General features: G+C 71.8%; 120 protein-coding genes, 2 pseudogenes and 1 riboswitch (1 of these 123 cut by a window edge). Of the genes and pseudogenes, 81 read left to right on the top strand and 41 right to left on the bottom strand.

Annotated elements, in window-relative coordinates:
• Positions 1 to 128: 128 nt before the first annotated feature.
• On the bottom strand, positions 129 to 2,675 hold the full coding sequence (locus ACV530_RS04020; protein WP_494330811.1) for a sensor histidine kinase: 2,547 nt from the start codon (positions 2,673 to 2,675) through the stop codon (positions 129 to 131).
• A gap of 206 nt (positions 2,676 to 2,881) precedes the next feature.
• Between ACV530_RS04020 and ACV530_RS04015 the strand changes: the two genes are divergently transcribed.
• Positions 2,882 to 4,456 (top strand): Na+/H+ antiporter, encoded by a 1,575-nt coding sequence (locus ACV530_RS04015; RefSeq protein WP_494330810.1) that lies wholly within the window; start codon positions 2,882 to 2,884, stop codon positions 4,454 to 4,456.
• A 212-nt stretch (positions 4,457 to 4,668) separates the two neighbouring features.
• Here the strand turns inward: ACV530_RS04015 and ACV530_RS04010 are convergent, their stop codons facing one another.
• On the bottom strand, positions 4,669 to 5,730 hold the full coding sequence (locus ACV530_RS04010; protein WP_494330809.1) for a DUF4034 domain-containing protein: 1,062 nt from the start codon (positions 5,728 to 5,730) through the stop codon (positions 4,669 to 4,671).
• Positions 5,731 to 6,013: 283 nt separating this feature from the next.
• Between ACV530_RS04010 and ACV530_RS04005 the strand changes: the two genes are divergently transcribed.
• From ACV530_RS04005 to ACV530_RS03980, 6 genes are all read left to right on the top strand, one after another.
• Positions 6,014 to 6,817 (top strand): universal stress protein, encoded by an 804-nt coding sequence (locus tag ACV530_RS04005; RefSeq protein WP_494330808.1) that lies wholly within the window; start codon positions 6,014 to 6,016, stop codon positions 6,815 to 6,817.
• Positions 6,818 to 6,885: 68 nt separating this feature from the next.
• Positions 6,886 to 7,611 (top strand): polysaccharide deacetylase family protein, encoded by a 726-nt coding sequence (locus tag ACV530_RS04000; protein ID WP_494330807.1) that lies wholly within the window; start codon positions 6,886 to 6,888, stop codon positions 7,609 to 7,611.
• 64 nt (positions 7,612 to 7,675) lie between these two features.
• Positions 7,676 to 8,449 (top strand): polysaccharide deacetylase family protein, encoded by a 774-nt coding sequence (locus ACV530_RS03995; RefSeq protein WP_494330806.1) that lies wholly within the window; start codon positions 7,676 to 7,678, stop codon positions 8,447 to 8,449.
• 54 nt (positions 8,450 to 8,503) lie between these two features.
• Positions 8,504 to 9,496: a helix-turn-helix domain-containing protein gene (locus ACV530_RS03990; protein WP_494330805.1), complete on the top strand. Its 993-nt coding sequence runs from the start codon at positions 8,504 to 8,506 to the stop codon at positions 9,494 to 9,496.
• Between the two features lie 161 nt (positions 9,497 to 9,657).
• A complete protein-coding gene (locus ACV530_RS03985) occupies positions 9,658 to 10,374 on the top strand; it encodes a hypothetical protein (protein WP_494330804.1) in 717 nt (238 codons plus the stop codon).
• A gap of 143 nt (positions 10,375 to 10,517) precedes the next feature.
• The gene (locus tag ACV530_RS03980; protein ID WP_494330803.1) at positions 10,518 to 11,309 is read left to right on the top strand and encodes a hypothetical protein; all 792 of its coding nucleotides are present in this window, start codon (positions 10,518 to 10,520) and stop codon (positions 11,307 to 11,309) included.
• 15 nt (positions 11,310 to 11,324) lie between these two features.
• Here ACV530_RS03980 and ACV530_RS03975 read toward each other — a convergent pair whose 3' ends face one another.
• Positions 11,325 to 11,696, bottom strand: a complete 372-nt coding sequence (locus ACV530_RS03975; protein ID WP_494330802.1) for a helix-turn-helix domain-containing protein — start codon at positions 11,694 to 11,696, stop codon at positions 11,325 to 11,327.
• Between the two features lie 453 nt (positions 11,697 to 12,149).
• Here ACV530_RS03975 and ACV530_RS03970 point away from each other — a divergent pair, with 453 nt between their 5' ends.
• The 3 genes from ACV530_RS03970 (at position 12,150) to ACV530_RS03960 (ending at position 15,824) form a co-directional block, all read left to right on the top strand.
• A complete protein-coding gene (locus ACV530_RS03970) occupies positions 12,150 to 12,794 on the top strand; it encodes a DUF4360 domain-containing protein (protein WP_494330801.1) in 645 nt (214 codons plus the stop codon).
• 217 nt (positions 12,795 to 13,011) lie between these two features.
• The gene (locus ACV530_RS03965; protein WP_494330800.1) at positions 13,012 to 13,596 is read left to right on the top strand and encodes an ATP-binding protein; all 585 of its coding nucleotides are present in this window, start codon (positions 13,012 to 13,014) and stop codon (positions 13,594 to 13,596) included.
• A gap of 125 nt (positions 13,597 to 13,721) precedes the next feature.
• Positions 13,722 to 15,824, top strand: a complete 2,103-nt coding sequence (locus ACV530_RS03960) for a SpoIIE family protein phosphatase (RefSeq protein WP_494330799.1) — start codon at positions 13,722 to 13,724, stop codon at positions 15,822 to 15,824.
• Here the strand turns inward: ACV530_RS03960 and ACV530_RS03955 are convergent.
• Both ACV530_RS03955 and ACV530_RS03950 read right to left on the bottom strand, forming a co-directional pair.
• Positions 15,810 to 16,232: a helix-turn-helix domain-containing protein gene (locus tag ACV530_RS03955; protein WP_494330798.1), complete on the bottom strand. Its 423-nt coding sequence runs from the start codon at positions 16,230 to 16,232 to the stop codon at positions 15,810 to 15,812. The two genes, ACV530_RS03960 and ACV530_RS03955, sit on opposite strands and share 15 nt — an antisense overlap.
• A 239-nt stretch (positions 16,233 to 16,471) precedes the next feature.
• Entirely contained in the window at positions 16,472 to 19,351 is a 2,880-nt protein-coding gene (locus tag ACV530_RS03950; RefSeq protein WP_494330797.1) for an MFS transporter, read from the bottom strand.
• A 252-nt stretch (positions 19,352 to 19,603) separates the two neighbouring features.
• Between ACV530_RS03950 and panD the strand changes: the two genes are divergently transcribed.
• Positions 19,604 to 20,020 carry an aspartate 1-decarboxylase gene (gene panD / locus ACV530_RS03945; RefSeq protein ID WP_494330796.1) on the top strand — a complete coding sequence of 139 codons (417 nt, stop codon included), beginning with the start codon at positions 19,604 to 19,606 and terminating at the stop codon, positions 20,018 to 20,020.
• Between the two features lie 116 nt (positions 20,021 to 20,136).
• Here panD and ACV530_RS03940 read toward each other — a convergent pair whose 3' ends face one another.
• The 3 genes from ACV530_RS03940 to ACV530_RS03930 form a co-directional block, all read right to left on the bottom strand.
• Positions 20,137 to 20,847 carry an alpha/beta hydrolase gene (locus ACV530_RS03940; protein WP_494330795.1) on the bottom strand — a complete coding sequence of 237 codons (711 nt, stop codon included), beginning with the start codon at positions 20,845 to 20,847 and terminating at the stop codon, positions 20,137 to 20,139.
• Positions 20,848 to 20,889: 42 nt separating this feature from the next.
• Positions 20,890 to 22,359: an MFS transporter gene (locus ACV530_RS03935; protein ID WP_494330794.1), complete on the bottom strand. Its 1,470-nt coding sequence runs from the start codon at positions 22,357 to 22,359 to the stop codon at positions 20,890 to 20,892.
• Positions 22,360 to 22,461: 102 nt separating this feature from the next.
• A complete protein-coding gene (locus ACV530_RS03930; RefSeq protein ID WP_494330793.1) occupies positions 22,462 to 23,436 on the bottom strand; it encodes an Lrp/AsnC family transcriptional regulator in 975 nt (324 codons plus the stop codon).
• A gap of 133 nt (positions 23,437 to 23,569) precedes the next feature.
• Here ACV530_RS03930 and ACV530_RS03925 point away from each other — a divergent pair, with 133 nt between their 5' ends.
• The gene (locus ACV530_RS03925; protein WP_494330792.1) at positions 23,570 to 24,520 is read left to right on the top strand and encodes a carbohydrate kinase family protein; all 951 of its coding nucleotides are present in this window, start codon (positions 23,570 to 23,572) and stop codon (positions 24,518 to 24,520) included.
• Positions 24,521 to 24,618: 98 nt separating this feature from the next.
• Positions 24,619 to 26,226, top strand: a complete 1,608-nt coding sequence (gene proP, locus ACV530_RS03920) for a glycine betaine/L-proline transporter ProP (protein WP_494330791.1) — start codon at positions 24,619 to 24,621, stop codon at positions 26,224 to 26,226.
• Positions 26,227 to 26,534: 308 nt separating this feature from the next.
• On the opposite strand, the gene ACV530_RS03915 is transcribed toward proP, so the two are convergent.
• On the bottom strand, positions 26,535 to 27,020 hold the full coding sequence (locus ACV530_RS03915; protein WP_494330790.1) for a MarR family winged helix-turn-helix transcriptional regulator: 486 nt from the start codon (positions 27,018 to 27,020) through the stop codon (positions 26,535 to 26,537).
• 9 nt (positions 27,021 to 27,029) lie between these two features.
• The gene (locus ACV530_RS03910; RefSeq protein WP_494330789.1) at positions 27,030 to 28,496 is read right to left on the bottom strand and encodes an MFS transporter; all 1,467 of its coding nucleotides are present in this window, start codon (positions 28,494 to 28,496) and stop codon (positions 27,030 to 27,032) included.
• 168 nt (positions 28,497 to 28,664) lie between these two features.
• Here ACV530_RS03910 and ACV530_RS03905 point away from each other — a divergent pair, with 168 nt between their 5' ends.
• Positions 28,665 to 29,021, top strand: a complete 357-nt coding sequence (locus ACV530_RS03905; protein WP_494330788.1) for a thioredoxin family protein — start codon at positions 28,665 to 28,667, stop codon at positions 29,019 to 29,021.
• Between the two features lie 6 nt (positions 29,022 to 29,027).
• Here the strand turns inward: ACV530_RS03905 and ACV530_RS03900 are convergent, their stop codons facing one another.
• Together ACV530_RS03900 and ACV530_RS03895 are read right to left on the bottom strand one after the other, a co-directional pair.
• Positions 29,028 to 29,435, bottom strand: coding sequence for a DUF2267 domain-containing protein (locus ACV530_RS03900; RefSeq protein WP_494330787.1), 408 nt, complete (start codon positions 29,433 to 29,435; stop codon positions 29,028 to 29,030).
• 22 nt (positions 29,436 to 29,457) lie between these two features.
• Positions 29,458 to 30,351: an acyl-CoA thioesterase gene (locus ACV530_RS03895; RefSeq protein ID WP_494330786.1), complete on the bottom strand. Its 894-nt coding sequence runs from the start codon at positions 30,349 to 30,351 to the stop codon at positions 29,458 to 29,460.
• Between the two features lie 142 nt (positions 30,352 to 30,493).
• On the opposite strand from ACV530_RS03895, the gene ACV530_RS03890 reads away from it, so the two are divergent.
• The gene (locus ACV530_RS03890; RefSeq protein WP_494330785.1) at positions 30,494 to 32,713 is read left to right on the top strand and encodes an MMPL family transporter; all 2,220 of its coding nucleotides are present in this window, start codon (positions 30,494 to 30,496) and stop codon (positions 32,711 to 32,713) included.
• Here ACV530_RS03890 and ACV530_RS03885 read toward each other — a convergent pair.
• A complete protein-coding gene (locus ACV530_RS03885; protein ID WP_494330784.1) occupies positions 32,683 to 34,074 on the bottom strand; it encodes a SpoIIE family protein phosphatase in 1,392 nt (463 codons plus the stop codon). The genes ACV530_RS03890 and ACV530_RS03885 overlap by 31 nt on opposite strands.
• 66 nt (positions 34,075 to 34,140) lie before the next feature.
• Positions 34,141 to 36,510: a phosphoketolase family protein gene (locus ACV530_RS03880; RefSeq protein WP_494330783.1), complete on the bottom strand. Its 2,370-nt coding sequence runs from the start codon at positions 36,508 to 36,510 to the stop codon at positions 34,141 to 34,143.
• A 165-nt stretch (positions 36,511 to 36,675) separates the two neighbouring features.
• Between ACV530_RS03880 and ACV530_RS03875 the strand changes: the two genes are divergently transcribed.
• Together ACV530_RS03875 and ACV530_RS03870 are read left to right on the top strand one after the other, a co-directional pair.
• Positions 36,676 to 37,269 (top strand): PadR family transcriptional regulator, encoded by a 594-nt coding sequence (locus ACV530_RS03875; protein WP_494330782.1) that lies wholly within the window; start codon positions 36,676 to 36,678, stop codon positions 37,267 to 37,269.
• Positions 37,262 to 38,983, top strand: a complete 1,722-nt coding sequence (locus tag ACV530_RS03870) for an acyl-CoA dehydrogenase family protein (RefSeq protein WP_494330781.1) — start codon at positions 37,262 to 37,264, stop codon at positions 38,981 to 38,983. Before ACV530_RS03875 ends, ACV530_RS03870 begins: the two co-directional genes overlap by 8 nt.
• A gap of 25 nt (positions 38,984 to 39,008) precedes the next feature.
• On the opposite strand, the gene ACV530_RS03865 is transcribed toward ACV530_RS03870, so the two are convergent.
• Together ACV530_RS03865 and ACV530_RS03860 are read right to left on the bottom strand one after the other, a co-directional pair.
• Entirely contained in the window at positions 39,009 to 39,224 is a 216-nt protein-coding gene (locus tag ACV530_RS03865; RefSeq protein WP_494330780.1) for a ferredoxin, read from the bottom strand.
• Between the two features lie 2 nt (positions 39,225 to 39,226).
• Positions 39,227 to 40,417: a cytochrome P450 gene (locus ACV530_RS03860; protein ID WP_494330779.1), complete on the bottom strand. Its 1,191-nt coding sequence runs from the start codon at positions 40,415 to 40,417 to the stop codon at positions 39,227 to 39,229.
• 145 nt (positions 40,418 to 40,562) lie between these two features.
• Between ACV530_RS03860 and ACV530_RS03855 the strand changes: the two genes are divergently transcribed.
• Positions 40,563 to 41,135 carry a TetR/AcrR family transcriptional regulator gene (locus ACV530_RS03855; protein ID WP_494330778.1) on the top strand — a complete coding sequence of 191 codons (573 nt, stop codon included), beginning with the start codon at positions 40,563 to 40,565 and terminating at the stop codon, positions 41,133 to 41,135.
• Positions 41,136 to 41,226: 91 nt separating this feature from the next.
• Positions 41,227 to 42,348 carry a serine hydrolase domain-containing protein gene (locus tag ACV530_RS03850; RefSeq protein WP_494330777.1) on the top strand — a complete coding sequence of 374 codons (1,122 nt, stop codon included), beginning with the start codon at positions 41,227 to 41,229 and terminating at the stop codon, positions 42,346 to 42,348.
• 4 nt (positions 42,349 to 42,352) lie between these two features.
• On the opposite strand, the gene ACV530_RS03845 is transcribed toward ACV530_RS03850, so the two are convergent.
• A complete protein-coding gene (locus tag ACV530_RS03845; RefSeq protein ID WP_494330776.1) occupies positions 42,353 to 43,156 on the bottom strand; it encodes a GlxA family transcriptional regulator in 804 nt (267 codons plus the stop codon).
• 182 nt (positions 43,157 to 43,338) lie between these two features.
• Between ACV530_RS03845 and ACV530_RS03840 the strand changes: the two genes are divergently transcribed.
• Positions 43,339 to 43,617, top strand: coding sequence for a cupin domain-containing protein (locus tag ACV530_RS03840; protein ID WP_494330829.1), 279 nt, complete (start codon positions 43,339 to 43,341; stop codon positions 43,615 to 43,617).
• 5 nt (positions 43,618 to 43,622) lie between these two features.
• Here ACV530_RS03840 and ACV530_RS03835 read toward each other — a convergent pair whose 3' ends face one another.
• Positions 43,623 to 44,657: a helix-turn-helix domain-containing protein gene (locus tag ACV530_RS03835; protein ID WP_494330775.1), complete on the bottom strand. Its 1,035-nt coding sequence runs from the start codon at positions 44,655 to 44,657 to the stop codon at positions 43,623 to 43,625.
• Between the two features lie 96 nt (positions 44,658 to 44,753).
• Here ACV530_RS03835 and ACV530_RS03830 point away from each other — a divergent pair, with 96 nt between their 5' ends.
• Both ACV530_RS03830 and ACV530_RS03825 read left to right on the top strand, forming a co-directional pair.
• Positions 44,754 to 45,650 (top strand): alpha/beta hydrolase, encoded by an 897-nt coding sequence (locus ACV530_RS03830; RefSeq protein WP_494330774.1) that lies wholly within the window; start codon positions 44,754 to 44,756, stop codon positions 45,648 to 45,650.
• 160 nt (positions 45,651 to 45,810) lie between these two features.
• Positions 45,811 to 46,158: a hypothetical protein gene (locus ACV530_RS03825; RefSeq protein ID WP_494330773.1), complete on the top strand. Its 348-nt coding sequence runs from the start codon at positions 45,811 to 45,813 to the stop codon at positions 46,156 to 46,158.
• A gap of 43 nt (positions 46,159 to 46,201) precedes the next feature.
• Here ACV530_RS03825 and ACV530_RS03820 read toward each other — a convergent pair whose 3' ends face one another.
• Entirely contained in the window at positions 46,202 to 46,603 is a 402-nt protein-coding gene (locus ACV530_RS03820; RefSeq protein WP_494330772.1) for a hypothetical protein, read from the bottom strand.
• 179 nt (positions 46,604 to 46,782) lie between these two features.
• Here ACV530_RS03820 and ACV530_RS03815 point away from each other — a divergent pair, with 179 nt between their 5' ends.
• From ACV530_RS03815 to ACV530_RS03660, 32 genes are all read left to right on the top strand, one after another.
• Positions 46,783 to 47,865, top strand: a complete 1,083-nt coding sequence (locus tag ACV530_RS03815) for an iron-siderophore ABC transporter substrate-binding protein (protein ID WP_494330771.1) — start codon at positions 46,783 to 46,785, stop codon at positions 47,863 to 47,865.
• A complete protein-coding gene (locus tag ACV530_RS03810) occupies positions 47,862 to 48,872 on the top strand; it encodes a FecCD family ABC transporter permease (protein ID WP_494330770.1) in 1,011 nt (336 codons plus the stop codon). Before ACV530_RS03815 ends, ACV530_RS03810 begins: the two co-directional genes overlap by 4 nt.
• On the top strand, positions 48,869 to 49,903 hold the full coding sequence (locus ACV530_RS03805; RefSeq protein ID WP_494330769.1) for a FecCD family ABC transporter permease: 1,035 nt from the start codon (positions 48,869 to 48,871) through the stop codon (positions 49,901 to 49,903). Before ACV530_RS03810 ends, ACV530_RS03805 begins: the two co-directional genes overlap by 4 nt.
• Positions 49,904 to 49,918: 15 nt before the next feature.
• Positions 49,919 to 50,842 (top strand): aminoglycoside phosphotransferase family protein, encoded by a 924-nt coding sequence (locus ACV530_RS03800; RefSeq protein ID WP_494330768.1) that lies wholly within the window; start codon positions 49,919 to 49,921, stop codon positions 50,840 to 50,842.
• Between the two features lie 118 nt (positions 50,843 to 50,960).
• Entirely contained in the window at positions 50,961 to 51,683 is a 723-nt protein-coding gene (locus ACV530_RS03795) for a phosphatidylserine decarboxylase (RefSeq protein ID WP_494330767.1), read from the top strand.
• Positions 51,680 to 53,668 carry a condensation domain-containing protein gene (locus ACV530_RS03790; RefSeq protein WP_494330766.1) on the top strand — a complete coding sequence of 663 codons (1,989 nt, stop codon included), beginning with the start codon at positions 51,680 to 51,682 and terminating at the stop codon, positions 53,666 to 53,668. Before ACV530_RS03795 ends, ACV530_RS03790 begins: the two co-directional genes overlap by 4 nt.
• A 312-nt stretch (positions 53,669 to 53,980) precedes the next feature.
• Positions 53,981 to 60,424 carry an amino acid adenylation domain-containing protein gene (locus tag ACV530_RS03785; RefSeq protein ID WP_494330765.1) on the top strand — a complete coding sequence of 2,148 codons (6,444 nt, stop codon included), beginning with the start codon at positions 53,981 to 53,983 and terminating at the stop codon, positions 60,422 to 60,424.
• A complete protein-coding gene (locus tag ACV530_RS03780) occupies positions 60,421 to 63,597 on the top strand; it encodes a non-ribosomal peptide synthetase (protein WP_494330764.1) in 3,177 nt (1,058 codons plus the stop codon). The genes ACV530_RS03785 and ACV530_RS03780 overlap by 4 nt, the downstream gene beginning before the upstream one ends.
• Positions 63,594 to 68,954 (top strand): type I polyketide synthase, encoded by a 5,361-nt coding sequence (locus tag ACV530_RS03775; protein WP_494330763.1) that lies wholly within the window; start codon positions 63,594 to 63,596, stop codon positions 68,952 to 68,954. Before ACV530_RS03780 ends, ACV530_RS03775 begins: the two co-directional genes overlap by 4 nt.
• Positions 68,951 to 72,316 (top strand): amino acid adenylation domain-containing protein, encoded by a 3,366-nt coding sequence (locus ACV530_RS03770; protein ID WP_494330762.1) that lies wholly within the window; start codon positions 68,951 to 68,953, stop codon positions 72,314 to 72,316. The genes ACV530_RS03775 and ACV530_RS03770 overlap by 4 nt, the downstream gene beginning before the upstream one ends.
• Entirely contained in the window at positions 72,298 to 80,274 is a 7,977-nt protein-coding gene (locus ACV530_RS03765) for an amino acid adenylation domain-containing protein (RefSeq protein WP_494330761.1), read from the top strand. The genes ACV530_RS03770 and ACV530_RS03765 overlap by 19 nt, the downstream gene beginning before the upstream one ends.
• Positions 80,261 to 82,084 (top strand): condensation domain-containing protein, encoded by a 1,824-nt coding sequence (locus ACV530_RS03760; RefSeq protein WP_494330760.1) that lies wholly within the window; start codon positions 80,261 to 80,263, stop codon positions 82,082 to 82,084. Before ACV530_RS03765 ends, ACV530_RS03760 begins: the two co-directional genes overlap by 14 nt.
• Complete coding sequence (locus ACV530_RS03755; protein ID WP_494330759.1) at positions 82,081 to 83,058, top strand: NAD-dependent epimerase/dehydratase family protein; 978 nt, start codon at positions 82,081 to 82,083, stop codon at positions 83,056 to 83,058. The genes ACV530_RS03760 and ACV530_RS03755 overlap by 4 nt, the downstream gene beginning before the upstream one ends.
• Entirely contained in the window at positions 83,051 to 84,505 is a 1,455-nt protein-coding gene (locus ACV530_RS03750; protein ID WP_494330758.1) for a glycosyltransferase family 2 protein, read from the top strand. The genes ACV530_RS03755 and ACV530_RS03750 overlap by 8 nt, the downstream gene beginning before the upstream one ends.
• Positions 84,506 to 84,510: 5 nt before the next feature.
• A complete protein-coding gene (gene asnB, locus ACV530_RS03745; RefSeq protein ID WP_494330757.1) occupies positions 84,511 to 86,406 on the top strand; it encodes an asparagine synthase (glutamine-hydrolyzing) in 1,896 nt (631 codons plus the stop codon).
• Positions 86,403 to 94,130 (top strand): amino acid adenylation domain-containing protein, encoded by a 7,728-nt coding sequence (locus ACV530_RS03740; RefSeq protein ID WP_494330756.1) that lies wholly within the window; start codon positions 86,403 to 86,405, stop codon positions 94,128 to 94,130. The genes asnB and ACV530_RS03740 overlap by 4 nt, the downstream gene beginning before the upstream one ends.
• Entirely contained in the window at positions 94,127 to 96,613 is a 2,487-nt protein-coding gene (locus tag ACV530_RS03735; RefSeq protein ID WP_494330755.1) for an AMP-binding protein, read from the top strand. The genes ACV530_RS03740 and ACV530_RS03735 overlap by 4 nt, the downstream gene beginning before the upstream one ends.
• Positions 96,610 to 97,638, top strand: coding sequence for a TauD/TfdA family dioxygenase (locus tag ACV530_RS03730; RefSeq protein ID WP_494330754.1), 1,029 nt, complete (start codon positions 96,610 to 96,612; stop codon positions 97,636 to 97,638). The genes ACV530_RS03735 and ACV530_RS03730 overlap by 4 nt, the downstream gene beginning before the upstream one ends.
• Positions 97,635 to 99,053, top strand: coding sequence for a hypothetical protein (locus ACV530_RS03725; RefSeq protein WP_494330753.1), 1,419 nt, complete (start codon positions 97,635 to 97,637; stop codon positions 99,051 to 99,053). The genes ACV530_RS03730 and ACV530_RS03725 overlap by 4 nt, the downstream gene beginning before the upstream one ends.
• A 50-nt stretch (positions 99,054 to 99,103) precedes the next feature.
• A complete protein-coding gene (locus tag ACV530_RS03720; RefSeq protein WP_494330752.1) occupies positions 99,104 to 99,658 on the top strand; it encodes an MbtH family protein in 555 nt (184 codons plus the stop codon).
• Between the two features lie 19 nt (positions 99,659 to 99,677).
• Positions 99,678 to 100,814, top strand: coding sequence for a glycosyltransferase family 9 protein (locus ACV530_RS03715; RefSeq protein WP_494330751.1), 1,137 nt, complete (start codon positions 99,678 to 99,680; stop codon positions 100,812 to 100,814).
• Positions 100,811 to 102,439, top strand: coding sequence for a carbamoyltransferase C-terminal domain-containing protein (locus ACV530_RS03710; protein WP_494330750.1), 1,629 nt, complete (start codon positions 100,811 to 100,813; stop codon positions 102,437 to 102,439). Before ACV530_RS03715 ends, ACV530_RS03710 begins: the two co-directional genes overlap by 4 nt.
• Entirely contained in the window at positions 102,436 to 102,687 is a 252-nt protein-coding gene (locus ACV530_RS03705) for a phosphopantetheine-binding protein (protein WP_494330749.1), read from the top strand. The genes ACV530_RS03710 and ACV530_RS03705 overlap by 4 nt, the downstream gene beginning before the upstream one ends.
• A gap of 5 nt (positions 102,688 to 102,692) precedes the next feature.
• Entirely contained in the window at positions 102,693 to 104,168 is a 1,476-nt protein-coding gene (rfaE2, locus tag ACV530_RS03700) for a D-glycero-beta-D-manno-heptose 1-phosphate adenylyltransferase (protein WP_494330748.1), read from the top strand.
• 8 nt (positions 104,169 to 104,176) lie between these two features.
• A complete protein-coding gene (locus tag ACV530_RS03695) occupies positions 104,177 to 105,439 on the top strand; it encodes a coproporphyrinogen-III oxidase family protein (RefSeq protein ID WP_494330747.1) in 1,263 nt (420 codons plus the stop codon).
• A gap of 26 nt (positions 105,440 to 105,465) precedes the next feature.
• The gene (locus ACV530_RS03690) at positions 105,466 to 106,386 is read left to right on the top strand and encodes an aspartyl/asparaginyl beta-hydroxylase domain-containing protein (RefSeq protein ID WP_494330746.1); all 921 of its coding nucleotides are present in this window, start codon (positions 105,466 to 105,468) and stop codon (positions 106,384 to 106,386) included.
• Between the two features lie 20 nt (positions 106,387 to 106,406).
• Positions 106,407 to 106,775 carry a bleomycin resistance protein gene (locus tag ACV530_RS03685; RefSeq protein ID WP_494330745.1) on the top strand — a complete coding sequence of 123 codons (369 nt, stop codon included), beginning with the start codon at positions 106,407 to 106,409 and terminating at the stop codon, positions 106,773 to 106,775.
• A 24-nt stretch (positions 106,776 to 106,799) separates the two neighbouring features.
• Positions 106,800 to 107,360, top strand: coding sequence for an ankyrin repeat domain-containing protein (locus ACV530_RS03680; RefSeq protein ID WP_494330744.1), 561 nt, complete (start codon positions 106,800 to 106,802; stop codon positions 107,358 to 107,360).
• A complete protein-coding gene (locus tag ACV530_RS03675; protein WP_494330743.1) occupies positions 107,357 to 107,746 on the top strand; it encodes a DUF5990 family protein in 390 nt (129 codons plus the stop codon). The genes ACV530_RS03680 and ACV530_RS03675 overlap by 4 nt, the downstream gene beginning before the upstream one ends.
• Complete coding sequence (locus tag ACV530_RS03670; protein WP_494330742.1) at positions 107,739 to 108,638, top strand: GNAT family N-acetyltransferase; 900 nt, start codon at positions 107,739 to 107,741, stop codon at positions 108,636 to 108,638. The genes ACV530_RS03675 and ACV530_RS03670 overlap by 8 nt, the downstream gene beginning before the upstream one ends.
• 38 nt (positions 108,639 to 108,676) lie before the next feature.
• Positions 108,677 to 109,660, top strand: a complete 984-nt coding sequence (locus ACV530_RS03665; RefSeq protein ID WP_494330741.1) for a dimethylarginine dimethylaminohydrolase family protein — start codon at positions 108,677 to 108,679, stop codon at positions 109,658 to 109,660.
• Positions 109,657 to 111,414, top strand: coding sequence for an ABC transporter ATP-binding protein (locus tag ACV530_RS03660; RefSeq protein ID WP_494330740.1), 1,758 nt, complete (start codon positions 109,657 to 109,659; stop codon positions 111,412 to 111,414). Before ACV530_RS03665 ends, ACV530_RS03660 begins: the two co-directional genes overlap by 4 nt.
• 720 nt (positions 111,415 to 112,134) lie before the next feature.
• Here ACV530_RS03660 and ACV530_RS03655 read toward each other — a convergent pair.
• Positions 112,135 to 112,614, bottom strand: coding sequence for a hypothetical protein (locus ACV530_RS03655; protein ID WP_494330739.1), 480 nt, complete (start codon positions 112,612 to 112,614; stop codon positions 112,135 to 112,137).
• Positions 112,615 to 113,186: 572 nt separating this feature from the next.
• Here ACV530_RS03655 and ACV530_RS03650 point away from each other — a divergent pair.
• Together ACV530_RS03650 and ACV530_RS03645 are read left to right on the top strand one after the other, a co-directional pair.
• Positions 113,187 to 114,536: an NsdA family TPR-like regulatory protein gene (locus ACV530_RS03650; RefSeq protein WP_494330738.1), complete on the top strand. Its 1,350-nt coding sequence runs from the start codon at positions 113,187 to 113,189 to the stop codon at positions 114,534 to 114,536.
• 24 nt (positions 114,537 to 114,560) lie between these two features.
• Positions 114,561 to 115,130, top strand: coding sequence for a GNAT family N-acetyltransferase (locus ACV530_RS03645; protein ID WP_494330737.1), 570 nt, complete (start codon positions 114,561 to 114,563; stop codon positions 115,128 to 115,130).
• A 47-nt stretch (positions 115,131 to 115,177) separates the two neighbouring features.
• On the opposite strand, the gene ACV530_RS03640 is transcribed toward ACV530_RS03645, so the two are convergent.
• The gene (locus ACV530_RS03640; RefSeq protein ID WP_494330736.1) at positions 115,178 to 115,903 is read right to left on the bottom strand and encodes a hypothetical protein; all 726 of its coding nucleotides are present in this window, start codon (positions 115,901 to 115,903) and stop codon (positions 115,178 to 115,180) included.
• A gap of 588 nt (positions 115,904 to 116,491) precedes the next feature.
• Between ACV530_RS03640 and ACV530_RS03635 the strand changes: the two genes are divergently transcribed.
• Positions 116,492 to 116,620: a hypothetical protein gene (locus tag ACV530_RS03635; RefSeq protein WP_494330735.1), complete on the top strand. Its 129-nt coding sequence runs from the start codon at positions 116,492 to 116,494 to the stop codon at positions 116,618 to 116,620.
• Positions 116,617 to 117,798, top strand: a complete 1,182-nt coding sequence (locus ACV530_RS03630; RefSeq protein ID WP_494330734.1) for a methyltransferase domain-containing protein — start codon at positions 116,617 to 116,619, stop codon at positions 117,796 to 117,798. The genes ACV530_RS03635 and ACV530_RS03630 overlap by 4 nt, the downstream gene beginning before the upstream one ends.
• A 142-nt stretch (positions 117,799 to 117,940) precedes the next feature.
• Here ACV530_RS03630 and ACV530_RS03625 read toward each other — a convergent pair whose 3' ends face one another.
• Positions 117,941 to 118,423, bottom strand: a complete 483-nt coding sequence (locus ACV530_RS03625; RefSeq protein WP_494330828.1) for a phosphatase domain-containing protein — start codon at positions 118,421 to 118,423, stop codon at positions 117,941 to 117,943.
• Between the two features lie 114 nt (positions 118,424 to 118,537).
• Positions 118,538 to 118,921: pseudogene (locus ACV530_RS03620) on the bottom strand (AAA family ATPase); the annotation flags it as partial.
• A 17-nt stretch (positions 118,922 to 118,938) separates the two neighbouring features.
• Between ACV530_RS03620 and ACV530_RS03615 the strand changes: the two are divergent.
• The 3 genes and pseudogenes from ACV530_RS03615 to ACV530_RS03605 form a co-directional block, all read left to right on the top strand.
• A pseudogene (locus ACV530_RS03615) lies at positions 118,939 to 119,152 on the top strand (hypothetical protein); the annotation flags it as partial.
• A 175-nt stretch (positions 119,153 to 119,327) separates the two neighbouring features.
• Positions 119,328 to 119,759 carry a VOC family protein gene (locus ACV530_RS03610; RefSeq protein WP_382038653.1) on the top strand — a complete coding sequence of 144 codons (432 nt, stop codon included), beginning with the start codon at positions 119,328 to 119,330 and terminating at the stop codon, positions 119,757 to 119,759.
• A 661-nt stretch (positions 119,760 to 120,420) separates the two neighbouring features.
• Positions 120,421 to 121,899 carry a salicylate synthase gene (locus tag ACV530_RS03605; protein WP_494330733.1) on the top strand — a complete coding sequence of 493 codons (1,479 nt, stop codon included), beginning with the start codon at positions 120,421 to 120,423 and terminating at the stop codon, positions 121,897 to 121,899.
• A gap of 239 nt (positions 121,900 to 122,138) precedes the next feature.
• Here ACV530_RS03605 and ACV530_RS03600 read toward each other — a convergent pair whose 3' ends face one another.
• From ACV530_RS03600 to ACV530_RS03580, 5 genes are read right to left on the bottom strand one after another with little or no spacing between them, the layout of a single operon-like run.
• On the bottom strand, positions 122,139 to 122,921 hold the full coding sequence (locus tag ACV530_RS03600) for an enoyl-CoA hydratase (protein ID WP_494330732.1): 783 nt from the start codon (positions 122,919 to 122,921) through the stop codon (positions 122,139 to 122,141).
• A complete protein-coding gene (gene mmsB, locus ACV530_RS03595; RefSeq protein ID WP_494330731.1) occupies positions 122,918 to 123,841 on the bottom strand; it encodes a 3-hydroxyisobutyrate dehydrogenase in 924 nt (307 codons plus the stop codon). Before mmsB ends, ACV530_RS03600 begins: the two co-directional genes overlap by 4 nt.
• The gene (locus ACV530_RS03590; RefSeq protein ID WP_494330730.1) at positions 123,838 to 124,917 is read right to left on the bottom strand and encodes an enoyl-CoA hydratase/isomerase family protein; all 1,080 of its coding nucleotides are present in this window, start codon (positions 124,915 to 124,917) and stop codon (positions 123,838 to 123,840) included. The genes mmsB and ACV530_RS03590 overlap by 4 nt, the downstream gene beginning before the upstream one ends.
• The gene (locus ACV530_RS03585; RefSeq protein ID WP_494330729.1) at positions 124,914 to 126,074 is read right to left on the bottom strand and encodes an acyl-CoA dehydrogenase family protein; all 1,161 of its coding nucleotides are present in this window, start codon (positions 126,072 to 126,074) and stop codon (positions 124,914 to 124,916) included. Before ACV530_RS03585 ends, ACV530_RS03590 begins: the two co-directional genes overlap by 4 nt.
• Positions 126,071 to 127,570 (bottom strand): CoA-acylating methylmalonate-semialdehyde dehydrogenase, encoded by a 1,500-nt coding sequence (locus ACV530_RS03580; RefSeq protein WP_494330728.1) that lies wholly within the window; start codon positions 127,568 to 127,570, stop codon positions 126,071 to 126,073. Before ACV530_RS03580 ends, ACV530_RS03585 begins: the two co-directional genes overlap by 4 nt.
• A 225-nt stretch (positions 127,571 to 127,795) precedes the next feature.
• A riboswitch (cobalamin riboswitch) is annotated at positions 127,796 to 127,966 on the bottom strand.
• Between the two features lie 193 nt (positions 127,967 to 128,159).
• Here ACV530_RS03580 and ACV530_RS03575 point away from each other — a divergent pair.
• Positions 128,160 to 129,440: a phophatidylserine decarboxylase associated domain-containing protein gene (locus ACV530_RS03575; protein WP_494330727.1), complete on the top strand. Its 1,281-nt coding sequence runs from the start codon at positions 128,160 to 128,162 to the stop codon at positions 129,438 to 129,440.
• Positions 129,441 to 129,493: 53 nt separating this feature from the next.
• On the opposite strand, the gene ACV530_RS03570 is transcribed toward ACV530_RS03575, so the two are convergent.
• Positions 129,494 to 130,609, bottom strand: coding sequence for a ferritin-like domain-containing protein (locus tag ACV530_RS03570; RefSeq protein ID WP_494330726.1), 1,116 nt, complete (start codon positions 130,607 to 130,609; stop codon positions 129,494 to 129,496).
• 204 nt (positions 130,610 to 130,813) lie between these two features.
• On the opposite strand from ACV530_RS03570, the gene ACV530_RS03565 reads away from it, so the two are divergent.
• From ACV530_RS03565 to ACV530_RS03540, 6 genes are read left to right on the top strand one after another with little or no spacing between them, the layout of a single operon-like run.
• On the top strand, positions 130,814 to 131,695 hold the full coding sequence (locus ACV530_RS03565; RefSeq protein ID WP_494330725.1) for an SCO3242 family prenyltransferase: 882 nt from the start codon (positions 130,814 to 130,816) through the stop codon (positions 131,693 to 131,695).
• On the top strand, positions 131,692 to 132,555 hold the full coding sequence (locus ACV530_RS03560) for a sugar phosphate isomerase/epimerase family protein (RefSeq protein WP_494330724.1): 864 nt from the start codon (positions 131,692 to 131,694) through the stop codon (positions 132,553 to 132,555). Before ACV530_RS03565 ends, ACV530_RS03560 begins: the two co-directional genes overlap by 4 nt.
• Complete coding sequence (locus tag ACV530_RS03555; protein ID WP_494330723.1) at positions 132,552 to 133,226, top strand: EboA domain-containing protein; 675 nt, start codon at positions 132,552 to 132,554, stop codon at positions 133,224 to 133,226. The genes ACV530_RS03560 and ACV530_RS03555 overlap by 4 nt, the downstream gene beginning before the upstream one ends.
• Positions 133,196 to 134,053 carry a TatD family hydrolase gene (locus tag ACV530_RS03550; RefSeq protein ID WP_494330722.1) on the top strand — a complete coding sequence of 286 codons (858 nt, stop codon included), beginning with the start codon at positions 133,196 to 133,198 and terminating at the stop codon, positions 134,051 to 134,053. Before ACV530_RS03555 ends, ACV530_RS03550 begins: the two co-directional genes overlap by 31 nt.
• A gap of 7 nt (positions 134,054 to 134,060) precedes the next feature.
• Positions 134,061 to 135,236: a metabolite traffic protein EboE gene (eboE, locus tag ACV530_RS03545; protein WP_494330721.1), complete on the top strand. Its 1,176-nt coding sequence runs from the start codon at positions 134,061 to 134,063 to the stop codon at positions 135,234 to 135,236.
• Positions 135,236 to 136,672 carry an alkaline phosphatase family protein gene (locus ACV530_RS03540; RefSeq protein ID WP_494330720.1) on the top strand — a complete coding sequence of 479 codons (1,437 nt, stop codon included), beginning with the start codon at positions 135,236 to 135,238 and terminating at the stop codon, positions 136,670 to 136,672. The genes eboE and ACV530_RS03540 overlap by 1 nt, the downstream gene beginning before the upstream one ends.
• Here the strand turns inward: ACV530_RS03540 and ACV530_RS03535 are convergent.
• The 3 genes from ACV530_RS03535 to ACV530_RS03525 are packed head-to-tail and all read right to left on the bottom strand — an operon-like array spanning position 136,627 to position 140,692.
• A complete protein-coding gene (locus ACV530_RS03535; protein ID WP_494330719.1) occupies positions 136,627 to 137,388 on the bottom strand; it encodes a dienelactone hydrolase family protein in 762 nt (253 codons plus the stop codon). The genes ACV530_RS03540 and ACV530_RS03535 overlap by 46 nt on opposite strands.
• 57 nt (positions 137,389 to 137,445) lie before the next feature.
• Positions 137,446 to 138,483 (bottom strand): ferritin-like domain-containing protein, encoded by a 1,038-nt coding sequence (locus ACV530_RS03530; protein ID WP_494330718.1) that lies wholly within the window; start codon positions 138,481 to 138,483, stop codon positions 137,446 to 137,448.
• Positions 138,484 to 138,511: 28 nt separating this feature from the next.
• On the bottom strand, positions 138,512 to 140,692 hold the full coding sequence (locus tag ACV530_RS03525; protein ID WP_494330717.1) for a hypothetical protein: 2,181 nt from the start codon (positions 140,690 to 140,692) through the stop codon (positions 138,512 to 138,514).
• Positions 140,693 to 141,008: 316 nt separating this feature from the next.
• Between ACV530_RS03525 and ACV530_RS03520 the strand changes: the two genes are divergently transcribed.
• Together ACV530_RS03520 and ACV530_RS03515 are read left to right on the top strand one after the other, a co-directional pair.
• Positions 141,009 to 143,024 carry a RiPP maturation radical SAM C-methyltransferase gene (locus ACV530_RS03520; RefSeq protein ID WP_494330716.1) on the top strand — a complete coding sequence of 672 codons (2,016 nt, stop codon included), beginning with the start codon at positions 141,009 to 141,011 and terminating at the stop codon, positions 143,022 to 143,024.
• Positions 143,014 to 144,189 carry a cytochrome P450 gene (locus tag ACV530_RS03515; protein WP_494330715.1) on the top strand — a complete coding sequence of 392 codons (1,176 nt, stop codon included), beginning with the start codon at positions 143,014 to 143,016 and terminating at the stop codon, positions 144,187 to 144,189. Before ACV530_RS03520 ends, ACV530_RS03515 begins: the two co-directional genes overlap by 11 nt.
• A 99-nt stretch (positions 144,190 to 144,288) precedes the next feature.
• Here ACV530_RS03515 and ACV530_RS03510 read toward each other — a convergent pair whose 3' ends face one another.
• Entirely contained in the window at positions 144,289 to 145,530 is a 1,242-nt protein-coding gene (locus ACV530_RS03510) for an RNA-guided endonuclease InsQ/TnpB family protein (protein WP_494330714.1), read from the bottom strand.
• Positions 145,531 to 145,701: 171 nt separating this feature from the next.
• Here ACV530_RS03510 and ACV530_RS03505 point away from each other — a divergent pair, with 171 nt between their 5' ends.
• Together ACV530_RS03505 and ACV530_RS03500 are read left to right on the top strand one after the other, a co-directional pair.
• The gene (locus ACV530_RS03505) at positions 145,702 to 146,979 is read left to right on the top strand and encodes an MFS transporter (protein ID WP_494330713.1); all 1,278 of its coding nucleotides are present in this window, start codon (positions 145,702 to 145,704) and stop codon (positions 146,977 to 146,979) included.
• Position 146,980: 1 nt separating this feature from the next.
• A complete protein-coding gene (locus ACV530_RS03500; RefSeq protein WP_494330712.1) occupies positions 146,981 to 148,231 on the top strand; it encodes a glycosyltransferase 87 family protein in 1,251 nt (416 codons plus the stop codon).
• Here the strand turns inward: ACV530_RS03500 and ACV530_RS03495 are convergent.
• On the bottom strand, positions 148,158 to 148,592 hold the full coding sequence (locus ACV530_RS03495; protein ID WP_494330711.1) for an Hsp20/alpha crystallin family protein: 435 nt from the start codon (positions 148,590 to 148,592) through the stop codon (positions 148,158 to 148,160). The two genes, ACV530_RS03500 and ACV530_RS03495, sit on opposite strands and share 74 nt — an antisense overlap.
• A gap of 88 nt (positions 148,593 to 148,680) precedes the next feature.
• On the opposite strand from ACV530_RS03495, the gene ACV530_RS03490 reads away from it, so the two are divergent.
• Positions 148,681 to 148,896 (top strand): MbtH family protein, encoded by a 216-nt coding sequence (locus tag ACV530_RS03490; RefSeq protein WP_494330710.1) that lies wholly within the window; start codon positions 148,681 to 148,683, stop codon positions 148,894 to 148,896.
• Between the two features lie 84 nt (positions 148,897 to 148,980).
• Here the strand turns inward: ACV530_RS03490 and ACV530_RS03485 are convergent, their stop codons facing one another.
• The gene (locus ACV530_RS03485; RefSeq protein ID WP_494330709.1) at positions 148,981 to 150,285 is read right to left on the bottom strand and encodes a lysine N(6)-hydroxylase/L-ornithine N(5)-oxygenase family protein; all 1,305 of its coding nucleotides are present in this window, start codon (positions 150,283 to 150,285) and stop codon (positions 148,981 to 148,983) included.
• A gap of 214 nt (positions 150,286 to 150,499) precedes the next feature.
• On the opposite strand from ACV530_RS03485, the gene ACV530_RS03480 reads away from it, so the two are divergent.
• Positions 150,500 to 151,144, top strand: coding sequence for an FMN-binding negative transcriptional regulator (locus ACV530_RS03480; RefSeq protein WP_494330708.1), 645 nt, complete (start codon positions 150,500 to 150,502; stop codon positions 151,142 to 151,144).
• A gap of 72 nt (positions 151,145 to 151,216) precedes the next feature.
• Here the strand turns inward: ACV530_RS03480 and ACV530_RS03475 are convergent, their stop codons facing one another.
• On the bottom strand, positions 151,217 to 151,789 hold the full coding sequence (locus ACV530_RS03475) for an LmbU family transcriptional regulator (RefSeq protein WP_494330707.1): 573 nt from the start codon (positions 151,787 to 151,789) through the stop codon (positions 151,217 to 151,219).
• Between the two features lie 679 nt (positions 151,790 to 152,468).
• Between ACV530_RS03475 and ddaH the strand changes: the two genes are divergently transcribed.
• The 5 genes from ddaH (at position 152,469) to ACV530_RS03450 (ending at position 156,655) form a co-directional block, all read left to right on the top strand.
• Positions 152,469 to 153,278, top strand: coding sequence for a dimethylargininase (gene ddaH / locus ACV530_RS03470; protein ID WP_494330706.1), 810 nt, complete (start codon positions 152,469 to 152,471; stop codon positions 153,276 to 153,278).
• A gap of 149 nt (positions 153,279 to 153,427) precedes the next feature.
• Positions 153,428 to 153,937, top strand: a complete 510-nt coding sequence (locus ACV530_RS03465; RefSeq protein ID WP_494330705.1) for a hypothetical protein — start codon at positions 153,428 to 153,430, stop codon at positions 153,935 to 153,937.
• A gap of 35 nt (positions 153,938 to 153,972) precedes the next feature.
• A complete protein-coding gene (locus ACV530_RS03460; RefSeq protein ID WP_494330704.1) occupies positions 153,973 to 154,827 on the top strand; it encodes a DUF4097 family beta strand repeat-containing protein in 855 nt (284 codons plus the stop codon).
• A gap of 95 nt (positions 154,828 to 154,922) precedes the next feature.
• Positions 154,923 to 155,810, top strand: a complete 888-nt coding sequence (locus tag ACV530_RS03455; RefSeq protein WP_494330827.1) for an ABC transporter ATP-binding protein — start codon at positions 154,923 to 154,925, stop codon at positions 155,808 to 155,810.
• The gene (locus ACV530_RS03450) at positions 155,807 to 156,655 is read left to right on the top strand and encodes an ABC transporter permease (protein WP_494330703.1); all 849 of its coding nucleotides are present in this window, start codon (positions 155,807 to 155,809) and stop codon (positions 156,653 to 156,655) included. The genes ACV530_RS03455 and ACV530_RS03450 overlap by 4 nt, the downstream gene beginning before the upstream one ends.
• A 66-nt stretch (positions 156,656 to 156,721) precedes the next feature.
• On the opposite strand, the gene ACV530_RS03445 is transcribed toward ACV530_RS03450, so the two are convergent.
• A complete protein-coding gene (locus ACV530_RS03445; protein WP_494330702.1) occupies positions 156,722 to 158,002 on the bottom strand; it encodes a cation:proton antiporter in 1,281 nt (426 codons plus the stop codon).
• Between the two features lie 248 nt (positions 158,003 to 158,250).
• On the opposite strand from ACV530_RS03445, the gene ACV530_RS03440 reads away from it, so the two are divergent.
• Positions 158,251 to 159,768 (top strand): tryptophan halogenase family protein, encoded by a 1,518-nt coding sequence (locus ACV530_RS03440; RefSeq protein ID WP_494330826.1) that lies wholly within the window; start codon positions 158,251 to 158,253, stop codon positions 159,766 to 159,768.
• Positions 159,761 to 160,285 (top strand): flavin reductase family protein, encoded by a 525-nt coding sequence (locus tag ACV530_RS03435; protein ID WP_494330701.1) that lies wholly within the window; start codon positions 159,761 to 159,763, stop codon positions 160,283 to 160,285. Before ACV530_RS03440 ends, ACV530_RS03435 begins: the two co-directional genes overlap by 8 nt.
• Here the strand turns inward: ACV530_RS03435 and ACV530_RS03430 are convergent.
• The 4 genes in view from ACV530_RS03430 to ACV530_RS03415 are tightly spaced (at most 36 nt apart) and all read right to left on the bottom strand, a layout consistent with a single transcriptional unit that may run on beyond the window.
• Positions 160,246 to 161,022, bottom strand: coding sequence for an AfsR/SARP family transcriptional regulator (locus tag ACV530_RS03430; protein WP_494330700.1), 777 nt, complete (start codon positions 161,020 to 161,022; stop codon positions 160,246 to 160,248). The genes ACV530_RS03435 and ACV530_RS03430 overlap by 40 nt on opposite strands.
• Position 161,023: 1 nt before the next feature.
• Positions 161,024 to 162,055, bottom strand: coding sequence for a methyltransferase (locus ACV530_RS03425; protein ID WP_494330699.1), 1,032 nt, complete (start codon positions 162,053 to 162,055; stop codon positions 161,024 to 161,026).
• 17 nt (positions 162,056 to 162,072) lie between these two features.
• Positions 162,073 to 163,266: a cytochrome P450 gene (locus ACV530_RS03420; RefSeq protein ID WP_494330825.1), complete on the bottom strand. Its 1,194-nt coding sequence runs from the start codon at positions 163,264 to 163,266 to the stop codon at positions 162,073 to 162,075.
• A gap of 36 nt (positions 163,267 to 163,302) precedes the next feature.
• Positions 163,303 to 163,434, bottom strand: the 3' end of a protein-coding gene (locus tag ACV530_RS03415; RefSeq protein ID WP_494330698.1) for a cytochrome P450. It continues 1,062 nt past the right edge of the window; the window shows 132 of its 1,194 coding nt (coding positions 1,063-1,194); its start codon lies off the right edge, out of view — the gene reads right to left on this strand; it ends in the stop codon at positions 163,303 to 163,305.

Below are 163,434 nucleotides of genomic sequence, written 5' to 3'. Positions count from 1 at the left end.
CGGGGGTCCAGGGGGCGGAGCCCCAGGACACCGCGCGACAGCGCGGTTCGGGGCCCGGGGCGGAGCCCCGGAGGAGACGGTGAGAGGGCGGGACCGGGGCACAACTCCCCACCCCCCGCCCCCCACCCTCACACCACCACAGCCGCAGCCGCCGGCAGGGAGACGACCATCGTCAGGCCGCCGCCCGGAGTGTCCTCGGGGGTGAGCGTGCCGCCCATCGCCTCGGTCAGGCCGCGCGAGAGCGCGAGTCCCAGCCCGAGGCCGGTGGTGTTGTCGGTGTCGCCCAGGCGCTGGAAGGGCGCGAAGGCGCGCTCGCGGTGGGCGGGGCTTATGCCGGGCCCGCGGTCGATGACGCGGAGTTCGACGCGCGCGGCGAGCGCGCTGGCGGTGACGGTGACCGGGCGGCCGGGCGGCGAGTGCCGCACCGCGTTGGCCACCAGGTTGGCGATCACGCGCTCCAGCAGCGGCGGATCGGCGAGCACGTCCGGCACGGCCTCCAGGTCCTGGGCGGTGACGGGCACGGGCGGGGCCTCCGCCAATGTGCCCATGGCGAGCGGCACGATCTCGGTGAAGGCGGTCGGCTGCAGATGCAGGTCGAGGGCACCCGCCTGGATGCGGCTCATGTCGAGGAGGTTGTCGACGAGCCGGTTGAGCCGGGCCATCGACTCCTCGGCCGTGGCGAGAAGTTCCTCGCGGTCCTCGGCGGAGAACTCGACGTCGCGGCTGCGCAGGGAGCTGACGGCGGCCCAGCCGCTGGCGAGCGGGGTGCGCAGGTCGTGGCTGACGGCGGTGAGCAGGGCCGTACGCATGCGGTCCGCGGCCTTGACCGGCTCGACCTCGGCCACGGCCTCCGCGAGCCGCGCGTGTTCGACGGCCGCCGTCAGATGCGCGGCGAACGCGACGAGGACCCGGTGCTCGGTCGCGGGCAACGCCCGCCCGCGCAGCACCAGTTCGCCGTCCGCGCCCACGGCCACCACGAGTTCGGCCTCCGCGGGCCCGTCGCCGGACGGCTCGCCTGCCCGTACGGGCTCCGTCTCGCGCGAGCGCGACCGCAGTTCCGCCGTCTCCATGCCGAACGTCTCGCGCGTGCGCTCGAGGAGCAGGGGGACCGCCTGTTCGCCGCGCAGGATGCCGCCCGCCAGCGAGGAGAGGGTCTCGGCCTCGGCGGTGGCGCTCGCCGCCCGGCGGCCCAGCCGCAGCGAACGGTCCACGATGGCCGCGACGGTGACGGCGACCACGGTGAAGACGACCTGGGCGAGGACATTGTTCGCGCCGGCGAAGGCGAAGTGGTGCGCCGGGGCGATGAAGTAATAGTTCAGCAGCAGCGAGGCCGTGACCGAGGCGAGCAGCGCCGAGACCACGCCGCCGATGCAGGCCACGCCGACGACGGCGAGCAGGAACACCAGCGTCTCGCTGGTCAGGTTGAGGCTGAAGGCGTCGGAGACGGGCCGCAGCAGCACGGTCAGCAGCAGCGGCAGCAGACAGCCGGCCACGGGCCCGCCGATCCGGCGGGCGAAGGGCAGTCCGCTGCCGGTCTCCGGCAACAGGCGGCCCTGTCCGGCCCGTTCGTGGGTGACCATGTGGACATCGATGTCGCCCGACGACTCGATGATCTCCTCGCCCACGCCGCGCGAGGTCAGCAGCCGCCGCAGCCGCCCGCGCCGGCTGACACCGACGACGAGCTGCGTGGCGTTCTCGGCGCGGGCGAAGTCCAGCAGGGCGGTGGGCACATGGTCGCCCACGACCGTGTGGTGGGTGCCGCCGAGGGTCTCGACGAGCTGCCGCTGTTTGGCGAGCGCGGCGGCCGAGGCCCCCGCGAGCCCGTCGCTGCGGGCGATGTGGACGGCGAGCAGGTCGCCGCCGGAGGACCGGGCGGCGATCCGGGCCGCGCGGCGGATGAGGGTCTCGCCCTCGGGGCCGCCGGTGATGGCGACCACGACGCGTTCGCGGGTCTCCCAGACCCGCCCGATGCCGTGCTCGGCACGGTACCGCTGGAGGGCCTCGTCGACGCGCTCCGCGACCCACAGCAGGGCCAGCTCGCGCAGCGCGGAGAGGTTGCCGACCCGGAAGTAGTGGGAGAGCGCGGCGTCGATCTTCTCGGGCGTGTAGACATTGCCGTGCGCCATGCGGCGGCGCAGGCCCTCGGGGGACATGTCGACGAGCTCGATCTGCTCGGCCCGGCGCACGAACTCGTCGGGCACGGTCTGCCGTTGCGGCACCCCCGTTATCTTCACGACGACATCGTTGAGCGACTCCAGGTGCTCGATGTTGACGGTGGTGATGACGTCGATGCCGGCCGCGAGCAGCTCCTCGACGTCCTGCCAGCGCTTGGTGTGCCGGGTGCCGGGCACATTGGTGTGCGACAGCTCGTCGATCAGCACCACATCGGGACGGCGCTCCAGCACCGCGTCGAGGTCGAGTTCGTCATGGCTCGTACCCCGGTAGGTGCGCCGCGCCCGGGGCACGGTCTCCAGCCCCTCGAGCTTGGCCTCCGTGTGCGGGCGCCGGTGGCACTCGACGAAGGCCGCCACCACGTCGGTTCCGCGCCGCGCTCTGCGGTGCCCCTCGTCCAGCATCCGGTAGGTCTTCCCGACGCCCGGGGCCGCTCCGAGGAAGACCTTGAGCCTGCCGGGACGCGGACCCGGCGCGTCGGTCGGAAGGCCGTCCTGCACCATCGAATCGCTCCTTCTTCTGTTCTTGTTCTCCTGCCATGGTCGGGTCGAAAAGCGTCGAATCGTGCTTCGCAACAGCGACGTTGACGCGTTCCTAGCCCGAAGGGCCCGGTCGGGACGTCGGGTAAGGTCTCTGCGGGGCGCCGGGAAGTCTGGTCGGCAGGCAGACGCATGTCAGCCGTGCCGCAGCTCGACGGGGGAATGAGTACGTGACCGCCCTGACCGCCATCCTTCTGCTCGTCGTGTTCGCGACCCTGGTCGCCACGGGCGCCCGCCACTGGCGGGTCCCCGCGCCTTCCCTGCTGGTCATCGGCGGTGTCGTCATCGGCATGCAGCCCTGGATACCGGACGTCCGGGTGGCGCCCGAGGTGATCAGCGTGGTCGTTCTCCCCCCGCTGCTGTACGCCTCCGCCGAGGAGATCCCCTGGCGCGAACTGCGCCTGATGTGGCGGCAGGTGACGGCCCTGTCGTTCGGCCTGGTGCTGGTCACCGCCGCGGCCGTCGCCGCGGTCGCCTCCGTCGTCACCCCGCTCGGCGGGGCCATGGCGTTCGTACTGGGCGCGGTGCTGGCCAGTACGGACCCGGTGGCGGTGACCGCGCTCGGACGCCGGCTGTCGCTTCCGCCGCGGGTGCAGGTGATGGTGCAGTCCGAGAGCCTGTTCAACGACGCCACCAGCCTGGTCCTCTTCAAGGTCGCCGTCGGCACGGCCGTGGCCGGGGGCGCGGTGTCGCTGCCCGGGGCTGGCGGCCGGTTCCTGCTCATGGGCGGCGGCGGGGCGCTGGCCGGCGGCCTGGTCGCGGGCGCGGTGGCCCTGATCCGCCGCCGCACCGAGGACCCGGTGCTGGAGACGGTGACGGCCCTGGTCACGCCGTACGCGGCCTATGTCCTCGCCGAGGACCTGCACACCTCCGGGGTCACCGCGGTCGTGGTGGCCGGGGTGGCGCTCGGCGGCACCGGCCACAAGCTCACGAGCGCGGCCAACAGGCTCCAGGTGCACGCCGTCTACGGCACGCTGGTCTTCCTGCTGGAGAGCGTCGTCTTCGCCCTCATAGGGCTCGAACTGCCGGTGCTGGTCCGTCAGCTCGCCGCCGGCGAACACGGCTGGCCGCTCGGCGTCCTGGCCGTCGCGGCCACCGTGATCGTGGCGCGGCTGATGGGCATCCTCCCGCTCTACGCCCTCATCCAGCGCCGCCGTTCGGGCGGGCCCGGCGGCGGCTCCGGCACCTGGCGCATCCCCGCGGTGGTGTCGTGGGCCGGTACGCGCGGAGTGATGCCGCTCGCAGCGGCCCTGTCCATCCCGCTGACCGCGCACGACGGCAGCCCGCTGCCGTACCGTTCGCTGATCCTCGTCCTGACGACCGGCGTCGTCGTCTTCACCCTCGTGCTCCAGGGGCTCACCCTCGCCCCTGTGGTGCGCTGGTCCGGCATCGCCCTGGAGCCCGAGCACACCGCCCGCGAGGAGGCGCGCGCCCGGGTCGGCCTGGCCCGGGCCGGGCTGGAGTGCCTCGACGAACTCGAGTCCCTGGACGCGGCGCCCGCGGTCGTCATCGACCAGCTCCGCCGCGGGCTCCTGGCCCGCCTCGACCAGGCCGACGCCGACCAGGGCGACGGCCCCGACGAGGGGGTCTCGGCGGCCGACTACCGAGAACTGCGGCGCACGGTCATATCCGCCGAGGCCGCCGAGCTGCGGCGCCTGTACGCGGACAACCGCATCGGCGACACGACCCGGCGGCGCCTCCAGCGCGGACTCGACCTCGAGGAGGCCGGCCTCGGTGAGGAGTGACGCCGCGTGCCTCGAGGGGGAGTTGTGCCCCGGTCCCGCCCTTTCGCCGTTTCCTCCGGGGCTCCGCCCCGGTCCCCGAACCGCGCTCCGCGCGGTGTCCGGGGGCTACGCCCCCTGGTCCCCCGCAACGCGGCGAAGCCGCGACAAGCGGGGTCTGGGGCGCAGCCCCAGGAAACGGTGCTCCAGCGGGCCGAGGCGGCCGTACCGGGGCGTCAGCGGACGTTGCGGAGCGCCCCGGAGCCGAGGATCGCCGCGTCGCGGTAGAGGCAGAAGGCCTCCGCCTCCTTGGTCGGGTAGTGGGTCCACGGTACGGCCGACACATAGCCGTCCACCCGCCGGAACTGCTCCACGGCCTCCGCCCAGCGCTCCTGCTTGGCCAGGACGTACGCCAGCATGTGCCGTGCGTTCGCCAGCCGGGGGTGGTCCGGACGGCAGGCCGCCACGTCCATCAGCGCGGCGTCGACCATGGCGGTGAGGTCCACCGAGCGGAAGGCGATGTCCGGGGCGTCCGCGTCGAGGTGGTCGTACCAGTGCTGGAGCGGGAGCATGGTCATCAGGTTGCCGGGCGGTGCCGTGCGCGCGGTCCCCCACGCGAACTCGCGCACCAGTTCCTCGGAGCCGCGCCACCTCGGGTACCAGTACGAGAGGGCGGAAGCGTGGGCGTCGAAGAGATACGGCGCGCGCGAGGTGATCTCGGCCCACAGCTCCCGCATCATGTCGTGCGACGCGCCCGTGGCCTTGTACAGCGGGATCTGAGCGACATAGGGAGTGGGGTCCTGCGGCGCGGCCAGGGCCACGGCGCGATCGAGGTCGTCCCGGGCTTCCTCCAGCACCCGGTGGAAGCCCATGAACTGCTCGGCCGTGGTGTCCTTGGCCCAGGCCGTGCCACGGATGTCCCACGCCGCGGTGATCTTCGCCTCCGCCTTGACGACGGCCGCGCCCGGGTCATCGGGGCGCGCGGCTTCCCAGTCCCTTAGCCAGGCGTCGTTCTTCGCCGCCGCGTGGGCGATGATCCCGACGAGTGCGGAACGCCGCTCCCAGTCGGTGCCCGTGGCGTCGAGCGCCCGCGCGGCGGGCTCCCAGTCACCCCGGGCGAGGGCCGCCTCGATGGCGTCGGCCTCGGGGTCCGCGAAGGACCGCGCCGTGTTCTGACGCTCCGGCGGTAGCCAGCCCGCGGCGGCGAGTTCGGCGGCGGACGGCGCCGCGGCCGCTCGCCGCTTTCTCCTGATCCAGAGGAAGACGGACACCGCGATGATGATGAGGGACAGCAGCATGCCTGAAGAGAATCCGATCGAGGGACAGGGGCAGGGGAAAGTTCAGACGGCGGACGAGCGCAGCAGTTCGCGCAGAGTGGTGCCCACAGGGCGAGGTCCCCCCCAGATGAAGAGTCGGCAAAGCAACGGTCAAGGGATCATATGTGCGATTGGGGTGCGAGTGGGCGGAATTTCGCCGGGCGCCGAATAGCGTCGGATCGCGCCCGGTATCGCCCCCCCCGGGGCCCTCGGGTATGCACGGGTGCGCACCCTCACAACACCGTCCGCACGTACCGTGGACACCGTGAACGTGCCGGCCGTCACTGCCGGGGTCGACGGAACCCCCGAGAGCCTGGCCGCCGCGCGCTGGGCCGCCGCGGAAGCGGACCGGCGCGGATTCCGGCTGCGCCTGCTGCACGTCGCCGAGGGGGAGCGGGACCCGTGGGCGGAACGCGTCGTGCGCGTCGCCCTGGAGGAGGCGCGCGCCCGGCATCCCGGTGTGCGGGCCACGGGCGAACGGGCCGCCGGGGAACCGGTGGCCGTGCTGCTGGCCGCCGCCGCGGAATCGGCGGTGATCGTGCTCGGTTCGTACGAGCCGGCGCCGGTCGCGCGCTTGGGCCTGCACGTCGCGGGCCGGGCGGACTGCCCGGTGGTCCTGGTGCGCGCCGGTACGCACGAGGCGCCGGGGGAGGTGGCCGTGGGGGTCGACCCCCACGGCTCCGGCGACGCCCCGCTGGCGTATGCGTTCGGCGCGGCGGCCGCACGCGGCGCACCCCTGCACGCGCTGTACGCACGGCCGCTGCCGGAGCAGGCGCCCGTGCCGTGGGACGCCGGCCACGACCTCGCCGGCGAACTGGTGCGGGCCGCCGAGCAGGAGCTCCGGCAGGCGCTGCGCCCCTGGCGCGAGCGCCACCCGGCCGTGCCGGTGACCAGCACCGTACGGCTGGAGAGCCCCGCACCGGCGGTCGTGCGCCTCGCGGGGACGGCGGACCTGCTGGTCGTCGGCCGACAGAGGCACCGGCCCGCCCTGGTGCCGCGGCTCGGCCCCGTGGCCCACGCCTGTGTGCACCACGCCCGGTGCCCGGTGGCCGTCGTGCCTCATGACTGAGCGCGCACACCCTCCCCTTCGGACGCGAGGCCATGGATACTGCGTTCGCCGCGTCGAAGGGAGATTCCATGAGGATGAGGATGCGGATGCGGACAGCAACGTTCAGGCGCCTCGCGTGCGCCGCCGCCGCGGCCGTCGTCGTGCCGGCCGCTGTCCTGCCCGGCACCGCGTCGGCGACGACGGCCGACGTGGTGAGCCGGACGGCCGCCGGAGCAGGGACCCCGACGTTCGCCCTGACGATCGACGACGGCCCCAGCCGGACCTGGACGCCCCAGGTGCTCCGCCTGCTGAGCGAGCACGGGATCACGGCCACGTTCTGCCTCATAGGCGAGAACGCGCGCCGGTATCCGGACCTCGTCCGGCGGATCGTCAGCGAGGGACACCACCTCTGCAATCACACGATGCATCACGCCGACCCCGCCCGTCAGACACCCGACGAGCAGCGCCGCGCCATCCAGGAGACCTCGGACGCCCTCCACGCCGCGGTACCGGACGCGCCGATCGACTACTACCGTGCGCCGGGCGGCAGTTGGACGCGCGTCGTGCGGGAGTACGCCGCGTCCCGCGGGATGCAGCCGCTCGGCTGGTCCGTCGACACCGAGGACTGGAAGAGGTCCGGCGTCGACGCGATCGTCCGGAACTACCGCAAGGAGTTCCGCGGCGGCGGAGTGATCCTCATGCACGACGGCTCGGAGGGCAACGACCGCAGCCAGAGCGTGACGGCCATGCGCCGGATCCTGGCCGACCTGGCCGGCAAGGGCTACACCGACGACATACCGGCAATACGCGACTGAATGGTTCATACTTCCCTCGGTCGACACCCTGGTCGGCACCTCGGTCGGCACCTTGGGGAGAACCATGAGGCTCGTTCACGCCCTGTCGGCCGTCGTGGCGTTCGGTGTGCTCGCGACGCCCGTGACGGCAAGTCCAGTGCAGCGCACGGCCGTTGTCGCGCTCCCGGAGCGGAGCGCGACGGCGGACCAGGGGCCGTACGGCAGGGCGATCCGCAAGTTCCCGACTCGATGCCGCCAGGTCGCGCTCACCTTCAACGCCGCCTGGGACGAGGCGGGCATCGAGGACGTCCTGCGGGTGCTGCGCCGCCGCCGTGTGCCCGCGACCTTCTTCTTCACCGGGCAGTTCGCCGAGCGCCACCCGCGCGCCGTGCGCACGATCGCGCGGCGCCACGGCATCGCCAACCACTCCTACAGCCATCCGTCCTTCGTGGGACTGCCGCGGGCCGAGGCCGTCCGGGAGGTGCGGGCGACGGACGCGGTCCTGCGCCGGGCGTCGGGCACCGTACCCCTGCCCTTCTTCCGCTTCCCCTACGGCGACACGACCCCCGAGGGCATCGCCGAGGTCAACCGCCTCGGCTTCACTGACGTCGAATGGACGACGGACACCAAGGGTTACCTCGGCACGGCGGGCGGCATGACCGTACGGGAGGCGGTGCGACGGGTGGACGATGTGCTCGCGCCGGGGGCGATCGTGCAGATGCACGTCGGTTCGGCCGACGGTTCCGGCGAGGTCCTCGACGCCCGGGCACTGCCGCGGATCATCGACCTGATCCGGTCCCGGGGGTACGAAGTGGTCGATCTGCGTACGCTTCCGGCCTTGCGGATCCCGGGTAGTTGAACCCCGAGAACCCCTGGCGGACCGTACGGAGCATGGACGGGGAGGCCTGAGCCCATGGCATTGCGCATCCATTTCGGCGCGGACGACTACGCGCAGACGAGGCTGGCCCAGACACCCGACCCCCTGTGGGAGGTGCTGCTCAGCATGCACATGCTGCAGACCGACGACGGACCCCTGGTGTTCGACCGCTGGCGCCGCACGGTCGCGCCCCGGCTGGATCCGGCCATGCGCCGCCTCCTCGCGCTGGCCCCGCCGCGCGGCTATTCGCCGGACTTCCTGACCCCGGCAGCGGCGACCGGGGGACTCGAACTCGGCATCGGCGCCGTGCTGTCCACGCCACGCCTCAGGCTGCGGGAGGACATGACGCTGCTGGCCATCTCCGGGCGGCGGCTGCCGCCCGGGGCGCGGGCGCTCGCCGACGGCGACGTGGACGCGCTCCAGGAGCTGGGGCGGGCGATCCGGTCGTACCACCGGCTGGCCCTCGCCCCGTACTGGCCGCGGGTACGGGCCGAGGTGGACGCCGACCTGGCCCTGCGGGCCCGGGCCGTGCCGATCGGGTCCGGGAGCCCCTTCGACCACCTGATGCGCACGCTGCACCCCTGCCTGGAGTGGCAGCCGCCCGTCCTGATCATGCACGGGCCACATGTCCAGGGCGATCTGTACCTGGAGGGGCGGGGGTTGCAGCTGTTGCCGTCGTTCTTCTGCTGGCGTACGCCCACGATCCTGCGCAGTCACGACCTGATGCCGGTCGTGGTCTACCCGGTCGAGCACAGCCCCGTCCAGCTCGTGCCCGGCCGCGGTCCGGCCGGGCACGGCCTCGACGCGCTGCTGGGACGCACCCGGGCGGCCCTGCTGGCGGCGGTGGCCGGGGGGAGCACCACCACCGAACTCGCGCGGTCCGCCGACATCACGGCCGCGACCGCCAGCCACCACGTCTCCGTTCTGCGGGAGGCCGGCCTCCTCGTCACCCGGCGCGCGGGCGGCAGCGCGCACCACACCCTCACGCCGCTCGGCGCCGACCTGCTCACCAGCCGCCCGCCCGGATGAGCCCCCCGGCCGACCTCGCGCATTAGACCAGGGTCACATCGGCTGGCCGGGCGGCCCCGGTTCGGCCACGCTGGTACGTGAAGACGGAAGCCGTGGGGTACGGGGGACCGACGGTGCGGCAGGATCCGCATTGTCCGACCAGAGCTGAGGTGCCAACGGGGGTGACTGCCGGAACAGCCGTCTTCGACCGGCAGTCGGGCACCTTTGTGCAAGAGCTCAACTCGGACATGCGGTTCCGGTCCGCCTCGGTCGTGAAGCTGCTGCTGGCACTGGACCGGTTGTGGGACCGTGCCCCGGAGGCAGACCTGGACCGGCTGGCCGTCATGCTCCGCAGCAGTGACGACGAAGCGGCGAACCACTTCTGGGACCACCGCGGAGGCGCGGACATCGTCCGGCGTACCGCCGAGCGCCTCGGCCTGCGGGACACCGCCGGACCGCCGCCCGAACACCCGGGTTTCTGGGGCTACTCGGCCCTCACCGCGGCCGACATCGTACGGGTGTACCGGTATCTGCTCGACGACGCACCGGAGTTCGTCCGCGACTTCGTCATGGGGAACCTGCGCCGGGCCACCCGCCACGGCAGCGACGGCTGCTTCCAGCACTTCGGCATCGCCGCCGCCTTCGCGCGGCCCTGGGCGGTGAAGCAGGGCTGGTCCGGGTTCGACAGGGCCCCCCGGCGCACCGCGCCCGCCGCCGGGGGAGCGGTGGACCTGGTCCGTCCCGCCCTGCACACCACCGGGACGGCCGGCGCGGACGACCGCGTGATCATGGCCGTCCTCACCCTGCACCCGCCCGGCACCTCGTACGCCACGGCGTGCTCCCGGATCACCGGACTCACCCGCTCCCTCCACGTGCCGGGCGCCATCCGGGCGGAGTGAGCGAGGGGATCGAGGGTGGAGTGGAGGCTTCCGACCGGTAGCTTGGCCGGATCATTGCACGCGGTGACGTCTCCGGTGGCAACATCAACGGGTGATCGGCGCGCTGGTGTTGCGTGACCTTCCGCAGGGAGCTGGGGGCGTGAGTGGCAGGGGACCAGGCGTCCGTCATCGCGGAGTGGGTGCTGCCCGCCGCGGTCTGCGCACCCGTGAGCTGGGTGTGTCTGATTTTCCGCTTCCGTGAGGAGGGGCGCCTGCTGGGTTCGCTCCGCTCGGCCGGGCTGTCGATAGGGGTGATGCTGTGGACGTCGGCCGTGGCCGCCGTGGCCAGCGGGCTGCTGCTGCCGCACGCGTCGAGCGTTCCTCCGGTGGCCGTGGGGGCCATAGCGGGTTCCGGGGTGATGCCGCGCAGCCGGGGCGAACAGACCGGCGCACGGGCGGTGATGGCCGTGCTGACGCTGGGCGATTCGCTGATGCTCCATCAACTTGCGCTGCGGCTGCGGACGGACCGGGCCGACTGGTGCGACCGCATGGCGGCCGGCTTCCGGGACTGCTGGGACCTCGACGCTTTCGCCACCGCCCTGCGCAGCCATCTGCTGCTGCGTGTCGACGTGCCGGGGCGTACGGCCCGGGCGCGTACGCACCTGAGGCGGGAGGTCGTCGAGCGTCATGCCGAGGTCCGCGCGGCGGCACAGAAGTGGATCACCATCGAGACACGTGTCGACAAGGCGTGCCAGCAGCAGGGGCGGGGTCCCACGCGGGAGGAAGCGCGGCTGGTGCGGCGGGCGTTCGGGGAGGCCGAGCAGTACCTCAAGCATCTGCTCGAGCTCGAGCACGCCCATGGCAAGCGCAGCGACGACCGCAAGATCGCCGAACTCAGGCGGCGGCATACATACCGTCAGGATGCCGACGGTACCGAGCAGTTGGCGCCGTCCTAGGGGTTGAGGGATCTGTCAGGGGGCCGGTGTCAGAGCGGCGGAGTATCCGGCTGTGGCGGCGGCGATCTCGTCGTCGGCCGGGGCGGGGTCGAAGAACGTGATCTCCACGCGCGCGCCCAGGGAAGCGGCCACGGCGGCGAGCGAACGAAGCGTCAGATTCTCGTCACCGGAGAGGATCTGACTCACCCTGCCCGGTGAGACGCCCATGCGGTCGGCCAGATCCTTGCGCGTCATCCCGCGTTCCGCCAGTAGTCCCGCGAGCGATGCCGTGGCCTGCCGCGCCAGCCGGGCCCCGGCTTCATCGGCGGTGCGTCCGCTCGTTCCGTTCTCCCGCCAGGCCATGGCCGTTCTCCTCTGCTGCTGTGACGAAGCCGCTTCCAGCAGCATGCCACCTTTAGGCTTAGCTAAAAGCCGGCTTCGGGGCAAAGTCCTGGCCGGCGGGCCCGAGTTGACGCATGGCCGTTCCTTGACCAGCGGATACGCGGCAGGCGACAGCTTTCGGCCAGATTTCCCGGCGCGCCCGGAGGATGGCGCAGAAGGGCCTGCGCGAAGGGTCTGGCGCACCTCCCCGCCGCTCCCTATCATTCCGAACGCTCCTCGTCCCACGGGCCGAGCGGGTGTCATGTGCATGCTTACGCATGGCCGTTGAAGACACCCATCGCCGGTCCGGCACCACGCATCCTGACGCTCGTGCCGACAAGCCGACATGCCGTCGGCCGACCCCTTCCGCTCAAGGGGAGCCATGAACAAGACCGTTTCGGCAATCCGTCGCTTCAGGGTCGTCCCAACGTCCCCTCTTCGGGCTGCCTCGGCCGCCCGAAGACCTTCGAATGGAGAACCATGCCTGGTGGCCTGGTCACAGCGGGCGCGATTACGGCGATGTTCGCCTCTGCGCTCTCCCCGCACAGCTCCTTCGACAACCCGCCGCCCGACAAGATCGTGATCGAGGTCGCGACCGTCAACGGCTCCGGCTGCCCCAGGGGCACCGCGGCCGTCGCGGTCTCGCCCGACAACACGGCGTTCACCGTCACCTACAGCAACTACCTCGCCGCCGTCGGCCTGGGAGCCAAGCCGACCGACGCGCGCAAGAACTGCCAGCTCAACCTGAACGTCCATGTGCCGCAGGGCTACACCTACGCGATCGCCAGTGCCGACTACCGCGGCTACGCCTCGCTGCAGAACGGCGCGATGGGCACGGAGAAGGCCTCGTACTACTTCCAGGGCTCGCCCCAGACGCTGCCGAGCGCACACGGCTTCGCGGGCCCGTACGGCGACAACTGGCAGGTGACCGACACCGTCCCGGTGGCCGCGCTGGTCTGGTCGCCCTGCGGCGAGCTGCGGAACTTCAACATCAACACCGAGATACGGGTCGACCCCGGCACCTCCGACCCCACGAGAACCACGAGTTACATGACCATGGACTCGACGGACGGCAGCCTCAACACGATCTACCACCTCGCCTGGAAGCAGTGCCCGGCCAAGTAGGCCCGGTACCTGCCGAATGAAGGCGGAGTGAGGCGGAGCACGGCGGAGTGAAGCCCGGGGTTTACGCGGACTTCACTCCGCATTCCCGCTCCCGCACCCGCTCCCACCTGCGGTCATCGCACTCCGCAGGGGAGCGGTGACCGATAGGGTATAGACCTTTGTCGGGAACCGAGCGAATGTTGAGTAATTCACTTTCTCCCCGATCGCACAGAGCCCGATGCCAGCATTCAGCCGTGACACCCTGATCCCCCCACATACGGCCGACGCGCTCACCGGCACCCAGGACCCGTTCGCCGGATGGCCCGCCCGTCCCCCGCGGCTCCTCGGCCAGTGGGACCGGGGCGCCCCCAGGTGCATGCACAGCCCGCCCGCACGCTGGGCGGCCCGCTCCCTGCCCGTGGTCCCGCCGCCGTCCCGCGCCATCGCGCTCCCGGCCGCTCCTCCGTCCGTCGCCGCCGCCCGGCGGTTCGCCCGGCACCTGCTGGCCGAGTGGGGACTCGAGGAACTGACGGCGGACGCGGCGCTGCTGCTCTCCGAACTCGTCACCAACGCCATCGTGCACGTCCCCGGCGAGGCACAGGGCATCGAGCTCGCCCTCTCCCGTACCTCCGCCCGCCTGGTCGTCCAGGTCACCGACGCCGGCAACAGCCTGCCGCTGTGCGCGGAGGCCGGACTCGACAGCGAGGGCGGACGCGGCATATGGCTCGTCGAGCAGCTCGCCGACCAGTGGGGACACCACGTGTCGGCCGCCGGGAAGACCGTCTGGTTCACCCTGCCCCTGCCCGGCCGGACGGCCCGCTGAGTCCCGCGGGCTGCGCGGTCAGCGGGTTCGGAGAGACCATGGAAGACGTCGCCGCGGCCTGACCACGCGGAACAGGGCCTCACGACGCCGCCGCGGCACTTCGAGCGGGCGCAAGGAGGACCTGCATGGGCGCCACCGACGCATTCCGACCCGGCCCGGGTGCGTCCGACCACCCTCCGTACGCGCCCGGCGGACTGCTGGACGTGCTCAGTGTGGCCGCCGTGGTGCTCGACCAGGACGGCCGCATCGTGCTGTGGAGCCCGCAGGCCGAGGAGCTCTTCGGCTGGACCACCGAGGACGCGCTCGGCCAGTACGCCGCCCGGCTGCTCGTCGCCGAGAAGGACCTCGGCGTCGTCCTGGACCTCTTCGCCACCGTGATGGGCGAGGGCGAGAGCTGGGCCGGAGTCTTCCCCGTCCGGCACAAGGACGGCCGCGCCCGCCCCGTCGAACTGCGCAACATGCGCCTCGAGGACCAGCACGGCAACCGTTACGCCCTCGGCATCGCCACCGACCTCGCGGTGCTGCGCGACGTCGAACGCGACCTCGCGCTCTCGCTCCAGCTCGTGGACAAGTCGCCGATCGGGATCGCCGTGCTCGACTCCGACCTGCGGTACGTCATGGTCAACCACGCCCTCGAGCGCATCAACGGACTGCCGGCCGAGAAGCACATCGGCCGCCGCCTGCGCGACGTCCTGCCGCTCAAGGACATGGCCGGCATCGAGGCCGCCATGCACGAGGTGCTGGCGACCGGCGTTCCGCAGCTCAACCGGGTCGTCGTCGGCCGCACCGGCCACCACATCGAGGAGAACGCCCGCCTGGTCTCCTACTACCGGCTGGAGGACCCCGGCGGCCATGTGCTGGGCCTCGCCGCCTCCGTCGTGGACGTCACCGACCGCTACCGCGCCGACCGCTCCGCCGCCGAGGCCCGCCGCAGACTGAAAGTGATCGCCGACGCCTCCGTGCTCATCGGCACCACGCTCGACCTCGACCGGACCGCCCGGGAGCTCGCGGACGTCGTGGTGCCCGTCCTGGCCGACGTCGCCGCCGTCGACATCCTCGACAGCGTCCTCGACAACCACCACCCCTCGTCCTCCCCGCCCGTCGGCCGCGCCGCCGTGTTCCGGGCGCTCGCCGTGGCCTCGGCGAACACCGCCGGCGCCCGCGAGGCGGCGCAGGCCGCCGACCCGACGGGGCAGATCGCCAAATACGACGCCGACCGCCTGGTCACCCGGTGCGTGAGCACCGGCCGCCCCGTCCACCTGCCGGAGGTCGGCCCCGGGGACCTGCGCCGCATCGCCCGCGACGAGGCCTCCGCCGCCGCGCTCGGCCACGCCGGGCTGCACTCCTACGTCGCCGTGCCCCTCATCGCCCGCGGCGAGGTGCTCGGCGCCCTCGACCTCAAGCGCACCGACAACCGGCGGCCCTTCGGCGAGGACGACGTCGTCCTCGCCGGCGAACTCGCCGCCCGCGCCGCCGTCTGCATCGAGAACGCCCGCTCGTACCAGCGCGAACGCGCCACCGCCCTGACCCTCCAGCGCAGCCTGCTGCCCCAGCGGCCCAGCAGCCCGGCCGGCCTCGAGGTCGCCTACCGCTACCAGCCCGCGGGCAGCGCGAACCAGGTCGGCGGCGACTGGTTCGACGTCATCCCGCAGTCCGGGGGCAAAAGCGCGCTGGTCGTCGGCGACGTCATGGGCAGCGGCATCTCGGCCGCCGCCGCCATGGGCCAGCTGCGCACCGCCGCCCGTACCCTCTCCGGCCTCGCCCTCGACCCCTCGCAGGTGCTGCACCACCTCGACCTCGCCGCCATAGGTATAGGCCAGATGATCGCCACCTGCTTCTACGCCGTCTACGACCCCCACGACGGCAGCTGCCTCGCCGCCAACGCCGGCCATCTGCCGCCGGTCCGGCTGCGCCCCGACGGGCGCCCCCTCCTGCTGGAACTGCCCACCGGCGCACCCCTCGGCGTGGGCGGCGTCTCCTTCGAGAGCGTCGCCGTGGAGCTGGCACCCGGCGACCGGCTGGTCCTGTACACCGACGGTCTGGTGGAGACCCGGGACGAGGCCATCGACGTGCGGCTGCAGGAGCTCGTCGGCATCCTCGACCGCCCGTCGCTCGGCCTGGAGGAGACCTGTGACCTGCTGCTGTCCACCCTGCGCGCGGGCAACGACCAGGACGACGCCGCCCTGCTCATCGCCCAGGTGAGCCGGTCGGGCTCACAGGCCCCGTAACGCGTCCTGCGCCTGGGCGACCGAGACGTGGATCTCCCGCAGGAGGCAGGAGAGCCGGTCCACGGCGGGCTGGTCCGCACCGGCCGGTTGCGCCTCCCGTGCCGCGAGTTCGGCGTTCACCTGCCGGAAGACCTGCTCGTCCAGGAAGTACGCGTCGCGGCGGATGCCGAGGCTCTGGCAGACCTTCAGGAGCGTCTCGAGGGTGAGGTTCGAGCCGTCGGCGGACTCGGCCTGGGACAGCGTCCGTTTGGACACCCCGGCCCGCGCCGCGAGGCCCTCGAGCGTGAACGGACCGTCGGGATGGTGCTGGCGTATGTACCGCAGCCGCCTGGCGACATCGGACTTCGCCGTGTGGATCCGCTCGTCCAGGGCTCGTGCACGCGGCTCCGGCCCCGCCCCCTGACTCATGACCAACCTCTCACCCGGGTCACCGCGGCCCCGGCGCGGTCGTGTTCCGACCGGAGGACTCTAACTTCTTGATCATGAGTGAGCCAGGGCTTGTACCGAAGCGCGGAATTTAGTGCATTACATTGCGCTTTGATTGCAGCAAGTTGCAATGAGCTCACACGCATGGCTAACGTCCGCGGTGCACGGACGGCGGCCGTTCACATCCACGGGGGTGCTGTGAGCGCCGCCGTTTCCGTGCGTTAGCCCGCGCCGGTCCCGAGCACCTCGCGATAGTGGTCGAGCAACTGGGCGCAGACGGACGACCAGGGGCGCGACAGCACCGAGTGGCGTGCCGCGATGGCGTATTCGAGCCGGAGCAGCGGATCGCGCAGCTCGTCGACCGCGTCCCGCAGCGCGGAGGCGAAGGCCTGACGGGAATCGGCGGGCAGCAGACGGCCGTTCTCGCCGGGCCTCACGAGATCGCGCGGGCCCCCCGCGTCGGGGGTCAGTACCGGAACACCGCTGGCGAGGGCCTCCTGGACGCCCTGGCAGAACGTCTCGTGCCCGCCCGTGTGGATGAACACGTCCAAGCTCGCGTAGGCGGCGGCCAGTTCGGGTCCCGAGCGGAATCCGAGGAAAGCGGCGTCCGGCAACAGCCGCCACAGGGCGGGAGCACTCGGCCCGTCGCCCACGACCACGAGCCGGATCCCGGGCAGACCGTGCAGAGCCGCGAGCCGGTCGACCTGCTTCTCCGGCGTCAGACGGCCGACGTAGCCGACGAGCAGCTGCCCCGGCGCCGCCAGCCGGGCCCGCAACGCGGGGTCCCTGCGGCCCGGGTGGAACAGGTCGAGGTCCACGCCGCGCGGCCACAAGTGGACCCGTGGCACACCGCACGAGGACAAGGCCTGCGCGGCCGAGTGCGAGGGCGCCAGCGTCCGGTCGGCCATCGCGTGCAGGTGGCGTACGCGGCGCCAGGCCGCCTGCGCCGCACGCGGCCCCAGACCGTAACAGGCGGCGAAACCGGCCACGTCGGTCTGGTAGACGGAGACCGTCGGCACACGCAGCCGCCGGGCCACCAACAGCCCCTGGGCCCCGACCATGAACGGCGACGCCAGGTGGATCACGTCCGGCCGGAAGTCGCGCAGCGCCCGGATCAGCCGTCGGCTCGGCAGGCCCACCGGCAGCGAACTCACAGCGGGGACACGGACACAGGGCACGCGCACCACGGGCGTCCCGCCGTGCTCGGCGGGGCCCGGGCCGGGGGCGATGACCAGAGCCTCGTGCCCCTGCTGGTGAAGGTGGTCGAGGATCCGGACAACGGAGTTGGTCACTCCGTTGACGTGCGGGAGGAAGCTTTCGGTGACGAGCGCCACGCGAAGCCGTTCCCGGCCATCGCCTTGGCCGGCCGGGGCGATGGCCCTCGGCTCGGGGGAGAGGGGTACGGAACCGGGCCGGCGGACGTTCCGCGGCAGGGCGAACATCAGCAGGAAGGCGACCGCGAGGAACGCGGCCACCCACCAGAGCGTGTGCCGGAAGGCATCGGAGAGCGTCATGCCGCGGACCCGCCCGCCGAGCTCCTCCACCGCCGCATCCGGTGGGTTGTGCGGATCCGGCGTGCAACTCGCCGGTGTCCGGCCGGGGTCGTTCGCGGTGGCACGGTCCACGGAGCAGGTACGGAACCCGGCGACGGCGCGGTCGACCTGAGCCGCTGACAGCCCGTGGCGGGCGAGCCGGACCCGGAGTTCGGGTACGGTCCGGTCGACGCTGTGCGCGGCCGCTCCGCCGAACAGCCCGAAGAAGAAGACCGACATCAGGGCAACGCCAATGGCGTTGCCGACCTGGACGATGCTGGAGGTCAGCCCCGACGCGGAGCCGGCTTCCCCGCGCGGGACGCCCGTGAGCACCACATCGCCGAGCGGAGCGACCACCAGCCCCAGCCCAATGCCGCAGACGAGCAGGGGCGTTGCCATCTGGGCCGACCGGAGCCCGGTGCCGTTCCGGTCGATTCCGGTGGCGAAGAGTGCGATGCCGGCAATCATGACGAGGACGCCGGCCTGGGGCACGAAACGGCCGAACCGTGGCACCAGATATCTGACCGACGTACCCGCGGCGACGGCCGTCCCGACGGAAAAAGGGATGCCGGTGAGGCCCGCATGAAGCGGCGACCACCCCAGGCCCAGCTGCATGTAGAGCATCCAGGACAGGAAGAGAATGCCGACCGCCGCACTGAAGAGCAATTGGACACTGATTCCGGAGACAAAGCTCCGCATGGTGAACAGGCTCAGCGCGACCAGCGGGGATCTTCCTTTGCGCGCCACCCGGTTTTCGTATGCGGCGAAAAAGACCAGTACTGGGACGGACGCGGCCATGGACCCGAAGCCCCAGAGCGGCCAGTGCAGTTCGCGCCCTTCCAGCAGCGGATGGATCAGCATCAGCAGCCCGACGGTGGCCAGCGCGGCGCCGATGAGGTCGAGCCGTGCGGCATGCGGATCCCGGGAGCGGGGGAGGAAGCGCATGCCGATCACGATGCCGACGAGGCCGATCGGTACGTTCACCAGGAACACCGCTCGCCATCCCAGACCGAGCGGATTCGCGTCCATGAGGCATCCGCCGATGAGAGGGCCCGATACCGTGGCCACTCCGACGTTCACTCCGTAGAAGCCGTAGACCTTTCCCCGCTCGCTCGCGGGAAACGTCACTTGGATCAGCGCCAGGACCTGGGGCAGCATCAGCGCCGCCATTGCTCCCTGGACAATTCGCGCACAGATCAGTGCCGAGGCATCGGGCGCGAATCCGCACAGTGCCGAGGCGGCCGTGAAACCGCCCATGCCGGTCAGGAACATCCGCTTGCGGCAGAAGAAATCACCGAGCCGCCCGCCGGTGATGAGAAGCGTGCCGAATGCGAGCGCGTATCCCGCCGTGACCCATTGCACGGACGTATAGGCGATGTCCAGGTCCTTCTGGAGCCCCGGGACGGCGACATTGACGATGGTGACGTCCAGGAGATCCATGAACGAGGCCACCAGCACCACCGCGAGAGCGGTCCAGCGACGGTACCGGCCCTCCGCGGCGGTCACGGTGCGCGAGGTCACAGCGCTCAGCCAGTCGAGCCAGGCGATCACGGCCAAGACGGCCGGCACGAGCAGGCGGCTCCTGGGTTTGTACAGCATCTGCCCCTCTGCGCAGGCGTACATGACCGAAAGACCGAAAGGCGGCTTTCCGAGCGTATTTAGCCGACATGATGCCGCGGGAGAGGAAGTCGGTTACTGGCCACAGGTGATCGCTGTTGATCGATCGTGCGCATCGATGTGACAGGCTGTGCCATGTAAAGTGAGGAGGTCGCCCTTGACCTGCGAGAAAGCAGGCAGGGAGCCTATCTCCGGGAGTTCTCCGTGTTCCGCACCATGATGAAGTCCAAGATTCATCGCGCCACCGTGACGCAGGCCGACCTGCACTACGTGGGTTCGCTCACCGTCGACGCCGACCTCATGGAGGCGGCCGATCTCCTGCCCGGCGAGAAGGTCGACATCGTCGACATCAACAACGGCGCCCGGCTGTCGACCTATGTCATCGAGGGCCCGCGCGGCTCCGGCGTGATCGGCATCAACGGCGCCGCCGCCCGTCTGATCAGCCCCGGCGACCTGGTCATCGTCATCGCCTACGGTTCCATGGACGACGCGGAGGCCAGGACCTTCGAGCCGCGGGTCGTCTTCGTCGACGAGAACAACGCGGTGGTGGATCTCGGCAGCGACCCGGCCGCAGTGCCGGAGGGCTCCGGCCTGCGGCGCGGGGACCGCGTCGAAAGCTGAGCGCGTCTACGCTCCGCGGAAGTGAGGTTATGCCGCTGCGGGCCGTCCGTGGCTGGTCGCGCAGTTCCCCGCGCCCCTTCGGGACGCGGTACCGCACCGGACTTCGACAAGCCCGCCTAACGCGTTGCTTCCGCAACGATCCGGGCCGCCAACTCTCCCGCCGCCAGGACCTGTTCGTCCTCGCTCGGCACACAGCGGTCCGACCGCGGGTCGTACTCCGTCATGATCGCGCCGGCGTGGTCGGCCGGTATCTCGTCGAGCCGGGCGGACCAGCCGCGGTCCGTGAGCGCGACCAGCAGTGTCCGCGAGTGCTCGGGCCCCATGACCATGTCCCCGGTGCCGTGCACGAGCCGGACCGGTACCGGGGACAGTGCCGCGGCGAGGTCGTCCAGCGGCGGGATCCCCGTGGTCCGTGCGGGCCGGTCGTAGCGCGAGGCGATCCCGACCACGGCCGAGGGCCGCCATCCGTCGGCGACTTCGGGGTGGAGCGCGACGCCGAGAGCGGCGGGAGCGCCTGCCGACCAGCCGGCGAGGACGATCCGTTCCGGGTCTCCGCCGTACGCGGCGGCGTGGGCACGGCAGAAGGCGAGCGAGTCCAGGAGGTGGGCGCGCCCACCGTCCGGGGCGTCGGAGCGCCAGTCGGGGACCATGACCAGGACGCCCCGGTCGGCGACCGCCCGGGCGAACGGCCGCAGGGCGGCGCGGTCGTCCGGGCTGATCCCGTGCCAGAGCAGGACCGTGGGCAGTGCCGTGGCGGCCGTACCGGGCCGGTGGACGTCGACGGACTTGCCGTTGGGGAGCTGCGGCATCTCGAGTCGGGTCGGCATGCAAGGGCCCTTCCGGTCGTACGACTTGTCCCGGCGAAGCTATCAGCGGGCGTCGGCCGTCTCCCGTACGGGAGCGGCGGCGGGCACGGGGCCGCGTACCCAGGCGAGGGCGAGGCCCGCCGTCGCGAGGGCGAACGCCGCCGAGACGAGATACACGACCCCCAGCCCGTGGGCGCCCGCGTCGCGCAGGGCCTCGACGGTGGTCCTCCGGCCGCCGCTCAGGGTGCGTACGGCCCCGTCCACGTCGGTCACCCGGCCGGCGAGGGAGGAGCGGAGCGTGTGCGTGAAGAGCAGGCCGAGGACGGCGACGCCGAGGGCCTGGCCGAGCTGGCGGAAGGTCGCCATGGCCCCCGACGCCATGCCCACGCGCTCGACGGGCACGGAGGCGAACACGGCGGAGCTGGTGGCGGGCATGCCCACCCCCACACCGGCACCGATCAGGACGAGGCCGGGCAGGAGGGTCGCCCACCCTGAACCACCGCCCAGCAGCAGGCCGTTGAGGCCGCATCCGACGCCGGTGAGCGCGAAGGCGACGGAGATCGTCAGCCTCGGCGAGACCCCGTGCAGCCGCTTGCCCGTGAGCGTGGAGGCGGCGAACGTCGTGGCCGCGAGCGGGAGCATCGCCAGACCCGCCTCGACGGGGCCGAGCCCGAGCGCGGACTGCAGCCACAGGGAGGTGAAGACGAGGCAGGCGAAGCCCCAGGCGGCGGCGAACGTGCCGGTCATGATCGCCAGGAAGGACCTGTTCCGGAAGACCGACAGATCGAGCATGGGGTGCGGCGAGCGCAGTTCCACGGTGACGAAGACGGCCAGCGCGAGCGCGGCCAGGGCGAACAGGCCCAGGGTGGACGAGGCCGTCCAGCCGCTGTCCCCCGCCTTGATCAGCGCGAAGGTCAGGGCGCCGGAGCAGACGCCGAAGGACAGGATGCCCGGGACGTCGACCGGGGCCCGGTCGGCGGGCCTGGACTCCTCGACGAACAGCAGGGTCAGGACGACCGTCAGCACCGTCACGGGAAGGTTGACGGCGAAGATGGCCTGCCAGCCCAGGGCCTGGGTCAGCAGACCGCCGAGTACGGGCCCGACGGCCGCGGCCGCACCGACGACCGCCGACCACACGCCGATCGCACCGGCGCGGGCCTTGCCGTCGTACATGCTGCCGAGGATGGCCATGCCGGTGACGAACAGGGCCGAGCCGCCGATGCCCTGCACGCCCCGGGCGGCGATGAGCACGTCGGGGTTCGGCGCCAGCGCGCAGACCAGGGACGAGCCGCCGAACAGGACGAGCGAGGTCAGATAGACCGTACGGCGTCCGAGGAGATCGCCGACCGACCCCGCGCTGAGGGTCAGCGCCGCCAGGACGAGGGTGTAGATGTTCATCACCCACTGCAGCCCGGACAGCGAGGCGCCCAGGTCGTCGGCCATGTCCGGCAGGGCCACGGTCACCACGGTGGTGTCCGTGATCAGCATGAACGACCCCAGGCACACGGCCACGAGGGGCCACCACTTCCGCATGAGAAGTCCTTTCGTTCGAAGACTTCCCACAGCATCGGAACGGTGCGACGGACACGGCCAGCCAAACAGCGTCAGCCGCTGGTTTCCTGCATGGGATCAGGATCAGTGGAGGAAATCCGTCACCGTGCCCGCACGCTTGACCGTGCGGTCCACCGTTGCCGTCTCCAGGGTGTGCACGGCGTCCAGCGCTCCGATGCTCTCGGTCAGGTAGCGGTACAGGCCGGCGCCGTCCCGGCAGACGACGGAGGCCATCAGATTGGTGGGCCCGGTGGTGGCGGCCGCGAAGGAGACCTCCGGGTGGCCGGCGAGGGCCGTACCCACCGCGACCAGCTCGGAGGGCTTCACCGACATCCACATCCGGGCCTCCGCGTGGTGGCCGAGCGCGGACATCGGCAGGTCGACGTGGTAGGAGAGGATGCCGACGCGGCGCAGCTGCCGGAGGCGCCGCTTGACGGTCGACTCCGACAGGCCTGTACCTGCCGCCAGTTCGGCGTAGCCCGTGCGTGCGTCCCGCGCGAGGATCTCCAGCAGCTCGTGGTCGGTCTCGTCGACGACGGCCCGGCCGTCCGCCGGGGCCACGGGCTCCGGGCGCAGCCGCCCGGCCTGCTCGTCGTCGAGGTGGACGAGTCCCGTCCAGTCGGAAGGCGCCTTGAAAGACTGCAGGATCGCGTGCGCCGTCACGGAGTTGACCCGGCTGGTGCGGGAGAGCTTCTGCAGCAGCAGGCTGCCGCCCTCCTCCTGCCTGCGCGTCTGGGTGCTGCAGGAGATCTCGGTGCCGCCCGACAGCAGGTGCACCCAGAAGGTGTCGGCCCGGCGGGCGAGCGCGGCGGAGACCGGGCCCGAGACGTCGGGCGTGCACCGCAGCCGGATGCTCCAGGGGACGTAGCCGAGCGGACCGAGGTTGACGTTGGCGACCACCCGCAGCACTCCCGCCGTGCGCAGCCGCCGGTAGCGGCGGGCCACGGTGCTCTCGGAGACGCCGAGCACCTCGGCGATCCTGTTGAACGGGGCCCTGCCGTCGAGCTGGAGGGCATGGACCAGCCCCCGGTCGAGATCGTCGAGCGTGACGGTTTCCATCGTCCGATCGTAGAACGCGACGGAAACCGCCACCGCCCTCCGCCAACGCTAGTAGCCGAACTCGGCCTTGTGCACCGGCATCGGTCCGGGGAAGGATGATCAGCGCGCTCAACCAGAAAGGCCCCACTCCGCCATGATCATCGTCGCCGGGGAAGCCCTCATCGACCTCGTTCCCGCGGGGCCCCGGGAACAGGACGGGCCCGCCGGTGACCTTCCCGCCCTGCTGCCCAAACGCGGCGGCGGCCCCTACAACACCGCCGTCGCCCTGGCCCGCCTCGGCACCCCCACCGCGTTCTGCTCCCGGCTGTCCACCGACCACTTCGGCCAGGCCCTGCTGAGCGGCCTGGCGGCGGACGGCGTGGACACCTCCTTGGTCCGGCGCGGCCCCGAACCCACGACCCTGGCTGTGGCGCACATCGGCGAGGGCGGCTCTGCCGAGTACTCCTTCCATGTCGAGGGCACGGCGGACCGCCTGTTCACCGGCCCGGACGCCTTGCCCGAAGCGGCACGTGCCGTCTCCTTCGGCACCTGCTCGCTGGTCCTCGAGCCCGGGGCGAGCGCGTACGAGGAACTGATGCGCCGCGCATCCGCCCGAGGCCTGTTCACGGCCCTCGACCCGAACATCCGCCCCGGCCTCATCCCCGACGCGGACGCCTACCGGGCCCGCTTCCGCTCATGGCTCCCGTACGTCACTCTCCTCAAGCTCTCGGAGGAGGACGCGGCCTGGCTCGCGGGCCCGGAGCGCGACCCGATGAGCGCCGCCCGGGAGTGGCTGGCCGAGGGCCCGTACGCCGTCGTACTCACCCGTGGCGGCGCGGGGTTGACGGTCCTCACCCGCGACGGCCGTGAACTGGCCGTCCCCAGTGAGCAGGTGGCGGTCGTGGACACCATCGGCGCGGGCGACACCGTCAACGCCGCGCTGCTGCACCGGCTCGACGGCCACGGCGCCCTCAGCGCGTCCCCCGCCCTCGACGACGGCCAGTGGCGCGACATCCTGGCCTTCGCGGCCCGCGCCGCCGCGGTCACCTGCTCCCGCGCCGGCGCCCAGCCCCCGTACGCCGCCGAACTTTTTACTTGTACATGAAGGAGGTTGCGGCCCACCTGCCCGGGTAAGCGCGCGGCTGGCCGGTTTCACTCAGGCCCCAAGAAGCACCAAACCGCGCACAGGGATTGAATAGATATATGGACGCCGACCGCAGGAAACCCCCGAGGCCGGGCCAGGTCAGGTCGCCGCGGGAGAGCACTCCCGCGACCGACCGGCTGATGCGTATCGCACTGCGCCGCCGCAAGAACGCGCTGAGCCTCGAAGAGGTGACGGTCACCGACCGTCCCGAGGTGCGAAGGGCCGTCTCGGCGGCGGCGCTCGGCAACATGATGGAGTGGTTCGACTTCGGGGTGTACGCCTATCTGGCGGCCGTGCTCGGCAAGGTGTTCTTCCCCGGCAGTTCTCCCGGTATCCAGGTCATCGCGTCCTTCGCGACCTTCGCCGTGGCCTTCCTGGTGCGTCCGCTGGGCGGACTGGCCTTCGGGCCGCTGGGCGACCGCATCGGGCGGCAGCGGGTGCTGGCCGCCACCATGATCATGATGGCGGTGAGCACCTTCGCCGTGGGCCTGCTGCCCGGCTACGGGACGGTCGGTCTGCTGGCGCCCGTCCTGCTGCTGCTGTGCCGCCTGGTGCAGGGCTTCTCCACCGGTGGCGAGTACGCGGGAGCCACCACCTACATCGCCGAGTACTCGCCCGATGAACGCCGGGGTTTCCTGGGCAGCTGGCTGGACTTCGGCACCTTCGTGGGCTACGTGCTGGGATCCGCGCTCGTGACCACGCTCACCGCGACCCTGGGCGAGAGCACCATGGTCGACTGGGGCTGGCGGCTGCCCTTCCTGCTGTCCGGGCCGCTCGGCCTGATCGGGCTCTACATGCGGATGCGGCTGGAGGAGACGCCCGCCTTCAAGGCCGCGGCCGCGGCCGGCACGGCCGGCATGGCCAAGGATTCCGACGAATCTCCCGGGGCCCTGGAGGAGCACGCCGAAGAGGGCCGGCAGTCCGGGCACGGGCGGCTGAAGGAGACCTTCACCAAGCACTGGCACGCCGTGCTGATCTGCATGGGCCTGGTGGTGGTCTACAACGTGACCAGTTACCTGGTCACTTCCTACCTGCCGACCTATATGTCCGAGACGCTCGGCCGCGACTCCACCACCGCGCAACTGCTGGTCCTGTGCTCCATGATCGTCGTCGCGCTCACCATCACCACGGTGGGCCGCTACTCCGACATCTGGGGACGCCGGCCGGTCTTCATGGCCGGCAGCGCCGCCCTGGTGGTCCTGGCCGTCCCCGCCCTCCTGCTCATCCGCGCCCAGGGGGTGGTGCTGCCGGCCATCGGGTGCCTCATCCTCGCCCTGCTGCTGGTCTCCTTCGCGGGCACCGCCGCGTCCACCCTGCCCGCGCTCTTCCCCACCCGGCTGCGCTACGGAGCGCTCTCCGTCTCCTACAACATCTCTGTCTCGCTCTTCGGCGGCACCACCCCGCTGTTCGTCTCCGCCCTGATCGAGAACACCCACAACGAGATGATTCCGGCCTACTACTTGATGGCGGCCGGCACCATCGGCTTCGTCTCCGCCTTCTTCCTGCACGAAACGGCCGGCCGCCCGCTGCGCGGCTCCGGGCCGATGGTGGACAGCGAGGAGAAAGCCCGGGAACTCGTCGCCCGGAGCCGCGTCGAGGCCGGGCGCGGGGCCCGGGACGTCTGGGTGCGCCTGCGTCACCCGTGGCACCGGCACCACACGGAGTAATGAGGGCTTGCCGTGATATGCCGCTCCAAGGCCGGAACGGTGCTTTCCGCCTTTGGTGTTGACCTGGTGTCCGCTGGACGATTCCCGGCTGTCGCCTTGCCGTCCTGTTTGTTTGCCTGAGCTCTGCCCGGCGTGACGATGGCAGGGCGTTTCAGGGGACGGCGAGTTGAAGGGGGACAGCGGGTGGATGCCTGCCGATCATGCCTCCTTACGCCCCCGAAGGAGGTTTACCGTGTGGAGAGTGCGGTAACCAGGCCACCGGAAATCTGTTCCAGCGACGCGTATGGCAAGGGTGCGGGGAATGAGGGTCAGCCGGCCGTCTCGTCGAGGTGCTCGGCGAGACGGAACAGGGCGGGCAACGCCGCGCGTATGACGGCCTGTTCGCCCTCGTCGAGCGATGCCAGCGCGGCCTCCAGGCGGCGTTCGTGGGCCCGGGTCCATGCCTCGAGCTGGGCGCGGCCGGCGTCGGTGAGGGTGACGACGGCGGCACGGCGGTCGGCCGGGTCGACGGCACGGGCGACGAGGCCGCTGTTCATCATCTGGCCGATGAGCCCGCTGACAGTGCTGGGTGCCAGCCGCTGGCCGGCGGCGAGTTCGCTGACCCGGGCCGGGGAGTGCTCGGCGAGGACCTGCAGCAGCTCGACCTGGGCCATGGGCAGTTGCTCCCACGGGTAGTCCGTGCGTATCGAGGCGCGCAGCGCCCGGCGCAGACGCGTGACAGCCGCGGTGAGCAGGTGCGCGTCGGTGGACCGTTCGGCGGCGGTGTCCGAATCCCCAGGGCGGTTCGGCGGCATGCGGAGAGTTTACCTGGGGGACATCCGGTCGTCCGGCGCCCGCTTCGCATGGCTGCCGCGCACAGGCGGGGAACCGGGACGAGCGGGTTCACCGGCCCCCGCCGGTGTCCCGAGCCACGCGGCCACCGCGGCGAGGACCGATACGAGCAGCAGCGTGAAGATGGCCCAGCGGTGGCCGAAGGGACCGCCGAGGTAGAGCGCGAGGGCGACCAGCGCGACCCCCAGGGCCGTGCCCAGGCCGCGGGCCATGTTCACCAGGCCGCCGCCCGTGCCGGAGGAGCCCGCCGGGATCACGCCCATGATCAGGGCGTTGTTGGCCGGGGTGAACAGCCCGAGACCCATCCCGATCAGCGCCAGCGTCGATGTCAGCCAGGCGATGGACAACGACGAGGCCAGCATGGCGGCCAGCGCCCCGCCGCACAGGACGGCCCCGGCCACGCACCGGGCCCGGTCGGGGACCCCGCTGGGCACGATGCGGTCGGCAGTGGTGGCCGCCAGCGCGAAGCCCGCCGGCAGAGCGGTGAGCACGCAGCCCGCCGTCAGCGTGGTGTGCCCGTGCAGCGTCACGATGATGGGCACCAGCACCAGCGGGCCGAACAGCACCAGGTATCCGCACAGTGCCGCGAACAGCCCGGCCGAGACGGCGCGCACCCGCAGCATGCGCAGGTCCAGCAGCGGATGCGGGATCCGGCGCTGCCGGTCGGCAAAGGCCCAGGTGGCCCCGGCGGCCACGGTGAAGAGCACGGCGACGGCCCAGCCCTCCACGGGCAGGCCGGAGGCGGCGGAGACGGCCAGCAGCAGACTGGTGGTCGCCGCCGCCAGCAGGACGAGGCCCGCCCAGTCGAACCGCCGGGCCGGGGACCGGTGACGGGTGCGCGGCAGCAGATAGTGGCCGGCGATCAGGGCGACGATTCCGATGGGCACGTTGATGCCGAACACCCAGCGCCAGCCGAGTGTGGACACCAGGGCACCTCCCACCGTGGGGCCGAGTGCGAGCCCGAGCGCCTGCGCGGCGGCCTGCACCCCCAGCGCGGCACGCATCCGCTCGCGCGGGGCGCTGGTGGTCACCAGGGCAACGCTGTTGGCCTGCATCATCGCGGCCCCGCAGGCCTGCACGACCCGGAAGACCACCAGTACAGCCAGCGACGGCGCCAGTCCACAAGCCGCCGATGCGCCGCTGAACACCAAGAACCCGTACAGATAGAACAGTTTGCGTCCGTAGGCGTCCGACAGCCGCCCGGCCGGGAGCAACAGGGCCACCAGAGCCAGGAGATACGCCAGGGACACCCACTCGACGGCCGCCAGCGAAGCGCCGAAGCGGGATTGCAGGCTGCCGTACGTCAACGTCACGATGCTCGCGTCCAGTTGCCCCATGAACGCCCCGAAGCACACCGTCGCCACCGCCAGCCACCAGGCACCGGGGCGTGTGCGTATGCACTCGGGGCGCTTCCGCTCGGTCGTGAGGAACCGGGTCATGTCAACGAGATTACATCGGATACCGAACCATTCGGGTCACGATGCGAAATCATGGGGGAAGGATTACGTCGGCGTGCGGGGCCGCAGGGGGTGTGGAACGGTGAGTTCCGTACGCCGCGGCTCGCCACGGGCACCGGTTGCCGCTGAGGATCCGAGGAGTCGAAGAACATGGCGGTCACGCCGTTGACGTGCATGAACGAGTTCGAGAACGCCATCGCGCAGGACAAGGGCGCGGTGGTGGGCTTCTGCGCGACATGGGCCGGCCTCTGCCGGGCGATCGGGCCGGTCTTCGAGAGGTTCTCCGAACTGCCCGAATTCGCCGGCAGCGTCGGTTTCTACTCGGTGGATCTGGACGAGGCGTTCGAGATCGCGCAGAAGGCCGGTGTCGGCCCCGTGCCCGTCTTCATGGCCTTCTGCGACGGGGTGAGGATCGGCGAAGTCGTCGCGCCCGCCCCCGACGCGTTGCGCGAGCTGATCGGCAAGGCCGCGGCGGCAGGGGCCGGTCCGGACGACATGCGGCGGTGAGCCCGGTCAGCCCGTACGGAACCCGCGGGGCTTGCCGAAGAGGTCGCGGAAGTCCTCCGGCAGGATGCCGAGCAGGTCCTTCGCCGCCTCGTCGCCGATGACGTCCGCGACGGCGCCGAGCACGGCCGTGGCCTCGGCCACGGCCGCCGGTTCCGGGACGCCGAAGGCCCGGGCGACGTGCAGGACGAATCCCCGCGCGTCCCAGTCGCGCGGCACCTCGTGAACCTCGGCGAGCAGCGCCTCGCCGGCCTCGTCGGGGAGCCGGTCCGCGAGCGCACACGCCGACCGCACGCCCAGCCGCTGGCCGAGCACCGTCAGGACGGTGCCGGCCGCTTCCTGCGCCGCCGCGGGGTCGTCGTAACCCCCGCCCGCGCACACGGCCGCGAGAAATGCCGGGTAGTCCCTGCGGATCATTCGAGTCGGGTCCTTTCGGTATTCAGGCGTCCGTGACGGCGCCGTTCACACGGAGCAGGCCCTCCTGGGCGAGGGTGGCGACCAGGAGCCCGTCGCGGGTGAAGACCCGGCCGAGGACCAGTCCCCGTCCCCCGGAGGCCGCCGGGGACTCGTGCGTGCACAGCAGCCAGTCGTCCGCGCGGAAAGGGCGGTGGATCCACAGCGTGTAGTCGATGCTCTTCCCGGTGGCGCGAAACCACGAGACGCCGTGCCGGACCAGGACCGTCTCGAGCATCGTCACATCGCAGACATACGTCAGCAGACAGGCATGCAGCAGGTGTTCACGGTCGGCGGCCGCCTCCTCGGGCAGCTCGCCCTTGACGCGCACCCATACGTGGGTCCGGGGGGACGCGAGAGACGGGTCCTTCTCGATGTCGAAGCTCAACGGCCCGACGAAACGCAGCTCGTACGGATGCCCGAGGGGGTCGATGGCCTCGCCGAACGCCGTGGCCAGCCTCTCCTCGTAGGTCGGCAGGTCCTCCGGGTCCGGGACCCGCGGCATCGGGTCCTGATGGGCGAGGCCCGGCTCGGGGCGGTGGAAGGACGCGGTCAGGGCGAACACCTCCCGGCCGCGCTGGGTCGCGCGGACCCGCCGGGTGGCGAACGCGGTGCTGTCCCGCACCCGCTCGACCTGGTAGTCGAAGGGGACGGCCGGCACGGCGGGCCGTACGAAGAAACAGTGCACGGAGTGCACGGGCAGTTCGGCGGGCAGCGTACGGCCGGCGGCGGCCAGTGCCTGACCGGCCATGTGCCCTCCGTACACGGGGGAGTTCCGGTCCAGGGAAGCGCGCCCGAGAAAGCGCTCCCCGTCGCCCCCCGGGCCGGGGTCGAGATCGAGCACGCCGAGCAGGTCCAGCAGCGTATGTTCCTGATTCATGGGCCCCACTCTGCGTCGTCGCCGCGGTCGGATCTCGCGAGTTCAATCTAACTTGTGTCGGCCGAGGCCGAGTTGACCCTCATGACAGGACAGGCGCGGATGCGGTATCTCGGTACCACCATTTCGGCCAGGGAGGCTCATCATGCTCGACCGCGTCAGCGGATCGCTGTACCGACGGCGCACCGTCGTGCTGTGGGTGAGCACGGTCCTGCTCGTCCTGGCCGGGATAGGCGGCCTGGGCGTCGAACACCGGCTGGTCCACGGCGGGTTCTTCGACCCCGACGCGCAGTCCTCCCGCGCCGCGCGCCTGATGTCCGAGCACTTCCCCTCCGCCGGCAGCGACCTGGTCCTGCTGGTACGGGGCGACAGCCCGGTCGACTCGCCGGCGGCGACGTCCTTGGGGACCGCGCTGACCCAGCGCGCCGCGCACGACAAGGGCGTACGGGCCGCCACCTCGTACTGGACGGCCGGGCGGGCGCCCTCGATGCGCTCCCGCGACGGCGACACCGGGCTCGTGTCGCTCTCCCTGCGCGGCGACGAGGACGCACGGACGAAGACCGCCGAGCGGCTGGTCCCGGAGTTACGCCGGCACGCGCAGGGGCAGACGGTCATGGCGGCCGGGCCCGCGCAGGTGCAGTCGGAGGTGGGCAAGCGCAGCGCGCACGACCTGCTGGTCGGCGAGGCGGTCTCCACTCCGATCACCCTCGTCCTCCTCCTGCTGGTCTTCGGTAGCGCGGTGGCCGCCGCCCTGCCGCTCGTCATCGCCCTGCTGTCCATCCTGGTGAGCCGGGCCGTGCTCAACGCCCTGGCGGGCGTCGTGTCGATCTCCGTGTACTCGATGAACTCCACCACGGCACTCGGCCTCGGCCTCGCCATCGACTACAGCCTGTTCATGCTCGCCCGCTTCCGGGAGGAACTGCGCACCGGCGCCACCGTCCGGGAGGCCCTTCGCCCGACCGTGTGCAAGGCGGGCCGGACGGTCGCCTTCTCCGCGCTCACGGTGGCCCTGTCGCTCGTCGCCCTGCTGGTCTTCCCCCAGTACTTCCTGCGCTCCTTCGCCTACGGCGGCATCGCGGTGGTGCTCTCCGCGGCGGCGGGGGCGGTCTTCGTCCTGCCCGCGCTGCTCGCCGTCCTGGGCCACCGGGTCAACCGCTACGACGTCTTCGCCCGGCTGCGCGGCCGGGCGCGGCGGGACGCGTCCCGTACGACGGACCCGGCCGACGGACGCTGGTACCGGTTCGCCACAGCGGTGATGCGCCGCCCGGTCCTCTACGGAGGCGCCGCGGTGATCCTGCTGGCCGTCCTCGCCTCGCCGTTCACCCGGCTCACCTCCAGCCTCTGGGACGACCGCTCCCTGCCCGCCGAATCCCAGGTGCACCGCGCCACGCAACTGCTGCGCGACCAGTTCGACGCGGGCGTGCTGCGCACCGCCCCGGTGGTGGTGGAGGGCGTGGGGCGCGACCAGGGCCAACGCCTCGACCCCTACGCCCGCTCGCTGTCCGCGGTACACGGCGTCAAGCAGGTGACCGCGGCGACCGGCACCTACGCCGGCGGACGCCGGGTCCAGGACCCGGGCCCGGCGAATGCCGCCCTGGCCGACGCCGGCAACTCGCTGCTCTCCGTCGTCTCCTCGATGGAGCAGGACTCGCCCGCCGGCGCCGATCTGGTCGGCCGGCTGCGGAAGGTGGCGCCGCCGCCCGGGGCGGAGCCCGCCGCCCGGGTGTGGGTGGGCGGGCAGGCCGCCGAGGTCAAGGACAGCACCGCGGCCGTCGCCCGCGCCACTCCTGCGGCGATCGGCATCGTGGTGGGCGCCTCGCTGGTGCTGCTCTTCCTGTTCACCGGGAGCGTGCTGATGCCGGTCAAGGCGCTCGTGCTCAACACCCTCAGCCTCAGCGCCACGTTCGGGGCGATGGTGTTCGTCTTCCAGGAAGGGCACCTGTCGTTCCTGGTGGGCAGCCCGCTGCACACCGGCACGCTCGACACGACCATCCCGATCCTGACCTTCTGCGTGGCCTTCGGACTCTCCATGGACTACGAGGTGTTCCTGCTCTCCCGGATCCGCGAACGGTATCTGCAGATCGGGGACAACACGGAGTCGGTCGCCTTCGGCCTCCAGCACACCGGGCGCATCATCACGGCCGCCGCGGCCATCGTCGCCGTGGTGCTGTTCGTCTTCGCCATCTCCGGAGTGACGCTGCTGAAACTGCTCGGCGTCGGCCTGGCGCTGGCGGTGGTGCTGGACGCGACACTCGTCCGTGCCGTCCTGGTGCCCTCCTTCATGCGGCTGGCCGGACGGGCCAACTGGTGGGCTCCCAAGCCGCTGCGCCGCCTTCACGACCGCATCGGCCTGCGCGACCACTGAGCCTGTCCGGCAGGTGCGCGCACGACCAGCAGCGCCATGTCGTCATGGCCGTCACCGGTGCGGGCGGCCACCACGGCCCGCCCCAGCGTTTCCGGGTCCTGGTCCGCGTGGGCCGCGGCCGCGTCCGCGACCGTGCGCACCGCGTCGTCGAGGTCCAGGCCCGGGCGCTCGATCAGGCCGTCGGTGAACATCAGCACCGTGGCCCCCGGCGGCAGCGGGCACCGGTGGTCGTCGCGGGGCAGCAGCGGGTCGACCCCCAGCGGGACGTCCGCCTCGCCGCCGGGCCGTACGGTGCGGCCGTCCGCGGTCACCACCAGCGGCGGCGGATGGCCGGCGCTGCTCCACCACAGCGACCAGCCGTCCTCGGCGGGCTGGATCCGGGCCAGGCAGACGGTCGTGATGACGGGTTCGTCGAGGGCGGTCAGCGCGCGGTCCAGCCGGGACAGCAGCTCGCCGGGCGGGGCCGCGGAGTCGAAGGCCAGGGCGCGCAGCATGTTGCGGATCTGCGCCATGGTGGCGGCGGCCCGTACGTCGTGGCCCATGACATCGCCCACGATCAGCGCCCGGGTGCCGTCGGGCAACAGCAGGGCGTCGTACCAGTCGCCGCCCAACAGCCGGGGATCGGAGGCTGGTTGGTACATCGTCCAGGCGGAGAACGGTGCGAGGTCGGGCAGGCGGGGCAGCAGCAGCCGCTGGAACTGCTCGGCCCCGGAGCGCAGTTGACCGTAGAGCCGGGCGTTCTCGATGGCCACGCCCGCCGCCCCGGCCAGGGCGGCCACCACGGCCTCGTCGTCCTGGTCGAACGGCTTGCCGTCCCGGCGGTCGGTCAGATAGAGGTTTCCGTAGACCTGTCCGCGCACCGAGATGGCCACCCCGAGCAGAGAGCGCATCGGCGGATGCCCCGGAGGGAAGCCCGCCGATCGCGGATGGCCGGGAATGTCGTCGACCCGCAGCGGCCGGGGATCGCCGATGAGTATGCCCAGCAGGCCCTCACCGTGCGGCAGGGGCGCGTCGGCCAGCCGGTCCCGCTCCTCCTCGGTCAGCCCCACCGGGATGAACTCGGCCAGCTCCGATCCGTCCTCGTTCAGCACCCCCAGCGCCCCGTAGCGGGCGTCGGCCAGGTCCATCGCCGTGGTGACGATCCGTCGCAGGACGACGGACAGCTCCAGCTCGCCGCTGATCGCGAGCATCGACTCCAGGAGCCCGTGCATCCGCTCCTGGGACCGGGTGAAATCGGCCAGTCCATTGCCCAGTTGTCCGAGATCCGCACCGAGATCCGCACCGAGATCCGCACCCAGGGCCCGCCGGAGTCCGGGCAGGCCCGAATGTGATGTCTCGTCACTCCTGTCGCCAGTGGTCACAGGGCCGAAGCCTAACGGCCCGGCCGCCGCGGCCGGACCCGAACCGCCTCGGTGCCGACGATCGGATCAACATCCCGACCAGGTCCAGTCGGCGACCTCCGGCAGGTCCGTCCCGTGCTCCCGGATCCAGGAGTGGTGGCGGGTACGGGCGTCCTCCATGGCCTGCCGCACCGCGGCGGCGCGCACCGCCAGGCCCGGGACACGGTCGATCACGTCCATGACGAGGCGGTAGCGGTCCAGGTCGTTGCGGACGACCATGTCGAAGGGCGTCGTCGTGGTGCCGATCTCCTTGTAGCCGCGTACATGGAGACGGTCGTGACCGGTGCGGCGGTAGGCGAGGCGGTGGATGAGCCAGGGATAGCCGTGGTAGGCGAAGACGACGGGCCTGTCCCGGGTGAACAGGGCGTCGTACTCGGGGTCGGTCATCCCGTGCGGGTGCTCGCTCGCGGGCAGCAGCCTGGCCAGGTCGACGACGTTGACGACGCGCAGCACCAGATCCGGCAGATGGCGGCGGATGAGCTGGGCGGCGGCCAGCACCTCGAGGGTGGGCACGTCACCGGCACAGGCGAGGACGACGTCGGGCTCGCGGCCGTTGTTCCCGGTGCCGGCCCACTCCCAGATGCCGGCGCCCCGGGCGCAGTGGGCGCGGGCCTGTTCCAGGCCGAGCCAGTCGAAGCAGGGCTGCTTCCCCGCGACGACGACGTTGACGTAGTCCCGGCTGCGCAGCACGTGATCGGCCACGGACAGCAGGGTGTTGGTGTCCGGCGGGAGGTAGACCCGCACCGCTTCCGGGCTCTTGTTGAGGATGTGGTCGATGAAGCCGGGGTCCTGGTGGGAGAAGCCGTTGTGGTCCTGGCGCCAGACGTGCGAGGTGAGCAGGTAGTTGAGGGAGGCGATGGGGCGGCGCCAGGGGAGACGGCGGGTGACGCGCAGCCATTTGATGTGCTGGTTGACCATGGAGTCGACGATGTGGACGAACGCCTCGTAGCACGAGAACAGACCGTGCCGGCCGGTGAGCAGATAGCCCTCCAGCCAGCCCTGGCAGGTGTGTTCGGAGAGGATCTCCATGACGCGGCCGTGCCGGTCGAGGTGTTCGTCGACGGGAAGGACGCCGGCCTGCCACGCCTTGCCGCTGGCCCGGTAGACGGCCTGGAGCCGGTTGGAGGCGGTCTCGTCGGGCCCGACCAGACGGAAGTCGCGGCGCCCGGCGGTGGCCTCCATGACCTCCTCCAGCAGCTCGCCCAGCACGCGCGTGGGCTCGTGCAGGCTCGCGCCGGGCTTGTCGACCGGTACCGCGAAGCGCTCCAGCGGGGGGACGGGCAGGTCGCGCAGCAGCAGACCGCCGTTGGCGTGGGGCGTCGCCCCGAGCCTGCGGGTGCCGCCGGGGATGCGGGAGAGGACCTCGGGCCGGGGGCGGCCGTGCTCGTCGAAGAGCTCCTCCGGGCGGTAGGAGCGCATCCACGCCTCCAACTGCCGCAGATGCTCGGGATTCTGGCGGACCTCGGCCAGCGGCACCTGGTGGGCGCGCCAGGTGCCCTCGACGGGCAGGCCGTCAACCTCGGCGGGACCGGTCCAGCCCTTGGGCGTGCGCAGCACGATCACCGGCCAGTGGGGCCGTTCGGCCGTGCCTTCCTCGCGGGCGGCGCGCTGGACGAGGGCGATCCGGTCGAGTGCCGTGTCCATGGCCCGCGCCATGGCCCGGTGGACGGTCGCGGGGTCGTCCCCGGTGACGTGCAGGGGCTCGTGGCCGTAGCCGCGCAGGAGGTCGTCGAGTTCCCGCTCGGGGAGGCGGGCGAGCACGGTCGGGTTGGCGATCTTGTAGCCGTTGAGGTGGAGGACGGGCAGGACCGCGCCGTCGTGGACGGGGTCGAGGAACTTGGTGGAATGCCACGAGGCGGCCAGCGGCCCGGTCTCGGCCTCGCCGTCGCCGATGACGCAGGCCACGAGCAGGTCCGGGTTGTCGAAGGCGGCCCCGTAGGCGTGGGAGAGCGAGTAGCCGAGCTCCCCGCCCTCGTGGATCGAACCGGGCGTCTCGGGGGCGACGTGGCTGGGCACCCCGCCGGGGAAGGAGAACTGCCGGAACAGCCGTTCCATGCCCTCCGCGTCCCGGCTGACGTCCGGGTACGTCTCCGAGTACGTCCCCTCCAGCCAGGAGTTGGCCAGCACCGCGGGGCCGCCGTGCCCGGGACCCCAGACGCACAGCGCGTCCAGGCCACGGGCGCGGATGACGCGGTTGAGGTGGGTGTGGACCAGGTTCAGGCCGGGCGAGGTGCCCCAGTGGCCCAGCAGCCGCGGCTTGATGTGCTCGGGGCGCAGGGGTTCGGTCAGCAACGGGTTGGCCATCAGATAGATCTGCCCGACTGCCAGGTAGTTGGCCGCTCGCCAGTGGGCGTCCAGCGCGCGCAGCTCCTCGTCGGTGATGACGGTGTCCTGCATGACTGCCTCCGAAGGTGGACGGGGCCTGTCCGCGATGCCTTCCCATGCTGATCCGGGTCCGGGGCGGCCACCAGGGCCGATCGGGGCAACCGTTCCGCGTGAGCCGCGTCTCACCGGAGTGGGACCCACTTGCCTATGAAACGAGTTGCATAGAGGATCCGGCGTATGGCGCTCGAGCACGCGATCCTCGTCTCCCTGCTGGAGAAGCCGGGCTCCGGCTATGAGCTGGCCCGGCGCTTCGACCGGTCCATCGGCTACTTCTGGACCGCCACCCATCAGCAGATCTACCGCGTTCTCAAGCGGATGGAGAGCGACGGCTGGGTGGAGGCCCGCGAGGTGGCACAGCAGGGCAAACCGGATAAGAAGCACTATTCGGTCGCCGCCGCCGGGCAGGCCGTCCTCTCCGGGTGGCTGCACGAGCCGATCGAGCCCGAGAGCGTCCGGCACGACCTCGCCGTGAAGATCCGGGGCGCCGCCTTCGACGACCCGTCCGCCCTGATCCGCCAGGTCGAGCGGTACCGCCACGTGCACTCCGAACGGCTCGCGCACTACCTCGCGGGGGAACTGCGCGACTTCACCGGGCCCGACGCCCCCGCGGAGCCGGACGCCATGGGGGAGTTGCAGCACGTCGTGCTGCGCGGCGGCATCGCGTACGAGCGGATGACGCTCGACTGGCTCGACGACGTGCTCGCCACCCTCCACCGGATCCGACCTGACTCATCCCGACTCCGAGCCGAAAAGACGGAGAACCATGGCTGACCCGCTGCTCCTCAACCCGCGCACCTACGACCCGGCGCACTTCGACCCGGAGACCCGCAGGCTGCTGCGCGCCACCGTCGACTGGTTCGAGACCCGCGGCAAGCGCAAGCTGATCGAGGACTACCGCTCCCGCGCCTGGCTGGCGGACTTCCTCGAATTCTCCGCCAAGGAGGGGCTGTTCGCGACGTTCCTCACTCCGGCCGAAGCCGCTTCCGGTAATGAAGACAAGCGCTGGGACACCGCCCGTATCGCCGCCCTCAACGAGATATTCGGCTTCTACGGGCTCGACTACTGGTACGCCTGGCAGGTCACCATCCTCGGCCTCGGCCCGGTCTGGCAGAGCGACAACGCCGCCGCCCGTACCCGGGCGGCCGAACTGCTCGACCAGGGCGAGGTGTTCGCCTTCGGCCTGTCGGAGAAGACCCACGGCGCCGACATCTACTCGACCGACATGCTGCTCGAGCCCGACGGCGACGGCGGCTTCCGGGCCACCGGATCCAAGTACTACATCGGCAACGGCAACGCCGCCGGTCTCGTCTCCGTCTTCGGCCGCCGCACCGACGTCGAGGGCCCCGACGGCTACGTCTTCTTCGCCGCCGACAGCCGCCACGAGGCGTACCACCTCGTGAAGAACGTGGTCGACTCGGCGAAGTACGTCAGTGAGTTCCGGCTCGAGAACTACCCGGTCGCCCCCGGCGACATCCTGCACACCGGGCGCGCCGCGTTCGACGCCGCGCTGAACACCGTCAACGTCGGCAAGTTCAACCTGTGCACCGCCTCCATCGGCATCTGCGAGCACGCGATGTACGAGGCCGTCACCCACGCGCACAACCGCGTCCTCTACGGCCGCCCCGTCACCGCCTTCCCGCACGTGCGCCGCGAGTTGACCGACGCGTACGTACGCCTCGTCGGCATGAAGCTGTTCAGCGGCCGCGCCGTCGACTACTTCCGCACCGCCGGGCCCGACGACCGCCGCTACCTGCTCTTCAATCCCATGACGAAGATGAAGGTGACGACCGAGGGCGAGAAGGTCATCGACCTGATGTGGGACGTCATCGCGGCCAAGGGCTTCGAGAAGGACACCTACTTCGCCCAGGCCGCCTCCGAGATCCGCGGCCTGCCCAAGCTCGAGGGCACGGTCCACGTCAACCTCGCGCTCATCCTGAAGTTCATGGGCAACCACCTGCTGGCGCCCGTCGACTACCCGGCCGTGCCGACACGGCTCGACGCGGCCGACGACACCTTCCTCTTCCGGCAGGGACCGGCGCGCGGCCTGGGCTCCGTACGCTTCCACGACTGGCGCGCCGCGTACGACACGTACGCCCACCTGTCGAACGTCGCCCGCTTCCGCGAACAGGCCGACGCGCTCTGCGAGTTCGTCACCACCGCCGCGCCCGGGGAGGAGCAGAGCCGCGACCTCGACCTGCTCCTCGCCATCGGCCAGCTCTTCGCCCTGGTAGTGCACGGCCAGCTGATCCTGGAGCAGGCCGCCCTGACCGGGACCGAGGAGGACGTGCTCGACGAGCTGTTCGCCGTCCTCGTCCGCGACTTCTCCGCCCACGCCGTCGAGTTGCACGGCAAGGACTCCGCCACCGAGGCGCAGCAGACCTGGGCCCTCGGCGCGGTCCGCCGCCCGGTCGTGGACGCGGACCGCTCGGCCCGTGTCTGGGAGCGCGTCGAGGCGCTGTCGGGCGCGTACGAGATGGCGCCGTAGGCGCCGGGTGGCCGGCCCCCGGCGCTCAGTCCCGGGGGCCGATCACCTGACCGTGCGCGGTCACGGTGATGGCCTGTGCCGGGCAGGAGTCGGCGGCGTCCAGCACCGCCTCGTCGGGGGCGGCCTCCTCGGTCACGGGCCGGGAGCGCTCCTCGTCCAGCACGAAGAGCGAACCCGCCAGGGACGTGCAGATACCCGAGCCCATGCAGCGCGTGCGGTCGACCGTCACGTGCCAGGCCATCGTCACCACCCCACCGGCATCGCCCGCGGGCCGCGCACCAGCATCTGGGTCTTCCAGACGATGTCACCGGCCGCGTGCAGGCCCGGCAGGCGCAGGACCAGGGCCCGCAAAGCCTCCTGGAGCTCGGCCCGGGCCAGCGGTGCCCCCAGGCAGTGGTGGACGCCGTGGCCGAACCCCAGGTGCTGGTTGCCCTCCCGGCCCAGGTCGAGCGTGCCGGGATCGCCGAAGCGCTGCCCGTCGCGGTTGGCGGCCGCCATGGAGACCAGGACCGGCTCGCCCTTGCGCACCAACGTGCCGCCCACCTCGACGTCCTCGGTGGCGTAACGGGCCATGGACGCCGCCATGCCCAGCGGGACGAAACGCATCAACTCCTCGACCGCGTCCGGGACCAGGCCGGGATCGGCGTGCAGACGCGCCAGCTCGCCGGGGTGGCCGAGAAGGGTGCACACGAAGTTGGGGATCTGGGTGGCGGTCGTCTCGTGCCCGGCCACCAGCACCGCCACACACAGGTCGACCAGTTCCTCCTCCGAGAGACGGTCCTCCTTGTCGCGGGCCTCGATCAGATCGGTCATCAGGTCGTCCGCGGGCCGGGTGCGGCGCTCGTCGATCAACCCGGCCATGTAGGCGCGCAGTTCCTCACGGCTGGCCTCCGCCTCCTCGGCCGTGAGCGAGCTGGTGGACAGGGCGTCGTCGCTCCACTTGCGGAACAGCGGGCGGTCCGCCTCCGGCACCCCGAGCAGCCGGCAGATCACCTGGACCGGCAGCGGGAGGGCGAAGGAATCCACGAGATCCGCGGGAGGCCCGGCCGCCACCATCTCGTCCAGCAGCCGCTCGGCCAGGGCACGGATGTCCGGGCGCAGCCGCTCCATCCGCTGGACGGTGAACGCCTTGGTCACCAGCCTTCGCAACCGGGTGTGATCGGGCGGATCCATGGCGAGGATGCCGCTGTTGGACCGGCCCGGCGACTGCCGGGGTTCGTCGTGGTCGGCGCAGGCGGCACGGCTGAACCGCCGGTCGCCCAGCACCAGTCTGGCGTCCGGGTAGCGGGTGACGAGCCAGGCCGGCTCGCCGTACGGCAGCCGGACGCGCCGCAGCCCTTCGGCGCCGCGCACCTCCTCGTACCGCTCGGACAGATCCAGGCCGGCGGCTTCGTTGAACGGATAGCTGAGGGGCTCGCTGCGGGAGGTCGACATCGGGGGGCCTTGATCCCTTCGCGTTGGCAGTAGGGTCTCGCGCCGAACGGAAACGCGATGTAAGCCTTTGCTTACATCGACCGTAGGACGGGCCGCGGCAGGCGTCAACGGGACCTCGCGGCCCGGACTTTGAGGAGGGGACGGCATGACCTCGGACAAACCGGCGCGCCGACGCGATGCCGAAGAAACCCGTCGGCGCCTTGTGCGGGCCGCGGCGGAACTGTTCGCCAAGCACGGTTACGACCGCACCACCGTTCGCGCCATCGCCGACCGCGCGGAGGTCAACCAGGCCCTGCTCTTCCGCTATTTCGGCTCGAAAACAGCGCTCTTCACCGAGGTGGTGGCGATGAACGGCCACCAGCAGCTGCACGAGACCCCTGTCGAGCAGCTGCTGGAGACCGCGTTGCGGAATCTGCTCACCCCTGCCGGAGAGCTGCCCGGGGACCGCTCACTGGAGGTGTTCCTGCGCTCCGTCGGAAGCGACGACGAGGCCAACCGGGCCAACCACCGCCTCACCGAGGAATACACCACGGCGCTGGCCGGCCTCACCGATTCCGGGGACGCCGAGCTGCGCGCCGCGCTGGTGCTCGCCTGGGTGCTCGGCATCGGGCTGACCCGGGTGGTCGTCCGCCAGGAGCCGCTGGCCGGGGCCGATCCGGACCGGATCTGCCGGCTGATGCTGGACGCGGCCCGGACTCTCCTGGAACGGCTGCCGTGACCGAATAGTTGGCCGATCACGTACTCGTGCGCGATGCATCTGGCGCAAAGGATTCGATCGTCTGTACCTATGCATCAGGCGAGGAGAAGCGGTGACGAAGAACATCGGCAGACGGCGGCTCGCGGCCGTACTCGGCACGGTGGTCGCGACGGTGCTGGCGCTGCCGGCCTCGGCGCAGGCCCGGACGGCCGACGGCCATGCCGCCACCCAGGCGGCGCTGAACTCCTATCAGGCGCGATTCGGCCCGGGCGCAGGGGTGTACGCGGGCGACAGCTCCGGCTCCTGGAGCCTCAACTCCGGTACCGGCAACGTCAACACCCGCAAGCCCGTCAGGCCCACCGACCGCTTCCGCGTCGGCAGCCACACCAAGACCGTCACCGCGGCGGTGGTGCTGCAACTGGTCGACGAGGGCAAGGTGTCCCTCGACGCGCCGATCGAGAAGTACCTGCCCGGTGTGGTCGACGGCAACGGCTACGACGGCAACGCCATCACCGTCCGCCAACTCCTCCAGCACACCAGTGGAATCCCGTTCAACAGGCAGCCCGACCCGCAGGCCGAACCGGACGGCACCTACACCCTGGCCGCTGTCGTGCGCGACGGGCTGAGCCACCCGCCGGTGTCCGCACCGGGAGCCTCCTTCAACTACACCAACACGAACTACCAGATCGCCGGCCTGCTCATCGAGAAGATCACCGGCATGCCGGTCGGCCGGGCGATCACGAAGCGGATCATCGAGCCGCTCGGCCTGACCCGGACCACCTTTCCCGCCGCGGGCAACCACTCCCTCCCCGGCCCCTACATCTCCGGATACAAGAGCGGCAAGACCGGCCCGTACTCCGTCTGGACCGACGTCACCTCGGACTTCGAGCCCTCGCTGCACAGTTCCGCGGGGACGCTGATCTCGACGCAGCAGGACCTGACCACCTTCTACCAGGCGCTCATCGGCGGCAAGGTCGTCTCGCGGGCGAGCCTGGCCGAGATGGAGAAGGCCCTGCCCGTCCAGCCGAACCGCGGCTACGGCCTCGGCCTGCAGAGCCTCACCCTGCCGTGCGGCGGCACGGCCTGGGGGCACGACGGCTGGGTGCGGGGCTACACCTCGATGACCGTGGTCACCGCCGACGGGCGCCACGCCTCGGTGATGACCAATACGCAGGTCGACCCCGAATCCACCGCCAAGCAGATCGACGTGCTCAACTCGGCCCTGTGCGGCTGACCTTCTACCGCGCTTCCCCGAATGTGCGCCGGTAGGCGCCCGGGGTCGTGCCGAGCGCGGACTGGAAGCGGCGGCGCAGATTGACGGCGGAGGCGAGACCGACCCGCCCGGCGATGGCCTCCACCGGAAGGTCGGTCTGTTCCAGCAACGCCCGTGCGGCGTCGATGCGTTGGCTCAGCAGCCACTGCCCGGGGCTGGTGCCGAGCTGTTCGGCGAAGCGCCGGGCGAGGGTGCGGCTCGACAGGCCCGCGTGCCGGGCGAGGCCGTCGAGGGTCAGCCGGGAGCCGAGACGGACCGCGGCCCACTCCAGGAGCGGCGCCAGGGACTCGTCCGCCCTGGCGGGGGCGGGCCGCGCGGCGTACTGGAGCTGGCTGCCCTCCCGGTGCGGGGGCAGCACCATGTGCCGGGCAACCTGGGCGGCGTGGGCCGCGCCGTGGTCGCGGCGCACGAGGTGCAGGCACAGGTCGATCCCCGCGCCGCTTCCGGCGCTCGTCGCCACGTCGCCGTGGTCCACGTACAGGACGTCCTGCTCCACCCGCACCGCCGGGTATGCGGCGGCGAGTTGGGCCGTACGGCCCCAGTGAGTGGTGGCGCGGCGTCCGTCCAGCAGCCCGGCTCGGGCGAGGACGAAGGCCCCCGTGCAGATCGAGACGATCCTGGCGCCCCGGGCGTGCGCGGTGCGCAACGCCTCCAGGACGGCCGCCGGCACCGGGCCGCCGGGCGGCAGCCAGCCGGGGACGAGGATGGTGTTCGCTTCCTCGCGCCGGGCAACGTCGCCCCCGGGATCGTGCGCCGCAGGCTTAACCACCGGATTAGCGAAACGTAGCGATCCTGTGGCAGTGTGTTAGTCGCACGCCCGGCGCCCAGGCGACGTCGGGCACCCTCCTCGGCCGGGTCATGCGGCTTGGCCGACCAGCGTCCGGAGGGACGCGTCACGCGGGCTGACGGCTCTTGCCGTTCGGTACCAGGGCGCGAGGGCGATCGGCTCACATCCCTGAGCAACACTGGGGATCACTAGGCCGGTCAGAGACGCTCCAGAAGACCGACTACGCGCGCGGCTGGCTGGTCGACTTCGCCCCGGGCAGCGAGTGGCCGGTCGTCGACGAGCACGCCACCGAGGAGCGGTACTACGTGCTGAGCGGCGAGGTCATCGAAGGCGAGGAGCGCCACGGGCCGGGCAGCTACGTGGTGTTCGCGCCGGGCAGCGGCCACCGGCCCCGCAGCGAGAGCGGTGCGCGGATCCTGGGCATCACCGTGACGGACCGCTGAGACGCTCAGTCGTCGAGCAGCCGCCACGCGGTGAGGGCGAGGCGGGCCCGTACCAGCCCGGTGGGCTCGGTGAGTTCGATGCCCAGGGCCTTCCCGATCTGCTCGAGCCGGCGGGCGACGCTGCTGTGGTGCAGGTGGAGAACGTCGGCGGTCCGGCGCAGGGATCCGGCGGTGCAGTAGGCGTCGAGCGTCTCCAGGTCGTCCGGGTTGCCGGCCACGCGGGCCATCGCGGCGACGTCGGCGTTGTCCCGCGCGGCATCCCGGGGCACCTGCGCGAGCAGCGCCAGCGCCCCCAGGCCGGCGTAGGGGACGACCGGCCGGCGCGCAGTGGTGAACCGGAGGGCGGTGCGGGCCTCCTGCCAGGATCTGTCCGGGAGTTCGGCGGCGCCGATGCCCGCGCGTACGCCTGCCGGGAACCGGTCCGGGGCCACGACGGTGGCCAGGATGACGCCCACGCCGTCGAGCGACGCCGCCTTCACCGGGCGGTCCGGGCAGATCCGGTCGCCGACCTCGCCGAGCGCGAGCCGTGACCGTACGGCGACGACGCGGACCGGCAGGCCGGCGGCGAAACCCAGGAGCCGCAGCGCCCGGGCTCTGGCCGCCTCGTCGCAGCCGGCGCTTATCACCAGTTCGACGAGGGCGGGATCGGCCATGGTGGTGCGGGCCGGTCCGTACCTCTCCACGACCGCCGCGGTGGCGATGGAGAGCCGCTCCAGCAGCATGTCGTCGAGCGAGCCGGGCGGGCCGGGGCGTTCCAGCCACACCGTGCCGACCTCCTCCCCGTCGAGGGTGACCGGCGCCGCGCCGGACGCGGGGGCCGGCCCGGCGGACGCCTCCCTGCCGTCGGGCGCCATGCGGATCACCCGCCCCGTGCCGTGCAGCCGGATCCCGGCCACGCACTCGGCCAGGCCCGCCGAGGCCCGGGCGAGCGCCGGGAGATCCACCCGCCGGCGCATCAGCGTGTCGTAGAACATGATGACGCGGATCGCGCCTTCGGCTTGCGAGTCCAGTTGCGACAGCCGCAGGGCCAGTGCCTCCATGCCAGGAGGATAGGCGCCGAGCGGCGCGCGTCCCGGGCGGGATGCCCGACGGACGGCGGCTGACCCCGGACGGTGCCGGGCGCGACGATGGTCGGCATGGATCCCGAACTCGAAGCATTTGTCCCTCTGTTCCCCCAGGACGACATGACCGACCCGGTCACCGCACGCGAACACTTCGCCGAACTGGCCGCCGGGATACCGGTACCGGACGTCGCGGGCCTGGAGACGGAGGACCGCACGGTGCCCGCCGACCCGGACGTACCGGTGCGCATCTACCGCCCGCACCAGGCGCGGGGCGCAGTCGTCTGGCTGCACGGCGGCGGATTCGTCATGGGCAGCCTGGACACCGAACACCCGTGGGCCACCCGGATCGCCGAGGGCTCCGGCGCGGTGGTGATCTCGGTGGGCTACCGCCTGGCCCCCGAGCACCCGTTCCCGGCTGCGCTGGACGACGTCTACGCCGTACTGGCCTGGACGGCCGGGCACGCGGCCGAACTCGGCATCGACCCGGAGCGGATAGCGGTCGGAGGCCACAGCGCCGGCGCCGGACTCGCGGCCGCGGTGGCGCTGCGGGCACGCGACCGGCAGGGGCCGCCGATCCGCTTCCAACTGCTCAGCCAGCCCGGGCTCGACGACCGGCTGGAGACGTGGTCGGCGCGGAACTTCACCGACACCCCCATGATGTACCGCGACAAGGCCGCCCAACTGTGGCGGCTCTACCTGGGCGCCACGCCCGCCACCCCGTACGCCGCCCCGGCACGGGCCACCGATCTGTCCGGCCTGCCACCCGCCCACATCGCCACCGCGGAGTACTGCCCCAACCGCGACGAGGACATCGACTACGCGCTGCGCCTGCTGCGGTCGGGCGTCTCGGTCGAGCTGCACCAGTGGGCCGGTACGTTCCACGGGTCGCAGGCGATCCTGTCCGCCGAGGTGTCCCAGCGGCAGATCGCCGAACTCGCCGCGGCCCTGCGCCGCGCCCTGGCGGGGTGACACGGCCAAGGGCTGTCACGGTGAATGCGGTGGTCGGACAGAGTGAACGTTGCAGCGCGGGCGCTTCGCGGGCTCGGGACGGCATGGACGCTCCCGGTAGCAAGACCGTGGATTCACCAACCGTGAGGGTCAGGACCGCACAGTGAAGAGAACCAGTCACATGAAGACGGCAGCCGCAGGTCTTTTCGGCCTGCTCCTGGTCGGAGGCGGGGCATCGCCCGCCATGGCCTGGGGCGGCGACGGGACGTTCAGAGCCCATGGCAACACGAACGTCCGAATCAATGCCTCATTCATCTGCGAGGGCGAAGCCCGGACCTGCATCAACGGGCCCGTGAACAGCGGCAACAGCAAGAACGCGCAGAACGTCCACCTGGCGGGAAACCCCAGCAGCAGCGGCAGCCCCGTCAGCAACAACGGGTCCGTCAACTCCGGCTCCAGTGGCACGGGCGCCTCGTGGGGCAGCTCCAACAAGCAGGTTTTCGGCGGAGGTGGTGACCTGCACCAGTGACCGGACGCCTCGGGCCCCGGGTGACCGGGGCCCGAGGCGTTTGTCAGAACCTCAGGGAGGTGTCGTTGTTGCTGCCGGCCCTCGGGCCGTTGGTCTCGTTGAGGCTGTTGATGGAGCCGGGGGCGTTCTTGCTGTTGCCGCTGTCCACCGGATTCCCGTGGTTGAGGAAGTTGTTGCTGTTCTCGCTGTTTCCGCTGTCGACCGGACCGTTGATACAGGGATGCGGCGACTTGGCCACGGGCGAGTAGTAGTGATAGTCGGCCAGACGGTTGTTGCAGACCACTGTGGCCAGGGTTTGAGTGAGGGTGCCGACATCGGCGCCCGCGACAGCGCCCAGCAGGGAGCCGCTCGGAGTGGTCTGCGTCTGAGCCTGCGCGATTCCGGTGTCGAACAGCACCAGGCCGCATGCCCCGGCGAAAGTCGCCGCCCGCACGAGTCTTTTCACGATGCTCCTTGCCTGGTCGGCCTGTTGTCCCAGACGTATCGTGCTGCGCTTGCCCGCCGGGGCCCCGGCAACCCACAGGAGGCCAAACGCTCTCGCGCCATATTCAGCCGGTTGGCCCAACCGCATCCTCGGTCATACGCACCCAAATCCATCAGCTAAGGTAAGCCTTGCCTTAGTGATTGATCGGAGTTGTTGTGGTGCGTGCGTCGGTGGTGAAGGCCGTCCTGGCCGTGTCCGTGGTGGGTGGTCTGCTCGTCGGATGTTCGTCCGGATCGGGGGCGGGCGGTGACGCCCCGAAGGGTGAGCGCTCCGCCGCCGGTTCCCGCAATCACGTGGCGGGCGCGTCCGAAGGACCGACCGCGGCACCGAGCGCCCTGGCCGACGGCATGGGGTCGGACACCGCGAAGGATGGGCAGTTCCCGCGCACCGTCGGCCACTACCGGGGCAAGACCGAGCTCGACGCGGCGCCCAAGCGGATCGCCGTGCTCAGCACCGGACAACTGGACGACCTGCTCTCCCTGGGGATCGTCCCCGCCGTGTCCACCCGCGCGAAGGACGCCGGACTCGTCCCCGGCTATCTGCGCGACGCCTTCCCCCAGGACAAGGACCGGCTCGCGGCAATGGCCGACGCCGGGACGCGGACCGCACCCAACCTGGAGTCCCTGGCCGCCGCCAAGCCCGACCTGATCCTGGCCAACGACTCGCTCGGCGACCTCTATCCGAAACTGTCGAAGATCGCGCCCACCGTCGTGACCAAGGGCCAGGGCGTCAACTGGAAGCGGGACCTGCTCCTGGTCGGCGCCGCCGTCGGCAAGGGCGAGCAGGCGCGGAAGCTCCTCGACGACATCACCCGGGACGCCGCGGCGCGTGGCGGGAAGCTCGGCGGTGCGGGCACGAAGGTGTCCATGGTGCGCTTCACGCCCGACCGCACGCGCATGTTCGGGGTCTCGTCGTTCACCGGCTCCATCGCCGCCGACATGGGGCTCGGACGGCCCAAGTCGCAGCAGTTCAGGGCGATTTCCCAGGATGTCGGGGCGGAGAGCGTCGACGTCGCCGACGGCGACTGGATCTTCTACTCGGTGCAGGGGAAGGAAGCGAAGACCGACGCCGGGAGCGTGCTCGCCGGGCCGCTGTGGCAGTCGATGAAGGCCGTCAAGGCCGGCCACGCGGTGCGCGTCGACGACGACCCGTGGTACCTCAACGCCGGTCCGGCCGCGGCACGCCTGGTCGTCGGCGAACTCGCCGACAAGCTCGGCAAGTGACCGCCCGGACCGCGGCCCGGACCACGGCCTGGACCGTCGCCGCCCTCGGCCTCGTCGCCGCGGCCGCCGCCCTCAGCCTCACCGTCGGCACCCGGCCCGTACCCCTGGCGGCCGTCCTCGACGCCCTGCTGCCCGGCGGGAGTCCGGCGGACCCGGACGCGTTGGTGGTGCGGTCGCTGCGCGTGCCGCGCACGGAGACCGGGCTCGCGGCGGGGGCCGCGCTCGGCATCGCCGGGGCGGCACTGCAGGCCGTCAGCCGCAACCCGCTCGCCGACCCGGGGATCCTCGGGCTGAGCCAGGGCGCCGCGGCCGGGGTGGTGCTCGCCATCGCCCTCGGCCTGGCGAACGGCTTCGGCGGCTACGTCTGGTACGCCTTCGCCGGGGCCTGCGCCGCCGCATGTGTCGTGTACGCCATCGCCTCGCGCGGCCGGGGCGGGGCCACGCCCGTCAAGCTGGCGCTGGCCGGGACGGCGTTCGCGGCGATGACGACCGGGGCCACCACCGTGGTGCTGACGTCGAGTTCGGCGGCCCTCGACCAGTTCCGGTTCTGGCAGGTGGGCTCACTGAGCGGGCGTGACCCGCAGACCCTCGTCCGCATGCTGCCGTTCCTCGTCGCGGGCGCCCTGCTGGTGCTGGTCTGCGCGCGCGGCCTGGACGGGCTGGCCCTCGGCGACGACACCGCCCGCGCGCTCGGCCACCGCGTCCGGCTCGTACGGGCCTGCACGGCGCTCGGCGCGACCGTGCTCACGGCGGCCGCGGTCGCCGCCGCGGGCCCGATCGCCTTCGTCGGCCTCGCCGTTCCGCACCTGGCCCGGCGCCTCGTCGGCGGCGGACACCGCACGCTGCTTCCCCTCTCCGCCCTGTTCGGCGCGGCGCTGCTGCTCGCGGCGGACGTGGCGGGCCGGGTGGTACGGGCTCCGGCGGAGGTTCCCGCCGGGGTGATGACGGCACTGGTCGGAGCGCCCGTACTGATCCTCCTCGTACGCCGCAAGGGGGTGCCGGCGTGACTGCTGCGGGTCTGACGGTCCTGCGCCTGCGCACCATCTCCCTTCTTCTGCACCGGCGTTCGGCGGCCGTCGCGTGCGTGCTGCTCGCCGTGCTCGCGGCCGTCATGCTCGCCTCGGCCTGCCTCGGGCAGACGGTGGTCACGCCGTACGACGTCTGGCACGTCGTACGGGGCGGCGACGGCCCGTACGCGCTCGTGGTCGGCGAACTGCGCGTGCCGCGCATCGTGCTCGGGGCGCTGGTCGGTGCCGCGCTCGGTGCCGCCGGGGCGCTCGTGCAGAGCGTGACGCGCAATCCGCTCGCAAGCCCCGACGTCATCGGCGTCGGGCACGGTGCGGCGGCGGCCACCGTACTGGCCCTGGCCACCGGGACCGTCGCCTCGCCCGGCGCGCTGCCCGCCGTGTCCGTGGCGGGCGGACTGGCCGCCGCCGGGCTGGTGTACGCCCTGGCCTGGCGGCGCGGGATGCAGCCGAGCCGGTTCGTCCTGGCCGGGGTGGGGATGGGCGTGGCGCTCTCCGCCGTCGTGCACCTCTACCTCACCGACTCCGAACTGGACGCCGCCGAGCAGGTCAAGCTGTGGCTGACCGGGAGTCTCAACGGGCGCGGCTGGGCCCAGGCGGGCCCGCTGGGCTGGGTGCTGCTGCTGTGTCTGCCCGGGCTGTTGTGGGCGGGCCGCGCGCTGCGGCCGCTCGGCCTCGACCCCGACACCGCGGCGGCGCTCGGCGTCCGCGTCCGGCGGACCCACCTGGGCCTCACCGTCCTCGGCGTCGTCCTCGCGGCGAGCGCCACCGGCGCGGCGGGCCCACTCGGCTTCGTCGCCCTCACCAGCCCACAACTCGCCAAGCGTGCTGCCGGTACTCCTCAACTGCCGCTGTTCTGCTCGGCACTGACGGGCGCCGTCGTCGTGGTCGCCGCCGACCTCGTGGCCCGTACGCTGATCGGCCCGCTGGAGATCCCGGTGGGGGCGCTGACGGCGCTGGTCGGCGGGCCGTATCTGCTGTGGCTGCTGGGGCGGTCCAAGTCCTCGGCATAGTGAAGGATGTTCGCCATGAGGACATCATCAAGCATCGAGGTTCCCGAGGCCTTTGCCGCGTCCTGGATCAGGAACAGCGGCGAGGAGGGGAGGGAGTGGATCGCCGGTCTGCCGCCCCTGGTCGCCGAGTTGCTCGGGCACTGGCAGCTGAAGCGGGATGGCGACGTCGGGCACGGCGAGGCGTCGCTCGTCCTGCCGGTGCTGCGCCGGGACGGCACGCGGGCCGTCCTGAAGTGCCAGATGCCCAGGGAGGAGACCACCGCCGCGCTCATCGGGCTGCGCACCTGGAACGGCGACGGAGTCGTGCGCCTGCTCGACCACGACCCGGAGAGCAGCGCCATGCTGCTCGAACGGCTGGAGGCGGCCCGCACGTTGGAGTCCGTCGAGGACGACGATGCCGCCATGGGTATTCTCGCCGGGCTGCTGGCACGCCTCACCGCCGTGCCGGCCCCGGCGGAGCTGCGGCGGCTGGGCGACATCGCCGCCGGGATGCTGGCACAAGTGCCCGTGGCGGCGGCCGAGTTGGCCGACCCGGCCGACCGGCGGCTCCTGCGGTCCTGGGCCTCGGCGGTGGCCGAACTGGCCGACGAGCCGGGGGACCGCATCCTGCACTGGGATCTCCACTACGGCAACGTGCTCGCCGCGGAGCGCGAGCCCTGGCTCGCCATCGACCCCGAAGCGCTGGCCGGCGACCCCGGCTTCGACCTGTGGCCCGCCCTGAACAGCCGCTGGGAGGACCTGGTCGCCACGGGCGACGCCCCGAGGGTCGTACGGCGCCGCTTCGACCTGCTCACCGACGTGCTCGGCCTGGACCGCGAGCGCGCGACCGGCTGGACGCTGGGACGGCTGCTGCAGAACTCGCTGTGGGACGTCGAGGACGGCGAGACCGCCCTCGCCCCGTCCCAGGTCGCCGTCTCCGAGGCGCTGTTGGGCCGTTGAGGGAATGTCCGGCCGTCAACGATGGCCGGATCCGGTGCTTCAGCCGGGCTTCCATCTGTGCTCGAGTGCTCCATGCACCGCCGCGGTACGCCACGCCGACGGAACAACGGGGGAGAGCATGGCCCAGGACCTGAAGGACTGGATCGAGGACGAGGTCGTCCCCTACGAGGACAAGCCCCTGGAATGGATATCGCAGTACCACTTCTTCCGTGATCCCGCGCGAGCCGCCTACATCGACCACCACTACTTCTTCTCCCCGGCCGACGGCATCGTCGTCTACCAGAAGACGGTGGACCCCGGCGAACCGATCGTCGACATCAAGGGCAAGCCCTATTCGCTCACCATGGCGCTCCGCGACGCGGCCTTCGGCCGGCGGTGCCTGGTCATCGGCATCTTCATGACCTTCTTCGACGTCCACGTGAACCGCATGCCCTACGGCGGCCGGCTCTCGTACGCGCTCAAGGAGCCCATAGGGACGTTCAACCAGCCCATGCTGGCCATGGAACGGGGCCTGCTCGAAAGCCTCCGCATCGATCCCGACCGGGCCGGCTACCTCCACTACAACGAGCGCGTGGTCAACAGGGTCGACGCCCCCAGACTGGGCGGTCCTTACTGGATGCTGCAGATCGCCGACTACGACGTCGACGCCATCACACCGTTCCGGCTGCGCCAGGGGACGTATCTCCCCCAGGGGTACCGCTTCTCGCAGATCCGCTACGGGTCACAGGTGGATCTGGTGATTCCGCTGACCGACGACAGGGAATACCTTCCTGTCGAAGCAGTCGGCAGACATGTGAAGGCGGGGCTCGACCCACTGGTGAGAATCCGGGAGCACCGATGACACACGACAGTCCACGCTTTCGTCCGCCTGGCCGCCCCGCACCCCGAGACCGCCCACTGGCCCTGTCCGCGAGCCAGATGGACGAATGGGTCTTCGACCGGCTCGTCGAGGGAGCCCCGAGCCACCAGCCCACGATCGTCCGGCTCCGCGGCCCGCTGCGCACCGCGGCGCTGCGCGGCGCGTACACCGGGCTCGTACGCCGCCACGAATGCCTGCGCACCCGCTTCCCCGTGGTCGACGGCGAGCCCGCGCAGGTGATCGGGGAACCGGCGGGGGACTGCCTGCCGCTGGCCGATCTCAGCGCTCTCCCTGCCGAGTTGCGCGAGCGGGAGATCAGCAGGATCGTCGACGAGACGTTCGTGGCGCAGGTCGTCCTCGACGAACGTCCTCCCGGCCGCGTGGCGTTGATCCGGCTGGCTGCCGAGGAGCACCTCCTCCTCATCGACATCCCGCACATCGTCGCCGACCTGTGGTCCGCCACCCTGCTCAACGACGAGCTCATGGCGCGCTACCGGGCCGCGCGCGACGGCCTGCCCCCGCGGACCCCGGCGCCGCTCGCGCAGTACGCCGACTACGCGCAGTGGCAGCGCGCATGGTGGACGCCGGACCGCACCGCCCGGGAGGCGGAGCGCTGGCGGGACCGGCTGGACGGGCTGGCCGCCGTGGACCTGCCCGTGGACCGGCCCCGGCCGCCGGGCAAGCGGCGCGAGTGCTTTCTGCTGGAGGAGGAGATCGACGCCGGACTCGCCGGAAAAGTGCGGGAGTTCGCCCGGAGTGCCGGTGTCACGCCCTATGTCGTGCTGCTGGCGGCCTTCCACTGGCTCGTCGCCCGGTCGTCCGGCGCCGACCGGTTCGCGACCACCTCGCTCGTGGCCGCCCGGCACGGCCGCACCGTGCAGGCGATGACCGGGCCGTTCTCCGACTACCTCGTCGTGATCGGTGACTTCGCCGGCGACCCGGACTTCGCGGAGACCGTGCGCCGTATACGGGAGGAGTGCCTGGTCGCCCACGATCACCAGCGGCTGCCGCTCCCGGAGTTGATCCCGCTCATGGACCCGGTGCGGGAACTGCATCCTCACCCGCTGGAGCAGATCGGCTTCAACCTGCACAACATCCCCGCCGCGGTCATGGACTTCGCCGATGACGTCATCGTCTCGGAACTGGAGGACGGGGAGGGCAGCTGGGACGAGGTGCAGGACGCGCCCGCCGCCACCGACCTGACCTTCGAGGTCTTCGACTACGGCACCGGGCACATCCCCTTCGACGTGATCGCCGACGGGTTGCTGACCGAACCCGACACGGCCCGCGCATGGGCCGAGGGCTACCGCTCGGTGCTCCGCGCGGTCCTCGCCGACCCGGCCGTACGGCTGTCGCACTGCTCGGCCGAGCCCGTGCGGCGTCCGTACGGCGCGCTCTTCGGCGGCCGGGACGCCGAGCTGCGCCGCATCGAGGCCGCGGTGAAGGAGGAACCGGGCGTCGCCGCAGCCCTGTTGACGGTGCGTTCGCGGCGGACCGGTTCCGGGCTCGTGGTCCGCGAGCCGGTCGTCCACCTGGCCCGGGGAGCCGCCGGTCCGGCGCCCGACGCGTACGCCCTGCGCCGGCGCCTGCGGGAGCGGCTGCCCGGCAGTCCGCAGCCCGTGGCGCTGATCGAGTGCCCGCTCGCGGAGCTCCGCAAGGCGCTGGACGCCCGCGCGGCGGGCGCCGATCCGGCGGAGTCGCTGCCGCCGTCCGAGGCATGCGCCCCGCTGCCGGAGGCCGCCCCGCCACCCGGGCCCGGGGCGGAGCGGCAACTCGCCGCGCTCTGGGCCGAGGTGCGGGGAACACCACCGGACAGCATGACCGAGTGCTTCTTCCGCCCCGGCGTCCCGGACAAGGACGCCGCGCTCTTCCTCGACCGTGTGGCCGCCGCCCTGGGAGTCGTCGTCCCCCTCGCCGACTTCCTCGAGGTCCCCAATCTCCTTGGACTGAAGGAGGGTTGGTTGTGAAACAACTCTGCAATCTGTAATGTGCGGATGGTATAGTCGGAAACGAAAGATGCCGACCAACGACCTTTTCGGTCGCGTGCGTTCCGGAATTCCCGGTGCGCGTCGGTGATCCCTTCATGGTGACGTGCGCGTGACTGCGTGCGCTCTTTTTCCAAGTTCTCCAGGGCTGTTTCTCCGTCGCTTTTGCTTTCGCGCTTGCGCGGCGGACACGTTGCGGTGCCGGACGGCCGGACCGGATGTCAGAGAAAACGCCTCGGCATGCCCGGGGTGCGCTCAGTGCTGCTTCCACCAACGCGCCAAGGGAGATGGAACGTGACGGAGACGGTGAATGCCGGCTACCGGGTCTCGCCCCAGCAACGGCACCTGTGGGCCGTGTCCGCAGGAGGGAAGAGGGGCGGGCAAGGCGCGTACACCCAGTCCACCGTGGCGATATCCGGCGGTCCCGTGGACGTCGCGCGGCTGCGTGCCGCACTGGCCGCCGTGATCGCCGCCCATGAGCCGCTGCGGACGGCCTTCACCGGGCTCGCCGGGCGCACCGCTCCCGTACAGGTCGTCCGGGATCCGGGGGAGCCGCCGCTCACTGTCGTTGAACTTCCGCCCGAAGAGCCGGGACTGGATGCGTTACGCCTCGACGAACGCACCGCACTGGACCCGCGCGACGGTTCCGTCTTCCGCGCCGCGCTCGCACGCGCCGGTGACGGCCGCGAGGTCCTGGTGCTCACCGCGCACGCCCTGGTCGCGGACCGGGCCTCCCTGCGCGTCGTGGCGGAGGAGATCCTCGCCGCTTACACGGGGGAGGGCCGCCCCGAAGGCCAACCACCCGTGCAGTACGCCGACTTCGCAGCCTGGCATCACGACCTGCTCACCGCCGAGGACGCGGCACCGGACCGTGCCTACTGGAGCACCCACACCGCCGACGGGGACCCCGGCCCCCTCCCCGGCGTCGCCCTGCCGGGCGCCGCCCCGGGCGCGTGGCGGGTGCGGGAGTCGGAGCTGCCCGCCGAGCTGGTCGCGGGGCTCGACGGCGTCGCCGCGAAGCTCGCCACCGACGCCGCGACCGTGCTGCACGCGGCGCTGCGCATCGTGGTCCGGCGCCTGGCCGGCGACCGGGACCTGCCGGTCGCCCTCACCCGCGACGGCCGCTCCTTCCCCGAACTCCGGCGCGCCGTCGGGGCATTCGAGCGGGAATTCCCCCTCGTGCACGACATCGGCCACGACGCCTCGTTCGCACAGTACGTCCGTGCCCTGGCCGCGCTCGTGGCCGAGAGCGAGGACCGCCTCGACCACTGCGACCCCGAACTCCTCGGCAGCCTCGACGGCAGCGCCCGGGGACCGTTCGTCACCTTCACCCCGCAGCGGGCCGAACCTCCCGTCGAGCGGGCGGGCCTCACCTTCACCACGGTCCGCCAGGACACCGGCACCGGCGTCCCTGTCCGGATGACCGTCCGCCGCGACGGCAACAGCTTTCTCATCGAGCTGGGTTACGACGAGGGCCGAGTCGACGAGGCCTTCCCCGACAATGTCTCCTCCTGTCTCCTGCGCGTGCTGCGCGGCGCCGTCGAGGCCCCCGAACGCCCCGTCGGCGACATCCCCCTGCTGACGGACGAGGCCGCGGCCCGCACCCAGGAAGCGGGCCGCGGCCCGCGCACCGAGTTACCCGCGCGGGCCGTGCACGAGCTCTTCGCCGAGCAGGCCGCACGGACCCCGCGGGCCGTTGCCGTCGGCACGGACGGCACGGACGGCACGGACGGCGCGGATGGCCAGGACGACCTCACCTACGCCGAACTCGACGGCCGGGCCAACCGACTGGCACACCACCTCGCCGGGCTCGGCGTCGGCCCCGGGCAGCACGTCGTCGTCTCGGTCGGCCGCTCCGCCGAACTCCTCGTCGCCGTCCTCGGGGTGCTCAAGGCGGGCGCGGCGTTCGTCCCCGTGGACGTCGGATTCCCGGCCAAGAGGCTGGAGTTCGCGCTCCGGGAGACCGCCGCGCCCGTTCTGCTCTGTACCGCCGACGTACGGGACCGGCTCGGCAGCGCCATCGGCACCGCCGTCCCCGTCGCCCTGGACACCGACCGCGAGCTCATCGCCGCACGGCCCGCCACCGCCATCGGCGTCACGACCGGCCCCGGTGACCCGGCCTACGTCCTCTACACCTCCGGTACCACCGGCCGGCCCAACGGCGTCCGCGTCCCGCACCACGCACTCGTCAACTACCTCACCTGGTGCGCGGAGTCCTATGGACTCGGCCGCGGCAGCGGAGCCCTCGTCCACACCTCCATCGGCTTCGACCTCACCCTCACCGCCCTCCTCGGTCCGCTCCTGGCGGGCGGGCGTGTCGTCATGCTCCCGGAGAGCGCGGGCATCACCGGCCTGATCGCCGCGCTGCGCACGGAGAAGGACCTCACGCTCGTCAAGCTCACCCCGACCCACCTCGACGTGATCAACCAGCTGCTCACCCCCGAGGAGGTGCGCGGCGCGGTGCGCACCCTCGTCGTCGGCGGTGAGGCGCTGCGCGCGGAGAGCCTGGAGCTGTTCCGCTCCTCCGGGGCGCGCATCGTCAACGAGTACGGCCCCACCGAGACCACCGTCGGCAGCGTGGCCCACGTCGTCGACGCCGCGACCCCGCACACCGGGCCGGTGCCCATCGGCCGTCCCCTCGCCAACACCACCGTCCACGTGCTCGATTCACGGCGGCAGCCCGTCCCCGACGGGGTACCCGGCGAGCTGTGGATCGGCGGGGCCGGTGTCGCCGACGGCTACCTCGGGCGGCCGGAGCTCACCCGCGAGCGCTTCGCCGCCGACGGCGCCGTCCCGGGCGAGGGTCGGCTGTACCGCACCGGCGACCTGGCCCGCCGCCGCCCCGACGGCACCCTGGAGTACCTCGGCCGCACCGACGCCCAGGTCAAGATCCGTGGCGTCCGGGTGGAGCCCGCCGAGACCGAGAGCGTCCTCGCCGCGCACCCCGGTGTCGCCCAGGCCGTGGTGACGGCCCGGCTGGACGACGACCCGGGCCGCTCCTCGCCGCTTCAGGGCGAGTTGACGCTCGTCGGCTACGTCGTCCCCGCCCGGGACGTCCCGGCGCCCACACACGCCGAGCTCGTCGCGCACTGCCGCGAGCACCTGCCGGAACCCTGCGTCCCAGCCGCCCTCGTCACCCTGGACGCCCTGCCCGTCACCGGCCACGGCAAGGTCGACCGCGCCGCGCTGCCCGCACCGCACGAACGGGTCCGGGAGACCGCCGAGTACATCGCCCCGCGCACCGCCACCGAGGAGATCCTCGCCGCCTCCGTCGCCAAGGTCCTGGGCGTGGAGCGCGTCGGCGTCGACGACAACTACTTCGTCCTCGGCGGCGACTCCATCCGCAGCGTCATGATCGCCAGCCGCGCCCAGGCCCGCGGCGTCGACGTCACCGTGGCCGACCTGCACCGGCACCCCACCGTACGGCGCTGCGCCGCCCACCTGGACGCCCACGAGGACCTGCCCGGCACCCCGGTCACCGGGCCCTTCGCGCTGATCTCCGCCGAGGACCGGGCGATGATGCCCCCGGAGGTCGAGGACGCCTTCCCGCTCAACCTGCTCCAGGAAGGCATGATCTTCCACCGGGACTTCGCCGCCAAGTCGGCGGTCTACCACGCCATCGCCTCGGTACGGCTGCGCGCCCCCTTCGACCTCGCGGTCATGCGCATGGTCGTCCACCAGCTCGTCGAGCGGCACCCCATGCTGCGCACCTCCTTTGACATGAGCCGCTTCAGCCGCCCCCTGCAGCTGGTGCACAGCGAGTTCGCCGACCCGCTGCACCACGAGGACCTGCGTGGCCTGACCGCCGCCGAGCAGGACGCCCGTGTCGGCCGCTGGATCGAGCGGGAGAAGGAACGCGGCTTCGAACTGCACGAGTACCCGCTCATCCGGTTCATGGTGCAGCGCCTGGAGGACGACGCCTTCCAGTTCACCTACGGCTTCCACCACGAGATCGTGGACGGCTGGAGCGAAGCCCTCATGATCACCGAGCTGTTCAGCCACTACTTCTCGGTGATCTACGACGAGCCGATCGCCGTCAAACCGCCCACCGCCGGCATGCGCGACGCCGTCGCGCTGGAACTCGAGGCGCTCGCCGACCGCCGCAACTACGAGTTCTGGGACTCCTACCTCGCCGACGCCACCCTGATGCGCCTGCCGAGGCCCGGCGCCGGGCCCCGGGCCGACAAGGGCGAGCGCGACATCACCCGCATCGCCGTCCCCGTCCCCGCCGCGCTCTCCGACGGGCTCAAACGGGTCGCCGCCGCACACGCCGTCCCGCTCAAGACGGTCCTGATGGCCGCCCACATGGTGGTGATGTCCCTCTACGGCGGGCATGAGGACACCCTCACCTACACCGTCACCAACGGCCGCCCCGAGACCGCCGACGGCAGCACCGCCATCGGACTGTTCGTCAACAGCCTCGCCCTGCGCCTGCGCATGCGCGGCGGCACCTGGGCCGAACTCTTCACCGCCACACTCGAGTCCGAACGCGCCTCGATGCCCTACCGGCGGCTGCCGATGGCCGAGCTCAAACGCCACCAGGGCAACGAACCCCTCGCCGAGACACTGTTCTTCTTCACCAACTACCACGTCTTCAACGTGCTCGACCGCTGGACCGACCGGGGCGTCGGCCACGTCGCCAACGAGCTCTACGGCGAATCCACCTTCCCCTTCTGCGGCATCTTCCGCCTCAACCGGGAGACCGGCGCGCTCGAGGTCCGTGTCGAGTACGACAGCCTGCAGTTCTCCGACAGCCTCATGGAGAGCGTCCGCGACAGCTACGCCCGTGTGCTGGCCGCCATCGCCGCCGACCCCGACGGCCGTTACGACCGGCCCGAGTTCCGCTCCGACACCGACCTCGAGGCACTGGCCGCCTTCACCCGCGGCCCCGCCGCGACGACCCCGGACCGCTGCCTGCACGACCTGGTCGCGGAACGGGCCGCCGAGCGCCCCGACGCCCCCGCCGTCCAGCTCGGCGCCGAGGTGCTCAGCTACGGCGAGCTCAACCGGCGTGCCAACCGCCTCGCCCACCACCTGCGCACCCTCGGCGGCGGTGCCGAGACCGTGGTCGGCGTCCACGCCGAACGGTCCGTGGTCCAGATCGTCGCCCTGCTCGCCGTGCTCAAGGCGGGCGCCGCCTACCTGCCGCTCGACCCGGCCCAGCCCGCCGAGCGCACCGCCGCCGTCCTCGCCGCGAGCGGCGCCGTCGCCGTCGTCCACCAGCCCGGCCCCGCCCCCCAACTGCCAGCGGGCGTACGGGCAGTGGCCGCCGACGCCGCCGACGGCAGCACCGCCGCACACAACCCGGCGGGCGTCGCCACAGCGGGCAACGCCGCCTACGTGATGTACACCTCCGGCTCCACCGGGCAGCCCAAGGGCGTCGTCGTCGAGCACCGCAACGTCGTCGCCTCGCTCGCCGCCCGGCGCGCCCACTACCCGGCCGCACCCGAACGGTTCCTGCTGCTGTCCTCCTTCGCCTTCGACAGCTCCGTCGCCGGCATCTTCTGGACGCTGACCGAGGGCGGCACCCTCGTCCTGCCCGGCGAGGGCCAACAGCTCGACCCCGCCGCCCTCGTGGAGACCGCCGCCCGCCAGCGCCCCACCCACACCCTCGCCATCCCCTCCCTGCTGGCACCCGTCCTGGACCAGGCCGCCCCCGGCGACCTCGACGCGCTGCGCACCGTCATCGCCGCCGGCGAATCCTGCCCGGCGGCCCTGGCCCGCACCTGCCGCGAACTGCTGCCCGGCAGCGGCTTCCACAACGAGTACGGCCCCACCGAGACCACCGTGTGGAGCACCGTATGGTCCGGGGAGAGCACGGGGGAGAGCACGTACGAAGGGCCGCACCTGCCCATCGGCCGCCCGGTCGCCGACACCTGGGTCCACCCTCGCGACCACCGCGACCGCACCACCCCGCTCGGCGTCGCCGGTGAACTCACCGTCGGCGGAGCCGGAGTGGCCCGCGGCTACCTCGGCCGCCCCGCCGACACCGCGGCCGTCTTCCGCCCCGACCCGGCCTCGCCCGTCCCCGGCGGACGCGCTTACACCACCGGAGACCTCGGCCGCTACCTGGCAGACGGCCAGCTCGAATTCCTCGGCCGCGCCGACCACCAGGTCAAGATCCGCGGCTTCCGTGTCGAACTCGGCGAGATCGAGGCCGTCCTCGACACCCACGACGGCCTCCAGCGCGCCATCGTCGTGGCCCGCGGCGACAACCCCGGCGACCAGGTGCTCGTCGCCTACGTCCTGCCCGCCCCCGGCAAACGGCCCGAACCCGCCGAGATCCAGACGTACATACGTGACCGGCTGCCCCGCTACATGGTGCCCACAGGGGTCATCGTCCTCGACGCCGTCCCGCTCACGGCCGCCGGAAAGGTCGACCGCGCCTCGCTCCCCGTTCCCAGCCACGCCCAGCTCACGCAGGAACAGGAGTACATCGAGCCCGGCACCGACACCGAACGCACCCTCGCCGCCATCTGGGCCGACGTCCTCAAGCTGGACCGGATCGGGGCGGCCGACCGCTTCTTCGACCTCGGCGGCGAGTCCCTGCGCGCCATGCAGGCCACCGCCGCGGCCAACAAGGTGTTCCGGACCCGGGTCTCCGTACGCCGCCTCTTCGACGCGCCCTCGCTGCGCGAGTTCGCCCACGAGATCGACCAGGCCCGGCTCGCGGGCCAGGGCCACGGCGACGGCATCACCGGCGCCGCCGCACCGGCGGCCGGAGGTGCCGCCGAATGACCCCTGCCGCCGCGACACGCCCCCTCGCCCCGGCCCAGCGCCGGATGTGGTTCCTGCACCGGCTCGCACCCGAGGTGCCCGCGTACAACATCTGCACCGCCATCGAGCTCACCGGCGCGCCGCGCCCGGCGGCGCTGCGGGACGTGGTGCGGCGGATCGGGCTGCGCCACGAAGCGCTGCGCACCGTGTTCGTGGAGGCTGACGACGGGCCCCGGCAGCTGGTCACGGACCGGGCGGCGCCGTTGCGGATGATCGATCTCAGCCAACTCGGCGAGGAAAATGGGGAGTTAGAGGCCGGCCGGGTGCTTCGGCGCATCGCGGCCCGTCCGTTCCGGCTCGACACCGGACCCCTGGCGGAGTGGACCCTGCTGCGCCAGGGCCCCGGCCGTGCCCTGCTGGTCCTCTCCGTCCACCACATCGTCTTCGACGGAGGCTCCCTCGCCGTGGTCTGCCGGGACCTGGAGGAGGGATACGCGGCGGCCATCGCAGGCCTCCCCGACAACCTCGGCGCACCCGCGCCGATCCATGAGCACCGACAGGACGAGGACGGGCGGGAGTTCTGGCGCCGCGAGCTTGCCGGCGCCCCGGCCCGCACCACCGTCTTCCGGGGCACCGGCCAACCGGCGGGCGGACCGCCCGCCCGCAGCGTGGTGCACTACGGTACCCAGGAGGCGGCGGCCTTCTGCCAACGGACCGGCGCCACGGCCTTCATGCTGCTCCTCGCCGGACTCGCCTGCCTGGTCGGCCGGTACACCGGCCGGCGGGACGTGGTGATCGGCTCGCCCGTCGGGCTGCGCGAGGACGCCACCGGGCTCGCCACTGTCGGTCCGCTGCTCAACGTGCTGCCGCTGCGTATCCGGCTCGACGGCGACCCCGGCTTCACCACTGTCCTCGCCCGCACCAGGGAGACACTGCTCGGAGCGCTCGAGCACCGCACCACCCCCTTCGAGGACATCGTCGAGGCGACCGGCGCCGACCGCACACCGGACCTGAGCCCCCTCTTCCAGATCCTCCTCGCCCATGAACGCCCCCCGGCACCCCCGGACCTGCCGGGCGTGCGCAGCCGCGTCGTGCCCGTGGCGGCACCCGCCGCCAAGTACGAACTGAGCGTCACCGCGAGCGAGACCCCCGACGGGCTGCGGCTGATCCTCGAGGCGGAGCACGGGCACGGCCACCCCGACGAAGTCGCCGCGTTCGCCCGGCACTTCGGCACCCTGCTGACCGCCGCCCTGCGGGCACCGGACACCCCGCTGAGCCGGCTTCCCCTCCTGACGGAGGAGGAGGCCCGCCGCCTCGCCGGAGCCGCGGTACCGGCCGCCCCGCACCGTCCGCTGCACCGGCTGGTGGAACGCACCGCGCGGCGATGTCCCGACGCCCTCGCCGTGGCCTGCGGCACCGCACACCTCAGCTACCGGGCGCTCAACACCCGCGCCAACCGGCGCTCCGCACTGCTGCGGCGCGCGGGCCTCGGCCCCGAACAGGTCGCCGGGGTACGGCTGGAGCGCGGGCCCGAACTCCTCGTCTCGCTCCTCGCGGTGCTCAAGACGGGCGCCGCCTATCTGCCGGTCGACCCCGGACTGCCGCCGGAACGAGCCCGGTTGATGCTCGCCGACGCCCGGGCCTCGCTCCTGCTCACCGAGACCGCGCTCGGCACCCCGCCGGCACCCGACGGTCTGCCCGTCCACCACGTCGACGGGCCCGCGCCCCCGGCACGTCCCGGGGACGACGCCGACCACCACGGCCCCGACCTGCCCGGCAGCCTCGCCTACCTCCTCCACACCTCCGGCTCGACCGGCCGCCCCAAGGCCGTGGCCATCCAGCACGACAGCGCCGCGGCCTTTCTCCACTGGGCCGGACAGGCCTTCGGATCGGGCGAGTTGACGGCCGTCCTGGCCACCACCTCCACCGGGTTCGACCTGTCCGTCTTCGAGATGTTCGCGCCTCTCGCCCACGGCGGCACCGTCGTCCTCGCCGACAGCGCCCTGCACGTGGCCGGCCTGCCCTGGGCCCCGGCCGCCACCCTCCTCAACACCGTGCCGTCCGCCGCGGCCGCCCTGCTGGACGCCGACGGACTGCCCGACTCCCTCACGGCGGTCAACCTGGCGGGCGAGCCCCTCGCCGCCGAACTCGTACGACGCCTCCACGCCCGCCTGCCACGGGCGGCCGTCCGCAACCTCTACGGGCCCTCGGAAGCCACCACTTACGCCACCGCCGCCCTCATCCCCCCGCCTTGCGCCGAGGCACCGTCCATCGGCACCGCGATCGGCCCCGCCCGCGTCCGGACCGCCGACACGCTGGGCCGCCCGGTTCCCGTCGGCGCCCTCGGCGAACTCCTCATCGGCGGCACCGCCCCCGCCCGCGGCTATCTCGGCCGCCCCGGCCCGACCGCAGACGCCTTCCGGCCCGACCCGTACGGGCCGCCCGGCTCCCGGCTCTACCGGACCGGGGACCTGGCCGTACGCCGCCCCGACGGCGCGTTCCTCTTCGCGGGCCGCGCCGACCACCAGATCAAACTGCGCGGGGTCCGCATCGAATTGGGCGAGGTCGAAGCCGCCCTGCGGCAGTGCGCACCGGTCGCCGAGGCCGCCGTCGTGGTCGCCGGGACCGGACCCGAGAACCACCGCCTGGTCGGCTTCGTCAGCCCCCTGCCCGGCGAGCACGTCGACCCCGGCACCACGCTCGCCGCCCTGCGCTCCCTGCTGCCCGCCGCCTTCGTGCCCTCCGCGCTGATCGTGGCCGACGCCCTGCCGCACACCGCCAACGGAAAGACCGACCGGGCCGCCCTCGCCCGGCAGGCCGACGGCCACCGGCCCGACCCCGGCGCGTACGCCCCGCCCCGCACCTCGGCGGAGAAGGCGATCGCCCGGATCTGGGGCGAGGTGCTCGGCACCGAACAAGCCGAACAAATCGGCATCCACCAGGCCTTCTTCGACCTCGGCGGCACCTCGCTGAGCCTCCTGCGCCTCCACCGCAGACTGGCCGGCGAGATCCACCCCGGGCTCCGGCTCGTCGACGTCTTCCGGCTGCCGACCGTCGCCGCCCTGGCCGCCTTCGTCGAACGGCACCGGGACGGCCAGGACACGGCCGACGACGCCCTCGCCGAGGCGGCCCGGCGCGCCGACCGCCGGCGCACGGCAACGGCCGCACGCCGCAGGGGAGGAGGGCGCCGATGAGCGACACGGAGTTACCTGGCGACGACCGCATCGCCGTGATCTCCCTCGGCGGCCGGTTCCCCGGCGCCGACGGCGTCGACCGCTTCTGGCAGAACCTCCTCGACCGCACCGACTCCCTCACCCGCTTCACCGCCGCCGAACTCCTCGCCCGGGGACGCGACCCCGAGCAGGTGAACCACCCCCGGTTCGTCGGCGCCGAGGGCGTCCTCGGTGACATCGCCCTCTTCGACGCCGAGTTCTTCGGCTACGCGCCGCGCGAGGCCGCCGTCATGGACCCGCAGCACCGGCTGTGCCTGGAAGAGGCCTGGCACGTCTTCGACACCGCCGGCTACGACCCGGCCGCGACCGGGGGCACGACCGGAGTCTTCCTCTCCGCGAGCCTCAGCTCGTACCTCGTCCGCAACGTCCTGCCCGGCGGCACCGCACAGCGCCTGCTCGGCGGCTTCCCGCTGATCGTCCACAACGACAAGGACTTCCTCGCCACCACCGTCTCCTACAAGCTCGGCCTCACCGGCCCCAGTTACGCGGTCGGCTCCGCCTGCTCCTCCTCCCTCGTCGCCGTGCACCTGGCCTGCCAGAGCCTGCTCACCCACGAATGCGACACGGCCCTGGCGGGAGGTGTCTCCCTCCAAGTGCCGCAGGGCCAGGGGTACGTGTACGCCGAGGACGGCATCTACGCGCCCGACGGACGCTGCGCGCCCTTCGACGCCGGCGCGAACGGCACCGTGGGCGGCAGCGGCATCGGACTCGTTCTGCTCAAACGGCTCGCCGACGCCCGGCGCGACGGCGACCGCGTCCATGCCGTGATCCTCGGCTCTGCGGTGAACAACGACGGCGCGGACAAGGTCGGTTACACCGCCCCCGGCGTCACCGGCCAGAGCGCCGCCGTCGCCGAGGCGCTGGCCGTCGCCGGGATCCCCGCCGACACCGTCGGCCTCCTCGAGGCACACGGCACCGGCACCCGGCTGGGCGACCCCGTCGAAGTCGAGGCACTCACCCGGGCCTTTGGCGCCCACACCCGCCGCACCGGCTTCTGCGCCCTGGGGTCGGTGAAGTCCAACGTCGGCCACCTCGACGCCGCCGCGGGCATCACCGGGCTGATCAAGGCCGTGCTCGCGGTCCGCGAGGGCATCATCCCCGGCAGCCCGCACTACCGCTCACCCCACCCCGCCATCGACTTCGCCGCCACGCCCTTCCACGTCAACGCCGAGACCATGCGGTGGCCCGAGGCCGGGCACCCCCGCCGCGCCGGGGTCAGCTCCTTCGGCATCGGCGGCACCAACGCCCATGTGGTCCTCGAGCAACCACCGGCCGTGCAGGACATGGACGTTGACGGGGGCGCCGCCGTGCCGCTGGTCGTGTCCGCCCGTACCCCCGCCGCGCTGACGGCCGCCCTCCGGGACATGGCCGCCTGGACACCGCCGGAACCGGACACCTCCCTCGCAGACCTCGCGGCCACCCTCGCCGGGCGCCGCGCCTTCCCGTACCGCGCCGCCGTCGTCGCCCACAGCCTCCCCGAGGCCGCCGGGCTGCTGGGCGAGGCGACGGGTGAACAGGCTGTAGCGGGACGGCAGGCGGTCTTCCTGCTCCCCGGGCAAGGCGCCGCCACGCCGGGCATGGGGTGCGACCTGTACGACCAAGTGCCGCTGTTCCGCAGCCACGTCGATGCCTGCGGTGTCGACCTGCGGGCGACCGGCGACATCAGGACCGCACAACCCGCCCTGTTCGCCCTCGAGTACGCCCTCGCCCGCACGCTGATGGACTGGGGCCTGCAACCGGCCGCCCTGCTCGGGCACAGCCTGGGCGAGTACGTCGCCGCCACCCTCGCCGGTGTGCTCTCCCTGCCGGACGCGCTGACGCTCGTCCGCGCACGGGCCGAACTGCAGCACCGGATGCCGCCCGGCCGCATGCTGGCCGTCCCGCTCCCCGCGGAGGACCTCGAACCGCTGCTGGGCGGAGGCGTGGAGCTCGCCGCCCTCAACGCCCCCGGCCGCTGCGTGGTCAGCGGCCCGCCCGAGCCCGTACGGGAGTTGGCCACCGCCCTGGCCGGGCGCGGAGTGCCCACCACCGCCCTCGCCACCGCACACGCCTTCCACTCGGCGGCCGTCGAACCCCTACTGGACGACTTCCGGGCAACTCTCGGGTGTATCCGGCTCAACCCGCCCCGGCGGCTGCGCTATCTGTCCTGCCTCACCGGCGACTGGGCCGACAAGGCCGTCACCTCGCCCGCGTACTGGCTCGACCAGATGCGCCGGCCCGTCCGCTTCGCCGACGGACTGCGGCGCTGCACCGACCTCGGCCCCGTCGCGTTCGCCGAGACCGGGCCGTACGCCGGGCTGACCTCCCTCGCCCGCCGCGTCGCCGGACCCGCGGTGCGCTGCCTGCCGCCCGGTGCGGACGAGGCGACCGCGCTGACCCGCGCCGTCGCCCAACTCTGGCAATCCGGCTGCGACATCGACTGGGCCGCCTTCCACCGCCCGCGCCACCCCCGGCGGACCACCGTGCCCGGCCACCCCTTCCAGCGCACCCGGCACTGGATCGACGCACCCGGTGCGAAAGACGACCCGCGGGCCGGACTGCTCGCCGCCTACGACCCGCCGCCCGTCGGCATCGACGACCGGACCGGACTGCGCGACGGCCTGAACCGGCTGTGTGCGGCCCTCGCCCGCGAATACCTCGCCACGCCGGGGGAGCGCGAAGTACTCGCGGAATTCCGCCCGTTCCTGGACTTCCTGCGCACCCTGGCCGCCGACGGGCCAACCGCCGAGGTCATCGCCGCCGAACTGACCGCCGCCCACCCGCCCTTCGCCGGGCTCGTCGAACTCCTCGTGCACTGCGCCCACGGCTACCCGCACGCCCTGTCCACCCCGGGCGCCGCACTGGACGTGCTCTACCCCGGCGGTGACAGCACGCTGCTGCGCCGCACCCTGGGCGAGCGCACCGCCGACCACCGCGCGGCCGGGCGGCTGGCCCGGCTGACCGGCACCCTGCTCGACCGGCTCGCCGCCGGCCGCGACCGGCCGCTGCGTGTCCTGGAGGTCGGCGCGGGGGAGGGCAACCTCACCCAGGCCCTGGTCACCCGCGCCCCCGGCCGGCTCGAGTACCACGCCACCGACATCTCCCGGCACTTCGTGGCCGGGCTCGGCGAGGAGGCCGCCCGGCGCGGCCTGGACTTCGTGCGCACCCGGGTCCTGGACATCTCCCGCGACCCCGGCGAACAGGGCTTCTCCGGCGAGCACTTCGACCTCGTGTGCGGCCTCGACGTCGTCCACGCCACCCCCGATCTGCTGCTCACCCTCGCCCGGCTGCGCTCGCTCCTGGCCCCGGACGGCACCCTCGCCCTGACCGAGACCACCGCCGACGACCCCTGGCTGACCATGATCTGGGGCCTGACCGACGGCTGGTGGCACCACACCGACCACCGCACCCACGGCCCGCTGCTCGACGCCGACGCCTGGCGCACGCTCCTGGCCGCACCGGACCTCGGCCTCGCCGACACCGACGTACTCGTCCCGCCCGCCGGCCCCCGGGACGCCGCGCTGATCCTGGCCCGGGCGGGGGCGGGGGCGGGGCCCCGTGATGTGGGCACATGGTGTTACGCCCCCGGCTGGCGCCATGAACCACCGCCGGTTCGGAGCGCGTTGACGGGCGACTGTCTGCTGCTGGGCGAAGGCGATCTGGCCAAGGCCGTCGCCGCCCGGCTGGAGGCGGCCGGTGTCCCGGTCACCGTGGCCGACGCCCCCGGCCCCGCCACCCGGCTGGCGGTCCACCTCGGCCCCCTCCAGGACGCCCTGCACCGGACCGGGCCCATCGGCCCCGACACCGCCCCGGCCGCCCAGAGCGCGGGCATGCACACTCTCCTCGACCTGGCCCGGTCCTTCGGCGCGCTGGAGGACCGGCACCCCGTCCGCATCGTCGCCGTCACCGCCGGCGCGCAGGACGTGCTCGGCGACGACCTGACGCACCCGGAACACGCCACGGTCGCCGCCGCGGTCAAGGTGATCCCCCGCGAGTACCCGTGGATCGCGTGCACCGCCCTCGACGTCGAACCCGGCACCGATGCCGACCGGTTGGCCGCGCTCGTCCTCACGGAACTCGGCGCGGCACGCGAGAGCACGGTCACCGCCCACCGCGGCCGGCGCCGCTTCGTCCCCTCCTGGACGCGCCAATCGCTGCCCGAACCCGGCCCGTTGACGCCCGGCGGCGTCCACCTCGTCTGCGGCGGACTCGGCGGCATCGGGCTGCACCTCGCGGAGTTCCTGGGCCGCACCCCCGGCACCGTCGTCCTCACCCACCGGCGCCCCTTCCCCGGTCCCGCCGAGTGGGACGACCTCCCCGCCACGCACCCGGAGGCGGCGATAGTCCAGCGGCTGCGCGGCATCACCGACGCGGGCGGCACCGTGCTCCTGCGCCGGGCCGACCTCACCGACCGGCACGCGATGCGCGCCCTCGTGGACGAGGTGGAACGCACCCACGGCCCCATCCGTGGCGTGGTGCACGCGGCCGGGGTGCCCGACACGGCCGGCATGATCCAGCGCCGCGACCGGGCCGCCACCGACGCCGCCGTCGCCGCCAAACTGACCGGCGCGCTCGTCCTGGACGAGGTGTTCGCCGGCCGCGAGCCGGACTTCCTCGTCCTGTGCTCCTCGATCGGCACGGTTCTGCACAAGCTGAAGTTCGGCGAGGTCGGTTACGTCGCGGGCAACGAGTTCCTCAACGCCTTCGCCGCCCACCGCGCCGCCCGCCGCCCCGGCAGGACGCTCGCGATCGCCTGGACCGACTGGCAGGAGTCCGGCATGTGGGCCTCCGCCCAGCGCCGCCTGACCGAGCGGTACGGCACCGGTGCCGACCTGCCCGTACCGCCCGGGGAGGACCTCCTCGGCGCCATCGCCCCACGGGAGGGCGTCGACCTCTTCGCCCGGCTGCTCGCCGCCGAGACCGGCCCCGGCGTCCTCGTGTCCACCCGCGACCTCGGCGAACTCCTCGCCCGGCACGAGGCGTACACCACCGACGACCACCTCACCGTGATCGGCGGCCTCAGCATCACCCCGGCCGCAGCCCGCAACCGCGACGCCCTCACCGCACCGTACGAGGCACCGAAGACGCCCGCCCAGCGTGTCATCGCCGACTGGTTCCGCGACCTGCTCGGCCTCGAACAGGTCGGCACCGAGGACGACTTCTTCGCCCTCGGCGGCGACTCGCTGCTCGCCCTGCGCCTGCTGTCGCACCTGCGGGACTCCTACGGAGTGGAGATCCCCATGGCCCGCATGTTCGCCGGACCCACCGTCGCGGCGCTCGCCGCCACCGTCGAACGGCCCGGCGACGCACCGTCCGACCAGGAAGAGGCGATCCTTTGACCGCGCCCGCCCTCACGGACCTCCTCACCGAACTCCGCGGCCGGCAGGTCACCCTCACCGCAGACGGTGACCAGCTCCGCTGCCGTGCTCCCCAGGGCGTCCTGACCGAGGGCCTGCTCGCGACGATCCGCGCCCACCGGGACGAACTCCTCGCCCACCTGCGCGCCGAGCGGCGCATCCCGCGCCACGACGGACCGGCGCAGCTGTCGTTCGCCCAGGAACAGCTCTGGCTGCTCCACCAGTTCCACCCCGGCGACACCGCGTACAGCATCCCCCTGGAGATCGCCCTCCACGGGCCGCTGCACCCGGCCGCCCTGCGCGACGCCCTCGCCCGAGTGACGCTCCGCCACGAGGTGCTGCGCACCCGCTACGCCATCAGCCGCGGACGCCCCCGGCCCGTCGTCGACCCCTTCCATCCCCCGGAGCTTCCCCTGGCCGATCTCTCCGGGCTCCAGGACCGTCACCGTCCGGCCGTCCTCGCCCGGCTGGCCGCCGAGGAGGCGCGGCGGCCCTTCGACCTCGCCACCGGACCGGTGCTGCGGGCCCGGCTCGTCCGGCTGGCCCCCGGGGAACACCGGCTGCTGCTGACCCGCCACCACATCGCCGCCGACGGCTGGTCCCTCGGCGTCCTGCTCGGCGAACTGGGCACGTACTACCGTGCCCACACGGCGGGCGTGCCGAGCGGAGCTGCCGAACTCCCTCTGCAATACGCCGATTTCGCCGCCTGGCAGCGCGAGCAGGCCGAGCAACCCGCGTGCGCCGAGCGACTCGCCGCATGGGCGCGGCGACTGGCCGGCGCCCCGCCCGGCCTGGACCTGCTCGGCCCGCCAACCGCCGAACCCTGCATGACGGCCGGCGTCCGCCGGTCGGACCTTCCCGCAGGACTCGTCAAGGAGCTGCGCGCACTGGGCGGTTCACAGCACCTGACCCTGTTCCCACTGCTGCTGGCCGCCTACGGGCTCGCTCTCACGGGCCTGTCCGGGCAGCGCGACCTGGTCGTGGGGGTGCCTGTGGCCGGGCGGTCCCGCAGCGAACTGGAGCCGCTGATCGGCTGCTTCGCCGGTATCGTCCCCCTGCGCCTGACCATCGACGCCCTCGAACCGCTCACCCGGCTCGCCGCACGGGCGCAGCAGGACGTGCAGGACGTCCTCGACGGGCCGGACGTCCCCCTCGAGCGCCTGGTCGAGGTGCTGCGGCCCGAACGGTCCCTCACCGAACATCCGCTGTTCTCGGCGTCGTTCGCCTTCCAGAACACCCCGAGGACCGCCGTCGACCTGCCCGGGCTGGAGGCCGAGACGCTGCCCTCGCCGCCTGTGGCGCCCAAGTTCCCGCTGGCGCTCACTGCCACCGAGCGGCCCGACGGCTCCATCGCTCTGGCCCTGGAGTACGATCCCGGCCGGCTCACGGACTCCACGGCCGAGGAGATCCTCGCCCGGCTCCAGGACGCCCTCGCGGACCGCGACGCCCCGGCCACTTCCCGCCGCAGGCCCCCGTCTCCGCACCGGGAGCGCGAAGGACGCGACTGCCTGCACCAGTTGGTCGCCGAGGCCGCCACCCGGCATCCTGACGCCATCGCGGTCGGCGGCGGGGGAGTGCAGCTCAGCTACGGCGCGCTGCTCAGGCATGCCCGTCGGCTCGCGGCCGTCCTGCGCGCGCACGGCGCCGGACCGGAACAACTCGTGGGTGTGTGCCTGCCCCCGGGCCCGGAGTGGGTCATCGGCGCCCTGGCCGTGCTCGTCTCCGGTGCAGCCTTCCTGCCCCTCGACCCCGGCGACCCGGCCGAGCGCCGTGCCGTCGTCGCCGCCGACGCGGGCCTGAAGCTGATCGTCTCCGACACAGAACTCCCGCCGCTCCAGCGCATCGACGTCCATGCCGCCCTCCCGGCCGGTGCCCCCGTACCGGTCGGCCATGAGGCCCGGCCCGGCAGTCTCGCCTACGCCGTCTACACCTCCGGCTCCACCGGCGGCCCCAAGGGCGTGCTCGTCACCCACGCCAACGTCACCGGCCTGCTGGCCGCCTGCCGGGAAGCTCTGCCCGCGGAGGCCGCGGCATCCGGCACGTGGTCGGCAACGCACTCGGCCGCCTTCGACTTCCACGTCTGGGAGGTGTGGGGCGCGCTCACCGGCGGCAGCCGGCTCGTCATGGTGCCACCGGACACCGCCCGTGCCCCCGATGAGTTGTGGGCGCTCCTGCGCGACGAGCAGGTCACCGTCCTCAGCCAGACACCCGGCGCCTTCCGTCACCTCCTGCCCGCCGCCCTGCCCCTGGCCCCGCCGGCCGCGCTCGAACTCGTCGTGCTCGGCGGCGAGTCGTGCGACCCCGCCCGCCTGGCGCCGTGGTGGGAGGCCGTGGGCGACCGGCGCCCGGCCGTCGTCAACATGTACGGCATCACCGAGACCACCGTCCACGTCACCGCCCGGCGCCTCACGGCCGCCGACCGGACCGGCAGCCCCATCGGCGTCCCCCTGCCCGGACAGCACGTCGACGTCCTCGACGGCCACGGCCGGCCCGCCGGGACCGGAGGACAGGGCGAACTGTTCGTCGGCGGCGTCGGGCTCGCCCGCGGCTACCTCGGCCGGCCCGGCCTGACCGCCCTGCGCTTCCTGCCCGACGGCACCGGGGACCGCCCGGGCGCCCGGCGCTACCGCTCCGGCGACCTCGCACGCCTCCTGCCCGGCGGTGAACTCGGCTACCTGGGCCGCTCCGACGCGCAGGTGAAGATCCGCGGATACCGGGTGGAACCCGCCGAGACCGAGGCCGCCGCCCTGACCCACCCGGCCGTCCGCGACTGCGTGGTCGTCCCGCGCACCGACGGCGACCGTACTTACCTGGCCGCCTACGTGGTCACGGGCGATGCGGATACCTCAGGGCTCCGCGTGTATCTCGCCGAGCGGCTGCCCCGCTACCTCGTACCGGCCGCCGTGGTCCCCCTCGCCGCCATCCCCCTGACCCGCAACGGCAAGGTCGACACCGCGGCCCTGCCCGACCCCGCGGCCCACCGCCCGCCCGCCGGACAGCAGTCGCGCACCGCGACCGAGCGAACACTCACCCGGCTCCTCGCCGCCCTGCTCAAGGTGCCACCGGCCACCATCGGGGTGCACGACAACCTCTTCGACCTCGGCGGCGACTCCCTGATGGTCACCCAGTTCCACTCCCGTGTGGTCGAGGAGTTCGCCGTCGACCTCCCCGTGCGCCGGGTCTACCAGGCCCTCGACATCGCGGCGCTCGCCACGGTCGTGGACGACTTCCGCGAACGCGCCGAGCGGGACGCGATCCTCGCCGCCCTCGAGGAGGCCGAGGCGATGGGAGCCGAGGCGATGGGACAGGAAAGGGGAGGGGAAGCATGCCCGCGTCCCGAATGAGCCCGCCGCGCAGCATCGTCGACGTCGCCCGCCGGCATGCCGCGCTGACCCCGGACCGTCCCGCCTACGCCTTCCTGCCCGACGGTGAGACGGAGACCGTCCGCCTCACCTTCGCCGCGATCGACCGGCGCGCCCGCGCCGTGGCCGCCGTCCTCCAGGACCGTGGACTCGCCGGTGAACGCGTGCTCATCGCCTACCCCTCGGGCGCGGAGTACGTCCAGGCCTTCCTCGGCTGCCTGTACGCCGGTGCGGTCGCGGTGCCCTGCGACGAGCCGCGCCCCGGCCCGAGCGCCGAACGGCTGGCGGGCATCCGCGACGACGCCCGCCCGGCCCTCGCCCTGGCCGCGGCCCCAACGGGACCGGATACGCTGGACGTTGCCGGGATCCCCGACTCCGCCGCCGACGGCTGGCGCGACCCCGGGGCGGGCCCGGACGGGCTGGCCTTCCTGCAGTACACCTCCGGGTCGACCCGGCAGCCGCGCGGCGTCATGGTCTCCCACGGCAACCTGCTCGCCAACGAGCGCTCCATCGAGGCGGCCTGCGGCCACGACCGGGACTCCGTCTTCGTCGGCTGGGCGCCCTTCTTCCACGACATGGGCCTCGTCGCGAACCTGCTGCAACCTCTCTATCTGGGTTCCCTGTCGGTCCTGATGCCGCCCCTGGCCTTCCTCCAGCGCCCCGCGCGCTGGCTGCGGGCCGTCTCCCGCTACGGCGCGCACACCAGCGGCGGCCCCAACTTCGCCTACGACCTGTGCGTCGACCGCATCGGCGACGACGAGTTGGCCGGGGTCGATCTGTCCCGCTGGCGGGTCGCCTACAACGGTGCGGAGCCCGTACGCGCCGACACCCTGCGCCGCTTCGACGACCGCTTCGCCGCGCACGGTTTCGCGCCCGGCACGCACTTCCCCACCTACGGGCTGGCCGAGGCCACCCTGCTCGTCGCCTCCGGCACCAAGGGACGCCCGCCCCGCACCCTGACCGCCGACCGCGCCGCCTTGCGCGCCGGGTACGTCCGGCCCGCCGGCCCCGGGGAACCCGGAGCCGAACTCGTCGGCAACGGCGCCCCCGGCCTGGACACCGGCATCCGTGTCGTCGATCCCGCCACCGGCCGCGTCTGCCCGGACGGGCGGGTCGGCGAGGTCTGGGTGCGCGGGCCGGGCATCGCGCGCGGCTACTGGGGCCGCCCCCGGGAGTCCCGGCCCTTGCTCGCCGCCCGCCTCACCGGCAGCGGAGAGGGCCCCTACCTGCGGACCGGCGACCTGGGCGCGGTGCACGACGGCGAGCTGTACCTCACCGGCCGCCTCAAGGACCTCGTCGTCGTCCGCGGCCAGAACCACCACCCGCACGACCTCGAACGGACGGCGGAGGAGGCCCACCCGGCGATCCGTCCCACCTGCGCGGCCGCGTTCACCGTGCCCGAGGAAGGCGAGGAACGCCTCGTCCTCTGCTGCGAGTTGACCTCCTACCGCGCCGCCGACCCGCCCGCAGTGGCCGAGGCCGTCCGCGCCGCCTTCGCGCACCGGCACGGCATCGCCCCGCACACCCTCGTGGTGCTCCGCCGGGGCGGCATCGCCAAGACCACCAGCGGCAAGGTGCGCCGCGGCCACTGCCGCACCGCCTTCCTCGACGGCTCCCTGCCCGTCCACACGGCCGTCCGGCTCGCCGCCGACCACGGCCCGGAGCCCGAACTGCCGGTCACCACCGACCCGCAGACCCTGGCCACCGCGCTGCGGGACAACGCCGCCGCCCGCGCGGGCCTCGCCGGATCCCCGCCCGACCCCGACGAGCCGGTGAGCGCCCTCGGCCTCGACTCGCTGGCCGCCCTCCACCTCCACCACCGCATCCAGGCCGCCTACGGCGTGACCCTGCCCGCCACCGCCCTCCTCGGCGACCTGACCTATCGGCAACTCGCCGAGCACGTCCTCGCCGCACCCCGGGCAGTGAAGCCGTCCGGGCCCCCGGAGCCCGGCGTGTGGCGGCCGCTCACCGACGGGCAGCGCGCCCTGTGGTACGAGCAGGCCCTCGCCCCGGACGCGGCCGCCTACCACCTCGTCCGCGCCCTCACCCTTCACGGATCCGTCGACGAGCGGGAGTTGGCGGAGGCGTTCGACCGCGTCGTACGCCGCCACCCCGCGCTGCGCACCCGCTTCGCGGTCCGCGACGGCGAGCCCGTGTGCCGGACCGGGCCGGGCGGGCCGCGACTGGAGATACGCGACGCCGCCGGCCTGCCGGATGCCGAGTTCCGGGCGCGTCTGGCCGCGCTGGGCGACCGGCCCTTCGACCTGCCGGGCGGCGAACCGCCCGTACGGTTCACGCTCTTCCGCAGGGACGGCGGCCACGTCCTGCTGCTCGCGGCGCATCACCTGGTCGCCGACTTCTGGTCCCTGGTGGTGCTGCTCACCGACCTCGCCCGCTCCTGCGGCAGTTCCGGTTCCGAACTGCCGCTGTGCGAGCCGACGGTGGACAACGACTGGGCGTACTGGCGGCAGGCGCTCGACGGCGTACCCCCCGTCCTGGACCTGCCCACCGACGCCCCGCGTCCCGCCGTACGCGCCTTCGCCGGAGCCACCCGCACCTTCCGGCTCCCCCCGGACCTCACCGCGCGGCTGACTGCGCTCGCCCGGCGCCACCACTGCACCCTCTTCACCGCGCTGCTCGCAGGCTACGACCTGCTGCTGCACCGCCTCACCGGACAGCCCGACCTCCTCGTCGGCACCCTTCTCGCCCGGCGCGACACCGCCGAAGCAGCCGAGTCCGTCGGCTACTTGGTCAACCCCGTGCCACTGCGCTCCACCCGGGAGCCCGGCGAGACGTTCGCAGATCTGCTGCGGCGCACCCGGCGGACCGTGCTGGGGGCGGTCGAGCACGGTGGACACCCCTTCGGGCCGCTGGTCTCCCGGCTGGCACCTGACCGCACACCGGACCGCCCGCCGCTCGTGCAGAGCCTGTTCGTGTTCCAGCGCGAATACGGGGAGTTGGGCGACCAGGCCGACGGATACCGCGCGCTGGCGCTGGGCGTCCCGGGGCGGCTGCGCGTCGGCGCGCTCGACATGGAGTCGCTGCCGCTGCAGCGCCGGTGGTCGCAGCTCGACCTCTCCCTGCACATGGCCCGGATCGGGGACGGGATCACAGGGGTCTGGGAATACCGGACCGATCTGTTCACCGAGGCCACGATCGACGCGCTGGGCGAGGCGCTGGTCCAGCTGCTGCGGGCGGCGGCCGATCAACCCGAAGCGCCCGTGGAATCCCTCGCGTTGACGGGGGACGAGCGGCCCCTCACCGGCCCTCGCGTTCCGCGTCCCACCACCTCCCTGCACGGCCTGGCCGCCGCAGCAGCCCGCCGCCACCCCGGGAGTACGGCCGTCGTCGCGCCCGTCGACGACGGCACCGCACACCACCTCAGCCACGCTGCCCTGCACCGTGCGGCCACCTCCCTCGCCGCCCGGCTCCGCCGCGAAGGGGTCGGCCCCGAGGAGCCCGTGGCTGTCCTCGCCGAGCGCGGACCGTGGCTGCCCGTCGCCTATCTCGGCATCCTGCACGCCGGAGCCGTCGTTCTCCCCCTGGACCCGCAGGACCCGCCACAGCGGCTGGCCGCGACCGTCGCCTCCGCCGGGGCACGCCTCGTCCTCACCGACGCCGCGGCGACGCGGCTCGGTGTGCGTGCGCTGACCATCCGGGAAGCGAGCAGCGGCAGTGAGCGGTTCTCGGCGCCCGTACACCCCGAGCAGGCCGCATACCTGATCTACACCTCCGGGTCCACCGGCACCCCCAAGGGCGTCCTCGTCCCGCACCGGGCCATCGTCAACCGCCTGCTGTGGATGCAGGAGACCTATGAACTGACGCCCGGCGAACGGGTCCTGCACAAGACGCCGGTGACCTTCGACGTCTCGATGTGGGAGCTGCTGTGGCCCCTGACGGCCGGAGGGACGCTCGTCCTCGCCCCGCCCGGCGGCCACCGCGACCCCGACCGGCTCACCCGGCTCCTCGCCCGGGAGGCCGTCACCACCGTCCACTTCGTGCCTTCCGTACTCACCCCCTTCCTCACCGAACTGGACCGCTCCGGCACCCCGTTGCCCGCCCTGCGCCGCGTCGTGTGCAGCGGCGAGGAGCTTTCGGCGGGGGAGGCGGACCGTGCCGCCCGGCTGCTCGACGCCGAGGTCCACAACCTCTACGGGCCCACCGAGGCCGCCGTCGACGTCACCGCCTGGCACTGCCGCCCGGCCGAACCGGGGCCCGTCCCCATCGGGTTGCCCATCGCCAACACCACCGCCGCCGTGCTCGACGAGCGGCTGCGGCCCCTGCCCCGCCCGGTGCCCGGCGAGCTGTACCTCGGCGGCGACTGCCTCGCCCGCGGCTACCTCGGTGACCCCGCCCGCACCGCCGTCCGTTTCCTGCCCGCACCCGGCGGCGGGCGCCGCTACCGCACCGGGGACCTCGTCCGGCGCCGGACCGACGGGGCGCTGATGTTCCGGGGGCGCACCGACGACCAGGTGAAGGTCGGCGGCATCAGGGTCGAGCCCGGGGAGACCGCCGGGGTGCTGCGCACCCTGCCCGGCGTCGCCGCCGCCGCAGTCGTCGCCCACGACGGCGCCTTGGCGGCGTACGTGGTGCCGACCGCCTCCGCTCCGACGGCGGACGTACTGCGGGACGCGCTGCGCGAGCTGCTGCCCGGCCATCTCGTGCCCGCCACCGTCACGTTGCTGGACCGGCTGCCCCTCACCGCCTCCGGCAAGCTCGACCGCCGCTCCCTGCCCCGCCCGGCCGCCCCCGCACCGGACGGAGGCGAGCCGCCGTCCACCGGGACCGAGCGCCTCCTCACCCGGGTTTGGGCCGACCGCCTCGGCCGCGCGGGCGTCGGCGTGGACCAGGACTTCTACTCGCTGGGCGGCGACTCCGTCCGGGCGCTCGGCGTGGTCGCGGCCTGCCGAGATGCCGGGCTGCCGGTGACCGTCACCGACCTGCTGCGCCTGCCGACCGTACGGGCCCTCGCCCGCCACCTCGACGAACAGGGGCCGTGCGGAGGCGACTTGCCCGCCGACCCCGCGCCGTTCGCGCTCTGCCCCGAAGCTGCCGGGCGCCCCGGCCTGGAGGACGCGTACCCGATGTCCATGGCGCAGCGCGCCGTTCTCTTCCACCGCGAGCAGGATCCCAGTTACGAGGTCTACGTCACCAGCGTCGCCGTCTCCGCCCCGCTGGACCACAAGCTCCTCGCCGAGGGAGTGGATCGACTGCTGTGGCGCCACCCCTATCTGCGCTCTTCCTTCGACCTCGTCTCGTACGACGAGCCCGCGCAGCTGGTGTGGAGCGAACTGCCCACTCCACTGGAGGTGTTGGCGCACCCGGGCCCGGCCGTTTTCGACGCGTGGCTGCACGACGAGCGCGCCCGCCCCTTCGACGTCGCCGCCGGGCCCCTGGTGCGCTTCACCGCCCACGACGCGGGTGCCGACGGATTCCGGCTGACCGTCAGCAGCTTCGCCCTGGACGGCTGGTGTGTGGCCATCGTGCTCACCGAACTCCTCCGCGACTACCGGGGGGCACCCCTCGAGGCCCCCGCCACCGGCTACCGGACGTTCGTCGCCCTGGAGCGGGCCGCCCGGCACGACCCCGCGCACCGGGAGTTCTGGCGGCGCGAGCTCGCGGGCGCCCGGCCCCACCCCCTGCCCCGCCGGCCGGTCCCGCCACCGGACGAGGGGCTCCGTCGGCATCGTCGCGTGGTGCCGGTCGAGGACGGTGTCGCCACGGCGCTGTCGGACCTGGCCGCCGAACTCGGCGTCGGGCTCAAGCACGTTCTGCTCGGCGTCCACCTGCGCGTCGTGCGGGCGCTGTCGGGCGATCCCGACGTCATCACCGGCGTCGAGACCCACGGCCGTCCCGAACGGCACGACGGCGACCGGATCGTGGGAGTGTTCAACAACATCCTGCCGCTCCGGCAGCGCGTCGACGGCGGCAGCTGGGCGGACCTGGCCCGCGCGGCACACGCCGCCGAGGCGCGCACGGGGGAGTACCGCCGCTATCCGCTCGTCCAGGCCCAGCGCGACACCGGGGCCGCCGAACTCTTCGACACCCTCTTCGTCTTCACCCACTTCCGCCTCTACCGCGAACTGGCCGGCCTGGACGGCATGACGGTCTCCGGCCTTCAGGCCCCCGACCAGACGTACGTACCGCTCACGGCGCACTTCAACGTCGACACCGTGGACGGCGGCGGACTGCGCCTGCTGCTGGAGTCCGACCCGCGCGAATTCCCCGACGCCCAGGTCGAGGAGTACGCCGCGTACTACGCGCGGGCGCTCACGGCAGCCGCCGGACATCCGCACCGTGCTTATCGCGATGCCCCGTTGACGGAACATCGCCCTGTCCAGGTGAGCGAGCGCGGGGAACCGTCCGTCCACGCCCTGCTGACCGCCCCGGCCGCCGCGCACCCGGACCGGATCGCCCTCGCCGACGAGCACGGGCAGACCAGCCACGGCGCCCTCGCCCGCCGAGCGGCCCGGCTGGCCACGACGCTCCGGGCCGCCGGTGCGGGGCCGGACACCGTCGTCGGGATCTGGGCCCGCCGCCGGACCGACACCGTCGTGGCGCTGCTCGCCGTGCTCCACGCCGGTGCCGCCTACCTCCCGCTCGACCCGGCCCATCCGCCCCGGCGGCAGCGGCAGGTGCTCACCGAGGCCGGGGCACGCCTGCTCGTCCTGCCCGCCGACGCGGACACCCCGCTGCGCACCTGCGGACTGCCCGTCGTGGACCCGGCCGACCTCGGCGCACCCCTGGCCCCCGTGCCCGTCCACCCCGAGAACCTGGTTGCGGTGATGGCCACATCCGGCTCCACCGGAACCCCCAAGACCATCGGCGTCCCCCAACGCGCCCTGGCCCACTACCTCCGCTGGGCGGTCGACCGCTACCGCCTGGGCCCGGACACGGTGTCACCCGTCCACTCGTCGCTCGCCTTCGACCTGACCGTCACCGCACTGCTCGCGCCCCTCGCCGCGGGCGGGCGGGTCGAACTGGCCGACTCCGACGACCCGTCCGCCCTCGGCGACGCCCTGGCCGCCGGCCACCACACCCTGCTCAAGATCACCCCCGCGCACCTGGCCGCTCTCGGCCACCGGCTCACCGCACCGACCGCGCTGCGCACGGTCGTGGCCGGAGGCGAACCGCTGCACGCCGGGCACGTCCGCGCACTGCGGTCGTTCGCCCCCGGCGCGACGCTCGTCAACGAGTACGGCCCCACCGAAACCACGGTCGGCTGCTGCGCCCACGACGTCGCCTACGACGTCGTCACCGGCGAGGAGCCGATCCCCGTCGGCACCCCCGTCCCCGGGCTCACCGCCCGCGTGGTCGACGACGCGCTGCCCGCACCCCCCGGGGTGCTCGGCGAACTGTACGTCGGCGGCGCGGGCGTCACCCGGGGCTACCTCGGCCGGCCCGCGGCCACCGCCGTCGCCTACGTCCCCGACCCCGACGCGCACGGGGCCCGCCGCTACCGCACCGGCGACCTCGCGCGGCACCGGCCGGACGGCGTCCTGCTGCTGGCCGGGCGCGCCGACCGCCAGGTGAAGATCCGGGGCCACCGCGTCGAGCCCGGGGAAGCCGAGCATGTGCTCGCCGCCCACCCCGGGGTGCGCGAGGCGGCCGTCGTGGACCGGCCGGTGGCCGGGGGCGGGCGCCGGCTGGTCGCGTACTGGGTTCCGGCCGGCCCGGCGGCCCCGCCGCCCGAGCGCGAACTGACCGCCCTGCTGGCCGACCGGCTGCCCCCGTACGCGGTTCCCGCCCGGCTCGTCCGGCTGACCGCCCTGCCCACCACGCCCCACGGCAAGGTCGACCACGACCGGCTGGACGGCGCCGCCCGGGAGCGGCGGCTGGCCGAACTGCTCGACAGGGTCGAGGCGTTGACGGACGCCGAGGCGGCCTCGGCCCTCCGCGAGGGCCTCCCCGCACCAGGAGGTGACGATGTCCGGGCATGACGACCGCATCGCCGGTCTGTCGGAGGACCGGCGCGCCCTGCTCGCGCAGTGGCTCGCCGACGACCCCGGGGATGTCCTCGGCGGCGTCCCGGCCGAGGAGCGGCCTGCCCACCGCCCGCCCCGCACCGACGCCGAACGCGTCCTCGCCACCGTATGGGAGGAGGTGCTGGAGGTCCGCGAAGTGGGCGCCGACGACGACTACTTCGCGCTCGGCGGCGACTCCGTCCACGCCATCGTCGTCGTCGCCAAGGCCCGGCACGCCGGGTTCGCCGTCGCCGCCCAGGACCTCTTCGACGCCCGTACCCTCGAGGCGGTCGCCGAGCGCTCCGTTCCGGTGGCCCCGCCTGAACCAGTACCGGAGATGCATGCGGCCGAACTCCCCCTGACGCCCATGCAACAGGGCATGCTCTACCACTCCGTCGGCGGCAGCACCCCCGGCGCCTACGTCGTCCAGGTCTTCTGCCGTCTCACCGGCGACCTGGACGTACCCGCCTTCCGGGCCGCCTGGCAGGCCGTGGTCGGCGCCAACCCGGCGCTCGGCGCCCGCTTCCGCTGGGACGCCGGCTCCCTGCCCGTCCAGGTCACCGACCCCGCCGCACGCGTCGCCGTCGACACGTACGACTGGCGCGGCACGCCGGAGGCCGTACGGGACGAGGAGTTCACCCGCTTCCTCGACGCCGACCGCGAGCGGGGCTTCGACCTCACCCGCGCCCCTCTGATGCGGCTCGCGCTCTTCCGTGAGGACGAGCGCGCGTACCGCTGCGTGTGGACCCACCACCACCTCGTCCTCGACGGCTGGTCCCAGCAGCTCGTCCTCGGTGACGTCCTCGACTGCTACGCGCGGCTGTGCGCTGGGGGCGTCGCCGCGCCGTCCGCCCGGCCGTCCTTCGCGGGCCATGTGCGGCGGCTGGCCGAACAGGAAGGCGTCGACGAGGAGTTCTGGCGACGTCACCTCGCCGGAGCGCCCGCCCCGACCCGCGTCGCCGGGCCCGGCTGCCGTGACGGTCAGGTCGTCGCCGTACGGCGCGGCGAACGCGAACACCGCGTCGCCCCGGCCACGGGGCGGCAACTGACCGCGTTCTGCCGCCGGCACGGGCTGACCCCGGCCACCGTGCTGCACGGAGGCTGGGCCCTTCTGCTCTCGCTCCACTGCGACCAGGACGACGTGGTCTTCGGCACCACCCTCTCCGGCCGCCCCGACGACCTGCCCGGCGTCACCGAATGCGTGGGCCTGTTCATCAACACCCTGCCCCTGCACATCCGTTGCGGTGGCGCCGAGGACGTCGTGGAGTGGCTGCACGGCATCCAGCACGACCTGACCGCCCTGCCGGCGCATGCGCACGTCCCGCTCAGCCGCATCGAGCGCGGACTCGGCCTCGGCTGGGGCGACGGGCTCTTCGACAGCATCGTGGTCGTCGAGAACTTCCCCGCCCGCATCGCCGACGGCCACGAGGCGGGCGGACTGCGGGTGGAGCGGCCCCGGGCCCTCGTCGACGAGGGCTACCCCCTCGTCCTGGAGGCCACCACCGGCGAACACCCCGTGCTGCGCGCCCGCTTCGACCCCCGCCGCATCGACGGCGGTCACGTACGGGACCGGCTCGCCGCCCTCGACGACTGCCTCCGGGCGGTGACCGCCGACCCCGCCCGCCCGCTGCCCGCGCTCCGGGCCGCCCTGGACCGCGGCCGTGCCCGCAGAGACGACGTCGGCCGCGCCGCCCGCCGGGAGGCGGACCGCACCCGGCTGGCCCTGGCACGACGCCGGCCCGCCACCCCGACCGAGGCCACGACGACTGAGGGAGAGACACCGTGACACTGATCGTGGTGACCGGAGCCGGCGGATTCATCGGCTCCCACCTCGTACGACGCCTCGTCCGCGACGGGCACCGGGTCCGCGGCGTCGACCTGGCGCACCCACGCCACGAACCCACCGCCGCCCAGGAGTTCGTCACCGTCGACCTCCGTGACCCGGTGCAGGCCCGGTGCGCTGTCGCCGGAGCCGGCACCGTCTACGCGCTCGCCGCCAACATGGGCGGCATCGGCTGGACCCACCAGGCACCCGCCGAGATCCTCCACGACAACCTGCTGATCTCCACCCGCACCATCGAGGCCTGCCGGGCGGCCGGAGTCCGCACCACCCTCTACACCTCCTCGGCCTGCGTCTATCCCGGCTATCTCCAGCGCGAACCCGACGCACCGCCACTGGCCGAACACAGAGTCTTCCCCGCCGAACCCGACATGGAATACGGCTGGGAGAAACTCACCACCGAACTCCTGTGCAACGCCTACCGCAAGAGCCACGGCATGGACATCAAGATCGCCCGGCTGCACGCCATCTACGGCCCCGTCGGCGAGTTCGACGGCCCCCGCGCCAAATCGCTGGCCATGCTCTGCACCAAGGTCGCCCGGCTGGACGGCGACGAGGGCGAGATCGAGGTCTGGGGCGACGGCACCCAGACCCGCTCCTACTGCTACATCGACGACTGCGTCGAAGGCCTGATACGCCTCGCCCGCTCCGAGGTGACCGAACCCCTCAACATCGGCTCCGAGGAACGCATCGACATCGCCTCCCTCGTCGACCGGATCGCCCACGTCGCCGGCAAGAAGGTGCGCTGCGCCTTCGCCCCCGACCGGCCGGTCGGGCCGCGCGGACGCAGTTCCGACAACACCCGCTGCCGTCAACTGCTCGGCTGGGAGCCCGGCACCACGCTCCAGGCGGGCCTGGAGCGTACGTACCCCTGGATCGCCCAGCAGGTCGCGGCGGGGGAGAGGAGTGCCGATGGCTGACCGCGCACCGCTGAAGGACCTCGGCCGGCTGCTGCTCGGGCACGCCGCCCGCTTCCGGGGACGCGACCTCCAGGACATCGCCACCCGCGCCCTGCGCACGGCGGACGGCGCGGACGCCTGGGTGGTGGGCGTCGTCAACGCCAGCCTGCGCGCCCGCCAGAGCCTGGACCACGCGCTGCGGCTCGCACCCCGCCGCCGGATCTCGCGGCTGCGCTTCCCGTTCTCCGGCGCGTACCACGCGGCCACCCCGCCCCGGGCCCTGTCCCTGCTGTGCCCGACCCGCGAGCGCGTCGGCAACGTCGAGCGCTTCCTCGACAGCGTCGCCCGCACCGCCGCCGCCCCCGGCCGCATCGAGGCGCTGTTCTACGTCGACTCCGATGATCCCCAACGCGCCGTCTACCAGGCACTGTTCGAGCGGGCCCGGTGGCGCTTCGGCCGCATCGGGCGGTGCGTCCTGCGCGTCGGCCCGCCCGTCGGCGTCCCGCGCGCCTGGAACCGGCTGGCCGAGGAGGCGGCCGGTGACGTGCTGATGATGGCCAACGACGACCAGCTCTACATCGACCACGGCTGGGACGCCGCCCTCGACGCCCGCCTCACCGAACTGACCGCCCTCCACCCCGACGGCGTGCTCTGCCTCTACTTCGACGCGGGCCAATACCCTGAGGGCTCCTGCGACTTCCCCATGGTCACCCGGCCCTGGTACGACACCCTCGGCTATTTCACCCCCACGGCCTTCCAGCAGTGGGAGGTCGAGAAATGGGTCTTCGACATCGCCGAACGCCTGGACCGGCTCCGCCCCGTCCCCGGCGTCCTCGTCGAGCACTGCCACTACCAGGACTACAAGGCCCCCTTCGACGCCACCTACCAGCGGCACCGGATGACCAGGGAGAAGTCCTTCGCCGACCACGCCCTGTTCCTGCGCACCGAGGGCGAGAGGGAGGCGGAGGCCGACAAGCTCCGCGCCGTCATCGCACAGCGCCCCGCGGCCCCCCTGGACCCGGCGGACTTCTGGTTCACCGACCTCCTGCACGACGGCCGCGCCAAGCTGCTCGCCGAACTCGACGACGCCGCGGACTCGTCCGGCGGTGCCGTCCTCCACGCCGACGGTGCCTGGACCGCCGCCGCGTACGAGGCCCACCCGCTGGCCACCGCGCTGCTCTCCACGATCCCGGAGGCCACCGTGGCCGACGGCCGCGCCGAACTCCTCGCCCTGCCACCCGGCGAGAGCCGGGACCTTCCCGGAGTCGGCGACGGTACGCTGCGCGTCCTGTACGGGCTCAGGGTCCCCGACGGGTGCCGGGTGCGCCTCGACGGCGCCCCCGTGCTCTGGGGCACCGCGCAGTGCCTGGTCCATGACGCCGCCGCGCCGACCGTCCTGCGCAACGACGGCACGGACACCCTGGCGGCGCTCACCTTCGTGATGCCCCGCCCGGAAACGGGGGAGTGAGGCCCGTGTGCGGCATCGTCGCGATCCACTCCGCCGACGGCGGCCTCGACGGCAGCGAACTCGCCGATCCGATGGCCGAGTTACGCCCACGCGGCCCCGACGGCGAGGGCACCTGGGCCTCACCCTCCGGCCGCGCCGCACTCGGCCACACCCGCCTCGCCGTGATCGCCCCCGCCGCCGGGCGCCAGCCGGTCGCGGGCCCGGACGGCACCGTACAGCTCGTCGCCAACGGCGAGTTCTACGGCTACCGGGAGATCCGCCGCGAACTCGAGTCCGCCGGCTGCCGTTTCCGCACCGGCAGTGACAGCGAGATCGCCCTCCACCTCTACCTGCGCGACGGCGGCGTGCGGGCGCTGGAACGGCTGCGCGGAGAGTTCGCGTTCGTCCTCTGGGACGAGCGCCACGGCACCCTCTTCGCCGCCCGCGACCGCTTCGGCGTCAAGCCGCTCTACTACACCGAGCGGGGCGGACAGCTGTACGTGGCCTCGGAGATCAAGGCCCTGCTCGCCTGCGGCGCCCCCGCCCGCTGGGACACCGCCGCCTTCGCCGCCCACCTCCAGCTCGGCCTGCCCCCCGACCGCACCCTCTTCGCCGGCATCCGGCAACTCTCGCCCGGCTGCTCCCTGACCGCCGATGCGGACGGTGTCCGTATCGCGCCCTACTGGGACCTCGACTACCCGCCCGGCGACGACCTCGCCATCGCGAACCCGCGGCCCGAGGAGCATCTGGCCGCCGTGCGCGACCGGTTCGAGGAGGCCGTACGGCTGCGCACCGTCGCCGACGTGCCGCTCGCCTGCCACCTCAGCGGCGGCATCGACTCCACGGCCGTCGCCGCGTGCGCCGCACACCACGTCGGCCCCGGCGGCATCACCGCCTTCACCGTCCGCTTCGACGACCCCGCCTACGACGAGAGCCCCGTCGCCCGCCGCACCGCCGCCGCACTCGGCATCGCCCACCGCGAAGTCCCCTCCGAACGCGCCCGGTTCGCCGACCACCTGCGCGACGTCGTACGGGCGGGCGAGATGGTGCAGGAGAACGCGCACGGCATCGCCCGCCACCTGCACAGCGCCCACATCAAGAAGGAGGGGTACACCGCCGTCCTCGCGGGGGAGGGCGGCGACGAACTGTTCCTCGGCTACCCCCAGTTCCGCAAGGACCTCACCCTCAGCCTCTCCGCCGAGGCCCGCGCCCGCGCTGCCCGTGGCTACGCCCGGCTCGACGGGGTCCTCCCCGCATACCTGCGCGGCCTCCTCGGCACCCTCGGCTTTCTGCCGACCTGGATCGTCGACCGCCACCTCACCGTCGTCCAGCCCCTCACCGCACTGCTGCGCCCGGACTTCGCCGCCGAACTCGCCGCAACCGACGCCGCCGCGCCCCTCCTCGCCGCCGGGGCCGCGCGGATCGCCGGACGCGTACCGGTGCACCAGGCCGCCTACCTCTTCGCCAAGAGCCGCCTGCCCGGCTACCTCCTCGCCGCCGAACGCCTCGACGCGGCACAGGCCGTCGAGGTCCGGATGCCCTTCTTCGACCACCACCTTTTCGACGTCGTCCGCCACACTCCGCTGGCCTGGTACGACCGGGACGGCTCCGGCAAGTATCCGTTGCGGGCCGCCCTGCGCGACCGCATCCCGCGTGAGGTCGCCCAGGGCGCCAAGCGGGGATTCTTCGCACCCCCCGTCGTCGACGACGACAGTATGCTCGCCGCCCTGCGCGAGCACACCGACGACGCCGCCCTGCGCGACAACCCCTTCTTCGAACCCCGCGCCGTGCGCACCCTGCTGGACCGGCTCGCCGATGCGCCGCCCGGCCGCAGGGCCACCGGCGAGAGCCTGCTGCAACTCGTCGCCGGAACAGTGGTACTGGCCGAGGAGTTCGGCCTGGCGGACAGGGGGACACGGTGACCGACACCGAACGGGACGAGGAACTGGCCGCCCGCATCGCCGCGCTCTCTCCCGAACGCCGCGCGGCCTTCGAGGAGATCCTGCGCACCAGGACCCGTAAGGGATCGCCCCTGCGTCCCCGAGGCGACGCCGAACCCCCGCCCTCGTACGGCCAGGAACGCATGTGGCTGCTCGCCGGTCTCCTGCCCTCCGCCTACAACTACGGCACCGCTCTGCGCCTTCGCGGCCCGCTGTCCCTCGCCTCCCTGCGCGGCGCGCTGCGCGGCATCGTCCGCCGCCATGAAGTCCTGCGCACCACCTTCCGGCTCGACGGCGACCGCCTCACCCAGGTCGTCCACCCCCCGGCCGACGTCCCCGTCCGCTTCGTCGACCTGACCGGGCGACCCGACGACACCGCGCGCCTGATGCGCGAGGAGGCCCGCCGCCCCTTCGACCTGACCCATGGCCCCCTGTTACGGGTCACCCTCTTCCGGCTGGCCCCGCAGGAGCACGTCGCCCTGCTCGCCGTCCACCACGCCGTCACGGACGGCTGGTCCAACGGCATCCTGCTCGAGGAACTCGCGGCGAGCTACCGGGACTTGCGCGCCGGTCGCCCGGACAGTACGCCCCCGCCACCCGTCCAGTACGGCGACTACGCCCACTGGCAGCGTGACCGCCTGGCCGGCCATGAGCTGTCGGCCCTCGAGGCGTACTGGTCCGAAGCCCTGCGCGACCTGTCCCGTACGGACCTGCCCACCGATCGTCTCCGCCTGGACGCGCGCCGTGGCGAGGGCGCCAACCACACCCTGCTGCTGCCGCGCGGACTGACCGACGAACTCGACCAGTTGCGCCATCGCGAGGGCGGGTCGACGTTCATGCTCGTCATGACCGCCCTGCTCGTCGTCCTGCGCCGCACCGGGCGCCAGGACGACCTCGCCCTCGGTACCCTCGTCGCCGGCCGGACCCGGCCCGAACTCGAGGGTCTCATCGGCTATTTCGTCAACGTCCTGCTGCTGCGCTTCGAGACCGACGGCCAGGCTTCGTTCCGCGACCTGTGGCGCCGCGTCCGCGAACGGCTCGTCAGTGCCTACGCCCACCAGGAACTGCCCCTGGAGAAGGCCCTCGAGCTCCTGCCCACTGACCGTGCCAATGCCGCGGAACCGCCCGTGAACGTGATGTGCGTGGCCCACCGTCCCGCCCCCGCCGTCACCCTGCCCGGGCTGGACGCGACGGCCGAGAACGTCGACCTCGGCACCGCCCAGTTCGACCTCGTCGTCGAGGTCCGCGAGCGCGACGAGGGACTGCAGATCGCCTTCCAGTACGACCGCGATCTCTTCGACGACACCACCGTGGCGCTGCTCGCCGGTCATCTGCGCGCCGTCCTCGAGCAGGCCGCCGCCGATCCCGCCGCGCCCTGCGGACTCCTGCCCGCCCCGCCCGTACCCGCACCCCTCTCCGCCCCGGGCGACTCCACCACCGTGCACGGCCTGTTCGAGGCACGCGCCGCCAAGACGCCTGACGCGGTGGCCCTCGTCGAGGGCGACCAGCGGACCACCTGCCGGGCCCTCAACGCCCGTGCCAACCGGCTCGCCCGCCACCTGCGCGCCCTCGGCGTCCGTACCGAGGACCGGGTGGCGCTGCGGCTTCCGCGTGGCACCGACGCCGTGACCGCCGCCCTCGCCGTCCTCAAGGCCGGCGCCGCCTACGTCCCCCTCGACCCCGACCACCCCGGCGAGCGGCTGGACGCGATCCTCGCCGACGCTCGGCCCGCCGTGGTCGTCACTCCCGCCTTCCTGCGCGACGAGGCCGCCGCCGTCGCCCGGCACCCGGGCCACGACCTGAACCTCCCCGTGCACCCCGACAACCTCGCCTATCTCGTCCACACTTCGGGATCCACCGGCACCCCCAAGGGAGTCATGGGCCTGCACCGGGGCACGGTCAACCGGATCGAGTGGATGAGCGCCTCCCACCCCTTCGCGGCCGGGGACGTCGCCGTCGCCCGTACGGCACCCGGTTTCGTCGACGCCGTCTGGGAGGTCTTCGGCCCGCTGTCGGCCGGTGTCCCTCTCGTCCTGTTGCCCGCCGACGAGGCCCGGGATCCCGCCCTGTTGACCGCCGCCCTCGAACGGCACGGGGTCAGCCGCATGGTGGCCGTACCCTCGCTGCTGACCATGCTGATGGATGAAGACACTGATCTGGACGGTCGGTTGGCCCGTCTGCGTACCTGGATCACCAGTGGCGAACCCCTCCACCCCGAGCTCGCCCGGCGCTTCCACGCCCGCTTGCCCGGCCGTACCCTGCTCAACCTCTACGGCTCCTCCGAGACCGCCGCCGACGCCACCGCCGCCCTTGTCGCGCCCGGGGCCGCGCTCCTGGCACGCTGCCCCGTCGGCACCCCCATCACCGGCGTCAGCGCCCGCGTCCTCGACCCGCGACTCCGGCCGCTGCCCGCGCTGATGCCCGGTGAACTCCACGTCGGCGGCGCCTGCGTGGCCCGTGGCTACCACGCCCGCCCGGGGGCGACCGCCGCCGTCTTCCTGCCCGACCCCTACGGGCCGCCCGGCGCCCGGGCCGTCCGTACGGGCGACCTCGCCCGGCAGCGCGCCGACGGACGGCTGGAACTCCTGGGCCGCGTGGACCGGCAGGTGCAGATCCGAGGCCACCGCGTCGAGCCCGCCGAGGTCGAACGGGCCCTGCTGGCCCACCCCGGCGTCCGCTCCGCCGCCGTCGTCGCGAACCCCGACGCCACCGGGCTGTGGGCCTACGCACAGCCCGGCCCCGCCCTGCGCGAAGCCCCCGCACCGGAAGCCGAATTGACCGCCTTCCTGCGTCGCAAGCTCCCCGCCCACCTCGTACCCACCGCTGTCACCCTCCTCGACGCCCTGCCCGTCACCGCCCACGGCAAGACCGACCACCGCCGCCTGCCCGCACCCGACCCGGGCGCCGCCCGTGCCGCCTTCGTCGCGCCGCGCACCGCCGCCGAAGCCGCCGTTGCTGAGGTCTTCGCCGAACTCCTCGTCCTGGACGGCCCGCTCGGCGCCCACGACGACTTCTTCCTCCTCGGCGGCCACTCCCTGCTCGCCGCCCGCGCGGCGGCCGGACTGCGTACCCGGTGCGGGGTGCGGCTCGGGCTGCGGGACGTCTTCGAGGCCCCGACCGTTGCCGCACTCGGCGCCCGGATCGACGACGCCCGCCCCGAAGCCCCGGAGGAACGCGCCGGACTCACGCCCGACCCCGCCGCACGGCACGAGGCCTTCCCCCTCACCGACGTCCAACAGGCCTATTACGTCGGCCGGGAGGACGGCTTCGCCCTCGGCGGCGTCTCCACCCACGCCTACCTGGAGATCACGGCCCCCGGGCTCGACACCGACCGGTTCGCGCACGCACTGCGCGGCGTGATCGACCGGCACCCCATGTTGCGCGCGGTGATCGGCCCCGACGGACTCCAGCGCGTGCTGCCCGACGTCCCGCCGTACGAGCCGGCCGTACGCGACCTGCGCACCCTGGACGAGAACGGGCAGCGCCGCGAACGCGACGCGCTGCGGCGGGAGATGTCCCACCAGGTGCTGCCCGCCGACCGCTGGCCGCTGTTCGACGTGCGCGTCTCGCTCGGCACCGACGGCGCCCTGCTCCACATCGGCGTGGACGCACTGGTCTGCGACGCCCACAGCTTCGGCCTCGTCATGACCGAGCTCGCCGCCCGCTACGCCGACCTGGCCCGTACGTTCCCGCCCCTGACCGCCACCTTCCGGGACTACGTCCTGCACCAACAGGCACTCCGCGCGTCCGCCGGGTACGAGGCGGCCGAGCGGTACTGGCGCGAGCGCCTGCCCGGCCTCCCGCCCGGCCCCGAACTCCCTCTGGCCACCGCAGCCGAGACCACCGGCCCGCCACGTTTCGTACGCCGCTCCGGCCGCCTCGACGCCGCCCGCTGGGCCGTGGTGAAGGAGCGTGCCCGCCGCGCCGGGCTCAGCCCGTCCGGCGTCCTCCTGGCCGCGTTCACCGAGGTGATCACCGCCTGGAGCGCCCGCCCCCGGTACTCTCTGATGCTCACTGTCTTCGACCGCCCGCCCGTACACCCCGAAATCGGCGGCGTCGTCGGCGACTTCACCTCCCTCTCCCTGCTCGAGGTCGACCACAGCCTGCCCGGCGACTTCACCGCCCGGGCCCGCCGGCTCCAGGGCCGCCTCTGGGAGGACCTGGACCACTCCGCCGTCAGCGGAGTGACCGTCATGCGCGAGTGGGCCCAGCACCACGACGCCCCGCCCCGCCCCGTCACCCCCGTCGTCTTCACCTCCAACCTGCCGATCGGCGACACCGCCCCCGACACCGCCCCCGACGCCCTGCCCCTGGGCGAACCGGTCCACGGCGTCAGCCAGACCCCGCAGGTCCAGCTCGACCACCAGGTCGCCGAGGACCACGGCGCCCTGGTCCTCAACTGGGACGCCGTCGAGGACCTGTTCGCACCCGGCGTCCTCGACGCCATGTTCGCCGCCTACACCGACGCGCTGAACCGCCTCGCCACCGACCCCGCCGCCTGGCAGCGCCCCGGCACCCCTGCCCTGCCCGCGGCCCAGGCCGCGGTGCGCGAGCGCATCGCCGCGACCGGGGCACCCCTGCCGGCCCGGCTGCTGCACGAGGCGGTCGGCGACGCGGCCCGGCGCCACCCCGGGCTGACCGCGCTCGTCGACGGCGACACCCGCCTGACGTACGGCCAACTCACCGGGCACGCCCGGCGCGTCGGCCGTACGCTGCGCCGCCTGGGCGCTCGCCCCGGGCAACTCGTCGCCGTCGTGACCCGCAAGGGGTGGCAGCAGGCTGTCGCCGCCCTCGGCGTCCTGGAGTCCGGGGCGGCGTTCCTGCCGCTCGACCCCGAGCAGCCCGCCGAACGGCTCGTCCGCCTCATGCGCCGCGGCGAGGCCGCGCTCGTCCTCACCGAACAGGCGCTGCTCGACACCCTTGCCGTGCCCGTCGGCGTCACCGTGCTCGCCGTCGACGACGACACCGCCCTCGATTCCGACACCGGCACTGGCCCCCTGGAATCCGTCCAGGGCCTCACCGACCTCGCCTACACCATCTTCACCTCGGGCTCCACCGGTGAACCCAAAGGCGTCATGATCGACCATCTCGGCGCCGCCAACACCCTGGAGTGCGTCAACCGCCGCTTCTCCGTCGGACCCGGCGACGCCGTCCTCGCGGTCTCCTCGCTCAGCTTCGACCTCGCGATCTACGACCTGTTCGGCGTGCTCGCCGCCGGCGGCACCGTCGTCCTCCCCGACCACGACCGCCGCCGCGATCCCGGCCACTGGGCCGACCTGATACGCCGCGAACGCGTCACCCTGTGGAACTCCGTCCCCGCCCTCGGCACCCTCCTCACCGAATACGCCGAGGCCCTGGCCCCCGACGCCCTGCGCACCCTCAGGGCAGTGCTGTTCAGCGGCGACTGGATCCCCCTCGCCCTGCCCGACCGCATCCGCGCCCGGTGCGCCCCCGGCGCCACGGTCATGAGCCTCGGCGGCGCCACCGAGGGATCCATCTGGTCCGTCTGGTACGAGATCGGCCCGGTGGACGAGCAGTGGAGCAGCATCCCCTACGGCACCCCCCTCGACAACCAGGGCCTCGCCGTCCTCGACGACCGGCTGCGCCCCCGCCCCGACTGGGTACCCGGCGAGCTCCACATCAGCGGCACCGGCGTCGCCCGCGGCTACTGGCGCGACCCCGGACAGACCGCCCACCGCTTCGTCACCGACCCCGCCACCGGACGGCTCCTCTACCGCACCGGGGACTTCGCCCGTCATCTGCCCGACGGCACCCTCGAGTTCCTGGGCCGGCAGGACGACCAGGTCAAGGTCAGCGGATTCAGGGTCGAACTCGGCGAGATCGAGGCCGTCCTGGAGCGGCTGCCCGGCGTCACCTCCGGCGCAGTCATCGCCGTCGGCGCACCCCGGGGCGAGAAGCGTCTCGTGGCCTTCGCCGTCACGGACGACAACCCCGATGCCCTCCGGCAGGCCCTCGCCGCCCGCCTGCCCGCCTACATGGTCCCCGCCACGCTGCGGATCCTCGACCGGCTGCCGCTGACCTCGAACGGCAAGGTCGACCGCGCCGCGCTCCAACACCTCCTACCCACGCGGGAGTCCGATCCTCCCAAGGCGTCCTCCACCCCCGTGCCCGACTGGCTCGCGGAGCTGTGGTGCGAGCTCCTGGGCGTGACCGAGGCCGACCCCGACGCGGGCTTCTTCGCCCTCGGCGGCACCTCACGCGTGGCGATCACCCTCGTCACGCGCATCGAGTCCCGTCTCGCCCTCCGGGTGCCCCTCGCCCGGCTCTTCGACGCCCGCACCCTCGGCGGCCTCGCCGCGACGATCACCGAACTGTCCGTGCGGGACAGGGAGTTGGCAGACTCGACCCCTACCCCGGCCGCCGACCCCACCTCCCGCCACGAGCCGTTCCCGCTCACCGACATCCAGCAGGCCTACTGGCTCGGCCGCCACAGCTCCCTCTCCCTCGGCGGCGTCGCCACCCACACCTACCTGGAACTCGACGTCGACGACCTCGACCCCGCCCGGCTCGCGGCCGCCGTCCGCCGCCTGATCGACCGCCACGACGCCCTCCGGCTCGTCGTCCGTCCCGACGGACTGCAACAGGTGCTCCCCGACGTGCCGCCCTACGTCCTCGCCCACACCGACCTGCGCGGCAGGGCGGACGCACAGGACCAACTGGACCGCGTACGCGACCAGATGTCCCACGAGGTACGGGACTCCTCCGCCTGGCCGCTGTTCGACCTGCGCACCCACCGCCTGGACGAGGTCCGCACCCGCCTCCACCTGAGCCTGGACCTGCTCGTCGCCGACGCCCACAGCGTCCACATCCTCACCCGCGAACTCCTTGCCCTCTACCACGACCCGGACACCGAACTGCCGTCCCTGTCCTGCTCCTTCCGCGACTACGTCCTCGCCCTCCGCGCCCACGGCGCGGGCGAGCCGCGCGAGCGCGCCCTCGCCTACTGGCGCGACCGGCTGCCCGACTTGCCCCCGCCCCCGGAACTGCCGCTCCTGCGCCGCCCCGAGGAACTGGCCGCGCCCCGGTTCGCCCGGCTCTCCACCCGCCTCGGGCCCGACGCCTGGGACCGGCTGCGGCGCGGCTCCGCCGCAGCCGACGTCACCCCCGCCGCACTGATCTGCACCGCCTTCAGCGACGTACTCGCCCAGTGGAGCGGCGAACCCCGCTTCACTCTCAACCTCACCACCTTCCACCGCCCACCCCTGCTCCCCGGAGTCGAGGACATCGTCGGCGACTTCACCAGCACGACCCTGCTCGCCGTCGACGGCGAGGGCGACACCCTCCGCGACCGGTCCCGCCGCCTCCAGGAACGCATCTGGCAGGACCTCGAACACCGCGTCGTCAGCGGCGTCGAGGTCCTGCGCATGCTGCGACGGGACCGGGGCACCCCCGACGCCGCCCGGATGCCCGTCGTCTTCACCAGCGCGCTGCGCCCCGCCGACCCGGACCCCGCAGACGCTTCCCCGCCCGCCTGGCGGGTCCGGCCCGTCCACGCCATCAGCCAGACCCCGCAGGTACTGCTCGACCACCAGGTGAGCGAGAACGACGGCCATCTGGTGTGCACATGGGACTACGTCGCCGACGCATTCCCGCCAGGACTGATCGAGGCCATGTTCGAGGCCTTCGAGGCGCTCCTCGCCTCGCTCGCCACCGACGACGAGAAGACGGGAGGTGGTCCGGAGTGAACAGCGCCCGGCCCATGTCGACGCTGCTCCCCGCCGACCAGCGCGAGCTGCTGCGGGCGTTGAACGCCCGTACCGCGCCCGTGCCCGAGCACACCCTCGCCGCCCAACTGGCCGACGCGGCACGCCAGTACGGCACCGAACCCGCCCTCATCGCTCCCGGCCTCGCGCTGAGCCATGCCGAGCTGGACGCCCGCGTGGCGGCCGTCGCCGCCCGCCTCGCCGCGGCAGGCGTCACCGCCGGGGACCGCGTCGCCCTCGCCGTCGAGTACGGTGCGGAACAGGTCGTCGGCGCACTGGCCGCGCTCCGGGCCGGTGGCGTGTGCCTGCCGGTCGACCCCGGCGCGGCCCGGCCCGTGCGCTGGGAGCGCGTCGACCGGGCGAAGGCCGCGGTCGTCCTCACGCAGTCCTGGCTGGCCGAGCGCATCGACTGGCCGCCCGGAACGCAGGTCGTGCCTGTCGACGGACCTCAACCCGTCGCGTCCGCCCGGGTGTTGGGTTCCGCAGTCGATCCCGCCTACCAGCTCGACACCGCCGTCGTCAGCCACCGGGCCGTTGCCACCGCCGCCCTTGAGGTCAACCGCGTCTTCGCCGTCGGCCCCGGCGACCGGCTGCTCGCGCTCTCTCCCGCCGACTCGCCCCTCGCCCTCTACGACCTGTTCGGCCCGCTCCTCGCCGGGGCGGCCGTCGTCCTCGTCCAGGACATCGACCTGCGCACCCCGCACGCCCTCGACGACGCCCTGCGCACCCACGGTGTGACCGTCTGGAACTCGCCGCCCGCGCTTCTCGGCCTCCTGCTGGACCACTTCGCCGAGCGCGGCGCCACGCTTCCGGAGTCCCTGCGGCTGCTGCTGCTCAGCGGCGAACGCCTGGACCCCTCCCTCGTCAGCCGGCTGCGCGCGGCCGCCCCGCACAGGCCGACGGTCGCCCACCTCGGCGCGGCCACCCCGGCCGGGCCCTGGACCACCTGTATGGAGGTCGGTGAACTCGCCGCCGAATGGCGCTCGGTGCCCATCGGCGCCCCCCTGCCCAACCAGCGCGTCCACATCCTCTCCGAGGCCATGAAGCCGTGCCCGGTCTGGGTCGCCGGCCGCGTCCACCACGGTGGCATCGCCGCCGAGCAGGGCGGCCGGGAGACCGTCACCCACCCCGAGACCGGCGAAACGCTGGTCCGTGGCAGCCAGTTCGCGCGTCTGCTGCCCGAGGGCGTGATCGACATCGTCGGCGACGAGCGCGCCCAGGTCACCGTGCGCGGACGGCAGCTGAACCTCCAGGACACCGAGTCCGCCCTCACCCTGCACGCCTCGGTCCACTCGGCCGTCGTCGTGCCCGTGGGGGAGGGGCAGGAGTCCCTGGCGAGCGTACGGTTGCAGGCCGGTGCCACGGTCGGCTCCGACGAACTCCTCGCGCACCTGCGGCGCAAGGTCTCCCCGTACCTCCTGCCCGGCCGTATCGAGATCGTCGACGCCTTGCCGCTGACCTCCGACGGACGCGTGGACCGGGACCGTATCGCCGCCGGAGCCACGGTCCCCGCACCCGCCGCACCCGCACCGTCCGTACAGGGCGAGGACGAACTGCTCGCCGCGGTCACCCGCGTGACCTGCCGGGTTCTCGGACTCAGTGCCGTCGAACCGCATATGAACCTGCTGGACGCCGGGGCCACCTCCATGGAGCTCGTCCGCCTGGCCACCGCCCTCGAGGAGGAGCTCGGCATCGACACCGACATCGAGGAACTGCTCGGCTTCCCCTCCGTCGCCGTGATCGTCGGCAAGCACCTCGGCGGACGGCGCCCGGAATCTTCGAAACCAGCGCTGATCACCGGCATCGGCGCCCGGCAGGCGTTCAAGGACGCCCACCACGGCATCCGGCACCGGTACGACGACACTGACGGCATACCCCTGACGGGCCCGGCCGGGCAGAGGCTCGCGGCACGCCGCAGCCACCGCCGCTTCGCACCTGGACCCGTACCGCTGTCCGAAGTCGCCCAGCTCCTCGGGGCGCTGCGCGACATGCGTCCGGACGGCGAGGCCAAATACGGCTATCCCTCGGCCGGTTCGGCCTATCCCGTGCAGACCTATCTGCTCGTCCACGGTGACGACCGAGTCACCGGGCTCCCCGCCGGCAGCTACTACCACCACCCCGCCCGCAACCGCCTGGTGGGCATCGACCCCGCCGCCACCCTGGACCCCACCGCCCACGCCGAGATCAACCGGGCCGTCTTCCGGGAAGCGGCCTTCTCCCTCCACCTGATCGCCGCGATGGACGCCATCACCCCGCTCTACGCCGAACTCTCCTGGGACTTCACCGTCTTCGAGGCCGGTGCGATGACCCAGCTGCTGATGGAGACCGCCGCCACGACCGGACTCGGCCTGTGCCCCGTCGGCACCATGGACCCCGCCCCGCTGCGGGATCTCTTCGCCCTCGACGACCGGCACCGCTTCGTCCACGCCCTCCTCGGCGGCCGGCCCCGCACGGAGACGCCATGAACCGCCGCTTCCCTCTCGCAGGACTTGCCGGACGCCGCCGCACCGTCGACGCCCGCAGCACCTCCTGGATGGCGCCCACGGGCGACCCGGGGCTGCCGCTGGAGGTCGCCGCCACCCGCGACGGCGTCGATGCGGCCGAATGGGCCCGCACCCACCCGGACACGGTCGACGGCTGGCTGCACCAGCACGGCGCCGTCCTGTTCCGGGGCGCCCGCACCGACCTGGACGCCTTCGGCGAGGCCGTGCAGGCGCTCGCGGGCACGCCCGAGGCGTACGTGGAACGCTCCACGCCCCGCACCGAACTCGGCCACCACCTCTACTCGGCCACCGACCACCCCGCCGACCAGACCATCGCCCTGCACAACGAGAACTCGTACCAACTCGGCTTCCCCGCCCGGCTCGTGTTCGGCTGCCTGACCCCCGCCCGCACCGGAGGCGCCACCCCGCTCGCCGACACCCGGCGGGTCCTGGCCCGGCTCGAGCCGTCCGTCGTCGCCGCCTTCGCCGAGCGCGGCGTGCTCTACCAGCGCAACTACGGCGACGGTCTCGGCGTGCGCTGGCAGGACGCCTTCGGCACGCACGACATGGCCGCCGTCGCCGCGTACTGCGCGGCACGCGGCATCGATGTCACATGGAAGCCCGACGGCGGGCTGCGCACCACCCAGGTCCGCCCCGCCCTCGCCGTCCACCCCGTCACGGGGGAGCGGGTGTGGTTCAACCATGCCGCGTTCTTCCACATCTCCGGCCATCCGCCCGCGCTCCGGGAGGCCCTGCTGGCCCAGTTCGCCGAACAGGACCTGCCGAGCAACACCTACTACGGCGACGGCAGCCCCATCGAACCCTCCGTACTGGAGCACCTGCGCGACGCCTACGCCGCCGAACGCGTGGCCCGCACCTGGCAGGCCGGCGACGTGCTGCTCGTCGACAACCTCCTTGCCGCGCACGGCCGGGAGCCCTTCACGGGCGAACGCCGCGTCGTGGTCGGCATGGCGCGGCCCCTGACGTGGGAGGAGGTACGCGCATGACCGCCTCCTTCGTCCAGCGCGGACTGTGGCCGTACGCCCGCGACGCCGTGCAGGTGCGGGGCCTGCGGCTCACCGGGCACATCGACGAGGAACGGCTCACCGTCGCCGTACGGCAGGTCGGCGCCGCGCTGCCCGTCCTCACGGCCGAACTCACCGGTGGCGAACGGCCGGAGATGAGCATGGGTCCGTACGTCCCCGACCCCGCCGAGGTCGACCTGCGCGGCATCGCCCCGGCCGGGCGTGACGCCGCCTGCGTGGCCCTGCTGCGCGCCGACCGGGACAGGCCGTCCGTGGGCGGCCACCGCGCCCGCTTCCACCTCGTCCGTCTCCATGACGACGAGGCCGTGCTCGCGCTCACCGCGCACTCCCTCCTCCTCGACACCCAGTCCCTCTACGCCGTCCTGGGCGCCGTCTGCCAGGCGTACGCGGGACGCTTCCGGTCCGAGCAGTACCGGGATGTCACCGCCCTCCTCGACCTCGACCCCCTCACCGACCGGGCCCGCGACTCCCGCCGCCGCTGGTGGAACCGCCGCCTGGAGGCCCTGCCCGCCCCGCCGCCCGCCCCCGGGGATGACGGGGACGCCGAGACCCACCGGCTGCACATCTCCGGCGCGCTCTGGCGCACCCTCACCGGCCTCGGCGGGCCGCTCGGCGGCGCCGGCTCGCTGCCCGTCATGGCCCTGGCCGCCTGGTGCCTGCGCACCCCGGGCGACCCCGGCCCGACCGCCTTCGCCACCATCGTGGACCTGCGCGAGCACCTCCAACTCGGTCCAGCCGTCGGCCCATTCACCGACCGTCTCGTCTTCTGGGCCGACCTCGGCGACCTGACGGCACCCACCTTCCACGACGTCCTGCTGCGCACCCAGGCCGGCTTCCTCGACGCCGTCGTGCACTACCTCCCGTACGGTGAGGTGGTCGAGCTCGGCCGCGCACTGGGCCGCATCACCCCGCCCAGGACCGCCGCCCACTGGAACGTGGCGCTCAGCTTCTGCCGCCACCCGCCGACCAGCGCCGCCACCCGCGGCGAACGCACCCTGGCCGAACGGGGCCTGTCGATCGAGCTGTTCCGCGAGGCCGACCTGCTCGGCGCCGCCACGCCCGTTCCCGCGAGCCGCTGGGACGGCACGGTCCTCGACCTGTCCCTCGGCGAACTCGGCGACGACATCGTGCTGGTCCTCGACGCCGACCCCCGCCACGGGCCTGCCACAGACGTCCTGGAGCGCATGGACCACCTGCTCCGGGCCGCAGCCGCCGACCCGGACGCCCCCCTAGGGCGTGGCCGATGGGTCAGCACAGGCCCCGCGACGCCTGGCACGGCGCCTCGCCGCGTTGTCGCATCACCCGAGTACGCCCAGTACGCGGGTGATGCTCCGCCTTGCGATGCACCGCGCCAGACGCCGCGGGGCCCGCACTGACCCATCGGCCACGCCCTGCCCGCCCGCACCGCCACCCCGAGGAGCCACGTATGACCGCACCGGCCGCCGAGTCCGCCTACCACGTCGTCATCAACGGCGAGGAGCAGTACTCCATTTGGCTCGCCGAACAGGAGATCCCCGCCGGCTGGCACGCCACCGGCGTCTCCGGCACCCAGGACGAGTGCCTGCGCCACATCGACGAGGTCTGGACCGACATGCGCCCCCGCAGCCTGCGCGAGGCCATGCGTGCCGCGGAGAACGCGGAACCCGCCCCGGCACCCGAACCCGCCGAGGAGGAGCCGAGCCTGGTGGACCGGCTGTGCGCCGGAGATCAGCCGGTCGAGATCGTCCTGCGCCCGGAACGCACTGCGGAGGCCCTGCGGCAGGCAGTTGAGCGCGGGTACGTCTTCGTCCGCTTCACCGGCACCCGGGGCGGGACGGAACTGGGCGTCCGCATCGACCCGGAGGAGACCACGACGACCGCGTCCGAGATCCGCCTGGCGGGAGACCTCACCCTCGACTTCGAACCGGTCCGGTGCCGCGCCCGGATCGACCTCAACGGCTTTACAGGACAAGGCCGTCTGGAGCGCATGGCCGACGCATGACGGGAAGAAGGGCACCCGCATGACCACCCGCATCGCCGTCTTCACCGACCTCCGGGCCCCCGGCCTCGGCGACCTCCTCCAGCGCAACATCGGCCTCGCCCTCATCCGCCAGGCCCACCCCGCGGCCACCCTCACCCTCGTCGTGGGCGAGGACCTCGCCTCCCGCCACGGCCGGACCCTCACCGACCACACCCTCGCCGACGACCTGCTCACCTGCCCCGGAGAACCCGGAGAACCCGACGACGCAGTCCTTGGCACCCTCGCCGGGCGCGGCTTCGCCCTCTGCGTCGTCGACCCGGACAGCGCCGGACTGCACGCCGGCCACGCCCGGGTCGCTGGCATCCCGCACCGGATCGGCCTCCCGCAGGGCCGGCCCGGCGACGAGCACATCACCCACCCCATCCGCCTGCCGCGCCCCCTGTGGGGCGCCCCGGACCTGTACGAGTACGCCGTCGGCCTGGCGGGTGCCCTCGGCCTGCCCGACCGGCCCCGCCCCGAGGACGTCCTGCCCGAACTCCCGCGCCGTCACGGCACGGTGGCCCCCACGGCCGGACTGCCCCGCCCGCTGGTCGCGGTCCACCCCGGAGGCGCCCCGCACTGGAACCGGCGCTGGCCGCACGAGCACTACGTCCGCCTCTGCACCCGCCTCGCGGCCGAGCGCGCGGCCTCCCTCTGCCTCCTCGGCGACACCTCGGAACGCCCCGAACTGGAGCAACTCCGCGGCGCCGTGCTGGCGCGGCACCCCGGGGCCGCCGTCCGCGTCGAGGCGGGCGCCGGCCTCGAGCGGGCCGTGAGCATCCTGGCCGATGCCGACCTGCTCGTCGGCAACGACTCGGCCCCGGCACACATCGCCGCCGCCGTCCGCACCCCGACCGTCGTCCTGTACGGGCCCACCGGCACCGAATACCTCTGGGCGCGGATCTACCCGCACCACACCGGCGTCTCCCTGCGGTGGCCGTGCGCGCGACTGCACCACGCGCCGGACCGCCTCGCCGAGCGGCGGTGCGCGCATGGCTGCGTCCTGCCCTACCGCGGCCCGGCCGGCCCGTACCCGCGCTGCCTGGCCGAACTCCCGGTGGAACGCGTCTGGTCGGCGGTGCGGGACCGGCTGCGGACGGTGCGGCCCCACCCCGCGACGATCAGGAGTACCCCATGAGCGCCGACCCGTCCGCGGTGCGGACCATCCTGTCCATCAACTTCAACCATGACGGCTCCGGCGTGCTGTTACGGGAGGGCCGGGTTGCCGGATACGTCACCACCGAGCGTCTCTCCCGCCTCAAGAAGCACCCCGGCCTGCGCGAGGAGGACCTCGACGAACTGCTCGCCCAGGCCGGGGCCGTCCTCGCCGACGTCGACCACGTCATGCTCTGCAACCTCCACAACATGGACACCCCCGACGTGGCCCGCCTGCACGGCTCGGACCTCAAGGACACCTGGGCGGAGTTCTGGGTCAACCAGCGCAACGACGAGGTCAGCATCCGGGGCCGCCGCATCCCCTGCACCGTCAACCCCGACCACCACCTCATCCACGCCGCGACCGCCTACTACACCTCGGACTTCGGCTCGTCGATGGCCGTGGCCATCGACCCCACCGGCTGCCGCGCCTTCGCGGGCAAGGGCAGCCGCCTCTACCCGCTGCGCCGCGACCTCGACGCCTGGTTCAACGCCAACATCGGCTACTGCTACGTCGCCGACCTGATGTTCGGCTCCAGCATCGTCGGCGCCGGCAAGGTGATGGGCCTCGCCCCCTACGGCAGGCCGGACGGCCCCGGCGAGGACGTACCCGACACCGTCCGCGACTTCGCCGCCCTCGTGGCCCTGGCCGACCGGCACCCGCGCATCGTCGAGGTCGACGGGCGCCCGTTGAACGCCACCCTCGCCCACTACATCCAGCTCGGCCTGGAACGCCAGGTGACGGCCGTCCTCGCCGACCTCGGCCCCCTGTGCGCCCGCAACGGCATCGAGCGGAACATCTGCCTCTCCGGCGGCACCGCGCTCAACGCCATCGCCACCCAACTCGCCTTCGAGACATCGGACTTCGAGCACCTCCACTTCCACCCCGCCTGCGGCGACGACGGCACCGCCATCGGCGCGGCGCTGTGGTACTGGCACCACGTCCTGGACAACCCCAGGCTCCACCACACCAACGCCGAGCTGATGTACTCCGTCCGCGAGTACCCCGACCACGCCGTCCGCCGGGCCGTCGACGCCCACGCGGCCGACCTGGCCGTCGAGGAGGTCGGCGACTACATCGGCAAGGCCGCCGAACTCGTCGCCGGGGGAGCCGTCATCGGCTGGTACGACGGCGCCGGCGAGGTCGGGCCGCGGGCGCTCGGCCACCGCAGCATCGTCGCCGACCCCCGCGACCCGCACATGCGCGACCGGCTCAACTCCCAGGTCAAGTTCCGTGAGCACTTCCGGCCGTTCGCACCGTCCGTCCTCAAGGAACGCGCCGCCGAATGGTTCGGCCTCTCCGACAGCCCCTTCATGCTGCGGGCCACACCCGTCCTCCAACCCGGCGTCCCCGCCATCACCCACGTCGACGGCACATCACGGATCCAGACGGTCGACCGGCGCGACGCCCCCGCCTACCACGACCTCATCCGCGCCTTCGAGGACCGCACGGGCGTACCGATGGTCCTCAACACCAGCCTGAACACCAAGGGCGAACCGATCGTCGAGACCCCCGAGGACGCCATCCGCACCCTGCTGGACTCGCGCCTCGACTACCTCGTCCTGCCCGGCCGGATCCTCAGCAGCCGCAAGGGGGCGCGCACATGAGCCACCCCCTCGACCGCACGGCCCTCGAGCGCGAGATCGCCGCGATCTGGGCCGACACCCTCGGCCTCGAACGGGTCGGCCCCCAGGACGACTTCACCGAGCTCGGCGGCAACTCCCTCCACGCCATGAGGATCGTCAGCGGCGTGGAGGAACTCATCGACGCGGAACTGTCCCTCCGTGTCCTGCTGGAGACCCGGACCGTGGCCGGCATGGCCGAGCGCATCGACGCGATGCGGGCGGGGGAGTGAGGCCCGTGCACACCGACCTCTCCGCCCTCCTCGACCGGATCGCCGGACTGCGCGTCCTCGTCATCGGCGACGTCATCCTCGACACCTATGTACGGGGCGCCACCTCCGGCCTGTGCCGCGAGTCGCCCGTACCCGCCGTCACCCTGACCTCCGTACGCCACCAGTGCGGAGGGGCCGCCAACGTCGCCGTCAACCTCCGCGCGCTCGGCGCCGTACCGGTACTGCTCTCCGCGGTGGGCGAGGACCCGGCCGGACGGCGGCTGTTGGAGGGGCTGCGCGAGGAAGGCGTCGGCACGGACCTGGTCCGCGTACAGCCCGGCAGGACCACCGTCACCAAACGCCGGGTCCTGGCCGACGGACAGATGCTGCTCCGCCTCGACGAGGGCGGCGAACACCCCCTCGACTTCGCCGGAGACTTCGCCGAGGACGCCGGGTCCCTCCTGCCCGCCGTCGACGCGGTCATCGTCTCCGACTACGGGTACGGCGTCTGGCAGCCCGACGCCGTCGCATGGCTCGCCGCACACCGCGAGCAGGGCCCGCCCACCCTGGTCGTCGACTCCCGGCGGCCCGGGCGCTTCACCGCGCTGCGCGCCAGCGCCGTCAAGCCCAACTACCAGGAGGCCCTGCGCCTGCTCGACACCACCGCCCCGGCCTCCGGCACGCCCTGGCCCGCGTCCCTCGGTGACACACTGCTGCGGGTGACGGGAGCCGAGCGGGTCGCCCTCACCCTGGACGCCGACGGCTCGATGCTGTTCGAGCACGGCCGGCCTCCCGTCCGTACCTTCGCGCGTGGTCGGCGGGCTCCGCTCGCCTCCGCGACCGTCGGCGCGGGCGACACCTTCACCGCCGCCCTCACCCTCGCTCTCGCGGCCGGCGCGGACTCCGCGGTCGCGGCCGAACTCGCCTCGGCCGCCGCCGGCACCGCCGTCGGCACCCCCGGCACCGGCATCTGCGACGCCGCCGGACTGCGGCGGCTGTTCGGCGGCACCGACAAGGTCCGTACGACGGGCTCGCTCCCCGGCAGGCTCCTCGACCCCGCCACCCGCGACCGCCGCGTCGTCTTCACCAACGGCTGCTTCGACCTCCTCCACGGCGGCCACGTCTCCTGCCTGAGCCGGGCCAAGGAACTCGGCGACCTGCTCGTGGTCGGCGTCAACACCGACGCGAGCGTCCGCCGCCTCAAGGGCCCGCGCCGCCCCGTCATCCCCCTCGCCGAGCGCATGCGCGTCCTCGCCGCCCTGAGCTGCGTGGACCTCGTCGTGCCCTTCGACGACGACAGCCCCGGCGCCCTCATCGAGGCCCTGCGCCCCGAGGTGTACGTCAAGGGCGGCGACTACACCCTCGAGACCCTGCCCGAGGCCCCCCTCGTCCAGCGTCTGGGCGGCGTCGTCCACTTGCTGCCCAGCGTCCCCGACACCTCGACCACCGACATCATCCGGCGCATCCACGCGCTGTCCCGCACAGGGGAGGGGGAGCGATGAACCACCCCATGGGACCAAGGCAGTTGCTCACCGCCATCCGCGAAGCCCTGGGGGACGAGCGCGACCCCGGCCTCGCCCTCTACGTCCACATCCCCTTCTGCGCCTCGAAATGCCACTTCTGCGACTGGGTCACCGACATCCCCGTCCGGCGCCTGCGCAGCGGAGCCGACGAGCGCTCGCCCTACGTGACCGCCCTGTGCGACCAGATCCGCTTCTACGGCCCCCAGCTCACCCGGCTCGGCTACCGCCCCGAGGTCATGTACTGGGGCGGCGGCACCCCCACCCGATTCACCCCCGCCGAACTCGCCGCCGTACACGGCGCGTTGGACGACGCCTTCGACCTGTCGGGGCTGCGCCAGTGGTCGGTGGAGACCACGCCCAACGACCTCGACCCCGTCACCCTCGAGACCCTGCGCGGCCTCGGCGTGTCCCGGATGAGCGTCGGCGTGCAGTCCCTCAACCCGTACCAGCTGCGCAAGGCCGGACGCGCCCACTCGCGCGAACAGGCCCTGGCCGCCGTCCCCCTGCTCCGGGCCGCCGGCATCGACGAGTTCAACGTGGACCTGATCTCGGGCTTCCCCGGCGAGGACCCCGCCTCCTTCGAGGAGACCCTGCGCGCCGTCCTCGCGCTCGACCCGCCGCACGTCTCCGTCTACCCCTACCGCGCGACCCCGAAGACCGTCATGGCCATGCAGCTCGACCGCGAGTTCCTCGAGGCCCACGACCGGCACAGCATGATCGACGCCTACGAGCTCGCCATGGACGTCCTCGGCGTGGCCGGCTACCACGAGTACTGCCACGGGTACTGGGTGCGCGACGCGCGCCACGAGGACCAGGACGGCAACTACAAATACGACCTGGCCGGCGACAAGATCGGCTTCGGCAGCGGCGCCGAGTCCGTCATCGGCCACCACCTGCTGTGGAACGAGAACGAGAAATACGCCCGATACCTGCTCGCCCCGCGCGAGTTCACCTTCGCCCACCGCTTCACCACCGAGGACCCGAAGCGGCTGACCGCCCCCGTCGGCGGTGCGCTGATGACCAGGGAGGGGGTCGACTTCGCCCGCTTCCGCAGGCTGACCGGACTGGACTTCGCCGAGGTCCGCGCCACCCCGTACGTCCGCCGCTGGTTCGACCTGCTCGAGCAGTGCGGCGGCCGCTTCGTCGAAACCCCGTACAGCCTCCGGCTGGACCGCTCCACCATCCACCGCGCCTACATCACCCACCTCGCCCACACCATGGCCCACGGTCTGGCCCCCGAACGCGCCTGAGCCCGGCCGGCCCCGAGGAGCTGCCCATGACCCGCAGGTCGAGCGAAGTCCGCGCACACTACAGTGAGTTGATCAATGCCCTGCAGGCGGAGGGCGACCACGACGCCGCGCGCCGGTGCGCCCGGCTCGCCGTGGAGCAGGGCGTCTGGCGCCACCCGGCACAGCGGCCCGTGCACTACGTGCCCTCGATCCCGCCGCGCCCCGTCCACGACCCCGCCGCCTTCTGGTTCACCACCCACCTGGAGGAGAACTTCGCGGCGATGCGCGCCGAGCTCGACCGCGTCACCGACCCCGCCGGGCAGGGGTTCCTTCCGGTCGAGGAACGGCTGCTGGGCGCGGGCCGATGGGAACAGGTCACCTTCTACGAGGCCGGCCAGCGCTTCGACGACGCCTGCGCCCGCTTCCCGGTCACCGCCGCCGTGATCGAGGCGATCCCGGAGGCCTCGTACGCCGGCTCGGGGGTCGTCACCCTCTCCTGGCTGTACCCGGGGACGCACATCGTGCCCCACTGCGGGGGCACCAACACCCGGCTCCGGGTCCACCTGGGGCTGAAGGTGCCCGAGGGGCCCGTCCTACGCGTGGGGGAGGAGCGGCTGCGCTGGGAGGAGGGGCGCTGCCTCGTCTTCGACGACTCCTTCGAGCACGAGGTCCGGCACGAGGGAACCGAACCCCGTGTGGTGCTCCTCATGGACGTCACCCATCCCGGACTCGACGACTCCCTGCGCGACGCGATCCTCGCCGATCGTGCCTCCTTCGCCGACCGTGTGGTGGGATTCATGAACAAGCAGGGCATCAGCCGGATCGAAATCGACGAGGATACGATCCGGCTCCACGCCGACCCGAACATCACGAGTCTGATCCGCCGTCATCTGCGTGAAGTCGGCGCGTCTGTAGTCGAGTTGAGGGACGGACGCCTGTGCTACGATGAAAAAATTTCCCGGAAATGAAATTCTGAAAGGGTGCCGCAGTGACGAAATTCTCGGGTGCCGTTCCCGTTCTGACCGCCGTCGATGTTCCGGCGAATGTCTCCTTCTGGGTGAACGCCCTCGGCTTTCGGAAGGATTTCGGCGACGGGGATTTCGCCGGGGTGAGCCGGGGGGACGTCCGGCTCTACATCAGCCGCACCGAGCACCAGATCGTCGCCGACAACACCTCCGCCTGGATCGAGGTCACTGACCCCGACGCCCTGCACACGGAATGGGCCACGGCGGTCTCCACCGACTATGCGAACGCCTCCGGCCCGGCCATGACACAGGTCGGCGAATCCCCGGCGGGCCGCGAGTTCGCCGTCCGCGACCCCGCAGGGAACTGTGTCCACTTCGCCGCAGCGGAATGACGACAGGGATGAGGAGCAGCAGCTATGGCACAGACCACGGGACGGCCGACGCTCACCGAGGCCGCCAGGGACGGTGACCTGACGGCCCTGCGCGCCGCGCTCGCCGACGGCGCCGACCCGGCTGCCCGGGACGCCGACGACTGGAGCGCCCTCGACCGCGCGGCCGGCCGGGGCGACGCCGAGGCCGTACGGGTCCTGCTGGCGGCCGGAGCCGAACCCGGCGCCACGGGCCGTGAGGCCCGCACCCCGTACGAGATCGCCGTGGCCGCCGGCCACCGCGACGCGGCACGCGAACTGCGCACCGCCGAGGACGCCGCCCGCGGCGACGGCACCGCGCCGCCGCGCACCTGGGAACCGTACTGCCGCGCCTATCCGGGGCCCGAACTCGCCGCCTATTCCGACTGGCCCGGTGTGGAAGTGGAAGAGGAGGACGGCATGCTGTACCTCCACCACGACCTCACCGTCACCCGCTTCATCTGGCACGGCGAGGACGTGGTGTTCGACGCCGTGACGCCCGAGTGGGAGCGGTTCTGCCGCGACGAGCTCGGCTTCTCCGCCCCCGACGACTTCTCCCTGATGCCATGACCACGACCGTACGCATCCTCCTCACCGCCCCCGACCTGCCCGGCGACGGCGGCGAGAGCGGACTCCAGGACAAGACCGGGGCACTGCTGCCCGGACGGCCCGGCCCGGGCGCCACCACGCGCTACGAGCTCGACGTCCCCCTGCGCACCTCATCCGGGACCACCGACTTCTCCGGGCCGTACGTGCACGGCACACGCGGCGAGCGATTCCTCTACCTCGGCCGCCGCGACCCGTCCGGCACGGGCTGGGCCCGCCGCTGCAAGGTCATGCTGCCCGGCGCCGCCCCGGCCGGCGGCAGCCTCTCGGCGACCGTCACCGATGTGAGCGCCAGCCGCGCCCGGCTCACCGACGACGGCTGGACGACGGGGGAGCGGCCCCATGACTGACGGCACCTTACATACGGACCGCCTGCACCTGACCCCGCTGGACCCGGACGCCGACGCGGCCCCCCTCCACCGCGCCTACGGCGACCACGAGGTGATGCGCTGGTGGAACAGACCGGCCTGCGCCGACCCCGCCGAGACCGCGCGCTACCTCGCCGAATGCACCGGCCAGGAGGGCGCCCGGCTGTGGACGGTCAGGACCGCGGACGGCGAGGCCGTGGGCATGGCCGGACTGCTCGGCGAGATCGAAGTGCCGGGACTCACCTGGCTGTTGTGCAAGGACGCCTGGGGCCGCGGCTATGCGACGGAGGCCGCCGAGGCCGTGGCGGGCCACGGCCTCGGCCCCCTCGGCCTGGACCGCGTGGAGGCCTGGATCGAGGCCGCCAACCACCGCTCCCGTGCCGTGGCCGCACGCATCGGCCTCACCGAACGCGGCCGCCTCGCCCAGCACTTCGCCAACCGCGACCGCCCGCACGAAGTGGTCGTCCTGGGCCGGTCCCGGACGGAGGAGCCCGCGACGACCCTGGCCGTGGTCACCGACCTGCCCGTGCAGGACGTGTCCGCCACGCTCGCGCTCCTGCGGACCGCGCTCGGCGCCCGCACTGCCTTCGTCCTCGGCGATCCGCCGTTCCTCGCCGAGGCCGTCCTCGGCCCCTGGAGCACCGGCCCCCGGATCCGGATCGAGGCCGCGGAACACCGGCCCGCCCCCGTCCGCCTCCGGCTCGACGTGGCCACCGACGCCGCGCCCGTCCACCGCAGGGCGGCCGACGCCGGCGCACGCGTCGACGGCCCGCCCGTCCAACAGCCCTGGGGACGGACCGAATTCGTCATCCTGCTCCCCGAAGGCCATGAACTCACCGTGTCCACCCCGTCTGCACCGTCCGCTCCTTCCTGACCGAGAGCACCTCCCGCCCCGACCGAGGAGACGCACCGATGTCAGAAGCAGTCCGGCCACCCGCGACATCCAGCGAGCCATGGGAGGAGCGGATGGCCGACCGGCCGGCCAACCCCACCCAGCTCCGGCGGCCCGCCTTCCTCATGAACGCCCCCTTCTCGTACACCTGTGAGGTCCCCAACAACGTCTGGATGGAGGAACTGACCGCGAAGGAGCGGGTCCCCGACACCCAGCGGGCCTTCGCCCAGTTCCTCGACCTCTACAACTACGTGGCCTCCGAAGCCCTCGTGGCACTCCTGCCCACCCCGCGCACCACTGCTCTCCAGGACCTCGTCTTCACCGCCAACCTCGGCATCGTGCTGGAACACCTAGAGGACCGGAACACCGTCGTCATCTCCCGCTACACCTCACCGCCCCGCCAGGCGGAAACCCCGGTCGGCACCGCGTTCTTCGAGGCGATGGGCTACGACACCCACGTCCCCCCGACACGGTTCGAGGGCGAGGCCGAGCTCAAGCACCTCCACGGCAACGTCTACGCCGGCGGCTACGGCCAGCGCTCCGACCGCGAGACCTACGACTGGATGGAACGCACCTTCGGCATGGAGGTCGTCAAACTCCGGATGACCGATCCCCACCTCTATCACCTCGACTGCTCGGTGTTCCCGCTCACCGACCAGCAGACCCTGGTGTGCACCGCGCTCTTCGGCGAAGCGGAAATACGCGAACTCGAGAAACGCACCGAGATCGTCGACATCGACGAGGACAACGCCTACACGGGCATCTGCAATTCCGTGCGCCTGGACAACGTCCTCCTCAACTCCTCGCACATACACGACCTCAAGGCCGGCACCGAGGAATACGACAGCGAAGTGCGAAAGAACCGGAAGCTGGAGGACATCGCCTCCCGGCTCGCCTTCGAGGTCTCCTACTTCAACCTGTCCGAGTACCACAAGGGCGGGGCTCTGCTGTCGTGCATGATGATGCACCTCAACCGCTTCTCCTACGCCTTCCCCTTGCTGTGACGCGCTCGCGCAACATCGACGTCCTGTGGTCCTTCGTCCGCCCCCACCGCCGCGCCCTCGTACTGGGCCTGCTGCTGGGCCTCGGCACCACCCTCGCCCAGCTGGCCACCCCGATGGTCACCAAGCACGTGCTGGACGGACTGGACGAACGGGCGCCGGTCGGCCCGTCCATCGCCCTGCTCGTCGGCCTGCTCCTCGCCGGCACCGGGTGCGCGCTCGTGGAGTGGATCCTGCTGGGCGGCCTGGCCGAACGCATCGTGCTCGAAGCCCGCGGCGCCATGGTCCGGCGGCTGCTGCACGCCCGGGTCACGGCGCTGGCAGGCCGCTCCGGCGGCGAACTCGTCACCAGCGTCACCTCCGACACCCTCCTGCTGCGCGAGGCCGCGACGAGCTCGATCGCCGACCTCGTCAACGCGGTCGTCCTGCTGGTGGGCGCCCTCACCCTGATGGGCACCCTCGACGCGGTCCTGCTCGGCACCACGCTCGGCGCCATCGCCGTCATCGGCGCGGTGGTCGCCGTGCTGATGCCGCCGATGGCGGTCGCCCAGCGCGAGGCCCAGGCGGCGGTGGGCCGCCTGGGCGGCGTACTGGACGGCACCCTGCGCGCCATCCGCACCGTCAAGGCGGGCCGCGCCGAAGGCCGGCAGTGCGCCAAGGTCCTCGCCGAGGCGCAGGAGTCGACACGCCAGAGCATCCGCGCCGTACGCTTCGAGGCCGTCGCCTGGACCGTGGCGACCGGCGGCATCCACATCGCCATCCTCGTCGTCCTCGCCCTCGGCGCCTGGCGGGTGACGACGGGCGTGCTCCCCGTCTCCAGCCTGGTCGCCTTCCTGCTCTACGCCTTCCAGATCCTCGACCCGGTCACCAGCCTCACCCGCACCGTGAGCAACTTCCAGTCGGGCATCGCCGCGGCGGAGCGGATCCGCACCCTAGAACACCTGGAGGCGGAGGACCTGACCGCCACCCCCACCCCCGCCCCGGCCACCACTCCCACCCACTCCGTGGTGGCCTTCCACAAGGTCACGGCACGCCACCGCCCGGACGGCCCCCCGGCCCTCAGCGACCTCACCTTCACCATCCCGCGCCGCGGCCACACCGCCATCGTCGGCCCCTCAGGCGCGGGCAAGACGACGGTCTTCTCCCTCCTGCTCGGCTTCCTCCAACCACAGCACGGCGAACTCACCCTGGACGGAACCCCCTTCGCCCAATGGCCCCTTGACGCCGTGCGAGCCCGCATGGCCTACGTCGAACAGGACGCCCCCCTGCTCCCCGGCACCCTGCGCGAGAACCTCCTCTGCCGCCACCACGACGCCGCTGACGCCGCCCTGTGGGCGGCACTGGAGGAAGTCCGCCTCGACACGAAGATGAGCGCCCTGCCCGGCGGACTCGACGCCGTGCTGACGGACACGACCATGTCCGGCGGCGAACGCCAGCGCATCGCCCTCGCCCGCGCGCTCGTCGGCGACCCCGACATCCTGCTCCTCGACGAGGCCACGGCCCAGCTCGACGGCCTCACCGAAGCCGCCGTCCGCGACGTCGTCCGCCGCACGGCGACCCGCGGCGCGGTCGTCACCATCGCCCACCGTCTGTCCACCGTCAGCGACGCCGACCGCATACTCGTCCTCGACCAGGGCCGCCTCCGCGCCCTGGGTACCCACGCACAACTCCTGGGCGCGGACGAGCTCTACCGAGACCTCGTCGCCGCCCTTCGCATCGCCCCGGCGCCGGGGGCGGACGACGACGCGCCTGTGTGACGCATCCCTTCTCCCACGGGAGAACCTTGGGCAAGCAGGGCCCGTACGTCGTCAGGCTGCGCCAGCTTGCCCCTGTTGCTCGGTGCCGGGAGCAGCCAGAAGGCGCCCGGTGGTTCTGTGCGTACGATGAGGGGAACCGCCAGGTAGTTGATGCGGTGGTCACTGCCGATGCACTCTGTCGCGGGTTCGGTCCAGGCCAAGGCAGTGCCGGGAGGTACGAGCACGCTGTACCGGTCCTGTGTACGGGAGACGATGACGGCGCTGGTGATGCCGGCCTTGCGGAAGTGGCGCTTGATGGCGGCACTGTCTCTGATGCCTTGGATGCCGCGCTCCACGAGGGTGGCGGGTAGGTGGATGGCGTCGAAGTGGATACCTACTCGGAGCGTCGCGGTCGTTCCTCGTGCCCATGCCTCGTAGGCATCCTTGGGGCGTAGTTCCCGTGACACGAGCCAGGCTTCTGCTCCGAGCGACGTGAGGGCCTCGGAGACGGATCGGTAGGTCATGCGATTGCTTTCGTCGTGGGTTGGTAAATCGGGTGACCAGCAAGGCTGATGGGCGCGATTGCTCTTCATCGAAGTCGCGCCACGCGTGCGCTGCGAGGGATGATCAGGCGCAGGGTGCTCCCTTGGCGATCAGTGCTCGCACACTGTCGGGGTCGGCAAGCGTGTCCTCGTCGCTGGATCTGTGCGCGATCGAGGCGCCGGGCCTGGCACGCGTTGATCACTTCAGGACGCCTTCGCGGATCGTCGGGCAGGGCACGGGCAGGGCCGGTGCTGTGCCTGGGTTCGGCCCGGCCGAAGTGAGAGCGGCGCAGAAGTGGGCGGGGCTGGTCAGGCGCCCGGTGCCGTCCGGTTTCTCCAGCCAGCCGTGCCCGCACAACGGCTCGTCGGCCGGCGGGCACGGTAGCGCCCAGATGGCAGGGTGCGCAGTGATGCCGGGAAGGCCGTCGAACGTGCCTGCCTGTCCGGGCGGCAGGAGCCACCAGATGCGCCTTTCTTCGGGGTGCGCGAGGACCGGGCCGCAACGCCCTGCCCGCCGGAGGGCGAGGAGTACGTCCGCGGCCTGGACGACGTCGTTCGTCTCGACGACCGACCACGCGGTGGTACGGATGGGAGCCAGCTGTCCCGCGGACCACCGTTCCCGGACCGCCCCGGGTGAACGAGCGCAGCGGGCGAGCCACTCAGTGCCGGCAACAGTCATCCGCCCACCGTCTGGTGGCAGGAGCAGGCACAATCCAGATGCTCGGGTCGGTGCGTGGTGGTCTCGCCGGAGACCCGGCGGATGACCGTCGCTCCGGCACACCGATCATGGTGGCCAGTCCGGCACTCGGCGGTGGTGTGGGGATGGTCCTGCCGAATCACTGCCATGACGGCACTCACGGCTTTCTGCGAGGCCGCTGGGCAAGCCTGCGGGGAGGGGCCCGCCAGCGGACGAGGGGGAACTGGGGCTGTCACGAGGAGCGTCCTTGGGGTTTCATGGCCAAAAGGGCGATGGATGGGGGCCGTTATGGGTTCATGCGGCACACGCGTGCACAGGAAGAGGGGAAGAAGATCTTCCTGTGGCTGGTAGGCCCATGAGCCTGCCGTCTTCGGAGACGGAACTCCATCCCCAAGCAGCCCCCGGCCTGACCTCGGAATCTGCGGAAGTTCCTCGGATCCTCCTCGGACTCGCCTCGGATCCGCTAAACCACTTCCATGTAGGGCAAGTTAGGAGGTGCAGTCGCCTGCGGTCGGTGGAGGCGGACTGTGCTGAGAGCACGAAGGGGAGACAACGTGAAGACGTTCTTCCGGTACCTGCTCGACGAGCAGAACCTCCAGGACCCCCGCGTGTTCCTGCCCCGTTTCAAACAGGCAGCCCAGGAAGTGGCTCGGATCGAGGGCAACGACAGCCTGGCGCGCCTGGAACCGGCAGTGAAAACCTTCCAAGGCTGGTACTACCAGGCACGATTGCCGCAGAGGGACACCCGGCGTGTGCTGATCCACATGCTCGGGTACAGCATCGAACAGCTGTGGACCCAAGTCCCCGATAGCGGACCGGCACCACGGCCCACACCATTGTTCGCTGCGCACGCCGCCGGCAACCACGCCGAACGCGGCGCGGTCTTGTACGAGATGAGAAGGACGGCAGACATGGCCGCAAAGCGCGCAGCAGACTTCGCTATGGGCGCAGAGCAGGGACAGATCGGAGGGGAGACCCTTGGACTGGTCACCGACCGGGTGTCAGCGCTGGTCGAGGAGTACCCGCGGGTGCCCCTGTCGACAATCTGGGATGACCTGGCCACTGTTCAGGACGACATCTTCCGCCTCATCGAGGGCGGTCGGGCCCGGCCGAGGCACATGCGTGACCTCCATGTCTTGGCCGCGATCGTGTCGGTCCACGTGGGCAAGGGCTGCCACGACATGGGGGATGCCAAACTGGCCATGATCCAGGCCCGCACCGCTGGCGTGTGCGCCTCCCAAGCTGACCACCCGGGCTTGACCGCCATGGTCTTCGGGCTGAAGTCGCTGATTTCCTACTGGGCTGGCCGCGGGAGCCAGGCCCACGCCTACGCGCAGCGGGGCGCCGTGGCGTGCCCCGGCGTCCGGGGCACGGTTGGAGTGTGGCTATCAGGCCTCGAAGCCCGCGCAGCAGCCCTGCTCGGCGACGAGGAGGGTGCCCGCATAGCCCTGCGGCGCGCGCAGGACCAGCGCGAACGCGTTGAGCTCGACGACCTCGACCGTTTCGGTGGCCTGCTGACCTACCCGAGGAAGAAAGAGCTCTACTACGCGGTGGAGACCGAGGTCCTGCTCGGGAACGGCGACGCCCGGATCACTGCCCTGGCTGAACAGGCCGTAGAGTCGTTCAGCGACCCCGCCGATCCCGACTGGGCCTTCGGCGACCAGGCTGGCGCCCAGTGCAACCTGGCCCTCGTCCGGCTGCACAACGGCGAAATCGAGGGCGCTGCCGAAGCCATCCGTCCCGTCCTCGACCTTGCCCCCGCACAACGCAACCGCGGGATTGTCGTCTCCGCCGCCCGCGTCGGCAATGCTCTCCTAGGCCCCGCACGCGACGCGGCAGTTGCGCATGAACTCCGGGAAGAAATCGAGGCGTACAGCCCCAACCGGCTGGCCCTCCCCCGCTGAAGGTCGACGGTAGAGTCCGCTGGCATGTACCCGGTCAACCGCCACAGCCAGCGCTTGAAGCTTCGCGAACTCGCCATCGACGACGTGGACGCAGTCCTCGCGATCTACGGCAGCCACGAAGCCACCGAGCACCTGTCGTTCGAGCCTCGCTCACGTGAAGACGTGGGACATATCGTCGCCCGGTCGATCGCATCGGCGACCGCAGCACCTCGCAGCGAATACGCCCTTGCGGTCGTTGAGCACGACACCGGTTCCCTGGTCGGCTTCGGCCGCCTGGCCACCGACCCTCACCAACAGCGTGCGGCCACCCTTGGCTTCGCGCTGCGCCCCAGCTCTTGGGGCATCGGCTACGGCCTCGAGACTGTACACCTGCTCCTCGGCCTCGGCTTCGAAGCCCTGGAACTTCACCGGGTCTGGGGAGCCCGCTCTCCTCTCAATCAAGCGTCGGCCAAGACGATGCTCCGGGCTGGCATGGTCGAAGAAGGGTGTATCCGCGAACACATCTATAAGAACGGCCAGTGGCGCGACTCCGTTGTTCACAGCATCCTCAGCCATGAATGGGCCCGCGAAGTTGCCCATGGAGAAGCTCAGTAGCGGGCAGATGAGCGGGCAATGCCATACGAGCGACGTCGCCAACGCACTCAGAGCTGCGGCCTGCGGCGGAACACGAGTGCGGTCAGAGGTTGGGCGAGCAGGAAGAACCAGATCAACAGCGCCCACGCCCGGTTCGTGGAGATCGCGCCTCCCAGCCTGAGTCCCAGGGCCACCGCTGCGGTCAAGAGTCCACAAATCCAGAGAGTCTTCTTCCGTCTACGTGCGACCTCGCCGTTCCAGGTTCCCAGGACGACGTCGACGTCGGCGATGCTCGGCCCAGGAAGAGTCAACGATGGCTCTCCGTCAAGCAGCACAGCGATGGAGAAGTCCTGCCGATTTCGGATCAGACACGGTCCAACCAAGAGCTGTGCGCCCTCAAAGTCCACGATCAGCTTTGGTTGCGCTGGACGGGAGTGGGGTGGGAGTACCTCGACGATCGACGCCGCCAGATCCAGAGCAAGAGGTTGGCCTTGGAAGTCGTGGATGCTGATGTCACTCCGGCCATCGGACGTCAAGTTGACTTGGGCAATGTGGGGGTTGCCGAGGCGGTGCCCGCCAGCGTTGCAAGGGCCGTGCCACACCTCAAGAAGCTCGCGTACACCGCCTGAGTCGTTGAGCAGAGGAGTTGCTCGCGGCATCGCACAGAGCAACCGCCCCCGCGGATTTGCGAGCTTGACGCTCAACCATGCGCCCACAACGCAGAGCGCCGGGGCGAGGAGTACGGCAATGAAGTCCCAGCCTTCCGTGCTGTACGTCGCATCTACGAGATACATGGAAGGAATCAAACCACCTTAAAGCGAAGAATTGCGACATTCTTCGTTGCGATGTGACCGTTGGCCCGATCACTCAACCTTCAATGGCACACGCTCGAGCTTCGCCCCGACTGGTACTCGGGATGGGCGGCGCCACCGGGCCCGTGACTTGAACTCGATCGAGTGTCTGACGCCTTGGATATCCCCAATATCATGTTCGATCTTGAGCGTGCCGCCGAGGCGGAGCGGGAGAAGCTCGTGAAGACTACGAGGCGCAGTGGCGGGCATGGCGTGAGGCAGCCGAGCAGGTCCAGGCAGTCATCATGGAGCACGCCGCCACGACTGGGGTGAGCCGGTACGAACTGGAGAAGGCCGTGAAGATAGCCGTCCGACACCCCGCGCCGGGGGTGTAAGAACGGCGCTCATCGAGCGCCTGCTCGGCGTCGAGGATGCGGAACCGGGGATGAACCGGGCTGGAAGGCCGAAGAGCCGGGCCCACGCTGGGCCACCGGCTGGTTCTGGTCAGGTTGAGCAAACACCGCCTGCAAACATCCTGTTCCGCACTACCGTCCTCCCCATCACTGCTCCGATCCAAGGAGGCGCAGTCACGTGGGCAAGCGGAACAAGGATGACGACGACAACGACGACATGCTGCCCGGGCAGAAGTACGAACCGCCCAAGGAGCCGCCGACCCCGGACGGGGCGTCTCCCGAAGGCGACGGGCAGCACCGCAAGTGACCCCTGAGCATGCTGAGGACGACGTGCGGCCTGGCTGGGAGGCGCTAGGCCGCGCGCTCCTCGAGAAGGGCTCGCTGACACCCGACTGGGTGCCCGCCTTCGCGGATACGCCAAGGACGCGGTTTCTGCCCTCGGTGATGTGGTCGTACGACCAGGCGAATGCGGAGTGCGCGGCGGTGGACCGCACCGCAGACCCTGACGGTTGGAACCGGTACGCCTGCTCCGACACCGCGATCATCACGCAGTGGGACGACGGCACCCGCACTACCCCGGGCACGGACATGACCTCCTCGTCCTCCATGCCCTCCCTGGTGCTCTCCATGCTCGCCGACCTCCAAGTACAGCCCGGCCACCAGGTGCTGGAAATCGGCACCGGCACCGGCTGGAACGCCGCTCTCCTCACCCACCGCGTCGGCCCCGGACGAGTAACCACCATCGAAGTCGACCCAACAGTCGCCGAGACCGCCCGGCACGCCCTGCAACAGGCCGGCATCACCGCCACCGTGATCCACGGCGACGGCCTCAACGGGCATCCGCCCGCAGCTCCCTACGACCGGCTCATCGCCACGTGCGGGCTGCGCACGATCCCGTACACCTGGGTCGAGCAAGCGCGACCGGGCGGCGTTCTTCTCGTCCCATGGGGCACCCACTTCACCTCGACGGAGGCCACCGCACGCCTTACCGTCACCAGCGACGGGACCTCCGCCAGCGGCCCGTTCACCCAACGCGTGACGTTCATGCGCGCCCGCGCCCAGCGCCTCACCGTGGACGACTACGACACGTACGTCACCCCCGAGGCCAAAGAGGGCGCACAAAAGTCCCACACCGCCCTGTCCCACGACGAAGTCTTCGGCACGACGCTGTGGGACGCCAACCCCTTCGCTCTCGGCCTGCGTCTGCCTGACGTCGTCCACACCAAAGGGCCGCAGGAAAACGGCGCTCGCCCGATGTGGCTCCTCAGCCTCAACGACCGTTCCTGGGCCTGCGTCCTGTTCCGTGGCGATCGAGCCAAGTTCACGGTGTACCAGTACGGTCGTCGCCGGCTGTGGGACGAGACAGAGGCCGCCCATGCATGGTGGACGGAGCAAGGACGGCCCGGGTTCAGCCACTTCGGGCTGACTATTGATAAGGCCGGGCAACATGTGTGGCTCCACGAGCAGGGCAACCGGATTGAGTAGGGCGTACCTCGCCAGGGAGCAGTCGGCCCGACTGCGAGTCCTGGCCGCCCGCAGCGGTCAGCTGAGGTGCGGATCCGCCAGCAGCACCACGCGGTCGGCCTCGACATTGAACCCTAGAACCGGGTGGAGCGGATGCGAACTTTCACGTGCGGCCCTCGCGTTCCTGGACGTGCTCCAGGAGCGGCTGCGGCTCCATCCACGTCGCGCGCAACACCCGGAATCCCGCGGCTTCGTAGGCGGTGCAGACCTGGTGGTCGTCGTCGATCACGGCGGTGACGCACCGCTCCTCCGCGAGGAGGCGGAGCAGCTCCGGCTTGACGACGCGGGCCGGCCGGCGGTCGCCGTCCCGGCGCATCAACAGCGGGCCCGGGGGCAGGCCCTGCCGGGTCAGCCAGTCCGCCGTCTCGCGGCGGCAGCGTTCCGGGCGGCCGGTGACGTAGGCGAGGTCGCACTGGAGGGCACAGGCCAGGGCGAGGCGGATGCCCTCGGGCAACGGAGGATCCTCGGGGGCGGCGGCGAAGAAGGCGTCCCAGTCGCGCGGGTGGGACCGCACCAGGGGGAGGCGGTGCCGGATGTCGGCGAGCGTGCCGTCCAGGTCGAACACCGCCACTGCGTGACGTTCCACCGGGGGCGGTGTCTCGTCCGCCGGGCGGACCAGGAATCCGCCGTGGCCGTCGAGCCGTACCTCGTGCACCGCGTCGAAACCGTCCGCGGTCCGGGGTCTGCGCAGACGCTTCAGGGTCGCGTACACGCCGATCTCCGGCACCCTCGCCGGGCCCTCGCGCACGGCGTTGCGCAGCAGCGAGCCGATGACGTCGGGCGGGAACCAGTAGGCGAGGACCGGGATGCGGTACGAGCGCGCTGCCGCGATGAGAGGGGACCACTCGGCCGGGGACGGGTTGGTGTTGTCGACGACCACGGGCACGCCCTCGGCCAGTGCCTCGTCGATCAGCCGTATCTGGCGGCGCTGCCGGTGCTTGGCCCGGCGGAAGAGGTCCTTGCTGACGAGGGCGTGCGTACCGGCGAACGTACGGGCGTAGAACGTCGACTTGCCCGAGGCCTGCAGCCCCACCAGCACCACGAGTTCCGTCCGGGAGATGCCTGAATCCTTTGTGTCGGGCATGGCTCCATCTGCTCGGGGTGAAGTGCGCTTGGTTTGTCAGTGGTGGCCGGGCGTGCGCGTACAAGTTACTTCTTCGCCCGACGGTCTGGCAGGAAGCTGTGCTGCGGGCGATGCTGGCCGATCACTGTTCTCTGCACAACGGGGCCTTGCAGGAGCGGCGCGGTCAGGTACGGGGACCAGTCGGGCCAGCTCAAGCAGATCCGCTCCTTCGATCCCGAGCGTCAGGGCCGCTGATCCTTCTCCAGCCGGTAGTCGACATTGCGCCGTCTGGACGGGTGCGTTAGGCACTGACCTCGGTTCACCCCTGCGACCGCACGACACAGCAGCGGGTAGCAGGCGCCTCCTCCCGACAACGTGCGGGCCTACCGACCCGGGGGATGAGCAGGGCCCCTGTTATCGTGCGTCGATGTCAACGATCAAACAGTTCCAAGTGACCTTCGACTGCGCGGAGCCTGCGCGCCTCGCCGCCTTCTGGTGCGAGGTGCTGGGGTACGTCGTACCGACGGTCCCGGAGGGCTTTGCCACGTGGGAGGAGTACCACCGCTCGCTGCCGCCCGAGGATGAGATCTACTTCGCGTGCACTGATCCCTCGGGTGTGGGCCCGCGCTTGCTCTTCCAGCGAGTTCCCGAAGGCAAGGTCGTCAAGAACCGGGTGCATCTCGATGTGCGGGCCGGCGCCGGGCTCGTGGGTGAGGAGCGCCTGGCCACACTCGAGGCCGAATGCGCACGGCTGATGGCGCTCGGCGCGAAACACGTGCTGACGCAGCGCGCCGATGGCGTCAACGAGTCGTGCATCACGATGCAGGACATCGAGGGCAACGAGTTCTGCCTCGCCTGATTCTCCTCCGAGAATGCGAGGTGGGGAGCCGTCTGTGCGATATTCCGTGGGTTCGTTCTGGCTGCCATCTCCCATTGCCGCAGGTCATGTTGGCGGATGAGAGCGATGGGCTGTACGGGTCATGATGGTTCTTCAGGAACTCTGAAGAACCATCAGATCCACCCGCAGACGCACCGATTTGAGGACAGTGAACTGCCTGGCCAGGACCCGCGTCGAGGAGCTGAAGGGCACCACGAACTCGCGGGATATTGCGCACTTCCTGACGACCGCGGGCGGTGAGCGCGTCGCCAACCCACGCTTCCTGGAAGAGGGGGCGGCCGCCGAACTGGCCAAAGTCCAGAGGCACCTGGCGCCCTTCCCGAAGCGCACCAAGCAACGAACCAAGGTGCACCGGGCAGCGGCCCGGCGGGTGGCCGAGCCGGTGGGCATGGCCCAAACGCCCGCACCCAGGCCCGACCCCAACCAGGACGGTGCGTTTCCGTCGAATGGTGCCGCCACCAAGGCTGGGCTCAACCGCAGTATCCTCGACGCAGGTTGGGGTGTCTTCTTGAACATCCTGGTGTACAAGGCTGAGAGTGCCAGTCGCCTCACCCGGTCCTCTGCGCCGCCGCATAGCCGATGGTGCAGGAAGCCCGCGCGTTTACGCGTGAGCGGAGTCATCGTGGGCCAGTCTTCTGCCGTGCAGCGCTATCAACAGGCCCTCATCAACGGTTCCTTCGACCCCCTCGCCGTGGTCAGCGGTCTGGCCGGGTCCGGATTGTTCGCCGCATACGTGGTCTACGAGCGCGGACCATGCTGGTACGTCGCGGGCGATCCACTGGGGGAGATCCGCGTGGATGCGTGCCGGGTGCACAGTACGTTCGGGGACCCGGAACCCTGGGCGGGCACCCCGTGGCGTGCCGTCCGCGCCGCGCTCGCCAAGGTGCCGGTCGCGGACTGGAACGCCTACGGCTGGGCCTGCTTCGAACTGGCCGCCGATCCACGGGCCTTGCCGGGGCGGCAGTGCCTGGCGCATCTGATGGTGCCGCGCACGGAGTTCCGGGTGACCCCGGAGCAGGTGCTCGTCCGCGCGGTGGACGCGGCCGCACTTGACGCGGCGTGCGCGGCGCTCAACCGGGTCGACGGCCCGCTGTGCGGTGGGCCGGTTCCCGTCGCCGTACGGACCGACGGCCCCGCGTACCGCAGCGGTGTCGCTCGTGCCGTCGCGGAGATCGGGCGGGGCCGGCTGCAGAAGGTCATCCTCTCCCGCAGCGTGGACATCCCGTTTCCGGTGGACATGCCCGCCACCTATCGTCTCGGCCGGCGCCACAACACACCGGCCCGCTCCTTCCTGCTCGACCTCGGCGGCTGGCAGGCGGCCGGGTTCAGCCCGGAGACAGTGGTTGAGGTCACCGCGGACGGGCGGGCCTCGACCCAGCCGCTCGCAGGCACCCGCGCCCTCACCGGCGACCCCGCCACAGACGAGGCCCTGCGGGCAGAGCTGCTGGGTGATGCCAAGGAGGTCTTCGAGCACGCCACTTCGGTCAGGCTCGCCCTCGAGGAGATGGCCTCTGTGGGCAGGCCCGGCGCCACGCATGTCAGCGAATTCCTGACGGTCAAACGGCGCGGCAGTGTGCAGCATCTGGCGTCCCGGGTGGCTACCACGCTGGCCCCCGGGCGTACCGCGTGGGACGCGCTCGGCGCGCTCTTCCCGGCGGTCACGGCCTCCGGGATCCCCAAGGCAGCCGCGTACCGGCTGATCGGGGAGCTCGAGGCCGGGCCGCGCGGGCTCTACGCGGGCACGGTGCTCATGGCCGGTGCCGACGGCGGCCTCGACGCGGCGCTGGTGCTGCGCGCCGCCTACCAGCGTGGCGGACGGGCCTGGCTGCGCGCGGGCGCCGGCGTGGTCGGTGTCTCCAGCCCGGTCCGGGAGTACGAGGAGACCTGCGAGAAGCTGGCCTGCGTCGCGCCGTACGTCGTGCCGGCGCGGAGCCCGCTAGCGCTTCTTGGGCCGGTTGGTGCGGGGCGGTGTGCCCAGGGCCAGGAGGACGGGGCTGTCCACACCGCCGGACATGATGCGCTGGGTGATCTCGTGCCACACGGCACGGCGGGGTATCACATGGTGGGTGTGCAGGAACGAGACGAGAGACATGAGAGGTGACCTCCGCGAGACGGAGTGAAGGGGGGGTGAGCCGGCCTTGACAAGTGGCCCGGCTGCTACCACCAACCGGAGGTGAACGAGGACGTGCGGATGCGGGACCGGCCGCGGAGCGGGCTGCTGTCACTGTCATCCATCATGTTGTTCGCCTCCTTCTCGCTCGAAATCAGGGCACCTACGTGGTTTCCGGGCACCCCAGCGTAGTCGCAACTCACGCTGAGGTGAACCCGATTGATTGGTTCTTAGCGGTGGGAGAACGACGGCGGCCGCTTGTCCACGAAGGCGGACATGCCCTCCTTCTGGTCGGCCGTCGCGAACACCGCGTGGAACAGGCGCCGTTCGAAGCGCACGCCTTCCGCGAGCGTGGTCTCGAAGGCGCGGTTGACGGCCTCCTTCGCCATCATCGCGACCGGCGCGGACATGCCCGCCACGGTCTCGGCGACCGTGAGCGCCTCGGCGAGCAGCTCGCCGGCCGGAACGATCCGGGACACCAGGCCCGCCCGCTCGGCCTCCGCCGCGTCCATGGTGCGGCCGGTCAGGCACAGCTCCATGGCCTTGGCCTTGCCGACGGCACGGGTCAGCCGCTGGGAGCCGCCGATGCCGGGGATGACACCGAGCTTGATCTCGGGCTGGCCGAAGACCGCGGTGTCGGCGGCGAGCAGGATGTCGCACAGCATCGCCAGTTCGCAGCCGCCGCCCAGCGCGTAGCCGGAGACGGCCGCGACGGTGGGGGTACGGAGCTGGCCCAGCCGGTCCCAGGCGGTGAACCAGTCGCTGAGGTACATGTCCATGTAGCCCTGCGGCCGCATCTCCTTGATGTCCGCCCCGGCGGCGAACGCCTTCTGCGAGCCGGTGATGACGATGCAGCCCACGTCCGGGTCGCGGTCGAGCGCCTCCGTCGCCGCGACGACCTCGTTCATGACCTGGAGGTTCAGTGCGTTGAGGGCCTTCGGACGGTTGAGGGTGAGGAGCGCGGTGCGGTCCTTGCGCTCGACAAGGATGGTCTCGTAGACGGCGTCGCTCATGCCGGGGTTCCGTTCTCGTTGTCGTTCTTTCCGGAGCGCTCCCGGATGGCCCGGACGATGCCGGAGAAGTCCTGTCCGGCGCCGTCGCCCTCGGCGAACGCCGCGTACAACTCCGCCGCGCGCAGGCCGAGTTCCGCGTCGACCGCGCCCGCGCGGGCCGCGTTGGCCGCGAGCCCGAGGTCCTTGGCCATCAGGGGCGCGGCGAAGCCCGGCGCGTAGTCCCGGTTGGCCGGGCTGCCCGGGACCGGGCCCGGCACGGGGCAGTTGGAGGTGAGCGCCCAGCACTGGCCGGAGGCGGTGGAGACGACGTCGAAGAGGGCCTGGTGCGTCAGGCCGAGGCTCTCGCCGAGGACGAACGCCTCGCTGACGGCGATCATCGAGACGCCCAGGATCATGTTGTTGCAGATCTTGGCCGCCTGGCCCGCACCGGCGGCCCCGCAGTGCACGACCTTCCTGCCCATCGCGGACAGCAGCGGTTCGGCCAGGGCGAAGGCCTCCGCGTCGCCGCCGGTCATGAAGGTGAGCGTGGCGGCCTCGGCACCCGTGACCCCGCCGGAGACCGGTGCGTCGAGCGACCGGTGGCCCGCGGCTACCGCGGCCTCGTGGGCGGTCCGGGCGTCGGCGACGTCGATGGTGGAGCAGTCGATGAACAGGGTGCCGGGTCGCGCGGCGGCGAGGAGCCCCTCGTCGCGGTAGAGGGCGAGGACGTGCCGGCCGGCGGGCAGCATGGTGATCACCACGTCGGCGCCGGCGACGGCCTCCGTCGCGGACGCGGCCGCCTCGACGCCCGTACCGGCCGCAGTGGCCAGCAGGTCGGGGACCAGGTCGTAACCGAGCACCCGGTGCCCGGCCTTGACGAGGTTGGCGGCCATCGGGCCGCCCATGTGACCGAGGCCGATGAAGGCGATGACGTCGCTCACCGGGGCACCTCCTGCGTCGAAGTCGAATCGGTGCCGGCCAGCCGGAGTTCACGCTCGCCGAGCGGGGCGAAGAAGCGTTCCACGTCCGCGTCGGTGACCTCGGCGAGCGTGGCGGGGGACCAGCGGGGGGAGCGGTCCTTGTCGATCACCTGGGCACGGATGCCCTCGACCAGGTCCGGCGAGGCCAGGGCCGCGCAGGAGACGCGGTACTCCTGCGCCAGGACCCGCTCCAGGGAGCCGAGTTGCCGGGCACGGCGCAGGGAGGCCAGGGTGACCTTCAGCGCGGTGGGCGACTTGGTGCGCAGCGTCGCGGCGGCTTCCTCGGCTGCCGGGGCGCCGTCGGCGAGCAGCCGCTCCACGATCGTCTCGACTGAACCGGCCGCGTAGCAGCGGTCGATCCACTCCCGGTGGGCGCCGAGCTCGCCGGGCGGCGCCTCGGCCGTGTACCGGGCGAGGACGTCGTGCACGGAGGCGTGGGCGAGGTCGTCGAGCAGGCGGGGCAGGAGCTCGGACGGCACGAAGTGGTCCGCGAGCCCGCACAGCAGGGCGTCCGCCGCGCCCACCGCCGTGCCCGTCAGCGCGAGGTGGGTGCCCAGCTCGCCGGGGGCGAGGCCGAGCAGATACGTGCCGCCGACGTCCGGGACGAAGCCGATGCCCGTCTCCGGCATGGCGACGCGCGAGCGCTCGGTGACGATCCGCACGCTGCCATGGGCCGAGACGCCGACGCCGCCGCCCATCACGATGCCGTCCATGACGGCCACGTACGGCTTGGGGTAGTGGGCGATCGCCGAGTTGAGCCGGTACTCGTCCCGCCAGAAGTCCGCCGACGCCGAGCCCCCGGTCCGCGCGTCCTCGTGGATGGACCGGATGTCGCCGCCGGCGCACAGGCCGCGTTCGCCGGCGCCGGTGATGACCACGGTCTCGACGGCCGCGTCCTTCTCCCATTCCGCCAGGGCCTCGTCGATGCGGCGCACCATGGCATGGGTGAGCGCGTTGAGAGCCTTCGGCCGGTTGAGGGTGATGTACGCGGCGCGTCCCTCGGTGCGCAGCAGGACCGTCTCGTCGTCGGTGGTCATCGCGTCGCCCCCGTCAGTCCGCGGGCCACGATGAGTCGCATGATCTCGTTGGTTCCTTCCAGGATCTGGTGCACCCTCAGGTCGCGGACGATCTTCTCGACGCCGTACTCGCTGAGGTAGCCGTAGCCGCCGTGCAGTTGCAGGGCCCGGTCGGCGACCGAGAAGCCCGTGTCCGTCGCGAACCGCTTGGCCATCGCGCACAGCTGCGCCGCCTGCGGCAGCTTCCGGTCCAGGGCGTCCGCCGCCTGCCGTACCAGCGCTCTGGCCGCGGTGAGTTCGGTCGCCATGTCGGCCAGCCGGAACTGCAGGGCCTGCGCGTCCAGCAGCGGTGCCCCGAAGGCCTCCCGGTCCTTGAGGTACGCCAGGCTGCGGTCGAGCGCGTTCCGCGCGCCGCCGAGGGAGCAGGAGGCGATGCCGAGCCGGCCGCCGTTGAGCCCGTTCATGGCGATGCGGAAGCCGTCGCCCTCGGCTCCGAGGCGGCGGTCGGCCGGGATGCGGACGCCGTCGAGGATGACCTGCCGGGTGGGCTGGGCGTTCCAGCCCATCTTCTTCTCGTTGGGCCCGAAGGACAGGCCCGCGTCGTCGTGCCGGACGACGAAGGCCGAGATGCCGCGCGGCCCGTCCCCGCCCGTACGGGCCATCACGATGTAGAGGTCCGAGACCCCGGCACCGGAGATGAACTGCTTGACGCCGGTGAGGACATAGTGGTCGCCGTCGCGCTCGGCGCGCGTGCGCAGCGCGGAGGCGTCGGAGCCGGCGCCGGGTTCGGTGAGGCAGTAGCTGCCCAGTGAGTCCATCGAGCACAGCGCCGGCAGCCAGCGGGCGCGCTGGGTTTCGTCGCCGTACTGGTCGATCATCCACGCGACCATGTTGTGGATCGACAGATAGCCGGCGATGGACGGGCAGCCGGTGGCCAGCGCCTCGAAGATCACCACGCCGTCGGAGCGGGTGAGGCCGGAGCCGCCCGACTCCTCGCGCACGTAGATGCCGCCGAGGCCGAGGCCGGCGCCCTTGCGCAGGGTGTCGACGGGGAAGTGCTTGTCCTGGTCCCAGGCGATGGCATGCGGGGCGAGGTGTTCCTCGGCGAAGTCCAGGGCCGTCTCGGCGAGCGCGAGCTGGTCCTCGGAGAGCAGGGTGTCGTCGTTCATCGCCGTCATCCCATCGTGGGGATGGTGAAGCTCGCGCCCTCCTTGACCCCGGAGGGCCAGCGCGAGGTGACGGTCTTGGTACGGGTGTAGAAGCGGATCGAGTCCGGGCCGTGCTGGTTGAGGTCGCCGAAGCCGGAACGCTTCCAGCCGCCGAAGGTGTGGTACGCGACCGGCACCGGGATCGGCACGTTGACGCCGATCATGCCGGTGTTCACCCGGCGGGTGAAGTCCCGGGCGGTGTCCCCGTCCCGTGTGAAGATGGCCACGCCGTTGCCGTACGGGTGCTCGCTCGGCAGGCGCAGAGCCTCCTCGTAGTCGGCCGCGCGGACGACGCAGAGCACCGGACCGAAGATCTCCTCCTGGTAGATCCGCATGTCCGTGGTGACGCGGTCGAAGAGGGAGGCGCCGGCGAAGAAGCCGTCCTCGTGGCCGGGAAGGACGAATTCGCGTCCGTCGACGACGAGTTCGGCGCCCTCCTCGGTGCCGATGTCCACATAGCGGCGTACGCGGTCGAGCGCGTCGCGGCTCACCAGCGGCCCGAAGTCGGCCCCGGGGTCGTCGGAGCGGCCGATGCGCAGCGCGCCGATGCGCTCCTTGAGCTTGGCGACCAGGGCGTTCGCCGTCTCCTCGCCGACGGGCACGGCGACCGAGATGGCCATGCAGCGCTCGCCCGCGGAGCCGTAGCCGGCGCCGATGAGGGCGTCCGCGGCCTGGTCGAGGTCGGCGTCCGGCATCACGATCATGTGGTTCTTGGCGCCGCCGAAGCACTGGGCGCGCTTGCCGTGCGCGGCGGCGGTGGCGTAGATGTGCGCGGCGATCGGGGTGGAGCCGACGAAGCCGACGGCCTGGACGCGCGGGTCCTCCAGCAGCGTGTCGACCGCTTCCTTGCCGCCGTTGACGACGTTGAGCACACCCGCCGGCAGCCCGGCCTCGAGGAAGAGCTCCGCGAGCCGCAGGGGCACGGACGGGTCGCGCTCGGACGGCTTGAGGATGAACGCGTTGCCGCAGGCGATCGCGGGCGCGGCCTTCCACAGCGGGATCATCGCGGGGAAGTTGAACGGGGTGATCCCCGCCACGACGCCCAGCGGCGCCCGCAGCGAGTGGACGTCGATGCCCGTGCCCGCGTTGTCGGTGAACTCGCCCTTGAGCAGGTGCGGAATGCCGGCGGCGAACTCGACGACCTCGAGCCCGCGCTGGAGGTCGCCGTGCGCGTCGGCGACCGTCTTGCCGTGCTCGGCGGACAACATCCGGGCCAGGGAGTCCCGTTCGCCCTCCACGAGCTGGAGGAACTTCATCAGGACGCGGGCCCGGCGCTGCGGGTTCCACGCGGCCCACTCGGCCTGCGCCTTCACCGCGTCGTCGATCGCGGCTGTGGTCTCGTCGCGCCCCGCCAGGGGCACCCTCGCCTGCACCGCGCCGGTGTTGGGGTCGTGGACATCGCCGAACAGCCCCGATGTTCCGGATATGTGCTTGCCGCCGATGAAATGGGTGAGTTCACGAACCATGAACAGCTTGCTCCCGTCAGGTGGGATCCGGGGATGGCACGGCAGGCCCGGCGGCGTCACCGGGTACGGTGCGCGCGCACGGAACAGCCGCGGGACGCGAAGGCGGGCGATTCGCCGGAGAGTTCCGGAGAGTTATGGACGCACGGACGTTCCCGTGCGTTCCGGAGGATCGCCGCGGTCGTGGGTGAGGACCGGTGCCATGCGTGTCTGCTCCATCCTCGTGGAAACACGGAACATGCCGCGGCCGGTATCCTGACTCCCGGATCACCGCATGCCGCCAGCCTTCCCGACGCGACGCGTCAGTGGCGTGCGCGCAACGGCACACTCCCCGGTCACAGTGGCGGGACCGTTCCGGATTCGCACCGGCTTCCCTGCACCGCGGGCCTTGGTCACGAACATATAGTTGGACGTCCTAGTAAGTCCACCCCCTGCCGGCCCCGGCCCCGGCCCCGGCCCCGACCCCAGCCCCTGACGCCGGCAGGCCGGATCCGGCCGTACCCGGAAATGGCTGGATCGCGGAAGTGCCGAAGGGTGCCGGGGCTTGGGAGGATGCGACCCGCTGTCGACGCGACCAGTGAGGGGAACGGCCATGACCGCTGTCATCACGCCTCAGGAACTCCACGCGCGCTACCAGAACACGTTCGGCCGGGCGGGCGGATATCTGCCGCGGAACCCGCTCGCCATCGACGAATTCCAGAAGAGCCTCGCCCAGCGCGCGGCGGACCTCAAGGAAGAACTCCACCCGGCCGTACAGGAGATGGCCGAGCTCATCCACTCCGACGGCATCGTCCGGAAGTACGTGTCCGAGATGATTGCCCAGGTCCCGGACGCGCACCGGCACATCGCCGACCTCGACGCGTTCGTCCAGTACCTCAACGTCGTCGTCAAATGGGCACCCTCGTACGACCGCGACCCGATGAAGCTGATATCCCTGCCGATGTCCGCACTCGTCGGCTACATGCGGCTGACACCGTCGGGCAATGTCGCCTTCCGCCTCCCGCAGTTCAACGACAAGCTCCGGGTGATCCTCCGGGCGTGGTGTCAGTATCTGGACAGCCCGGAGAGCGCGCATGTGCTGAACACCCGGAACTGGTTCTCGCAGCCGGCCGTCGAGCTCAACAAGCTCTACGAATACGAGTGCTGGGACCACCGGACGGAGGAGCACTGGGGCTTCACGTCGTACAACGACTTCTTCCACCGCCCGGTCAAGATGCAGGAGTTCCGTCCGCTCGCGGGGGAGGGCGATCCCTCGGTCATCGTCGCGCCGAACGACGGCACGGTCTACAACATTCAGCGCGGTGTGTCCCGGAGCGCGGACTTCTGGCTCGAGGAGCAGTACTCACTCCAGGACATGCTGCACGCCCCCGAATGCGGGAGCGAACACGTCAGCAGGTTCGTCGGGGGCGACGTGTACCAGTCGTTCCTCTCCGTCAACAGCTACCACCGCTGGAACGTCCCCGTGGACGGCACGATCAGGCATCTGGAGAAAGTGCCGGGCCTGATGTTCAGCCACGTCGAGTCCGAGACCCCCGACCCCACGACCTGGACCCACTCGCAGAGCTACCAGGCCCACGTCAACAGCCGTGGCCTCGCGTTCATCGAATGCGGCCCCGAACTGGGCAACCGCTGGGTGTGCGCCGTCGTGATCGGCATGGACGAGGTCTCCTCCATCTCCTGGTCGGTCGGCGTGGGCGACACCGTCCAACGCGGCCAGGAACTGGGGTACTTCAGCTACGGCGGCTCCAGCATGGCCCTCGTCTTCGAGCAGGGCGTCGTCGACGAGTTCGCCGTGCCGTACAACGACCCCCACACGCACCCGGACGACGGCCCCACGGTCTTCGTGAGGTCGCAGATCGCACGGGCGCGATAGCCGCCCGTACCTCCGTGCCCTCGCCGTCCGCGGACGGCGAGGGCACGGTCGGGTCAGGGTTCACGTGTCACGTAGAGGAATTCGGGCCCGTAGTGCATCTTGCCGGAGTGGCCCGGCACGGGAATCTTGACGAGGACGCGCGCAAGTGTACGCAAATTGCCCATCGACTTGATGGCACTCATCACGAGCGCGGTGCGCTTGTCCTTCTCATTCTCCTTCGTGTACCAGACCGCTTGCAGTGAGCGCAGCATCGCGCTGTAGTGGGCGTTGAACTCGTCGAGGATGATCTGGACTTCCTCGGACGGGGGCTCTCCCGGACTGCCGGACCAGCCGCCGTACGGAACTGTGCCCATGGGATAGGACGCGGGCATTTTGATGGCCGCGCCCTTGAAGTCCCAGGTGGGCTTCTTGCCGTTGGAGATCTTCTTGAGCTTCTGGCCGTGATAGAGCTCGCGGAAGACGTAGTAGTGGGCCAGTTCGCCCGGCTTGCCGGGGTAGGGGTTGTCGGGGGAGGCGTTGGTGCCCTCACCCTGCTTCATGATGATGTCGAGCGCCTTGTCGGCCTCCTTCCATGTGCGGATCGGGCCGATCTTGTTCCCCTCGCCGTGGTTCTTCGACAGGTCGAACTCCATCTGCGGAGTCCAACTGCCCGTGAAGAGTTGCTGGTTGTTCTCCAGCACTCTCCGGATTTTGTCGTAGAAAGCGCCGATCGAGGTCCACGTCTCCTTGTCCGCGCTGACGGCGAGCGGGCGGTCGGGCTTCTCGATCTCCGAGTACATTTCAGCGGTCTTCTTGTCGAGCCCGCCGAGGTACACGGTCAGCTTCGGCCGGACGCCTCCGGGCAGAGGGTCCGGATACTTCGGCACCACCTCGGCGTTGGCCACGACGGGCTTGCCCCCGATGGCACTGAGGACGTTGCCGACCAGTCCGAAGTGCGACATCTCGTCGAAGATGATTTCCCGGATGGCATGGTGGACCTCCTTGTCCTTCGCGTCCTTGGGGTTCTTGATGGACCACATCCCGCAGGAGTACGGCGGGATCGTCGAGAGTTCGAGCATCAGGGCCAGTTGGAGGGACTGCTTCAGCCAGGGTTCACCGCATTTGATGTCCTCCACCTGCATCAACTGGACGATCGCGTCGCTCTCGTAGGTCAGCTCGATTGTGGTCACGGCAGCTCCTTGTCCGGGTTCCTCCCTTTCGCCGGACGCTAATCGCAGGAAGCCGGGAACCGCGGGTGCGGCCCGCCGGTTCAGTCGTACGGCCCAGGAACCCGGGGAATCGCCGCCCCTGCACTGATCGAGTGACTGTCCATCAGCTCCGTCCGCCCCCGTGTTACAACGTCGCGGAGCCGGCGCACGCATCGGGAGGAAGCATTGACCGAGGACTCCACGGCCCTTCCCTCCGCGAAGGCCCTCGCCCGGCTGGTCCGTGCACCGAGTGCCCTGACCGTGCCGGGGGACACCCTCACCGGGGCGGCCGCCGCCGGCCTGCCGTTCGGCCCCGCGACACCCTTGCTCGGAGCGAGTTCGGTGTGCCTCTACTGGGCCGGAATGGCACTCAACGACTACGCCGACCGCGAGGTGGACGCAATCGAGCGCCCGTCACGGCCGATCCCCTCCGGCGAGATCACCCCCGGCCTCGCGCTGGCCCTCGCCGCCGGACTGACCATAACGGGCCTGGCCATGGCGGGAGCAGCGGGCGGAACGCGGACACTGGCGGTCGCCGTCCCGCTGGCCTGCACGGTCTGGTCGTACGACCTGCTGCTGAAGGAGACCCGCGCGGGCCCCTTCGCGATGGCCGCCGCACGCGGCCTGGACGTCCTGCTCGGTGCCTCGCCCGTGGCCGCCCGGCGGGCGGGACGGACGGCGGCCGTCATCGCGGGCCATACGTTCGTCGTCACCGCACTCAGCCGCCGCGAGGTGTCCGGCACGGGCAGGCTCCTGCCCGTCCTGACGCTCGCCGCCACAGCGGTGGTCGCGTGTGCGGCCATGCGATGCGGCAGCCCTGATCAACACCGGGCGCTGGGCTCACTCGCGCTCGGGCTCTACGCGACAGGGTTCGCAGGCGCCCAGGCCGCCGCAGTGCGGACCCCTGACCCGCGCGGGGTACAGCGGGCCGTGGTCGCGGGCATCGCGGCACTGCTCCCGTTGCAGGCTCTCTGTGCAGCTCGCTGCAAGGCCGTGGGCACCGCCCTGTCCCTCCTGGCCGTCGTGCCCGTCACGCGCCGCCTGTTCGCAACGGTGTCACCGACATGACCGCGCTCCGTCTGGCCTACGGCACCAACGGGTTCGGCGACCACCGGCTCCTGGACGCCGTGGCCCTGCTCGCCGACTTCGGCTACGAGGGCGTGGCGCTCACACTGGACCACCACCACCTGGACCCGTTCGCACCCGGCCTGGCCAGGAGAACGGCCGCCCTCGCGCGTCGGCTCGACGAGCTCGGCCTCGCGGCGGCGGTGGAGACCGGTGCCCGTTACCTCCTGGACCCCCGGCACAAACACGCCCCCACTCTCCTCGACGACGACCGTCAACGCCGCCTGGACTACCTCGGGTTGGCCGTACGGGTCTGCTCCGACCTGGGCGCACGGGCGGTGTCGATGTGGAGCGGCGTACGCCCGTCCGGCCTGCCCGAGGACATGGCCTGGCGCCGACTGACCGACGGCTGTGCGGCGGTTCTGGGCGAGGCCGAACGCCACGGCGTCGTCCTGGGTTTCGAGCCGGAGCCCGGCATGCTGGTGGACACGATCGCCGCGTACCACCGGCTCCGCCGGATGCTCGGCGGGGCGTCGCGCCTCGGCCTGACACTGGACATCGGCCACTGCCGCTGCCTGGAGCCGGAGCCCGTGCCCGACTGCGTACGCCTGGCTGCTCCAGACTTGGTCCATGTGCAGATCGAGGACATGCGCCGGGGCGTGCACGAGCATCTGGAGTTCGGCCACGGGGAGATCGACTTCCCACCTGTGCTGCGCGCACTGGCCGACACCGGCTATACGGGGCTGGTCAGCGTCGAGCTCGCCCGGCACAGCCATGCGGCCCCGGAAGTGGCCCGTCGCTCCCTGGAGTTCCTGCGCGCCGCCGCGGCCACACCCGCGTGGCGAGAGACGGTTCCCGGATGACCGGCAACGCCGACCCGGTGGACGCGGCGTCCCTGCGCCGGGCCCTCGACCGGCGCCTCACCGAGGGGCAGAGGAACTGGCTGGAGGCAGCGCTTGCCGATGCCGCCATCCGCCCCGATACCGTACGCGCCAACTCGCCCCGTGCAGGCCGCTGTTGCGGACGAGCGCTGCTGGGTGACCCCTGTACATCGGCGCACGTGCCCCCACAGGCCCTGGTATGGACCGTGGACGACGCGGTACGGGCCCTGCTGCTCGCCGCCGCGCCCACCGCACCGGCCCGGGCCGTCTACGCCGAAGGGGACGCCGCCGAGCGGCGCGGCGTACTGCGGGCGCTGGTGCTGCTGCCCGTGGCGGACAGCGCCCTGCCCCTGGTCGAGGACGCACTGCGCACCAACGACATACGCCTTGTGGCCGCCGCCCTCGCTCCGTACGGAGCACGCCACTTGTCCCCGCACGCCTACCGTCACGGAGTGCTCAAGTGCCTCCATCTCGGCATCCCCCTGTGCGCCGTCGCCGGCCTCGATCGGCGGGCCGACCGCCAACTCGTACGTATGGTCGGTGACTTCGCGGACGAGCGTGCCTCGGCCGGCCGCCCCGTGCCGGACGACGCCCGGGAACTGCTCACCGAACCGGAGGGCTCATGCGCATCTTCGACCCGCACATCCACCTGACCTCCCGCACCACCGACGACTACGAGGCCATGCGCGCGGCCGGCATCCGGGCCGTGGTGGAACCCGCCTTCTGGCTCGGCCAGCCCCGCACCTCGGTCGCCAGCTTCGTCGACTACTTCGACGCGCTGATCGGCTGGGAGCCCTTCCGCGCGGCACGGTTCGGCATCAGCCACCACTGCGCGCTCGCTCTCAACCCCAAGGAGGCCAACGACCCGCGGTGCGCCGGGGTGCTCGACATCCTGCCGCGGTACCTCGCCAAGGACGCGGTGGTCGCCGTGGGCGAGATCGGATACGACGAGATGACGCCCCGCGAGGACGAAGTGCTCGCTGCGCAGCTCGAGATGGCCGTGCACCACGGGCTGCCCGCCCTCGTGCACACCCCGCACCGGGACAAGGCGGCCGGGGTGCGGCGCACGCTGGCCGTCGTACGCGAATGCGGCATCCCGCCCGAGCAGGTGCTCCTCGACCACCTCACGGAACTGACCGCACCTGAGGTCGTCCCCACCGGCTGCTGGATGGCCTTCTCGATCTACCCCGAGACCAAGATGGACACCGGGCGCCTGCTCGAGCTCCTGCGCACCTACGGCGTGGAACGCGTCCTGGTCAACTCCGCCGCGGACTGGGGCCGCAGCGACCCGCTGGCCACCCGCCGGACCGCCGAGGCCATGCTCGCCGCGGGGTTCCGCGAGGACGACGTCGACCGGGTGGTCTGGCGCAACCCCGTCGAGTTCTTCGGCCGCAGCGGCCGCCTCGATCTCCTGGAGGACCCGCCGGAGCCCGCCCTCGCCGGCTCGTACCTCGGCAACACCGTCGTGCGCGGACAGTGAGGCGGCGGTGAGACTGCGGCACAAGGACGGCACCACCGTCCACCTCGCGTACTGCACCAATGTCCACCCGGCCGAGGACGTCGACGGCGTACTGGCCCAACTGGCCGCGTACGCCGCACCCGTACGCGACCTGCTCGGCGCGCCCCGGCTCGGTGTCGGCCTGTGGCTGGCCCACGACGCGGCCCACGCCCTGGCCGCCGATCCCGCCGCCACCGAACGGCTGCGCACGCACCTCGAACGGCACGGCCTCGAGGTCGTGACCATGAACGGCTTCCCCTACGCCGGATTCCACCAGCCTGTCGTCAAACACGCCGTCTACCGGCCGTCCTGGGCCGAACCCGAGCGCCTGGCCTACACCCTCGACCTGGCACGCGTACTCGCCGCCTTGCTGCCCGACGACGCCGTACGCGGCAGCATCTCCACCCTCCCCCTGGGCTGGCGGACCCCCTGGACGACGCGACACGCGGACCGCGCCCGCCGCGCGATCGACACCCTCGCCCGGCAACTGGCCGCCCTCGCCGCCGAAACGGGCCGGGACATCCGCGTCGGATTCGAACCCGAACCGGGCTGCGCCCTCGCCACCACCCACGACGCCGCCCGGCTGCTCACCGGCGTCGACACCCGGCACCTCGGCGTCTGCCTGGACGCCTGCCACCTGGCAGTGGACTTCGAGGACCCCGGCGCCGCCCTGCGCCGCCTCGCCGCCGCCGGACTGCCCGTGGTCAAGGCACAGCTCTCCTGCGCCCTGCACGCCGCAACACCCGCCGACCCCGAAGTCCGGTGTGCCCTCGGCGAGTTCGCCGAGCCGCGATTCCTGCACCAGACCCGCGAGGAGTCCGGCGGCGGCCCCGTCGGACGCGACGACCTCGGCCAGGCCCTCGCCGGCCCCCTGGCACTGCCCGGCCGCAGGCCCTGGCGGGTGCACTACCACGTACCGGTGCACGCCCGGCCCGCACCTCCGCTGGACTCCACCGGGTGGGTGCTCCATACGCTCCTGGACGAGCTCACCGGCGGACCGGCGCCGGTCACCGACCACCTGGAAGTGGAGACGTACACGTGGTCGGTGCTGCCGGAAGGGCATCGCCCCGCGGGACCGCGCGCACTGGCCGAGGGCATCGCCGCCGAACTGTCCTGGGCACGCGATCAGTTGCTCTCGCTGGGGCTCGAAGGGCTCGAACCGTGATGTCGCGGCCCCGCCCGCTGCTCGTCCTCGATGTGGCCGCGCTGACCCCGCGCCTGCTGGCCCACATGCCGCACCTGGCGGCCGTCGCCGCCGACGGGGGAGTGACCGCCCGCCTCGACCCCGTCCTGCCGGCTGTCACCTGCACGGTCCAGGCCAGCATGCTCACCGGCCTGCCGCCGAGCGCCCACGGTGTCGTCGGAAACGGCTGGTACTTCCGGGACTTGGGCGAGGTGCTGCTGTGGCGGCAGCACAACGCGCTCGTCGCGGGGGAGAAGGTCTGGGACATGGCCAGAGACCGGTTCCCCGGCTACCGCGTGGCCAACGTCTGCTGGTGGTACGCCATGGGCGCGTCCACCGACATCGCCGTCACACCCCGCCCCGTCTACCACGCCGACGGCCGCAAGATCCCCGACTGCTACGCCGTCCCGGACGGACTCCGCGAGGAGCTCACCGAATGGCTGGGCCCCTTCCCGCTGTTCAGTTACTGGGGGCCGGGCGCGTCCATCGTCTCCACCGAGTGGATCACCGGTGCCGCCCGGCACATCATCGAGACCCGCGGCCCCGACCTCACGCTCGTCTACGTGCCGCACCTGGACTACGACCTGCAACGGTACGGCCCCGACACGCCTCAGTCGGCCGCCGCCGCGGCCGCTGCCGACACCGCCCTCGCACCGCTGCTGCACCTGGCCCGTACGCGGGGCGTCACCGTCGTCGCCCTCTCCGAATACGGCATCACCGCCGTCCGGCGGCCGGTCGACATCAACCGCGCCCTGCGCGCCGAAGGCTTCCTCCGCGTCCACGCGCAAGCCGGAATGGAGTACCTGGACCCGTGGACCTCGCGTGCCTTCGCCGTGGCCGACCACCAGATCGCCCACGTCTACGTCCGCGACCCGGCGGACGTGCCACGAGTGCACCGGACCGTCGCGGAACTGCCCGGCGTCGACACGGTCCTGGACGGTCCCGGCAAGACCCGCGCCGGGCTCGGGCACCCGAGGTCCGGTGAACTCGTCGCCGTGGCCGAACCGGAGGCCTGGTTCACGTACTACTACTGGCTGGACGACGACCGCGCACCCGACTTCGCCCGGTGCGTGGACATCCACCGCAAGCCCGGCTACGACCCGGCCGAACTCTTCCTCGACCCCGGCGACCGCTTCGTCCGCCTGCGCGCGGCGGCCGCGCTCCTGCGCAAGAAGGCCGGCCTGCGGTACACGCTCCCCGTGGTACCGCTGGACCCGGCCTGCGTACGCGGAAGCCACGGCCGGCTGCCCGACGACGCCTCGCAGGCCCCGGTGCTGCTCTGCTCGGACGCACGGCGCGCGGGCGAACAGGACCGGTACGCCGCGACCGACCTGCCCGCCCTCCTGCTGCGCCTGGCAGGGGCGGAGGACGCTCAGGCCAGCGTGCGGCCGAAGAGGTCCAGCAGCGCCGCCCAGTGACGTTCGGCGGCCTCCGGGTGGTAGGCGGAGGTGTCGGCCTGGGTGAAGCCGTGGTGAGCGCCGGCGTAGACCTCGCACCGGTGGCGCACACCCGCCGCGGTGAGGGCCTCGTCCAGGCGGTCGATCTGCTCGGGCGGCATTGCCTCGTCCTGGTCGGCGTGGCCGAAGTACAGCTCGGCGGTGATGCGGCCGGCGAGCAGGTGCGGGCTGTCCGGCGCGGTGGTGGCCAGGTGCGCGCCGTGGAAACCGGCCGCGGCGGCGACCCGGTCCGGGTAGGTGCCCGCGGTGCGCAGGGCGAGGCCGGCTCCCATGCAGTAGCCGGTGACGCCCACCGGCCCGCTCATGGTCAGCGGGGAGTCGGCCAGCCAGTGCAGGAAGGCATCGGCGTCGCGCATCACCGCGTCCGACATCACGGTCTGGAAGAGGATGGGCCCGATCTTCTCGAACAGATCCGGACGCTGCGCCATGTCGATGAAGTCGGGCAGCTCGACCACCGGTGCCCGCCCGTGGCGGTAGAAGACGTTGGGCACCAGGACGACATAGCCGGCCGAGGCCAGCCGGTCGGCCATCTTCTCCAGGTGCGGGCGCAGTCCGAAGGCGTCCATGTACAACAGGACCGCGGGGTACGGGCCGGTTCCGCCGGGGTGTGCCAGGTAGGCGTCGGCGGTGCCGTCCGGTGTGGGCACATCCACGAGCGATCCATGCACGGCGGTCATTCGTATCGTCCTCCCCATTTGGAGCCAAGATCGTATCCGACGCGCGCCCGGGACGGGCTACTCCGTCAGCAGCTCGAACGTCGGCGCGGCGAAGGTCTTCTTGCCGTCGGGGCCGGGGACTTCGCAGTCCATCAGGTCGTCGGCGAGCGTCAGGAGCTGCCGCATCTGCCCGATGGCCACGTCCACCCGGCCCGGCTGTCCGCGGAACCCGGCGTGGAGGTTGTCCACGATCCGGCGGTAGAAGGCGTTGAAGGCGGTGGCGCGCTTGTACGCGTCGCCGCTGTAGTCCTTCGTCTTGGGATTGGAGGGGGTGCGGACGATGTCGTCTCCGGTCGGGCGGGGGAGGGGGCCGCCGGTGGGATGGAAACGCTTGTCTTTCAGTCTGTAGTACTTGCCCCGTTCGATCTGGTCGAAGGTGAAGTAGTGGGACAGGTCGCGGTTGGAGTCGAGAATGCCGCCGCCGTGTCCTTCCCCTTCCCAAATGAGGTCGTCCAGAAGGAGTTTGGCGTCGTCCCAGCCCTCCACGGAAATGGAGTCCTGCCCGAAGTACGCGTACTGGGTCCGGAGACGGCCCCGTTGGGGGAAGACCACGCTTTCGCCGTGGTCGTCGACGCATTTCCGCATCGCCTTCATGAGGGCTTTGTAGAACGCGCCGAGGCTGGGAGCACCCATGCCGAGCAGCAGGTCCTGGCCCTCCCGGTAGACCGGGAAGGCCTCGGTGTACCGGGGCTGGTACTCGGGGGAATCGTCCGGGCGCTCGATGCACTTCGCCATGTCCAGGAAGACGTCCCCGAAGCAGTGCAGGCCGATCGGATAGGGCTCCCAGCCGGGCAGGGGCACGTACCGCGGGAACGCGGGCGCGGCAGCGGCCCGGATGTCCGGTGATCCACCGGTCGCGGTGAGCACGTTGGAGACGATGGCGAGATGCCGCATCTCCACGGTGGCGATCTCCCGGATCAGCTTGGCCGCCGGAGACCGGCGATCGCGGATCGTCCACCAGCCCGCCAGATACGCCGGGATCGTCGAGTACTCGATCAGGCAGGCATTCTGCAGGGTCGTGCGCAGTTTGCCGATGTCGTCGTCCGCGGTTCCCATGGGGCCTGTCTCCTCGGTCGGTTGAGCGCTACGGCTTGCCGGTCCTGATCAGATTGCGGTACATCTCCAGGACCCGTCGTCTCCCGTTCGACAGGTTGCGGTTGACGGGCATGTAGAGCGAGGAATATTGCATCCCCGGGGAGCCCAGCTCCAGGATCAGGTCGATGTTGCGGTCGACGGATTCACGGGCGCCCAGCTCGAGCGCGGCGTAGTGCTTCATGACCGGGAAGACCATGTCGTAGGCGTAGAGGAAGCGGCTGTAGACGAAGTCCCAGGCCTTTTCACGGTCGTTGTGGTGAAGCTCGCAGTACTTCTTGAACTCTCCCGGGAGAGCGTTGTCGAAGGGCATGCAGCGCACGGCGCAGTAGAACGCCGTGGTGTGGGACACCATGCCGGGCAGGTACTGGATCTCCTTGGGCGGCGTGGGCGGCTGCTCGTGCTCGTAGTAGGGGAAGAAGACGATGGTGGGAATGCCCGGCAGCTTTCCCTCGCCGGTCACCGGCCGGAAGCTGATCTCGGCCTTCCCGTTCACCACGGGGACGGTCTCCTCGAGGATGCGCAGAGTGCGTTCGTCGTCGGACTCCGGCACGCTCCAGTGCAGGGCGCAGGCCTGGGGCGGCCGCGGCACCTGAAGATATTCCTGCACCCGCAGCCGGATCGCCGCTCCGGGGGCGGGTACTTCGCCCTTCACCCGGACGTCGATCGTGACCGTCGCCGTCTCGTCCTGCTCGACGAAGATGCCGCGGGTGTCGGTCTGGGCCGTGAGTTCCGTCTCCGCCAGCATGGTGATCTGCTGACTGTCGGGCTTGCAACGCACTGACAGAAAGCCGTTCTTGAGGTCTTCTTCGGTGACCAGGGATCCGACAGGGAAGTCGAGAATCCCCGCGGTACTCTCGTAGGCGGAACGCTCGTATTGCAGGGGCTTGATCTCGGCCAGCACCGTGGGCGGGAGCTGTCGTTCGCGGTGCTCGAGGACGAGCTCCAGCGTGCCGAACGCGCTCTCCTTCTCGCCCGTCGCTCCGCGCTCGGGAACGGTCATCCCCATGTCCAGGCTGACGTAAAGGTCACCGTTCCCCGCCTTGTTGACCTCGGCTGCCGCGGGACCGAACCACGCGTCCCGGGTCGGGTTCTTGGTGTCCTTCGGCACCTTGATCTTCAATGGGTTCCTCGGTGTGAGGAAACGTCCCCCGGGCGCCGTCGCGAGCTCTTTCCCGTGCCACAGACCGATCGACCCCACGATTCTCGACACACAGGGATTGCGCCGGGGCGGGCTTCCCGCTTCGGCGTCCTCCTCCCAGAGTTTCAGCAGCTTTTTGTACCGCTCCTTCACACTTGTCGAACCGGAGAACTCGGCGGCGGGGAAGTATGTGGTCAGGTAGGCGCTGAACCGCATCATGATGCCTCGAGCGCCCTGGCGCTTCATCTCGTCGCGCAGCTGGTTCAGGAGCGGCGAATCCTCGCGCGTGAACTGGAGCTTGTCCTTCTCGATGCCGATCTGCATGACGGCACTGCCCACCCCATCGAGGATGACGCCGCCCAGCGGGTCGATGTTCAGGTTGCGGCCGAAGTTGATCCAGCGCGAACTCATGCACGTCCCCTCGGCGATGTCGCCGAAGAGAAAGGCCTGGGGACTCGTCCGGGTGCCGATCTGCAGCCTGCGCGTGAGGAAGGTCGTGCTCCAGGTCCCGTACGGATTCGCGTCCACCATCATGCAGCTGGTGTGGTGGGCGGCTCTGGGGAATTCGCAGTCGTTCCCCTTCTCCTCCGCGAGGGAGCGATTGGCCACCGGAAAGGGATCCCCCGCCAGGTTGATGACGGCACCGACCAAGGGGTCGGCGGTCTTCTCTTCCGCCCCGTACGCGGTCTGGCCGCCGGTGACCGTCGTGTACACGGCCTTCCCGTCGGAGGTGTACTGCGGTGCCACGTGCAGCCACCAGTCGTTCGCACCGTAGAAGCCCCATTCCGCGGGAGGCTCCTCCTCCCATTCCCCGCCGGGGTTCTGGAAGGTGTGCGCCCACTTCATGAACGTCTCGCGGAAGTTCTCCCGGGTGATCGGCTTTCCGTCGACCTTCTGGGTTTTGAGGTAATCCCAGTTGAGATCGGCCGTCCGGTAATCGTAGGTCGGGAAGCGGGCGTTGTTGTTCATCGTCGCGGGATTCCACGTCGATTTCCCTCGGAAGAAGATGCGGGGGACCGACAGAACGCTCATGGCCGTCTCCTGGTGGGCTGGCTGCATGATCGCTGTACCAGCATGCCGTGGAGAACATGCAGTCCATAGACCAGATGGCCCATCCGGCAGCAGTGGGGTGCACGGCCGTCCACGTGCCCGTAGGGGCTGCGTGGAGGGCGTGAGCCGATCCGCGACATGTGGGCTCCGAACTCTCTTGTGATGAAAGGGGAGTTGGTCGCCGTGTCGACGTTGAGTTCGAATACGGGGCGGGCTTGACATTTTCGCGGCGCGATTCTCAAAATGGCATCCGGGTACGTTGAAACCAACTCCGACGACGCCACAAGAAGAGAATTCCGTGGAGAACGTTGTACGCGTCTCCCTTGTCTCGATGCCGTGGAACAGCGTGACACGCCCGTCGATTCAGGTGGGAACCCTGCGTTCGGTCGCCGAGGCCGAGGGCTGGAATGTCGATCCGCACTATGCCTACGTGAATTTCTATGCCCTCGGGCAGAAAATGCTCGCCTTGCGCCCGGAAGAATGGGCGGACGCCTATGAGCTGGTCTCCGAGAAGCTCTATCACCTGTCCGCCGGGGACTGGATATTCACGCAGCGGCACGGAAGTGCCGAGGCCCGCGACGAGTACTTCGCCCTGCTGCGCGCCAAGCGCGTCGACGAGGCGGCCATCGCCGTGCTCGACCCGTTGCGGGAGGTGGCCGAGCGGCACGTGACCGAGACGGCGGCGGCCCTGCTGCGTGCCGAGCCCGACGTCATCGGGTTCACCACGATGTTCAGTCAGAACGGTCCGACGCTGGCGGTGGCGGAGCGGCTGCGGGCGGAGGGGTTCGCGGGGACGATCGTGCTGGGCGGCAGCAACTGCGAAGGGCCCATGGGGCGGGCGCTGTTAGCCAACTTCCCGGCGATCGACGCCGTGGTGGACGGGCCCGGGGAGGAAGCTTTCGTCGCCCTGCTGCGACAGGCCGCGAACGGGCAGCCGATCACCTCGATGGGCAGGCTGACAGCCCGGCGGGAGGCGACGGCAGGCACCGAGCAGGCGCCCGACGGGACCTGGCTCGAGGTCCCCGCTCCCAACTACGACGGATTCTTCGAGCAGTTGAGGACAGCGGGCCTCGAGGAGATGGTGCCGAAGATATCCCTGCCCGTGGAGTTCTCGCGCGGCTGCTGGTGGGGCCAGAAGACTCACTGCACCTTCTGCGGCCTCAACGGGGCCACCATGCGCTACCGCAGCAAGTCCCCCGAGACGGTCGCCGACGACCTGCGCCGGCTCATGGACCGCTACGGCGTCCTGGACTTCTTCGCCGTCGACAACATCCTCGACATGGGCTATCTCGAGACCGCCCTGCCCCTGCTCGAACGGCTCGGCACCGACCACTCCCTGTTCTTCGAGGTCAAGGCGAACATGGAATGGGCCGACATCCGCCGTATGCGCCGCGCGGGCGTCCGCTCCGTCCAGCCCGGCATCGAAAGCCTCAGCACCGAGGGCCTGCGGTACCTCAAGAAAGGCACCACCGCCTACCAGAACGTACGCTTCCTGCTCGGCTGCGCCGAGTTCGGCGTGCAGGCCAACTGGAACATCCTCACCGGCTACCCGGGCGAGACACCGGCCTCCATCACCGCGCAGAGCGAACTCGTCGCCTCCCTCTCTCACTTGAGGCCCCCGCATATCACCCTCGTGCGCTTCGACCGGTTCAGCCCCTACGTGGAATCGCCGACCGCCTTCGGACTCGCCCTGTCCCGGCCCTTCCCCGGCTACCGCCACGCCTATCCGGGCCTGTCCCACGAGGACTTGTGGGGCATCGCCTACCACTTCGAGGGCAGCTTCACCGACGACGGCCGCAACACCGAACTGCGCCGCCGCCTCGCCGCGCGGGTGCGGCTGTGGCGCGCCCATCACTCCACCGCCCGCTTCACCTACCGGCTGGGCTTCGAGCGCGTGACCCTGCACGACCACCGTCCCGGACTGCCCGAACGGCACGCCGTCCTCGGCGGCGACGAGGCCAGGCTCTTCCGCGCGTGCATCGGCGGAACCAGGTTCCGCGACCTCGAGGACCGGGCCCACGAAACCCTCGAGGAGTGGCGGCGGCGCCGGTGGGTGCTCGTCGAGGGCACGAAGGTCATCGCCCTCGCCGTCCGGGAGCAGCCCTCGGCCCACCGCTCCCCGCCAGCGCCCGACACGGCCCGGCGGCCCCGGGCCCGTCTGCCGGGCGTCCTCCTCGACGCCGCCGACCTCGACCACCTGTGGAACCTGCGGCTCACGGCCGCGGGAATCGGCACGACCGCATGGCCGCGCGGCGCACTCGACGCGGTGCTGCCCGGCATCCGACGCGAGAGGGAGGTCACCGGTGCAGGCTGACGAACAGCTCGACGAGGCACGGGCCGTCGACTTCGACTACTTCAACGCCCCCGCGGAATACCGTCGGGCAGCCGCCGAACATGCCCGCGAAGGGGTGTTCCGCAGCGAACACGGCGGCGGCTTCTGGGTGTTCACCACCTACGCCCTCATCTGCCGGGCCTTCCGCAACGAGGACGACTTCACCGTCGGCCGCGTCAGCGCCGCCGAAGGAGCCGACGAGGAACGGTGGATCCCGCTGACCGTCGAGGGCCCCGAACACACCGAGTGGCGACGCCTGCTCGCCGCATGGTTCACCCCGCAGCGCGTGCGCGCGATGACACCGTGGATCCGCCAGAACGCCCGGCGCAGGATCGGGAAGCTCCAGGCATGCGGCGAAGTGTCCTTCTCCGAGGACTTCGCCCGCCCGTATGTGCTGGAGAACCTGATGGCGGCCGTCGGCTGGCCCGCAGAGGACCACGAACGCCTGCTGCAGATCGACCTCGCGCTGCTCTCCGCACGCGCCGAACCCGACCCGCGCGAGGCGTTCCTCTCCGACCTCGGCCTGCCCGCGTTGGAAGCCTGCGCGCGCAGGCTCGTCGAGCGCCGCCGCGCCGAACCGGCCGACGACCTCACCACCGCGACACTCGGCTGGGAGGTCGGCGGCGCACCGGTCACCGACGAGGACCGGACGTCCCTGCTGTGCACGCTCTTCCTCGCCGGGATCGACTCGACCGTCAACCACCTGGCCAACGCCGTGCAGCACCTCGCCTGCCACCCGGACGACCGGCGCCGCTTCCGCACCGACGAGGGCGTCCGCCCGACGGCGGTCGAGGAGTTCCTCCGCGCGTTCTCGTGCATGTACCCGGGACGGATGACGGCACAGGAAGTCGCCTGCCCGGCCGTCGGCCGCGGCGAGACCGTGCTGCTGCCGCTCGCCCTCGCCAACCACGACCCCGACGTGTTCCCCGACCCCGGACACGTCGACCTCGGCCGCTCCGGCAACCCGCACATCGCCTTCGGCACGGGCCCCCACCAGTGCCTCGGCGCGGCCCTCGCCCGCGCCCAGATCCTCACGGCCCTGGAGGAGTGGCACGCCCTGATCCCCCGGTACGCGCTGCCGCCCGACCACGACCCGTCCGCACCGCCTTTCCTGCGCAACACCTACGACCTGAGGCTCGTGTGGTGAGGCCGTCATGAGCACCAGAGGAGGGCCCGTACGACGACATCCCGTACGGCGGCACCGGCTTCGGCGTGCGCACCCTCGTCGAGACGGTCAACTACACCGTCACTGAGGTGACGGGCTTGCACAGCGGGCATCACTGGCGGTGATGCTGCGTTTGCGTCCAGCCCCGCGCTGCTGACGCGGCGGTGGGGCAGGGGCCGTTGACGGGGCCCCGCGTCGCCACAACTCCCGCGCACGGGCGCGGATGTTGCGGGAGCCGTTCCGGTCCGCGTGCGCAACGACGCCGCAGGACCGGCACGCGAACCACGCCTGTGAGACCCGGTTCACCTTGTCGATGTGCCCGCACTCGGCGCAGGTACGGGAGGTATACGCCGGATCGACGTAGACCACCGGTACCCCCGCTCTGCGGGCCTTGTACGCAATGAACTGCCCGAGCTGGTGGAACGCCCAGGAGTGCAAGGTGGCCCGCTGGGGCTTGTGAAGCCGTACCCGCTCGCGGATGCCCGTCAGGTCTTCCAGGGCGATCCCGCGACCGGTGCGTTCCGCCTCGGCCACCACACGTTTCGCGATCTTGTGATTGATGTCCCGCACCCGCCGCGCCTCCTTGCGCCCGCGCCTTTTCAGCCCGCGCCTGGCGGACGGGGTGTTCTTCTTCTGCAGCTTGGCGCGCAGCTTGCGCTCCCGCACCCGGATGCGGTTGAGCTCACGCCCGGCCATGATCTCGCCATCGCTGGTGGTGGCAATGTTGACAATGCCCAGGTCGACGCCGAGGAAGTCCACCGGATCGGCGTTCAGCTCGGCTTCGGGCACCTCGCAGGTGGCCAGCAGGAACCACATACCGTCCCGGCAGACCAGATCGGACTCGCCCCTGCGGTACAACGCCAGCATGGCCAGCTGCCCGGGCGACGCCGTGAACGCCACATCCTTCATTCGCCCGTTGACCGTCCAGATGGACACCCGCCGCTCTGCGATCTGCCAGGACAGCATCCGGTCGTCATACGGCTGCGCCCCCTCCGGCCGAAAGACGACCGGCTTCTCCACCGCCCGGCGGTAACGCTTCGAACCCGGCCTGCCCAGGTTCCCGGCCCTCAGGTTCGCCTTGAGCGTGGTGTACGCGTCACACGTCTTCTTGATCACGTGCTGGGCCGCCTGCGCTCCCAGCCCCCACCGCGCCTTCACCGTGTCGTACGTGAGCCTGCGCAGCGCGAAGTTGTTCTTCACACTATGTTCGAAGGCGATCCGGCTGGCCCAAGTGGCAGCCTCGTTGCAGGCGCGCAGGGTTCCCTCAAGTGCCGCCGCCTGCAACGGCGTCGGCACCAGCTTCACCTGCACCACCAGCTTCACCCCAGCGACGCTACCTGCCGATCCCAGACCCCGCATTCGAACACGGGAAACTCCTCTGCCCAGTTGACGAGCCAGCCCGGCACCCCATGACGGATGCCACGCAACGCCCCGAAACCAACCGCCGGCGGATCCGGTTAGACCACGGAATCGACAGGTGCGGATGGGGAGATCATGAGCGAGGCCGAGGGACAGCCGCTGCTGTCATCCGCGGGCGGCGACGCGAAGGGGAAGGCGAGGCCGGATCCGCATCCGCGCGTAGGACGGCCCTTCCGGCTGCTGTGGACCGCCTCCACCCTGTCCACCCTGGGCGACGGCATCCGCTACGTAGCCTTCCCCCTGCTGGCCGCCAGGGTCACCAAGAACCCGGAGTCCGTCTCCCTCGTCTTCGTGGCCGGCTATCTGCCCTGGCCGCTGTTCGGCCTGGTCGGCGGCGCGGTGGCCGACCGGGTCGACCGCCGCCGGCTGATGTGGACCGTGGACCTCGGACGAGCCGCGGTGACGGGCGGCTTCGCCTTCTACCTCACCACCCGGGACGCACCGGTCGCCGCGCTCGCGGCGATCTCCTTCACCCTCGGCGTGGCCGAGACGTTCTTCGAGAACGCCGCCGGTGCCGTCATCCCGATGCTCGTCGCCAAGGACGCGCTGGAACGCGCCAACGCCTGGCTGTACTCGGCGCAGACGGTCATGGCCACACTCGTCGGCGCACCCGTGGGCGCGGCCCTGTACGCCCTGTCGCACGCCGCCCCCGTCGCCGCCGACGCGGCGAGCTTCCTCGTGGCCACCGTGCTGATCTTCGCCCTGCGCGGCAACTTCGCTGTGCGCAACGCCTCTTCCGCACGCACGACCGTGCGGCACGACATCGCCGAGGGCCTGCGCTGGCTGTGGCGCCACCAACTGCTGCGCACCCTCTGCGCGGTGGTGGCCGTCACCAACGGCACGCTCGCCGCCGCCGAGGCCGTACTGGTCCTCTACGCCCTGGAAGTCCTGCGCCTGGGCAGTCTCGGCTACGGCCTGATGCTCGTGGCGCTCGCCGGAGGCGGCGTCCTCGGCTCGGCCCTCGCCTCCCGGGCGCGGCAGCGCCTAGGGATCAGGGCCGCGCTCATCGGCTCGATGCTCGTGCAGGCGGCGGGCTTCCTCTGCACCGGGCTGACCTCGGCCGTGCCGGTCGCGGTGGGCGTGCTGGCGCTGGTCGGCGCGGGCGGCGCGGTGTGGAACGTCCTCGCCGCCTCGCTGCGTCAACGGCTCGTCCCCGCCGAGATGCTGGGCCGGGTCACCAGCAGCTACCGCACCGTCGCCCTCGCGGCGATGCCGGTCGGCGCCGGACTCGCCGGGCTCCTGGCCGAATCCTTCGGCCTGCACGCGCCCTTCCTCGTCTGCGGAGCGCTCCTCGCGCTGGCCATGGCGGGGGCCTGGCCGTGGGTGCGCAGCCCGCAACTGGCGGAGGAGTGAGGTGAACGCCGGGCGGAGAATGGCGGGGTGGCTGCTGCGCCATGCCACGGCGACGCTGGCCTGCTCGGTGCTCATCGGCCTGGTCCTGACCGCCTGGGCGGCGGACATGCGCGACCTGGGCGTCTACTACCAGGCGGCGCCGGAGGTGCTGCACGGCCGGCTCTACGACTTCCTGCTGTTCTCCCCGCACCCCAACGCACAGCCCCTGCCCTTCACTTACCCTCCCTTCGCCGCCCTGGTCTTCCTGCCACTGTCATGCCTCCCCTGGTGGCTGGCCGTCGCGGTGTGGCATTCCCTGTCGCTCGCGGCCGCCGCCCTGCTCGTCCACCGGTCCCTCGACCTGCTGCCCCCGGGCGCCGTGTCACCGGACCGGCGGCACACCGCCGCGTGGACGGCGGTGGTCCTGTGGCTCGAACCAGTGCGCCACGGGCTCGGGTTGGGGCAGATCAGCCTGATCCTGGGAGCGCTCGCCCTGGTCAGCGCCTCGCACCGGCGTGCCGCGCTGGCCGGGACGGGAGTCGGTGTGATGGCCGGCATCAAGCTCACACCGGCCGTCTGCGGGCTGTACTTCCTGTCCGTGCGGAAGTGGTCGGCCGCCGGATGGTCGGCTCTCGCGTTCGCGGGCACCGTGGCACTGGCCGGCATCGTGGCGACGAGGGATTCGACGCGGTTCTGGCTCGACGTCTTCGGCGACACCAAACGCATCGGCCCGATGGTGTCCTCGGAGAACCAGTCCCTGCGCGGATGCATCGCCCGGTTCTTCGGGCACGACACCGGCGCGGTGACCGTGTGCTGGCTGGTGGCCGGACTCGCCGCCACCGTGCTCGCCGGTACGGCCCTGCGGAGCGCGGTCCGGCGCGGCGACACCCTGGCCGCCCTGATCACCGTGCAGCTCCTCGGCCTGCTCGTCAGCCCGATCTCCTGGAGCCATCACTGGGTCTGGGCGGTACCCGCGATGATCTGGCTCGTCCACGGCCCGGCGCGCGGCAGCGCCCCCGCCAGGGTCGCGACGGCCGCCTGGGCCCTGGCCGCCGGCGGCTGGCTCGTGCCGTGGCTCCACAAAGCGGCCGACGTCCCCCTGAGCACCACGACGGGCATGCCGTGGTACCTCGCGGCGGTGGGCTGCGTCTACCCGCTGTGCGCCGTGCTCACGCTCGCGGCCATCGCGTCCGGCGCGGTCAGCCGGCGCGCCGCACCGGCAGCGTACGCGTCGTCGCCGCTTCCCTGGCCGCTCGCGGGACGCTCACGGTGAGGACGCCGTCGCGGTACGCGGCCGTAGGGCCCTCGTCCGGGACCGGGAAGGGCAACCGGACGGACCGCTCGAACGAGCCGTAGCGGAACTCCGAATGCCGTTTGTCCTCCTTGGCCTCCGCGCGCTCGGCACGGACGGTGAGCGTGTCGCCCTCGACCGTGATCTCGATGTCCTTCTCCGGGTCCACGCCGGGCAGCTCGGCACGCAGCACGTACTGCCCGCCACTCTCCGTCACCTCGATGGGGATGACGTGGCTGTCCCGGGGGCTCCAGGCCACCGGCACATTGGGAAATCCCGCGCCGAGCCATTCCATCAGCTCCGGCAGCCCCGACCGGTGCCTGGACGGCTGTGAACCTGCCATGACGGGCCTCCTTTCCGGGAAGTTCTCTTTCATTGTCCTAGCATGAGGAACGATTCCGCAGGACACGACGATGCAGGGGAGTGGGGCCATGAGCAGCAACCCGTTCGACGACGAGGACGGCCGTTTCTATGTCCTGGTGAACGACGAGGAACAGCATTCCCTGTGGCCGTCGTTCGCCGAAATTCCCGCCGGCTGGCGGGTCGTGTTCGGCGAGGACACACGGCAGGCGTGCGTCGATCACGTCGAGCAGAACTGGACGGACATGCGGCCCAAGAGCCTGCGCGAGGCCATGGCCGCGGACTGAGTGCGAAAAGGGGCGGGTCGCGATGCCGACGACGGCATCGCAACCCGCCCCTTTTCATTGGGAGGGGCCCTTGCGAGGGGGGCGTCAGACAGCTACGGTCTGCCGCTGTTCCGCACGCCGCCGGACGAGGGAATCGGCGATCTCGCCGCTGCGCACCGCGATGTTCGACAACAGGGACGAGGACAGTCCGTGCGAGTGCTCGGTGCCGCCCTGGAGGTAGATGCCACAGGGCAGTTCGGCAGTCGTCATCAGCCGGTAGTCGCGCGTCACCCGGTACCGGCCGGCCTCGTCGCGCAGGCAGAAACGGTCGAGATCGCCGAGAAGGGCGGCCGGCTCCATGGTGTTGTAACCGGTGGCGAAGACCAGGGCGTCCACGTCGAGTTCCCGCGCCGCGCCGTCGAGCAGCGAATGCAGTGACACACAGGTGTCGTCCCCGGCCCGCTTGACGTCGCTCACCCGGGTCAGGTTGATGAAGTGCAGGCGTTTGACGCCCCGCACCTCCTCGTCGTAGGAGCGCTGGTACAGGGCCCTGATGACCTCGTCGTCGACCACCGAATAGTTGGTGTTCCTGTGGTACTGCCAGAACGCCTCGCGCGTCTGGTCCGTTCCGAAGTAGTAGTCGTCCACGGCGCCCGGATCGAATACCTGGTTGGCGAAGGGGGTGTCGTCCGCGACGGAATAGCCGTAGGACGGGATGACCGCGAAGACCTGGGCGTGCGGCAGCGCGTCGTACAGGAACCGCGTCACCTCGGCGGCGCTCTGCCCAGCGCCGACCACCGCCACGTTCTTCAGGGTGCGGGTGTCCATCGTGCGGTACTTCTCGAGGAACTCCGAGCTGTGCCACACCCGTTCGTCGCGGAGCACCCCGTCGGGCATGCGCGGGACCAGCCCCGTGGAGATGGCCACGTTGCGCGTCCTGACCCGCCGGGAGGCGCCGCCGTGCGCTTCGGAGACCTCGAGCTCCAGATGGCCGGCGTCCTTCGGCAGCCGGATCGCCGTGACCTCGCGGCCGTAGGCGACGCGGTCGGTGAAGCTCGCCTGCGCCCATTCCAGATACTGGTGGAACTCCTGGCGGGTCGGAAAGAAATCCTGATTGTTGACGAACTGTGCCAGACGGCCCGAGGCGTGCAGATACGACACGAAGCTGAAGCGCGACACCGGATTACGGAACGTGGCCAGGTCCTTCAGGAAGGAGACCTGCATGGTCGCCGACGGCAGGAGCATGCTGCGGTGCCACCCGAACGAGGGCTGGCGCTCGAGGAATACGGCCCTGACCGGATCCTGCGGCGCCTTCGCCCCGTGCTCCTCCAGGGCTATCGCGAGCGACAGATTGGACGGGCCGAAACCGATGCCCACCACGTCGTGGATCCCGTGTTCACACATGTCCATAGAAAACGCTCCTGCTGGCGTGGGGGCGCGAGAATTCCGGCCGCGAAGTCCGGCGGAAACACATTCGGTATTGCTCCGGAGAGGATCGCAGCATCAACGTAGAGGGGGCGGGCGAACCTTTCAAGAGGTTCTGTGCGCTCACAGCTTGTCCTGTCGGCAGGACGGCTGATTGCAACCGTATCCTCAACCAGGTCACCGGAGGAGTGAGTTCTGTATGTTCGTTCCCCATCACTATCGGGAGCCCGACAGTTCCTGGACCGCCGATCTGATCCGCCGTAATCCACTGGCCCTGCTGGTGCTCAACGGCACCGGTGGAGCGGGCCCGTTCGCCACGCATCTGCCGGTGATTCCCGATCCGCGGATGACAGGCGAATGGAGCGACGACCTTTCGGGCGTCACATTGCTGGGGCACATGAACAGGGCCAATCCCCACTGGGCCGCACTGGAGGACGGCAGTGTCGTGCTGCTGGTCTTCACCGGGCCGCACGGCTATGTCTCGCCGACGGTCTACGAGACGACACCGGCCGCCCCGACATGGAACTTCACCGCCGTCCATGTACACGGGACGGTGGAGAGGATCGACTCGCTCGAGGAGACCCTGGAGGTGGTGCGGTCCACCGTCCGGGCCTTCGAGAAGGATTTCGGCACGGACTGGGACATGACCGAATCGCTGGACTACTTCCGTGACATCGTGCCCGGTGTGGGCGCGTTCCGCGTGAGGGTGTCCGGTGCCGAAGGCATGTTCAAGCTCAGCCAGGAGCAGCCGGCGGAGGTACGGGACCGGGTGGTGCGGTCGTTCTCCGGGCGGGCCTGCAGCCGCCACCGCCGGACCGCCGAGCTCATGGAGCGGCTGCCCTGACAGGCGGAAGCAGGGCCGGGGCTCCAAAGGCCCGGCCCTGCCGCAGAATCACCACCGATCAGCACCGCGGGATCAGGCACCCACCCGGGCCTCTTCCCGAACCTCCTCCAGGGCCCGTTCGGCCGCGTCGTCGAGTGCCGCGAGGACCCACTGCTCGAAGTCGATCCCCGATTGCTGAGCGGCTTTGTGCCACCAGTGGATGCGATTTCCCGGCAACGCGAGCCGGTGCGTCGCCTCGGTCTGCCGCCCGCCCGGGGGCACGTCCTCACGGGCGTCGCGCAGGGCGTTGCGGAGTTGTTTTGTGGTCCACTTCATCTGCTCGGTGCGGTCCAGCCACAGTTCCTGTTCGGCAACGGGAAGGGACGCCAGCTCGGCATGGTGCTGGAAACTCAGCGTCGGCCGGCGCCGGTTGAACTCGAACCGCCGTGAGACCCAGGCGTAGTTCCGAAGGGTCTGATAGCGTAATCCCGCGGCGCGTATTCCCCGTTCGTACAGGTCCGTATAGTGGTCCTTCCCGTAGACGAGCCAGTCGCCGAGCCACCACGAAGAGGAATCCACAATTCCGGAGAGCTGCCGGCCGGCCCGCTCCCAGTCCTCGAAGGTCATGCCCACGGGCATCTGCAGACCGACCTTGGTGGTGAGCACCTGGCCATGGTGCGGTCCGTCAACGCTTCTTCGCCGCCTGACCGCAGTCTCCGGGTGGGGACGGAGCTGTGGAGCCCGCGCACTGTCGGGCTTTCCGGTGTGGTTCATCGCCATGCCTCCGTGTGAATGCATGCTTGAACGGGCGGATTCCGGTGCGGAGTCATCCGCAGGGGAGTCCGGCGGTAAGCCATCTTCGGCCGACCCCTGCCGGGGTGGCCGGCGGCTTGCTGCCCGGAGGCATACACCCGTACGGCGCGACCATTGGCGTCACGTAGAAGGACTCAACTTCTGTGCGCACGAATACGCGCATCTACCACGTGCCCCCGTTCACCTCTATCGCAGTTCCCCTGAAGCGCGCTGCGGTGCGCCTGTCCGGCGCCGAAGATCGTTCTTCGCAGCAAGTGGCGTTCCCTCAGGGCCGGTTCGAGTAGATCCCAGTGTCGGCTGGAAATCAAGGAAACGGTCACCGATGCTGCGAAGTTCGAGCAGTCGCGGAACGTGCCACCGGGATGGGCCGTAGCCTACCTTCCCACTTCTGTCACAGACGGAAAACGTTCGGCCAACTATGTGCGCGCGGACCGGTGGTGCCACGATGGCGTCACGGTGGCGCACAATTAGTCAACTCGGTTGCAAAAACGCGGAGTTGTCCCGTCGACAAGACTCCTGAAAGGGAAACGAGATGTCGCAGGCAAACACTTACCTCATGTGCCGGCCGACCTACTTCGATGTCACCTACTCGATCAATCCGTGGATGGACCCCGGCCGTCCCACCTCGGCGGACACCGGGCTCGCCCAGTGGAAGAGCCTGCACGACACGTTCGTGGAGCTGGGGCACGACGTGGTGCTGATCGAGCCGGTGCCGGGGCTGCCCGACATGGTGTTCGCGGCCAACGGCGCGACCGTCGTGGACGGCAAGGTGCTCGTCGCGCGGTTCCGTCACCCGCAGCGTGCCGACGAGTCCGCGGCGTACGCCGAGTGGTTCCGTGCCAACGGCTGGTCCGAGGTGCGGCAGGCCGCGTATGTGAACGAGGGCGAGGGCGACTTCCTGTACACGGGGGATGTCCTGCTCGCCGGCTGCGGCTTCCGCAGCGACGTCCGGGGGCACGACGAGGCGCGTGAGTTCTTCGGCGTGCCCGTGGTGGGCCTGACGCTCGTCGACCCGCGGTTCTACCACCTGGACACGGCCCTTTCGGTGCTCGCGCCCGGTGAAGTCATGTACTACCCGGCGGCGTTCGACGCCGCCGGGCGGGGCGTCCTGGCCGAACGCTTCCCCGACGCGATCCTGGCCGACGAGGCCGACGCCGCAGCGTTCGGGCTCAACGCCCTGTCGGACGGCCGGCACGTGGTGCTGCCGCGGCAGGCCACCGGGCTCGCCGCGCAGCTGCGCGACCGCGGTTACATACCCGTCGGCGTCGACATGACGGAACTGCTCAAGGCCGGTGGCAGCGCGAAGTGCTGCACGCTCGAACTGCGTCCAAGGCGTCGCTGAGGTCAGCGTTGCAGCCATCGTGACGTCATGTGAAGTGCCCTGCTGAGCAGGGCACTTCACTGTTTTGCGAGTATATGGACCCAGCGATGGCAGCGGAGTTGAGTCATCGGCGCCTTGTCATGGCGCCACATGTTTGCCACCATGGCGCCATGGACCTGACGCCCTACGTCGACAACCTCCGCCACGAGTTCCTGGTCGCGGCGGAGGCGCGCGGCAAAGACGCCCTCGAGGTCGTGGAGGGCCTCGCCGCGGCGCTCGACTCGTCGGTCCGGCTCACCCTGCTCAGCGCGCTGTCGGAAGCCGCGGAGGAAATCAGCGACGATCTCGCCCCCGGGTCGGTCGACGTACGCCTGCGCAGGCTCAACCCGAGCTTCGTGGTGACGCAGCCGCCCCCCTCCCGGGAGCGGCCCGGCGACGAGACGGCGGCCACGGAGCCGGATCCGCTGCCGGACGACGACGAGGGCGCACCCGCCCGGATCAGCTTCCGCCCCTCCGAGAAGCTCAAGTCGCGGGTCGAGGAGGAGGCGAGCCGTGAAGGGCTCTCGGTCAACGCCTGGCTCGTACGCACCGTCACCGCCGCACTCCAGGCGGATGCCCGGCGTGTCGACCGGCGCGACGGCAGCGGGGGAAGCCGGCGCTACAGCGGCTGGGTGCGGTAGCGGAATCCGGGCAAGAGGCAAGGGAAGGACCGGCATTGGCCAGTTTCGACACCCCCGGACCGATCGCCGTGGTAGTCGATCTCCCCGTCGGCAACGTGACGTTCGTGGCGAGCGATCGCACTGACACCGTCGTCTCGGTCCGCCCGGCCGACAGCTCCCGCGCCAGTGACGTCGAGGCCGCCGGGCACGTGCGGGTCGACCTCGCGCGGGGCAGGCTGACGGTCAAGGCGCCGGCCCGACTGCCGCGCCGCACCGTGGCGTTACGCACCGGCGGCGCGGTGGAGGTGACGATCGAACTGCCCGAGGGATCGCGGGTGCGCGGCGGCTCGGCGTGGGCGGCGTTCCACTCCGAGGGCCGGCTCGGAGCGTGCCGGCTCGAGAGCGTGCAGAGCGACATCAGGCTGGACCAGACCGGTCCGCTGCACCTGAACGCGGTCTGCGGGGACATCTCCGTGGCCCGGATGACGGGCCACGGAGAGATCGTCAACCAGTCGGGCCGGGTACGCATCGGGGAGATCGACGGCACGGCCGTCATCAGGAACGACCACGGCGACAACGTCATAGGAGAAGTCACCGGAACCCTCCGGATGACCGGTATCAGCGGCGACATCGACATCGGCCGCGCCCGTGGCCGGATCGAGGCCACGACCGCGCGCGGCAGCATCCGGATCGGCGACGTCATGCGCGGACTGCTGCGCCTCACGGCCGCGTCGGGCGAGATCGAGGTCGGCATCCGCTCGGGCGTCGCGGCGAGGTGCGACGTGAGCACGGTCTCCGGCCGCGTGCACAACTCGCTGGAGACCTTCGACGGTCCCGCGCGCACCGACAGGACCGTCGACCTGCGGGCCCACACCTTCGACGGCGACGTCGTGATCCGCCGGTCCTGGTGACCCGGCCCGCACCCCACGAGTGGCAGGAACAGGAAGGAGAGGAAAGAACCGTGACAACGAGCGAGGAGGTCGTGCTCGACGTCGAGGGCCTGCGCATGCGCTACGGCTCCACCGACGTTCTGCACGACGTGACCTTCCAGGTACGGCAGGGGGAGGTGATGTGCCTGCTCGGCCCCAACGGCGCCGGAAAGACCACCACCATCGAGATCGCGGAGGGCTTCCGGATGCGGTCGGCCGGGCGGGTCGAGGTGCTCGGCACCGACCCCGCCCACGCCGACGAGCGGTGGCGGGCACGGGTGGGCGTCGTCCTCCAGTCGTGGCGCGACCACGGCCGCTGGCGGGTGCGCGAACTGCTCGCGCACCTGGGCACCTACTACTCCTGCTACTCCACCGCACAGGTCAAAAGGCCCTGGGACCCGGACGACCTCGTCGCCGCGGTCGGCCTGACCGAGCACGCCGACAAGAAGATCAGGACGCTGTCCGGCGGCCAGCGCCGCCGCCTGGACGTGGCGGTCGGCATCACGGGCCGCCCCGAGCTGTTATTCCTCGACGAGCCCACCGCGGGCCTCGACCCCGTGGCACGCCACGAGTTCCACGACCTCGTCGACCGGCTCGCCAGCGTCTACGAGACCACGATCCTGCTCACCACCCACGATCTGCAGGAAGCCGAGAAGCTCGCGGACCGCATCATGATCCTCGACGGCGGACGCATCATCGGCTGCGGCACCGCGAAGGAGCTCGCCGAGCGGATGGCGGGCGAGGACTCGGTGCGCTGGTCCCAACGCGGCGAGCAGTACGAGCAGTCCACGCCCGACGGCACCAAGTTCGTCCGGGAACTGTTCCGGCAGTACGGCGACGAGGTTGCCGACCTCGAGGTCCGCCGGACCTCCCTCGAGGACACCTATCTCTCCATGGTGCGGCAGGCCGAATCCCGCCGGCCCCAGGCCGAAGCGGCCGGTACGCCGGAAGGGGCGGCCCGATGAACCCGACCACGACGGCGCTGCGCGCGGGGTGGACCCGGGGCGCGATCGAACTCAGGCAGTCGGTCACCAATGCCGCGGACATTTTCAACCACCTCTTCTGGCCCGTGCTGATGCTGGTCGTCACCTACTTCATGCGGGATGTCGACTTCAAGGGCAGCGGGTTCCAGCTGGGTACCCTCGTGCTCCCGAGCATCCTCGGCATGAACGCCTCGATGGCCATGGTCACCATGAGCCAGCACCTCACCGCCGACCGCGAGGACGGCACCCTGCTGAGGGCGAAGGCGACGCCGAACGGGATGGTGGGCTACCTCACCGGCAAGATCCTCTTCGTCTCCGGCGGTCTGGTGATCGACCTCGCGATCTTCCTGATCCCCGGCCTGCTCATCATCTCCGGGCTGTCGGTGGGCAACGCGCGGGCCTGGGTGACCGTGGTGTGGGTCCTGGCACTGGGCCTGCTGGCGACGCTGCCCATCGGAGCGGTGCTGGGCTCGGTGTTCACGAACGCACGCAGCCAGGGCCTGCTCATGCTGCCGATCCTCGCCATGATCGCGATCTCCGGCGTGTTCTACCCGGTCACCTCCATGCCCGACTGGGTGCAGTGGATCGCCCAGGTGTTCCCGGTCTACTGGCTCGGACTCGGCATGCGATCCGCCCTGTTGCCGGACAGCGCCGCCACCGTCGAGATCAGCGAGTCGTGGCGGCACTGGGAGACCGTGGGCGTCCTGGGCGCCTGGGCCGTGCTCGGCCTCGTGCTCGCCCCCGTCGTCCTGCGCCGGATGGCGCGCCGCGAGTCGGGGTCGAGCGTGGCCGAGCGCAGGGAGAAGGCGCTGCAGCGCGTCGGCTGAACTCCCGCCCCCCCCCGTACGCCCCGTGGCCGGCCCCCGTCCGGTCACGGGGCCGCTGTTCGCCCGTCACCGCACCCCGTCCTCCTGCGGCGCGGGCAGGGGTGCCGCGGCGGGACGCCGCCGCTGCGCGGCACGGTCAATGGCTGTCAGCGCCGGTCCCGTCAGGGCCGTGGTGACCAGGGCCATCACCACGAGGGCCAGGAACAGCGGCATGGTCAGAAGGCCCGCGTCGTAGCCCGCCTTGAGCACGATCAGCTCGGTGAGACCGCGCGTGTTCATCAACGCGCCGATCCGCAGGGAGTCCTCGCGGCTCCGGCCGCCGAGCCGGGCGCCCGCGTACCCTCCGAGGGCCTTGCCCGCGATGCCGAGCAGGACGGTCGGCCCGATCAGCGCGAACGGTGCGGAACCGAGCCCCCCGATCAGTACGGTCACGCCGGTCACCACGAAGAAGACGGGCACCAGGAACCGGCCCGCCCGGGCCACCCCGGCAACCGCCTCGGCCCAGTGTCCGGTTGCCGGGACAGCGAGTCCGGCGAGCGCGGCACCGAGGATCGCGGTCATCCCCGCCCGCTCCATCGCGGTCGCCATGCCGACGGCGATGCCCACGGTCAACAGCGCGGCGGCCCACGGCCGTTCGCCCAGGTGCCGTGCCGCAGGCCCGCGCAGCACCAGCCGCAGCAGGACGGCCGTCAGGGCGCCGCAGGCGAGCACCGCCAGGGCGCGCAGGAAACCGGCGGGGCTGCCCGACGCCAGCCCGATCGCCACGGTGAGCAGCAGCCAGGACACGGAGTCGGTCACGAGCGCCGACGTGAGCGCGAGACGCCCGGCCCCGGTCGCGGACATGCCGCGGTCGGTGAGGATCCTGACCAGCACCGGCACCGCCGTCACGGACAGGGACACGGCCAGCATCAGCACGAACGCCGGCGTCGGCGCGGTGCCCCGGACGGCCGGGCCGCCGGTCAGCAGCACCCAGCCCGCCAGCAGTGCGCCCGCGCCCAGCGCGGGCACGATCGAGCCCGCCGCCACCCAGGCCGCCGCGCGTCCCTCCCGTGGCGGGGATCCGGTCCGCAACTCGTGGGTGAGGCCCACCAGGAACAGCACCAGGCCCGCTTCCGCCGTCAGTTTGAGGACGGTCAGGACCCCGGTCGGCACCAGCGTCGCGAACGTGCCGCGCCCCAGCAGCCAGACGGCCGCCGGGCCCGCGAGCAGTCCGGCCGTCAACTCGCCGACGACCTCCGGCTGCCGGGCCCTGCGCGCCGCGAACCGTCCGGCCGCGGCGACGAGCAGCACGACACCGAGCACCGCGAGCACATGCCCCGCCCGTATGCATACGTCCCCAGCGCTCACCCGTACCACTGTCCTTTCCGCCGTCGAAGGTTCTCCAGCATTCGGCCGGGCGGGATGCGGGGCAAGTGCCGTGCATTGCACACCGGTTGATGGAGGAGAAATAGATTCGGAATAGTCCGGCGGAGCAGACTCGTGACCGGCAGGCGGGGTGTGGACCCGCGCAGGGCAGGCGTGTGAACCGAGGTGCTGACGTGAGTACGCAGAACCCCGAAAAGGTCGTCATCGTCGGTGGCGGAACCGCGGGCTGGATGACCGCCTCCTATCTGAAGGCGGCATTCGGCGACCGCTTGTCCGTCACCCTGGTCGAGTCCGGGAGAATCGGCACCATCGGGGTCGGCGAGGCGACCTTCAGCGACATCCGGCACTTCTTCGAATTCCTCGGCCTCAACGAAGAGGAATGGATGCCGGCCTGCAACGCCACCTACAAACTGGCCGTCCGATTCCAGGACTGGCGGCGCCCGGGCCACCACTTCTACCACCCGTTCGAGCAGATGCGGTCCGCCAACGGCTTCCCGATGACCGACTGGTGGCTGCAGTACGGGCCGACCGACCGGTTCGACAAGGACTGCTTCGTCATGGCATCGCTGTGCGACGCCGGACGCAGCCCGCGGCAGCTCGACGGCACGCTGCTGGGCGAGGAGGTCACCGGCGGGCCGGAGGAGCCCATCGGCCTGACGATGTCCGAGCACCAGGGCAGGACACAGTTCCCCTACGCCTACCACTTCGAGGCCGCGCTCCTCGCCAAGTACCTCACCGGCTACGCGGTGGACCGGGGCGTACGGCACGTCGTGGACGACGTGCTCGACGTCCGCCTCGACGAACGCGGCTGGATCGACCACGTCCTGACGAAGGAACACGGCGAGATCGGCGGCGACCTGTTCGTCGACTGCACCGGCTTCCGGGGACTGCTGCTCAACCGCGCGCTCGAAGTGCCCTTCGTCTCCTACCAGGACACGCTGCCCAACGACAGCGCGGTCGCCCTCCAGGTGCCCCTGGACATGAAGAAGCTCGGCATCCGCCCGTGCACGACCGCAACCGCCCAGGACGCCGGCTGGATCTGGACGATCCCGCTGTTCGGCCGGATCGGCACGGGCTACGTCTACGCCGGGGACTACTGCACGCCCGAGGAGGCCGAGCGCACGCTCCGCGCCTTCGTCGGGCCGAAGGCGGCCGACGCGGAGGCCAACCACATCCGCATGCGCATCGGCCGCAGCCGCGAGTCCTGGGTGAACAACTGCGTTGCCGTCGGCCTCTCCAGCGGATTCGTCGAACCGCTCGAATCGACCGGCATCTTCTTTATCCACCATGCCATCGAGCAACTCGTCGAGCACTTCCCGGCCGCCGACTGGAACCCGAGGCTCCGGGACATGTACAACTCGGCCATCGCGAACGTGATGGACGGTGTCCGGGAATTCCTGGTGCTGCACTACAAGGCCGCCGCACGCGACGACACGCAGTACTGGAAGGACGCCAAGATCCGCGCCGTTCCCGACGCGCTCGCCGAACGCCTCGAGCGCTGGCAGGTACGGCTGCCCAACTCCGAGACGGTGTTCCCCCATTACCACGGACTGCCGCCGTACTCGTACATGTGCATTCTGCTCGGCATGGGCGGCATCCCGCTGCGGCCCTCGCCGGCACTGGCGCTCTCCGACGAAAAGCTCGCGCAAAAGGAGTTCGGGGCCATCCGCGACAGGGCACAGCAGATGGTCGACACCCTGCCCACGCAGTACGAGTATTTCGCGCGCATGCGTGGCCTCGATGGCTGAGTCCGCCGACGCGCTCGTCCGCTCGGCCGGGACGGCCACGCCCGACGGGTTCCGCGCCATGATGCGCGGCTTCCCGACGGGCGTGGCCGTCGTGACCACGGCCGACCCCGAGGGCCGGCCCCGGGGCATGACCTGTTCGTCGGTGTGCAGCGTCACCCTCGAACCGCCGACCCTGCTCGTGTGCCTGCGCGCCGCGAGCCCCACCCTGGCGGCCCTGCGGGTACGGGGCGAATTCGCGGTCAACCTGCTGCACGAGGGCGCGCAGGCCACCGCCGAACTGTTCGCCTCCGGCGACCCGGACCGCTTCGACCGCGTCGACTGGCGGCTGGGCGCCGAGGACGCGGGCCCGCACCTGTGGGCCGACACGCACGCCGTCGCGCACTGCCGGACCGGCAGCATCCTGCCGGTCGGCGACCACATGGTGGTGTTCGGGGAGGTCCTGACCGTCGCCCTGCGCCGGGGCTGCCGGCCGCTGCTCTACGGGCTGCGCCGGTACAGCAGCTGGCCCGGCGACTGACGGCCGGCGGGGTCCGCGGTGAGGATCGCGTGGTGCACCTGGCGCAACAGGGCGCCCGGGCCGACCCCGAGCTCCTCCGCGAGCATCCGCCGGCCGCGCTCGTACAGCGCCAGCGCCTCGGCCTGCCGGTCGCACCGGTACAACGACGTCATCAGCTGGGCCCGGAACCGCTCGCGCAGCGGGAACTGCCCCACGAGCCGCGTCAGTTCGGGCAGGACCTGGGCGTGCCGGCCCACCGCGAGGTCCGCCTCGATCGTGCTCTCCACCACCGCCACCCGGGCCTCCTCGATCCGCGGCCGCTCCGCGTCCGTCAGATACTCGGAGACATCGGCGAGCGCCGGCCCGCGCCACAGGGCCAGCGCGGAGCGCAGAAAACGGCGGGCCTCCTCGTGACGGCCCGCCACCAGCGCGGCCTGGCCGCGCACCGCCCGCTCCTCGAACTCGGAGAAGTCGAGCGAACCGGCACCGGCCCGGATCTGGTAGCCGGGGGAGCGGCGCACGATGCTCGCGCCGCTCCCCACGCTCTTCCGCAGACGCGAAACGTGGTTGTAGATCTGGGCGTTGTGCGTCCCGGGCGGACGGGAACCCCACAACAGGGCCGTCAGCCGGGCGTCCGAGAGGAAACCGCCCTCGGCGAGGAGGAGCGCCGCGAGGACGGTGCGCTGCTTCTCCCCGTCCAGCGGCACCGCCGTGCCGCGCTCCCACACCTCCACCGGTCCCAGAATGCGGTAGTCCACCTCAGGGCCTCACAGGTGCGGGCGTCCCCTCGACGAGGTGGTAGTCCGGCACACCGGGCTCGAGCCGCATCGCGGTCGCCGAGGCGAGGCCGAGGCCCGCGCGCCCGAACAGCTCCCGGAACTCGTCCTCGGTGCGTTCGCGGCCGCCGGTGTACACCAGGTTGTTGAGGTCGGTCAGGCCGTACGTGGCGGAGTCCTGCGGCGTGAGGACCGGGGGGAGCAGCGTCTCCACCAGCACCACCCGGCCGTCCGGGGCCATGGCGTCACGGCAGTTGCGCAGGACGGCCACGGCCTCGTCGTCCTCCCGGTCCCGCAGCACATGGCCGAGCAGACAGGCGTCGGCCCCCGCGGGCACGGAGGCGAGGATGTCGCCGGCGACGGCCTCGCAGCGGTCCGCGACACCCGCCTTCGCCACCGCGGCCATCGCGCTCTCCAGGGCCTCCGGCCGGTCGACGAGCAGACCCCGCAGGCCCGGCACGGCGGCCAGGACCGCGGAGAGCAGGGTGCCGTCGTCCCCGCTGAGGTCGGCGAGCACGCCGAACCGGGAGAAGTCGCACGCCGCAGTGATGCCGGCCGTGAGGACATGGTTGCTCCGCACCTTGGCGGCACGGAACTTCGCCGCGAGGTCCGGGTCGCGCAGGAGTGTCTCGTGCGCCGTCAGCCCGGTGCCGGGGTCACGGGGGACGGAGCCGGTCCGTACGACCTGCGTCAAGTCGCCCCAGGCACGCCACAGTCCGGGCATCGCGCCCAGCAGGATGTCGTCCCGCAGGGAGCCGGGCACACCGGTGCGCAGGAGCCTGCCGGGCCCGGTGAGCACGAAGCGCCCGGCGTCCTGCTGGCCGACCACGCCCAGGCCCACGAGCGCCCGCAGGAGCCGGCGGAGCGCGGACGGGTCGGTGCCGGTCCGCTCGGCGATGTCCCGGTAGTCGAGCGCGCCGTCCGCGAGCACGTCGGCGACACCCAGTTCCGCGGCGGTGTACAGGATCTGCGCGGGGATGTGCCCGAAGGACATCTGCGCCAGCTGTTCTTCCATCGTCACGTTCTTCCTGGTCAGATCGTGCTCAATGGCAGGGAGTTGATGCCGATCATGTCGTTGGTGGGGAAGAAGCCCGGCGGGTTCGCCGGGTCCGTGCGGAGCACGGGGAAGCGGTCGAAGAGCTTGTTCAGCGCGATGCGGCCCTCGAGCATGCTCAGCCCGGCACCGATGCAGTAGTGGATGCCGCGGCCGAACCCGAAGTGCGGGTTGGGGCTGCGGGCGGGGTCGTACTCCTCCGGAGCGGTGAACCGGCGGGGGTCGCGGTTGGCCGCGCCCAGCCACAGGAAGACCAACTGGTCGCGCGGAATGCGCTGCCCGGCGATCTCCACGTCCTCGGTGGTGCCCCGCGTGAGCGCCGCCGACGGAGGCAGCATGCGCAGCGCCTCCTCGATGGCACCGGGGACCAGCGACCGGTCCGCGCGCACCCGCGCGGCCTGCTCCGGGTAGGCATCCAGACACAGCACGGTGTTGCCCAGCAGCATCGTGGTGGTGATGTGACCGGTGACGAGCAGGATGTTCGCGACGTTCACGACCTCGTTGTCGGTGAGCCGCTCACCGTCGGCCTCGGCCAGGGCCAGCTGGGTGAGCAGGTCCTCCCTCGGGTGCCGGCGGCGCTCGGCGACATGGCCCGCCAGGTAGTCCAGCAGCGGCTGGAGCCGCTCCGTCGCGTCGCGCAGGTCCTGTGCGCCCTGTTCGCTGTCGTCGAGGAACGAGGCGCCGCTGAAGCCCTCGACGATGTTGTCGGCCCACTTCTTGAACAGCTCGCGGTCGCTGTCCGGCACCCCGAGGAGCTCGGCGATGACGATGACCGGCAGTGGGTACGCCAGGTCCGCGACGAGCTCGATCTCCGGCTTGCCGGCCATCTCCTCGAGCAGCCCGTCCACGATCTCGTGGATCCGCGGCTCGAGCCCGGCGATCATCCGGGGGGTGAAGGCCTTGCTCACCAGACCGCGGAACGTACGGTGCCGCGGCGGGTCCATCTGGGACATGTCGCCCTCGATCAGCGACGGGTCGACGCTCACGGGCAGCAGCCGCGCGGTGTCGGAGGAGAAGACCTCGGGCCTGCCGAGGATCTCGGAGGCCTCGGGATGGCCGTAGACGTTCCACAGTCCCTGCACCTCGTCGAACTGGACCGGTGCGGCGGGCCGTTCGCCCCGCAGCCAGCGGTGCTCCGGGTGGATGTTCCACCGGTCGACGACCGTCGTCATCACGCTCACTCTTCTTCCGTTGTCGTCTGGGGCGGGTCAGCCGTTGAGCACGGGCAGGCGGGCCACACCCGTGGCGTCCACCACGTGCCCGAACTTCGGCGGGTCGGCCGGATCGGTGCGCAGCCCGGGCAGCCGGTCCAGGAGGATGGCCGACGCCGCCCTGGCCTC

The sequence above is a fragment of the Streptomyces sp. SX-6 genome, from assembly GCF_059089585.1.
Note: the sequence above shows the minus strand (reverse complement) of the source record. Positions and strands in the feature narration are given on the sequence as shown.

What these genes read in the sequence shown, in the direction of transcription:
- ACV530_RS04020 (WP_494330811.1), bottom strand. Translation starts at nt 2,675, where the DNA reads ATGGTGCAGGACGGCCTTCCGACCGACGCGCCGGGTCCGCGTCCCGGC.
- ACV530_RS04010 (WP_494330809.1), bottom strand. Translation starts at nt 5,730, where the DNA reads ATGCTGCTGTCCCTCATCATCATCGCGGTGTCCGTCTTCCTCTGGATC.
- ACV530_RS04000 (WP_494330807.1), top strand. Translation starts at nt 6,886, where the DNA reads ATGAGGATGAGGATGCGGATGCGGACAGCAACGTTCAGGCGCCTCGCG.
- ACV530_RS03995 (WP_494330806.1), top strand. Translation starts at nt 7,676, where the DNA reads ATGAGGCTCGTTCACGCCCTGTCGGCCGTCGTGGCGTTCGGTGTGCTC.
- ACV530_RS03990 (WP_494330805.1), top strand. Translation starts at nt 8,504, where the DNA reads ATGGCATTGCGCATCCATTTCGGCGCGGACGACTACGCGCAGACGAGG.
- ACV530_RS03975 (WP_494330802.1), bottom strand. Translation starts at nt 11,696, where the DNA reads ATGCTGCTGGAAGCGGCTTCGTCACAGCAGCAGAGGAGAACGGCCATG.
- ACV530_RS03970 (WP_494330801.1), top strand. Translation starts at nt 12,150, where the DNA reads ATGCCTGGTGGCCTGGTCACAGCGGGCGCGATTACGGCGATGTTCGCC.
- ACV530_RS03965 (WP_494330800.1), top strand. Translation starts at nt 13,012, where the DNA reads ATGCCAGCATTCAGCCGTGACACCCTGATCCCCCCACATACGGCCGAC.
- ACV530_RS03960 (WP_494330799.1), top strand. Translation starts at nt 13,722, where the DNA reads ATGGGCGCCACCGACGCATTCCGACCCGGCCCGGGTGCGTCCGACCAC.
- ACV530_RS03955 (WP_494330798.1), bottom strand. Translation starts at nt 16,232, where the DNA reads ATGAGTCAGGGGGCGGGGCCGGAGCCGCGTGCACGAGCCCTGGACGAG.
- ACV530_RS03940 (WP_494330795.1), bottom strand. Translation starts at nt 20,847, where the DNA reads ATGCCGACCCGACTCGAGATGCCGCAGCTCCCCAACGGCAAGTCCGTC.
- ACV530_RS03935 (WP_494330794.1), bottom strand. Translation starts at nt 22,359, where the DNA reads ATGCGGAAGTGGTGGCCCCTCGTGGCCGTGTGCCTGGGGTCGTTCATG.
- ACV530_RS03930 (WP_494330793.1), bottom strand. Translation starts at nt 23,436, where the DNA reads ATGGAAACCGTCACGCTCGACGATCTCGACCGGGGGCTGGTCCATGCC.
- ACV530_RS03925 (WP_494330792.1), top strand. Translation starts at nt 23,570, where the DNA reads ATGATCATCGTCGCCGGGGAAGCCCTCATCGACCTCGTTCCCGCGGGG.
- proP (WP_494330791.1), top strand. Translation starts at nt 24,619, where the DNA reads ATGGACGCCGACCGCAGGAAACCCCCGAGGCCGGGCCAGGTCAGGTCG.
- ACV530_RS03915 (WP_494330790.1), bottom strand. Translation starts at nt 27,020, where the DNA reads ATGCCGCCGAACCGCCCTGGGGATTCGGACACCGCCGCCGAACGGTCC.
- ACV530_RS03910 (WP_494330789.1), bottom strand. Translation starts at nt 28,496, where the DNA reads ATGACCCGGTTCCTCACGACCGAGCGGAAGCGCCCCGAGTGCATACGC.
- ACV530_RS03905 (WP_494330788.1), top strand. Translation starts at nt 28,665, where the DNA reads ATGGCGGTCACGCCGTTGACGTGCATGAACGAGTTCGAGAACGCCATC.
- ACV530_RS03900 (WP_494330787.1), bottom strand. Translation starts at nt 29,435, where the DNA reads ATGATCCGCAGGGACTACCCGGCATTTCTCGCGGCCGTGTGCGCGGGC.
- ACV530_RS03895 (WP_494330786.1), bottom strand. Translation starts at nt 30,351, where the DNA reads ATGAATCAGGAACATACGCTGCTGGACCTGCTCGGCGTGCTCGATCTC.
- ACV530_RS03890 (WP_494330785.1), top strand. Translation starts at nt 30,494, where the DNA reads ATGCTCGACCGCGTCAGCGGATCGCTGTACCGACGGCGCACCGTCGTG.
- ACV530_RS03880 (WP_494330783.1), bottom strand. Translation starts at nt 36,510, where the DNA reads ATGCAGGACACCGTCATCACCGACGAGGAGCTGCGCGCGCTGGACGCC.
- ACV530_RS03875 (WP_494330782.1), top strand. Translation starts at nt 36,676, where the DNA reads ATGGCGCTCGAGCACGCGATCCTCGTCTCCCTGCTGGAGAAGCCGGGC.
- ACV530_RS03870 (WP_494330781.1), top strand. Translation starts at nt 37,262, where the DNA reads ATGGCTGACCCGCTGCTCCTCAACCCGCGCACCTACGACCCGGCGCAC.
- ACV530_RS03865 (WP_494330780.1), bottom strand. Translation starts at nt 39,224, where the DNA reads ATGGCCTGGCACGTGACGGTCGACCGCACGCGCTGCATGGGCTCGGGT.
- ACV530_RS03860 (WP_494330779.1), bottom strand. Translation starts at nt 40,417, where the DNA reads ATGTCGACCTCCCGCAGCGAGCCCCTCAGCTATCCGTTCAACGAAGCC.
- ACV530_RS03855 (WP_494330778.1), top strand. Translation starts at nt 40,563, where the DNA reads ATGACCTCGGACAAACCGGCGCGCCGACGCGATGCCGAAGAAACCCGT.
- ACV530_RS03835 (WP_494330775.1), bottom strand. Translation starts at nt 44,657, where the DNA reads ATGGAGGCACTGGCCCTGCGGCTGTCGCAACTGGACTCGCAAGCCGAA.
- ACV530_RS03830 (WP_494330774.1), top strand. Translation starts at nt 44,754, where the DNA reads ATGGATCCCGAACTCGAAGCATTTGTCCCTCTGTTCCCCCAGGACGAC.
- ACV530_RS03825 (WP_494330773.1), top strand. Translation starts at nt 45,811, where the DNA reads ATGAAGACGGCAGCCGCAGGTCTTTTCGGCCTGCTCCTGGTCGGAGGC.
- ACV530_RS03800 (WP_494330768.1), top strand. Translation starts at nt 49,919, where the DNA reads ATGAGGACATCATCAAGCATCGAGGTTCCCGAGGCCTTTGCCGCGTCC.
- ACV530_RS03795 (WP_494330767.1), top strand. Translation starts at nt 50,961, where the DNA reads ATGGCCCAGGACCTGAAGGACTGGATCGAGGACGAGGTCGTCCCCTAC.
- ACV530_RS03790 (WP_494330766.1), top strand. Translation starts at nt 51,680, where the DNA reads ATGACACACGACAGTCCACGCTTTCGTCCGCCTGGCCGCCCCGCACCC.
- ACV530_RS03780 (WP_494330764.1), top strand. Translation starts at nt 60,421, where the DNA reads ATGACCCCTGCCGCCGCGACACGCCCCCTCGCCCCGGCCCAGCGCCGG.
- ACV530_RS03775 (WP_494330763.1), top strand. Translation starts at nt 63,594, where the DNA reads ATGAGCGACACGGAGTTACCTGGCGACGACCGCATCGCCGTGATCTCC.
- ACV530_RS03765 (WP_494330761.1), top strand. Translation starts at nt 72,298, where the DNA reads ATGCCCGCGTCCCGAATGAGCCCGCCGCGCAGCATCGTCGACGTCGCC.
- ACV530_RS03760 (WP_494330760.1), top strand. Translation starts at nt 80,261, where the DNA reads ATGTCCGGGCATGACGACCGCATCGCCGGTCTGTCGGAGGACCGGCGC.
- ACV530_RS03750 (WP_494330758.1), top strand. Translation starts at nt 83,051, where the DNA reads ATGGCTGACCGCGCACCGCTGAAGGACCTCGGCCGGCTGCTGCTCGGG.
- ACV530_RS03730 (WP_494330754.1), top strand. Translation starts at nt 96,610, where the DNA reads ATGAACCGCCGCTTCCCTCTCGCAGGACTTGCCGGACGCCGCCGCACC.
- ACV530_RS03725 (WP_494330753.1), top strand. Translation starts at nt 97,635, where the DNA reads ATGACCGCCTCCTTCGTCCAGCGCGGACTGTGGCCGTACGCCCGCGAC.
- ACV530_RS03720 (WP_494330752.1), top strand. Translation starts at nt 99,104, where the DNA reads ATGACCGCACCGGCCGCCGAGTCCGCCTACCACGTCGTCATCAACGGC.
- ACV530_RS03715 (WP_494330751.1), top strand. Translation starts at nt 99,678, where the DNA reads ATGACCACCCGCATCGCCGTCTTCACCGACCTCCGGGCCCCCGGCCTC.
- ACV530_RS03710 (WP_494330750.1), top strand. Translation starts at nt 100,811, where the DNA reads ATGAGCGCCGACCCGTCCGCGGTGCGGACCATCCTGTCCATCAACTTC.
- ACV530_RS03705 (WP_494330749.1), top strand. Translation starts at nt 102,436, where the DNA reads ATGAGCCACCCCCTCGACCGCACGGCCCTCGAGCGCGAGATCGCCGCG.
- ACV530_RS03695 (WP_494330747.1), top strand. Translation starts at nt 104,177, where the DNA reads ATGGGACCAAGGCAGTTGCTCACCGCCATCCGCGAAGCCCTGGGGGAC.
- ACV530_RS03690 (WP_494330746.1), top strand. Translation starts at nt 105,466, where the DNA reads ATGACCCGCAGGTCGAGCGAAGTCCGCGCACACTACAGTGAGTTGATC.
- ACV530_RS03680 (WP_494330744.1), top strand. Translation starts at nt 106,800, where the DNA reads ATGGCACAGACCACGGGACGGCCGACGCTCACCGAGGCCGCCAGGGAC.
- ACV530_RS03675 (WP_494330743.1), top strand. Translation starts at nt 107,357, where the DNA reads ATGACCACGACCGTACGCATCCTCCTCACCGCCCCCGACCTGCCCGGC.
- ACV530_RS03670 (WP_494330742.1), top strand. Translation starts at nt 107,739, where the DNA reads ATGACTGACGGCACCTTACATACGGACCGCCTGCACCTGACCCCGCTG.
- ACV530_RS03665 (WP_494330741.1), top strand. Translation starts at nt 108,677, where the DNA reads ATGTCAGAAGCAGTCCGGCCACCCGCGACATCCAGCGAGCCATGGGAG.
- ACV530_RS03655 (WP_494330739.1), bottom strand. Translation starts at nt 112,614, where the DNA reads ATGACTGTTGCCGGCACTGAGTGGCTCGCCCGCTGCGCTCGTTCACCC.
- ACV530_RS03645 (WP_494330737.1), top strand. Translation starts at nt 114,561, where the DNA reads ATGTACCCGGTCAACCGCCACAGCCAGCGCTTGAAGCTTCGCGAACTC.
- ACV530_RS03640 (WP_494330736.1), bottom strand. Translation starts at nt 115,903, where the DNA reads ATGTATCTCGTAGATGCGACGTACAGCACGGAAGGCTGGGACTTCATT.
- ACV530_RS03610 (WP_382038653.1), top strand. Translation starts at nt 119,328, where the DNA reads ATGTCAACGATCAAACAGTTCCAAGTGACCTTCGACTGCGCGGAGCCT.
- ACV530_RS03600 (WP_494330732.1), bottom strand. Translation starts at nt 122,921, where the DNA reads ATGAGCGACGCCGTCTACGAGACCATCCTTGTCGAGCGCAAGGACCGC.
- ACV530_RS03590 (WP_494330730.1), bottom strand. Translation starts at nt 124,917, where the DNA reads ATGACCACCGACGACGAGACGGTCCTGCTGCGCACCGAGGGACGCGCC.
- ACV530_RS03585 (WP_494330729.1), bottom strand. Translation starts at nt 126,074, where the DNA reads ATGACGGCGATGAACGACGACACCCTGCTCTCCGAGGACCAGCTCGCG.
- ACV530_RS03580 (WP_494330728.1), bottom strand. Translation starts at nt 127,570, where the DNA reads ATGGTTCGTGAACTCACCCATTTCATCGGCGGCAAGCACATATCCGGA.
- ACV530_RS03575 (WP_494330727.1), top strand. Translation starts at nt 128,160, where the DNA reads ATGACCGCTGTCATCACGCCTCAGGAACTCCACGCGCGCTACCAGAAC.
- ACV530_RS03560 (WP_494330724.1), top strand. Translation starts at nt 131,692, where the DNA reads ATGACCGCGCTCCGTCTGGCCTACGGCACCAACGGGTTCGGCGACCAC.
- ACV530_RS03555 (WP_494330723.1), top strand. Translation starts at nt 132,552, where the DNA reads ATGACCGGCAACGCCGACCCGGTGGACGCGGCGTCCCTGCGCCGGGCC.
- ACV530_RS03550 (WP_494330722.1), top strand. Translation starts at nt 133,196, where the DNA reads ATGCGCATCTTCGACCCGCACATCCACCTGACCTCCCGCACCACCGAC.
- ACV530_RS03540 (WP_494330720.1), top strand. Translation starts at nt 135,236, where the DNA reads ATGTCGCGGCCCCGCCCGCTGCTCGTCCTCGATGTGGCCGCGCTGACC.
- ACV530_RS03535 (WP_494330719.1), bottom strand. Translation starts at nt 137,388, where the DNA reads ATGACCGCCGTGCATGGATCGCTCGTGGATGTGCCCACACCGGACGGC.
- ACV530_RS03530 (WP_494330718.1), bottom strand. Translation starts at nt 138,483, where the DNA reads ATGGGAACCGCGGACGACGACATCGGCAAACTGCGCACGACCCTGCAG.
- ACV530_RS03525 (WP_494330717.1), bottom strand. Translation starts at nt 140,692, where the DNA reads ATGAGCGTTCTGTCGGTCCCCCGCATCTTCTTCCGAGGGAAATCGACG.
- ACV530_RS03505 (WP_494330713.1), top strand. Translation starts at nt 145,702, where the DNA reads ATGAGCGAGGCCGAGGGACAGCCGCTGCTGTCATCCGCGGGCGGCGAC.
- ACV530_RS03495 (WP_494330711.1), bottom strand. Translation starts at nt 148,592, where the DNA reads ATGGCAGGTTCACAGCCGTCCAGGCACCGGTCGGGGCTGCCGGAGCTG.
- ACV530_RS03490 (WP_494330710.1), top strand. Translation starts at nt 148,681, where the DNA reads ATGAGCAGCAACCCGTTCGACGACGAGGACGGCCGTTTCTATGTCCTG.
- ACV530_RS03485 (WP_494330709.1), bottom strand. Translation starts at nt 150,285, where the DNA reads ATGGACATGTGTGAACACGGGATCCACGACGTGGTGGGCATCGGTTTC.
- ACV530_RS03480 (WP_494330708.1), top strand. Translation starts at nt 150,500, where the DNA reads ATGTTCGTTCCCCATCACTATCGGGAGCCCGACAGTTCCTGGACCGCC.
- ddaH (WP_494330706.1), top strand. Translation starts at nt 152,469, where the DNA reads ATGTCGCAGGCAAACACTTACCTCATGTGCCGGCCGACCTACTTCGAT.
- ACV530_RS03465 (WP_494330705.1), top strand. Translation starts at nt 153,428, where the DNA reads ATGGACCTGACGCCCTACGTCGACAACCTCCGCCACGAGTTCCTGGTC.
- ACV530_RS03455 (WP_494330827.1), top strand. Translation starts at nt 154,923, where the DNA reads ATGCGCTACGGCTCCACCGACGTTCTGCACGACGTGACCTTCCAGGTA.
- ACV530_RS03450 (WP_494330703.1), top strand. Translation starts at nt 155,807, where the DNA reads ATGAACCCGACCACGACGGCGCTGCGCGCGGGGTGGACCCGGGGCGCG.
- ACV530_RS03440 (WP_494330826.1), top strand. Translation starts at nt 158,251, where the DNA reads ATGACCGCCTCCTATCTGAAGGCGGCATTCGGCGACCGCTTGTCCGTC.
- ACV530_RS03435 (WP_494330701.1), top strand. Translation starts at nt 159,761, where the DNA reads ATGGCTGAGTCCGCCGACGCGCTCGTCCGCTCGGCCGGGACGGCCACG.
- ACV530_RS03425 (WP_494330699.1), bottom strand. Translation starts at nt 162,055, where the DNA reads ATGGAAGAACAGCTGGCGCAGATGTCCTTCGGGCACATCCCCGCGCAG.
- ACV530_RS03420 (WP_494330825.1), bottom strand. Translation starts at nt 163,266, where the DNA reads ATGACGACGGTCGTCGACCGGTGGAACATCCACCCGGAGCACCGCTGG.